The sequence below is a fragment of the Gardnerella piotii genome, from assembly GCF_049815665.1.
GTDB lineage: Bacteria > Actinomycetota > Actinomycetes > Actinomycetales > Bifidobacteriaceae > Bifidobacterium > Bifidobacterium piotii.
In genome coordinates this window covers 461,372-692,057 of record NZ_CP187450.1, presented here as the reverse complement: position 1 = coordinate 692,057, position 230,686 = coordinate 461,372, and the positions used below count along the sequence as shown (strand labels likewise).

General features: G+C 42.6%; 190 protein-coding genes, 4 tRNA genes and 1 pseudogene (2 of these 195 cut by a window edge). 52 read left to right on the top strand and 143 right to left on the bottom strand.

Annotated elements, in window-relative coordinates:
• The 10 genes from ACPEIW_RS02930 to ACPEIW_RS02885 form a co-directional block, all read right to left on the bottom strand.
• Positions 1 to 355 carry the beginning of a PIF1 family DEAD/DEAH box helicase gene (locus tag ACPEIW_RS02930; RefSeq protein WP_425664293.1) on the bottom strand. 1,094 nt of this gene lie to the left of the window's left edge, so 355 of the gene's 1,449 nt are visible here — the first part of the coding sequence; it begins with the start codon at positions 353 to 355; its stop codon lies off the left edge, out of view.
• Between the two features lie 75 nt (positions 356 to 430).
• Entirely contained in the window at positions 431 to 1,138 is a 708-nt protein-coding gene (orn, locus tag ACPEIW_RS02925; RefSeq protein WP_004126163.1) for an oligoribonuclease, read from the bottom strand.
• 209 nt (positions 1,139 to 1,347) lie between these two features.
• Complete coding sequence (gene guaB, locus ACPEIW_RS02920) at positions 1,348 to 2,892, bottom strand: IMP dehydrogenase (RefSeq protein ID WP_425664291.1); 1,545 nt, start codon at positions 2,890 to 2,892, stop codon at positions 1,348 to 1,350.
• 123 nt (positions 2,893 to 3,015) lie between these two features.
• The gene (locus ACPEIW_RS02915) at positions 3,016 to 4,131 is read right to left on the bottom strand and encodes an MraY family glycosyltransferase (RefSeq protein ID WP_425664289.1); all 1,116 of its coding nucleotides are present in this window, start codon (positions 4,129 to 4,131) and stop codon (positions 3,016 to 3,018) included.
• Positions 4,128 to 4,805, bottom strand: coding sequence for an L-threonylcarbamoyladenylate synthase (locus tag ACPEIW_RS02910; protein WP_425664287.1), 678 nt, complete (start codon positions 4,803 to 4,805; stop codon positions 4,128 to 4,130). Before ACPEIW_RS02910 ends, ACPEIW_RS02915 begins: the two co-directional genes overlap by 4 nt.
• Positions 4,806 to 4,807: 2 nt before the next feature.
• Positions 4,808 to 5,722, bottom strand: coding sequence for a peptide chain release factor N(5)-glutamine methyltransferase (gene prmC / locus ACPEIW_RS02905; RefSeq protein ID WP_425664285.1), 915 nt, complete (start codon positions 5,720 to 5,722; stop codon positions 4,808 to 4,810).
• Between the two features lie 66 nt (positions 5,723 to 5,788).
• Complete coding sequence (prfA, locus tag ACPEIW_RS02900) at positions 5,789 to 6,886, bottom strand: peptide chain release factor 1 (protein WP_004132881.1); 1,098 nt, start codon at positions 6,884 to 6,886, stop codon at positions 5,789 to 5,791.
• Between the two features lie 178 nt (positions 6,887 to 7,064).
• Complete coding sequence (rpmE, locus tag ACPEIW_RS02895) at positions 7,065 to 7,277, bottom strand: 50S ribosomal protein L31 (RefSeq protein ID WP_004113085.1); 213 nt, start codon at positions 7,275 to 7,277, stop codon at positions 7,065 to 7,067.
• A gap of 98 nt (positions 7,278 to 7,375) precedes the next feature.
• On the bottom strand, positions 7,376 to 16,267 hold the full coding sequence (locus tag ACPEIW_RS02890; RefSeq protein WP_425664282.1) for an InlB B-repeat-containing protein: 8,892 nt from the start codon (positions 16,265 to 16,267) through the stop codon (positions 7,376 to 7,378).
• Positions 16,268 to 16,819: 552 nt separating this feature from the next.
• Complete coding sequence (locus ACPEIW_RS02885) at positions 16,820 to 17,431, bottom strand: 50S ribosomal protein L25/general stress protein Ctc (RefSeq protein WP_425664280.1); 612 nt, start codon at positions 17,429 to 17,431, stop codon at positions 16,820 to 16,822.
• Between the two features lie 381 nt (positions 17,432 to 17,812).
• Between ACPEIW_RS02885 and ACPEIW_RS02880 the strand changes: the two genes are divergently transcribed.
• Both ACPEIW_RS02880 and ACPEIW_RS02875 read left to right on the top strand, forming a co-directional pair.
• Entirely contained in the window at positions 17,813 to 19,867 is a 2,055-nt protein-coding gene (locus tag ACPEIW_RS02880) for an AMP-dependent synthetase/ligase (protein WP_425664278.1), read from the top strand.
• Between the two features lie 408 nt (positions 19,868 to 20,275).
• Positions 20,276 to 24,598: a Tat pathway signal sequence domain protein gene (locus ACPEIW_RS02875; protein ID WP_425664276.1), complete on the top strand. Its 4,323-nt coding sequence runs from the start codon at positions 20,276 to 20,278 to the stop codon at positions 24,596 to 24,598.
• A 448-nt stretch (positions 24,599 to 25,046) separates the two neighbouring features.
• On the opposite strand, the gene era is transcribed toward ACPEIW_RS02875, so the two are convergent.
• The 6 genes from era to ACPEIW_RS02845 form a co-directional block, all read right to left on the bottom strand.
• Positions 25,047 to 26,114 carry a GTPase Era gene (era, locus tag ACPEIW_RS02870; RefSeq protein ID WP_425664274.1) on the bottom strand — a complete coding sequence of 356 codons (1,068 nt, stop codon included), beginning with the start codon at positions 26,112 to 26,114 and terminating at the stop codon, positions 25,047 to 25,049.
• 9 nt (positions 26,115 to 26,123) lie between these two features.
• The gene (locus ACPEIW_RS02865; protein WP_425664272.1) at positions 26,124 to 27,656 is read right to left on the bottom strand and encodes a hemolysin family protein; all 1,533 of its coding nucleotides are present in this window, start codon (positions 27,654 to 27,656) and stop codon (positions 26,124 to 26,126) included.
• Positions 27,646 to 28,173 carry an rRNA maturation RNase YbeY gene (gene ybeY, locus ACPEIW_RS02860; RefSeq protein WP_004130585.1) on the bottom strand — a complete coding sequence of 176 codons (528 nt, stop codon included), beginning with the start codon at positions 28,171 to 28,173 and terminating at the stop codon, positions 27,646 to 27,648. Before ybeY ends, ACPEIW_RS02865 begins: the two co-directional genes overlap by 11 nt.
• 2 nt (positions 28,174 to 28,175) lie before the next feature.
• Complete coding sequence (locus ACPEIW_RS02855; RefSeq protein WP_425664269.1) at positions 28,176 to 29,507, bottom strand: PhoH family protein; 1,332 nt, start codon at positions 29,505 to 29,507, stop codon at positions 28,176 to 28,178.
• A gap of 3 nt (positions 29,508 to 29,510) precedes the next feature.
• Positions 29,511 to 29,879 carry a histidine triad nucleotide-binding protein gene (locus ACPEIW_RS02850; RefSeq protein ID WP_004130581.1) on the bottom strand — a complete coding sequence of 123 codons (369 nt, stop codon included), beginning with the start codon at positions 29,877 to 29,879 and terminating at the stop codon, positions 29,511 to 29,513.
• Between the two features lie 136 nt (positions 29,880 to 30,015).
• Entirely contained in the window at positions 30,016 to 30,813 is a 798-nt protein-coding gene (locus ACPEIW_RS02845) for a 16S rRNA (uracil(1498)-N(3))-methyltransferase (RefSeq protein WP_422112999.1), read from the bottom strand.
• Between the two features lie 159 nt (positions 30,814 to 30,972).
• Between ACPEIW_RS02845 and ACPEIW_RS02840 the strand changes: the two genes are divergently transcribed.
• Positions 30,973 to 32,115, top strand: coding sequence for a succinate dehydrogenase/fumarate reductase iron-sulfur subunit (locus ACPEIW_RS02840; protein ID WP_425664267.1), 1,143 nt, complete (start codon positions 30,973 to 30,975; stop codon positions 32,113 to 32,115).
• A gap of 26 nt (positions 32,116 to 32,141) precedes the next feature.
• Here the strand turns inward: ACPEIW_RS02840 and ACPEIW_RS02835 are convergent, their stop codons facing one another.
• From ACPEIW_RS02835 to ACPEIW_RS02815, 5 genes are all read right to left on the bottom strand, one after another.
• Entirely contained in the window at positions 32,142 to 32,996 is an 855-nt protein-coding gene (locus ACPEIW_RS02835) for a TIGR00730 family Rossman fold protein (protein WP_425664265.1), read from the bottom strand.
• 100 nt (positions 32,997 to 33,096) lie between these two features.
• On the bottom strand, positions 33,097 to 34,356 hold the full coding sequence (locus ACPEIW_RS02830) for a Na+/H+ antiporter NhaA (RefSeq protein ID WP_425664263.1): 1,260 nt from the start codon (positions 34,354 to 34,356) through the stop codon (positions 33,097 to 33,099).
• A 153-nt stretch (positions 34,357 to 34,509) separates the two neighbouring features.
• Positions 34,510 to 34,582 (bottom strand) — tRNA-Ala (locus ACPEIW_RS02825).
• Between the two features lie 127 nt (positions 34,583 to 34,709).
• Positions 34,710 to 35,933: a hypothetical protein gene (locus tag ACPEIW_RS02820; protein WP_425664261.1), complete on the bottom strand. Its 1,224-nt coding sequence runs from the start codon at positions 35,931 to 35,933 to the stop codon at positions 34,710 to 34,712.
• 104 nt (positions 35,934 to 36,037) lie between these two features.
• The gene (locus tag ACPEIW_RS02815; protein ID WP_425664259.1) at positions 36,038 to 37,033 is read right to left on the bottom strand and encodes a DMT family transporter; all 996 of its coding nucleotides are present in this window, start codon (positions 37,031 to 37,033) and stop codon (positions 36,038 to 36,040) included.
• A 661-nt stretch (positions 37,034 to 37,694) separates the two neighbouring features.
• On the opposite strand from ACPEIW_RS02815, the gene ACPEIW_RS02810 reads away from it, so the two are divergent.
• The gene (locus ACPEIW_RS02810; RefSeq protein ID WP_004132948.1) at positions 37,695 to 38,099 is read left to right on the top strand and encodes a pyridoxamine 5'-phosphate oxidase family protein; all 405 of its coding nucleotides are present in this window, start codon (positions 37,695 to 37,697) and stop codon (positions 38,097 to 38,099) included.
• Positions 38,100 to 38,280: 181 nt separating this feature from the next.
• Here ACPEIW_RS02810 and ACPEIW_RS02805 read toward each other — a convergent pair whose 3' ends face one another.
• From ACPEIW_RS02805 to ACPEIW_RS02780, 6 genes are all read right to left on the bottom strand, one after another.
• On the bottom strand, positions 38,281 to 38,730 hold the full coding sequence (locus ACPEIW_RS02805; RefSeq protein ID WP_425664257.1) for a DUF3021 family protein: 450 nt from the start codon (positions 38,728 to 38,730) through the stop codon (positions 38,281 to 38,283).
• Between the two features lie 68 nt (positions 38,731 to 38,798).
• Positions 38,799 to 39,320: a LytTR family DNA-binding domain-containing protein gene (locus tag ACPEIW_RS02800; RefSeq protein WP_016635858.1), complete on the bottom strand. Its 522-nt coding sequence runs from the start codon at positions 39,318 to 39,320 to the stop codon at positions 38,799 to 38,801.
• Between the two features lie 179 nt (positions 39,321 to 39,499).
• Complete coding sequence (locus ACPEIW_RS02795; protein ID WP_060785516.1) at positions 39,500 to 40,321, bottom strand: histidine phosphatase family protein; 822 nt, start codon at positions 40,319 to 40,321, stop codon at positions 39,500 to 39,502.
• Positions 40,322 to 40,330: 9 nt separating this feature from the next.
• On the bottom strand, positions 40,331 to 40,771 hold the full coding sequence (gene rsfS / locus ACPEIW_RS02790) for a ribosome silencing factor (protein ID WP_425664254.1): 441 nt from the start codon (positions 40,769 to 40,771) through the stop codon (positions 40,331 to 40,333).
• A gap of 61 nt (positions 40,772 to 40,832) precedes the next feature.
• Positions 40,833 to 42,242 carry a bifunctional UDP-N-acetylglucosamine diphosphorylase/glucosamine-1-phosphate N-acetyltransferase GlmU gene (gene glmU, locus ACPEIW_RS02785; protein ID WP_425664388.1) on the bottom strand — a complete coding sequence of 470 codons (1,410 nt, stop codon included), beginning with the start codon at positions 42,240 to 42,242 and terminating at the stop codon, positions 40,833 to 40,835.
• Positions 42,243 to 42,346: 104 nt separating this feature from the next.
• A tRNA-Arg gene (locus ACPEIW_RS02780) sits at positions 42,347 to 42,419 on the bottom strand.
• 300 nt (positions 42,420 to 42,719) lie between these two features.
• Between ACPEIW_RS02780 and ACPEIW_RS02775 the strand changes: the two genes are divergently transcribed.
• Positions 42,720 to 42,793 (top strand) — tRNA-Leu (locus ACPEIW_RS02775).
• A 310-nt stretch (positions 42,794 to 43,103) separates the two neighbouring features.
• Here the strand turns inward: ACPEIW_RS02775 and pyk are convergent.
• The 6 genes from pyk to ACPEIW_RS02745 all read right to left on the bottom strand — a co-directional run bounded on the left by pyk (position 43,104) and on the right by ACPEIW_RS02745 (position 50,822).
• The gene (gene pyk, locus ACPEIW_RS02770; protein ID WP_060785518.1) at positions 43,104 to 44,543 is read right to left on the bottom strand and encodes a pyruvate kinase; all 1,440 of its coding nucleotides are present in this window, start codon (positions 44,541 to 44,543) and stop codon (positions 43,104 to 43,106) included.
• A 175-nt stretch (positions 44,544 to 44,718) separates the two neighbouring features.
• Complete coding sequence (locus ACPEIW_RS02765; RefSeq protein WP_425664251.1) at positions 44,719 to 46,347, bottom strand: InlB B-repeat-containing protein; 1,629 nt, start codon at positions 46,345 to 46,347, stop codon at positions 44,719 to 44,721.
• A 557-nt stretch (positions 46,348 to 46,904) separates the two neighbouring features.
• A complete protein-coding gene (gene uvrB, locus ACPEIW_RS02760; protein ID WP_425664249.1) occupies positions 46,905 to 49,019 on the bottom strand; it encodes an excinuclease ABC subunit UvrB in 2,115 nt (704 codons plus the stop codon).
• A gap of 98 nt (positions 49,020 to 49,117) precedes the next feature.
• Positions 49,118 to 49,807 (bottom strand): dephospho-CoA kinase, encoded by a 690-nt coding sequence (gene coaE / locus ACPEIW_RS02755; RefSeq protein ID WP_425664247.1) that lies wholly within the window; start codon positions 49,805 to 49,807, stop codon positions 49,118 to 49,120.
• Positions 49,808 to 49,862: 55 nt separating this feature from the next.
• Positions 49,863 to 50,387: a GNAT family N-acetyltransferase gene (locus tag ACPEIW_RS02750; protein ID WP_116285938.1), complete on the bottom strand. Its 525-nt coding sequence runs from the start codon at positions 50,385 to 50,387 to the stop codon at positions 49,863 to 49,865.
• A 267-nt stretch (positions 50,388 to 50,654) separates the two neighbouring features.
• On the bottom strand, positions 50,655 to 50,822 hold the full coding sequence (locus ACPEIW_RS02745) for a hypothetical protein (protein ID WP_004132910.1): 168 nt from the start codon (positions 50,820 to 50,822) through the stop codon (positions 50,655 to 50,657).
• Between the two features lie 131 nt (positions 50,823 to 50,953).
• Here ACPEIW_RS02745 and ACPEIW_RS02740 point away from each other — a divergent pair, with 131 nt between their 5' ends.
• Positions 50,954 to 53,143, top strand: a complete 2,190-nt coding sequence (locus tag ACPEIW_RS02740) for a sialidase family protein (protein ID WP_425664245.1) — start codon at positions 50,954 to 50,956, stop codon at positions 53,141 to 53,143.
• A 141-nt stretch (positions 53,144 to 53,284) separates the two neighbouring features.
• Here the strand turns inward: ACPEIW_RS02740 and ACPEIW_RS02735 are convergent, their stop codons facing one another.
• The 3 genes from ACPEIW_RS02735 to ACPEIW_RS02725 all read right to left on the bottom strand — a co-directional run bounded on the left by ACPEIW_RS02735 (position 53,285) and on the right by ACPEIW_RS02725 (position 56,318).
• Positions 53,285 to 53,614: a TM2 domain-containing protein gene (locus ACPEIW_RS02735; protein ID WP_016635741.1), complete on the bottom strand. Its 330-nt coding sequence runs from the start codon at positions 53,612 to 53,614 to the stop codon at positions 53,285 to 53,287.
• Between the two features lie 161 nt (positions 53,615 to 53,775).
• Positions 53,776 to 55,281: a 30S ribosomal protein S1 gene (rpsA, locus tag ACPEIW_RS02730; protein ID WP_004130522.1), complete on the bottom strand. Its 1,506-nt coding sequence runs from the start codon at positions 55,279 to 55,281 to the stop codon at positions 53,776 to 53,778.
• A gap of 152 nt (positions 55,282 to 55,433) precedes the next feature.
• Positions 55,434 to 56,318, bottom strand: coding sequence for a bifunctional methylenetetrahydrofolate dehydrogenase/methenyltetrahydrofolate cyclohydrolase (locus ACPEIW_RS02725; protein WP_425664242.1), 885 nt, complete (start codon positions 56,316 to 56,318; stop codon positions 55,434 to 55,436).
• Between the two features lie 265 nt (positions 56,319 to 56,583).
• On the opposite strand from ACPEIW_RS02725, the gene ACPEIW_RS02720 reads away from it, so the two are divergent.
• Positions 56,584 to 57,654 (top strand): metal ABC transporter solute-binding protein, Zn/Mn family, encoded by a 1,071-nt coding sequence (locus ACPEIW_RS02720; protein WP_020973414.1) that lies wholly within the window; start codon positions 56,584 to 56,586, stop codon positions 57,652 to 57,654.
• 93 nt (positions 57,655 to 57,747) lie between these two features.
• Here the strand turns inward: ACPEIW_RS02720 and ACPEIW_RS02715 are convergent, their stop codons facing one another.
• Positions 57,748 to 58,356 carry a pyroglutamyl-peptidase I gene (locus tag ACPEIW_RS02715; RefSeq protein WP_425664240.1) on the bottom strand — a complete coding sequence of 203 codons (609 nt, stop codon included), beginning with the start codon at positions 58,354 to 58,356 and terminating at the stop codon, positions 57,748 to 57,750.
• Positions 58,357 to 58,702: 346 nt separating this feature from the next.
• Here ACPEIW_RS02715 and nox point away from each other — a divergent pair, with 346 nt between their 5' ends.
• Entirely contained in the window at positions 58,703 to 60,043 is a 1,341-nt protein-coding gene (nox, locus tag ACPEIW_RS02710) for a H2O-forming NADH oxidase (RefSeq protein WP_421778904.1), read from the top strand.
• A 234-nt stretch (positions 60,044 to 60,277) separates the two neighbouring features.
• On the top strand, positions 60,278 to 61,411 hold the full coding sequence (locus tag ACPEIW_RS02705) for a 4-hydroxybutyrate dehydrogenase (RefSeq protein ID WP_425664237.1): 1,134 nt from the start codon (positions 60,278 to 60,280) through the stop codon (positions 61,409 to 61,411).
• A 90-nt stretch (positions 61,412 to 61,501) separates the two neighbouring features.
• On the opposite strand, the gene ACPEIW_RS02700 is transcribed toward ACPEIW_RS02705, so the two are convergent.
• Complete coding sequence (locus tag ACPEIW_RS02700; protein ID WP_425664235.1) at positions 61,502 to 63,580, bottom strand: YhgE/Pip family protein; 2,079 nt, start codon at positions 63,578 to 63,580, stop codon at positions 61,502 to 61,504.
• Positions 63,570 to 64,313 (bottom strand): ATP-binding cassette domain-containing protein, encoded by a 744-nt coding sequence (locus ACPEIW_RS02695; RefSeq protein WP_425664233.1) that lies wholly within the window; start codon positions 64,311 to 64,313, stop codon positions 63,570 to 63,572. The genes ACPEIW_RS02700 and ACPEIW_RS02695 overlap by 11 nt, the downstream gene beginning before the upstream one ends.
• 586 nt (positions 64,314 to 64,899) lie before the next feature.
• On the opposite strand from ACPEIW_RS02695, the gene ACPEIW_RS02690 reads away from it, so the two are divergent.
• Positions 64,900 to 66,231, top strand: a complete 1,332-nt coding sequence (locus ACPEIW_RS02690) for a Na+/H+ antiporter NhaC family protein (protein WP_425664231.1) — start codon at positions 64,900 to 64,902, stop codon at positions 66,229 to 66,231.
• 259 nt (positions 66,232 to 66,490) lie between these two features.
• On the opposite strand, the gene ACPEIW_RS02685 is transcribed toward ACPEIW_RS02690, so the two are convergent.
• From ACPEIW_RS02685 to ACPEIW_RS02670, 4 genes are all read right to left on the bottom strand, one after another.
• A complete protein-coding gene (locus ACPEIW_RS02685; RefSeq protein ID WP_425664228.1) occupies positions 66,491 to 68,257 on the bottom strand; it encodes an ABC transporter ATP-binding protein in 1,767 nt (588 codons plus the stop codon).
• Positions 68,258 to 68,543: 286 nt separating this feature from the next.
• Positions 68,544 to 69,353 carry a nucleoside phosphorylase gene (locus ACPEIW_RS02680; RefSeq protein ID WP_128814001.1) on the bottom strand — a complete coding sequence of 270 codons (810 nt, stop codon included), beginning with the start codon at positions 69,351 to 69,353 and terminating at the stop codon, positions 68,544 to 68,546.
• Positions 69,354 to 69,534: 181 nt separating this feature from the next.
• Positions 69,535 to 70,089 carry a LemA family protein gene (locus tag ACPEIW_RS02675; RefSeq protein ID WP_128814000.1) on the bottom strand — a complete coding sequence of 185 codons (555 nt, stop codon included), beginning with the start codon at positions 70,087 to 70,089 and terminating at the stop codon, positions 69,535 to 69,537.
• Positions 70,090 to 70,185: 96 nt separating this feature from the next.
• On the bottom strand, positions 70,186 to 71,172 hold the full coding sequence (locus ACPEIW_RS02670; protein ID WP_425664386.1) for a DUF3137 domain-containing protein: 987 nt from the start codon (positions 71,170 to 71,172) through the stop codon (positions 70,186 to 70,188).
• Between the two features lie 371 nt (positions 71,173 to 71,543).
• Here ACPEIW_RS02670 and ACPEIW_RS02665 point away from each other — a divergent pair, with 371 nt between their 5' ends.
• The 5 genes from ACPEIW_RS02665 to ACPEIW_RS02645 all read left to right on the top strand — a co-directional run bounded on the left by ACPEIW_RS02665 (position 71,544) and on the right by ACPEIW_RS02645 (position 76,241).
• Complete coding sequence (locus ACPEIW_RS02665; RefSeq protein WP_415684202.1) at positions 71,544 to 72,143, top strand: ECF transporter S component; 600 nt, start codon at positions 71,544 to 71,546, stop codon at positions 72,141 to 72,143.
• Positions 72,144 to 72,219: 76 nt separating this feature from the next.
• A complete protein-coding gene (locus ACPEIW_RS02660; protein WP_425664225.1) occupies positions 72,220 to 73,020 on the top strand; it encodes an energy-coupling factor transporter transmembrane component T family protein in 801 nt (266 codons plus the stop codon).
• Positions 73,002 to 73,856: an energy-coupling factor ABC transporter ATP-binding protein gene (locus tag ACPEIW_RS02655; RefSeq protein WP_425664223.1), complete on the top strand. Its 855-nt coding sequence runs from the start codon at positions 73,002 to 73,004 to the stop codon at positions 73,854 to 73,856. The genes ACPEIW_RS02660 and ACPEIW_RS02655 overlap by 19 nt, the downstream gene beginning before the upstream one ends.
• A complete protein-coding gene (locus ACPEIW_RS02650; RefSeq protein ID WP_425664221.1) occupies positions 73,853 to 74,671 on the top strand; it encodes an energy-coupling factor ABC transporter ATP-binding protein in 819 nt (272 codons plus the stop codon). The genes ACPEIW_RS02655 and ACPEIW_RS02650 overlap by 4 nt, the downstream gene beginning before the upstream one ends.
• A gap of 151 nt (positions 74,672 to 74,822) precedes the next feature.
• Positions 74,823 to 76,241: a hypothetical protein gene (locus ACPEIW_RS02645; RefSeq protein ID WP_425664219.1), complete on the top strand. Its 1,419-nt coding sequence runs from the start codon at positions 74,823 to 74,825 to the stop codon at positions 76,239 to 76,241.
• A 358-nt stretch (positions 76,242 to 76,599) separates the two neighbouring features.
• On the opposite strand, the gene ACPEIW_RS02640 is transcribed toward ACPEIW_RS02645, so the two are convergent.
• Both ACPEIW_RS02640 and ACPEIW_RS02635 read right to left on the bottom strand, forming a co-directional pair.
• A complete protein-coding gene (locus tag ACPEIW_RS02640; RefSeq protein WP_425664217.1) occupies positions 76,600 to 77,349 on the bottom strand; it encodes a nucleotidyl transferase AbiEii/AbiGii toxin family protein in 750 nt (249 codons plus the stop codon).
• 90 nt (positions 77,350 to 77,439) lie between these two features.
• Positions 77,440 to 77,988 (bottom strand): type IV toxin-antitoxin system AbiEi family antitoxin domain-containing protein, encoded by a 549-nt coding sequence (locus ACPEIW_RS02635; protein WP_425664215.1) that lies wholly within the window; start codon positions 77,986 to 77,988, stop codon positions 77,440 to 77,442.
• 898 nt (positions 77,989 to 78,886) lie between these two features.
• Here ACPEIW_RS02635 and cysK point away from each other — a divergent pair.
• Positions 78,887 to 79,819, top strand: coding sequence for a cysteine synthase A (gene cysK / locus ACPEIW_RS02630; protein WP_425664213.1), 933 nt, complete (start codon positions 78,887 to 78,889; stop codon positions 79,817 to 79,819).
• A 151-nt stretch (positions 79,820 to 79,970) separates the two neighbouring features.
• Positions 79,971 to 80,828: a serine O-acetyltransferase EpsC gene (gene epsC / locus ACPEIW_RS02625; RefSeq protein ID WP_425664211.1), complete on the top strand. Its 858-nt coding sequence runs from the start codon at positions 79,971 to 79,973 to the stop codon at positions 80,826 to 80,828.
• Positions 80,829 to 80,835: 7 nt separating this feature from the next.
• Here the strand turns inward: epsC and ACPEIW_RS02620 are convergent, their stop codons facing one another.
• The 5 genes from ACPEIW_RS02620 to ACPEIW_RS02600 form a co-directional block, all read right to left on the bottom strand.
• The gene (locus tag ACPEIW_RS02620; protein ID WP_018638233.1) at positions 80,836 to 81,258 is read right to left on the bottom strand and encodes a GNAT family N-acetyltransferase; all 423 of its coding nucleotides are present in this window, start codon (positions 81,256 to 81,258) and stop codon (positions 80,836 to 80,838) included.
• Between the two features lie 153 nt (positions 81,259 to 81,411).
• Positions 81,412 to 82,668, bottom strand: a complete 1,257-nt coding sequence (gene sstT / locus ACPEIW_RS02615) for a serine/threonine transporter SstT (RefSeq protein WP_346284128.1) — start codon at positions 82,666 to 82,668, stop codon at positions 81,412 to 81,414.
• A gap of 234 nt (positions 82,669 to 82,902) precedes the next feature.
• Positions 82,903 to 84,180 (bottom strand): MFS transporter, encoded by a 1,278-nt coding sequence (locus tag ACPEIW_RS02610; RefSeq protein ID WP_425664384.1) that lies wholly within the window; start codon positions 84,178 to 84,180, stop codon positions 82,903 to 82,905.
• 699 nt (positions 84,181 to 84,879) lie between these two features.
• Positions 84,880 to 85,644, bottom strand: coding sequence for a permease (locus ACPEIW_RS02605; protein WP_425664208.1), 765 nt, complete (start codon positions 85,642 to 85,644; stop codon positions 84,880 to 84,882).
• Between the two features lie 171 nt (positions 85,645 to 85,815).
• Positions 85,816 to 86,967: a hypothetical protein gene (locus tag ACPEIW_RS02600; protein ID WP_425664206.1), complete on the bottom strand. Its 1,152-nt coding sequence runs from the start codon at positions 86,965 to 86,967 to the stop codon at positions 85,816 to 85,818.
• Positions 86,968 to 87,609: 642 nt separating this feature from the next.
• On the opposite strand from ACPEIW_RS02600, the gene ACPEIW_RS02595 reads away from it, so the two are divergent.
• Positions 87,610 to 87,813, top strand: a complete 204-nt coding sequence (locus ACPEIW_RS02595) for a helix-turn-helix transcriptional regulator (RefSeq protein WP_004134772.1) — start codon at positions 87,610 to 87,612, stop codon at positions 87,811 to 87,813.
• On the top strand, positions 87,810 to 88,211 hold the full coding sequence (locus ACPEIW_RS02590; protein WP_425664204.1) for a DUF2178 domain-containing protein: 402 nt from the start codon (positions 87,810 to 87,812) through the stop codon (positions 88,209 to 88,211). Before ACPEIW_RS02595 ends, ACPEIW_RS02590 begins: the two co-directional genes overlap by 4 nt.
• Positions 88,212 to 88,234: 23 nt before the next feature.
• Here ACPEIW_RS02590 and ACPEIW_RS02585 read toward each other — a convergent pair whose 3' ends face one another.
• The 3 genes from ACPEIW_RS02585 to ACPEIW_RS02575 form a co-directional block, all read right to left on the bottom strand.
• On the bottom strand, positions 88,235 to 88,879 hold the full coding sequence (locus tag ACPEIW_RS02585) for a helix-turn-helix domain-containing protein (protein ID WP_425664202.1): 645 nt from the start codon (positions 88,877 to 88,879) through the stop codon (positions 88,235 to 88,237).
• A 361-nt stretch (positions 88,880 to 89,240) separates the two neighbouring features.
• The gene (locus tag ACPEIW_RS02580; protein WP_425664200.1) at positions 89,241 to 90,551 is read right to left on the bottom strand and encodes a YcxB family protein; all 1,311 of its coding nucleotides are present in this window, start codon (positions 90,549 to 90,551) and stop codon (positions 89,241 to 89,243) included.
• A gap of 440 nt (positions 90,552 to 90,991) precedes the next feature.
• Complete coding sequence (locus tag ACPEIW_RS02575) at positions 90,992 to 91,948, bottom strand: hypothetical protein (protein ID WP_425664198.1); 957 nt, start codon at positions 91,946 to 91,948, stop codon at positions 90,992 to 90,994.
• 195 nt (positions 91,949 to 92,143) lie between these two features.
• On the opposite strand from ACPEIW_RS02575, the gene ACPEIW_RS02570 reads away from it, so the two are divergent.
• The 3 genes from ACPEIW_RS02570 to ACPEIW_RS02560 all read left to right on the top strand — a co-directional run bounded on the left by ACPEIW_RS02570 (position 92,144) and on the right by ACPEIW_RS02560 (position 93,492).
• Entirely contained in the window at positions 92,144 to 92,443 is a 300-nt protein-coding gene (locus ACPEIW_RS02570; RefSeq protein ID WP_425664196.1) for a hypothetical protein, read from the top strand.
• A 405-nt stretch (positions 92,444 to 92,848) separates the two neighbouring features.
• Entirely contained in the window at positions 92,849 to 93,163 is a 315-nt protein-coding gene (locus tag ACPEIW_RS02565; protein WP_425664194.1) for a type II toxin-antitoxin system RelB/DinJ family antitoxin, read from the top strand.
• Complete coding sequence (locus ACPEIW_RS02560; protein WP_425664192.1) at positions 93,160 to 93,492, top strand: type II toxin-antitoxin system RelE/ParE family toxin; 333 nt, start codon at positions 93,160 to 93,162, stop codon at positions 93,490 to 93,492. Before ACPEIW_RS02565 ends, ACPEIW_RS02560 begins: the two co-directional genes overlap by 4 nt.
• Positions 93,493 to 93,660: 168 nt before the next feature.
• On the opposite strand, the gene ACPEIW_RS02555 is transcribed toward ACPEIW_RS02560, so the two are convergent.
• The 10 genes from ACPEIW_RS02555 to ACPEIW_RS02510 form a co-directional block, all read right to left on the bottom strand.
• Complete coding sequence (locus tag ACPEIW_RS02555) at positions 93,661 to 94,620, bottom strand: hypothetical protein (protein WP_425664190.1); 960 nt, start codon at positions 94,618 to 94,620, stop codon at positions 93,661 to 93,663.
• Between the two features lie 10 nt (positions 94,621 to 94,630).
• Complete coding sequence (locus tag ACPEIW_RS02550; protein ID WP_425664188.1) at positions 94,631 to 95,137, bottom strand: GNAT family N-acetyltransferase; 507 nt, start codon at positions 95,135 to 95,137, stop codon at positions 94,631 to 94,633.
• 336 nt (positions 95,138 to 95,473) lie between these two features.
• A complete protein-coding gene (locus tag ACPEIW_RS02545) occupies positions 95,474 to 96,424 on the bottom strand; it encodes an ABC transporter permease (RefSeq protein ID WP_425664186.1) in 951 nt (316 codons plus the stop codon).
• Positions 96,421 to 97,200 carry an ABC transporter gene (locus ACPEIW_RS02540; RefSeq protein WP_425664184.1) on the bottom strand — a complete coding sequence of 260 codons (780 nt, stop codon included), beginning with the start codon at positions 97,198 to 97,200 and terminating at the stop codon, positions 96,421 to 96,423. Before ACPEIW_RS02540 ends, ACPEIW_RS02545 begins: the two co-directional genes overlap by 4 nt.
• Before the next feature lie 10 nt (positions 97,201 to 97,210).
• Positions 97,211 to 98,317, bottom strand: coding sequence for an ABC transporter ATP-binding protein (locus ACPEIW_RS02535; RefSeq protein WP_425664182.1), 1,107 nt, complete (start codon positions 98,315 to 98,317; stop codon positions 97,211 to 97,213).
• 449 nt (positions 98,318 to 98,766) lie between these two features.
• The gene (locus tag ACPEIW_RS02530; RefSeq protein WP_425664180.1) at positions 98,767 to 99,201 is read right to left on the bottom strand and encodes a hypothetical protein; all 435 of its coding nucleotides are present in this window, start codon (positions 99,199 to 99,201) and stop codon (positions 98,767 to 98,769) included.
• A 246-nt stretch (positions 99,202 to 99,447) separates the two neighbouring features.
• Positions 99,448 to 99,588 (bottom strand): hypothetical protein, encoded by a 141-nt coding sequence (locus tag ACPEIW_RS02525; protein WP_172535033.1) that lies wholly within the window; start codon positions 99,586 to 99,588, stop codon positions 99,448 to 99,450.
• A 175-nt stretch (positions 99,589 to 99,763) separates the two neighbouring features.
• The gene (locus tag ACPEIW_RS02520; RefSeq protein WP_016838288.1) at positions 99,764 to 100,318 is read right to left on the bottom strand and encodes a hypothetical protein; all 555 of its coding nucleotides are present in this window, start codon (positions 100,316 to 100,318) and stop codon (positions 99,764 to 99,766) included.
• A gap of 425 nt (positions 100,319 to 100,743) precedes the next feature.
• The gene (locus ACPEIW_RS02515; protein WP_016838290.1) at positions 100,744 to 101,040 is read right to left on the bottom strand and encodes a type II toxin-antitoxin system RelB/DinJ family antitoxin; all 297 of its coding nucleotides are present in this window, start codon (positions 101,038 to 101,040) and stop codon (positions 100,744 to 100,746) included.
• A gap of 201 nt (positions 101,041 to 101,241) precedes the next feature.
• Positions 101,242 to 101,481, bottom strand: coding sequence for a restriction endonuclease (locus ACPEIW_RS02510; RefSeq protein WP_016838294.1), 240 nt, complete (start codon positions 101,479 to 101,481; stop codon positions 101,242 to 101,244).
• A gap of 250 nt (positions 101,482 to 101,731) precedes the next feature.
• On the opposite strand from ACPEIW_RS02510, the gene ACPEIW_RS02505 reads away from it, so the two are divergent.
• Complete coding sequence (locus ACPEIW_RS02505) at positions 101,732 to 102,142, top strand: hypothetical protein (RefSeq protein WP_004128465.1); 411 nt, start codon at positions 101,732 to 101,734, stop codon at positions 102,140 to 102,142.
• A 175-nt stretch (positions 102,143 to 102,317) separates the two neighbouring features.
• On the opposite strand, the gene ACPEIW_RS02500 is transcribed toward ACPEIW_RS02505, so the two are convergent.
• The 5 genes from ACPEIW_RS02500 to ACPEIW_RS02480 all read right to left on the bottom strand — a co-directional run bounded on the left by ACPEIW_RS02500 (position 102,318) and on the right by ACPEIW_RS02480 (position 105,852).
• A complete protein-coding gene (locus ACPEIW_RS02500) occupies positions 102,318 to 102,641 on the bottom strand; it encodes a type II toxin-antitoxin system RelE/ParE family toxin (RefSeq protein WP_425664176.1) in 324 nt (107 codons plus the stop codon).
• The gene (locus ACPEIW_RS02495) at positions 102,641 to 102,943 is read right to left on the bottom strand and encodes a type II toxin-antitoxin system RelB/DinJ family antitoxin (RefSeq protein WP_004133089.1); all 303 of its coding nucleotides are present in this window, start codon (positions 102,941 to 102,943) and stop codon (positions 102,641 to 102,643) included. The genes ACPEIW_RS02500 and ACPEIW_RS02495 overlap by 1 nt, the downstream gene beginning before the upstream one ends.
• Before the next feature lie 441 nt (positions 102,944 to 103,384).
• On the bottom strand, positions 103,385 to 103,972 hold the full coding sequence (locus ACPEIW_RS02490) for a DUF7010 family protein (RefSeq protein ID WP_016838610.1): 588 nt from the start codon (positions 103,970 to 103,972) through the stop codon (positions 103,385 to 103,387).
• Positions 103,973 to 104,352: 380 nt separating this feature from the next.
• On the bottom strand, positions 104,353 to 104,838 hold the full coding sequence (locus tag ACPEIW_RS02485) for an NUDIX hydrolase (protein WP_421781491.1): 486 nt from the start codon (positions 104,836 to 104,838) through the stop codon (positions 104,353 to 104,355).
• A 402-nt stretch (positions 104,839 to 105,240) separates the two neighbouring features.
• Complete coding sequence (locus ACPEIW_RS02480) at positions 105,241 to 105,852, bottom strand: CadD family cadmium resistance transporter (RefSeq protein ID WP_004120505.1); 612 nt, start codon at positions 105,850 to 105,852, stop codon at positions 105,241 to 105,243.
• Between the two features lie 432 nt (positions 105,853 to 106,284).
• Here ACPEIW_RS02480 and ACPEIW_RS02475 point away from each other — a divergent pair, with 432 nt between their 5' ends.
• The 3 genes from ACPEIW_RS02475 (at position 106,285) to ACPEIW_RS02465 (ending at position 107,594) form a co-directional block, all read left to right on the top strand.
• A complete protein-coding gene (locus tag ACPEIW_RS02475) occupies positions 106,285 to 106,557 on the top strand; it encodes a type II toxin-antitoxin system Phd/YefM family antitoxin (RefSeq protein WP_016837169.1) in 273 nt (90 codons plus the stop codon).
• A complete protein-coding gene (locus ACPEIW_RS02470) occupies positions 106,538 to 106,855 on the top strand; it encodes a type II toxin-antitoxin system RelE/ParE family toxin (RefSeq protein WP_016635624.1) in 318 nt (105 codons plus the stop codon). Before ACPEIW_RS02475 ends, ACPEIW_RS02470 begins: the two co-directional genes overlap by 20 nt.
• A 262-nt stretch (positions 106,856 to 107,117) precedes the next feature.
• The gene (locus ACPEIW_RS02465) at positions 107,118 to 107,594 is read left to right on the top strand and encodes an IS3 family transposase (protein WP_016837165.1); all 477 of its coding nucleotides are present in this window, start codon (positions 107,118 to 107,120) and stop codon (positions 107,592 to 107,594) included.
• Between the two features lie 39 nt (positions 107,595 to 107,633).
• Here the strand turns inward: ACPEIW_RS02465 and ACPEIW_RS02460 are convergent, their stop codons facing one another.
• The 20 genes and pseudogenes from ACPEIW_RS02460 to ACPEIW_RS02365 form a co-directional block, all read right to left on the bottom strand.
• A complete protein-coding gene (locus ACPEIW_RS02460; protein WP_016837163.1) occupies positions 107,634 to 107,909 on the bottom strand; it encodes a type II toxin-antitoxin system RelE/ParE family toxin in 276 nt (91 codons plus the stop codon).
• Positions 107,902 to 108,171 carry a type II toxin-antitoxin system RelB/DinJ family antitoxin gene (locus ACPEIW_RS02455; protein ID WP_016837161.1) on the bottom strand — a complete coding sequence of 90 codons (270 nt, stop codon included), beginning with the start codon at positions 108,169 to 108,171 and terminating at the stop codon, positions 107,902 to 107,904. Before ACPEIW_RS02455 ends, ACPEIW_RS02460 begins: the two co-directional genes overlap by 8 nt.
• 207 nt (positions 108,172 to 108,378) lie before the next feature.
• A complete protein-coding gene (locus tag ACPEIW_RS02450; RefSeq protein WP_016837159.1) occupies positions 108,379 to 109,050 on the bottom strand; it encodes an ABC transporter ATP-binding protein in 672 nt (223 codons plus the stop codon).
• A gap of 6 nt (positions 109,051 to 109,056) precedes the next feature.
• On the bottom strand, positions 109,057 to 111,255 hold the full coding sequence (locus ACPEIW_RS02445) for a hypothetical protein (RefSeq protein WP_425664172.1): 2,199 nt from the start codon (positions 111,253 to 111,255) through the stop codon (positions 109,057 to 109,059).
• Between the two features lie 536 nt (positions 111,256 to 111,791).
• A pseudogene (locus ACPEIW_RS02440) lies at positions 111,792 to 111,872 on the bottom strand (IS3 family transposase); the annotation flags it as partial.
• A gap of 38 nt (positions 111,873 to 111,910) precedes the next feature.
• Positions 111,911 to 112,390 (bottom strand): hypothetical protein, encoded by a 480-nt coding sequence (locus tag ACPEIW_RS02435; protein WP_425664170.1) that lies wholly within the window; start codon positions 112,388 to 112,390, stop codon positions 111,911 to 111,913.
• Positions 112,391 to 112,898: 508 nt separating this feature from the next.
• Positions 112,899 to 114,377, bottom strand: a complete 1,479-nt coding sequence (locus ACPEIW_RS02430; protein ID WP_425664168.1) for an Lsa family ABC-F type ribosomal protection protein — start codon at positions 114,375 to 114,377, stop codon at positions 112,899 to 112,901.
• Between the two features lie 108 nt (positions 114,378 to 114,485).
• On the bottom strand, positions 114,486 to 114,770 hold the full coding sequence (locus ACPEIW_RS02425; protein WP_004114737.1) for a hypothetical protein: 285 nt from the start codon (positions 114,768 to 114,770) through the stop codon (positions 114,486 to 114,488).
• A 91-nt stretch (positions 114,771 to 114,861) separates the two neighbouring features.
• The gene (locus ACPEIW_RS02420) at positions 114,862 to 115,455 is read right to left on the bottom strand and encodes a DUF4097 family beta strand repeat-containing protein (RefSeq protein ID WP_075038783.1); all 594 of its coding nucleotides are present in this window, start codon (positions 115,453 to 115,455) and stop codon (positions 114,862 to 114,864) included.
• A gap of 270 nt (positions 115,456 to 115,725) precedes the next feature.
• Positions 115,726 to 117,135, bottom strand: a complete 1,410-nt coding sequence (locus ACPEIW_RS02415; RefSeq protein ID WP_425664165.1) for a class I SAM-dependent RNA methyltransferase — start codon at positions 117,133 to 117,135, stop codon at positions 115,726 to 115,728.
• A 42-nt stretch (positions 117,136 to 117,177) separates the two neighbouring features.
• Complete coding sequence (locus ACPEIW_RS02410; protein WP_425664163.1) at positions 117,178 to 117,921, bottom strand: DUF3159 domain-containing protein; 744 nt, start codon at positions 117,919 to 117,921, stop codon at positions 117,178 to 117,180.
• Positions 117,922 to 118,012: 91 nt separating this feature from the next.
• On the bottom strand, positions 118,013 to 118,840 hold the full coding sequence (locus ACPEIW_RS02405; protein ID WP_425664161.1) for a DUF3710 domain-containing protein: 828 nt from the start codon (positions 118,838 to 118,840) through the stop codon (positions 118,013 to 118,015).
• Between the two features lie 69 nt (positions 118,841 to 118,909).
• A complete protein-coding gene (locus tag ACPEIW_RS02400; RefSeq protein WP_425664159.1) occupies positions 118,910 to 119,788 on the bottom strand; it encodes an exodeoxyribonuclease III in 879 nt (292 codons plus the stop codon).
• 129 nt (positions 119,789 to 119,917) lie between these two features.
• Complete coding sequence (locus ACPEIW_RS02395) at positions 119,918 to 120,460, bottom strand: arginine repressor (RefSeq protein ID WP_004132008.1); 543 nt, start codon at positions 120,458 to 120,460, stop codon at positions 119,918 to 119,920.
• 240 nt (positions 120,461 to 120,700) lie between these two features.
• Positions 120,701 to 123,319: a phenylalanine--tRNA ligase subunit beta gene (gene pheT, locus ACPEIW_RS02390; protein ID WP_425664156.1), complete on the bottom strand. Its 2,619-nt coding sequence runs from the start codon at positions 123,317 to 123,319 to the stop codon at positions 120,701 to 120,703.
• A 3-nt stretch (positions 123,320 to 123,322) separates the two neighbouring features.
• The gene (gene pheS, locus ACPEIW_RS02385) at positions 123,323 to 124,390 is read right to left on the bottom strand and encodes a phenylalanine--tRNA ligase subunit alpha (protein ID WP_032815474.1); all 1,068 of its coding nucleotides are present in this window, start codon (positions 124,388 to 124,390) and stop codon (positions 123,323 to 123,325) included.
• 52 nt (positions 124,391 to 124,442) lie between these two features.
• Positions 124,443 to 125,423, bottom strand: coding sequence for a TrmH family RNA methyltransferase (locus tag ACPEIW_RS02380; RefSeq protein ID WP_425664154.1), 981 nt, complete (start codon positions 125,421 to 125,423; stop codon positions 124,443 to 124,445).
• A gap of 108 nt (positions 125,424 to 125,531) precedes the next feature.
• Positions 125,532 to 126,533: a cation diffusion facilitator family transporter gene (locus ACPEIW_RS02375; RefSeq protein ID WP_016834654.1), complete on the bottom strand. Its 1,002-nt coding sequence runs from the start codon at positions 126,531 to 126,533 to the stop codon at positions 125,532 to 125,534.
• A gap of 151 nt (positions 126,534 to 126,684) precedes the next feature.
• A complete protein-coding gene (miaA, locus tag ACPEIW_RS02370; protein WP_032815473.1) occupies positions 126,685 to 127,674 on the bottom strand; it encodes a tRNA (adenosine(37)-N6)-dimethylallyltransferase MiaA in 990 nt (329 codons plus the stop codon).
• A gap of 57 nt (positions 127,675 to 127,731) precedes the next feature.
• Positions 127,732 to 128,328 (bottom strand): CarD family transcriptional regulator, encoded by a 597-nt coding sequence (locus ACPEIW_RS02365; protein WP_128813736.1) that lies wholly within the window; start codon positions 128,326 to 128,328, stop codon positions 127,732 to 127,734.
• Positions 128,329 to 128,474: 146 nt separating this feature from the next.
• Here ACPEIW_RS02365 and glgB point away from each other — a divergent pair, with 146 nt between their 5' ends.
• Genes glgB through ACPEIW_RS02350 form a run of 3 tightly spaced genes read left to right on the top strand, consistent with a single transcriptional unit; the run spans position 128,475 to position 132,644 of the window.
• Positions 128,475 to 130,745, top strand: a complete 2,271-nt coding sequence (gene glgB, locus ACPEIW_RS02360) for a 1,4-alpha-glucan branching protein GlgB (protein WP_425664151.1) — start codon at positions 128,475 to 128,477, stop codon at positions 130,743 to 130,745.
• A gap of 41 nt (positions 130,746 to 130,786) precedes the next feature.
• On the top strand, positions 130,787 to 131,536 hold the full coding sequence (locus ACPEIW_RS02355; protein ID WP_004131998.1) for a response regulator transcription factor: 750 nt from the start codon (positions 130,787 to 130,789) through the stop codon (positions 131,534 to 131,536).
• A gap of 58 nt (positions 131,537 to 131,594) precedes the next feature.
• A complete protein-coding gene (locus ACPEIW_RS02350) occupies positions 131,595 to 132,644 on the top strand; it encodes a sensor histidine kinase (RefSeq protein WP_409256831.1) in 1,050 nt (349 codons plus the stop codon).
• A gap of 68 nt (positions 132,645 to 132,712) precedes the next feature.
• Here ACPEIW_RS02350 and ACPEIW_RS02345 read toward each other — a convergent pair whose 3' ends face one another.
• Entirely contained in the window at positions 132,713 to 133,450 is a 738-nt protein-coding gene (locus ACPEIW_RS02345; RefSeq protein ID WP_425664149.1) for a ComF family protein, read from the bottom strand.
• 101 nt (positions 133,451 to 133,551) lie between these two features.
• Positions 133,552 to 134,364, bottom strand: coding sequence for an HAD-IIB family hydrolase (locus ACPEIW_RS02340; protein WP_016834647.1), 813 nt, complete (start codon positions 134,362 to 134,364; stop codon positions 133,552 to 133,554).
• 118 nt (positions 134,365 to 134,482) lie between these two features.
• Between ACPEIW_RS02340 and ACPEIW_RS02335 the strand changes: the two genes are divergently transcribed.
• Positions 134,483 to 134,911, top strand: a complete 429-nt coding sequence (locus tag ACPEIW_RS02335) for a metallopeptidase family protein (protein WP_004131993.1) — start codon at positions 134,483 to 134,485, stop codon at positions 134,909 to 134,911.
• 24 nt (positions 134,912 to 134,935) lie between these two features.
• Here the strand turns inward: ACPEIW_RS02335 and ACPEIW_RS02330 are convergent, their stop codons facing one another.
• A complete protein-coding gene (locus ACPEIW_RS02330) occupies positions 134,936 to 136,561 on the bottom strand; it encodes a DUF5719 family protein (protein ID WP_425664381.1) in 1,626 nt (541 codons plus the stop codon).
• 72 nt (positions 136,562 to 136,633) lie between these two features.
• Positions 136,634 to 139,945, bottom strand: coding sequence for a glycosyltransferase family 2 protein (locus tag ACPEIW_RS02325; protein ID WP_425664146.1), 3,312 nt, complete (start codon positions 139,943 to 139,945; stop codon positions 136,634 to 136,636).
• Between the two features lie 100 nt (positions 139,946 to 140,045).
• Between ACPEIW_RS02325 and ACPEIW_RS02320 the strand changes: the two genes are divergently transcribed.
• From ACPEIW_RS02320 to ACPEIW_RS02305, 4 genes are all read left to right on the top strand, one after another.
• Positions 140,046 to 141,527 carry an LCP family protein gene (locus ACPEIW_RS02320; RefSeq protein ID WP_032815468.1) on the top strand — a complete coding sequence of 494 codons (1,482 nt, stop codon included), beginning with the start codon at positions 140,046 to 140,048 and terminating at the stop codon, positions 141,525 to 141,527.
• Between the two features lie 133 nt (positions 141,528 to 141,660).
• Positions 141,661 to 143,010 (top strand): LCP family protein, encoded by a 1,350-nt coding sequence (locus ACPEIW_RS02315; RefSeq protein WP_425664144.1) that lies wholly within the window; start codon positions 141,661 to 141,663, stop codon positions 143,008 to 143,010.
• Between the two features lie 96 nt (positions 143,011 to 143,106).
• The gene (locus tag ACPEIW_RS02310) at positions 143,107 to 144,882 is read left to right on the top strand and encodes an FtsK/SpoIIIE domain-containing protein (protein WP_425664142.1); all 1,776 of its coding nucleotides are present in this window, start codon (positions 143,107 to 143,109) and stop codon (positions 144,880 to 144,882) included.
• Positions 144,883 to 145,036: 154 nt separating this feature from the next.
• Complete coding sequence (locus ACPEIW_RS02305; protein ID WP_016636286.1) at positions 145,037 to 145,309, top strand: WhiB family transcriptional regulator; 273 nt, start codon at positions 145,037 to 145,039, stop codon at positions 145,307 to 145,309.
• Positions 145,310 to 145,318: 9 nt separating this feature from the next.
• On the opposite strand, the gene ACPEIW_RS02300 is transcribed toward ACPEIW_RS02305, so the two are convergent.
• From ACPEIW_RS02300 to ACPEIW_RS02195, 22 genes are all read right to left on the bottom strand, one after another.
• The gene (locus tag ACPEIW_RS02300; RefSeq protein ID WP_004574649.1) at positions 145,319 to 146,803 is read right to left on the bottom strand and encodes a sensor histidine kinase; all 1,485 of its coding nucleotides are present in this window, start codon (positions 146,801 to 146,803) and stop codon (positions 145,319 to 145,321) included.
• 159 nt (positions 146,804 to 146,962) lie between these two features.
• The gene (locus ACPEIW_RS02295) at positions 146,963 to 148,990 is read right to left on the bottom strand and encodes an ABC transporter ATP-binding protein (RefSeq protein ID WP_346284344.1); all 2,028 of its coding nucleotides are present in this window, start codon (positions 148,988 to 148,990) and stop codon (positions 146,963 to 146,965) included.
• A 23-nt stretch (positions 148,991 to 149,013) separates the two neighbouring features.
• Positions 149,014 to 150,003 (bottom strand): ABC transporter permease, encoded by a 990-nt coding sequence (locus ACPEIW_RS02290; RefSeq protein WP_004574651.1) that lies wholly within the window; start codon positions 150,001 to 150,003, stop codon positions 149,014 to 149,016.
• A 12-nt stretch (positions 150,004 to 150,015) separates the two neighbouring features.
• Positions 150,016 to 150,942: an ABC transporter permease gene (locus ACPEIW_RS02285; protein WP_016636289.1), complete on the bottom strand. Its 927-nt coding sequence runs from the start codon at positions 150,940 to 150,942 to the stop codon at positions 150,016 to 150,018.
• A 232-nt stretch (positions 150,943 to 151,174) separates the two neighbouring features.
• On the bottom strand, positions 151,175 to 152,806 hold the full coding sequence (locus ACPEIW_RS02280; RefSeq protein ID WP_116438285.1) for a peptide ABC transporter substrate-binding protein: 1,632 nt from the start codon (positions 152,804 to 152,806) through the stop codon (positions 151,175 to 151,177).
• A 539-nt stretch (positions 152,807 to 153,345) separates the two neighbouring features.
• On the bottom strand, positions 153,346 to 155,013 hold the full coding sequence (locus tag ACPEIW_RS02275; protein ID WP_415704514.1) for a CTP synthase: 1,668 nt from the start codon (positions 155,011 to 155,013) through the stop codon (positions 153,346 to 153,348).
• Complete coding sequence (gene aroQ / locus ACPEIW_RS02270; RefSeq protein WP_032839729.1) at positions 155,006 to 155,488, bottom strand: type II 3-dehydroquinate dehydratase; 483 nt, start codon at positions 155,486 to 155,488, stop codon at positions 155,006 to 155,008. Before aroQ ends, ACPEIW_RS02275 begins: the two co-directional genes overlap by 8 nt.
• 81 nt (positions 155,489 to 155,569) lie before the next feature.
• Positions 155,570 to 157,273, bottom strand: coding sequence for a bifunctional shikimate kinase/3-dehydroquinate synthase (locus tag ACPEIW_RS02265; protein WP_425664137.1), 1,704 nt, complete (start codon positions 157,271 to 157,273; stop codon positions 155,570 to 155,572).
• Complete coding sequence (gene aroC / locus ACPEIW_RS02260; protein ID WP_425664135.1) at positions 157,270 to 158,457, bottom strand: chorismate synthase; 1,188 nt, start codon at positions 158,455 to 158,457, stop codon at positions 157,270 to 157,272. Before aroC ends, ACPEIW_RS02265 begins: the two co-directional genes overlap by 4 nt.
• 839 nt (positions 158,458 to 159,296) lie before the next feature.
• Complete coding sequence (locus tag ACPEIW_RS02255) at positions 159,297 to 159,746, bottom strand: peptidase A24 (RefSeq protein WP_425664379.1); 450 nt, start codon at positions 159,744 to 159,746, stop codon at positions 159,297 to 159,299.
• 412 nt (positions 159,747 to 160,158) lie between these two features.
• Positions 160,159 to 161,316 (bottom strand): endolytic transglycosylase MltG, encoded by a 1,158-nt coding sequence (gene mltG, locus ACPEIW_RS02250; RefSeq protein WP_425664133.1) that lies wholly within the window; start codon positions 161,314 to 161,316, stop codon positions 160,159 to 160,161.
• Complete coding sequence (gene ruvX, locus ACPEIW_RS02245; RefSeq protein ID WP_425664131.1) at positions 161,309 to 161,839, bottom strand: Holliday junction resolvase RuvX; 531 nt, start codon at positions 161,837 to 161,839, stop codon at positions 161,309 to 161,311. Before ruvX ends, mltG begins: the two co-directional genes overlap by 8 nt.
• Positions 161,840 to 161,902: 63 nt before the next feature.
• Positions 161,903 to 164,584: an alanine--tRNA ligase gene (gene alaS, locus ACPEIW_RS02240; protein WP_425664129.1), complete on the bottom strand. Its 2,682-nt coding sequence runs from the start codon at positions 164,582 to 164,584 to the stop codon at positions 161,903 to 161,905.
• A gap of 52 nt (positions 164,585 to 164,636) precedes the next feature.
• On the bottom strand, positions 164,637 to 164,915 hold the full coding sequence (locus tag ACPEIW_RS02235; RefSeq protein ID WP_425664127.1) for a hypothetical protein: 279 nt from the start codon (positions 164,913 to 164,915) through the stop codon (positions 164,637 to 164,639).
• The gene (locus ACPEIW_RS02230; protein WP_004131946.1) at positions 164,915 to 165,349 is read right to left on the bottom strand and encodes a DUF948 domain-containing protein; all 435 of its coding nucleotides are present in this window, start codon (positions 165,347 to 165,349) and stop codon (positions 164,915 to 164,917) included. Before ACPEIW_RS02230 ends, ACPEIW_RS02235 begins: the two co-directional genes overlap by 1 nt.
• Before the next feature lie 140 nt (positions 165,350 to 165,489).
• Positions 165,490 to 166,164 (bottom strand): histidine phosphatase family protein, encoded by a 675-nt coding sequence (locus ACPEIW_RS02225; RefSeq protein WP_425664125.1) that lies wholly within the window; start codon positions 166,162 to 166,164, stop codon positions 165,490 to 165,492.
• A gap of 109 nt (positions 166,165 to 166,273) precedes the next feature.
• Complete coding sequence (galT, locus tag ACPEIW_RS02220) at positions 166,274 to 167,608, bottom strand: galactose-1-phosphate uridylyltransferase (RefSeq protein ID WP_425664377.1); 1,335 nt, start codon at positions 167,606 to 167,608, stop codon at positions 166,274 to 166,276.
• A 1,346-nt stretch (positions 167,609 to 168,954) separates the two neighbouring features.
• Positions 168,955 to 169,581, bottom strand: coding sequence for a 30S ribosomal protein S4 (rpsD, locus tag ACPEIW_RS02215; protein WP_004113375.1), 627 nt, complete (start codon positions 169,579 to 169,581; stop codon positions 168,955 to 168,957).
• Positions 169,582 to 169,834: 253 nt separating this feature from the next.
• A complete protein-coding gene (locus ACPEIW_RS02210; RefSeq protein WP_425664375.1) occupies positions 169,835 to 170,608 on the bottom strand; it encodes an ABC transporter ATP-binding protein in 774 nt (257 codons plus the stop codon).
• 37 nt (positions 170,609 to 170,645) lie between these two features.
• Positions 170,646 to 171,857 carry an ABC transporter permease gene (locus ACPEIW_RS02205; protein WP_425664122.1) on the bottom strand — a complete coding sequence of 404 codons (1,212 nt, stop codon included), beginning with the start codon at positions 171,855 to 171,857 and terminating at the stop codon, positions 170,646 to 170,648.
• Between the two features lie 21 nt (positions 171,858 to 171,878).
• Positions 171,879 to 172,313 carry a DUF4418 family protein gene (locus tag ACPEIW_RS02200; RefSeq protein WP_016635725.1) on the bottom strand — a complete coding sequence of 145 codons (435 nt, stop codon included), beginning with the start codon at positions 172,311 to 172,313 and terminating at the stop codon, positions 171,879 to 171,881.
• Between the two features lie 422 nt (positions 172,314 to 172,735).
• The gene (locus tag ACPEIW_RS02195) at positions 172,736 to 175,711 is read right to left on the bottom strand and encodes a UvrD-helicase domain-containing protein (protein WP_032816946.1); all 2,976 of its coding nucleotides are present in this window, start codon (positions 175,709 to 175,711) and stop codon (positions 172,736 to 172,738) included.
• A 306-nt stretch (positions 175,712 to 176,017) separates the two neighbouring features.
• Between ACPEIW_RS02195 and ACPEIW_RS02190 the strand changes: the two genes are divergently transcribed.
• The 6 genes from ACPEIW_RS02190 (at position 176,018) to ACPEIW_RS02165 (ending at position 182,718) form a co-directional block, all read left to right on the top strand.
• Positions 176,018 to 176,599, top strand: a complete 582-nt coding sequence (locus ACPEIW_RS02190) for a xanthine phosphoribosyltransferase (RefSeq protein WP_032816948.1) — start codon at positions 176,018 to 176,020, stop codon at positions 176,597 to 176,599.
• A 304-nt stretch (positions 176,600 to 176,903) separates the two neighbouring features.
• Positions 176,904 to 178,196 (top strand): thiolase family protein, encoded by a 1,293-nt coding sequence (locus ACPEIW_RS02185; RefSeq protein WP_116438276.1) that lies wholly within the window; start codon positions 176,904 to 176,906, stop codon positions 178,194 to 178,196.
• Positions 178,197 to 178,509: 313 nt separating this feature from the next.
• Complete coding sequence (locus tag ACPEIW_RS02180) at positions 178,510 to 179,835, top strand: hydroxymethylglutaryl-CoA reductase, degradative (protein ID WP_425664119.1); 1,326 nt, start codon at positions 178,510 to 178,512, stop codon at positions 179,833 to 179,835.
• Between the two features lie 138 nt (positions 179,836 to 179,973).
• Entirely contained in the window at positions 179,974 to 181,410 is a 1,437-nt protein-coding gene (locus ACPEIW_RS02175; protein ID WP_425664117.1) for a hydroxymethylglutaryl-CoA synthase family protein, read from the top strand.
• Between the two features lie 325 nt (positions 181,411 to 181,735).
• Complete coding sequence (locus ACPEIW_RS02170) at positions 181,736 to 182,248, top strand: Panacea domain-containing protein (RefSeq protein WP_016837430.1); 513 nt, start codon at positions 181,736 to 181,738, stop codon at positions 182,246 to 182,248.
• Positions 182,245 to 182,718: a Fic family protein gene (locus tag ACPEIW_RS02165; protein ID WP_016837428.1), complete on the top strand. Its 474-nt coding sequence runs from the start codon at positions 182,245 to 182,247 to the stop codon at positions 182,716 to 182,718. Before ACPEIW_RS02170 ends, ACPEIW_RS02165 begins: the two co-directional genes overlap by 4 nt.
• Positions 182,719 to 182,864: 146 nt before the next feature.
• Here ACPEIW_RS02165 and ACPEIW_RS02160 read toward each other — a convergent pair.
• The 10 genes from ACPEIW_RS02160 to ACPEIW_RS02115 all read right to left on the bottom strand — a co-directional run bounded on the left by ACPEIW_RS02160 (position 182,865) and on the right by ACPEIW_RS02115 (position 198,938).
• Positions 182,865 to 182,949: transfer RNA gene (locus ACPEIW_RS02160), tRNA-Ser, on the bottom strand.
• Between the two features lie 86 nt (positions 182,950 to 183,035).
• Positions 183,036 to 183,797, bottom strand: coding sequence for a Bax inhibitor-1/YccA family protein (locus ACPEIW_RS02155; RefSeq protein WP_116285633.1), 762 nt, complete (start codon positions 183,795 to 183,797; stop codon positions 183,036 to 183,038).
• An 86-nt stretch (positions 183,798 to 183,883) separates the two neighbouring features.
• Positions 183,884 to 184,690, bottom strand: coding sequence for a GTP pyrophosphokinase (locus ACPEIW_RS02150; protein ID WP_425664114.1), 807 nt, complete (start codon positions 184,688 to 184,690; stop codon positions 183,884 to 183,886).
• A gap of 282 nt (positions 184,691 to 184,972) precedes the next feature.
• Positions 184,973 to 186,307, bottom strand: coding sequence for a hypothetical protein (locus tag ACPEIW_RS02145; RefSeq protein ID WP_032818151.1), 1,335 nt, complete (start codon positions 186,305 to 186,307; stop codon positions 184,973 to 184,975).
• 338 nt (positions 186,308 to 186,645) lie between these two features.
• Positions 186,646 to 187,794: a class C sortase gene (locus tag ACPEIW_RS02140; RefSeq protein ID WP_425664112.1), complete on the bottom strand. Its 1,149-nt coding sequence runs from the start codon at positions 187,792 to 187,794 to the stop codon at positions 186,646 to 186,648.
• 243 nt (positions 187,795 to 188,037) lie between these two features.
• Positions 188,038 to 189,735, bottom strand: a complete 1,698-nt coding sequence (locus ACPEIW_RS02135) for a SpaH/EbpB family LPXTG-anchored major pilin (protein ID WP_425664110.1) — start codon at positions 189,733 to 189,735, stop codon at positions 188,038 to 188,040.
• A 283-nt stretch (positions 189,736 to 190,018) separates the two neighbouring features.
• Complete coding sequence (locus tag ACPEIW_RS02130; protein ID WP_425664108.1) at positions 190,019 to 195,493, bottom strand: Rib/alpha-like domain-containing protein; 5,475 nt, start codon at positions 195,491 to 195,493, stop codon at positions 190,019 to 190,021.
• 930 nt (positions 195,494 to 196,423) lie between these two features.
• Complete coding sequence (locus ACPEIW_RS02125; RefSeq protein ID WP_020757622.1) at positions 196,424 to 197,494, bottom strand: nucleotidyl transferase AbiEii/AbiGii toxin family protein; 1,071 nt, start codon at positions 197,492 to 197,494, stop codon at positions 196,424 to 196,426.
• A gap of 9 nt (positions 197,495 to 197,503) precedes the next feature.
• Positions 197,504 to 198,235 carry a DUF6577 family protein gene (locus ACPEIW_RS02120; RefSeq protein ID WP_004574686.1) on the bottom strand — a complete coding sequence of 244 codons (732 nt, stop codon included), beginning with the start codon at positions 198,233 to 198,235 and terminating at the stop codon, positions 197,504 to 197,506.
• 253 nt (positions 198,236 to 198,488) lie between these two features.
• Complete coding sequence (locus ACPEIW_RS02115) at positions 198,489 to 198,938, bottom strand: helix-turn-helix domain-containing protein (protein WP_425664105.1); 450 nt, start codon at positions 198,936 to 198,938, stop codon at positions 198,489 to 198,491.
• Positions 198,939 to 199,215: 277 nt separating this feature from the next.
• On the opposite strand from ACPEIW_RS02115, the gene ACPEIW_RS02110 reads away from it, so the two are divergent.
• Positions 199,216 to 199,503, top strand: a complete 288-nt coding sequence (locus ACPEIW_RS02110) for a type II toxin-antitoxin system RelB/DinJ family antitoxin (RefSeq protein WP_422111647.1) — start codon at positions 199,216 to 199,218, stop codon at positions 199,501 to 199,503.
• Between the two features lie 95 nt (positions 199,504 to 199,598).
• Positions 199,599 to 199,877, top strand: a complete 279-nt coding sequence (locus ACPEIW_RS02105; RefSeq protein WP_425664103.1) for a DUF6725 family protein — start codon at positions 199,599 to 199,601, stop codon at positions 199,875 to 199,877.
• Between the two features lie 203 nt (positions 199,878 to 200,080).
• On the opposite strand, the gene ACPEIW_RS02100 is transcribed toward ACPEIW_RS02105, so the two are convergent.
• The 15 genes from ACPEIW_RS02100 to coaD all read right to left on the bottom strand — a co-directional run bounded on the left by ACPEIW_RS02100 (position 200,081) and on the right by coaD (position 215,706).
• Positions 200,081 to 200,920, bottom strand: coding sequence for a ParA family protein (locus tag ACPEIW_RS02100; protein WP_004121099.1), 840 nt, complete (start codon positions 200,918 to 200,920; stop codon positions 200,081 to 200,083).
• A gap of 63 nt (positions 200,921 to 200,983) precedes the next feature.
• Complete coding sequence (locus ACPEIW_RS02095) at positions 200,984 to 202,093, bottom strand: tyrosine recombinase (RefSeq protein ID WP_425664372.1); 1,110 nt, start codon at positions 202,091 to 202,093, stop codon at positions 200,984 to 200,986.
• Positions 202,094 to 202,141: 48 nt separating this feature from the next.
• Positions 202,142 to 203,203 (bottom strand): prephenate dehydrogenase, encoded by a 1,062-nt coding sequence (locus tag ACPEIW_RS02090; RefSeq protein WP_425664101.1) that lies wholly within the window; start codon positions 203,201 to 203,203, stop codon positions 202,142 to 202,144.
• On the bottom strand, positions 203,197 to 204,258 hold the full coding sequence (locus ACPEIW_RS02085; protein WP_425664099.1) for a prephenate dehydratase: 1,062 nt from the start codon (positions 204,256 to 204,258) through the stop codon (positions 203,197 to 203,199). Before ACPEIW_RS02085 ends, ACPEIW_RS02090 begins: the two co-directional genes overlap by 7 nt.
• A gap of 136 nt (positions 204,259 to 204,394) precedes the next feature.
• The gene (locus ACPEIW_RS02080) at positions 204,395 to 204,829 is read right to left on the bottom strand and encodes an alcohol dehydrogenase (protein WP_425664097.1); all 435 of its coding nucleotides are present in this window, start codon (positions 204,827 to 204,829) and stop codon (positions 204,395 to 204,397) included.
• Between the two features lie 15 nt (positions 204,830 to 204,844).
• On the bottom strand, positions 204,845 to 206,770 hold the full coding sequence (gene typA, locus ACPEIW_RS02075; protein ID WP_425664095.1) for a translational GTPase TypA: 1,926 nt from the start codon (positions 206,768 to 206,770) through the stop codon (positions 204,845 to 204,847).
• 366 nt (positions 206,771 to 207,136) lie between these two features.
• Positions 207,137 to 207,913 (bottom strand): Fe-S cluster assembly ATPase SufC, encoded by a 777-nt coding sequence (gene sufC, locus ACPEIW_RS02070; RefSeq protein ID WP_004131884.1) that lies wholly within the window; start codon positions 207,911 to 207,913, stop codon positions 207,137 to 207,139.
• Between the two features lie 11 nt (positions 207,914 to 207,924).
• A complete protein-coding gene (sufD, locus tag ACPEIW_RS02065; protein WP_425664370.1) occupies positions 207,925 to 209,277 on the bottom strand; it encodes a Fe-S cluster assembly protein SufD in 1,353 nt (450 codons plus the stop codon).
• Complete coding sequence (gene sufB, locus ACPEIW_RS02060; RefSeq protein WP_425664092.1) at positions 209,277 to 210,821, bottom strand: Fe-S cluster assembly protein SufB; 1,545 nt, start codon at positions 210,819 to 210,821, stop codon at positions 209,277 to 209,279. Before sufB ends, sufD begins: the two co-directional genes overlap by 1 nt.
• Positions 210,822 to 210,928: 107 nt before the next feature.
• A complete protein-coding gene (locus tag ACPEIW_RS02055) occupies positions 210,929 to 212,065 on the bottom strand; it encodes a tyrosine recombinase XerC (RefSeq protein ID WP_425664090.1) in 1,137 nt (378 codons plus the stop codon).
• Positions 212,066 to 212,107: 42 nt separating this feature from the next.
• Entirely contained in the window at positions 212,108 to 213,019 is a 912-nt protein-coding gene (rnc, locus tag ACPEIW_RS02050; RefSeq protein WP_425664088.1) for a ribonuclease III, read from the bottom strand.
• Positions 213,020 to 213,117: 98 nt separating this feature from the next.
• Positions 213,118 to 213,312: a 50S ribosomal protein L32 gene (rpmF, locus tag ACPEIW_RS02045; RefSeq protein ID WP_004113441.1), complete on the bottom strand. Its 195-nt coding sequence runs from the start codon at positions 213,310 to 213,312 to the stop codon at positions 213,118 to 213,120.
• Between the two features lie 113 nt (positions 213,313 to 213,425).
• Positions 213,426 to 214,073 carry a YceD family protein gene (locus tag ACPEIW_RS02040; RefSeq protein WP_425664086.1) on the bottom strand — a complete coding sequence of 216 codons (648 nt, stop codon included), beginning with the start codon at positions 214,071 to 214,073 and terminating at the stop codon, positions 213,426 to 213,428.
• Position 214,074: 1 nt separating this feature from the next.
• A complete protein-coding gene (locus ACPEIW_RS02035) occupies positions 214,075 to 215,031 on the bottom strand; it encodes a hypothetical protein (RefSeq protein ID WP_425664084.1) in 957 nt (318 codons plus the stop codon).
• A gap of 102 nt (positions 215,032 to 215,133) precedes the next feature.
• The gene (coaD, locus tag ACPEIW_RS02030; RefSeq protein ID WP_425664082.1) at positions 215,134 to 215,706 is read right to left on the bottom strand and encodes a pantetheine-phosphate adenylyltransferase; all 573 of its coding nucleotides are present in this window, start codon (positions 215,704 to 215,706) and stop codon (positions 215,134 to 215,136) included.
• A 374-nt stretch (positions 215,707 to 216,080) separates the two neighbouring features.
• Between coaD and ACPEIW_RS02025 the strand changes: the two genes are divergently transcribed.
• Positions 216,081 to 216,365 carry a DUF3039 domain-containing protein gene (locus tag ACPEIW_RS02025; RefSeq protein ID WP_415696601.1) on the top strand — a complete coding sequence of 95 codons (285 nt, stop codon included), beginning with the start codon at positions 216,081 to 216,083 and terminating at the stop codon, positions 216,363 to 216,365.
• 57 nt (positions 216,366 to 216,422) lie between these two features.
• Here ACPEIW_RS02025 and ACPEIW_RS02020 read toward each other — a convergent pair whose 3' ends face one another.
• On the bottom strand, positions 216,423 to 217,844 hold the full coding sequence (locus tag ACPEIW_RS02020) for a nicotinate phosphoribosyltransferase (protein WP_425664080.1): 1,422 nt from the start codon (positions 217,842 to 217,844) through the stop codon (positions 216,423 to 216,425).
• Between the two features lie 335 nt (positions 217,845 to 218,179).
• Between ACPEIW_RS02020 and cysS the strand changes: the two genes are divergently transcribed.
• The 7 genes from cysS (at position 218,180) to trmD (ending at position 225,692) form a co-directional block, all read left to right on the top strand.
• Positions 218,180 to 219,754, top strand: a complete 1,575-nt coding sequence (gene cysS, locus ACPEIW_RS02015) for a cysteine--tRNA ligase (protein WP_425664078.1) — start codon at positions 218,180 to 218,182, stop codon at positions 219,752 to 219,754.
• Between the two features lie 81 nt (positions 219,755 to 219,835).
• A complete protein-coding gene (gene ffh, locus ACPEIW_RS02010; protein ID WP_425664076.1) occupies positions 219,836 to 221,539 on the top strand; it encodes a signal recognition particle protein in 1,704 nt (567 codons plus the stop codon).
• A gap of 34 nt (positions 221,540 to 221,573) precedes the next feature.
• Positions 221,574 to 222,704, top strand: a complete 1,131-nt coding sequence (locus tag ACPEIW_RS02005) for an endonuclease/exonuclease/phosphatase family protein (RefSeq protein WP_425664074.1) — start codon at positions 221,574 to 221,576, stop codon at positions 222,702 to 222,704.
• Between the two features lie 804 nt (positions 222,705 to 223,508).
• Positions 223,509 to 223,970: a 30S ribosomal protein S16 gene (gene rpsP, locus ACPEIW_RS02000; protein ID WP_004113466.1), complete on the top strand. Its 462-nt coding sequence runs from the start codon at positions 223,509 to 223,511 to the stop codon at positions 223,968 to 223,970.
• 2 nt (positions 223,971 to 223,972) lie between these two features.
• Positions 223,973 to 224,206, top strand: a complete 234-nt coding sequence (locus ACPEIW_RS01995) for an RNA-binding protein (protein WP_004131855.1) — start codon at positions 223,973 to 223,975, stop codon at positions 224,204 to 224,206.
• An 8-nt stretch (positions 224,207 to 224,214) separates the two neighbouring features.
• Positions 224,215 to 224,799 (top strand): ribosome maturation factor RimM, encoded by a 585-nt coding sequence (rimM, locus tag ACPEIW_RS01990; protein WP_425664071.1) that lies wholly within the window; start codon positions 224,215 to 224,217, stop codon positions 224,797 to 224,799.
• 32 nt (positions 224,800 to 224,831) lie between these two features.
• A complete protein-coding gene (gene trmD, locus ACPEIW_RS01985) occupies positions 224,832 to 225,692 on the top strand; it encodes a tRNA (guanosine(37)-N1)-methyltransferase TrmD (RefSeq protein WP_425664069.1) in 861 nt (286 codons plus the stop codon).
• Here trmD and rsmD read toward each other — a convergent pair.
• Positions 225,687 to 226,298, bottom strand: a complete 612-nt coding sequence (gene rsmD, locus ACPEIW_RS01980; protein ID WP_425664067.1) for a 16S rRNA (guanine(966)-N(2))-methyltransferase RsmD — start codon at positions 226,296 to 226,298, stop codon at positions 225,687 to 225,689. The genes trmD and rsmD overlap by 6 nt on opposite strands.
• A gap of 242 nt (positions 226,299 to 226,540) precedes the next feature.
• Between rsmD and ACPEIW_RS01975 the strand changes: the two genes are divergently transcribed.
• Both ACPEIW_RS01975 and ACPEIW_RS01970 read left to right on the top strand, forming a co-directional pair.
• Positions 226,541 to 227,488, top strand: a complete 948-nt coding sequence (locus tag ACPEIW_RS01975) for a nucleoside hydrolase (RefSeq protein ID WP_004131838.1) — start codon at positions 226,541 to 226,543, stop codon at positions 227,486 to 227,488.
• Positions 227,489 to 227,604: 116 nt separating this feature from the next.
• Positions 227,605 to 229,026, top strand: a complete 1,422-nt coding sequence (locus ACPEIW_RS01970; protein WP_425664065.1) for an MFS transporter — start codon at positions 227,605 to 227,607, stop codon at positions 229,024 to 229,026.
• A 275-nt stretch (positions 229,027 to 229,301) separates the two neighbouring features.
• Here ACPEIW_RS01970 and ACPEIW_RS01965 read toward each other — a convergent pair whose 3' ends face one another.
• Both ACPEIW_RS01965 and ACPEIW_RS01960 read right to left on the bottom strand, forming a co-directional pair.
• Complete coding sequence (locus ACPEIW_RS01965; RefSeq protein WP_425664063.1) at positions 229,302 to 230,450, bottom strand: PfkB family carbohydrate kinase; 1,149 nt, start codon at positions 230,448 to 230,450, stop codon at positions 229,302 to 229,304.
• Between the two features lie 108 nt (positions 230,451 to 230,558).
• Positions 230,559 to 230,686, bottom strand: partial view of an ATP-dependent DNA helicase RecG gene (locus ACPEIW_RS01960; protein WP_425664061.1) — the final stretch only. It continues 2,302 nt past the right edge of the window; only the last 128 of its 2,430 coding nucleotides appear in the window; its start codon lies beyond the right edge, outside the window; the stop codon is at positions 230,559 to 230,561.

Here is a 230,686-nt window from a genome sequence, read left to right as displayed (position 1 = left end):
CCTTGCGGCACACTTCGTCAACCATGTCGAAAAGCCAAGCGTGAATCATGGAAACTTCGTCCAACACAAGCACGTCTGTGGCTTTTATGCGCTTTCCTCGCCGAGCTCTAATGGTTTTAAGAAGCGAATCGGTAAGCGCGTTTGCAACGCCTGTTCCACTCCACGAGTGAATGGTTTGGCCGTTCAAATGCGTTGCTGCAATGCCCGTTGAAGCTGTTACTGCAACGCTTAAACCGTTCTCGCGCATTGAGCGCACAGCACGGCTTAAAACATACGTTTTTCCAGATCCAGGAGCGCCCGTTAAGAACACGCTTGCGCCCGCGTTTATTATTTCTAACGCTTCCGATTGCTTCATTGGCAGCACCTTTTATTTGCGCTATTTGCGCTATTTGCGCATTTACGTTTAATGCGTTTAATAGTCACGCTTTGTTTAATAATCGCGCTTTTCTGCGGAATTTACGTCTTCTAGAGCTTCGCCTCTGCGCTCGTAGTCGCGAAGCAAGCTCGTGCTCTCAATGTGTTGCGCTCCCGCTTTTGCCTGTGCTTCGCTTGGCCCTGGAGCTGGAACGAACATCATATCGCGGTAGTAGCGCAACTCGTCAATCGACTCAATAATATCCGCGAGCGCACGGTGGCCTCCGTGTTTTGCTGGCTTATTGCGGTAAACGTCTGGGTAAAGTCTGCGCGAAATCTCCTTCAACGTGCTTACGTCGATTACACGATAATGCAGATTTGCCATTAAATCTGGCATGTAGCGGTCGAGGAATTTTTTGTCTGAGCCAACGGAGTTGCCAGCAAGATGCGCTTTTCCGCGCTCTGGCAAAAATCGCTTTACGTACTCAACAACCTGCTTTTGTGCTTCTTCTAGCGGCAAACCGTTTTTATTCCACTCGTCAACAAGACCGGAAGACGTGTGCATATTGCGCACAAAATCGTTCATATGAGCCACAGCAGCATCGCTTGGCTTAATCACTAAATCAATTCCGTCATCTAGAACTTTCAAATTAAAGTCAGTTGGAACTACAGACACTTCGCATAATTCGTCGTGGAAAATATCGAGACCAGTCATCTCGCAATCAATCCAAATTAAGCGCGATTCTTCCGGCGTAAACGTAAGATCTTCCTTAGCTTCTGCCATTTTCGTTCCTTTCCTAATATTTTTTTGAACCCATCAGCCTACATCTTCCCTCAGACGAGGCGCGTATTAAAAACGACGAAAAGTTAGAAAGCAGCAAATAAGACTTAGCTAACTTTTCGCCGTTTAATGCAAAATTACTTGCGATTTATACGCGATTTAATCGCGACTTATACGCGACATATACGCGCAACTCGCGCACAACTTGCGACTTAGTTGTGGAAACCGCTGTAGTTTGGCGCTTCTGCAGTCATCACAATATCGTGAGGATGCGATTCCCTAAGGCCTGCATCCGTAATGCGAATAAAGCGACCGCGCTCCTGAAGCTCCTTAATGTTGTGAGCGCCAACGTAGAACATAGACTGATGCAAACCGCCAAGCAACTGGTAAAGCACAGCGTTAAGTGGACCGCGGTATGGAACTTCGCCTTCCACGCCTTCTGGAACCACCTTATCGGAGCTAGTAACATCTGCCTGGAAGTAACGATCCTTAGAATAAGACTTCTTACCGCGAGGCGCCATTGCACCAAGCGAACCCATGCCACGATAAAGCTTGTATTGCTTGCCGTGAAGCAAAACCTTCTCGCCTGGAGCTTCCTCACATCCAGCCAAAGTGCCGCCGAGCATAACGGTATTTGCGCCTGCAACCAAAGCCTTAGCAATATCTCCAGAATAGTGAATACCACCATCAGCAATGCATGGAATTCCAGCAGCCTTGCAAGCTTGAGCAGCGTCATAAACAGCGGTAAGCTGAGGCACACCAACGCCAGCAACCACGCGCGTAGTGCAAATAGAGCCTGGTCCAACGCCAACCTTTACAGCGTCAACGCCAGCGTCAATCATTGCCTGCGCACCTTGGCGAGTAGCAATATTTCCGCCAATAATTTGCACGCCGTCAAAAGCCTTATCTGCCTTAATTCGGCGAATCATGTCTAGTGCCAAGCGAGCTTCGCCGTTTGCTGTATCAACAACAAGAACGTCTACACCAGCTTCCATAAGAGCGCACGCACGTTGCCAAGCATCTCCAAGGAAACCAATTCCAGCAGCTACACGAAGTCTACCCTGGTCGTCTTTAGTGGCATCTGGGTACTGCTCAGTCTTAACAAAGTCCTTAACAGTAATCAAACCTGTAAGCTTGCCTTCGGCATCAACCAGCGGCAACTTTTCAACCTTGTTTTCCGCAAGCAAGCGATGCGCGTCTTCTTTAGAAATATTAGATGGACCAGTTACAAGATTTTCGCGAGTCATAACGTCTTTGACTTTCAAGCGATCATAATCCTCGGAAGCAATAAAACGCATATCGCGATTGGTAATAATGCCAACTAAACGATTTTCGCCATCCACTACTGGCAAGCCCGAAATATGGAAGCGCCCGCACAATTTATCTAAATCGGCGAGCGTTGCATCTGGGTGAACAGTAAGAGGGTCGGTAATCATGCCAGACTCACTGCGCTTAACAATATCTACTTGCGCAGCTTGATCATCAATGGAAAGATTGCGGTGAAGTACGCCAATTCCGCCATTTCTAGCCATTGCAATAGCCATATCCGACTCAGTTACTGTGTCCATTGCTGCAGAAATTGCAGGCACTTTCATAGTGATTTCGCGAGTGAGATGAGTAGTCGTATCCACTTCGGATGGAATTACATCGGTTTCGTTTGGAAGCAGAAGCACATCGTCATATGCGAGGCCGAGCTTTTCGAAAATTGGAGGAACAGGAGTATACGCAGATTGCATGTTCATATCAGTTGTAACCATAGAGTCACTATACGTTTTTGCTATGACGTTTGCAAAAGCCGCGTTTCATACACAATATTTAGTGGCGATTTTGATATAAAACTACTACAACGCTATTATCTACGATTATCTACGACTAAAGCACTACTCCACTTTTTGCGAATTTCGCAACTCTGGCAGTCGCCTGCGCAAATATGGCATCATTGTAAGAATTGTAAGCAACGCCGCCGCAATAATCATGCCAACAAGCACATAAACTGCTTTAAAGAACAGAATCATTATTGAGCCAAAAGATATGAGCGCCGCCCATCCCCACAAAATAAGCACTGCTCCTTGCACCGAGTGCCCAATACGCAACATTCTGTGATGCAAATGCATGCGGTCTGGATGCATTGGCGACTGCCCTTTTGCAAGCCTTCTGCATATTGCTAAACACATGTCTAACACTGGCAAAAACAGCACTAAAATCGGAAGCAAAATAGGCATAAATACTGGCAAATAGATGCTTGTGTGCACTGCAGATGGATCTAAGTGGCCTGTCATTATAATAGACGCGCAAGTTATTAAATACCCGATTAGCATGGAGCCAGAATCACCCATAAAAAGCTTTGCAGGATGCCAATTGTGCAAAATAAACCCTAAGCACATTCCCACCATTGCAACGTCTATAAGAGTTGCCATTGAAGCGTAGCTTGGAGATGTGCGCGCAAGAATATAAGAGTATGTTGCGAATGCGATTCCGCCAATGGCCACAATTCCAGAAGCCAGTCCATCTAGTCCGTCTACAAAGTTGACTGCATTAATTGAAGCCACGATTAGTATTGCGGTTATTGCGATTGAAAGACTTGGAGACGCTGTAACTAGAGAGCCGAGCGGCAACGCTACGATTTGCAATCCTCCCCACGCAACAAAAACAGCTATTAGCAATTGACCTGCAAGTTTTAGCATCCAATCTAAGTCCCAAATGTCGTCGCAAACACCCAAAAGGCATATGAGTACCGCTCCAGCCAAAACCACCCACGGCTGATGTGTTCCTGTAAAAAGCCCCGAAATAAAAGGCATGGAGCTTGCAAATGCCATTGATACAGCAAAGCCGAATAGCATTCCAACTCCACCCATACGGGGCGTAGGTATTGTATGCACGTCGCGAGCGCGCACTTTTCCAACGGCTCCTATGCGAATCGCAAGATGACGTACAAGCGGCATTATTAGCCACGTTGCACCTCCTGCGATTGCTGCTATAAATAGGTATACCCTCATTTCTTGCGACTTTCTGCTCTTATCTGTTCTTCACTTATAACGCCTTCGCGCAAAATCACGATTCCGTCCGCGTCTGCTGAATCCGCGCCAACTACCGTGCTTGCTACATGCGAGCGCGTTGGCCCAGCGTTTAAGTACAGTGGAATTTCGTCTCCAAAAGCCTCGAACGCTTCTTCCACGCTGTCTGCGCTCTCGTTTCCGCTGCGATTTGCGCTAGATGCAGCCAATGGCCCCGTAACACGCAAGATTTTCATTAGATCTGGGCAATCTGGCACGCGCACGCCTTGTGTTGCTTCACGTTGCGTTGCTTGACTTTGCTCACTGCTCTCATCTGCTTTACAAAGCGTAGCAAGCCTTGTAGCTACCGAATCTTTTTTTGCGCGCGCGATTGGCGAGTATCCGCCTGGCAGGAATTTTTCCGCAAGCACGTCTAGTGGGCTTGGCAAGTAAAGCCCAAGTTTTTCTAAGTCACTTACGCTGCTCATAAGTATTTGCAAGGCTTTTGTGCGCGGCCTACGTTTTAGTTGGTAGATTTTCGCCACTGCCGCCTCGTTAAATGGGTCGCACGCTACTCCGTAAACTGTGTCTGTTGGCACTACGATTACTCCGCCTGCGTTGATTATTTGCGCTGCAAGTTGCAATGATTCTTCGTTAATCGTGCAAATTTTACTCATTTTTAGCCTCTTTTTTGCATACTACAATTTTTGCATACTACAAATCTTGCTCTGTTTGTTAAGTCGTTTTTGACTTTTGCACTGCTAAATCCTATGTTTTTTGCATAATCTGCAAGCGCTTCTCCTTGCGTAATATCGTGTTCCATAATCATTATTCCACCCCTACGCAAATACGCAAAACTCGCTTTTACAATTTTTTGCGGTATTAGTAGTCCGTCTTTAGATCCACCATATAACGCCATTTTTGGGTCGTAGTCGCGAGCTTCAATCTGCTCTAGTGGCTTGCTTTCTGGCACGTATGGTGGGTTTGTGATTACTACGTCTACTTTCTCTTTAATCGCAGCTGTTTCAGGCAGATTAACTTTTGTAGCATCGCCTAATATTGCGTGATATCTGTTTGAAATATCATATTTTTCCGCGATTTTGCGGTAGTTTTTTTGCAAATATTCAAAAGCTTCTGGCGATTTTTCAACAGCCCACACTTGCGCGTTTGCAACTTCGCTTGCTACCGATAATCCAATCGCTCCCGAGCCTGCACACAAGTCTAAAACAATAGGATTTTTTAGATTATTTGCACGAATCCAATCTATTCCCTCTTGAACTACCACTTCTGTCTCTGGCCGCGGCACAAAAACGCCTTGCCCAACTATTAGGTCTATGTAGCGAAAAGTAGTGCATCCAATAATGTGCTGCAATGGCTCGCGCGAAGCACGTCTAGATATAAAATCGCTATATTTACTAGCATAATCGGGCAAAAAATCCTTAAAATCGCCAAGTATTAGCGCTTTGTTTAAGTCTGCTAAACTTACGCCACAAGCGTGAGCCAGCAGTAAACGTGCGTCGTATTCCGCCGACTCTACACCTGCATCTTCAAGTTTTTCGGCAGATGCGCGCAAAATGTGCAAAATTTCTTGCATTTTACAAGCCACGTGGTGATTTTACTTAGAGTACTTAGCTTACTTGGCTAACTTAACTTACTTGGCTTAATTAGCTTTAGCTAAGCGATCGGCTTCATCTGCCTGAATATCGCTGTCTATAACCGCTTGCAAATCGCCATTAAGCACCTGGTCAAGATTGTATGCCTTGTAGTTTGTGCGATGATCCACAATACGATTTTCTGGGAAGTTGTATGTGCGGATTCGCTCAGAACGGTCCAACGAGCGCACCTGCGAGTGGCGCATATCTGCCGCCTCCGCTGCCTCCTGCTCGTGCTTCATAGCGAGCAAGCGCGACTTTAGCACGCGCAAGGCCGCAGCACGGTTTTGAATCTGCGACTTTTCATCTTGCATGCTAACAACAATTCCAGTTGGAATATGCGTCATGCGAACCGCGGAATACGTAGTGTTAACGGACTGTCCGCCAGGACCAGAGCTCATGAAAATATCGATTTTAAGATCTTTTGGATCGATTTCGATTTCGTCATCGTCTTCGTCTGCTTCTGGGAACACGATTACGCCAGCTGCCGAAGTTTGAATACGCCCTTGCGATTCAGTTACTGGGATTCGCTGCACGCGATGCACGCCGCCTTCGTACTTCATGCTTGCCCACACGCCATCTTCTGGAGCAGGCGTGCCTTTTGCGCGAATCGCAAGCTGCACGTCTTTTACGCCGCCAAGCTCCGTCGCATTTTCGCTTTGGATTACTGTAGTCCAACCGCGCTTTTCCGCGTAACGCATGTACATACGCAATAAATCGCCAGCAAACAGAGCCGCTTCTTCGCCGCCCGTACCTGCTTTGATTTCCATAATCATGTCTCGCGCATCGTCTGGATCCCTAGGAATCAGCGCTGTGCGAAGCTTTTCTTTTGCTGCTGGAATCTGCTCTTCTAAATGTTTTGCTTCTTTTGCTAAGTCTTCGTCTTCGCTTGCCATCTCGCTAGCTACTTCGTAGTCTTCGCAAAGCTGCTTGTAATTTAAGTATGCGCTTACAATCGACCCGAGTTCTGCATGCCTACGACCGAGCTTGCGGATTGCGTCTGGATTAGACGCTACTTCTGGCTGCCCCATGCGATTTTCAATATCGCGGTATTCATTTAGAGCTGTAACCGCTGCTGGGAATTGCTCATCTATTGACTCGGCCATTTTGTTCCTTTATAGTCGCGCATAACGCGGATTTTGAATCGAAAAGTTAAATATTAAATTAAATATTAAGTTAAGTATTAAGTATTAAATAAGACACATGAACACGTGCACGTTTAGCACATAAAACGCCAGCCCCGATTCCGCTGATTACACGAAAGCAGGGCTGGCGATTAAAAAGCTACTTAGTCTTCTTACCGTAGCGCTTCTCGAAGCGAGCCACGCGGCCGCCGGTATCGAGAATCTTCTGCTTGCCGGTATAGAATGGGTGGCACTTTGAGCACACGTCAACCGTCATATGATCGCCATCAGCGGTGGAACGAGTTACAAAAGTGTCTCCGCAAGAGCAGGTAACCTGCACTGCGTGATAGTCGGGATGAATACCCTGCTTCATAATGTCTCCTATGGAATTCGGGCGACCCGGGTCGCAAAGCCCCAATAGCTAAGCGTGAACCGGAACCTTCGCTATTTTAGTTACTACCCTCGACTCGCTTAGTTATTCTTACCATCTTCGCGCTTTCTCCTATGCTTAGCAGCGACGCCAGCAAAACCAACAGACGCTAACAAGCTTGCGATTAACGCAGATTGCGAAGCGTCAACACCAGTCTGAGGCAGCAAATCTCCCTTAACTCCCGTCTTTTGCTTATCTTGCAAAGGCACAACAGGAACAGGAGCTGGCACAGGTGCTGGCTCATACGCTGGAACAACATAATCCGAAGGAACCGTTGAATAATCAGGCTCAGGAGTTGGCGTTGGCTCAGGCTTTGCTGAATCCACTACGTCAATATACACAACAATCTCCGCACGACGCCCATACTGGTCAACAGTTGTAAACGTTAGCTCAACCTTTGGCTTGCCATCCACAATCTTAGGCGTGCCAGAAATCTTGCAAGTAGTGCCTGTGCAAGAAGGAAGAAGACCATTAGCGCCACTGGAATTCGAAATGAAATTGTTTATTGTAAAGTTAGTATTATCTACTTTAACAGTTTTATCTCCACTCAAATTCTCCGTTAAGTTTACAAGCGTAAACGTTGCAGGAATACCCGAAACCGCAGAACTCCTAAACTCAAACCTCATAGGCTTCATAAGCTCAAAGTTTGCAGTAATCGTAGTTTCTTCAAGGCTAATAGTTATGCCATTTTCTTTTCCACCAAGATCAAGAAGATTCTTCAACGTAGCAAACGAAGAACGCTCAGACGCCCTAATCTTCTTTGCAATAAAGCTTAGGCCAGCAAGCTCCGCACGCTTAGCTAGGAACTCTTTTTGGTCACTTGTTGCAGAATTATTAGTATTCAAATCCAAAGAATAATTCTTAGTAACACTTGACCAATCCTTGAACACATAGCCAGCATTTGCAAGTACGTCTGGAATATAATTATTTATTTCAGACATTCTATCTTTACGTACCCAATATGTATGTACTTGTGACTTCATTTCTCCACCACTACCAGCTACATACGTTACCTTCGTGTAGTTTTGCGCAATATACTTAGATTCTTTAGTATCATTTGCAGGCAAATCTTTATCTGCAATAACGTTCGGCAAAACGCGCACGCGAATTGGAATTTGCGTTGTGATAGTTTGTCCTTCAACGTCAGTTGGCCTCGTAACATCTACAACAACAGTTGCAGTTCCAGGGCTATATACGCGCTTGCTATTACTTGTATCTGCAGAATCCTTAGGATTAACGCCTTGACCGTAAATGTGATTTATATTCACAGTCACATTAGGATCAGTATTATTCACAAGCTGATCCAAATCTGGAATCGCATCGCCCGCGCTAACGATTGTTTCTGGAATAGTAATGTCGGAAACACCAGTTTGCTCAGCAACAAACATAAGCGGAGCCGAGATGTTCCAGGAACCATCAACAGCAGCATCAAGTTTATCACCTTGAGCTGTAAACATACGCCACTTGCTAAATCCATAAAGCTCTTTGCCAGTATCATCAGCAACCTTCTTCATAAACTTAACATTGTCAGTTTTTTCTTTAGAAGGACGAATATATAGCAGCTTCGGCTTATATTCGCCATTCTTCCAGCGGTGACCAATCTCTGGAAGGAACACTGCAGGAACGTATCCTTCCAATGTTTTCTTCGTTGTAGAAGCGTCAATTACATTCGGTATTCTATCGTACTCTGCCTGATACGTTGTATTCGCATCATGTATTTCATTACGAATCTGCTCGTTTGTTAGAAGATTATTATTTGTATTTGGCGCATCAACGCTAGTTGCAGATGTTGGCTGATTTACAAATAAAGTTGTTAAAGGAATTGCTGAATAATCAGGCAAGCTACGCCTTGCACGCGTATGCACAGTGCTATTCGCAGCAGGATCAACAAAATGGTCGAGCTTTCTCCATCCTTTGAACACGTAATGATATCCATCAGCGTCATAATCCTTGCCAACAGGTTGCGGAGCTTTTACGCCAGTAGCAGAATTTTTACGCGCGTAATACAACGTGCGGTCATTTTTGCCAAAGCTTCCTTTGCCGTCTTGCGAATACTGGTCTTTGTCCGCATTAATAAAGCTCACTCTAGCAAAATTGTTACTATCCAATACCTGCTTCGCTTCTGGAGAATTAGTGTCAATCTCTCCATTTGCAAGCTTCGGCAAGCTTTCTGGGTACATCAACTGGTAAATCACCTTAAGACGAGCAACGCGCTTATACGTTTCAGGCTTTGCACCATCCTTGTAATTGACTGTAATCCTTAGCGGTACAGTGTACAAAGAAGGCTTAGCAAGCATTTTATTCTCAAAGTCTTCTGGCTGCTTACCTTCTGGCAAATCGTATTCGACTTTTACATCTTTTATCTTGCCTTTAGCTTCTGCCTCTTTCTTCAAAGCATCAAGATTTGTCAAATACTTGTCTAACGGCGGAAGTGTGTCACGCTTATCTTGCACAGCAACAAAGTAATCAGTCTGCACTTCTGGCTGCGTCCAAGGCGTTTGATCTGCCACGAACTCTTGGAACGGCTTATTAACTTGCCAATCCGAAACATTTGTTATAGGCGTTACTTCTTCTTTGCCATTAATCATGCTGCTTCTAGACCAGGTACCAGTAGCATTTGTTAGGTTTTCTTTAAGCCTCGTCAAAGCGTTAGTAGAGTCGCTAGAACTGTACGGAATATGCGAAAGATCAGTGCCCTTCTTTACGTAGAACACTTTAGGACCGCTTGTGCCGTCCTTCCACTTTCGACCTGGTGCAGGCTTAAAGATTGCGATTACAGAATCTTCCGGAACTGTTCCATTATCGGACGAGCTGGAGAAGTAGTCGATTCGCTTGTAAACAGCGTGGTAAGTTACATCATTACTAAACGTGTCTTTTTTGTAGCGATCTTCAGACTTAATATCGTAGTTAGATATCTTTGCTGGATCGGTTTGCGTCCCAGTAGTCCAACCCTTAAACACGTAGTGATAATGATCATCCTCGTATTCCTTACCAAAGGCTTGCGGCACACGTACAGAAATATCCTTCTTACCTTTATAAACGTATGCAACGAGCGCAGGGTTATTCTTGCTAGTCTCGCCGTCATGACCAAGAATCCTACCTTGCTGCCAATCACCAGTAAAAGTGACTTTCACATATTCGTTATTATCTACAGCACTCGTACCGTAGCCTGTAGCTTTAAACTTATCCCAATCGCTTTCGTACACCAAATCTGGAAGCACGCGGTACAGCACTTCAGTTTGAGCAGTGTTTCCATCAAGCTTCACTTGCACTTTAATCTTGTGCAAACCTGGAGTGCTGTCAAACTTTTCGCTTGGCGCAAAGCTGAACTTAGCACCATCTGGATACTCATTAGAATTCTTTATAAGATTCTTAGCTGAAGCCTCATCCAGAGTCAAAGCATCTGTTGGCTTCAAAACCTTAGTATCGATTGCAACAGGCGCTTTAAGCTTAAAGTTAGCAGTGTAAACAACCTTTGGATTAGATTGAGATTCAGAAAGAATTGGCAGACGGTCGAAACCACCAGTAACTGTTTGCCCACCATGTCCATCATCTATATAAATCTCAGAAGTCCATTTTTCAAACTCATAGCCTTGCTTTGCAACTGGATCTTGAGGCAAAGGCATTTGGTAAGCCTTCGTTCCGCCAATAACATCGTAGACTAAACCGCCTTCTCCAGCAGGCCTACTATCGTATCCAACAATGCTGCCCATATTCGACTGACCAGCGGCCACTTTGAACACGTAGCGCGTGTAGTTGGTTGGGCGAGCTTGGGTATCGTCCTTGCGCTTAAGCACGCGAACGTCTTTATATACGAATGTGAATGTATCTTCTTTAGTCTGCTTGCCATCTTTGTCAGTAGCGTATTCAATATTCTGCTGCGTAGTTTCCGGCATAAAGCCTTCAATCGGCTTGTAGAATGCTACGTCGTACTTTCGATTTACAGAGCTAACTTCGCTTTCTGGAAGAAGATCCTTTTCTTGGCCATCCTCACCAATAGTTACATATCGAACCTTATACTTGCGCGTATTGTACGTTTGGTAAATAAACTCGCCAGTATTCTGTTCCTCATGGCTCGAGGCTTCAAAGCTTGTGAAATGCTTATCTGGGAAGTGCGTTTCGTCACTGTAGACCGCTTCCGCATTGTAGCGCAAATGCTCACGCAAGCCAGAAACCGTTTGAGTAGAAACGTGATCTACCATCGCGGCCTTGGCTACGGCATCAGTAGTAGTCTTATACTGCTTAATCGTGTACCCAGGCTTTAAGAATATGTGATTAAAAGTGCCGTTGTAGCGCGTATCTTTAATCCACACAGCTTTAAGCGTTATATCTTCTACTACTTGGTTACTAAAAGCGTACGGAGTGTGAACATTTAATTCTTCATCGCCCTTTTTAGCAAGCTCCCAGCCGTAGAAGTCGTAGCCTTTACGCGTTGGTACCTTAAGATCCTGCTCATTAACTTTCTTGCGGTGCTCAACTGTAAACTGTTCTGTTACATCATTATTTGTAATTACGTTTCCTTGATCGCCAATTTGCGGCATATCGTAATCAAGAGTTACCGTGTGCTTAATATCAGTTGGCTTACCCCACGCAGCGTAAAGCTTAATGCCGTTAACTGGCATTGTATAATCTTTAACTTCGCCTTTAGCTTTGCTTCCAGATTCGCTGCCGCCTTCAGCACCTTCACTATTGTCGTTTATCTCGCCATTTATAAGATGCCTACCAGTCTGATCAACAGCCCAACCTTTAAACACGTAGTCTTTTGGCAAATCATCTGGGCGAACGATGGAGTAAGTCTTGCCATTAAGCGTGAAAGTGTACTTGCCATCTAACTGCTTAGATGTATTACCAAGATCGTCTTTAACTACAGAAGCATCGTAAGACGTATCTTTTCCGTATAACTCTTCGTCTTCGCCCGTCAAATCTTTTTTGCCGCGCTTAGACAAGCTATACTCATACGGCAGGCTATCTGTAGCAGCGCCACTGCCGTCCTTTATAGCATTGCCATCCGCATTATAAAACTGCACGTCGTACTTCTGGCGGTTGTACTCGAGAGTTACTATATTATCAGACTCAAATTCTCTACACTTAACCTCATCACCAAAATTAAGCTTTTTTTCAATGCCAGCGAAGTAGCGACGGAACTCAAGATGATACTTCTTTTTAAACTCGTAATATTTCTTATATGCTGGATCAGTTTTAAGTCTTCTAGCAATCTCATCATTTAATTTTTTAAGAGCAAGTCCTCCATCCTCATCGTCTTCGCCAGAAGTATAATCAGGGGCAGGAAAATCGCCATCATTTCCTTCTTCTGGAGCATCGTCTGGAGCATCTTCACCTGTTACTTCTTCATAAAGCTCATGTACTTTTGTATAGAAGTCATCAGCATCGAGAGCGTCCCCAATCTTAACACCATCTTCACGATTACTGTTGTCAGGTTTAAGACCAGTTATTTTTGACTCAAAACCTGCAATAGAAGACGGAGGAAACACATAAGAACTACTGTTAGTATCATCCTTACTATAGGAATCTGTAGAAATCTCATACTTAATATTTTTGCCAGTATCGCCATTTTTTGCAGATGCAATGCTCTGTTTTTTAATGATTACCTGTATAGGATTAGCTTGAAGTTTTTCAGAATTATCATGGGAATCAAGAATAAGTAGGCGCTGATCATCTCTTACAGTATACTTTGGCGCATTTTTATCTGCAGGGTTGTCACTAATCTGCGAAGCCGTACCCTTACCATACATCCAATGGAATTTTGGATCAACAAATTCTTCTTTCGTTAAACGAAATGGAGGAGTATCACGATATGTACCATAAGTACCTCCACTAACATTTCCACCAATCAAAAAACCTAATGAAGAAGTGTTACCATCATCCATAAAGTCTACTTCATCTGAATTAGGCCAAAAATCAGTAAGACTCTGACCGTAACGAACCTTTACACGGTAACCATTATGATCAACTTTGTTAGTTACTTTATTAAAACTATTACCATACGTGTAAGTAGACTCATTGTCTAATTTATCTGAGCAATCACCGCCGCCAGCGTAGCAATAACTAATTATCTCACCTTTGCTGTTCTTTTTATTTATAACAACATTATTGCCGCCCATACCATTATTACTGTTCTTAGGAGAAGCAAAAATAAGCTCGTACTCTTTGCGATCGTAGACTAAGTCAAAATTATTATCTAAGTCGTTAGCTTTAAGAGTTTTTTTGCTATTATTCGAGTCACCCGTAAGCTTTTTATTCACATAGAAATAGCGCGTGAATATGTCCTTGTAAACTCTTTTGCCATTAGAATCTACAGTATAATTTTTTGGATCATCAGGATTCTCAGTATCATACCCATCTAAGCTTGTTACAGGCGTATCGTTCATCCAATTGAACTTTGCAATTAAGCCGTCTTTGTGATCAGAATTTTTACCTTGCAACTCTTCTTTAGTTAAGCCAAGCTCAGAGTCCAAAATAGGATTATCTTTATTAGTGCCGCTTAATTTATTAGGATCATTAGCAACGCCAGCATCGTTCATGCTTTTAAGATCAACGCTGCTGCCAGTCTTAACGTTCTTGCGCTCAACAAGACCAACAAAGTCGTAGTTTACAAGCGACTTTGGATGCTCTTTATCTACCAAATCCGCTTTTTGTACCCACACGTTCACGCGATAGTTGGTGGTTTTATTCTCTTCCCAAACTGCGCGGAATTGCACATTGTGATCCGGCATCTTAAAATCTTTGTCAGATATAACAGTAGGATCACTATATAACCCAGAACTTGGATCATTTACTGTATTAGGATCTACTAAAGACCATCCTTTAAAAGTGTAACCTCGCCTAGTTGGCTCTGTGACACCTGGCACTGTCTGCTGATAATACACTTTTTGAGCAGTAACATCCGTGCCGCCGTTAGAATCGTAAGTAACTTCATACGCTTTACGGTAGTAGCGAAGGTTCAAAACAAGCTTATCTTTTTCATCTTCCGAATCCGAAAGCGGCGAGCTAATCAAATTGTGCTCTGGCTCGTAGCCTGGAATGTACGTTGAAACAGCTGTTACATCCGAGCCAACTGTGCCCGTAATCTCAGTAACGTGAATATTCTCAGTAGTGCCATCCTTATGCTTTACAGTAATTACTTTACCTATGCCCAAATTCGGAGCATCGTGGAACTCATCCTTATTATTGAGATCCTGCACCAAGTGACGCACATAGTACTTAGCTGTTTTAGGAGCGTAGTTGATGTTCAGCTCGCCGTAGTGCTGGATGCCATTGTCTTCTGATTGCGTCTGCGCAGACGATGGATTCTGCGGATTTTGCGGAGCTTGAGCGCCGTTACCTCCTCCAACAACCTGCCTTTGCTTTACAGCGTAATCAGTAATCAGCTTCTTGCTTAAACGCAAGTAGCGAGTAGCATCCGCATCCGTGCCATTGTCAATAACATAATTGCCTTCGCCGTTTTTAATGTAGTACTGGTAATCCCCGGAATGGTATACGGATGGACGGTATCCAGCAGCCTTTGGAAGCTCAATGTACTCGTACTTGTCATCTTTGCCGAGCTTATCGAAGTCTTCTTGATCAATCGTAAGCTCGTACGGCTGCACAAGCTGCTTATTTGCAGCGCCGCCAATCGTATAGCGAATTTGCAAATTATACGTAGCTTTTGGCTTTTTGTCGGTTTGTACCTGTTCGTTGGCAGCGTTTTGGTCGCCAGCTGTTAGATTCTTCTCATTCGGCTTAATTACCTGGCTGTTTGCATTCGAATCATTATTGGAGCCATTCGCTTCTTCGCCGCTTCTATCTGCTACTGAACTCTTTGCATTGCCTTCTGCACCTGGCTCTTTTGCGCTTGTGTTCTCTGTATTACCAGCGTCAGCGATAGAACCTTCATCTTTAGGAGCTACACTACTCCCCTTGTTATCACCGTTGGTGCTTTCATCAACACTCCTACGAGAACGCACTTTTGGCGTGCTTGTATTATTTCCAGGCTGCGCCGTTTCGGGCTGCGCGGTTTCTGTGTTCGCAGACTGATCTGGCTTCTGATCTGGCTTCTGATCTGCCTCCGTCTTATTTGTTGCTGGATCAGTCTTTGCAGTATGCTCTGTATTTGTTGGCTTTGCATCTGCTGGATCAGTCTTTGCTGCAGGAGCCTCATCTGGCTTTGCTTCTGCATGCTGTTCTTTATCAGCAGCTGGCTCTTCTGGCTTGGCTTCTGCTGATTGCTCTTTCTTAGCCGCTTTACTATCTGGCTTTGCTACCTTTTGATTATTTTGCGCACCTTTAGTCGCAGCTTGAACCTCAGTTGTAGTCTTGATTCGCTTGTTGCTTGATTCCACATTAACATCATTGCTGGTATTGCTTTCAGTAACAGCGCCACTACTATCTCCACTACCAGCCTCATTGCTAGCCTCATTACCAGCCTCAGACAAATGTTCGCCAGAACCATTAACGCTTACAGAAGAATCGCCAGCAGCCGCTTCCTGATTATCAACGCCTGCCGCGCTAGCATTAGAATCAGCATTAGAATCAGCATGCTTAACTAAATATTCTTTAGCAGAACCAACCATCTGGCGCCTAGCAAGCTCAGAAGTAGCGCCCGTGTTAAGCAAACCATTGTTATATAAGCCGTTTGGGTCGCCATTGCCCTTGCCAGCACCCTTGCCAGAAGTCTTAGCAGCACTCTTTACATAAGACGAATCAAAAGAATCAGCGTTAAGAGGAGTCTTAGCTAAAGCCGTTGCACCAGGCAGCAACATAGACAGCGTAGATGCTAAAGCTACAGCAGCAACGCCGATGCGACCAGAAGCATTATTCGCATTCTTCGAAGAAACATTCTTTAAGCTACTAGCGCCTTTATTTTTAGCGCTTTTATGCTTAACTTGCTTACTGCTCGAATTAACCTTGCTAGCAACGTCTTTTGCTTTATCCACGGAAACTCCCAACTCGTAATACTTAACCTTTGCATTTTATCAGATAGCACGGATACCCCCCCCCCCATAAGTATTTTTGTTTCAAGGGTTTTTGCTCGAATCGACTTGCATGAGCGCTTTGACTGAGCTTGAAATTGCATAACGCATTTCAAGCTCCTTCAAAGCGTGATTTGGCTCAAATGTAAAGTCCAGTGGACTTTACATGCCAAATCAGCCGAGCGGCTACTAATAGCCGTGAGGAATAGCGTAGCGCGCGAATGCACTTCGATTCGCTGAGCCGCTTAAGGCAGAAGCACTGCTTCTGCGCGGCGAAGACGTTCGCGCGCTTAGACCGCGCGAACGACACGACCTGCTTTTCCGCTTTTTGTACGTGTTTTAGGCCAAATATGGTACAAAATGCGGAATCGTGTGAGATACAAAAACCGCGCAAGCCAAGAAAATCTTGACTATGCGCGGCTTGTAAAATCTTAGAAAATCCTAGAAAATCCTAGAAAATCTTAAAAATGCCAAGCAAATCTTAAAAAATTCTAAGCAAAAATTCTAAGCAAAACCTTACTCGGCAGCAGGAGCTTCTGCAGCAGCAGGAGCAGCAGCATCAGCAGCAGCTGGCTCTTCTGTAGCAGCATCTTCTGGAACGGTGACGCTAACAACAGACTCTTCGCCATCCATGTCGAGCACAACGCCCTCAGGAAGCTTAACGTCTTTAGCAAACACCTTGGTGCCATCGGTTAAGCCGTCAACATTAACCACCAAGCGCTCTGGCAAGTTGGCAACGTCTGCGCGAACCTTAAGCTCCTGAACGTCTACGAATGCAACAGCAGCACCCTTTGGAGTGCCTTCAACAAACACTGGCACCTCAACGTCAATCTTCTCGCCAGCCTTAACTTCGTAGAAGTCAATGTGCTCAACAATGCGCTTAACAGGGTTGCGCTGAACATCCTTAACAACTGCAATTCGCGATTCCTTACCAAACTTAATGGTAAACAAGGCGTTTGCGTGACGAAGCGAAAGAGTGGTCTCCCTCATTGGAAGAGTAACGTGTACAGGTTCAGCACCGCCAGCGTAAATGCTTGCTGGAATCAAATTGGCAACACGCAAACGGCGAGCAACGCCCTTACCGAACTCATTGCGCACATTGCCTTCAAGTGTAATCTTTGTAGCCATATCGGTCTCCTTAATTATCTGGATAGATTGATTAATCCAGCTTCAGGCGCACCGACGCGCCGAAAACCATATTGGCATCAGCCCAGTCGATAACGGAACTTACACAACAATCGCAGTGTTATTCCCTCGCCAAAGCAACTTATCCAGTCTACAAAAACACTTAGACATGCGCTTATCCCAAAAAATATCAACACAAAATCAAGGCAATATCAAGGCAAAAAGTGACTTGAGCTACACAAGCTATTATCATATATAAAAGAAGTAAGCGCGCATTAAATTGTGCGATTAAAAACAAGCTGATTTTGTGACACTAGTTTCAACACAAATTACATGTTGCAACACAAATTTATGACTCAAGATTAGCGCAATTAAGGAGCAGACGTGTCCGTGCTAAACACACTCCAGCAGCAAGCTTTCAACCTTGCTCGCAAGGCTTTGCAAATCGGCAGCAACTTTGCACACCCAGTTAGCGACGATCGCTCGGGAAGCCAAGACTACTCGCAAGTCGAAGAAAAACAAGAAGCAGCAAACACGCTACTTGCGCAAAAATCGCGTCTGCCTCGCGTAGAAGAGTGGGGTGCAGAAATGCCAACCACCACTTTCTTAGACCCACAAACTGGCTTGTTGACTACAAAAACCGAGGGAAGCGCTCCGCTAGATGAAGGCACAAGCATCTACGACTTGTATGCAGATAGGGCCGCTCGAATGGGAGACGATCCGCTTTACACGTACAAAGAAAACGATGAATGGGTTACAAAAACAGCAAATCAGTTCCTTAAAGAAGTGCGAGATGCCGCAAAAGGCTTAATGCACTACGGTTTGCGCAAGGGCGATGCTGTTGCGTTAATGTGCAAAACCTCGTACGAGTGGGATATTGCGGACGCTGCAGTTATGGCATGCGGAGGCGTGCTTGCTACGATTTACGACACTGATTCTGCCGAACAAATTCGCAACATTGTAAACAACTCCGATTCGCGCTTTTTGATTGTTGGAACAACAGATATGAAGGAAAAGGCGGACGGCGCAATCGAAGAATGCCCAAGCCTTGAGCGCATTATTTGCATAGAAACTGGCGGATTGGCGGAACTTCAGGCTTTTGGATACGCTGTTAGCGACGAAGAGCTAGACGAGCGCATTGACTCGGTTAAAAAAACCGACTTGTGCTCAATCGTGTACACTTCTGGCTCTACGGCTGCGCCAAAAGGCGTGGAAATGACGCATGAGCATTATTGCACAACGGCATTAAACTTGCCGATTTATTTGCCAGACTTGCTTAGCGAGCCTGATGGATCTGTGCTGTTGTTCTTGCCTCAAGCACATTCGTTTGCGCGCGCAATCAACTATATTGTTGTTGCTAGCACGCTTAGAATCTACATTGCGCAAGGCATTACAACGCTTATATCCGATCTTCAAGTTGCAAAGCCAACCGTTATGATTGTTGTTCCGCGTGTGCTCGAAAAAGTGTATAACGCGGCTTCGCAAAAGGCAGGTCACGGCGCTAAGGGACTTGCTTTCCAGGGTGCTGTTGTTACAGCTCAGCAATACATGAAGGAAGTACAGGATTCTGGAGACGCTAAGGCGCTAACAAAGGCTCGCCGCGCTGCTTACGATCCACTGGTTTACCGCCCGATTCGCCAAGCGCTTGGTGGGCGCGCGCGCTGGATTGTTGCTGGCGGTGCGCCGCTTGACCCAGAGCTGCTAGCGTTCTTCCGCGGCGCAGGCGTGCCAGTTTACGAGGGCTACGGTCTTACGGAAACCACTGCCCCATGCGCGTTCACACCTATTGGCGTTCCATTCCACGAAGGCTCCATTGGCATTGCTTTCCCAGCTTTCACTTTGCGAATTGCTAAAGATGGCGAAGTTCAAATTAAGGGCACTTGCGTGTTTAAGAGATATCACAAGAACGAAGAGGCGACCGAAACTTCGTTTACAGAAGACGGATGGTATGCTACTGGCGATTTGGGCAGAATTGACGATGACGGCATGCTTTACATTACTGGTCGCAAGAAGGACTTGATCATTACCGCTGGCGGCAAGAATGTGGCTCCTGGCCCTATTGAAGAAGTGATTAAGCGTTGCGAGCTTGTATCTCAAGCTCTTGTTCTTGGAGATAAGAGGCCATTTATATCTTCTCTTGTTACTTTAGACGAGGAGATTTTGCGCAATTGGCTTAAATCCAAGGGCTTGGACGAGACTATGAGCATGGAAGATGCCGCAAATAACGCGGTTGTGCGTGCGGAAGTTCAGAAGTTTGTGGATCTTGCAAATGAGGGCGTATCTCGCGCGGAATCTGTGCGAAAGTTCATTATTTTGCCAGAAGAGTTTACTCAAGAAAACGGCTTAATGACGGCTTCTATGAAGATTATTCGCCCTCGCGTTATTAAGAAGTATTCTGCATTGCTCAACACGCAAATGTACACGATTCGCAAGAAGTAGCGCTGATTAAATCGTAATGCGCGAATCGCCAGCAAACCTACTTGCGATTTACGCGCGAATCACCCAAAACCGCGGTTGACCAGTCTTCACCGACTCGTCTTCCGCGGTTTTTTGTTGTTGATTTTGCCCGCGTTTGTTCCCTTTTACCCGCGTTTGTTCCCTTTTTGGTCAATTTTGGAAACAAAAGCAAGAAAAAGTAAACAAACACGGGGAAATTATGCAGCTCGAAATCGTCGATTCGCAGTTTAATCCATAGGTATTTGGTAAAATCACGTTGAAAACTATATACCCCCCCCCGGTAGAAAATATGTTTTCCAAAACAAGAAGAACAGCAAGCAATTGCTCAAAATCTTGTTCAAAAACACGAAAACTAACGATTTCCTATTATCAAATATGAGGAGAGGTTTTATGAATGCTAAAATCGCAGCAGCTATATCTTTAGGCGCAAGTTCACTAGCATTATTCGCAATGGCAAATGTGGCAAATGCCGATGTTGTAAATCAAAACTCAGATAATGCAAATGTTGAAATTAATGCTAATCATGAGGATCCTAATCCACAGGAAGCTAAAGCAAATGAACTCGCAAGAGAAGCTGAAAAGCTTAATCTAGAAACAAAAGCAGAAGTAGACAAAGCCGATGAAGCTGTTAAAAATGCAAATAGCAATCTTGTAAAAGTAAATGAAAAAGTAGAAGAGGCATCCAAAAAAGCATCCGAAGCTACAGAAGCGAAGAAGCAAGCAGAAAAAGATGCAGAGGATGCAAAGCAGCAAGATGCAGATGCTCAAGAAAAAGTAGATGCAGCTCAAAAGAAAGTTAACGAAGCCGAAAAAATTAAAGAAAATGCGCGCTTAGCGGCAAGTAACGCCGAAAATGCAAAGAAGCAAGCAGAAAACACTAAGGCACAAGCTATAGATGCAAAGAAGCAAGCAGAAACACAACTTGAACAAAATCAAAATGAACTACAGAACGCCCAAAAAACGGTAGATGAAGCAAAAACAAATCTGAATGAAGAAAACAAAAATTTAAAAGCAGCTGAAGAAAATCTTGAAAAAGAAAAATCATCTTATACTTCTTTAGTTGAAAGCGCAAAATCTCTTGAAGAAAACAAGAAGCAAGCAGATAATGAGCTTAAAGATAAAGAAACAGAATTAGAAGAAAAACAAGCACAGTTAGAGCAACTTAAAAAGTCTGATTCTACTTTAAGCAATACGGATTTGGAAAAAGTAAAACAAATTGCTAACGAAAAAGAATCCGTTTATAAGCAAGCTCAAGAAAAAGTAGAACAAAGCAAATCTTCACTTGAAAAGAAGAATAAAATAATTGCGCAATATAGTGAAACACTAGAATCTAAAGAAAACGAACTAGAAAAAATCAATGATTACAAAAAGCTAGTTGAGTCTTACAAAAACTTAGACAATCTTAGTGGAAAAGCAGATGCAGCAGGAAAATCCTACAATGCTGAAAGCAAAAATGATTCTAATACGGAAAATTCATTAGAGAAAAAGTCTGACTTCTACAAGTTCTTGCAATATGTGATTAACACTGAAAAAGCTAAGGAAAATAACAAGAACGAAGCTATTATTGCAGACGCTGAGCGCGCTCAGAAAATTCTTAAAGGCGAATCATATGTGATTCCAAGGCAAGATTTCAAAGATGGATCGTATAAAGAAGCACAAACAATAGAAGCTCCAACGTGGTATGAAGATATTGTAAAACCTGGGCTTGGCAGAGTTGGCAGCGCTGACTCTTTGCAAAACATGAAGGAAGCCGCTGAGTATTACAATGCTTTAAACGAGTACAGAAAAAACGATAACAACGCGTTGCAAAATGTAAACGTGCGTTTAAGCTTGATTGCCGAAAGCATTGTGCATTCCTTCTACTCGGCTGCCATTAATAATCATGCAGTAAACCATGAAAAGTATGATAACGCTAGCATTATGGACACTACACCGTACAAAACTGCAGAAAATCTTGCTTGGGGAGATTACGACGGCCATAAAAATGGTCGAATGAAATACTCAAATGATGATTGCAAAGTTCTAGCAGACGGTAAAACTTCATGCTTAAAGCAAATTAAAACGCAAAGCACGGAACCTAAACCTATAGACAACAAGTGGAATGCCTTAGACGGCTGGTATACGATTGAAAAGAATCGCTATGAAGAAGCTAGAGATAAAGGAATCTTCTATACATTCAATGGCAATACAAAGATTGAAAACAAGCTTTCTGAAGATGGCAAGCAATTCCTTAAGGACAATCAATATGATTTTGGAATGAAATTAAGCCAAAATCCAAACACAAGATTATTCGAAAAAAATGACGAAAGTGGCAAGCTAACTAATTTATTTAGTCTTTCCGTAGGTCATTACACCACTTTTGCTAGAAAAGATATAACCGCTGGAGGTTTCGCAGAAGGCGATTTATATATTCAAAAAATAACTATACCTTCTGTCGGTAAACAAGAAACTGTTACAAAAAATGAAGATGTTGCTGTGTGGCACGGAAGCAATGAATCTTCGATTAGCGTTGCAGAATACAAGAATCTTCTTAGTAATTATGAGAATAGTCTAAAGCAAGAAAAAGCTGCTGGAAGCGCCTCTGAAGATGCAGATGAAATCGCTAAATTGCAAAAGCTGAATGCTGAAGCAAATAAAGCAAATGCAAATTTGTTTGAAGCTAAGTACAATCTTCGAAAAGTACAATACGATTTGAATTTGCCAGACAAAAAAGACTCTAAGGGTCTAAAAGAACAAGAATTAGAACGTGTAAAAGCCGAGAAAGAAAAAGCAAATAATGAAGCTAAAAAATATGGCGACCCTAACGCAAACTGGGGAAGCGAAAAAAATAAAGCGCTTGCAGAAAAGCTTGCTCAACAGTGGCAAACAAAGTACACGCATCTAGATGGAAAGGTTAAAACTCTTACTAGCTCAATCGATGCTGCGAATACTAAGAACTCAGAAAATAAAACTGTCTTGGATGCTTTTACAAGTGCTGCATACAATTTTGATAATGCTAAGAAAGAGTTAAAAGAATCTCAAGAAGAATTTGCAAAGCTCACTATTGAAGCAGAGAAATATGAGAATGAGTATAACGATGCAAACAAAAATGTAGAAGAAGCCGAGAAACAATCTCAGTTAACTGGTGAAGCAAAGCAAGCTAAAATCAGGGAGTTTGAAGAATCTGTAAGGAATCTCGAATCTGCTAAAGACGATTTGCAAATCAAAGCTAATGAGGCTACTTCTAAATTTGCAGAAGCCAACGAGAAGGTCACGAAACAAGATGCATCTGTTGGTAATGCCACACGATTGCTTGATTCTGCTCGTAGTAAAGTTAGTGAAGCAGAAAATAAATTAAATATTGCAAACAAAAATGTAGAAGAAGCTGAACAGAAAGTTACAGAAGCTCAAAGCCAAGTTAACAAAGCACAGAAGCAAATTGCAGATGCAAGACAACAAATTGATTCTGCTAACAGAAAAGTTACAGAAGCTCAAAAGCAAGTTCAAGATGCTGAACAGCAAGTAGCTGCAGCAACCGAAGTTAAGAATAAAGCTGATGCTACTAAGTCTAATACAGCTAAGCTTGTATCTGATGCTGCTGATAAGGCCGCTCAAGCTAAGCAAAAAGCTGATGAAGCAAAGTCTGCTATTGAGCAAGCACAACGCATTACAAAAGAAGCTCAAAGCCAAGTTGAATCAGCAAAGCAAAATGCTGAGAATGTTAAAATGCAAGTTTTGCAAGCAAAGCAAAAAATTGCTGAATTGCATGAGAAAGTTAAGACGCTTTTGGCTGGAGCTAAAAATAACGTAATTGAAAGGTACAACGCTACTTTTGCTGCCGTAAATCAAAGCTTCAACGATCTTGAGAATATGTTTATTCTTCGTTTTAAGACGCTTAACACAGTGAAACAGTCTCTTAATGAATCTACTTCTACTTTAGATGAGTCGTTAAAGAAAGTGAATTCGCTGAATGGGACTGCAGAGAATGAAAATGCTGGTAATGGTGGCAATAATGGTGGTAATAATGAATCTTCAACAGTGCCACAAACAGTGCCGCAAGCAGATCCGTCTCATGATGCAAGTACGGATTCAGCGCTTGCTCCTACCCCATCTAAAGAAGTAGAATCAGGCAACGCTAATCAAAATACTGGTTCAACTAGTGAAACGCAAAATAACACTAGCAGCAGTACGAGCAACAATACGAGTTCTAGTGAATCCTTCGAGAACTACTACAACCAGTATCTTGCAGGATATGCAAACAACTTGTTCGGAAACGAGCAACTTGGATTTAACGCTGTGATTCCAGCTGCACAATCGCAGAGTGCAAACGGAACTAATGCTCAGAACGCTAATGGCGTTGCGGCGAATAATGTTGCAGGCGCTTCGCATGCTAACCGCATCTCAGCAGCGCTTGCGGCCGCTGGCGCTAAGGCTGCAGCCAAGAGTACAGCCAAGGCAGACGAGTCAAAGAAGGACGATGCTAAGAGCGAGTCCGCAAAGAACGATGCAAAGGATTCCGCAAAGAGCAAGTCTAAGAGCGACTCCAAGAATGATTACAAGAGCGAATCTAAGAGCGAATCTAAGAACGCTCAAGCGTCTGGCGGCACTCAAAACGGAGCACAAAGCGCATCCAACAGCACTACGCTTAAGGTTGTTGCAGCTATAGCGGCTGTTGTTGCAGGAATCGCAGCAATCGGAGGCGGCACTTACTTTGCTCGCCATCGTCGTGCGTAATCAAAACTAAATAAAACAAAACCGCGGTTGACCAGTCTTCACCAACTCGTCTGCCGCGGTTTTTGTATCTACTTATACCCTAGTGTTACAAATGCCTCACCGATAATGCCAATCTAACGAATTTAAGCCGAAAAACGTTACAAATGCCTCACCGCCGAGACAAATATAACAAAAATTAGCCAAAAAACGTTACAAACGCCTCACTCGCTAGACAAATGTAACAAATCTTGATCAAAGCGCAAAGGCAGGTCGGAACTCACTACAGTTTTATGTAGTGCGATTGTATGACGACACGACGTATTTTAGGTACAAACACACTACAAGGCAGGTCGTCGCGCCCGCGCATTTTGTACCAAATTCGACCTAAATCACGTACAAAATCCGTCAAACAACTCCGCACTTTGTAGCTCAACACACCAATGAGGGCTACATTCTCGGGCGCGACGAATTAGAAACCCAAGCGCTCAAGCTTCTTAGGGTCGCTCTGCCACCCCTTTGCAACCTTCACATGCAAATCGAGCACAGCTTTAGCACCTGTAATACGATTCACCGCAGTGCGCAAACGCTTCTTAACGCGCACAAGATGCTCCGCACCGCGCCCAATAATAATCGGCTTTTGCGAATCGCGCTCAACATACACCGACACAATCACATGCGCTTTATTATCGCTATATTGCGCATAGTCCCCATCTCCTGGGCGCACAATGCTATCTACAACAACCGCCAGCGAATGTGGCAACTCGTCGTCAAGTTCCTCAAGAAAAGCCCCACGAATAAGCTCTGCAATCATGCTAGAAGGACTCTCCTCGCTAAGCTGATCGTCTGGATACATCTTCGGACCTTCTGGAAGATTGTCAATCAAAACCTTCTTAACTTCGTCAACATTGTCGCGTTCCAAAGCGCTAACTGGCACAATATCCGTAAAATCAGCAAACTGTTGAATCTCAATCAAATGAGACACCAACTCATCTCGGCTTAGCGTATCAATTTTAGTGACGATTCCAATAAGCGGAACCTTCCACACCCAGTTTCCAGACGCGTCTTTTTTGGCAAAGTCGGAGCGAAGTCGGCTTAAGATTCTTCTATCTCCAGGTCCAATCTCTTGATCTGCTGGAAGCAAGAAAGCAATCGCATCAACATCTGCAAGCGACTCGTCTACAATATCGTTCAAGCGCTGGCCTAGCAAAGTGCGAGGCCTGTGGATTCCTGGCGTATCAACTAACACCATTTGCGCGTTTGGAGTTGTTAAGATTCCGCGAATCGCCTTGCGTGTTGTTTCTGGGCGAGAAGACGCGATTGCGATTTGCGTTCCGATTAGCGCGTTCATAAGCGTTGATTTTCCAACGTTTGGCCTGCCTACTACAGCAACAAATCCCGATTTATAGCCGTTAAAATCAGGCACTTCTACGCTCGCTTTTAGAGAAGGATCTAAATTAGCAAACATTTCGTCATTCATTTCGTCGTCCATTTCGTCCATATCGTCACTCATATCATTAACATCTTTCATACTATTCATAATTCAACACTATTTATCGCCATCAACTTGCGATGATTCACTATCTTTATCGCCATTCTTGCCATTCTTGACATTATTCTTGGCGTCAGCCCTGCTGTCACTCTTTCCGCCGCTCTTTCCAGCGCTATCGTCTTCTTCTTTAAGACCCTGAATATCTTTAAGGCCTTGAATATCTCGCTCAACAAGAATCGTGGAGACTTTCTTGCGCCGCCCTGCAGAATCAACCGCAGTTAGCTTAAGGCCGCGAGTCACAGCGCTCGACCCAACAATCGGCACGTTTCCAAGCAACTTGGTAAGCAACCCAAACACAGTGTCCACATCGTCTTCGTCTATATGCACTTCAAAAATATCTTCCAAATCGGCAATCGGCGTGCGCGCAGGCATTTTCCACACACCCTTACTCACCTCTTGCGGATCCGCGTGCTGAGTGCGGTCGTGCTCGTCTTCTAGCTCTCCAACAATTTGCTCAATCGCGTCTTCAATCGTCACAAGCCCTGCAATTCCGCCATATTCGTCTACAACAACGGCAACGTGCTGGCGGATTCGTTGCATTTCGTGGAATAAATCATCCACTGGCTTGGATTCTGGAACAAGCATTGGGCTTCGGCCAATCGTAGAAACCGCGCGCTCAGATGCCGCAGGATTAAACACAGTTGCGCGCACAGCATCCTTTAAATACGCAATTCCTTCCAAATCGTCAACCGACTCGCCAATTATAGGCACGCGAGAAAATCCAGATCTTGAGCATAATTTTAGGAAATTTTCCAGTGTTTCGTCGTTTTTAACGCAAATCATATCGGTTCGCGGAACCATGATTTCGCGCGTTAACGTGTCGGAAAGCGTAAGCACATTACGCATCATCTCCGAAACTTCTGGGTCAAAATCGTTTGCCTCTACAAGCCTGTCAATACTCGCTTTAGCTTGATCTAATTGAATATTCTCCAACTCTTCGTCGTCGGAAAGAGCAGCATTTTTCTTATGATTTTGGCTTTGACTTTGCGAATCTCCACGGCTTGCGATTTTTGCAAACGGATTCATAAAAACAGCAATCGAAACGATTCTAGACAAGCGCATTAGCTTAAACACTGGCTGAGCCGCTCCCACAGACCTTGGCCGCACAAGAATAGAAACAATTGCAACAATCATTGCCACTATTAGCCCGATTAATAGCGTTAGCCAAAAAGACGCACCAAGAGCCGCCGCGATTGCAGCAAAAGCCACGCCATCCAGCACATTACACACGATTCGCACAAACGCACACGCTCCGCTCGTTGCGTACCTATCTGCTATAAGCCTCTTCGCTCTGCGAATTCTAGCAAGCTTCCTCAAGCGAACGACTTGACTTTCGTTATCGTTCGTTTGTTCTTCAATCATAAGATTATTAAGACTAGACCTTGTAACTCTTGGCACAGCCCCTTCCGCCGCCGCCATTGCAAGCGAAAGCCACACAAGCAAAACTGCGACTATTGCAATCACACCCAAGCAAGCCCACATATGCGCAGGCAAATCGGGAATCGGCGGAATTGTAATGTTATTTAGCATGATTTTTCTCGTATTCTTCCAGCTCATTTACGGCACCTGCTGGCAAAGTGGCGTCGTAAAGCTCGCCAGATCTAGCTGCAAAGAACGTTAGCAAAAGCTGCCTTTGCAAGCCAAACATTTGCTTTTCTTCTTGAGGCGTGGTGTGGTCGTATCCAAGCAAATGCAACATTCCGTGAATCGTAAGCAATAGCATCTCTTCCATTGTGCTATGCCCTGCCGCTGCTGCCTGTTGAGCCGCCACCCACGGGCAAATCACAAGGTCTCCAAGCATTCCTTCGCTCACTTTGTCGTCACTTCCAGGAGTCAGCTCGTCCATTGGAAAGCTCATAACGTCTGTAGGGCCTTCTAAGTTCATCCACTTTTCGTGAAGACTAGCGATTGGCTCTGGGTCCACAAAAGTAATCGACAAATCGGATTGAACGCTTACTCGCATTTGTTGCAAAACCCACATTCCAAGGTCGGAGAATATTTTTGGGTCGATTTGCCAAACGGTTTCGTTCATCACTTCAACACTCATGATTACTTGCTATTCCTCTCAAGATTTTGCGATTCAAGATTTTGCGATTCAAGACTTTGCGATTCAAGACTTTGCGATTCTTGCGATTGCGCGGTTGCTTGCGACTTTCCCCGCACATCCCTAGCACCACGCACGCTACCCTTCTCGCGCCTAAAATCAGCCTCGCGCTTTTCCCACGCTTCGTACGCTTCTACGATTCGCCCAACAAGCTCGGCCCTAACAACGTCTTGCGCATTTAAGTGAACAAACGCAATACTTTTAACGTCTTTTAGCACGTTCTCAATCGAAGCTAAACCAGATTTTGGAACCGCTAAATCAACTTGCGTTCTATCTCCCGTAATCACCATTGTGGTGTTAAATCCAAGACGCGTCAAAAACATTTTAAGCTGCTGAACAGTAGCATTCTGCGCTTCGTCTAAAATAACAAAAGCGTCATTAAGTGTGCGACCTCTCATGTATGCAAGCGGAGCCACTTCCACAACGTTTTCGTCCATATACCTCTTAAGTTGCGGCGCGCCCAACATGTCGGAAAGCGCATCGTAAAGCGGCCTTAAATATGGGTCTACTTTGTCGTTTAGTGTTCCAGGCAAGAATCCAAGATTTTCCCCAGCTTCTACAGCAGGGCGCGTCAACACTATTCTTCGCACTCGCCCATCTTCTAAAGCTCTAACCGCTTTAGCAACCGCTAAATACGTTTTTCCAGTACCAGCAGGCCCAATTCCAAACGTTACAGTATTTGATTCCATTGCTTGCACATAAGCCGTTTGACCCGCGGTTTTTGCGCGAACAGGATTTCCACCTGCAAACGTTATAACGCCTTTAGCCATTCGCGCTTTTCGGCTCATTGCGCGCCTTTTAGCATCTTCACTAGATGGCATTAAATCGGCAGAATCTCGCGCAAAATCGCTTTCGATTGAACCAGAGCCAAAGCCAGCACCAGAGCCAGCAGCATCTCCAGCTCCAGCACCAAAAGACTTTAATCCGCTAAACGCTCCGCCAAAAACTCCACCATTGTGCCCAATCCTATCGATTCGCACATTATGCTCGCTACCTTTAAGCACGTCTCTTTCTAACATGCGTTTTACAGCATACGAATCAACAGGAGCTTCGTAAGCGCAATCAACTATTTTGCGCAACGCGTGTTCGGCTTTGCAAGCGTCTTCCTCACTTCTTGCGCTTCTAGATACGATTTTCACACAATCCGCGTGAACGGAAATATCTACGCTTGGAAAAGCCTTCTCTAACTCTCTTAAGTTTGAATCTGCTGCTCCCAAAACAGCAACTGGGCTTAATTCGCTTGGAATTTGAACAATACGCGTTGTACTATTTGCCACGATTTATAAACTACCTTCTTCAAGTTTTTCGCCTGTTAAAACATGAGCGTGAACATGGAACACGGTTTGACCAGCTCCCAAACCAGTGTTAAAAACAAGGCGATAATCGCCATTATAAAAGTCGTTTGCAATTTTTTGCGCAACGCATGCAATATGAGCCAAAACATCACAATCATTTTGCGCAAGCTCAGCAACATTCTTGTAATGATTGCGCGGAACAATCAAAACATGCACCTTGGCTTGCGGATTAATATCGTTAAAAGCCACTACTGCATCGTCTTCATACACTTTGCTGCTTGGAATTTGCCCATCAATTATCTTGCAAAAAATGCAATCTTTGTCAGTTATGTATGTATTGCATGCTTTATCCATTATTTTGCCCACTTTTCAATAATTCTTATCGCAATTCTTACTGCAATTATTGTTGCAATTCTTATTGCAAAATACCACTTACTATTTTACACAAAACACGCACAAAGCTTGCAAGAATTGCTCGCAAAATTGCTTACTATTCGTACCTGCCAAGCGCTCTAGAAAGCAATGATAAGCATACTGGCCCTGCTGTAGACGCTCGTAAAATATTGCTTCCTAAAACGCAACTTTTAGCTCCAGCATCTATAAAACTTTGAACTTCTTCTTCGCTAATTCCGCCTTCTGGCCCCACAATTACGTAAACAGTGCGCGTTTTGCCGTCTTTTAAGCATTTTTCTGTTAAGTCGTTTACGTAGTTTTCGATTTGACTAAAAGAATCCGTTGCATCTTGATGCAAAACAACTACAAGACTTCCGTAAACGCATGCACGCCTACAAATCGCTAGAATCTGCTTGCTTGTAACTGGCTCTAAAAGCTGAGGCATCCACGCTCTTCGCGATTGCTCCGTTGCAGCCTCAAGCACCTGATTCCAACGCTTATCTGTGCGCCCTGGCTTCCATTTTGAGATTGACCTATTTGCACACCAAGGAATCACTTCGTCTACTCCGATTTGCGTAGCCATGTCTATTGCTTGCTCGTCGTGGCCCGTTTTTGCAAGCGCTTGAATCAGCGATAATCTGGTTGTTGGCGCTGGCTCTTTTATAAACGAATCTACTTTAACTAAGCCGTTTTCGCTGTCTGTAATCGTTGCGTGAATTCGCACTCCTTTGCCGTCCGAAAGGTCTAGCGAATCGCCATCCGAAAGTCGCATTGCGCTTATTGCGTGCCTTTTAACGTGTTGAGGCAAGCTAAGAGTCCATCCCTCTTCAATCCCATTTGCAAGAACGGGCGCATCGTCTTTATTTGTATCCAGCAAAAACAAAGCATCTGTCATAATTTAAGCCTAACGTTAGGCGCAGCCAACATTTTTGCTACTTCTGTGATTTTGTGCAAGTATTTTCGCTCAAGCATTTTCGCTCAAGTATTTCTGTGCAAGTATTTCTGTGCAAGTATTATGGCAAACTAGAATTATACGAATTGGAGGTATGCGCAAATGGTTGACGATTTTAGACGCAACTTTGCGCATTCCATTAATCAAGATTGCACTACAAGCGATGAAGCTTTTGTGACTTTTCGCGTATCTCGTTTTACGCCAAATGACGGTTCTTGCGACTCCGCGGTTGCTGGCGACTCAAGCACCGATTCAGCCACCAACCCAGCACCAATCGCCTCCACTAACTCCCCTGGTTTAGTTAGAAGGCACAGAGAAAGCCCTTTTGCAAAAAAGCGCAAAAGTAGCCCATTCCAGGCGCAAAATTCTGGCGATTTACAAGCTAAACCATTAAGCGGAAAACATTGGATTCAAGATTATACGATTCGCGCGCGCAAAAACGACACGATTTTAGACTGCTTGCTTAAAATTAAGCGCACACTAGACCCCACTTTAGCATTTAGATACTCTTGCGGTCACGGCGTTTGCGGATCGGATGCTGCAAACGTAAACGGCATGCCAACTTTACTTTGCACAGCTACAATCGCTCAAAACGCTAGGCAAAATACGCAAACTCAAGGTGTTAAATCAAGCGGTTTTAGAAAAACTGGTAGCGTAAAATCGCAAGCAACCGCAACCACAACAACATCAACTGCAGAAAATCACAATCTGCAGTCACAATCTAAAGAAATATCTTCACTAATCCAAAATGGAAGCTTTGGCATTATTGAGATTGCGCCACTTTCTGGCTTTGCTGTTCAAAGAGACCTTATTTGCGATCTTTCCCCAATGATTGCGCAGCTTAAAAGACTTGAGCCATACTTGCAAGCGCAAAATGTTCAAACAAGAAACAGCAGCGGAAAGCTTGCGATTATTGAGTTTTTGCAACACCCAGAGCAGCTTGCAAAGTTTGAGCTTTTAAGCAATTGCATAATGTGCGGCGTGTGCGAAGGAATTTGCCCAGTTTATGCAGGCGGAGAAGCGTTTATTGGACCTGCAGCGCTTATAAATGCTGCGCGATTTATTAATGATTCCAGAGATAACGCCACTAATCGAAGATTAGACTTGGCGGATTCTAGCGACGGCATAAGCGCGTGCCAATCCGTGCGCGCATGCTCTAGGCAATGCCCACGCGGAATCGACGTTGGAGAAGAGATTTGGCAACTTACAACGCTTATAAATGAGCGCAAAATGAAGGAAAATTAGCCAAAACTAACCAAAACTAGCCAAAACTAATTAATAAACTTATCTCCAGTTGCGATTCGCACAGCTTCTAGAGGATCGTCTGTAATCGCAAGCAAACTAGGATCAAAAGACGATATAAGTCCTCTTTCTTTAACCGTAGTTTCAATCCAATTCATAAGGCCTTTCCAATATTCGCTGCCAAAAAGCACAACAGGAATTTTAGAAACCTTATGCGTTTGAACAAGCGTAAGCGACTCAAAAAGCTCGTCCATTGTGCCAAAACCGCCTGGGCACACAATAATTCCCGAGGAATATTTTAGGAACATTGTTTTGCGAACAAAAAAGTAGCGGAATTGCATTCCAAGATTTACCCATTTGTTTAAGCCCTGCTCGTGAGGCAATTCGATTCCTAGCCCCACGCTTGTTCCGCCAGCTTCTGCCGCTCCGCGATTTGCTGCTTCCATAATTCCAGGGCCGCCACCCGTAATCACCGAAAAACCGCGTTTTACAAGCTCTTTGCCCATTATGCGAGCGCTATTGTATTCTGGCTCATCTGGCTTTATTCGAGCAGAACCAAACACGCTAACAGCTAATCCAAGTTTTGCTAAAGCGTCGAAACCATCAATAAATTCGGCTTGTATTCTAAGAACTCGCCAAGGGTCAAGACCTTGCCACGCATGATTATTATGCGAATCGCTATTAGGCAAATCGTGTTGCAGCAGCGTTTCCGTTGTACTTTCCTTAGGAATCATTGGACCGCGCATCATTACGGCACCGCTGTAATAAGTGTCTTTCCAAGGTGAATTCTGTTCGGTGTTTTGCGAGCGCGAATCGCAAGAATTATCTGGATTATCAGATTTACCAGAATTATCTAAATTATCTAAATTATTATTAGAAACCATAAGTCACCTTCTAAAACCTTCTAATCACTTTCTAGTCATCTTATAATCGCGATTAAAAAACGAATTAAAATAACTCTTAATCACTTTTAATTGCTATTAATCACTCTTCAATATCGTCTAATTCTTCTTCCATATGATTCGATTGCTTTGCAAGCAAGAATCCAGAAACAGCAGCCGCAATAATAGACGCCACTAGTACGCCGAATCGCGCTTCGCCCGAAAGATCCGCGTCGCTATAAGAAAGCGAAGCTATTAACAAAGACACAGTAAAACCAATTCCGCACGCGCATGCTGTAGGAAAAAGATCACGAACGCGCAAATCGTCTGGAACGCGCAAGCTCATAACTTTCTTAGCAATCCAAGCAGTAATCATAATTCCAAGTGGCTTTCCAACAACTAGCGCAATCGTAATCGCAATTAATATTGGAGACAAGAACAGCTGCCAAGTCAAAGTTTCAAAATGAACTCCAGTTGCAAAAAGCGCAAAAACTGGAAGCGCAAACAAAGAAGACAAAGGCTGAATTTTTTGACGATACCTTTCAGCTCTAAGCGACTTTTCGCCGTGAACAAGATGCGCAGGAGTTAGCAAACCAACCATTACGCCTGCAAGAGTAGGGTGAACGCCAGCTTGATACATCATAACCCACGCGAGCAAGCCAACAAGCGCCACAACAGGCCATGGAACGCGCTTTAATCGCACAAGCATAGTCCACACTAATCCGCATAAAACAACGCCTACAAACCAATACCACGCGTTAAGCGAAGAGAAGAATAATGCGATTAATGCAATTCCAAGAAGATCGTCGACTGTAGCCAAAGTCATTAAAAATGCGCGCAATGCTTTAGGAAGCGTTTTAGCAAAAAGAGCAAGAACCGCTAGCGAGAACGCTATATCTGTTGCTGTAGGAATAGCCCAACCAGAGCGAACCATATCTAAAGACGGAAGCGCTCCAGAAGTAAGTCGCATAATCTCTTGACCAGCGTGCAACTCCGAGAATATTGTAACAGTTCCAACAAAAAGAATCGGCGGAACAATCATGCCACCAACCGCGCAAATCATTGGCATTGCTGCCGCGCGAGGGTCCCTAAGCGAACCTGCAATAAGCTCGTGCTTTAAGTCTAAGCCAACTGTAAGGAAGAAAATAGTTAGCACGCCGTCTTGAACCCAATGGCTAATCGACATGTGAATGTTGGTGTATGGAATTCCGATTTGCGTGTGAGAAACAGCTTCAAAAATAGGCGACGCAAATGGCAAATTTGCAAGCATTAATCCAGCTAAAGCAAATCCGAGCATAATCAACCCAGATGTACGCTCATTATTGGCTATTTTGCATGCCACTTTCCACGCGCGCTTTAACATGCTGAATTATCTCCTCTAAGTTTTAAGTTAAGTTTTAAGTTTAGAATGATTGTGCAAAATATGATTTACATGCACTAGGACTTACAAGTATATAAGATACGTATCGAAATATAACAAAAACGCCACTCCGATTAGAAGTGACGTTTCAAATTGTGGAGCTAGGGGGATTCGAACCCCCGACCCCCTCCATGCCATGGAGATGCGCTACCAGCTGCGCCATAGCCCCGTTTTAGTTGTACGGCTCAAACGAACCTTTGATAGAATACAACAGATTTTGCTGCCAACCAAACTCGGCGTGTCGTATGCAGCGTTTTTTAGCGCTATTCCTATTCGCTGCCGACTACTCACGCCGCCTATTCTCCACTGCCAGATTGCTGCGAGCCAGATTCGCCTTGTTGCGCAGAAGATCCGCCACCCGAGCCGTTAGTCGAAGGCGAAGGCGAAGACGGCGAAGAGTCGCCAGAAACCGAAGAATCGCCTTTAGACCCGCGCGCACCAGAAACCGCTCCAGAAACACCAGAATCTCCAGAGCTTTGCTCGCCAGAATCTGCATTAGACTCATTTGAATCTAAAGAAGAAGAGGAGGAAGACCCCTCGTGAGTCTTTTTATCTTGCTTTTCGCTAGGATTCTTGCTCGAAGAATCTTTGCCTTCTTTTCCTTCTTTGCCGTCTTCGCCTTCTTTGCCGTCTTTACTATCTTTCTCATCTTGCGCATCTTGAGAGTCTTTTTGCGCATCTTTAGAGTTCTTATCTTGATTTTGAACGCCATTATTTTGGCCATTTTGCCGCATTTGATTATTTGGATTCTGGCCATTATTCTGCTCGATATTCTGGCTAGAAGGCACTAAATTATCTGTACCCTTTCCTTGAGTAAACAGAAGCACAATGCCAGCAGTAAGAAGAACAGCCGCGAGCGCGCTTAAAATAGCAATAACAATCGTAAGCTTCTTATACTTAGCTTCACTATTTGCGTAATCACTACCGCCACCTAATTCGCGTTTAGCATCGTTAAGAGTAAGAATCGAGTCTTCGTCTCCTTCCGAAAGCGCATTATCTTCTTCTTTTAGCTTTCTTAAGGAAGACAATTCCATAACGCTCGTGCTTTCGGCATTAAGTGCTTGCGATTCCCCCGATTTTGCGTTTTGCGAACTTAAAGAATCAACATCGCGTGAAGAATCGCCAGCAACATTTGCAACATTTGCATTAGAAGCCATTGCAACAACTCTTCTAGCTTGCTTTTCTTTGCTCGAATCAATCATATTATTGTAAACTTCGTATTCTTTAGGCATATCATCCTCTAATGCAATAAAACGCGCATTATTTACCACTTTAGTGTCATCTTCTTCATAGCGGTTTAAACCTGACTTTAGCGCAGAAGAAGACTGTATCTTTTTAGAAGACGCGTGAATAACATTTTGATAAAGTTGCGATGCTACAGCAGAGACAATCGAACCTATTGCAACGCCAATAACAGACCCAGCAATACCAATTTTTGACGAAAGCAAAAACGCCGTCACAGCTGCAAGAGAGCCAGCTAGAACTTGCGTAAATGATATTCCCTTAAAGAAGTTCTTCACAAGCACACCTTAAAAATCGTTATCTACCACTATTCGCTAAGCAATATGCACCAATTAGTAATCACCAAAAATATTCGCTAATTAGTATTCAAATTGACTACTACTTAGATTGTAGATGCTGGCGCAGATGCAACTTTAGACTCTGTTACAGAAATTTTCTGCTTTTTCCTTGCGCGAATTAGCTCAATATGCTCGGCAAGACTTGCAAGAAGAATCGCAGCAAAAATCAGCGCAAATCCAACAAAAGCCATGCTTGTTACTCGCTCATTGTAAAGAATGCTAGAAAATAGCAATGTAAACAAGCATTCTGTGCACATAATCACAGAAGCGTTAGCTGTAGAAAGATAAATCAGCGTGTAGTTTTGAATAACTTGAGCAAGAACAGTTACTATCACTATAAGATAGAACATGTTTGTAAACGTAATCCAATTATCTTCGGCATTAAAGTTAGGCAAAGGCTCGCTTATTGCAGCTCCGCACAAAAATAGAACTCCAGAAACACTAAACTGGCCGAATGTTAAAGCAACGGGATTGTACTGCCTAGAGTAATACGCTAAGTATGTTAAGTTAAACGCAAAAACAGCTGCGCAAATAAGAGTTAAAACATCTCCGTGAGAAAGCGTAAGAACAAGCAAGCCTGGCTTTAGCGCAACGAATCCAACGCCCACAACGCATGTTAAAGCAGCAATAATTCCTAAAAGCGTTGGCTTCTTTTTAATAATCATCCACGCGGAAAATGGCGCTATAACGCAATATGCAGCTGTAAGAAAAGCGCTTCTGCCTGGATCAATCCACCTTAATCCTTCTGTTTGCGTAACTAAAGATGCGTAGTACGTAACGCCCGTTAAAAGCGAAGGAATTATTAGCTTTTTAGTAAAATTTTTGCGAATCGTCTTAAAGAAAACCACGCCCATTATTATGCACGCTCCAAGCATGCGAACCCCCATAAGCCATTGCGGCGTGAATACCTCTAGAGCGTATTTAGACGATACGTAGCTTCCGCCCCAAATTGCGGCGCATAAGAGCAACATGATTCGCGCAATGTTTACGGTAATTCGATCATTCTGCCTTGGTTGAACAGCGCTATTTATTTCACTCATGTCGCTCCCCTCATTATTGCAAACAACAAGTCTATAGCATTAAATTTTTCTTTAAGTTAGCTAAATTGCCTTATAAACTTTATAGAATAGCCACAAAAACAAAAAAAGTACAACCCATTGGCGTTGCTTCGGAAAATTTACTACTTTATTGCGAAATCAGCACTTGATAGCACGCTATTGCCTTAATATTTACGATTAAGTTTTATGCGCGACGACCTGCCTGAGCGCGCTACGCTCTAAGCGAAAAGGCAGGTCGTGTCATTAGCGCGGTCTAAGCGCGCTCACGTCTTCGCTTGCGTTGAAAGCACACCATGCTTTCAACCTTAAGCAAGCTCAGCGCTCCGAATTGCCTTCTCGCGCTACGCTCTAAGCTCGAAGGCAGGTCGTCGCGCCTGCGAGGAGAGAAATACTCAAACCTCGCACAACACCAAGCAAAGACGTGAGCTCAGTCAAAGCGACCATGCAAGTCGATTCGCGCAGTTTGTGCAATTAGTGATTTATGTCACAAGTTTACGCATTTTTACAAAAACTCATCGATTTTTAAGCCTTTATATGCACGATTGCGCGTAATCTTAAAAGTGATTGGATTATTATTGCATTATTTTGAATCATAATTGCATAATTACATGATTAACCTAATCAGTTGAAGAAAGGACTCAACATGGCAACTCTTAGTGAAGATATGAAGACTTTTATTGAAAACAATTTGGCTTGGATTGCAACGATTAGCAAAGATGGTGAGCTTGATCTTGGCCCAAAGATGTCGATGTTTGTTCTAGACGATAATCACCTTGCTTACCACGAGCGCACTGCAGGTCAGCATTTTAAGAACTTGCAAGACGGCAGCCAGCTTGTTGTCGCTGTTGCAAATTTGGCAGAAAAGAAGGGCTATCGCTTCCGCGGAACTGTTACACTTCACACGGATGACGCGATTTACAACGAGCAGGTTCGCGTTGCAGAAGAAAAGGGCACAAAGAAGCCTGCTGCTGTTCCTGTTATGGAGATTAATGAGATTCAGGATTTGACTTCTGGAGCTAATGCTGGAAAGACGATTGCTAAAGATTAGTCAAAATACTAATTCTTAGCAAAAATCTAGCAAAACGCCGAATAAATTATGACCATTCTATGACGCGTTTTAGAATAGCGAGTGGCGTTCTTCTTCAAAGGCGAAGATGAACACCACTCAATTTTTATTTGATTATTTTATTTACTTAAATTTTTACTTAAATTATTTAATTGTCACTAATTTACTTACTTTCTTTACGCAATGCTTGCAGTCTAGCGTTCATTTCTTCCGCTTTCTTCTTCTCGAAGTAATAAATTATTGCAGCAATAGGAATCGGTAAAATAACAGTGAACGCAATCCATCCGCAAATCACAGCTGGCTCATCTTTGAATGAAATCCATCCAACAATCACAGACACAATAAATTGAATAGCAATTGGAGGAACTAGCGCAAAAACGAACTTTGCAAGATTTGACATGCGTTCATTCGACCAAAAAATAGCGAACACTCCATATCCTATGCCTATAACAAACGCGGCTACAGCATAAGATGCAATTCTGTTTCCAACCGCGCTATGCGCTAACAGGCTTGAAATAAAAGACATTACTGTAAAAATAATGCATCCTATGCTAATGCCTTTAGCAATATTTTTTACAATTGTTTTACCTAAAGTTGTAACTTGCTTTTCCATAATAATCGCTTCCTTTTTAAGTATTAAAAAATTAGTATTAAAAATTAGTATTAAAAATACGCTTAAAACTACATTCCCAAGCGCTTTTTGAACGAGCTCAAGCATCTGCGACTAATCCACTCAACGCTTCCGTCGTCCATTTTTACGCTCATACTTCCGCCGAATCCTGGATCGACTCGAACAATGCGATTTAAGTTCACGATTGCGGATTTAGATATGCGCACAAACGACGCGAATTGCGGATTATCAAAATCCATTAGACGCTTGTAAGACACGCACTCGCCTTTATCACTGTGAATGATTACGCGCGAATTTTCTACGCAAATCATAATCACATCTGGCTCGTGCATAACAATAATCGAATCATTAATATAACCATATATGAATGAATTATTATTGCTATTTGCCGCATTCGCAGTATTATTTTCGGCAATATCAGTATTATTTTCAGCATTGCTTGATTTTACATCTTTAGAATCAATGCTTTGCAAATTGGCTATAATGCGTTTAAGGTTATCGTCAATATTGTGAACTGACAATTGAGCGCACTGCTCTTCTTCTGGCGGCACAATAGCAATCGTTACTTTCATCAGGCCCCCTTTCGTATACTACCGTTAGCGTTTACTAGCTTTTGCTAACTTTTCTTAGCTTTTGCCAGCTTTCTGTTTTGTAATTTTGACTATACGGCACTGTAAATAATCTGTCTTTACAAAACCGCTAAACGGTAGTTTTAGGAATATAAGCGGCAAAAAAGGAGAAATTATGCTGCTTAAGCTGCACCCCAAATGCGAATAAGACGCTGGCTTGTAGGGTCTGCTGCAGGACCTTGATCGTAAGCATCCAAGCGCCAATGAATTGAGCCATCCGCATTAAGGCTTGGAATTAAACGCGCCCAACGGCCGTTTCCCATTCCGCCAATAGTCTTATAAGAAGGATCTACCTTGTCTAATCCAAGAAGCTTATGAACAGTTTGAGAAAGGCAAGATCCGTGCGAAAACACTAGTAAATCGCGGTCTGAGCCAGTTTTGCGCGCCCAATCTTCTACAGCTTTCGCAGCGCGCTCGCCAACTTCTTGCTTAGTTTCTGCACCGTGATTAAGCTCTCCACCTTCGCCTTTTACCCAAGCATTAAAATCTTCAGGCCATTTTTCGCTAATTTGCTGGCGATTAAGGCCTTCCCACTCGCCAAAAAAGCGCTCGCGCACGCCATCTTCAACATGCACATTAAGACCAATCTTATCTGCAAAAGCATGAGCCGTTTGCTGTGCGCGAATAAGCGGCGAAACAATGGCAACAAAACTTGCATCGGCTTCTTCTGGCGTAATGCGCACGTGCTCCTGGCTATTTGGATTCTTTGGGTCTTCTAAGTCGGAAGCTCCAAAAAGCACTCGCAAAGCCTTACCAGAGCGAGTCACCTGGTCTATTCCAGACTCATCTAAAGCAATATCAATCATGCCTTGAAGTCTAAATTGCGCGTTATAAGGCGTCTGACCGTGGCGAACAAGCATTACAGAACGCGCAATACCTTCGTGAGCGCTGTTTTTATTTGCATTATGCGCAATTTGCGTTGCGCTTTCAACAAAATCCACCATTATCTTGCGCTACCTTTCAGACTCTTGATTATCGCCATTTTGCGCATTATCGCCATCATTGCCATCCGCATCGCTCTCGCTATGCTCTGGAAGTTGCAAATCAATTACAGGGCAATCATTCCACAAACGCTCAAGGCGATAAAACTCGCGCGCTTCCTCGTGCATAATATGAACCACAAAGTCGCCAAAATCAAGCAAAATCCACTGTGCTAGTTCTAAGCCTTCTCTAGATATTGGCTTGCGCTTGTTGTCTTTTAAGTACAAGTCTTTTTCGATTTCTTCACTAACAGCTAAGACTTGACGCTCGTTAGATGCAGAAACAATCAGCATGGCGTCTGTAATTCCAAGCAGATTGCTAACGTCAAAAGCTTGGCAATTAGTGGCTTTTAACCTATCGGCTGCAGACGCAGCAATCCTAATCGCGTTAACAGAGCTTTCTAAAGCTGCCATTGTTTCTCCTTAACTATCGAACTATCGAACTAGCAAACTAGCGAACTAGCGAACTAGCGAACTATCGCTCCCAAGCTGGCTTCCAGCCTTCTACAACGTGCTGCGTATTTTCCGAATACACCATGGAATCCGCTGGAACATCGTGACGCACAACAGAGCCTGCACCCGTTGTAACTCCATCTCCAACAGTAACTGGAGCTACAAACAGGTTTCCTGCACCAACATGCGCGTTAGAGCCAATAGTCGTATGGTTTTTATGCACGCCATCGTAGTTTGCTGTAATCGTGCCACCGCCAATATTCGTGTGCTCTCCCAAATCAGCGTCGCCCATATAGCTCAAATGCGGAACCTTAGTGCCGTTTCCAATATGCGCTTTCTTCATCTCCACAAACGCGCCAGCTTTACTCTCCTCGCCAAGCACATTTCCTGGTCGCAAATACGTCCACGGCCCAATGTTTGCAGCGCGACAAATATGCGATTCTTGCACACGCGAGCGCTCCACAACCGCGTCTTCGTCAACTTGCGCATCAATAAGCGTAGTGTATGGCCCTACAACAGCACCGCTTTTAACAATCGTGTGACCTTGCAAGAAGCACCCTGGAAGAACCGTAACGTCTTCTTGCAAAACAACATCGTCTTCAAGCCACGTGTTTTCTGGGTCTAGAATCGTTACGCCTTCAAGCATCCACTTTTCGCAAACGCGCTTGTTGTATGCTTTTGCAAGAGCAGATAACTGAACGCGCGTATTTACGCCCTCTACGCTCAACGAGTCTGCTGCCGCCATTGCTCCAACTCGCCCCATTGTGCGAGCGTGCTCCAGTGCATCGGTTAAGTAAAACTCGCCTTGAGCATTCTTGGAATCAAGGTTTTCTATAGCATCGCTAAGCACTGCAGCGTCGAACACGTATACAGACGTATTAACTTCCTTAATCGCAAGCTCTTCTGCATTGGCATCTTTGTGTTCAACAATGCGCAAAACATCGCCATTTTCGCCGCGCACAATTCGCCCGTAGCCAGTGGCATCGTCTAAAACAGCGGTTAAAACAGTTGCCACATTGCCTTGATTATTGTGAAAATAGATTAATGATTGCAATGTTTGCGTGTCTAAAAGTGGCATATCGCTTGCTGCGATTAACACAGCCCCTTTAAGCGCATATCCAGATTGCTGATTTGAAGCTTCATTAAGATCTCGCATTGCGCATTGCACAGCCCTACCCGTTCCAGGCTTATCATCCTGGTTCACAATCCGAACAGCGTTGTTGTAACTTTGTGCAGCTTCCGATACTCGTTGAGCTTGAGCATGCACTACAACAGCAAGCTCCCCTGGGTTTACGCCTGCCATTGCGTCCATTACGCGATTTAAGAACGTTTTTCCCGCAAACTTGTGCAATACCTTTGGAGTTGCTGAACGCATGCGCGTTCCTTCTCCAGCTGCCAGAATTATTGCTGCGGCTACACTAGCATTTTCCATTACACTATGATTTTCCACTACACTATGATTTTCCACACGCGCTCCTTATTTTGCATAATACGTGCCGAAAGATTTTTCAACACAAACATAAGAGCAAAGCAAAGTGCCCCCGACGCGATTCGAACGCGCAACCAACGGATTAGAAGGCCGTTGCTCTATCCATTGAGCTACAGAGGCGCAAGTTGCAATTATACCAAAATTCTTACATCAACACACCCAATCTTAAATAATTTGCAAATTAATATTTCTGTTTTGTGGGGTTTGTATTCTGTTTTGATTCTTATTTGTGATATTTGATTCCGTTTTGATTCCGTTTTGATTTATTGCATTTTACTTTGGGTTTTTAGCGAGCGGTTGCTTGCGATTCTTCCGCACGCACGCAACTCGCTTTTTTACGCGCAACACGCGGTATATTTGATTACTCTACAAAATGTGGTATAGTCGTCAAGTCGCGTTAAAACGCGGATAATTTAAGATGCCCCTGTATCCCAATTGGTAGAGGAAACAGCCTCAAAATCTGTGCAGTGTGAGTTCGAGTCTCACCGGGGGCACGTGCACAACGCCGCTTACATTCTAAGCGGCGTTTTTGTTATCTTCCATCTCGCGCGATTTTGCACAACACACCAAACAACACACCAAACAACACACATAATCCTTGCAGTCACTTTCATTCCTGCGTTTGTTCCCTTTTTGGCTCAAATGGTAAACAAACGCGGGAATCGAAGACTTCGAACTTAAATCGTAGCGTGAGAAATCACATGATTCGCGCTAAACAAAAACGCGCACCCAAAAGGATGCGCGTTTAGAAAACTAACGATTAGCTGACGATTAACTAGCAATCAGCTAGCAATCAACTAGCGATTAATCGCAAGCACCAACGGTGTGAACGTAAATAGAGTCGGTACGACCAGCCTGGCGCTCACCCTGAGCAGTGCTCAAAACAACAATCTTGTCGCCGTCTTCAACCTTGCCAGCTTCACGAAGAACCTTGTCGGTGAAGATCATAAGATCATGACGGTTCATATCGTGGTAGTCCTCGCTAATCAAGAAGCCTTCAGTGCCCCAGCTCAAAGCCAACCAGCGATAAGTGTGCTCATTGTTGGTCAAGCCATAGATTGGAGCAGCTGGACGCTCGCGAGAAATGCGATGAACGGTACGACCAGTTTGCGTGTAAGCAACAATCGCCTTAGCGTTGAGCTTGTCTGCCAAGTCAACAGCTGCAGAAGAAACTGCACCCGTGCTAGACATGTCAAGCTCCACAGATGGAATGCGATCGTAACCGTTTTCAGTAGCGTATTGAGAAATACGAGACATGGTCTGAACGGTAACTGCTGGATACTTGCCGACTGCGGTCTCGTTAGAGGTCATAGTTGCATCGGCGCCGTCAAGAACAGCGTTAGCGCAATCAGAAGCCTCTGCACGAGTTGGAACTGGAGAGTTAACCATCGATCCAAGAACTTCGGTAGCAACGATTACTGGCTTTGCGTATTGGCGAGAAAGCTCAATGCAGCGCTTGGTAACGAGTGGAACCTGCTCAAGTGGCATCTCCACTGCCATATCTCCACGAGCAACCATAATGCCGTCGAAGGTCTTAACAATCTCTTCCAAGTTTGCAACAGCCTGTGGCTTCTCAATCTTTGCAACGATTGGAATGCGACGGCCTTCTTCGTCCATGATTTCGTGAGCGCGATCAATATCGGTAGCAAAACGCACGAACGACATAGCAATAATGTCTGCACCAGTGCGAATAGCCCAACGAAGATCAGACTCATCCTTTTCAGTCAATGCTGGAAGAGAAACGGCAACGCCTGGAAGGTTAATGCCCTTGTGGCTAGAAACTGGGCCGGCAACAACAACCTTAGTGTGTACGTCGTTGCCTTCTACCTTGGTAACCTCAAGACGAACCTTGCCATCATCAATCAAAATTGGATCGCCTGCGTGGCAATCTCCTGGCAAACCCTTGAAGGTTGTGGAAGTGCGATGCTCATCACCCTCAATATCGTCTGTAGTAATAACGAACTCTTGGCCCTCTTCCAAATAAACCTTATCTTCGCCGTCAGCGTTCTTCTTGAACCAACCGCAACGAATCTTTGGACCCTGCAAATCAACAAGAGCAGCAACATTACGACCAGTAGTCTTTGAAGCTTCGCGCACATTGTTGTAAACGCGCAAATGATCTTCAGGAGTGCCATGCGAACGGTTTAAGCGAGCAACATCCATGCCAGCTTCAACAAGCTTGGTAATGCCCTCTAACGATTCGGTAGCTGGTCCAATAGTATCAACAATTTTGGCTTTTCTCATAATGCCTGCCTGTTTCCTTTGTTTATTTTTAAATGGGAAAATACCCACTTTACGAGTAATAGTGTACCAGCAAATTGTGACCTATACGCAAAACTCGCAACTATTTATTTACTACGATTAAACATGACTACATGCGCTCACTTATTAATCACGATTAGTACAGACACTAACGCAACTAGCGCAAATACTTAGCACGCTTGCGATTTAGCACAGCTCCAGAAGCCACAAACAAGCCAAGCACTAGCGCACCAAATGACGCAAAAGTTACTCCAGAGGCATCCGCACCACTATTTGGCAGCACTCCAGAAGAGCGCATGCCTGTAGCTTGCGACTTAGCAGAACCGCTTCTGTTTGCAACACCGTTTGCAGCACCGTTTGCTAAGTCATTCGCAGAACCATTTGCAGCACCGTCTTCCGAGCCGTTCGCAGCACCGTTTAACGTTCTATTGTTATTGACGCTGCCGCCTTCAACATTTAATTCAGGATTATCGCTTGAATCTGGTTCAACACTTCCGCTGCCATTGTTGTCGTCATTATCACCACCATCATCGCTGCCTGTATTCTTCGTAAAGATGGCATATACAGTCGTATCATTATTTACAAGCGTTGCTCCAGTAAACGCAGTACCTTTACCATCCGAGCTTGTATTCCACTCTTTGAAGGTATAACCATCCTTCGTTGGATTCTTAGGCATAGACTGGTCAGTCAAGGCATCCGTATCAATAGCCTTACCAGTTTCCACTTTTACTGCTGCATGAGTATTATCGCCGTTCATGAATGTAACCGTATTGCTAATTTGCTTCCAATTAGCAGTAAACACAGTATTAGCATTCAAAGTATAAGTATCACCTGGATTGTAAGTGTTACCAGCAGCATCCGCCCAGTTTAAGAACTGATAATCTTCGCGCGTAGGCGCAGGCAATATATTAATATTCTTACCTTGCTGCACTGCTTCACTTTTCTTGGCTGTACCATCACTAAAGGTGCCGCCATTAGCATTAAATGTATATCTTGCATTCCACTGTGCGCGGAGTAAAAATATGCCGTCATACAATGGGTCTAATTTCTCATCGTTCCACGACATCCAATCACGACTATAATCAGAAAATGGCGATTGACTATTCCAGTAGTAGCGTTTGCCTACAACCTTTTTTTGCCTATACGAATCAGTATCAGGTAGCTCGGTATACCACCCACCAAATTCCACGTTCTCTTTTGTTGGATCCTTTGGAAAATCAACCGTATTATCTTTTTTTACTATATTTGTTATTGAGTCCGACTTACCGTCAATATTTCCGCCCTTCAAGTCGAATTTTACCTTCATTTGATCTAGCGAAATACGTACAGGCGTACTACTATCAACAACTGCTTGAAATTCAGCATAATTCCTAGTTGGTTTAGGATACGTATAATCAGACTCCCAAGAAAGATTATAGCTATCAGGAAGCTTTGAAGTATCAACTTTTATAGTTACTTTTTCGCCATTCGCAAAATTGCCAACAGTACGTTCACAACTATTATTTAATTGTTTCGCAACTTCAAAATTTTTCCCCTGACTATCAATAACTGTTATAGGAAGATTTTTCCACATATTTTCTATTGCAGAATCAATCTGTCCAAGTGCTCCAGGCGTTGTATGACCTTTGCCTAATTCTTTTGCATAGTTCATAGATATGTGTAGCGGTTGCTTTTTCGTATTATTATCTTCAGCAGCCTGAGCCACTACTGCTCCAGCAAAAAGTCCAATCGCAGCTATAAAAGCAACTACTAAACTAATAACTTTATTTATTCTTTTATTATTCATTTTATTCCCAACCAAATTAATGATTATAGTAATAATAATTTTTTATTAAATTCAAAAATTTATATAAGGCAAATACAAAACTAAAAATGCATGTAAATATGCAAAACCACTCACCTATTTCAATACAAAATAAACAATGTATAAAGTGGTTAGAATATAAAATTATGTTACAAAAAAGACAAAATCACGCTGTCTGTCTGTCTGTCTGTCTGTCTGTCTGTCTGTCTGTCTGTCTGTCTGTCTGTCTGTCTGTCTGTCTGTCTGTCTGTCTGTCTGTCTGAGCATGCTCTCTCTCAATCCTTTTGTCAAGTATTTTTCAAAAAAAAAATAAAATAAATTTATTTTTTCACATTAACAAAATTTAGAATATTCCATGGCTGATTCTCTATCAATGCAAAGACATCGCGTGAATCATAGACAATAAATAATCTTTTATTAACATATTCAAATCCAGCACTCACCACATCTAACTAGAATACTCAATATTTGACGCATACATTAGCTTATTTATTAGCAACGCTAACTTACAAGATAACTTACACGCTCACTCATTACGCTCACTTGCTAGCCTCATCCATTTGCCGCAACTCTTTTTTAAAATCGCGTATCTCGTCGCGCAATCGCGCTGCAAGCTCAAACTGCAACTGTTCTGCAGCAACATGCATTTGCTCGCTCAAATTCTTAATCAAAGACATAATATCGCTTTGCGGCAAGGCGGATATATTCGCCATGCGCTTTTCTTTGCTTTGCTGCCCAAGATTCGGCTCTTTTGGCACGCCATAATGCGAGTTCCCAGCCTTATTAGCATTCCTGTAACCGCCTGCTAGCAAAGTTTGAGTATCAACATCCTCCTTAGCGAGCATGTCGTTAACATCGCTAATCTTCTTTCGCAAAGGCTTAGGGTCAATTCCATTAGCCTTGTTATACGCGATTTGCTTTTCGCGGCGGCGCTCCGTCTCACTAATCGCCTTGCTCATAGCATCCGTAACGCTATCCGCATACATAAGCACAGTTCCCGAAACATTACGAGCAGCGCGGCCAATCGTCTGAATAAGCGAACGGTAAGATCTTAAGAAGCCTTCCTTATCTGCATCCAAAATCGCAACAAGCGAAACTTCTGGCAAATCCAAGCCCTCACGAAGCAAATTAATGCCAACAATCACATCAATTTTGCCTTCGCGAAGCTCGCGCAAAAGCTCCACTCTGCGCAAAGTATCAACATCCGAATGCAAGTACTCAACTTTAATACCAAGCTCCAAAAAGTAATCAGTTAAGTCTTCCGCCATTTTCTTTGTAAGCGTAGTAACAAGCACGCGCTCATCTTTTGCAACTCTATCCTTGATTTCCGCAAGCAAATCGTCAACCTGCCCTTCCACGGGCCTAACCTCAATCTTAGGGTCCAGCAAGCCAGTTGGGCGAATAATCTGCTCAACTACGCCATCCGAAAGCCCCAACTCGTAGTCTCCAGGCGTTGCAGAAAGATACACAGTTTGACCAACATGCTCCAAAAATTCGTTCCACTTTAACGGGCGATTATCCATTGCAGATGGCAGCCTAAAGCCATGCTCTACAAGCGTTCTTTTGCGCGAGGCGTCTCCCTCGTACATAGCTCCGATTTGTGGCACGGTTACATGCGATTCGTCTAAAACTAGCAAAAAGTCATCTGGGAAAAAGTCAAGAAGCGTATGCGGAGGCGTGCCAGCCGCGCGCCCGTCAAAATGCCTCGAATAATTCTCCACTCCTGGGCACACTCCAACCTGGCGAAGCATCTCCAAATCGTACGTAGTTCGCATTTCCAAACGCTGAGCTTCCAGCAATTTGTTCTGCTTTTTAAGCTGCGCAACTCTCTCATCACGCTCTTTTTCAATCGCCTCAAGCGCACGCTCCATGCGCTCCGGACCTGCAATATAGTGAGACGCTGGGAAAATATGAACGCTACTCTCCTGGCGAATCACTTCCCCCGTAAGCGGATGCAACATTGTAATTCTGTCGATTTCGTCGCCAAAGAACTCAATTCGCACAGCTAATTCTTCGTAAACTGGAATAATCTCAACCGTATCTCCGCGCACTCTAAAAGTTCCGCGCGTAAACGCAATGTCATTGCGCTTGTATTGCATGCTCACAAACTTGCGTAATAAATCGTCTCGCTCAAGCTGCTGGCCAACGCTCAGCATAAGCATTCGCTCGGCATACTCCTCTGGGGTACCGAGTCCATAAATGCAAGAAACAGTAGCTACAACAACACAATCCCTGCGCGTAAGCAAATTCGCTGTAGCTGCGTGACGAAGACGCTCAACATCGTCGTTAATATTCGAGTCTTTTTCAATATACGTATCTGTTTGCGGAATGTACGCTTCCGGCTGATAGTAATCGTAATAAGACACAAAATAGCTCACAGCATTATCTGGCATAAGCTCGCGAAACTCCGCGCAAAGCTGAGCTGCCAAAGTTTTATTCGGCTCAATAATAAGTGTAGGCCGCTGCAAACGCTCAATCAGCCAAGCGGTTGTAGCAGTTTTACCAGTGCCAGTTGCGCCCATTAAAACAACGTCGTTTTCGCCGTTTTCAATGCGATTTGCTAACTCTTCGATTGCTTGCGGCTGGTCGCCCGAAGGCTTGTATGGCGCTTTTACTACAAAAGGCTTGTTTGTGCGCTGAATTTTATTCGACATTATTTTTCTCCAAGAGCATTAATAGCATCAAGAGCATTTTATTTATTTTACTAAAACCCAACAATCGCGCGGTTGCTGGCGATTTTTCCTTTGGGTATCTAATGCTCCTTACTCATCCACGTTTTAATTTTTGAATCAACGTTTTTAAGCATAACTTCCATAGGCTTTGTAGAATCAACCACAAAATCCGCGATTTTTTTGCGCTCAATCTCTTCAACTTGATTATTTATGCGCTGCTGCGCCTGATTCTGGCTCATTTTGCGCTCGCTTATCATTCGCGCAATGCGAACATCTTTAGGCGCTTCAACTGTAATAATATAGTCAAAACTAAATGGAATGCTGTCAATTACTTGTGCAAGCAGCGGAATATCGTGCACAATAATCGAACTCATACTGCCTAGCGCACTGTGATTTTCTTCAGTACTGCGATTTTCTTCAGAAATTTTATTAACATATTCGCTTATATACTCAACTTCTAAAGTCTTCGCTAAATCATAAATAGCAGGATGAATAAGCGACTCAAGCTTCTTACGATTTTCACAACTCTTGTCGGAGTCTCCAAAAACACACTTTGCAATAAACTCGCGATTTAAAGAGCCATCATTCTTAACAGCATCTTCCCCAAAAATGCTTACGATTTTCTGCAAGACTACGCTTCCTGGCTCCACCACTTTACGCGCTAAAACATCGTAATCTATAACAAACGCGCCAAGCGAACGCAAATGGTCTACTACAGTAGATTTTCCAGCCGCGATTCCGCCAGTTACCGCAATCCGCATCATTGTCATATTTTGATTATAAACGATACATTTCTCACAATAACGTAAGTTTTAATTGACCCAACTAAAACTTCTTATATAGCACGCAGTAAATAGACCCGTAATAAGATTTCCAATTATCGGTTAATAAACTGTATCCAAGCTTATTATAAAAATCTAAAGCAACAGCATTATTATCTTTTTCTGTAGATAAAATTATTGTTTTATATAATTTAAGATTTTCGACTTTCTTCATAAGCGCACTGCCAACGCCTATATGCTGAAACTCAGGATCTACAAACAACTCATTTAGCTCTAAGCTTTGATTGTACCAATCATAATTTTCTGATAAAAATGGCTTAATTTGATTCGCATACCAATTATCTTGTAATAATTCTATGCCATATAAAACACCGATAATACGATTATTCATTGTAGCAACAAGTAAAAGCGCACTATTGTTATCTTTCAAACTATCTAATATGCGCTCACGAACATTATCTATACGATCCAGTTCTTTAGGGAATGCTTTTAGATATAAATCTAAAATTATATTCATATTATCTTTGGCTTCTAAATAATCTAATTTTTTAATTTCAATGTTCTTCATAAAAATCCTTTATACAAGCTACTATCCGTATTACAACACAACATATTTAATCGACATATGCATATTTGATTTTACATAACCATCGTTATATAAGTACTAATTATTATTTTCGAAATATTTTCGCTTATATTCACTTAATCAATATAATTTCTTCTTTTTATCATAAAATTCAACATACGTCACATGTCATATGAATGATTTAGAATCTACAGATACGAGGTAATTGTTCTCGCAAACTATAAAGACAAAGATGTAATTTATAGGTAATTACTTATACGCCTTCAATGAAGAAAGGAATATAATGATTGGAACAGCGCATAAAGTTTGCAAAAATATTTTCTCAGCAATTCTTACATCTGCAACAATTGTGTCACTTAGCATAGGTGTAGCATCAGCAACTACCCCCCCCCCATGAACAAACTGAACCAGTAACATTTACGATTACACGTACGGATGATTTAAAAAATGATGTTCGAGTTGGGGATACGCTAAGATATAAGCTGACTTACACAAATAATACTAATCACAATGTGACTGTTTGGCCAACTAACAGTAATCTCACTGCTGTGGCTGTTGAAGGGAATAACGGTAACTGTAGGTGGAGAAATCTACAACCAGGAAAAACTGTATCATGCACGCAAGGATTCCATATAACAGAGGATTCTGATATTAAAGAAAAAGGTTTCACTCCATCAACCGATTGGAAAATTAGCAAAGATGCAAATGGTAATGAAGTTATATCTACTCCAAAATTAATTGGCGAAAAAGTTACAAATATTAATCCAGTTCCAAGGCCTAGAAAAGACGGGGATCCTATTAGATTAGCAACAATAGGTCAAACTGTAGAAGGACTAACTGGAAAACCTTATTATAGAATACCTGCAATAGCTGAAGCTAACAATGGTTGGATTCTTACAGCTTGGGATTATCGACCAAATGGTGCAGCTGATGCCCCTAATCCAAATTCTATTGTTCAAAGAATATCTAAAGACGGTGGAAAAACTTTTGAAAAAATACAAATCGTAGCAAAAGGAAAAGAAAACTCAAATAAAGATGGACTCTCAAATAAATATGGATTCTCTGACCCTTCATATGTTGTAGACCAAGAAACAGGCAATATTTTCTTATTCTTCGTAAAATCATACGATGGTGGCGTATGGGATTCTACAGCTAGTACAGATAAAAGTGATAGACATATTTTAGACGCTGCTGTTACTTGCTCAAAAGATAACGGTTTAACTTGGAGTGAGCCAAAAGTTATAACTAAAGACATAACTAAATATCCAAAAAATGAACGAGCTAGATTTGCTACTTCTGGGCATGGTATTCAACTAAAATACGGAAAATATAAAGGTCGTTTAATACAACAATACGCAATAGTAAACAGTTCCAATGGAAGTGTGCAAAGAAACAATGAGAAGTGGCAAGCCGTATCTGTATACTCTGATGACCATGGAGTAACTTGGAAAGCTGGAAATCCAGTTGGACTAGGTAAAGAACAAAGCCATATGGATGAAAATAAGGTTGTAGAGCTTTCTGATGGAAGAATTATGTTAAACTCTAGACCGCATGAAGGTGGTGCAAATAATCATAGAATCATTGCTTTTTCTAATGATGGCGGAGAAACGTATGGTAAAGCATACAAAGATGAGACACTGCCAGATCCAGGTAATAACGCTCAAATAACAAGAGCATTCCCAGATGCTCCAATTGGATCTGATGCAGCTAAAATCCTCTTATATTCATCTTCTTCTGGTTCTGGAAGAGCAAATGGTTTGATACGTGTCTCATATAATGATGGAGAAAGTTGGACAGAAGAAAAGGGATTCAAGAATGGTGCAATGGCTTACTCCACTATTCAAGCTTTAAGCCAAAAAGCAGGAGGCGGTTATGGTCTCCTATATGAGGGCGATAATAATGACATAATGTATACGAGAATTTCTGCTGGCTGGTTAAGTATACGTCCTAACATAACCTTAGGTTCCACAACTAAAATCAATCTATCCACCCAAAAGATAAGTCTTCCTGTGGTAAATCCTACGAGTACTAAATATGAAAATATTAAAGTTACGTCTATAAACACAAGTGATTTTACTGCATCAAGCGATTCTGTAACAATCGAAGCAAATAAAACTACATATATTCCTTTGAAAATTGAAGTGCCTAAAACAGCAAAAGTTGGAGATAAACTTACTGCAAAAATTCGTATTGCGTCTGCAAACAAAAATCAAGATCGTTCAAGCACAGAATTATCATTTGAAACGACTATAACTTTAAATGTTGCAAGTGAAACTAAAAATTCTAGTACTCAAACAGATCCTCTACCTAACAATCAATCACATACTGATACACAAACAGGAAAAGATCCTGAAACAACACAATCTGAAAAGGAGATAAATAAGAATATTAGTCCAAATATAATTCCAAATAAGAATAACAATAAACAGAACAGCAGCACATTTAACATAAATAAAGAATATTCTCAAAATTACAGAAAGGATTACTCTAATACGGACAATTCCAGAACGAATTATCATTACTCTTCAAAAGCAAAACATGATAATTACAATGTGGATAATAACAGCATTGATAATGAAAATAATTATAAGCATTATAGTAAATCTGGCAATGCTTTAGCAAAGAATAGAGGAATGATGCAAAAAACTGGAATCAACACAACTATTCCTTATGCTTTAATGATTCTATTAATAGCTATCTCTGCAGCATTAATGAAATTAAAAAATATGCAATATTAAAGAATAAGTGTATTTGCTATATTATTCATTTGTTCTAATGTTTTAGGCATAAAAATAAAAGATGCGTTTTGGAAATTGAATTCTAAAACGCATCTTTTATTTGTAAAATTACTTATAAATCTTAATACTAAATATTTATTTTTAGTCTTTTAACTCAGCACCATCAGCATCTTGATGCCACTTAGTTCCAGGCTTTGAGCAAAGAATCAAAATACCCTCAACCAATGCCCATATTCCCGTAATAATCAACAGGAAACCAAAAGAAAGAACAGAAATAAGCAGCTGTGCAATCGCCTTTCCTTTAAAACCAAGGTAAAAATTGTGAATACCTAATGTGCCTAAGAAAATCGCTAGCAAACCTGCAACAATTTTATTGCGCGAGCTTACTAAAGTTGCTTTAGTGTTCTCCTCAATATTCCCATCGTACGAAGGAAACTGAGCATTTTGCTGATTGTTGTCAAACGTGCTCATAATCTTCACCAATCCTTTTAATAATTATGATTAATGTTTAAAAGCATCATATAATCATGATTCTTAAAAGAGAATTAATTGTACCTATATTTAATTACAAAATTGCCCCGATGATTACTCACCAGGGCAATTGTTAATAAGCTTCTAGTAGAAAGTAGAAACTACTTCTTTTCGCTCAAAAGCTGTTCGCGCAAAGCTGCGAGCTGATCGGAATCAGCTAAAGCACCTTCGTTAGCTGCCTCAGAAGAATAGTTGGAAGCAACTTCTTCCTTCTTTTCTTCCTTAGCTGGCTTCTTTTCTTCAGCTTCTTCACTCTGACCATCAGCGGCTGCGGATTCTGCTGCAGCTGCGAGTTCCTTAGCGGCGAACACCTTATGCTGCTCCCACAATTCGTGAGCTGCTGCATACTGTGCTTCCCACTCTTCGCGCTGCTGCTCGTAACCAGCAATCCACTCGTTAGTGTTTGGATCGAAGCCTTCTGGGTACTTGTAGTTTCCTTCTTCGTCATACTCAGCTGGCATGCCGTAGAGAGCTGGATCGAAATCTTCAGAATTTGGATCAACAGCCTCGTTAGCTTGCTTCAAGGAGAGCGAGATCCTGCGACGATCGAGATCTACGTCAATAACCTTAACGAATACTTCTTCGCCACCCTTAACAACAGTTTCTGGGTTCTCTACATGACGGTTAGCAAGCTCGGAAATGTGAACCAAGCCTTCGATGCCGTCTTCAACGGAGATGAACACACCGAACTGAACAATCTTGGTGACCTTGCCCTTAACAACCTGTCCAGGAACATGGGTGCGAGCGAAGCGCTGCCATGGATCTTCCTGAGTTGCCTTAAGGGAGAGGGAGATGCGTTCGCGATCGAGATCAACGTCGAGAACCTCAACGGTAACCTTATCGCCAACCTTAACAACCTCAGATGGGTGATCGATGTGCTTCCAGGAAAGCTCGGAAACGTGAATGAGGCCGTCAACACCGCCGAGGTCAACAAACGCGCCGAAGTTTACGATAGAAGACACAACGCCTTCGCGAATCTGACCCTTCTTAAGCTGCGAGAGGAAGGTCTCGCGAACTTCGGACTGGGTTTCCTCGAGGAACTGACGACGAGAAAGCACAACATTGTTGCGGTTCTTATCGAGCTCAAGAATCTTAGCCTTAATCTTCTGGCCAATGTATGGGGAAAGATCGCGAACGCGACGCATTTCAACGAGGGAAGCTGGCAAGAAGCCGCGCAAACCGATGTCTACAATCAAGCCGCCCTTAACAGCTTCAATAACGGTACCTTCAACAATGCCGTCTGCATCCTTGATCTTCTCAATGTCACCCCAAGCGCGCTCATACTGTGCACGCTTCTTGGAGAGAATAAGACGTCCTTCCTTGTCTTCCTTAGTTACAACAAGGGCTTCGATGGTGTCGCCAACTTCAACAACATCATCTGGATCAACGTCTTTCTTGATGGAAAGTTCACGGGAAGGGATTACACCTTCAGTTTTGTAGCCGATGTCCAACAATACTTCGTCGTGATCAATCTTTACGACTGTACCTTCAACTAAATCACCATCGTCAAAATTCTTGATGGTTGAATCGACTGCCTTGATGAAGTCTTCTTCGGTGCCAATATCATTAATCGCAACCTTGGCGACTTCGTTATTATTCTCTGCCATTACTTATTAGTGGTTTCTTCTTGGGGTGGATATTACTCGATATTAAATTATGATTTATGCACGCGCACTATGCACGCGCTCTGTCAATGTTATATATAGGCATAGCCAAAATCGCCGTTTTACTTCGGGCGTGTCGCGCTACTTGATATTTACTACTTGCCATTTGCCTCGCGCTCAGCCATATCAACAACATTAGCCAATAGCATTGCGCGGGTCATTGGCCCCACTCCACCAGGATTTGGCGAATACGCTCCCGCGACTTCTCTACAAGCAACATCAACATCGCCTTTTACGCGATATCTTCCCACTTCTTCATCAAAAACGCGCGAAACACCAACGTCAACCAACACGGCTCCAGGCTTAACATCGCACGGCTTTACAAATCCCGCGCTGCCCATTGCTGCAATAATAACGTCGGAGCGCATCATAATATCGTGCAAATCACGCGTGCGAGTGTGGCACAATGTTACAGTTGCGTCTACTCCCCTGCGCGTAAGAAGCAGCCCAATTGTTCGACCAACCGTGATTCCTCGCCCAAGCACGCACACATTTTTGCCAGAAAGATCAATGTTATAAGCGTCTAAAAGCGCCAAAATCCCTCGCGGTGTGCATGGAAGAGGCGTTGAAATATCTCCCGAAATATGCATAACAAGCTCGCCCAAATTGTACGGATGCATTCCATCGCAATCTTTTGCAGGGTCTACTGCCTCAATAATCTTTTGGGAATCCACGCCTTTTGGCAAAGGCAATTGCACAATAAAACCCGTGCAAGAAGGGTCATTATTAAGCTGATTTACGGCTTTAAGAATGTCATCTTCGCTAGCGTCTTCTGGCAAATCGCAGCGGATTGAGCGAATCCCCACTTCTTCGCAATCCTTGTGTTTTCCAGCAACATACTTCAGCGAGCCAGGGTCGCTTCCAACTAAAAGCGTTCCAAGCCCTGGATTAATGCCTTTTTCTTTAAGCTTTTCTACTCTATTTTTTAAGTCGCTTTTAATACTTGCAGCTAGCGCTTTTCCATCTAAAACAACAACCATGATTCACTCCCCAACTCGCATGTTAATTCTTATGTTCAACTTGCAAATCTTCTAACACAATTCGTACGCGTAGGATATTCGTATGGATAGGCTATCGTGAGGTATCGAAGTGCGCGACACAACTGTTAATAACTGAATATTATAATAGAATGGTATTTGTATTGCATAAGAAAGCTACAACAAGACTTGCAAAGAGCCTTGCAGCAAGCTACAACGAGTTTTAACAAGTGCTAATGCTAATAACACTGACGGAAGGGGCGCAAAGATGTGCGAAAATATTTTTCATTTAACTCGCGCAAAGAAAATATGCAAAGCTGTTTTAGCGTGCATAATTGTTCCATCAATGTTGATTGGTATAGCTGGGTGTGGCGCAAGCTCGCAATCTTCTAAAGCTCCAACACAACCCAAAAAAGAAGTTAAACAAATCAAGGTTGTTTCCACTCTTGAATCTTGGGCAAGTTTGGCTAGAGAAATCGGTGGAAACGATGTTGAAGTGCAATCTATAATCAGCAATCCAGATACCGACATCTCTGCATTTAAGCCGTCTAGCAAAGATTTGCAAAAGTTGTATTCTGCGCAAGTCGTTGTGTCAAATGGCGCTGGCTACGATAGTTGGGTTGCAAAGCATACGTCTAAAAGCAGCGAGATTGTAAACGCAGCCTCCACAGTCGGCGCGCTAAATGGCGATAACCCTTATCTTTGGTTCTCAAAAGATGCTAGAAACGAGATGGCTTCTAGCATTTGCAACGCTTTTTCTAAAGTCCTTCCTTCAAAAAAGAAGGTTTTTGCTAAAAGACTTGACGCAGTTAAATCGCAAGAAAATAAGCTTGATGAATATCTTGCAAACTTCGCTAAAAGTCACAAAAAGTTTAAGTACGCTTCAATAAATCCTGTTCTTTTCTGGCTTATGTCCGATATGGGCATTAGCGATTCTGCGCCTAAGGCATACGCTCAGCAATTAACGCAAGGCGAAGAAGTAGACAAAGCTAATATAGATGAATTCCAAAAGCTTATTGAAGAGCGAAAATTCGACGTACTTATAAGCAATAGTCAGCGTAAAGGCGACGATATTAGCATTTTGACTGGGACTGCTGGCAGAAGCTACACGTCTGTAATGTGGGTTAATGAGCTTATGCCAACGTATGCAACCGATTTAAGAAAATGGGTTATGAAGATTTGCGAAGACATTGACAATGCTAGCAAAACTACGACCGATATGCGTAAAGATTTAGCAAAGCAAGAAGCTGATCAAAAGAAGCCTATTACCGAAAAGCCGACTGTTTCTCAGCCAGATCCAAACAGGTCTAACGAAGGCCAGCAAGATCCTGGAAAGTAGACACGTGCTTGAGCAAGTATAGACAATAAATACTTCATACTATTTATTAGCAATTACTTACGAATTAAATATTTGATGGCGATTTATCTGCAATCACTTGCAATCATCTGCAATCACTCGCAGTGCAATTTTAATGCCTCGAAGCATATCAGCTAAACTCATAGAACTCGTGCTCGGCTTATTGAGAACCTGCTCAGGCAAATACGGAACGTGAATGAAACCGCTCTTAATTGGCAATTTTTTAGTCTGGCAATAATTACAAACACTGTAAAGCACGTCATTACATACGTACGCACCCGCAGAAAAAGACACAGCCGCAGGCAATTTCGCTTTATTTAAAGCGTCAACTATGTTCACAACTGGCAAAGTCGCTTTATAAGCCACATCACCATCCTGCACAACAGACTCATACCAAGGCTTATATCCACTATTATCTGGTATGCGCGCAGCTCTACAGTTAATGCCAACATATTCAACGTTAAAACAAGCAGAACCGCCAAATTGCCCTAGCGAAAGCACAGCATTAGGATGAACTTCCTCTATTTTCTCAATAACTTTTTGCGCACCCTTGTTAAATTCCGTAGGAATCTGCAAACGAACAAGTTCCACACCCTCAGGCGCAGGCACTGATTGCGCAATCTCCCACGAAGGATTTATAGACTCATTATCAAACGGCGTAAAACCAGTAATCAAAATACGCATTACAATACCCCCTCATACAACTCTCACTTATCAAACTTTATAAAACTTTATCAAACTTTATCAAAATATATTGCGAAAACTATATATACACGAATGCACTTGTATAAAACATTCATGATTCTATTACTTATTTCACTTTTATAGCAAAGATTAAATAGTAATTACAACTTATACAATAATCGCAAAACAACACACCTAGACTCACGATTAGCCAGACTCGTCGTAGTGTAATATGATTAGCTACTAGCGCGTGCTTAACGAACAATGTTGTTAACAGCGCGCATAAAACCATATAAATACAGAAAATACAGATAAATCAAAAGTCAATGACGAAAAGAGATTACCGATGACCAAGATTATTCAGATTGGCGCAAATCATGCTGGCACTGCCTGCGCTAACACCATTTTGAGCTACCCAGGAAACGATCTTACAATCTACGATCAGAATAGCAACATTTCCTTCCTTGGCTGCGGTATGGCTTTGTGGATCGGCAAGCAGATTCAAAGCAGCGATGGCCTGTTCTACCAGAAGCCAGAAGATTTCGTTAAAAAGGGCGCTAAGGTAAATCTTGAAAGCAAAGTTCTAGACATTGATTACGCAAAGAAAGAAGTAACAGTCGAGCTTAAAGACGGATCGGTTATTCACGATTCTTACGATAAACTCGTTCTAGCTACTGGCAGCCTTCCAAACAAGCCACGCATTAAGGGCATTGACTTGGAAAACGTGCAAATGGTAAAGCTTTTCCAAAACGCGCAAACTGTTATTGCTAAGCTTCAAGAGCGCGATTTTAATAACGTTGTAGTTCTTGGCGGCGGCTACATTGGCGTGGAACTTGCTGAAGCTTTTAAGCGTTTGAACAAAAACGTGACTCTTATTGACATGGAAGACCATATTCTTAACGGCTACTTTGACCCAGAGTTTTCCGATAATTTAAAGAGAATTATGGAAGATAAGGGCATTAAGTTTGAGCTTGGTCAAGCTGTTGAAGAGATTGTTGGAGATACTGAAGTTAAGGCTGTTAAAACAAACAAGGGCACTTACGATGCCGACATGGTGATTTGCGCCATTGGATTCCACCCAAATGTTGCTCTTGGAAAAGATCATTTGAAGCAATACGAAAATGGCGCTTTCCTAGTTGACAAGAAGCAGCAAACTTCCGACCCAGATGTGTACGCTATTGGCGATTGCGCTACAATCTACGACAACGCTCGAAGCCGCGTAAACTACATTGCGCTTGCTACTAATGCCGTTAGAAGCGGCTTGATTGCAGGCCACAACGTTTGCGGAACTCCTGTAGAAACCGAGGGCGTGCAAGGCTCTAGCGCAATGATGATCTACGACTACAAGCTTGTTTGCACTGGTTTGAGCTTAACGGCTGCTCAAAAAGAGGGCATGGACGTTGACTACGTTGATTTTGAAGATACACAAAAGCCTGCGTTTATGGAAGTTGAGAATCCAAAAGTTAAGATTCGCATTGTTTACAAGAAGGATTCTAAGGTGATTGTTGGATGCCAATTGGCTTCTAACTACGATATGTCTGCAGCAATCCACCTGTTCTCTCTTGCTATTCAAAAGAAAGTCACGATTAAAGAGCTTGCATTGTGCGATATCTTCTTTATGCCTCACTTCAACCAGCCATACAACTACATTACGATGGCAGCTTACACGGCTTTGTTGAAGGGATGATTAGTTTCTGATTGGTTTAGGCTGAATCGCTTTTTATTGATTAGCTTAGGCTGAATCACTTTTTGCTGATTAGCTTATGATTAGCTTATTATTAGCTTAAATCGCGTTTATTAAACCAAGCAATTTGTTCTATAATGGAGCGGTTGCTTGGTTTTTTAATCATCCGCGCACAAATCGCGAACCAAAACGCGCATATTAGCGTAAGACGTACAAATTAAAACAAAGGAGTCTAGGATGAAGCAGCTATCTATTAAGCCAACTATTCACAAATTTGAAAATACGCGCGATTTTGCGCAAGAATTTAAGCTTGGCAAAGACGATTTGGTTATTACAAACCAATACATTTGGGAGCCTTATTTTGGCAGCTTGAACCTTGATTGCAATGTGATTTTCCAAGAAAACTACGGCAAGGGCGAGCCAAGCGACGAAATGGTTGATGCAATTGTTCGCGATATTCACACTACCCCAAAGCGCGTGATTGGCATTGGCGGCGGCACCGTTTTGGATATTTCTAAAGTTTGTGCTTTGAAGCAAACAAGCCCACTCGAAGACTTGATTGACGGCAAGATTCCTGCGCAAAAAGGCGCGGATCTTATTCTTGTTCCAACTACTTGCGGCACTGGATCCGAAGTTACCAACGTTGCCGTGTTCTCACTTACAAAGCGCAACACTAAAAAGGGCTTAGCAAACGATGCTTGCTACGCTACAGACGCTGTTCTTATTCCAGAATTGTTAAAGAGCCTTCCAGATTACGTTTTTGCAACCAGTTCTATTGATGCTCTTACGCATTCTATTGAGTCTGCGCTCTCCCCTATTGCAACCGAGCTTACAAAAATGTTTAGTTACAAGGCTTGCGGGCTTATTTTGCAAAGCTACATGCGAGTTGTTAAGGAAGGTAGCAGCGCTAAAAGCCAAGTTGTGGGCGATTTAGTTTCTGCAAGTCTTTACGCTGGTATTGCGTTTGGTAACGCTGGCTGCGGTTGCGTGCACGCTATGGCTTATCCGCTTGGCGGCACTTTCCATGTAGCTCATGGCGAGACGAACGCTGCTCTTCTTACAAGCGTTTTGCGCTACTACTCTAAGCACAACTCTGAAAACAGCACTAGCGCTGAAAATACTGAGCTTTCTAAGCTTTTTGACTTTATGGCAAATATTCTTGAATGCCAAAAGGCAGATGTATTAGATAAGCTTGACGAAGTTCTTAACACGATTCTCCCTAAGCACAAGCTTCACGAGTATGGCATGACCAAAGACATGATTCAAAGCTGGGCTTCAAGCGTTGTTAAAGAGCAGCAGCGACTCTTGAAGAACTCATACATGCATATGAGCGAAGATGCCATCGCCGAAGTCTATGCATCTACTTTCTAAAATCATATTTCACTAAAGATTTCACTAAAAAATAATCCCCACAACTAACAGAAGCTGTGGGGATTTTAATTATCATGCCTACTTTAAAGCTCACGGCTCAAGCGTTATTACAGGATGCAAATCAAACATAGTAACTGTGCGCTTCATGCGCGCAACAATGCTTGTTATAGCAATTGCAATAATGCCAAAGATTACAAGAATTCCAATGCTGGAGGCTATTGCTCCGCTGTTTCTTCCAGCCATTGCTTGACGAAGCCCAAGAATCGAGTACGTCATAGGCAAGTATGGGTGAACCGCCCTAAAGAACGATGGCGTCATTTGTACTGGGAAAGTTCCTGCAGAGCTAGTGATTTGCAGCATAAGCAGCACAATCGCAACTATTCTTCCTGGAATCTTAAACACTGCCATAATCATTTGCATTATGGCCATAAAGACTATTGACGCTATAATCCCCAATGCGTAGAATGCAGCAACATTGTCGATTTGCAACTTCAACGCTCCGTGAACAACGCCCATAAGAATTACAGCTTGCACAACGCCCATAATCACAAACGGCGTAAAACTAATAAGCGCACTTTTAAGCGGATTCATGCCATTAAGAATTGCTCGCCTATCCATAACCCTTAAAACAAAGGTTGCCATAAGCGCGCCAACCCAAAGGCCTATCGAAATAAAGTAAGGTGCAAAGCCAGTTCCGTAGTTTTCAACATGCGAATAATTATGCTCTTTAAGCGCAACTGGAGCACTCATCATCTTACTTTTTTGCTTAATATTGTTGATTTTGCTAGAGCTTTGTGCGCTTTTAAGGCCTTCATGCAACTTTTTAGCTCCTTCAGCAAGCTTTGGCGTATTTTCAGAAAGCTTTTGAACTCCAGAATTAAGCTTGCTCGAGCCATCTACTATTTTTGCAGACCCAAGTGCAGCAGAATTAATACCATTATTGAGCTTTTCACTGCCATTGCTTACTTTATTAAGACCTTCCGCCAGCTTATTTGCTCCAGCGGAAAGCTGCGACGAGCCATTGTGAACGCTTGATATTCCTTTAGAAACGGCGTCAACTCCAGCTTTTATCTTCAAGCTACCAGAAGAAAGTGCTCCAGCACCTTGGCTCAATGCCGAAAGATTCGTCTCTAAGAGCTTAGAATTTTCACTTAAGCCTCCTGCAAGACCTTGCAATTTTTCTAACACAATCTCTTTAGTTACAAGCGGATTTTGCGCTTCAACAAGCAATTGAGCAAGCTGATTTTTTGTAGCCTCGTTTCCTGCTTTAACATGTTCTTCAAGCTGCGCACTAGAATCCGAAAGCTTTTGCGCGCCATTATATAGTTCGTCTGTAGCGTTATATAACGTTTGCGCTCCACTATTTAGCTGATTTGCGCCATTTGCCAAATCGTTAGTTTTTTGCGCTAATGTTTGCGCTCCATCTTTGCTTTGCGCATTTGCATTTTTAAGCGATTGCGCTCCTTTTTGAAGCTCTCCCAATCCGTTTTGTAGTTTTTGCAAAGATTGAGTAAGCTTGATTGATCCGTCAGCAAGCTTATCTACTCCGCCATTAAGCGATTGCATTCCAGCGCTTAAATCGCCAGAACCACTCACTGCCGAATTAAGAGAATCAGAAGCAGAATTTACTTTTTCAAACATATGCTCCCAATATTCTTGAGCAATCGCCTCGCTAATTTCGCTTCGCATAGTGCGGAAAGCAGTTTTACCGATTTGTGAAGCCAGCATATTGCTTGCTTGATCATACTTTACGTGTAGCTTTGCTTTAGTCGGAGTATCGTATTGCGCAGAAGCAATGCACTTACTAAAAGACGATGGAATAGTTGCTACCATAAAATAATCGCCATTTTTAAGACCTTTGTTTGCTTTAGCGCTATCTACAAAGTTCCACTGGAATCCTTCACTTCCATCTTTTTGATTCTTTAAACGATTCTTGATTTCGTGGCCAATGTTACGCATTTTGCCATTTATAATCGCACCGCTATCTTCCACAACAACAGCCACAGGCACAGTATCCAAAGTCTTATAAGGATTTGTAAACGCCCATAAATACAGCGACCCATATAAAAGTGGTATTAAGGCTACTGTTCCAATAACAAGCTTTCGAGCTTTACCTTTTATAGCATTATTTAATTCACGAAACGCAAGAACAATAGTATTAACGCGCATTCTTACCATCTCCATTTTTGTTAAGCTCAGAATCTTCGCTGTAACTTGCACGACTTAGCCTTAAAACTTGATCCGCTTGCTTTTCTAACTCGCTTTGCAAAACTCCCACGCAGCACGAGCAAAAGTGTTTGCTAACGTATGCGCGAATGTCTGCAAGCAAGCATTCACTTTGCTCACTTGTAAGCTCAGTTTCTACGCCGTCTACAAAAAGAATCCACGGCTTTTTTAGTAGCGCAAGCGCAATTCCTAATCTCATGCGCTCGCATGGCGTTAAATCACCAATAGCAGTTTCTCTAGGAGATAACACTTTCCAATACGCTAGAACGTTATACGCGTATTGATGTAGAGCTTCGCGATTTTTAACATTATTCTTGTATTGTTCGCGGAAAAGCGGCGATGCACTCGCGAGTTTTAGCTCGCTCATAAGCGCTTCTTCTATTGTTTGAGTGTTATAGAATTCGTTGATTCCGCTAAATAATCCGAGTCCAACATATTGACGTGATTCTTTTGTGTCTGCTGGAAGATTCAAGTTTGCGATTTTTAACGTTCCATTCGTAAACTTCATGTAGCCAGACAATGCTAGTAGTAGAGCAGACTTTCCAGAGCCGTGTTCTCCCGAGATTGCAACGATTTGATGAGGCTCAACTTTTAATGACACATCCCAGAATGGAGTTCTTGTAAATCTTTTTGATCCTAATTCTTTCGCTTCTATAAGCGTTTGTTCCTCTTGCATAATTTGTTTGCTGCAAAGTAGCGATGTCATACATTTTTAAATGGTATACATTTTTAATGTTGCTATCGAAATTGCTATGCATTCCTCCTTTGTGTTTAACTAATATTTTTCAATTTTTAATTTTCAATTTTTAATTTTGTTTCAATTTTTAATTTTTATTGATTTTTTATTTTTGATTTTCGACTCAATCTTCAATTTGATGCTGCTTAAACTCGATTTTTGCAGCCACTTATATTGCGTTATTGCAACAAAATTGTGTAAAACAAGGAATTAATTATTTTGTTAATTCTTTGCGAACACCTTCATGGTACTCTTCAAGGTGAACAAATACTAACTTATTTTTGAACATTTTGTTCATTTGTCTATATTTTAGCTCTAAAAACACGCTATATATAACAAAATCTCACATTTTTGATTTAATCATGTAAATTTCAAGCATACTTAATATTTTTATTCTGCCAATAAAAATACTACGTACGTCTTTATGATATTGTCTTTAATTATTAAAATTTAAAATTATCAAAATTAAAAAACATATTATTACAAACATCAAAATGAAGATAACTTTAAAAAGAGGTGAAACAGTATGCAAATTTTAAACATTCTATGCAACCCAGTAATTGTATCGGTTGTAGTGTTATGCGCGTTAAGTCTTGCAAAACTCAATGTTTTACTCGCAATGATTGTTGCATGCATTGCAGGTGGCATTGCTGGCCATCTCCCTCTTTTTGGAGATGGAAGCCGCACTATTATGGCACTGCTTTGCGATGGTTTTTCCACAAACGCGCAAACTGCGCTCGCCTACATTCTTCTTGGTACTTTTGCAGAGGCAATTACAGCAACTGGCCTAGCTCAAATCATTTCTAAAAAAATTAGCAAAATTATTGGCACTAACAAATTCATTCTTCTTGCAGTTCTAACAATTATTGCGTGTATGTCTCAAAATATTGTGCCTGTTCACATTGCTTACATTCCTATTCTTATTCCTCCGATTCTTTCCATTATGAACAAGCTTAAGCTAGATCGCCGCGCTGCCGCATGCTGCACTGCGTTCGGACTAGAAGTGCCATACATTGCTATTCCATTTGGCTTTGGTTTAATTTTCCAAACAGTTATTGCAACTAATCTTTCTAAAAATGGTATGAAAGTTAGCGTTTCAGACGTTAGCGCTGTGAACTGGTATTTGGGTGCTGCAATGCTTGCAGCTTTGCTGTTTGCAGTTTTTGTTCTATACAGAAAGCCTCGCGAATATAAAACCACCGAAGCAGATACTCGCGCTGCGGACGCTGTTGTTGGCCCGCTTACTAAAGCACACTACGTAACCATTCTTGCGATTATTGTTGTTGTAGTAGTGCAAGTTATTAGTAAGGATCTTTCACTTTCTTCTCTTGCAGGTCTTGCAACCATGATTATTTTTGGCGCAATAAAGTGGAAAGACATCGACAAGCAGCTTATGGGCGGCGTTAAACTTATGGGTCTTATTGCATTTATTATGCTCATTGCTGGCGGCTACGCTAACGTGATTCAAGCTACGGGCGGAGTTAATGAGCTTGTACACCTTGGCGTTGCTTGTATGGGTCAAAACAAGCTAATCGCTGCATTCGTTATTACGATTATTGGCTTGCTTGTTACTATGGGCATCGGCACCTCGTTTGGCACGGTTCCTATTCTTGCAGTTTTGTTCGTGCCTCTTTGCCAAAGCATTGGTTTTAGCACTCCTGCAACAATTCTTCTTATGTCTTCCGCTGCAGCTCTTGGTGACGCAGGCTCCCCTGCTTCCGATACAACGCTTGGTCCTACTTCTGGCTTAAATGCAGATGGTCAACACAGTCACATTTGGGATACTTGCATTCCAACATTCCTTATCTTCAACATTCCACTTATGGCTGCAGGCATTGTAATATCTCAGTTTATTTAGCATTTAGCTGAAAGTCACAAACAATACACATCTAATAAACGCTGGTGAAGATTTTTGCCATTCACGGCAATTTTCTTCACCGCGCCAAGTAGGCGAACCTAACATACAGCCACCCACAAAGTAGCCAATCGCTGCAAATTCGCGGGCGATTGGCTACTATCGCAGAAAGCATGCTGCGTTAATATTTTTACAGAGCTTAAAATTGCACAGCGCATGCCAACAAACCAGCGCAAGCCAAGCCCAAGCCAAATCAACATACTCACATAGACACAGTGTAAAGCGAGTAGAAGTAAGCTTTCTGATTCATAAGGTTCTCAAAGCTTCCGCGCTCAATAAGCTCGCCACTTTTCATCACAAGAATCTCATCATATTGCTTAAGCGAATTAGCATCCAAGCGGTGAGTTATAACAAGTCGAAGAATTCCTTGCAAATCCAAAATAGACTGCGTTACGTTCGCGCTCGTCTCGTTATCTAGCGCACTCGTTGCCTCATCAACCAGCAGAATCTCGGACTTTTTAAGCAAGCTTCGCGCAATAGCAATACGCTGCTTTTCGCCGCCAGAAAGATGGCTACCGTTCTCACCGCACTGATAATCCTTGCCTTTAGCAGCAATCAAATCATCCAAACCAGCCAAGTGAATCACGCGATCTACCTCTGCGTCCGGGAACGGCTTAAACAGCGTAATATTATCTAAAATCGAAGCATCAAACATAAACACAGACTGCTGCATAAGAGTCGTCTTATCGTAAAGCGAACTCTTGCTCACATTGCTAAGTTCGTGATTATTCAGCTGCACGCTACCCTTATAATCCTTGTAGTAGCCCATAAGCAGATTAATCAAACTACTTTTACCAGCACCAGAAGGCCCCACTATCGCGTAAGATTTTCCAGATTGCAAACTAAGACTTACATTTTTCAAGACTTTATGATCCGCATCATAAGAATACGAAACATCTCGCAAAACAACACTTTTAATAGAATCGTCAATAATCTCGCCAGAATCTTCCTTAGCGTTACTCATATAATCAGCCATCTTGCTAATAAGCTTCTTAGCGCCCTTCATCTCGCCAAGCATTTGCGGAAGACTAGAAATAGGCTGAAGTACGCCATTCATCAAATTAGTAAAAGCTAAAACCATTCCAGCAGTAATAACACCAACGTGAGCGTTAACCATCCAAGCGCCAACAAGCATCACTCCAAGCTGAGTTCCAAGGCTGGAAATTGTGCCAAGAGCAGAAACAGTAGTCATTGTTTTCTCGCGAAGATTCTTTGTATGCTCAAGCTCCATCGACTGATTCTGATAACGATCAATAACCTCCTGCTCCGCCTTAAAACTCTTAATAACAGAAACTCCGTTCAAAACATCCTTCGTCAGGGCCGTATAAGACTCATTCGACTTAGAAACCTGCTCCTCTCGAGTGGCGATTTCGTTAGCTGTAAGAATCGAGCACGCCATAGGAAGCACAGAAATAACAAGAGCAATAACAGTGAGCAGCGGACTGTAGTAAATCATAAGAGCTAGCGAGCTTACAAGCATAAGAACGTCTTGAACAAAATCAAAAATCTTCTTCAAATACTTTTCTTGAATACGCTCGCAATCATTAGTGAGCACAGAAAGATACGTGCCGGAATTTGCAAGCGAAAAATCACTATAACTCTTTTTTAAAAGCTTCTTAATAACAGACTCTTTATACTGATTCATTGCTTTTTCAAGAAAGCGAGGATACGCGCTGCGCTTCAACGCAAAAATCAGTGAGATTACCAGCATAAAGGAAGCGACAAGCAGCAAAATAGTAGTTAGAGAGAAGTCTCCTTTGCCAGACATATAGTCGAAAATAATTTGCAAAATCCAAGAAATAGCAGTGTAAATCATAGACAAGGCAATAAAAACTATCATCGAAAGAAAAGCTACAAGTTTGTTTTCTTTGAAAAATAGTTTTACGTAATTTTTTACGTCGGGATGCAGTGCGGATGATTTCTTATTTGCCGATGATTGCTGATTTGCCACATTGTCAGTTTTACTCATTCTCGCTACCTCTCACTTCCTTTATATATCTCTTCTATTTCTACCATCTCTACTATCTCTTCTCTAATATCATTTTCGTAAGCAGCATCTTCATAAGCTATTTGCTTATTCACTCGCTACAAAGCATTGAAAGCTACACTATCATACTTATCATGATTATTAACCCTTAACGTAATACTTAAACGCATTTTTATACGTAATTCTTGACAGAAATAATAAGCATAGAGTTAAAAAAAAAAAATCAAATTAAAACACTGATTCCATATGTAATATCAGTGTAAACGTGTCAAATGCGCAACGCTGCTTCAATACAAAGCTCAAGAGCATACGCTTTAGAATCCCCACCCCAATTGCGCTCATCGTAATTTTCAACATCGTGCAAAGTATCTGCAGTGTAAAGAATCTCACCCCAAACAATCCCACGCATTTGTGCACAAGCCGCTAAAGCAGAACACTCCATCTCAACAACCGCGCATCCCTCTTGCTTACGACTAGCAACTTTCGTCTTAGTCTCACGGAAAAACCCATCCGTAGTCCACGTTTTAACTTCATGATAAGGCAAATTATGCGCCTGCAAGGTTTGTAAAATAGCACGTCTCGAGCGCTCTGAAACATCAACATAACGACTTGGAGGCAAATAATGATAAGAAGTCCCCTCATCCCTTAAAGCTTTATACGGAACCAGAAAAACGTTTTCCGCATAATCAACTAGAGATCCGCAAGAACCAGCACTAACAACTTCGCTAACACCGTAAGAAATCAGCCAGTCTAAGATCTGAACAGCAGCAGGAGCGCCAACTGGAGCCTGCACTAAGCAGATTTTTTGCGTTTCTTCTTCTACTTCGCTGTTTGTATTTTCTCTTACTTTTTTCTCTACTTTCTCTTCCAAAACATATATTGGATATACTTTAGTTGCAGACTCAAAATTTGCTACAATCGTAGCTTTCCTGCTTAAAGCATACTGATCGATTTCATCGCCTAAGAAAGCAAAAACCGCTTTATATGGGAGCTGAACGGAAATATTATCGTGATTCGGCGTTAAAACCGCACTTTTATCGGAATCATACTCTAAAATCGGTAAATCATATTCTGTCATATAATCAGCTCCTTCATACAATAAGCTCCATCCTACAAGCACTCAATCCTATATACAAATACACGCATTAGTACGCAAAGATTATAAAAAGTAGCCAATCGATGCAAATTCGCGGGCGATTGGCTACTTCATATATGTATATGCCATCTAGCTAAAAATGCTATCTAGCTAAACATTTTCACTAGCCCAGTATGCTATCGATATTCTTCTTATTGCTTAGATCATCTTCATCAAGAAAATCCATCTGCTTTATTCCGCTTAATTTTGCAATAAGCGAAACTGGGAAAGTAACAATATTTTGATTAAGAGCGCTGATATTACTATTTACGATTCTTTTTGCTGCAGCCAGCTGCTCGTTTTCGTCGTTCACTTCTTCTTGCAAATTCAAAAATTGTTCTGAAGACTTTAATTCTGGGTAAGCTTCTGCCAAAGCAAAAATCTTCCCTATTGCATGATTCTGATTTCTCATTGCTTCGCTAGAATCCGCAGAGTTTAATCCTTCTCTTAAACTCACTAAATCCACTAATGTTGTTTTTTCGTATTTTGCAAACGACTGCGCAACTTTAAGCATTTGGCAAATCGTGTCGTATCTTTTAGCGAGCGCAATGTCAACGTTTTTTTGCGACTCTTCTATAATCACTCTATATTTTCTTAGTCTATTTAACGCGCCAATAAACCAACCAATAGCCACTACAAGCACTGCTGCAATAACTATTAAAATAGTTTCATAATCCATAATGTCTCCTTTATTTTTAGCCTTTTCTAGTCTTAATTATCTACAATTTTGTAATTCACTAGTATTGCAATTTCTACTTTTTCAATTTTATAGCTTCTAATTTTGCAATTTCTCTCTAATTACGCTGATTATTTCGTAATATTCAGCCAAAACATCTCTAAATTTTTCATATTCTCTTATTAAAGATAGGTTTTCTATTCCAGATTTTCCAGGAGCTCCTAATATATACCAACCAGAGTCAAAAGCTGCAATAATATGCTCGCTATCTAGATATATGCAAACTCTCATTCTTTTTTGCAAATTATTCAATGCTTCTATAAAACTTGGATCTAATACAAGCTTTGTATAAAAATCGTCTGTAGAAAAGATTGAATACGAGTTGTTAAATTCAATGGATTCTGTTTGAACTTCGCTCTCCTCTTTTGTTTTTTTACCATAGTATCCATTTAGTTTTTGCCCCATAAAGTTTTTTCCAGTAACGGGAACGATTCTAATATGACCATTTATATTGGTTTTTGTGTTTATTAATAAGACTTGACCAATAAAATCAGTTTTTTTAACAGTTTTTCCACTTTCACTTCTAGAAAAGTGTATTGCTTGCATGTTTGAAAATTCAGTTTTGAATTCATCGCCAAAAATTATGTGTTTATTTGAATAATACCTACTCGATATTGGCAGAAGATTATTAAAAATACTATTGTCAATTCCTTCAGAATTTTCTAATACCGTTCCTGGCAGAATCGCATTTAGAATCGGCGTTAAAACATTATTCGCATATAGAGTATTTACATCAACCTTATTCTTTACAAAAAACTTGCCAGCAAAGCAAACAACAAAAGCAACTATTATGAGTAAAGGATATTTATAAGTAGAGTAGTCAAACGAAGGAAGATAATTGCCAACAGCACCAATAATCAGCACTACTGGTATTAATGGGATTAAACGCATTGGGTCAAAAGCGTTATTTTTTATGCCTTCTTTTAACTCATTTAGTTTCCCTTGCATTTGGGGAGATTTTTCTAATTTATTAAGTCTTTCTAAAACTTCGGGATTTGTAAACACGTTACTATGTTTTACATTCATCGTCATCTCCCTCTTATAATCGCCAATATTTTTATAACAACATCTTTATAAAAGTCATAAAAGGCTCTTATATTTTTTTATCATAAATAATCATTATTTGGAATAGTTAAATTTGTGATAGCAAAATTTGGAATAGTCAAATTGGGAATAGTCAAATAGCAAAATAATAACAACTTTGATTTTGATATAAAAGTGATATAGCTGTGACTATTTTCAATAAAGACTTAATACAAAACAAATAACAAAGAACAAAATAACACAAAATAAACAATATAACAATTTATAACACATTAATTTTCAACTACTTTAATAACATTTCTCAAAGCGTATAATGAACTTGAATTTATTCCTTAACTGATAGGAAGTTCAAAATGGTAAATAAACTAAAAAATATTTGGAGCGTTAAATTAACTACCGCTTCACTCGTACTAATACCAGCCGCAATTGGCATAAATTATGTTGCAAAACTATTTGCCAGCATGCTAAAACTACCACTTTGGCTTGGCACATTAGGCACTTGCATTTCAGCATGCTTAGCTGGGCCTGTTGTGGGCGGAATTGCTGGATTTTTAACCAATATTGTCTACGGCTTAACAATTGATCCAATTTCTACAGTCTATAGCATTACAGCTGCAGCAATCGGCGTAAGCGTTGGAATCGCTGCACGACTAAAGTACATGAACAAAGGCTTGCACATTTTTATAACAAGCCTTATTGTTGCAGCAATCGCAATAATCATCTCTACACCTCTAAACATGATTTATTGGGGCGGAACCACTGGAAACGTTTGGGGTGACGCTGTTTTTGCAGCAATGGGTTCCAAAGGCTTCTTTGCATCATTCGTAGATGAGCTTGTTGTAGATATACCAGACAAGATTGTTGTTTTGTTCCTTGCAGCTGGAATTTATAAAGTTCTTCCTAAGAGTTTAATAGCTATTTATCAATCCGATGACGAAGATCTTGATAAATAAACGTTTATCGCAAGCAAATAAATCACATAAACTCTAAGTTCTACAAGTTTTTATAAGCACAATAAGACGAGATACTATGAAAAGCATCAGCCTATTTGAAGATAAGCATTCGTTTCTAAACGGACTATCTGCAAAAACCAAGCTTGCATACGTAATATGCGCTACAAGCACGCCGAGTTTACTTGGAGGCTACAGTTCTTTCGCTATCTTTATTATTTTGAGCCTAATCTTACTTGCAACATCAAGGGTCCTAGCAAAAATAAAAATCGTAATACAAGTTACCGGTTTTATTATTGTAACTATTTTTATAGTTCAGACTTTCTTTAGATCAGGAAATTACACGATTTTATTCAAACTAGGACCTTTGCTTGCTCGCAAAGAAGGTTTTGAAGTAGCAATGAAGATTGTGCTAAATATATTAAATATTTCGTTCGCGTTCTGTGTTTTAACACTTACAACTAAACCTTCCAATATGATGCAAGAGATGATACAAGCTGGTTTACCACCTAAAATGGGCTATGTTTTTGTCTCGCTATTTCAAATCATTCCTCAAATAACACAGCAAACTTCGACTATTGTTGACGCTCAAAGAAGCAGAGGATTGAAAACAAAAGGTTCCCTAATAACACGTTTCAAAGCTTTTTTGCCTTTAATATCCCCGATTATAATGTCTTCGTTTATGAGTTCTAAAGAAAGAACTATAGCTTTAGAAGTTCGCGGATTTTCGTGCAATAATCAAAAAACATTCATAAAACCATTTAAGCCAAGTAAATACAATACGCTATTTTTATGCGCTTGTTTAATTGTAATAATCGCATCTATTATTTATGCGTTACTTAATTATTTAGGATATGTAGCATGGCAGCTATTCATATAGAGCACTTAAAATATCGCTATCCTTATAGTAAAACTCTTGCGCTAGATGACATTTCCTGCGATATTCATAAAGGCGAATTTATTGGAATAATAGGCGCTAATGGAGCTGGAAAATCAACATTATCTCAAGCTATTTTAGGTCTTGTTCCTAATCTTTACCACGGAGCGTACGGCGGAAAAGTAGAGGTAGACGGTCTTAACGCAAAAACTACTCCAATAGGCAGTCTTTGCAAAAAAGTTGGACTGGTTTTTCAAAATCCTTTTAATCAAATTACTGGCTCTAAGCTTACTATGTATGAGGAGATTGCGTTTGGGCTGGAAAATATTGGCATTGAGCAAAACGAGATGCAAAATCGCGTAGAGAAAATTATGGAAATGCTCAACATTGCGCATCTTAAAGATTGTTCTCCATACGATTTATCTGGCGGCCAAATGCAACGCATGTCTATTGCCGCTATTTTAGTTATGCAACCAGAAGTAATAATTTTAGACGAGCCAACTTCGCAGCTTGATCCTAAAGGTTCCGAAGAGGTTTTTAAAGCAGTAGAATCCTTAAAAAATCAGGGTCAAACTATTATTATGGTTGAGCATAAAATGGAAAAAATCGCGCAATATAGCGACCGCGTAATGCTTTTAAGCGAAGGAAAACTTATTGATTTTGATACTCCGCAAAAAATCTTTTCTCGCGAAGACTTGGAAGAATATGGCGTAAATCCTCCTGTTTATACTCAAATTTGCAAAAAACTTTCGTTAAAAAACAGTAATGGATTGTACCCAATAACTCTTGAGCAAACGTCGCAAATTTTACGCTCGCACGAAGGGAATCGCTTGCAATGACTCCTACTATTGAAATACGAAATGTGTCTTTTTCTCATACTCCAACATCACAAATATTCAATAATCTGAATTTGTCTTTTGCGCCTGGAGCATGCGCTATTGTTGGTCAAAATGGCACTGGAAAAACAACTTTACTTAAAATCCTTAGAGGACTTCTTACTCCAAAATCTGGAAGCGTTTTATTAAATGGTAAAGATATTGCAGAATGTACTGTTCCCTCTCTTGCTAAAGATATTGGATTTGTATTCCAGAATCCAGATGACCAAATTTTTGAATCAACTGTTATACGCGAAGTAATGTTTGGACTTTTGAAAATTGGAATTGATAAGAGTCAAGCACTGATTCAAGCAAAAGAAAGTCTAAAACTCGTAGGACTTTTAGATAAAAGCGAGGTAAATCCTTACGATTTAAGTCTTTGCGAAAGGAAAATGGTTTCTATTGCGTCGATTTTAGCAATGGATACGCAAGTTGTTATTTTAGACGAGCCTACAATCGCCCAAGACGATTGCGGCAAAAATTGTATTGAATCAATTATTAAACACCTTGTTTTGCAAGGAAAGACTGTTATAGCTGTTCTTCACGATATGAATTTTGTGGCTAGAGTATTTAATCGCGTTGTTGTGCTTTCCAATGGCAAGGTTCTTTTTGACGGCACTACGCGAGACGCATTTATGCAAGATAACATACTTTTTAGCGCACAACTAGATAAGCCAGATGTTGTGAAGCTGTGTGAAAAGCTGGGTTATGAAAATACGTTCCTATCTGTTGAAGAGTTTGTGAACGATTATTTTAAGCGGAATAATCGCAAATACTAGCTTTTATTTTTACAGATTTATTTTTACAGATTTATAGTTGACATTCATATTGACGCGCTGCAATAAGAAAGCGTATACTATACACGGCTTTGATACAGGTGGTTAGAGCTTTCTTGTATCAACAAAATACAATATGAATCAGGGGAATACCATGTTACAAAATTTAGGTAACGGTAAAAACATTCACTCTAATATGTCTTTGCCATTCAAAAAAATTGTATCTAGCGTAATTGTCTCGTTAAGTGTAGTTGGATTAGCGTGCTCACTAAGCTCTTGCGGATCAAATAGTGTACAAAGCAGCGCAACAAAAACAGAAGTCAAAAAGGTAAAGAAAGTAAAAGAATATAAGACTGAGTTCTTTATTGGCACTAGCGAAGGCTTGGATTCCGCTGCATCTCCTGTGATTATGCACTTTATTGGTGACGATGCCAATAATAAAGACGTTGACTTCTATCACGCAGTTCTTGCAAATGATAAGCAAGACGTAATCAACATGAAGGCTGGTCATTATAAGGTAGAAGTATCTGATTGCATGTTGTCTAACGGAAGTATACTCGCAACAGATTCCGATCGATTCGACGGCGGAGTGACCATCGATAAGAATAACAATAATAAAATCGAAGTTCTCTTTGCAGACAACATTGATGCTCGAATAGTCGATGAATCCCGTGTAAACCGTTACGCAAATCTTATTAAGACTGCTCTAAAGAACGGTGACGAATCTTTGTCTGGCGAAAACGGTAAAGCTATTGCCGAAACTGTTGCTAAGAATATTAAAACGTTTGCCGATATTCGTCATATATCAGCTCCTAGTGAAAATTTCTCAGTAAATAAAACACCTCAGGGTCATACTGGTAGCACTAATACGAGCGATCCACACAAAAACACAACCACGCATCAACCTCATAGTAATGCGCAAACTCATAATGAAAGCAATCCAACTCCAAAACCGCAACCAAAACCAGTTGTTCCTCAACCTAAGCCTAAGCCTGTAACCCCTAAGCCAAACCCTTCAACACCGCCGCAACCAAAACCTGTAACCCCTCACCCGCATCATCATCACCATCATCCAGTGTATCCAGTTGACCCTGCACCAAAACCAGTGCATCCGGTGACTCCAAAGCCAGTGACTCCAACACCGCGCCCAGTTCCACCTGCTCCGCATCCTGTTCCACCAGCTCCTCAGCCAGCAGATGATGTGTTTACTACTGGCCGCGTAATAGTCGGATATAGATTCACTTATAGTACTGAAAATGAATGGTATGGCCATGATGTGATTGCAAATCCTTTCGAAGTATTTACAATAAATGCTGGTAATCACGGCATAGCATATGACCGAGAAAAGAGCAGAGTATGGTATAATAATAATGTAGATCCATATGACACAAAGATGCTGCGTGCAGGACTAAACGATTGCAAACACGCATTATATGGTAAATTCACCATTAATCTGACTAAACATACATTTACTTATACAGTTATCGGTGAATCTCAAACTCCACCATACATCCCAGATGCTAACCTTCCGGGGCACCGTAGGGGAACAATCCAGGGTGGATTCGATAACTAACCTATAAGATACTAACCTATAAGATATAGGAGCCTGAACTGTAAAAAGTTCTTGCTCCTATATTTTTTCCCATACAAATAAAAACCGCCGTCTTGCCGCCGCGGGAGATATTTTGAGATTATATGCTTGAAACTCAAAAAGCATACTATTTCAAAACATTGATGAAAGGATAATATTATGCCGAATTGGGTATATAATCAAATCGAACTTCAAAATAGAGAAGATACTGAAAAAATCGCTAAATAAGCCAAACCCAAAGTATTCAATCGCTGCAATTTTGCACCCAATGACTACTGGCGCACGTCTCCCAATGATTTATAAAAGCCAGCACTCACTTAAAGGATTTTAACCCAAAATTCTATTCAAGCAATTTCAATAATGCATCCAAACTCAGTAGTGCACTGCCAAAATCAATGTCTTTAGCATAAGAATATTTACGCTGATACAACGTCCACAATAAAGAAAGTCTCTCATCACAAGCGATACTTTCATAAATACCTTTAAGATTATCTATAATATTTTCAGTTTTACGATTTTTGCAAGTTGCACGAAAAGCACGCTTAAGAATCTCCCTATCTACATCTCTTTTATGTGAAGTAAGCAGGACGTGAACATCATAAAAATCTCTCATACGCGTATTAAGAATTCCGCGCGATAAAATGGTTTGCAATTTTTCCGCAAACACTGTTTCAATATTGTAAGAAAGAATAGAAATAGAACGGTCTTCCAACATCAACTTATAATCATACTCAATTGCACGTGGTGTAATCGTAGCTCCTGTAGAAACATCAATTTTTATTGGCGTTATCATTCTTCCAATACGCGAGTCAAGCGCAAAACGAATACCTGGATATTCCATATCATCCATAATCTTCATTACGCTTTTAATAGTAAAATTAACTCCATCGTCTATGTCTATGCGAGATATGTCCTCAATCATTTTTTTCGTATTCTCAAGAGACAAATCATAATTTTGAATAGTAGTATCTATATCCATAGTGGATCGCATAGAAATACCAAGCAAAGATGTTACTAGAACACCGCCTTTTACAATAAAATTGTTGCGATATTTTGAAACGGAAACACGCTCTAAGTAGCGTTCCATCATGTAAAGACGCATTAACACGCGAGGATCTGCGTTATTGTGTTCGGCGAGGTTTTTGATTCTACCTCTTATTTGCGCATCAGTTAAACCCACTTATAGTAACACCTCAAAATACTTGCGAACAACATTGTTTACTCTAAAAAGTTTCGCATACTCCATCAACAAATTGAGATCTTTGTCTGGTCTAGCAATATAGGATTTTAAGATTGTATTAAATTCCTGAATCTCAATTAAATTTCTGCTTCTAAACGCGTCACAGACAGTTCTTTCAAGATTATACATTGGTACTTTATTACCGAGATTATCCGTGACTAAAATCTTCCCAACTTCAAGCAATTCTTTTTTTACGCTATAAACTTTCACATTGCACGATGCTTTAAGCCTGTGAGCATTAAAACCACTGTAAACAGTAATAGTGTGAGTAATTGGCTCCATATCAACTAATCCATGATAAAAGAAAGCTTCGTCGTGAGAGAAAACAGCAGATGGTGAACGCTTATGAATAAGGAGCAACTCATCTACCCACGAGTCTTTTGACGCGTATATTCCACCGCTTAACTGTTCTAGTTCATTATCTTTAACAAATTTATAAAACTTATATTTTGACAGTCCGCAAGATTTTGCTTCTTTCAAAGTAATCATATTGTTACCATTAGCGTTTAATAATGTAGTGATAATAGTCACCATCCTTTCGTGCATATATTGTAACTTATATTAGCACGATTGGATGAATTATATTAAATTTTACTATCAAGATTACTATCACAATCACGATTACTATCAAGATTAAGCCAATAGGATTCTGTGATTACCGCCCACTTACTTAATGACACGTTTACGCTGATTTAATACATTATATCAGCATAAACGTATCAAATGCGCAAGCAAATCGTAAAGTGCAAATAGCCAAACCACATTTAACCAAATCCCAAAGTAGCCAATCAATGCAATTTCGCGGGAGATTGGCTACTATCGCCAAACAGAGACACTCACGCAGCGCGACGACCTGCCTGAGCGCATAGAGCGTAACGCGCGAAGGCAACTCGGAGCGGAAACTCGCGCAGAAAAGGAATACATATCAAGAACTAGCAAACGCAAATCAAATTTGACAAACACAAATCCATTCGCTATAGTCTTCACTTATCACCATTTCGACGAGTAAAGGAGTGCACATGTATCATACAAATATGATGACAAATTGTTGTTGTAACGTATGCTGTTGCGCATTTCTTAATCGAAATGATGTTTGCAAGCACTAAGTATGCATAACATCTAGCCTGTGTTAAAAGCATTTACGTTAAAACACAGCAAATCACGATTCAAGAAACAGCGCGCTGTTTCTTTTTTTATGCCAAAAATCGAATATAACGTTAAAAAAGATAACAATTTAATACGTGTTAAATATTAAACGAATAGATATTAAACGAATAATGGCATCTTTAGAAACAACTAATAAATAATCGCTTTATTAATAAAAATTATTTTTAAAAATTAAAAACAAATTAAACAAAACAAAAACAAACAAGTAAGGGGAAATATTATGTCTAATATTTACAAGTCCGTGCAAGAACTCGTAGGAAACACTCCACTTATGGAGCTTACACATATTGAAAAAGAGTACAATCTAGCAGCAAAAATTCTTGTAAAACTCGAATACTTTAACCCAGCAGGATCTGTAAAAGACCGCATTGCAAAGCAGATGATTGAAGAAGCAGAAGCCGCAGGCACGATTAAACCAGGCTCAGTAATTGTTGAGCCAACCTCTGGAAATACTGGCATTGGTCTTTCAATGATTGCGCAAACAAAAGGATACAAAAGCATTATAGTTATGCCAGAAAGCATGTCTATTGAACGCCGAAAACTTATGAAAGCATACGGCGCCGAACTCGTGCTCACACCTGCTAAAGATGGAATGAAAGGCGCAATTGCCAAAGCGAAGGAAATCGTTGAAAACACGCCAAACGCGTGGACTCCAGGGCAGTTTACCAATCAAGCAAATGTGCACGCGCACTACAACACAACAGGTCCAGAAATTTGGCAAGACACTGATGGAAACGTGGATATTCTTATTGCAGGCGTTGGAACAGGCGGCACAATCACTGGTACTGGCACATACTTAAAAGAGCAAAATCCGCAGATTGAAGTAATCGCAGTAGAACCAGCCGACTCCCCTGTGCTCGCAGGAGGCAAACCAGGAGCACACAAGATTCAAGGAATCGGCGCAGGATTCGTGCCAGATGTGCTTAACCAAAACATTTATAATCGCATTGTTCACGTAACAAATGAAGACGCAATCGAAAGCGGCAAGCTTATAAGCAAAAAAGAAGGCGTGCTAGTGGGTATTTCTTCCGGAGCTGCAATTTGGACAGCAATCCAAGAAGCAAAAAGAGAAGAGAACAGGGGCAAAACCATCGTTGCAATACTGCCAGATTCAGGAGATCGATACTTGTCTACCGCATTATTTGAAGACTAACTACATTTAGGAGTCTACTTTAAATACGCAAGTTTTGATTAAATAATATATGGATAATAAATGGATAATAAATAACATTATTAGATAATGATCAAAACTATAAAATAAGAAAATAGCAGATAAAGAAAATAGAAAATAACGGGAGAAATGTATGAATGATCGCCTTGATCTTATAAATCAACTGAACTCAATTCACGATTCAGACATAAGACAAGCTACATTCATACCTAATTACCGAAATATTATTGCGCTCATACATGCGACTCAGGTGTTACTTTTGCCTGAGTTGCATGTGCGCAATGAAAGCAACGAGGCTGCGCAACTCAACGCTAGTTTGAATAATAACGCTAGTTTGAATACCGTTGCTTCAAACGCGTTAGACACTATAGAACGCATTATATTCCACGAACTTCAATGCTACACAAGCAACACAATTAAAATTCGAGAAATTTGCGATCAATTTATAAATACTCTTCCTGCAATTAAAAAGTTACTTTTAACAGATATTCAAGCCATATACGAAGGCGATCCTGCTTGCACAAGCAAAGTAGAAGTAACGCTCGCATACCCTGGTTTTTATGCAATGCTTATTCACCGCACAGCGCACGCACTCTACGAACTTAACGTACCGCTAATTCCTAGACTTATGAGCGAATACGCGCACAGAAAAACTGGAATCGACATTCATCCAGGAGCAAAAATTGGCGCATATTTCTGCATAGATCATGGAACTGGTATTGTAATCGGCGAAACAACTGTAATCGGCGAGCATGTTAAGCTTTACCAAGGTGTAACGCTGGGTGCAAAAAGTTTTGCGCTAGACAATTGCGGAAATCCTGTAAAAGGCGGAAAGCGGCATCCGAATATTGGAGATAATGTTGTAATCTACGCAAACGCAACAATCTTAGGCGGAGAAACCACAATAGGAAGCGGAAGTATAATCGCAGCAAATGCGTGGATTAACCGCAGCATTCCTGCAAACACAACCTACCACTTCCCTAAAGCCTAATACACTATCATGCTCTGTCTTTTATAAAACCACAGCACTCAATTTCTGCTAACTCAATAAAACCAGCAGACTTATAAAAAGCAATAGTTTTTTCGGTGCAATCCGTAGTCAATTGAATTTGACGAACATTCGGGTAACAATCCACAATCGCATTTAACAAAGCAGAGCCTATCCCCTGGCGTTGATACTCTGGCAAAACGAGAATATCTTGAATAAGAACAACCGTGTATCCATCGCCAACAGCTCTAGCAATGCCAACCAGCTCATCATTTTTATACGCAGCTAAAACCTTGAGTGAATTATTAAAGCCATTTTCCAAGGCGGGTAAATCATCTGTATATGAAGACCAGCCAACAGAATCATATAGTCTTAAAATATCTTTGCTATTATATTTTTTATACTCTTTTATTTGCACGTCTGTTAAATTCATTTACAATAACACCTCGCAAAATATAGCAAAAGTACGCGATTCTAAAACGTAAAAATGTAAAAACATAAAAACGTAAGAACGCGTACTTGTAAGAATACTTAGTAACCGATACAACCGATGCAACAACTACAACAGATGCAACCGCTACAACAGCTACTTGTTAAGTTGCACAGTCTCGTGATCCATGCCCATCTTAAATTTAAGACCTGCACGCTGCCACATACGATATTCACCAACTGCAGTAAAGAGAACATCTGTGGAAGAGTTAAGGGCGGTTTCACACGAATCCTGAATCACTCCAATAATAAGGCCAATTGCAACTACTTGCATAGCAATATCGTTTGAAATACCAAACGACGAGCAAGCAAGAGGTATAAGCAAAAGCGAGCCACCAGCTACACCAGATGCGCCTGCAGCACTAACAGCAGAGAGCGCAGACAAAATCACAGCTGTTGGAATATCAACATAAATCCCAAGAGTGTGAGCAGCGCACAAAGCCATAATCGAAATCGTTATAGCAGCACCACTCATATTAATGGTTGATCCAAGTGGTATAGAAACAGAGTAATTGTCTTTGTTAAAGCCGAGTTTTTCGCACAAATTCATATTTACAGGAATATTTGCCGCAGAAGAACGCATAAAGAACGCTGTAACTCCCGAATCGCGCAATGTTCTTAATACAAGAGGATACGGATTCTTGCCAGTAAGAACAAAAACCAAAATAGGATTTACAATCAAAGCAACAACAGCCATAGTGCATACTAACAAGGCAATAACGGAACCGTATTCGCTAAAAATACGAAGACCATTGCTTGCCACTGTTGTATAAACAAGACCCATAATGCCAAAAGGCGCTGCGTTAATAATCCAGTGAACGATTTTTCCAATAGCAGACGAAACGTTGTCAAAGAATGCTTTAGTGGAAGGCTCAGCCAAGCGAAGCGCTACGCCAAAGGCGATTGCCCAGAATAAAATACCAATAAAATTGCCCTTAGCAAGAGCATCTACAGGATTTACAACAATATTTAACACAAGAGAATTAAGAACTTCACCAATTCCTTGAGGAGACGGAGAAGATGCTGCTTCAACATGCGCAAAAGTGAAGTCAACAGGGAAAATCATAGCTGCGCAAACAGCTATGAGGCTTGCAATAAATGTAGAAAGTGCATACAACACGATTACTAGCTTCATGTTTCCAACACTTTTTGCTTTTGCAAGCGCGCCAATCACAAGGCAGAATACCAAAATTGGAGCAACAGATTTAAGTGCGCTTACAAACAGCTTTCCCATAAGATCTAGCACGTAAACGTGAGCTGGCACAAAAAGACCAAGTACAGCGCCAAGAAAAAGACCAATAACAATACGCAGAATAAGGTCAATGCTATTCCACTTTTGAATAATCTTGTGCATGAGAGTCTCCTGTAATTTAGTTTGTGCAGAATATTTTATACTCTTTTATTTGTATTCATACTCGCAAGATTTTCTATTTTTACATATTATACACATGCATGCATACATATGCAAATCGTTAGGTTTTAGCGATTCAACAATGCCTTTTGCTTAAAAATAGTCCTTATTAGTCCTTATTAGTCCTTATTAGTCCTTATTAGTCCTTATTAGTCCTTATTAATCACCATTAATCGCCTAATCTGCATAACTAGTATTTGGCAATTGAGGCAAAACAACAAGCAATCCTGCTGTGAAAATCAGCGCGAGTATAGGCAAAAGTTGCCATTGGAATGTAGACGAGAATGCAAATCCAATCCAAGAACCAGTAGTAGCACCAATCGCAAACGCAAGGCGCGCCCAACCAGAAAACTTAGCGAGAGCACTTCCCTTAAACAGAATCTGACGCGCAACAATAATCGGCTCTACTAGTAGCATTCCGCCAATCGCTTCAAGTAAGAACGCAAAGCACATTATTGGCAAAAGATTAATAAACATAAAGCAATAAGCGAATGCGCTCACAATAATGCCTAAAATTGCAACTTTTCTTAAACCGAGTTTTTGAGACGAATGCGCATACAAAACGGATGCGAGCACGCTTCCTACACCAGTAAAAATATACAGTATTGTTAAAGATTTAGAGCCATATTGCTCACCGATACCGAGAAGAATATAAGAAACAGAGCATGCAGGAATAAAAGCAACCAAAAGAGATCCAGCAAGAAGCATGATTTTACTCTTGAGTAATGGATTCGCAGATTGCTTAGCTGCAGATTTGGAATCAACGTCATTTTCTTGATTTTCTTGCGATTCTTGCGATTCATTCTCTACATCTTGCTGCGCTTCCGCTACATCGCAAGATGCTTGCGCAATGTCTTGTTTCATAATAAATCGCGTAGCACAAGCCGCAAAAGAAGTGACGGACGAGAAAATCAAAACCGCAGGAATCGACCAGCTTGCAATCCAAGATCCAAGCGGAGAGCCAAGCAAGGTTCCTGTAACACTCGCCAAAACGCTTACAATGCCGCTGTAGTTTACAATCATGCCGTCATCGCCGCCTGCAGCATCAACCTCGAAAACTTCGCTAGCAATATCAATCACTTGACCTGTAATCAGCAATGCGCAAGAAAGAGCTACAAGCGACCACTTCCACGCAGGAGAGCCAAGCATAAGAAGCGGTAGTAAACTGAGCACGCCTTCTACGCCTTCAGTCATTGCAAGAGCGCGAAAACCTCCAAGCTTATCAACAATCCAACCAGAGCATGGCGAAAGAAAATCGGCAACCGTCATAAAAGTCTTACGAAAACCAATCACCCAAGCCGGCAAGCCCACAATAATAATCGAAGGCAAAACCGAGCCTTCATACGCTTGATTGCCTAGCATAGAAAAACAGAAGCCGACTAAAGCCCATCGCAATGCTGGACTAATAGATCTCATACGAATAAAAATATTATTCTTACTAAATATTGACTTCACAGCAACCAACTCTCCCTTAAAGCTCTTGCAAAAACGCAAATCATAATGCAAGCTTCTGCAAATGCATAACTACTCGCAAATCACTATCAAACTTAAATAATTCACTACAAACTACACAAATCCAATAGTTTATTTTACAAATTTAGTAACACTATACTCTTGTTCAAGAAAAAACAACAAATAATAATACAAAATAACAAAAAGCGGAAAACCGTTCGCGCGAACTAAGCGCGCTAACGTCTTCGCCACGCAGAAGCAGTGCTTCTGCCTTGAGTGGCTCAGCGCTCCGAATTGCCTTTTCGCGCTACGCTCTAAGCGAAAAGGCAGGTCGGAACACACTACAAAAAATAGGGGCTATAGGCAAAAACACTTTAGACAAAAAGTGAGGGCTATAGGCCAAAAGTGAAAAACAAAAAGAGTGAAAAACAAAAAAGCTTTCGGTTTTGAATGCCCCTAGTAGCAAACAAAACCGAAAGCAACACACTCAAAGCTCTAATCTCTCAACAAGGTTATAGCGACGAATGGGTAAGAATAGCACAGATAATAACAGTAAAGACTAAATAGACAGAATTGAAGCCAATAAAATCGTGTTCCCGTGTATGCATAGCAACATGTTATGCATACAGTTATGCATACACTGGAATAAAAGAACTACATAGCCATACTTAGCACTAACAACTTGCTATATTCTGTAATGAGTTAATAGAACTTGCCCAATACAGATGTTACAAATACAAAGAATGCTGACATCATAAGATAATTCGTTTCCATTACCTTATAATACTTTAGATAAGACATCTTTATAACAAGAAGTTCGCACTCTTCTTCACATCCATTAGTATTTGAATATTTATTCATTGTATTCATACGGTCTATATCAATCTTAGTTAAAGCATATTTGCTATTGCAAGATTTCGCTCGCAAACCAATAAAACAAGTAACAAATAGAAGGGCAAGAGATACAGTAATTTTAGTAACGCAATTTGAAGAACAGTAAGCAGATATAGACAAGAGTACAAGTGAAGATACTGCACTACACGCCATAGAAATGCAATTGAGCTTTAAATCATCATAAATTTCTTTGCATTTAGTTTTTTGTGGGTTGAAATAACGCAAGTAGATATAACCAATACATAAGGATAAAATAATAAAATAGACAATAACATAAATCAAATTATTTGGATTAGTTTTAATATCATTAACAGAACTACAAACAAAATTACAAATAGAACTACAAATAGAACGATTAACTTTACGATTAACTTTACAATTAATAGAGTGATTTATTTTAAATATAAATACCGCTGATACTGGTATAGCAATTAAAAACAAATAAAAAGATACTATCCAACGACTAATACTGTCTAAAGCTTTTTTATCTATACACTCTTTACAATCGTCTATGCACTCTTTACAAGTTTTCACTTTAGAATCATTTTGCAAATTACGATTTTTAAAACACATAGGCCGCGTCGCCTCGATTCTATAATAATTTTGATTAATTTATATATTCAATTAGTTAGGAAAATGGTGGTTGCAGGAGAACCCACAACCACCATAAGTATAACATTAGCGTTTACAAAGCCACTACACTACAAGCGCTCGTAGCTATGCATTAGCTAATGCGCGCAATGCTTAGTGACGAGCCTTGCGAACAGCAGCACCCATGCCAGCAAGCATGGTGGCAGCCAAAGCGGTCAAAGTTACGCCAACACCAGTACCAGTGTGGGTGTTACCGCGCTTGTCCTTGTCCTTCTTGTTCTCAACCTCAGTCTTAGCACCAGCAGCAGCGCCATTGGCACCAGCCTGGCCAGCAGCCTGACCTGGCTTGCCTGGCTTTGCAGCACCTGGCTTGCCAGTGTGGGAAGCACCTGCACCTGGAACAAAGCCTTCGCCTGGCTGATATTCAGCAGTGAAATCATGGTTGAGAGATTCTGGAGTTGCGAAACCATTGACATCAGCCTTTGCAGCCAAAGCAGCCTTGTAAGCGCCAGCATACTTATCGAAAGCCTTCTTGAAAGCAGTCTTTGCCTTACCAAAATCAGTATTTGCGTCGCTGCATGCCTTCTCAGCCTTCTTCTCAGCTTCCTCAGCAACCTTCAAAGCCTTGGTCAAACGAGCAACTTCAGCATGATAAGCTGCAGGAGTTTCATTATCGCTATTACGCTTGTAATCTTCAAGAGCCTTCTTTGCATCAGCAGTAGCTTGCTTAGCCTGCTTGTAAGCAACGTAAGCAGCATCATACTTGCCGAAAGCTTCATCAAGCTTGGTCTGAGCTTCCGTCAAAGGCTTCTCAGCATCCTTCAATGCAGCAAGAGCAACATTCGCAGAAGCCTTTGGAGCCTCTGGAGTGTTATCCTTAACATTCTTCTCAGCAGTTGCTACAGCAGCAAGCTTTGCATTGTAGTCAGCAAGAGCATCGATATAATCGTTGACTTTCTTAGCCTTAGCCTCATCGCCAGCTTTGCCTTCAACCTTAGAGACCTTGCCGTCCTTCATCTCGTAGTTAACTCGATCAAGAAGATCAACAGTCTTATCTTCCTTAACAGCAGCTACATCAGCTGGAACATCAGCCTTCTTAGTAGTAAGAGTGCCTTCAGCAGTATCAGCAGCATCATAAGCAGCCTTCAATACATCCTTCAAAGCCTGGAGAGCAGGAGAATCAGTTTCAGCCTTATCAGTGCTGACAGTACGTGGAACAGCAGCGAATGCTGGGGTTGCCATTGCGAAGCCGGCAAGCAAAGTTGCGCCAGCAGCGAAAGCGGCGATAGCCTTCTTATTCATCATTTTATTTCCTTTCTTCTTCTCCTATGCGTTAGGGGCGCATAGAAAAATTTGCCTTTGCGGTTTCCCGCGTAGTAACCGAGAACTAGGGATTCATCGGTAACTGACTTAAAAGATACAACATGCTCTACCTAAAATCAACTAAAACATTCAGCTAACATTAAGGTTTGTTCTAAATATTTTATTGTAATTTACTAAATTAAAACTATTTGCCGTAAATTTTACACATAAATCACTATCAAACCGTAAAAATACGTATTTCAAGGTTTTTGAAGAATTTTCCCAGGTTTTTTTAAGGAAACGATCTCCTCGCGTGTCGTGGCGCAAACTTGGAACGATTTTCCCGAGAATGTTGCTCAAAACGGCAAAATCAACAACAAAAAGCGGAAGATAACACGTGAACATGGTTAGCTCGCTATAAGCAAAAAGGCAGGTCAAAGCGCAAACACACTACAGTTTTATCAATGCCAATCTCTTCATTTACTAGCAAACTATACTTTTCACACTCTTTCAGGTTTACCAATACGTCTAATTCACATCCCACAAAAATACCTAAACCAACTATGGAAAGCAAACTTGACATTTACTCTCGAAAAGATTATCCTATATGTAAAGCTAACTTTCCGTTAGGAAGGAGAATGTAATGTGAAAAATAGACTTGAACAAATTAGAAAAGAAAAAGGCATAACACAAGAAGAACTTGCCGATGCACTCGAAGTATCAAGACAAACAGTCGGTTCTTTGGAAAATGGAAGATATAACCCGTCAATCATATTGGCATACAAAATTGCTAAGTACTTTGATTTAACAATCGAAGAAATATTTATTTACGAGGAGGATAAAAAATGAAAAAAACAAAAAACCAGAATTTTTGGTACATAGGATATGTAATAGGAATTTGCGGACTAATTCTTGCACTCACTCTTAAACTGAACGAATCCATAGAAATTGTACTGTCGGTTGTTTTTGTTGCAACTATCTCACTTTCACACGTAAAGATCATGCACTATAAGATGATGGAAAAAGACCACACCTACAAAATAAATGTGAACGATGAAAGAAACGAGAAAATCAAAGATAAAGTAAATGCAACAATGGCATTCATACTAATGCACCTAATGGGAATAATTGCCATAATTGCATTTATCACAAAAGCATATTTGCCAGCTGCTCTTTTAGCTATTTCGATCGCCTTTTCTCCATTAATCATGTTTTTTGTCAACAAATATTATGAGAAAAAATATTAAAACCAGACCCACCCACCCATTTACTAGTTATTACGAAGCAAACCAACTTTCATAAATTCTTTATCTCCAATACGGAACTTTTTACTATTAAACACCACTCCCATAATTCTGCTAATAATATACTCATCAGTTATAAGCACGAAATACTGCTTATCTTTTTTATCCACCAAATAATACTGATCAGCCCCAAGAGTGGAAACAGCTTTACTGAAATCATATATGCCAAACAATGGCAATCCTCCAAGGAGAGTAGAAAACCATCCAACAAAATTATCCACCATTTTCTCAGATGAACTGTTATAAGTCTTAACAACAGTTAGCATATTGATTTCTGAGTCAGGATATTCATCTAATACAATCTGCTCTTTAATTTTCGACTTCTTAAAACCGCTCAACCTACCGTCGAAACCATATTTATTGAGATTAATAGGCTTCTTAGTAATAGAAAAATCAACGCTATTATTCTCATCCAAAAGATAATCAACACTCACGCTTAGAGCAGATGCAATAAATTTCAGATTCTCTATATCTGGCAAACCCCGATTCGTTTCCCATTTTGCTACAGCAGCACGAGATACCATCAATAATTCCGAAAGCTCCTCCTGCGTCAACCCAGCTTCTAGACGAGCCTTTCTAATTTTTTCTCCCAAAGATATAACACTACTCATAACACAACTCCTTTCAAATCAGTTATTACACATCATGAAATTACTTGACGGAAACCAAATTAGTATTGAAATATTTGATTTAGATACCGCCTAATTACAAACTAACAAATAATTTACAGCGGAAAAAGAAACAAGGTGAAACACTATAGTTACCAACTGTAACAGTATAAGAAATCAAATAATGTAGGGAACTTTTTTACAATTTTTACACCGATTTGTTCCCCAAAACATATGCAACTAGAGCACGCAAATATGGATTCTACTATCTGACAATCACTATCTGACAATCACTATCTGACAATCTTCAGATACTCTTCGATTCTGGCATCCAACGATTCTGCCCTACTACCAATAAACCCTACTACCAATATGCCCTACTGCTCTTTGCAATTAGCCCAGTGCTATATTCATAAGTATAGGTGTTCTGCATGCAAGCATCACTCGGCGACCAGCTTCCATTTGAAGATTTTGAAGCCTTAAACAGAATATAAAGACCACATTTTCCATCCTGAGAGTCCCTGTTATACTGCAGATAAGTAATGTCCGAACGGCTTTCATTCAGAACAAAGTACATATCTCCCTTGGCGGTATAGTTCTCCTTGAACGCAAAGCCTTTCGCCGCAAAATACTTATCAAATATCTTAAGCGCTGCATTTCTTTCCTTCTTTGATTCTAAATCATGCTCAGCGGAATCATGCAAATCGGAATTTTTATCTGACTCTTCAACCTTTAATCTTGTATCTTTTAATCTTGTATCTTTCCTGTTATTGCGATCAATTCTGCTATACCACTCAGATTCACTTATTTTTGGATCAGTATCACTTGAATCTGTCATTGGTCGAAGATACTTAAGGAAAAATGGGCCTTCAGACTTATAAAGATAATACTCAAAAGGAGCATACATATCATCCACGTGCTCTGTGTATGTACCATTATCATTTTGTTTCACAGAATATCTACCAACAATAAACAAAACGTCAAAAAATCCAAGACCTAAGATAACCAGCACACAAAGCAGAACATGTAGACAACGAAGTACAATTCTTATACCTATCTTCCGTACACGCGAAATAAGATAGAGATTATAGAAGACACATACAAGAGAAATCGTAATCATCCAAACAACTGGCATTGCCGCGCATATAACATACGCCCAAGTCTGCAAAAGCCACTGATTTGGAAGACGTACCGCAGTTATTCCAAAGAATGCAGTTAGAATACCACTTAACACAAAAAGGCAACAAAGGGCCAGTGAGAGTCTACCCTTCCACCGTTGCTTGCCATAGCTAAGAAAAGATTTATTACGCTCTACATTTTCACTACGAAAACGACTGTGTATATTGCGCTGCCAAATAACACAAATAACACAAATAACACAAATAAGAGACACTACAACAAGAAGCAGAATTGCAAAACAATAAGTAATCCATCCAAAAAGCTGTAGCTTATTGGACGCCATAAAAGCAGTTCCAATAATCACTAAGATGGAAAAGATTTCCGCACTCAGTTGTAAAACCTTATACTTAGACAATTCCTTATTTGCACTGTTAAGGTTTTCACATATTTGCTCATGTGATTCACAACATAGAGGATTTTTCTCATCTGTGGGAGTATGTTCTTGCTTTTCTTTCTCTTTCTCTCTTCTCCCTTGTAGATTATCTTTCTTTCTCAATTATTCTCCTTCAGCGCAAGTTCTATAAGTTTATCTGTATAATCAGCCTTTTCACGATTACTCACCTTTCATCTTGCATTACTCTATTAGATATTGCAGCCGTATTAACGCTTGGCTGTTTCTACGCTTAGTTTAACTGCTGTTCTGTTATATTTTGCGTTATCTTTTATCGCGTATCACATGTTTTGGTGCATTTAATCACATAATTATACATATTTTAGTGTTTTTATCACATAATTCTACACATTGAACAGTGCACAACGCAGTGAGCACATCCATCTGTTTTGCACACAATATTATGCAACCAAGATTTACTCTATTCTTATCAGAAACCTCGGTAATACCATTTTCTAATTCATCATTCAAATCACCTTGAGTTCACATCACTCAAGGTCTTATAAAACAATCTGCCTTAAGAAAATAAACCTCAAAAACCGTTTCTATGAACTTTTCTGATTAGATAGATTCTTGTTACGATCTTCAATACAATTGCAAATTAAATCTACAGCTTTATAAAACTCATCAGCAGATGATAATTCATCAATTTTTCTATTAAACGCAAAATGATTTGTCCAAAATTCTTTTGGATACCAATACTCACTTTGTTGATCAACAAATGCACCTAAGTAATTTAAACGAACAAATTCCTTCCAATTATTGTTAAAATTATCCATCCATTTCTTGAATCCCAATACAGACTCATCAATATTCTTATTTGTATTATTTCTGTTAAGCAATTCAAAAAGATATTTGTCATCATATGAATGACACCACTTAAAAATGCAATACATGGTTATATCCCAATAATCAGAATCGGCACATACTCCACTCCTCTCTCTATTAAAATACAAAGGAACTGGAATTAAATTGCCCTCCGAATGTGCCAACTTTGCAAAATCCTCCATCCTTTTTGGCAATTTTGAGCCCGCAATGATTTTCTCCGCACAACGAACCTTTCTAATATTTTTAAGCCCTTCAACCAAAATAAAATACCTTCTTATAAAATTACCAAATGAAGTCATTGTATCCCCACGATACACTATGCCATCTTTTACTATTTCAAATTTGTGTTTTTGTTTACCTTGTTCTCTACACTCACCATCTTTTACTATTTCAGATTTGTCTTCTTGTTTACCTTGTTCTCTACACTCACCATCTTTTACTATTTCAGATTTGTCTTCTTGTTTACCTTGTTCTCTACACTCACCATCTTTTAGATAAGAATATTTATCCAAATATAGATCGATAGCCCACTTCGATACATCTATATCTATTTTCTTATTTTTACAATAAGCTGCCCATAAATAACTTGAAGACGTTTCAAGTTTTTCTTTATCGAACCCATCTTTCACATACAGTGAGATAAATGCTTTTTTACCGTCGTCATATGATTCCATAATGATTGCCCCTACTTAATAATCTTTGTGAATTGTGAATTGTGAATTGTGAATATTATATTATATACCTTTAATACTTCCAACATTTTAGCAACCCCTCAATCATTTCCCCATCCACTCGCGCCTGCTACATACCTACTTGTTGCCTTTGTTTCTACATTGAAGTATGTTATCAGCAATAGGAGGTACAAATTTATGGATAAAAATGAAAATATTAATTTACCTACGAAGGTCACCATTACTTTAGATCTTGACAAATTATACAATGAACTAAAAGAAAATGGTTGGAAACCTAATAGTACGGCTAAATACTACAAGCATTACATCCTTAAACATATTGACAAAGAAGATACTATTCTTGGACCTGATGAAAGCGTGAGATATCTAATTGATCTGCTGACCACAATTTCATCCCGTCACTTCTTATCAATGATTGAACCAGGACCAGGTAAAGACGCTCTTATAAAACGTGTTATACAAGAATATGAAAAATAGGGATATACAAATATTATTTTCTTTCCAATAATGATTTAACGCGTAATAAATCATAGAAAACAATTCAAACTTAGTCACAACTATTCCTCACGCGAATCATTATTTAATCCTGTCCTATCATGCCCCCATTAGTTTTTCACTATGCTACTTCAATCTTCATATTCAACAAATTGAGTTTTCAAAAATATAGTTAATGAATGCCTTAATCATAATTGACAAATAAGCATATTAACAGCCCAAAAGCACGTTATTTGTTCGTCAATGCGCCTAATTACCGTCCTACAAATAACACCTAAACCAACAACGGGAATCTATAATCTGAATAATAGTTAAACTTTTGCTTTCATTCGCTTGCATATGCTTGCAAGAATTTTGTAAAATAAGGTCAGAAAGGACGCGAACACAATGACAAACACGAACGCTGTATATGCAAGAATCGACACAAATCTTAAAGAAAACGCTGAAAGCATATTGAACCAGCTTGGCATAACACCGTCTTCAGCAATCCAAATGCTCTACAGCCAAATCGTCTTACAAAAAGGCATGCCATTTGAACTACGCCTGCCAACTAATAAGCAGGAAAAACCGCTTGCTTTAGGTAATTTAACTCGAGCTGAACTGGATACAGAATTACAAAAAGGCATCGATTCACTTTCGACTGGAAAATCGTATAGTGCCAACGATGTTGATAAGTTATTCGAAAAGGAATACGGAGTATGAGCAAATCATACAGCATCATCTATTCTCCGCAAGCATTCCTTGATCTTACAGAACTATACGAATACATTCGCTTCACATTACAAGTTCCTAAAACGGCGCAAAAACAAGTCAACCGCATTAAGCATGCTATACGTTCTCTTGAGACTATGCCTATGCGATATACACTTGTTAATTGGGAGCCGTGGTGTTCTAAAGGAATACGCAGAATTTCAGTCGATAACTACACAGTTTTTTACCAAGTAGACGAAAACCAAATGACTGTAACAGTTATTCGCATATTCTACTCAGGCAGAAATATTGAAAACATTGCTAACGACTCAAACAACTAATGCGCGATTTTTTGAGCGAGAATTGAAACGAACTAAGCAGCGTACGAAGTAACGTAATTTTGAACATTACGAGATGCACCCACCTAATCAGACCTTAACATCAACACAACGCTCTCCACATACATAGAGCCTTTTGCTCAAAAGAGAAGAAAACAGTCTTACAGAATCTTACGCAGCTACTGCGGTTCTTCTCCATGGATGATGCTTTATAACGATAACAATATCTGTAAGCACAATACCAAAAACTACGCTTACCCATACTAAGCTCGGTGTAAGAAGCCAAGCGAGAACACCAAAGATCAGCAGTCGAAGCAGTACAACAATAACTAAGAAAGGCCAACTTTTTGTTAGGCATTTCTGTTGATCAGCCTTCAATGCGCCCATCAGAACCATAACCGCAGCCGCCGCGCAAGAAAATAGCATATTGCCCAAGAATATGACGAGTAGCGTTCGCCAGCCAACGATACTACCCAGCATCCACCATTGCAGTATCAGTGCAAGCAAAAATGTTGCAACATCGCATACTGCTTCAATCAGCATATTCGCAACGATTAACGAGGAGAATGTTAGAGACGTACCTATAGGAGTGTCTGTTTTACCTTCGCTCGCATGCTGTAATGCAACCATGTTTCTCGCCTCGGCGCGCTTTACGCGCTCTTCTTCAAGCATTTGAACGCCAAGCTCAACCGATTTCTTTGAAGCTTCCTGCAATTGCGCATCCGTCATACCTGGCTGCCAAGGCTTTTCAAAAACAAACAACAACACACTAGTAATCGTTGCGCCAATAATAATGCTTAGCAACGTAGTATTGGAAACAAGCAATAAAGCAATACCAGAAGTAACCAGCAGCCTGATCACAAAATCGATAATTCCAATAAGCAAATCACCAGACCTGTCATCCGACCTTCGATGCCTATCCCACTGCAGATACGCTGCACTTAGCAGCGAAAACACCACAACACTCAACGCGAGTATGACCACAGTTTCCCAACCTAGTACGCGATGCCCTACGAACTGCTGTACAAGCAGCGCAATAATAAGCGTGCAAATGCTAGCAACAGTTTCTATAATCACATTATCCCAAAAAGCATGCTTGAAAAGCACTGGCCTTACCTTCGTCTCACTCATCATCTTTCCCCTATATATTAATCCAATACCTTCTTGTTGTAACATTTCCTCTTGATAGGCTATTTTTCACTTTGTTTTCTAAAATTCCACCATTATTTTCTATAACTTTTATCGATCCGATATTGTCATCATCACACGTAATCAAAACCTTATGTAGATTCAAAGTCTCTTTACAATATGTAAGTGCCATAGAAAGCATTTTTGTTCCATAGCCCTTCATGCATTCAGATTGTCTAATTTCGTATCCTATGTGACCACCATAGTTAATTAAAAAAGAATTTAATTCATGCCTAATATTAATTTCACCAATAAATTTTTCATTATCTATCAGCCAAAACGTAGTAGCTTTAACATAATTTGCAGGTAAATTTATACCATGTTCAATATTATAAGAACTCTCTATAATTGTCTCAGGGTGTATAAAACGTCTTTCTGCATTCGGCCTAAAAATTTCATCTTCTTCATTTGCTTCTATATAACCTTGGATATATTTACTATCTGGTCTAATTAATTTCATAAGTTCTCCTTATTCTTAATATGTGATTCTAATAAGAATACAATTCTATTAAAATTAGAGTCCATAATAGTCTGTTTAGCTTTAATAGTATTACTATTTAAAAAAAAAACCACACATACAAGCTTTATTAAAGAAAAATTTTTTAATTTTTCCAAGTGCACACTATGGATAGTGGGTGCACTTTTTAACGATAGAAAATATCGCAAAAAGGTTTAAGACCTGCTTAATAGCTTGCTGAACAATCTTACGCAATAATCAACATGCCACTAGTCTTTCACCCACTCTCCATACGCGAATTTAATCCTTATTTAATTAACTAAATCCTATATTTATTACCTAAAACCCTATATTTGTTAAAGTACCTTTACGCTGTTGAACTGCCACACCAACATTCCATATGATCACACCAACAATTGCCCATAACACGCCAACAACAAGAATCACAAGTAGCGATACGCCAACATTTACAGAACCATCAATTATACTACGAGATACTTGCGTAACATGAGTTACTGGAATCACGTATAACACGTATTGCATCATCTTAGGAAATACGCCAATCGGAGCAATCACACCACAAACAATAGGAAGTATTGCACTAAGCGCGTTAGAAATAGTATAAACATCATTCATCATCATGCTTATAGCAGCTATAGCAATACCAAATCCCGTAGAAGCAACAGGAACAATAAGGAACAACAGCATCAACGCACTCATATTAATCACAAAGAAAGCACTCGGGCTTACTACAAGCATTGTTATAAACAAAGTCACAGCATCACTCACCAAAGAAATAGTCACGAGCGCAATAATACGACCGAACCATAATGGTAATGCAACTTTTGCGCTTGTAAGCACGAATGGTGTTGTTCCTTCAAAACGATCCCATGCTAGTGCTTCTGACACCGTCATACTTGTGGAAATAGAACACGCGCCCATAACAGCAGCAAGAGTTGAAGCAATCAAACTATGATTAAAACCCGCGCTAGTCGCATAACTAGCTACTCCGTTGAAGCCTCCGCTTACAGCTCCAGCTAGAAAAACGTATAAGAACGTGGATAAAAGAGGCTCAACAATCATACGGATAACAGCAGTATTCCAACTATTTAAGCTAGGTATACTCTGTATACTCACTCTTGCACCAGTTCGTATACTAGATAAAACGCTCACGTGACCATACTGTGAATATTGACTATATTTATGTAATCTAGCGCACTTACTATTTTGAATAATTTTATTTTGCATTTTATTTCGCATAGTTTTAACCTGATTATTATTTCGTATCATATTATGTTCAAACTTCCATTAATCGTTGCAAGTCGAATAGCATGACGTAACATAAAACCTACAATAACAAGCAAAACGCTGGATAATACAACACATAACACAATCGCTAACACAGTAGTAGTATTAAACGATTGCGCATGAACCACCCACACTGCAGACGTAAGCGGATGAATAAACGCAATAACACGAGCTAGCAATGGCATTGATTCTACAGGGATCACTATTCCACAAAGCATCCATACAGGAATTAAAATCAAACCTTCACAAACTGTAGCTTTACGGCATAATACAAAAATTCCAGATAATAATGCGGCAGAAGCTACACAAGCGAGCATAGAAAGTAAGTATCCAACTAGCTGCGTGAATGTTATCATAAAGAACCCATGGCAGAAAACAGCAACGGTAATAATCGCAAGCGGCATACCAATACACCCAAGTAAAGCTGCGGATCCTACAATAGGAAGAAACACCGCAGCAGGTGAGATAACACTTAAAGTTAAATACTGCAATGTCCCTAAATAACGCTGGTATCCAATAATTCCAACAGCAGTAGTTGTAGCAGACCATAATCCAGCTATAGAAGAATCAACCCAAATATTATTAAGACAATTAGCGCAATCATGAGAAAAACCATAGTATGCAACAATTTTCATCAACGCAAAACATACTGGAGCAAGTATCGCATTTTGCAAGAAAAACGTTGTTTTCGCTAAACTTTTAAGCTGAAACCACAAGCCACGAATCACAAAAGCATATGAACGAGTAGAAGTATTCATATTAAACCTCCTACTTACTTAATGGGAGTAAGGACGGCGAAGAAGACGGCGCAGCAGCAGCAGAAGTAGAAGTATTTGATGCAGAAATATTATCATTTTGCACAATAGCAAGATACGTTTCTTCCAAACTTGCAGCGCGATCACCTAAACGCCTAATCCCATCAACAGGAATTTTAATATTTCGTTCTTGAGATAATGTTTTGCTCCACGCGATAGTAATATTTAACACTCCATGCGATTCAAAAACATCACACCACAACACTCCATCAAGTTTTTGCAATTCTTCCTTAACACTAGGAGTTCCGCTTGATGCTTCACCTTCATACGCGTACATTGTTACATGATCAATATGCTGTAAAGAAGCCAACTGCTGCACACTTCCCTGAGCGATAATATTACCGTGATTTATTACAGCAACAGTATCAGCTAATTTTTCAGCCTCACTCATCTCATGCGTAGTTAGCAAAATCGCTATTCCTTGATCTCGTAAAGCATGAATAATTTCACGTACTTTCCTAGCATTTTCAGGATCCAAACCAGTAGTAGGCTCATCTAAAAGCATAAGATCCGTTCTAGCGACCAGCGATCGAGCAATATGCAATCGCTGCCACATTCCCCTTGAAAAAGTTTGAACAGCATCATGAGCTTTATCAAGTAAATCAACTTGCTCAAGAGCATCGTGAATACGCTTACCTTGCTCACTATATGGAACAGCGGAAAGATCCGCAAAATAACGAAGATTATCTAATGCACTTAACCTTTGATAAAATCCTCGCTCACCTCCAAGAAGTAACGACACGCGCTTACGCGCTTCTCGAGGATTACTCACAGCATCAATACTGGCAATACGAACACTACCACTATCAGGAGCTAACAACGTGCCAATAATTTTCACGGTAGTTGTTTTACCTGCACCATTAGGACCAAGCAAGCAAAATATTTCACCAGAATGAATATCAAAAGATACGTTATGTAAAACTTGGCGAGTTGTCTTCTTACGACCAAATCCACGAGAATAAGATCTTGTTACATTATCAATACGCAATATTAAGTTGCTAGTTGACTGCTTATTATTGTTATCGCGACTATTAGTTGCGTCTTCTATATTATTATTCATTATTATTGCTTCGTTCTTACGTGTTATTAAAGCTTAATTCTTACTGTTATTAAACCTTAATTCTTACTGTTATTGAATAAATTTCAACAATGAAAATCAGTTAGTCAGATAAGAAAAGATAACGCTTGCTTACAAGAACGATAAGAACGCGCAAAAACATGCAAAAACGTGCAAAAACCACAGAAAAACTAGCGCGCATGTGCAAACATAATGACAAAACACCATGTGCAATGCGTGTTTAATACTGCTAAAGAATATGTATCTTAAGCTGTTTTATGTGCTTTTATATGCCTTTCAAACCGTTCTTAAGACTAGCGATCATTTGGGCAGTCATAGCGCAACACCTCATAAACTTAAATGTGCTTTACGTGGAAAATTATATGAGCATTCCGCAAAAAACTCAAATATAAGCAATCACAAAACATTTGTTTAACATGTGCAAAATACTACTATTTCTTCTTATACCCTACAGCAACATTACCTGTTTTATTAAGTCCTGGTACTTTAAGAACATCAGAGCCTGGCTTGTCTTTTAAATCAAATTTTCCAACCAAAAATAAAGCTTTAAGTCCTGGACCAGGTAAATTAAACTGTGAGTCAACTAATTTGATGAGCTTATCTCCAAGAGTGACTTTAGACAAATCATAATGAGAATCCAGAATATCTCGTGACACAAAGAGATACAACTCACCTTTATTCATATAGTTTTCTGGTATACGAAACTCTTCTTGAGACACCGCTACCGTTTCCCAATGATACGACGCAAGCTCCGCCTTCTCATCATCATCAGCACATCCCGCAAGAGAAAAGAGAGAGCCTAGCAGCAGAAGCATAACAAGACAACTTTGAAAAATGGTTTTACAAAAAATAGTTTTACTCCTCATAACACTACTAGCCTCCTTTTCGCTAACACAACTTTGTATCAAATGATTATAAAACAGACTATTAAGTAAACAAGATCTCCCATTCTCTCTGATTACTGTAATAATCTTAATAAATATATTATTTTTTTATTAATTTGTCTAGACTATCGACGCTAATCTCCTCATTTACTAGCAAACTATACTCTTTAATAAACAGCAAGATTCACGAAACAGAAGAACCAGAAGGATCAATATCATCATGCTCGTTTAATGCTTCCAACAATATTCCCTCATAAACGAAGCAATTACCTGCAAATCTTCACCTTCATAATACCCAACAAGCAACTTCTTAAACTCAGGAACCCTATTTTCTGGAATAACCAACAAGCCCTGACCATGAGAAATCAAACAGTGTAGGGAACTTTTTTACAATTTCTACACCGATTTGTTACCCAAAACATAAACAACTAAATTAATAATCACTCGACAGCAAAATAGCCTTAATGCTCATTGCAGAATGAAAGTTAATATTGGAAATATTGTAGGAGTGTAAACATCCAAGACAATTGCAAACAGAGAGTTGTTAATTTTTTTGTTCAATAATCTTATCGGTAAATGCCTTTAAAAATTCTTTAGAATTGCTCCAGGAGAAATCAAACCCAGATATTTCATCTAAAACTTTACTACAAACCCATTCATACATTCCAGCCTGTTTGCTTTTATATATTATTAGGAACAATGGTTTCATTGCTTTTTTACCTAATAATATGACACTAATATATTGTTTAGAATATACTACATCGTTATACCATTGTCCTGTCAGCCAATAGAATTTATCTTTGCGCCCCTTTTCACCAATCTCATCGCATAGATTTTGTAATTGTTTAGCCACATACGTGAGAACCTTTTCATCTATGTTTTTTATTAGCAAAGTTTCATCAACACCATTTTTACTTATCTCTTTCCAGTCAACATCTTCATTATTTTCTGAGTGTCTTTCATTCCTTGCAGACTTTTGATTTTCTGTTTTTAGTTCTCTATTATTATTGCTAAAACTATTCTGATTCTTACAACCTGAAATAAGTGATATAAGACAAACTACCATAGTCAAAAAAGCATAATGCTTGATATGCTTCATTTATACCTCCACCTACAACTTAATCTTTACCTAATTGCAGTTACGATTATCATGTTCAATCTTCACTCTGTTATTCACTATCATCTGCCCAATATTCATTCATCTCGTAGTACAAATCATCTTTGAGTCTAATAAAACTGACGGGATGTAAATTATGGACAAAGAATGCAGATATACAGCCTACAAAAATAACTATAGCTAAAAATCATCCGATAATCTACAGGATTTTATTTCCATACATAAACAAATGTGTGGCAAAATGAGTACACGCTTTAACGATAGAAGCGAGATATCGCAAAAGGTTTAATTGCCATTTATAACTTTCTCAATATCTCTTTTCCCATAAAGCACACGAGAAACCACAACTTCATACTTTTCTTCAAAAACAAAATAAAAAATAAGAAAATTATCACACGACACAAACCCTATGCCTTATGCAAGGACTCAAAAACCTTATCCGCAGGCTTCACATCACCAGATAAAACCGACTTATAACCCTTTTCCAACTCATCATTCAACTCACTTTGAGTCATAGAACTCACATCATGCGGCTCTCTATAACCCAATTTCACATCAAAAGGAAGCCCCTGCTGTAAAACAACCTGCTTATAAAACATGGTAATAGCATTCGAAGGAGGAAGACCCAAAGAATTCAATATATACTCTGCCTGCTCTTTTAATTCCGGATCAATACGAGTATACAAGTTAGCTGTTTTCGCCATATAATCACCCCTTATTTCTTACAATGATTATACAACATTGCATTGGCATTGCATTGGCATTGCAATGGCACTGCATTAGCATTAGAAAATTACACTTATATGTAATATTAAAAATGCAAAAATCACACTCAAAAATCGCGATGAATCCAGCTAACAAACTCAAAATCAACAAAATCAAGTCACAAAACTTACACAAAAACACTATTCATCTTGATATTCAAGCAAAGCATCAGTATCAATCGTTTTAATCTCAAACGTTTTTCTTGTTGAAACACAAAAATTATGCTTAATCATAAGATTTGCAAGCTTCACACCATCAACCAAAATAATATGATGATTGTCAGCATAATCCTTAGCTTTCTGCGAAAACCTATACGTTGTAAAAAAAAGACCATGCCCTTGCTTACCAGCTATCCGAAAACCACGCTTAATTAACACCATTCTTCTTTTTCGGTGCCTTAAATTCGGCCATATCCAACCCTCACCACATTGGGATATGTTTTCACGATATGATACTCAATGCCGTATTTATCCAGTTCTTTAAGTCCTGTCTGCCAATGACCGCTAGATTTTAATCGGATATGATTATCCCAACTTTCTAAGTAAGATAAATTAACGTAAAATAAGTGAAAAATAGTCTGTCTATGACAGTAGGTATCCACTTGACTATATAAATTTAAGGAGGTTAGTTATGAAGAAATCTGTATATCAAGCTATACGATTATTCCTTTTTTCATTATTACTCCCTCTTTTAGGACTTATTATCAATTCTCTTAAATCACTCGATTGGGAAATTGTTTATGACTCACCCTTTTTACTCATTGTTATAGCTCATGCACTTGGTTTAACAAAAATTCTTCTTTACTCGATTGTTGTCAATCAAAAAACACTCGAAAACTTAGGAGTTTGTAAAACCATCGCTATCGCGCTTATCGCCCCTGCTATTGATTTATTGATATTACAAGAGTCTCCTCGGCAATTGGGTAGTAGCTGGACTTGCACGTACATTACATTTTTTATTACTCTTGAATGTATCCCAACTATAATTCCAATCATTGTTAAAGAGTTTTTACGAAGAAGAAACCAAAAGCATAAAGCCTAAAAATGCACCCACCTATTAAGCCCTTGATATCAAGACGACATTCTCCACGTGGATTGAGAGAACGGGTAGTATAGCTACACTTTTTTGAGTGCACACTATGGATATTGGGTGCACATTTTAACGATAGAAAAAGCTATCGTTAAAAGGTTTAAGATTGGCTTGATAGCGCGTTACATTACAATTCTTCCAGTTGTTTAGTCTGGTCTCTTCTCACGTAGATAACCGCGAGTATTTGAACTTCTTTTCTACTATCATCAACACAAAAATAAACGTAATAATTTTTTACGCGTATTCTTCTAAAACCAATTTCACACCACGGCTGCTCACTAATTAACTTCACACGATAAGGCATCGTCTGCAAAGACATCATTTCCGACTTCAACAGCTCGAGCATTCTTTTAGCCACTATCGGTGCTTGTAACTCCGTGGCGATATATTCTCGAATAAGTGCAAGATGCTCTTTCGCCTGACGAGTGACTTTTATCTTATACTCATCCATTAAAGACCTCGTTCAAGATCTTCAAAAACATCATCTATCGGATAACTATCACCACGAACCGCCTGATCATAACCTTTAGCCATCAACGCGTTAAACGTTTTCTCATCCATATCATCTTGTGCTGGAAGAGACTTTGGAATAGTAAGCGAAAACGGAATACCCTTATTAAGAATGATTTGACGATAAAACATGTCAATAGCCGTAGCCCTAGGAACTCCAATCGTTTCCAGAATCTGCTCCGCCTGCTGCTTAATATTTTCTTGTATTCTCACATTCACATTCGCTGTTTTAGTAACTGCCATATAAACCAACCTCCATACGCATATAATAAATTATTGTGTCGCATATTGCAACACAATTTATATGAATAAGATCCCTCAGCTGCCATACATGTTTTTCGTGTTCGTGTTACCTTCGCATTGCCTTTGTATTACCGCTTTTTATAGCACTGTCAAGTACCATGATGCCGGCGATAACTCCATCTATTCTATAGGTTGATTTTTGAACATAAGAATAGACTAAAGAAAATTCAATAGTCTGGATTTTATAATATCTCCACATGAAATTGAGTGGTCTAGTTTCATCACGTGTTGGATACAACGAAAACTTACCCTTAAACTATGAAGCTATTTCTTTGAACTCTGAAAATTTAACCTTGAATTCTGAAACCTTTTTAGACATCAAAAAAGACGGTATTACTACCGTCTTAATTATTTACACATAACGCTTTTAGATTTAGATTTCTATTTCATAGAAACTTGATCCTTGCTAAGCTCTACAAACTGGGATTTGTTGTAGTTATCTCCCATTTTCTTTAATTCCATATGTAATACACAAGCAAATACTATCTCAATAATACATGCCGCAACAGCAACCGTTGTGCCGTTTAATGCACATCCTAAAATCAAGGAAATCATCGGAATGGAAATTGCAGCAACTGTATATCCCTTTGATTTGTACAGCCATGAATACGGCAGTAAATGTGCGCCAAAGACCATAGCGTATACCATAATCATCTTTTCCGGAACCGCACTAAACACCCACATAACGATTAATAAATAAATCATTTGATTTAAGGTGAAAATGAAGCCTAATTGTCCAAGTGGATTTTGTTTTGAAAAGATATCCACCTTTATAAGTTTACCAATGAGCCAAGCCAGAGGTAATAATGGGCATGAACAGCAAAATACCAATAAATTTTTCATATCCATATTGATATCTAAAATTGACACAAGTACTATCAGAAGCCATATAATCACCGATGCCATGATAAATGGCAATCCTTTTTTCTGCTTTATGATGATATCATTCCTCAATTCATCTAAGCTCATTGATTTCTCCTTCAAATGCTAATTTATACAATCTGATATTCCACGTCGTGGCAGTGTAAAAGCACTACGGTAATCAATCCAAAACATAAGTGTTTCAAGTATCAAGGTTTGAGACTCCGCTTTAGCCTTCTGATTTTCTTCTTCCTCTCCACCGAATTCAATGATCATTGCTCCGGAATCAACGCGTATTCTGCGCCTTTCGAGACTCAGATAAGCGTAATTGTATCATGATCTATGTTTTCATGATCTATGTAAGAGAGTACATCTTCGAACTGCTCTAATGGTATCCTGGCTAATGTTTTCGGCTGATTGTTCTTCTGTCCGAACATAAACAGAAATAATGTTTATGTAACAATCTCTTGCCATAATAGCGGGATTCATTAATATCTTTCATCTGAAATTATATGCTCTATTCCACTATGCTCCGATTTAAGATATTCTTTCATAAATGTCGGGTAAGCCTTGAACTTATCAAGCTCATCTATAGGTAACCAATGCATTGTCTCTTTAGCACCTGACTCTGTAGTACTATGGCTCGTAAAATCTCTTTTGCCCATGGGTTTCATCATGTAGTAGAATGTCAGCTCATGGAAGTCTACTCCTTTTAAGCCAGAGCTGCCGATGAATAAGTTCTCGTGTATGACAGCAAGATGATCGACCTCGTAATTAAGACCTGTCTCTTCAAATACTTCTCTCTTGACGGCTTCTTCTGATGTCTCGCCCATGTGAACCGCTCCGCCAACTGAGTAGTAATAGTCGTCCTCAGCATTTCTTGCAAATAGCACACAACCTTCCTCGACTATGATGGCTGCAGCCCTATATCTAAATGCTTTTTTATCGTTAATAAATCCACAATTATGTTCCATAGTTTACTCCTTCATTTTTTATCTAATGACTGTGACTTATGGTTCAAATGCAAACAAGTTCCCAATCTTAATTGAAAATCCAAGTGATTGATACATTTGTATATCACATTGTGCACAAGCAACAGTCATTGAACTTATTGCACTCGACCCTAGAGCGTTGATATCTTCCCTCATACAGCCAAACTGCGCTCAAAAACCACGCCAAGCCAGCCTAAAGCTGCCACACGCTAAACCTCTTAACGATAGCCCTCGCAAACCCCTGCTACACAAGGGCAAAAGCACCCACCTAATCAGCCTCCTGCATCTTATAGAACGGTGAAGCGCCGTGACGGTAGGAAGCACCACTTATTTTCTCGTTTGAGCCTGAACGTAAAAATAGCAGATAAAGGAAAGGAAATGAATTTACACCACTTTTAGGACTTGACCTATGAAATAATTAATCGTTCCATTTTCAATCAATATATAGAGACCGAGTCCAATAAACACGACAGGTACAATTACTTTTTCATACTTTTCCACAGTCTCTCCGATAGCAGAAATTGAGGCGAGATTTTGAGATAATTTGCATAGAATCAAAATCCCTAAAGCAAATATTACTAAACTTATACTAATCTCAATCAAACTCTTTCCTGTAAAATAGGGGATATAAATTCCTAAATTATCTCCACCCATTGCCACTGTTAAACTTGTAAATGCTAAGATTTTTGATCCATCTCCGGTAATTTTCCCCTCGATATCTTCTTCATCAATATCTTCATCCACAAAAATTGCTCTTATACCAAGACCTAGCGGAATTAGACCAAGGAGTCCTATAATCCAATCTTGTGGAATAAAATTTAAAAAGTAAGCGGCAATAAGACTAGCCAGTACAAGCAGTCCTGTACCTAAATACTGCCCCACATAAATTGATTTCAAACCTTTCTTTCCTTGACTAGCGAATAAAATAGTCAAAACAACTAAGTAGTCAATGGATGTAGAAACAAAAACTAATAAAGCGGATACTATTGTTTCCATTATTTCTCCTTTCAAAATGTTTAATGTTTACAGCCAATCAAAATTGACTGCACACACATTGTGCCTCGGCAGTTACCAATGGAGACATTTTAAGAAATAACTTCACAATTTTCCCACCTTTCCTTGAAATATTACTTGTGAAATTTACTTAAACTATATGATTTTGTCAAATATGCTGATAGATATCCACGCAAACTGTGAAGATTGAAAATATATAAAATTAGATAGACCAAACATTATTCATCTAAATAAAGCCATTGTTTTCAAAAGTCTTATAGTCTATTATTTTATTTTCTTGACAACAAACAAATTGATTCTAAATGGATTGAGAGAACGGGTAGTATAGCTACACTTTTTTGAGTACCAAGCCACTAATATAATTGTAATCTTGATAATATTATGATACTTTTTTGATAAAAGGAGGTTGATACTATGATTAATATTCGCCCAGTTTCCGATTTAAGAAATAAATTCCCAGAAGTAGAAGAAACAGTTATAAATTCAAATACACCAGTATTCCTTACAAAAAATGGTTATGGGACTATGGTTCTCATGAGCATCAAACAATACTCTGCCCTCACTGACAACATTGAAAGAAAACTCGACGAAGCAGATACTTTTGCCGCAAACACTTCTACGCGTCTTTCTAAAGACGATGTCTTTGATAGCGTAAGGAGAAGGATCAATGAGCAAGAACACGTATAAATTAACCTTTCTCCCACTATTCAAAGAAGATTTATTAGAAACAGTTGACTATATAACCAATACACTGCAAAATCCAAAAGCTGCTCACAGACTTGTTGACGATATAGAATCAGCAATCGATAAACGACTTGAATCACCCCTCTTATTTGCTCCTTACCAATCATCAACAACACGAGAACACCCCTACTACAGGATTAGCGTACGCAACTTTTCTGTTTTTTACGTTGTCATCGACGACACTATGGAAGTGCGCAGACTTCTATACTCAAAACGAAATATTGACGCACTACTGGAATAACTATTCTCAATAACTATCATTTATGTTAACGATTATTGAAAAAGCTATCGTTAAAAGGTTTAAGATTGGCTTAATAGCTTGATTCTTGAGCATAAAAAAACAGCCTAGAGAAACTCCCCCTAGGCTAGATTTGGTAACGTTTCAAACGCTCACAATCTTTTGACTTTTATGATGCCCTTTCAATATCCACACTAACTACTTTTAGTATTACCGTTAGAGCTTCTGATTAAAACACTTCAGATAAAACGTTCAAGTTATTACTATGCTAAAAATGCTCTTCAAAAAACCTGACAAATACGCACATATACGGGGTTGCATACACGAGATTGCAGAAGAAAACTTCTTTACTTATGGCTCTCTTAGAATATGGTTAGTGTTGAGAACTAAAGGTATTAAAGTATCTGAAAAAGTAGTAAGACGGCTCATGAAAGAAGAGTTAATTGAGGTTAGATATGCCAGGCGTAAAAGACGCTATTCAAGTTACATAGGAGAAATTACTCCCGCATGTAGTAACATTGTTAACAATAATTTTCATGCAGATTCACCTAATAAGATTTGGCTTACAGACATTACTGAGTTTTCAGTAAAAGAGTCAAAACTCTATTTAAGCCCTATGATTGACTGTTTTGATGGTAAAGTGGTCTCTTACGCTATTTCAAACCACCCAGATCAGTGTCTTGAAGATGAAATGCTAGAAGGGTCTTTAACTACGTTTGAAAATGTGATTCCTTTTGTATAACTATATTTTTAAGCAAGTTATCGTGGCAGTTTTTGCTATCTAGAATAAGTCGTCGTGAGATCCTAAGCGTAGGAATATAATGCAATCTTCTTTAACTTGATACAACAGTAGAACGTCTGCAGACACATGCAATTCATGCACGCCTTTGTATGAGCCTTTAAGAATATGATCTCTATAAGTTGTAAGCTCGCGAGAATCTGCACCATTGCAAATAAGTCTTACAATATTGATTACTTGCTCAATATCGTAATGCTTCTGCTTATATTTCTTAACATCTCGCAGATAGATTGGACTATAAAATGGCGGTTTAGGCATTGCGCATCAGCTCAGCAAAATCGTCAACAGTACCTGCAGCTATTGGTTTTTCTTTCATAGCTTCATCAAGAGCGTGCTCATATGGAGAACTTTCAAGTGAAAATGGGAAACGTTGCGTATTTACAATCTGATACAAAAATAGGTTGACTGCTGAACTCATATCAAGACCATAATGTTCAAGAACTTGCGATGCACTATCTCGTATTTCTGGATTAACTCTTACACTTAATCTGCCTATTCTAGCTGTTTTTGTAGAAGTCATGTTGTTTCCTTTAATCTTAAAAACATAAATTTGTTATTCATGCCTTGCTTTATTATAACAGACCTACAGCACCCAACGTAATACCAAAGTAGCACCATTGTGTACGCAATTATTACTAAATCACAAGTTATCGTGGCAGTTTTTGCCGATTTTGCGAATTTTGCCACGATAACCCGAAATTTAACGAAGAGAAGAGAAGCAATGCAACTACCGAGCTAACGCCTCAATATGCAACACACGATCACATCGCTGAGCAATCAAAGGATCATGTGTCACTACAAGCAATGTCTTGTTATATTCTTTATTCATCGCTTGCAATTGCGCAAACACTTTATCAGCAAGATCTCTATCAAGTGAACCCGTCGGCTCATCTGCCAAAATCAACGAGCCAGGTTTCAGCATTGCGCGAGCAATCGCAACTCGCTGCTGTTCACCACCAGAAAGCACAGCAATACGGTCATTTTTAGCATACTCAATATTGAGTTCAGCAAGAACTGCATCAATCATTTGGTGTTTAACAGACTTTGACTCTTTATTATATGCCATCGCAATCCACAAATTATCAAATACAGTTCTATTATTGAGCAATGCAAACGATTGAAATAAATAGCTAATATGATAACGACGTAACTTAGTAGCAGCAACAGAATTAATAGCTGGAAGTTCTTTGCCAGCAATCTTTATCTCACCTTTATCATAGGTTTCAAGCATGCCGAGAATGTTTAGAATAGTGGATTTTCCAGAGCCGGAAGCCCCCATGATTGCTAACGATTCTCCTTGTTGCACACTAAAACTAAGATTATTTAAAACCGGTCGATTCCCATATGTTTTATAAAGATTGCGTACACTTATTAAAGGTTCAATACCATTGTTTTGCATTATCGACTACTCCTTTACCATAGAAGTAATGTGTTTATTACTCAAATAATATGTTTGTATCGTTAATAATATGAGTTCAATAATTGCCGAAATCAGCACATATATCATGCCAGAACGAGTCCGTTCAATCGAAGCAATAACAAAAAGTACTCCTTGAACGAGTCCCACAAGCAAGAACGGCATAGAGAATATGCGTAATAGCGAAAAACCAAGCAATCGTTTCACCGCAATACTTTCTTGATAGCATGCTGCAAACATAGCAATAATCGCTATAAGCAATATCAACATAAGCAGAGTAATAAGCAGAATTACGCTACCAAACAATTGCAACGTCTGCATAATCGTCTTTTGGTAGCCTGCAATGCATTCTCCTACTTGTAAGAATTGAAGATGATTATCATCAAGATGATACCGTGCAGTATAAGCGTCGCTCAGATATCTAGCTGCTGCTTGATCATTCAATTTAATGTAGCTATTGTCAAGACCGCCAGCAAGTAATGATTCACTTTCAGACGCATTCAAATTATCACTCGTCGCATAAAAAATAATAGGATCTTTTACCATAACTTTATGATGAATATCCGTAGACCAGTTAAACCACTCACGAGAAGGATGATACGTGCGGAATGCGAATTGTGGATGCGCAGTAAACTTGGTCGAAACATCAGTAGACGTTAGGTTGTCTGACTCTTGAAGCCACTGCCTCATCAAAGTCTGCTCTTGAGGATTATACGTGTCGGGAATGAAGTAAATGCGCACACCCTGACGAGCAAGGTTTTTGACATCGCTATCTACAGTAAACCCTTGATCTTGCAAGTACTTAGGCGACGCCACAAACGACCAGAATGGCTTAGAAGGTACATGCTTATATACGCTACCATTGCGCCAATCTTGTAGTATATCCGCATCAAAGAAGCTTGTGTAAATAAGCCTTACTCCTGGCTTATCCTCAATAGAACGATACCATGCAAAAGCATCTTTGGCATACTGCGTCGATTGACCAGATACCGAAGCACCATCTTGCCCTACGAGGTGGTGATACATAATTCTCTGGTTTAATACAGGATGCCACATACGAGCAACTTCCACACTTTTCGCCAACTCGCCTATTGGCCCATCTATGCTATGCACACCTTCTAATACGCATGTTGATGCAATAGCATAAACGAGTGCAAGAGCAATAAGCATACCACGTTTGGTAATACGATTACGAATTGCATCTACTGGTTTTACAGAAATAATCATCAAAATGACTAATGCGCTGAGAAGCAACACAACTGCAATAACTGGCAACGCTATAATCAGCGCCTGCATTAACAATTGAATATTCCATATAAATCCGCGAGTAAATGAACTCATCACGATACAAACAAGAGGATATACGGCGAGTGCTGAAACAAGCATCGGCATAAGATGGCGCAAAGCAAACGATGAGCGCGACCAACCCAACAATAGATAGCTTCCCAATGTTCTATACGAAAGATACCCATCAGCGATTATCGTAATTCCAAGAAGCAACACTGTTACAATGCAGACAATAATAAAAGTAAGTTGATTAAAACTATTGGATCGTGCTATTCCAGATTTTCCACGTTGAAAATCTTGGTAGGTTGTACCAGCAATGCGAGCAGCTTGAGTAACTAATGCATGGTAGTCTCGGCTAGAAAGTCCCACAATCCTGTAATCGCCAAGCTTTGTTTTACTATTGTTGACGAGGGCATCTAATTGACGAACAACTAAACGCGAACCCTCAATGGAAATAGTGGGAAGATCAGCAAGCATATCTGCTTTTGCCATATCAAGTCCGAGCGTTTTGCTACTTTCGCTGTGCAATAATTGCGTAAAGGCATGCGATGTCAGAATCGGCGTTCCGAGATACGACAAAGTAAGCAAATCATCTTTACCTCGCGTATTGCCAAATATGCCAAGCTCAAAACCATCTACACCGGCGTCACTCGCTGCCAAGCGCATATCATTACGAACCACAAAAGCATTATGCTGAGCAACAGTATTCTTGAGTAATGCATAAATTTGATCAGCTTTGTCTTCTGTCACGCCGCGTAATGAAAAAAGGCGACTCGTTTGCGGATATATAGCAATACAATCACCCAAGGAGTCGTTCATTTTTGTCAAACCTAACAGCGATGCAAATAATGCAAGCAGAAGAACAAGTGCGCATGACAATGAACGCAATAATCGAGACATCGCATACCCCTATAATAAGTTATTCATGCATACAGATTATTTGCAATCCCAATAGGCAGTAGCACATGGCACCAATGCCATGGAAACTACTAGTACTACTGTCGATGCAATACGTGAAATTTTTCTTCATCGTAAACCTCCAACTTATTTATTGGGGGGGGGGGCAATGTGCCTCCCACTAACATGATAGATTTACTTGTTTGTTGCGTCAACAAGAAATGTTAAGGATGCGTTTTAATCGAGTATTTGGACGAAGCTTTGCGCAGCAGATGTAAGTAGGCGGTTAATCTGTGATACATAGTGCTGTTTCGTTGTTATTTTTGTGTTTTATAAGTCCCGTAACGCTATTCTTTTATCTTCTGCAGACTGCTTAGATGACGTATCGTCTTTCTTAAGAGAATGCGCATATCGAATAAGACTTCTTGCAATAAAGAACACCAATACACATATAACAGGTGCAATAAGAATGTCAATTATCGGACCAAAGGGGCTTAGGACAATTTTTTAGACATTTTGTGCAATCGTAGTACGATGTTTCATAATTGTCTTTTAAGCCCCATTTTAATTCTGTGATTGTTGTAAAAATCAATATAAGTATGAATAGCTTGACGTAACTCTTCTGTACTACCCCAGCTCTATGTTGCAAGAAGGTTTTCTATTGACAGAAGAAGACTATCTCCTTGATATTAAAAACCATAAATAGATTCAAAAATGCATGTTTAGACCATTTGAGCCAATCTGTTTCATTATTACTATTCTCTTTAACTACTCTAATCTTGCGCTCTAAAAGACCAATACGTTGCTTAAGTGGAATTATTTTGCCAGTTGTTGCATTATAACGACTAACTAAATAAGGAGCTTCTCCGCACGTTATTTCCATTCGACGTTCATCTACATATGTCATCCAATTTGTTGAGCGTTTCTCTGAAAACTCAATTTTTTCTGTGGTAGAAATCCAAATTTTATCTTTACTATGATTAAAAACACCTTTTCTACCAAACCACTCTTCTTTCCCCCCCCCATACAATACAGTACATTTCCTTCTGAGTAAATTTTCCCACTTCACAGGGTGGGTGCAAAGTGGCGAATCGACTTGCATGGGCGCTTTGACAGAGCTTGAAATTGTATAACGCATTTCAAGCTCCTTCAAAGCGTGATTTGGCATGTAAAGTCCAGTGGACTTTACATGCCAAATCAGCCGAACGGCTACTAATAGCCGTGAGGAATAACATAATTCGCGAATGCACTTCGATTCGCTGAGCTTGCTCAAAGTTGAAAGCACAGTGTGCTTTCAACGCAAGCGAAGTACGTTTACATCCTGTGCACTCGACCCCAGAGCGTCGACATCTTCCCTCAAACAGCCAAACTGCACTCAAAAATCACGAGAACCCAGCTTAAAGCCGCCGCACATTAAACCTTTTAACGATAGCCCTCGCTAAGCCTTGCTACACAAGAGCAAACTTGCACCCACCTATTAAGCCCTTGACATCAATACGACAGTCTCACGTGTATCAAGACTACCCTTATGATAACCATGCATCAATAAAAGAGCCTTAACGTTCATTGCAGGAGAGAAACTGGCAAGGGGAATGTCGTATGATGATAAAAGTCTAAGGCACTACAAACTGGGATTTGGATTTTACTTAAAATTGTATTATTTTATTAGCGATATCTTCTACAAATCGCTTATCGTGTTCCACAAATATGAGTGTAGGCTTTGCTTCTTTTATAATTTCCTCAATCTGTATTCTTGATATTACATCTATATAATTCAGTGGTTCGTCCCAAACAAATATATGAGCTGGCTTTGAGAAACTTACAGCAATTAAAACTTTCTTTTTTTGTCCATCACTATAATTCTTCATATCCATTTCAAATAATTCTCTTGAAAAATCTAATTTTCTTAGAATTGTTTTACACAATGTTTCATCAACATCTTGCTTGTGAATATATTCATTTAGGCTACCTGTTAAATTAGATGTGTCTTGAGGAATATACGAGATTTTTAAATTACCTGCTAATTTTATCTCACCTGTATACTCGTGATTTATACCTAATAAAATTTTAATCAAGGTTGATTTTCCGCTACCATTACCCCCATATATAGCCACTATGTCGCCTTGCTTTATCTCGAAACTTACATTATTTAGGATCTGTCTCTCTCCATAGCATGATGATAAATTGCTAACCGATATTAGAGGATTTTTATGATGATGTAATGGATGCAATAATAGACTTTCCTTTGTTTCGATATCTTTTAGTAAACTCTGTTTTTCTTCTATTGCCTTGTTTTGTCTATTCTCCAAATTCTTAGATTTTTTCATCATCTTGGCTGATTGATGACCTATATGTCCTTTGTCTGGTTTTACACCTGATACTTTTACACCATTTTTAGTATTTTCAATTTTATCAGACCAAATTTGACTTTGTCTTGCAGACTCTTTTAATCGTTTAATATCTTTTCTTAATCTCTCATTTTGACTAATTTCAAATTGGTCTTTCATCACTTTGTTTTCATACCATGATGTAAAATTTCCCGATTGGACATCAATAGAATTCCTGTTAATAGAAATAACATGATTGATACAACCATCTAAAAAATCTCTATCATGAGATATAAGCAAAAATCCTTTTTTACTTTTCAGATATTCACTTACAATTTTTCTTCCGTCCATATCTAAATGGTTTGTTGGTTCATCAATAAGTAAAAAGCCATCTTCTCTTGTAAACAAAATAGCTAAAAGGATTTTTGTTTGTTCCCCTTTAGAAAGCGTTTCAAACTCTCTGTAAACAAGGTTCTCATCTACATTTAGCAAACTGAGTTCTCTAAATAACTTCCATTCTTCATCATCTGATATTAGTTCTTTATATAACTCAATTCCTAATTTTGAAGTATCGCTTATACTTGGTGGAAATTTAATAAATTCAACATCCTTGCTTATTTTACCTTGATAAGTTTCTTGATTTAAAAGTAACTTAAATAGAGTTGATTTACCGATTCCATTTCTTCCTATCAATCCCGTTTTCCAGTTTGTATCAAAGGAAAACGATACATTTTTAAATATGGGTTTTACATATCCATAATATGAGAAAGTGAGGTTTTCAATTTTAATTACTGACATAAAACGCCTCCCTAAATTATCATTTACCGCCCGGGTGCAAAGTGTGTGCACCTTTTAACGTTTAGTTTTTCCTGTATTACTACGGTTATCACTGCTTTGCTTTTTCAGTTATTTCAATTCTCGATTAGGTAATTTTCCAGTTCTCAAAGCAACAGTAACAAACTCAACCTCTTGCAAGCACTTCTCGCAAAGTTCATAACCTTCATTGAAGTTCACTCTTGACCTAAATGTGCTAGCAATGAATTCGCATGGTGAGGTGATCCTTTCAACTACACCGCACCGTTCGCACTCAGCATACACATTCCCATCCTTAATCGGAATAAACATTCCATGATCTTTCTCATTTCCCATGACGCTAACATCTTCGAAATCATCAAATTTTACATAGAGCATATACGGCTTCCTCCTTTATCGGTATGTCTATATACGCTCTAATTCCAACTTATATCAAGTTTTATTGCTTCTTTTTTGATCTATATGTCTGCTACTTCGCAATAGCTTTCCCATTAAGACAGTGCACCATGTAATGCGCAAATCCATCGTTTTTACAATTTACCTTCTTCTTATCTGAAACCTCGGTGACACCATTCTCACAATCTACTTCAAGGCTTGCATCCTTGGTGATTGTTCCTTCTAAAATACTCATGCCATTTAACGTATCAAGCGTACAAACATGAGTTACTTCTACGTTTGTTGCTGAAGCCGACCCATTATAACATTTAAGAAAGACATCATCCGCCTTCAAATTAACAACTTCTACCTTGCCATTGTTCACTTCTACATAAAGCTTACCAATCTCAATATCCGTGATGAGCACTTGATTAGAATCAGATTCAACCTCACAAACTTCCACATCATGTGGCAAACTCACAACAATTTCAGGCATACCCTGAGTAAGCCACCTCACCCAATTCGAAGCTGAGACTTTTTTAGTTTGAATAAGCCTTATAACATTTTGTGCTTCCTCAACCCTCAATATATCTTGTTCACAGTTAACAAAGCTCACACCAAAGGTATCAGCACGTTTCACCGTTAAACGAACATCTTTCGTCTCTGCGATAAACTTCTTATTATCCATTATTTAAGCACCTCCTCGTGCACATACTAATAATCAGGTTTCATTTTACATTTTGAGCTGTATTTTACCACTTCACAGGGTGGGTGCAAAGTGGGTGCACCTTTTAACGTTAACATCCTGTGCACTCGACCCTAGAGCGTTGATATGTTCCCTCATACAGCAAAATCGCACTCAAAAATCGCTCCGAGCTATCTTACAGTCGCCACTCACTAAACCTTTTAACGATAGACCTCGCAAACCCCTGCTACACAAGGGCAAACTTGCACCCACCTAATCAGCCTTTGACATCAATACGACAGTCTCAACGTGATGAGTGTTGGGATATATGTCGAACGCGCGCAAAGACTGAACGCTGTAGCCAAGCTCCCTAAACGTACCAACATCGCGAGCAAGACTAGTCGGATCGCAAGCAACATACACAACAGCTCTTGCTCCAGACTTCGCAATCTGCTTACAAACTTGAGCTTTAGCACCAGCGCGCGGAGGATCTAACACAACAACATCAGGATGCGAAAATCGGCGAACAATCTTAGACGACTTACTCGCCTTAAACACCTGCGATTCAAGCGTTTGCGCAACATCGCCTTCAAGCGCTTCAACAACATCCCTGCTAAGACCTGCGCGACCAATGTTTCGCCTTGCATTCTTCACAGCAATCGGCGCACCCTCAATGCTAAGCACACGAGCTGGCTCTGCAGCGCCAGCGAAACCTACATCACCAGCAGCATCTCCGCCAACATTAGCCAAAGTCGCAAGAGGAATCGTAAACAAACCAGATCCAGAATACAAATCCCACAAAACCGTATTCTTACTACGCCCACCAAGCGCAGAACGGACTAATCCCAAAACGTAGCTCACCAAATGCTCTGGAGCTGCGCGATGGATCTGCCAAAAACCGCGCGCGTCAACATCGTAATCAAAAGTACGCGCACGCGATGAATCGCAAGCAACCGCAACGCGCACGCGCTCACGCAACAATGCCGATCCTGCAACCAACTCATCATTTACTATAAGCGCATAATTTTCGCCAATCGTATCAAGAAGCGCAGCCTTGTCATTAAAATCCAAACCATCAACCCTAGGCTCTGGAACAGCAAGGCGAATTTGCGCATTTGGCGAGAAAGAACGATTCCACAAGTCCAAAGAATCCGCAATTGCTAAAACCGCGCGCGACGCAAGTGGCATAGTATCAATCGCAATGCGGTCATGCGACTCGCGCTTACGCATAGACAATCGCCCTTCATCATCTGCAACCAACTCCATGCGCGTACGCCAGTTAAATCCGTTAAGCTCCTCGTCCCCTGGAATGCGCTCAACACTAACATCGCTTTCCGCAACATCCATATGCGCTAAACGCTGGAATTGATTGGCAATTACGGAAGCCTTCCAACGAATCTGACCAGGCAAAGAAACGTGAATTAAATCCGCGCCGCCAACTCCGCCACCCTGAGCCAAAGGACCAGCGAGCTTCCATTGCGGCTCCACACGATCCGCACTAGGCTCCAAAACTTCTACAACTTCGCCAGTAAAAAAGTGCGCTTTTGCACGCATCGGCTCATCCATACGCACAACAACCAGCTCACCAGGCAGCGCAAATCGCACGAATACAACGCGTCCTTCGAGATGACCTACGCATCTGCCTTGATCCGCATATCGCTCGATTCGCATCGTTACTTGCATGTACTACCCCTTAGTTTTGCGTTTTGTTAAGCTGATTTTTTGTTAAGCTGATTTTACTTCGCTAGAATTTACTTCGCTCTGCTCTACTTCTCGATTTTTATGATGAAGACGCATAAATGGCGTTGCAATAATCAAGTAAGAAACCCAAATCGCGAGCGCCCAGAACGGCAATCCCATAAGCAATCGAACAGTGCCAAGCCACACAACGTGATTTGTCAAATATAATGGCACTTGTAAAACGAGTCGCAGCGCAAAAACGCCAATCCATAATCCAGTAACATACATGTACGCGCGCTTAAGTGGCTTATAATCAAGCCATTCGTGCAGCCAAGCGCCAAAATTTTCCGTAGGCATTTTGCGAATCGACTCAATCACAAGCCCAAGAGCTGGCACACGCGCAATCAGCGAAATCGCAAGAAGAACACCGTACACAGCGTTTGTAATAAAGCCCATCATGTAGTAGTCGCGCGCTTGATGACTCGTCCACACCCAAATAAGGCAGATTCCAACGGAAACAAGCCCACTTAGCGCGCCCATAATCGACTGACGTTGAATAAGTCGCGCCACCACTTGCAAAACTGCAAGAGCTGCAGACGCAATAACTGTTGTTTGTACGTTCCGCGTTACAACAAAGCAAATAACAAACAGCAAGCCTGGCAGCATGGATTCAATTACGCCACGAACTCCGCCAATGGAGTCAATCACAGAAAACGCTTTTTCTTCGGATCCAATGGAAGCTAAAGAGGCTAATCCTGAGCGTTTTTTGTTGCGCGCATTTTTTTCCAAGACAATATCCTTTGCTGCATGACTTTTGCTATTCGACTATTCGACTTTTGCTATTCGACTTTTGCTATTCGACTTTTGCTATAAAGCTTTACTAACGAACTTCAGAGAACATTGGACCGCGAGTTAGCGTAGTTTTGACTTCTACCTGCTGATCTGCGCCAAGTGGCCCCTTTGGACGGCCTGGAATTTCACCAGAATCACCAGCAGAATCGCCAGAACCACCATTGTCAGAATCTCTAGGAACCAAAACATCATGCATTGGAATCATATCTCGAGGAGCTAATGGCTCACTGCCTCGGTCTACAACAATGTCACTAAACCACTTGTTAAGCAAAACTGCTTCATCACTCGCCTTTTTTGAATCGCCAGCAACCGAAGAATCGCCAGCAGCTACACCAGAAAAGACTCCACGAAGCATCCAACGCGGGCCATCCACTCCAACAATTCGCGTATCTACAGTTTTATCTTCAACTTTAACTGGTAATATAATCTCTTTGCCAAAAACGCCATTCACTTCCCTGGCATCAGAATTTCCCTTAAGCAAATCCGCGCGAACTTCGCTCCAAATTCCTTCTGTTTTAGGAGCCGCAAACGCCTCAACTTCTACGCTAGAAGACCTATACGTAACTGTTATGCCAAGAACTTGGTTAGACTCGCGCTGCTTTTTTACGCGCAACTCTATTCCTTGCAAATACGGAATGCGAATAGCTCCGAAGTCAATATACGTACTTAAATCAGGAACCTTTTCGTCTGAAATATTCCAAGGTCCTCTAAGATTTCCTCGACCCAAATACGTGTCTGCGCTGTATCCGCCTTCAATAAGCTCGTTTAAGGCCGAATTTTGGGATTGCAAATCCGCAAGATTTCCAGCATTTTTACTATCAGCTTTAGCCTTGCGCTTCGACTTAAACCATCCCATAATTCCTCTTTTCTAACGGCCAATGCCACTTTTACTCAACTTCACCAGATTACCACAAGCAAAGCAAAATCACACATTGTATCTTATGCTTAGCGCAGCGTGATCCGACCAGCGCGAATCGTAGCTTGGAGCGCGATCAATCACGAATCCGCAAGCAGTTTCTGCAAGCTCTGGAGTTGCAAATTGATAGTCTAAACGCCATCCAACATTGTTATCAAAAGCTTTGCCTCGCTGACTCCACCACGTGTACGGCCCTTGAATATTGCCAGCAAGCATTCGCATAACGTCTACAAATTCATACTCGTTAATCCAGCGGTCGATGTACGCGCGCTCCTCTGGCAAAAATCCAGCACTTTTCTCATTCGCTTTAGCGTTTTTAATGTCTAGAGGAGTGTGAGCAATATTAAAATCACCACACAAAATCGCCTGATTTCCGCCACTTGCAGCAATATCTCTAAGCTCCCCTAATCGCGTAAGCATAGTGTCTAAAAAGCGGAATTTTTGATGCATTTTCTGCGGATCGTCAACATTTCCAGCGTGAACATACACGCAAGCAACAGTAATATCATACCCTTCAGGCGTATGAACGTCGGTTTCTATCCATCTGCCAGAATCCACGTCTTCGCTTAAACCAGGCAAACCGTAACGCTGCTCTACAACTGGCAAAGATGTTACAAGCGCTACTCCAGCACGGCCTTTTATATCGCAAATCTGATTTGTAACGCAAAATTGCTTGTCATTTTGCACAGATTCATTTTGCACAGATTCACCACTTTTAGACGCATACAAATCCTTGATTTTGCTCATAATCGGGTCAATCGCATCTTGCGGAGCGCGAACCTCTTGCATACACCACACATCTGGAGTGTGATTTTGCACCCAATCAAGCATCCCCTTGCGCTCTGCAGCGCGAATACCATTCAAGTTTGAAGTTGCAATAGTAATCATAAAATCCACTCTAATCGAATATGCATATTACAAATGCATATTACAAATGCATATTACAAAAATAACGAATAATTGTATATTTATATCAATAATTGTATCTTTGCGCACCTCTTTGCTACAGATTTTCAACTACCGTGACGCAACAGAAAGCATCCAATTTGCACGATTTTCTGCTTCTTCGTTAGAAACACAAACCATAAGCACGGTATCATCGCCAGCAACCGAACCTAAAATCCCCTTTAACGGCTGTCTATCAATAACACTAGCAACATATTGAGCAGCACCCGAAGGAGTGTGAATCACAACAATATTATTAGCAAATCCAACTTCTGTAATAAGACCAGAAAGAGTTCTTGCAACTTGCTGATCAATCCTAACCGTATCCATTGCGTGACGATTGCCAGTGCCATCTCCCAAAACGTACGCAATTCTGCCATCTGTAAGACGAATTTTAACAGCATTTATCTCGTCTAAATCGCGACTCAGAGTTGCTTGAGTAACATCAAAACCATTACGAGCCAAAACAGAAGCAAGCTGCGATTGAGAAGTAATAACCTCGCTTAAAAGCGCCTGCTCAATCGCGTTTAATCGTGCAGCCTTGGTTGCAGGACGTTGCTTGCCAGCAGAGTCATTATCATCAAAATTCCCAAAATTCTTCTTTGCGTGAGTCATAGCTGGCAAACCTTTCTAAAAAACTATTCCAATCTAATATACATGTATATATGCATAACTTTCCGTATATTTACCAAGATTGGCTAATATTTACTAATATTTATTGATCTTTATTAATATTTGCATATTGGATATAACGAATATACTGAATAAAAATCACAATAAAATCACAATAAAAAATGCGGCCAAACAACTAAAGATAGTTATTCAGCCGCATTAATCAAAAGCTAGCTCACGATTTTACACGCGCAAAGTTGCATGCAAATCTTTAGCCGCTTTTGTAATAGCTTCTCGAACCGCTTCCATTTCTTCGCCAGAAAGCGTACGATCTGCAGCTCTAAACGTTACCGAATAAGCAAGAGAGCGCAAACCATCTGAAAGCTGCTCGCCTTCATAAACATCGAACAACTCTATAGACTCAAGCAAATCGCCAGAAGCTTTAACAATAGCTTTCTCTAAGTCGCTAGCACTCAAAGAAGAAGGAGCAACAAACGCAAAGTCCTGCTTAACAGGTGGGAATGTAGAAACAGGCTTTGCTTGAACAGGCTTAACTTGCATAGCATTAAACAATGCGCTCAAATCAAGCTCGAATGCTGCAGAATGCTTTGGCAAATCCAAATTCTCATTCACGCTAGGGTGAAGCTCGCCAACAATGCCAATTTCAACATCGTCACCGCCATCAACAGCAACAAACACTTTGGCAGTACGTCCTGGATGCCAAGAAGCAGGAGCATCGTTTGCACTAAGCTGACAAATCTTAAAATCAACGCCGATGCGCTTTCCTAAACGCTGAACAGCTTCTAGAGCATCGCTGTAGTCAACGTCTCGATGCGTACCAAGCCAACCAGTTTCTTCTGCTTTACCAGTAAAAAGCGCTGCAACGTGCAAAGGCTGCTTAGGCAAACCAGCATCCAAAGCTGCAAGTTGAGCATCCGTAGGACGAACCGAGCCAGGCAAAGCAGGAATTGCAGGAGCATTAGGATCTGCAAAATACACATGACCAAGCTCATAAAGCGAAACATTGCTCAAACCGCGGCGAATATTTCTGCGAACAGTTCCAGCTAAAGTGGTAAGAACATTCCTGCGAAGCCAAGGACGATCGCCAGCCAAAGGATTTGCGATTTTTACGCTAACTTTAGCAATAGAATCAACATCTTCGCGGAAAGCATCAAAATCTTCCTTACCAACAAACGGGTAGCTCAAAGATTCAACTAAGCCCATTTCTGCAAGCTCGTAAGCAATAGCTCTACGAGTTGCTTGTTCCTGCGTTAAACCAGTTTTGCCAGTAACAGGAACAGCTGGAACCTTAACAGGAATCTCATCGTAGCCAACAAGGCGCGCAATTTCTTCAACCAAATCGCATGGATCATTCAAGTCTGGGCGCCAAGTTGGAGGCAAAACAGAGAACGAACCATTTCCGCCGCCAGCAACCGAGCATCCAATATCCGTAAGAATATCGCTAATGCGGTTCAAATCAATGCTTAATCCAGAAACGCGCTCTACCTCGCTAGCTTTGAAAACAATAACGTTTCTATCAACAGTATTGTTTACGTCTGTAGGCGTATTAGAAGGCTCTCCAGAACCAAACTCGCTAAGCATTGTAACAGCCATTTGCGCAGCTGCAGGCTGAAGCTGAGTATCTACTCCGCGCTCAAAGCGGCGAGAAGCCTCGGTTGGAAGCTTATGCCTACGAGCTGTACGCGCAATAGAAACGGGATCAAAGTGTGCAGCTTCAACAAGAATATTCTTTGTTTCGCTTGTCACTTCTCCATACATTCCGCCCATTACGCCAGCAAGTCCAAGAACACGCGAACCGTGATTTCCCTTTGGAGAATCGCAAATAAGCAAGTCCTCAACGTTAAGCTCTCTATCTTTGCCATCTAAAGTTGTTAAATGCTCCCCAGCTTTAGCACGGCGAATAACAATAGGACCTTCAATCTTATCTAAATCATAAGCGTGAAGAGGCTGACCTAAGTCAAGCATTACGTAATTTGTAACGTCTACTGCAAGAGATATTCCACGCATTCCAGCGCGAGTCAAACGCCTACGCATCCAATTAGGGCTTGCGGATTGTGGATTAAAGTTTCTAACTACACGCGCGTAGTATCGATCACATCCAACAACGCCATGAATAGGATTTGTATCTTCAATGCTAACTTCAATATCTGTAGACGCGTTTTCAACAGAAACTTGACTTGCCTTATTATTAAGTTCCACTACTGGATCCGTGTATGCAGCACCAGTTGAATGGTGATATTCGCGCGCAACACCCCTGTAAGAGAACGCGTATCCGCGATCAGGAGTGATGTTAATCTCTAGCAAAGGCTTGTTTAAGTGAAGAAGCGACATTGCGTCATCTCCAGGCTTTAATGCCTCGTATTCTGCTTTGGAGAATCCGTATTCACGAAGCAAAATAATGCCATCGTGGCTATCTCCCAACCCAAGCTCGCGCTCGGATGCACACATTCCATTAGAAATGTGGCCGTAAGTTTTGCGAGGCTCAATCTTAAAATCGCCAGGCAAAACAGCGCCAGGAAGAGTTACAACAACCTTTTCTCCAGCAGCCATATTTGGAGCGCCACAAATAATTCCACGAGGAACTTTATTGCCATTTTCGTCTACCTCGTTGTATTTATCTCCAACATCAACATGGCACCAATTAATAACCTTGCCATTCTTTTGTGGCTCTGGAGTAGCATCAACAACGTAACCTACAACAATAGGACCTGTAACTTGAGAATCGTGAATCTCTTCTTCTTCTAAGCCAACTCGCACCAAATCTTTAGCAAGCTGATCATAAGTCAAACCTTCTGGCACTTCAACATGATCTTTAAGCCAGTCAATATCTACCATTGGCATGAGTTACTCTCCCATCACAAACTGTTCTGCGAAGCGCTTATCGCCTTCAACCAAATCGTGCATATCGTTAATATCGTGACGAAGCAGCAAAGTGCGCTCCAAACCAACACCGAAAGCAAATCCCGTATAAACATCTGGGTCTAAGCCTGCAGACTTAAGAACGTTCGGGTTAACCATTCCGCATCCGCCCCATTCAATCCAACCTGGGCCACCCTTTTTATCTGGGAACCAAAGATCCAACTCCGCGCTAGGCTCCGTGAACGGGAAGTAGCTTGGGCGCAAACGGCTTTTTGCATCTGGGCCAAACATTGCAACAGCAAGGCGATCGAGCACACCCTTTAAATCCGCCATGCTTAAGTGCTTATCTACAGCCAAAGCTTCGCATTGATGGAAAACTGGCGTATGCGTTGCATCAAGCTCATCCGTGCGGAACACGCGGCCTGGGGATGCAATGTACAGAGGAACGCCTCGCTCAATTAACGCGCGAACCTGGTCGGAGGAAGTTTGCGTACGCAAAACCATGTTAGATCCAACAAATCCTGCAGCATCCTTTGCCTGATTTCCCTGCACGTAGAAAGTATCTTGCATTTGGCGAGCAGGATGATCTGGGCCAAAGTTCAATGCATCAAAGTCGAACCACTCTGTTTCAACTTCTGGACCTGCAGAAATCTGCCAACCCATAGACACAAAAAAGTCTTCAAAATCTTCAATAATACGCGCAATCGGATGGCGAGCGCCAAGCGGCTTACGATTTATTGGCAAAGTCATATCGACTGTTTCTTTTTGAAGCATATTTGCTTCTTCTTGAGCTTTAATACGCTCTTGAGCCGCCGCAAATTCCCTACCAAAATCAGCACGCAAAGCAGACATTACTTTGCCGGCTTCTTTCTTTTCTTCTACTGGAAGACTTCCAATAGCTTTGCTAGCAAGTGTCATTGCAGACTGAGCGCCAGCATACTTAGTTTTTGCCGCTTTTAGATCTTCCATTGTTTTAGCGGCTTGAACACAAGCAATGCCCTCTTTTACTACCTTTGTAATTGACTTTGCGTCAAATGGCTGACTCTTTGCCACAGCACCCTTCCTATCCGTGTATGCGTACTTTTGTGAAGCATTCAAAAACGTCTCAAATCCCCATTTTTCGCTCATGACTAGACATAGCCAAGCCCATTAGCATTACTGCTGCACTGGTTGCTAAGTTCATTGATTCTGCTTTTCCGTAAATTGGTATTACCGATATTTCGTCTACTTTATTTAAGACTTCTTGCGGCAATCCTCTGGCTTCGTTTCCAAATAATATTGCGACATTAGAGGTGATATTATCGGCGATATTAGACTCATTTCTAAACGAATCTAAAACACGCACAAACGACTTTGGTTTTTTATTTTCCGTGCCGTAAATATCTGCAGCAATCACTTTAATTTTTGCATTTTTTGCCCAATCAAACCATTCGTTTTCGCTCATTTTTACTACTGGCAAGTGGAATAACGATCCTGCACTAGATCGAACAAGCTTTGAGTTAAATCGACTTACGCAATCGTCAACAAAAACAACAGCATTGCATCCAGCTACGTCTGCAACGCGAATAATCGCGCCAGCGTTGCCTGGGTCTCTTACTTGCCAACAAGATGCAATTAATATGTTTTCGTTTTTGCAAGATTTAGTATCATCGCCTCTCTCTAGCCCAGCTTTATTAGCCTCACTAATCTTATTAAATTCTTTACTAAATTCTTCGTCTAAAACCTTAGAATCGCAAAGTGCAACAATCCCCTGGCAATCCGTGCTGATTTTGCGCATAACTTCTGCTGTTGCAGGGTGCACATAGCAATTATTTTTTAATGATTCGTCAACGATTTTAGCGATTACTTCTATAGGGCCACCATTACTCGTGACGCCACTATAACTACGATTACTGCCACTATTAACAGCATCTTGCAAAACATAAATGTCTAAAATCGATTTACGCGCGTACCTTACAGCTTCCCTAACGCTTTGCGGACCTTCAACTAAAAAGCGCCCATCCCCTCGCGATTTTGCGCGACTTATTGCACAAATGCGCTTAACGCGATCGCTATGCGCGTTGTCTATTAACTCTTTTAACGGCATAATATCACTCTACTTTACATGTATTTACATTTACATGTATTTACAACACGCGTAACTGTTGCAATACAAAACTACTCAAAAACTACTCAACAAAACTACTCAACAAAACTACTCGTGATGCTCCGACGAACTTTGAGTAGTATATCCCTCTGGCTCCAACTGGAACGTTGTATGCGAAACAGAAACTGGAAAATGCTCACGCAAACAATCTTGAAGCTGGCTTAAAATATCTGCACACTGCCCCATCGTCAAATCGCGCTCAACAACAACATGCGCCATAAAAATAGGCATTCCTGTAGAAACAGTGCTTGCATGCAAATCGTGAACAGCAAGAACGTGCGGAACGTGCTCAAGATGGTCACGAACTTTTTCTATATCCAATCCTTCTGGAGTTTGCTCAAGCAAAACTTTTACAGCATTTTTAAGCAAGTGCAACGCTCTAGGAATCATCAAAATTGCTATAATTCCGCCAGCTACAGCGTCGAAACCGCTCCAATTTGTAGCTATCATAACTAATGCAGAAACAACTACTGCTACAGAGCCTAAAGCATCGTTCATAACTTCCAAAAACGCTGCTCGCATATTCATATTGTCTTTAGATTGAGAAACAAGAATTATAAGCGAAGCAATATTTGCAAGAAGACCTAGAATACCAAAGAAAAGCAGCTGACTTACACTGTGAATTTCATTATGACTTGCGCCAAAAAGACGCATCCCCGACTCCACAATCGCATAAACGCCTACAAAAAGAAGCACAAGAGCGCCAGCTGCAGCAGTAATCACTTCTAGCCTTGCCCACCCCCAAGTGCGCTTTGCATTAGGCTTTTTGCGCATTAAAATCGCAGTAACCGTAGATGCAGCTAAAACGGAAATATCCGTTAGCATATGACCAGCATCAATTAGCAAAGAAATCGAATTAGTTAAAATAGATCCGATTACTTCTGCCAAGAATACAATAGACGTTAAAGCCAAAGTGATAGTTAGCTTATGCTGATGCGCATCACTTGCTTTAATAGCATCTTGCAAAGAAGCGGCATTAGTTCCAGAAGTACTTAAATCATTCTTCTCTAAGATTTCACTGGAAGAGTTTGACAAATGATGATTATTCACACAAATCTCCTATGTTCATACAAATAAGTATCTCGATATCGTTTCTCAATATCATTCCCAATATGCCTTATACGCAATGAACCCCAGCCTAAGCTAGGGTTCACGCATAAACATCTAAAGATTAATTATCTAAAAACTTATTCTATTATTACTATTCGTCAATTAACACGCCGAGATGATGGGAAGTTGATTCGGCAATCAAATCATCTTTAAAATCGCCATTATCAGCAGCATTAATTATCTTCATTGAGGCATCAACCACATCTGGCTGCAAAGCATTAACCCAATGAATACGCGAATCTCTTCCAAACCAACCCATTTGTTTTCTAGCAAGACGTTTAGTTTTCTGAGCAATATCAGCAAATGCTTCGTCTTCGCTACAAACCCCATCTAAATAGTCCATTATTTGCTTGTATCCCAAAGCCCTTATAGCAGTAACACCAAGCTTTGAGCGAATCTCTTTAACTTCGTTTACAAAACCCTGCTCGCGCATCATTTTTGTGCGAAGATCCACTCGTGCATCCAAATCTTCTCTACTTAAGTCCAATCCGATTTGCACGCAATCAATCAAATACTTGTATTTTGGCAAAGTTGCAGAATACGGCTTACCTGTTAGCTCAATAACTTCTAGCGCGCGAATTGTTCGGCGCGAATTTCTTGGATCCATATTTTTAGCAGCCACTGGATCTAGCCTTTGTAATTCTTCAAAAAGCGCCATTGCTCCTTGCGATTTTTCGCGCTCTTCCAAAGATTTGCGAACATCAGGATTTGTGCCAGGAAAAGTTATATCATCTACAGCAGCGCGAGCATATAGACCAGATCCTCCAACAAGAATCGGGCGAATACCTTTTTCTTGCAAATCTCGTATGCATTGGCGCGCAAGCGTTTGAAACTTTGCAACGCTCATAGATTCTTGAGGATCAATAATGTCTATTAAATGGTGCTTAATCTCGCTTTGCTCTTCTTTAGTGGCTTTTGCTGTACCAATATCCATATAACGGTACATTTGATATGCGTCTGCGTTAATAATTTCCGCTTTTACACCACGTTCAGCAAATTTCTTTGCAATCGCAATACCAAGACTCGTTTTGCCAGATGCTGTTGGTCCTACAATCGAAATCACTTTCGGCGGTTTGCACACAATGCGCTCCTACGTAGCAAATTTAAGCTAATAAAATTTAAGCTAATAAAAATAGACTTACTTCTTCTTAGCTTTTTTAGACTTTTCCGCAAGCAATCTAAGAGTATCTGCAGCTGCTTCTTCTGGAGCATGAGTATGGTGTTCCTCGTCTCCAGGCAAAGGATTAGCATAACCAAGATTCACGTTAAGCAAACGCTCTGCTTGAGTCTCGTCAATCTTTTCCGATAATGCGATTTCCGATATAAGAATACTGCGAGCGCGCGCAAGCATGCGCTTTTCTCCAGCAGAAAGTCCGTGTTCGTCAACGTCTCGCTGCGACAAATCGCGAACTACTTCCGCAATCTTATTAACATCGCCCGTAGCAATTTTCTCAACGTTAAGCTTGTATCTTCTAGACCAATTCATTTCTTTTTCAATGATTGGCGTACGCAAAATCTCAAAAACTTTAGCAACTTCTTTGGCGCCAACAATGTCTCGAACGCCAACTTTTTTAACATTATCTACAGGAACGTTAATCTCTAAACCATCTGAAGACAATACGACTAAGCGCAAATATTGCCTAGTAACACCCTTAACAGTACGTTCACTAATTTCCTCGACTCTAGCCGCACCATGACGAGGATAGACGACCATATCGCCGACTTGATAACCCACAGAACCCTCCGTATGCACAGAAAAACTCATTTCAGTTTCCCATAAGGCAAAGACTTGAACGCTCCTAAATTATTTTTTTGACTTATTAGTCAAACTTTGCTCAAAACACACAAGACATACGCAAATAATGTTGTATGATAGACAACATGAGTACAGTATCTAACATCAATGAAGATGCAATCGCAGTTGCCGTTCGTCAAGACGTGCTTGCTGCGGTGAGCAATGCAGAATATTACAATCCTCACGAGGTCCTTGGTGGACATCTCGGAACTGGCAATGGCGCTGGTACTGCCACGGTTCGCGTTTTACGACCAATGGCCAAGAAAGTAACAATTCTCACTAAGAGCGGCGAATACGAAGCTCAGCACGAATACAATGGCATTTTTGTTGCCACTATTCCTGCAACCAAACACGCTAAAAGCAAAGAATGGTCTGTTCCTAGCTATCGCATTCGTACCGTAGAAGTAGACGGCACAGAGTCTGTAGACGACGATCCGTACCGCCACTTGCCTCAAATCGGCGACATGGACATGTACCTGTTTGGCGAAGGCAGGCACGAAAGACTTTGGGAAGCACTAGGTGCTCATGTTAAAAGCATTACTGATTCTTGGGGTCTTGTAAGCCCAGAAACAGGCAAAATGGTTAAAAAAGTTACTGGAACATCCTTTACTGTGTGGGCTCCAAACGCTCGCGCTGTAAGAGTTGTTGGCAACTTTAACTATTGGAATGGCCGCCGTCACGCAATGCGTTCGCTTGGCTCTAGTGGCATTTGGGAGCTTTTTATTCCAGGAGTAGGCGCAGGCGAGGTTTACAAGTTTGAGATTATGACTCAAGCTGGAAACTGGATTATGAAGGCAGACCCAATGGAGCGCTCGCACGAAGTTCCACCTAACACTGGCTCTGTTGTTGTTGACTCCGACTTTAAGTGGCACGATAGCGAATGGCTTGAGCATCGCGCAAAAACTAATGCGCACGATGGCCCTGTTAGCATTTACGAAATTCAAGCAAATAGCTGGAATCGCGATTACGACAATTATCGCGAGCTTGCAGATCACTTGGTTGATTACGTTCAGCAAGAAGGCTTTACTCACGTTGAGTTTATGCCTCTTACACAATATCCATTCTCGGGATCTTGGGGATATCAAGTTACAGGATATTATGCTGTTGATTCCAGACTTGGAAGTCCAGACGACTTTAAGTACTTAGTAAACAAGCTCCACAAGGCTGGAATTGGTGTGATTATGGATTGGGTTCCAGCACACTTCCCTAAGGATGACTTTGCTTTGGGCAGATTCGACGGCACTGCGCTTTACGAAGACCCAGATCCTCTTCGCGGTGAGCACCCAGATTGGGGAACGTACATATTTAACTTTGGCAGACACGAGGTTCGCAACTTCTTGGTTGCTAACGCGTGCTTCTGGCTTAGCGAGTATCACGTTGACGCTTTGCGAGTAGACGCTGTGTCTTCTATGCTCTACTTGGATTACAGCCGCGAAGCTGGCCAATGGCGTCCAAACATGTATGGTGGGCGCGAAAATCTTGAAGCTATTGACTTTATTAAGGAAGCGAACGCTACTGCATACAAGAATAATCCTGGAATTATGATGATTGCAGAAGAGTCCACTGCATATCAAGGCGTTACTGCTCCTACAGACATGGGTGGCTTAGGCTTTGGCTTAAAGTGGAACATGGGCTGGATGCACGACACTTTGCAATACCTTAAAGAAGAGCCGATTAATCGCCGTTGGCATCACAACGAAATCACGTTCTCTATGGTTTACGCGTATTCCGAGCATTACGTGTTGCCTCTTAGCCACGATGAAGTTGTGTATGGCAAGGGATCTCTTCTTGGAAAGATGCCTGGAGACGAATGGCAACAGTTTGCTGGCCTTCGAGCTCTCTTGGCGTATCAATGGTCTCACCCAGGAAAGAATCTTCTGTTTATGGGCGGAGAAATCGGCCAGTCTTGCGAATGGAACTTCAACAATTCGCTTAATTGGCACGAGCTTCAATGGCCATTCCATCAAGGAGTTCAAAAGCTGGTTGCAGATCTTAATGCTTTGTATAAGAGCTCTAGGGCATTCTGGAGCCAAGACTTTACGCCAGATGGATTCCAGTGGCTTACTAGCGACGATTCCGACCACAACACATTAAGCTACATGCGAATCGGAGACAACGGCGAAGAAATCGTTGTTGTTGTTAACTTCTCTGGTCAAGCATGGCAAGATTACCAAGTGGCATTGCCTAAGGGTGGAAAGTGGCAAGAGATTCTTACTACTGACGACGCTAAGTATTGCGGATCCGATATTCACAACGGCACATTTACTGCTGCAGCCGAAGAGTATCATTCTAGGCCGTATTCTGCAAGGATTACTGTTCCAGCACTTGGAGCTGTATTCCTTAAGCCACTAGATTAAGGTAATAATTAAATAGCTAAAAGGAATCTAAACTAGGTAAAATGTTGGACACTCCATTGCAAACAAGTGCTCCTCGAACAATTCTTGTTGTAGAAGACGAGCCAGATTTAGCTACAGCTATAGCGCAAAGAATTGCTGCTAGAGGTTGGAAAGCTAGAGTTGTTTGCGATGGAGTGTCTGCTGTTAAAGCAGCGTTAAGCTTAAAACCAGACCTTATAATCATGGATATTATGCTTCCGCTTATGGATGGCATAGAAGCAACGCGAAGAATAGTATCTAAATGCCCGATTCCTGTTCTTATGCTTACAGCAAGAGACTCAGAAGCAGATAAGTTGGCTGGGCTAAGCGCAGGAGCAGACGACTATGTTACAAAGCCATTCTCCCCTAGAGAGCTTATTGCAAGATGCGGTGCGCTTTTAAGAAGAGTTGAGCGCGCGGCAATAATTGCAAAAAGAGAACAATACAACACTTTGATTAAGTTTGGAAACTTGATTATTGACACAAAGCAAAGACTTGTTACGATTGGCGAAAAAGCAATCCACTTTACGCCTACAGAGTTTTCTTTACTTACGACTTTTGCAAATCACCCTCACGAAGTGTTAAAAAGAGAAACGCTTTTAGAAAAAGTCTGGGATTGGCCAGATGCTTCGGGAACGCGCACAGTTGATTCCCACGTTAAATCTTTAAGACATAAGATTGGATCTGATTGGATTCGCACAATACATGGAGTAGGCTACGCTTTTGAGCCACCTAAAGAAGATTATGAGCCAGAATTTGATTCTCAAAAATAGCAAAGATCATAAGAACATAAAAAATAGCAATCTGCTAAAGAGTTCATTAAAAAATTCAATGAAGAATACTCTAAAGAATCCACTGCCTCATCCTAAAAGCGCAATCGGATTTTTTACGTCATTAAAAGGCGAATTGTCTGCGATTATTGTTTTTGCAACCGCTATAGCATTTGTTATGGCATGGTTTTTGCTAAAAGTTGGATTAAGTGGTTGGATTGCAATGCCACTAACTCTTGCAGTTGCATTAGGAATAACATACGCGTTTTCTAGAGGATTAACTTCCCCACTTAGACAAATGCGCGATGCTGCAGAAACGATGGCAGATGGCGACTATTCTGTGCGTGTTCAAATCGAAAGCAGAAAAGACGAAGTTGGAAAACTCACTCTTGCTTTTAACGAGATGGCAGAAGAACTAGAGCACGCAGACAACATGCGCCGAGACCTTATAGCAAACGTTAGCCACGAGCTTAGAACGCCTGTTAGCGCTTTACAAGCAATGGTAGAAAACCTTGCAGATGGCGTTGTGGAGCCAACACCTTCCAATATGGAAGCAATCGTAAATCAAACACATAAATTAGCTGATTTAATCACTTTTCTTCTTGACTTATCTAGAGTAGAAGCAGGCGCAGAAAGCCTTGTTATTACAAGTTTTGACTTTAAAGACTTTATTAACAACATTGTAGAAACAGTAAAAATCGCAGACGCGGGTCACAATCACAGCATAAGTCTTAATATTGAAAACAACATTATGCTTGTTGGAGACAAAAATCGCCTATCTCAATTGTTTACAAACGTAGTATCTAACGCAATCAAACATTCTGCAGACAACACTAAGATTCTTATAAGCGCTAAGTCGAATCACGAAAAAAATATTTTAGTTTGCAATGTTATTAATTTTGGAACGCAAATTCCTGAAGAAAATCGAGCAGATATTTTCCGCAGATTTGTTAAGGGAAATCAAGGAATAGGAACAGAGTCTGGAGGAACTGGATTAGGACTTTCTATTGCAAGATGGGCTGCTCTGCTTCATCACGGAAACGTTAGAGTTGTAGACGATAAACGTGGAGTTAATTTTGAGATAACATTGCCGCTTACATATAGCGAATAGAAAGATCTCGCGCGTTTTAAGAGCATAAACGTACAAGCTAAAAACGCGAAATCCATAATCACGCAAATCTAAGAGTATAAAACGCTTTCTTTAGACCACACTCCAGCCAGCGCAAAACACGCAAAAACAGCAACACCGCTTTTATTTAGCTCTTTAACACAGTTTTTTAGCGTAGACCCCGTGGTAATAATGTCGTCTATAATAATCACTTTGTACCCGCTTTTAATGCCCTTTACGTTTACAGATAAACCTTTAGACGTGCGCAAAGACCTTTGCCTACTCCCCCTTGCTTGAACCGATTTTCCCCTTACATTAATCATTTTAATTGCTTTAACAAAAGTAGCATCAACACCTTGTTTTTTAAGACTTTTAACAACATTTTTAGCTATTGGGTCCATATGACTTCTGCCGCGCTTTCTTTTAGATGCAAAAGACGAAGGAACTGGAATAATGGCCACTTTGCTTGAGCTTCCAACAACACTAATAATCAAGCTAAAAAGCAAGTTAGAAAAAGGCTTATCTAAAAGTTGGTTTCCATGATCTTTCCATTGCAAAATACACCTTCTTACAGCCCATCCATATGTTGCACAAGAATAAATATTTTTGCAAAACACTCCGCTAAACGGATCCATATGCCACTTACTAAACTTTGATTTGCATTCGTTGCAAAGTACGCAATCTGCCATTGAGCAGCCAGCACAAGAAATTGGAAAAGCAAGATTAAGAATGGTCTTAAGCAAATTTACCCAAGAAACGTTGGAAATAAGCCGATTTTGTTTGCTTTTGTTAAGGTTTTTGTAAATCATAAAAAGACGATAACAATGCTAAAAACAAATAGCAATAAAATTAGAGCAATGTGGTTAAAGGCTTTTTACTTAAAACTTTAGTTAAGTATTTACTTAAGACTTTAGTTAAGACTTTCTAATAGCTTAGAGCACAATTCAAAAGTGTTATTAGGATTTTTTACGCAAATCGCAAGCGCTCCTGTTAAAGAAGTTGGATAATCGTTTCCGCCTTTGTACATGCGATCTCCCACAAAAGCAACAGATTTTAGCGAAATGCCGCAAATCTTACAAAGAGAATCAAGAGCATAGGCCTTGTTGTTTCCTTTGCAAATAATATCAACACTTGTCTCTCCGCCAGCTCGCACAGAAAAGTCGGGCAAATATGCAGAAATTTGTTCAGCTAGCTGCTCCTTTAGCTTGCCGCTAGGATCCCAATCCTTTTTAAGTTCGATTGGAGCAAGCTGCCCTAGTGCAGAAAAAGTGATTTGAGTACCACGATTTTCTATTTGACTACCCCAAAGATCTTTGTCTCCAACGCTTTTTAGCAATCCCATTTTTTTAGCGCAATCTTTAACAACACTAATAATGCGATTTGCGTCTTTTACGGAAATCGTGTGAGAATACACGCATTTAAGACTGCCATCAACAATTCGATAATAGCTTGTTCCATTAGTTGGCATAATGTGAAAATTGTCTAGATTCGTAGAAGCAGGCAAAACGCTTAAAACTTGGCTTTTGACTAATCGCAAGTCTCCGCCCGTAATTAAAGCAACAGGAATTTTATTGATTAAATCTCCAAAAACCTTGCACATTGGGCTAGTCATAGGTTTTTTAGAGCATGCAAGAGTGTTGTCTAAGTCAAAACCAATAAGTGAACACAAAGCAAGACGCTCACAAAGCCCCTGCTCATTGTACTCATGAATATTTGGCTCCAACGATTTCCTCCTGTACAAACTATGCAATTCAAGTATTCCATATTATCAACATATTTACTACACCGTTTTGTGTTTGCACATTAATCAAATGCCCTAGCATACAAATAAAGTTAAGTGTATGACGTCTTTAGTATGGGAACAAAAAAGATACAGAAACCGCCACGGACGCGGCATGCGTGCGCCAATGTTTGGCACGCGACTTCCTAGATACAGAACAGCCAGCGGAATGTTCGATTCAATGGTAGCAGCTCAAATTAGAAGACTTAACAGTGCTTGGTCAAATCTTATAAAAGACGTTCAATTTGCTGTAGAAGATGTTCCTCCAAGCCAGCCAGTTTTGTGGGAAAGTAATAAAAGAATAATGTCTCAAGCTTTTCCTGCATCTAAAGGAATACCACAAAGAATAGTTTTGTACAGACTCCCACTATGCACACACGTTACTAGCAGAGCTGAGCTTCAATACGCGATTAGAGACGAAATAGTGCAACGTTTAGCAGAATTGTACGGAAGAAGACCAGAAGAGATCGACCCAGATTGGGGATTGTAAATAACAGCCTAAAAAGCCCTAAGTCTACTTTACAATCGAAGGATTCGAGCGAACTTTAACACTTATACTGTTAGGGTCAAGCGACTTAGAAGGAATCCATGCAACGCCTGCAAAACCAGCATCGTTTACTGCTTTTGATTGAATCCTAGACGCAAACGAAACGCCAGACTTAGATTTAATAGTAAACATAACAGCTTTAGGATTAATATCTTTCGCTAAAATCGTTGAAACAGTATAAGACTTAACTTCAATAGTCTTAGACGCTACTTTTAAGCCAGAAGAATCGTAAGCACTAATCTTTACATTGGCATTATCAACAGATCCGTTTGCAATATGTAGCGAAGTTTCGTCTGCAGAAAATGGGGAAACAAGCGCACTATTTGTAATAGAACGAACTGAATTAACAAAAGCAATATCGCTTTGACCATCTTTGCCACTTTTTTCAACAGAAGCCATAGCAAAAATCGGAACGCTACTTTGCGCAAAAATCGCCCCAACGCCCTTAGGTACTTCTGGTAAATCAACAACTTGAATTTGTCTTGCACTAAAATCTACTTGTTTTATGCTCTTTTTTCCAGAATCATCAAGCCAATACAAATCGACTTTTCCGCTTTTATTAGACCAAATATAAGCTTTGGCTTGGTCGCCTTCACTAACTCCTGGCAAAACAGGCTCTAAAGATGCTGATTCTTGCGGAGAAATAATATCCACGCCTTTAGAAGCAAGACCAGATGAACGAATAAACTTAACGAACGACGAAACTGGAGCCTGTTCGCTTAAAACTTGAATATAAAGACCATCCGACTTTGATGCAGCTGCAGAAATGTTAAAGTAAGCATCACTATGTGCTGGAACAGTAAAAGTGCTTCCTGTAGAAAGATTTAGCTGCGCTCCCGATTTATTAGTTGACCACGCTTTAACGCTTACAACTGTAGGCTTAGACGAAAGATTAACAGAGTTTAATCTTACAGAAACACCTTCCGCTATTCTTGGAATAATAAAGTTTTGGCGCATTGAAGGAGATACGCAAGAAGTGGCAGATAATCCTTTTAAGTCGCCGTTTGTAGCCCAAGACGCAACAGATGCAGCAGACCCAGTTCCAGATTGCGCACTTAAAAGACTACTTTCCAAAACTTGAGCATCTTTATCTACATTACTTTCTGCAAAATAAGCTCTATCTTGGCTTTCGCTTGAATCACTAGGATCACTAGAAGAACTAGAAGGATTGTTAAAAGATTTGTTAACTAAATCTTTAGAATCGCCAGCATATTTTACGCCGTTAAAAGTGGACTTATAAACGTTGCCAAAAGACGCATATCTGGCTATTGACTTTAAGTCTCCTTCGGATTCTTGAAACTCGCTATCGCCATATTTTGCTGAATCTGGTAAAGCTATTCTGCTAGGGCAAACTGTTTGCAAATTTGTAGAACTAACACGCTTTTCTACGCTTCCAATAGGAAAAATCGGGTCGTCTGTTAGCTGTTTTAGTGGTAATACGCAAGACGCAACAACAGCACAAGAAACAAGTATTGCAGCGCTTAAAATAGACAAAGACCACAGCTTGAATCTTCTAAAACGAACAGAAGCGCTAATCGAAGCAGCATCTTGTGCATGACGATGACTATTTTTAGAATTCGTATCTGACTTCATTAATCTACCTGCCATTTATCCGTCTAATCAATCATAGCTTCTAACTAATCATCCTAATTATTCACGCTCTATTTATTCACGCTCTATTACGTTATTGCTGTTAAAACGAGGCAAAGCAACCAGGCAATACAATAGCAGCACTAAAGCAAAAACAACAATCCATGGAATTCTCCAAGAAAGTGTGCGCGAATGGCTATAAATCGAAGTTTTAGAAGAAGACATGTCTGCTACATCGTCGAATCTGCAATACGTTCCATGACTAGATGAAACAACAAGCTGAGTTCCTTCCGAAGCGTTTACGTTTGCAATCAACTTTTCTGTTGCGTCTTTATTTGCGTCGCCTTCTAAGCTAATCATTGAATTATTAGCCGCTAAATCGTTTTTGGCTTTAGAATCATTAACAATGTAAATTCCGCCAATACCAAGCTGCTTTAAGGTTACAATCGACTCATCGCTTGCGTGAGAAAGAAGCTTAGAAGCCGCGTAATAAAGCGTATTCGTACTAGGAGAATTCCCATATAAAACATCTCTAACTTGTAAAGATGGAGATAAGTCAACTAAATCGCCACGAGCGGTGCGCATAAGCGAAATATTCAACTCACGACTATTCACAGCTTTAATCGCAAGAACGCGATTTGCACTATTCTTATTTAAGTAGTCCGAAACAACCATTGGCAGGCCACTATCGCTTGCGTAAACGGAGGTTACAGGTCCGCTAATGATCGCAAATAATCCAAGCAAAGCAGCAACTGCAAAAATTCCAAAAGCTAAAATTCCTCTTGCAAGATGAATAAGCTTTTTCATCATTGCTTTAGCAGAACGATTCATAGCTGCACGCTTAGAAACGCGAGTAGTGTAATCGTCTGGATTATTGTCTTGATTAGCAGAATTAGATTTTCGCAAAGGTTCAAACCTACGAACTGCTTTTCCTGCAACCATGCACATGCATGCAAGAACACCAAGAGCGCTCAAGCTTACACCTGGAAGAACACTTGCACTAATAGGACCGTCAAAATCGGATGCAACAACAACGCGGCAAGCGACTAAAGAAAGCACCATTCCACTAACTATTACAACCCACATCATTCTTGAAACTCTTAAAGCAAACGGAAGAGCAAGCGCGCACAAAGCCATTAGTACAGCTAAGGCTGCGAACACAATCATGATTATTCCGCGAAGTTGCAAAATTAACATTGAACCCGAAGAAAAATGATTCAAATCAATGTTAAACGCTCGAAGCAAAACATCTATATAACTACTAGCTCTAGGAGCACCATTTATTTTTTGAGAAGGCAAAGCCATACTAGCAAAAATTTGACGCCACATTCCAGTTCCAAAATAGCGCACAACGCTACCCAATGTTGGCAAAAGAACCAAAACAGATGGAACAGGCATTAGCGCAAGCATAAAACGATGCGAGCGCACCATAATAATCGATGCAACAAAAATAACAAACATTGGCAGCAAAAGCTGAGGACTTGCCGCAAGCGGAACCATAAAGCACAAAGATGCGCAAGCTGCGCTTTGGATTGACGCAACTGGAACAACAGGGTCTTCTGTAACATACATTCCTACAGCGTGGAAAGCGAACGCAAATGCAGCTGGCAAAAATACCATTGTTAGAATCATTGGCAAATCGCCTCTAGCAAAAACGCCAAAAGCCATAGCAATCATTGTCCAACAAAGACCAGAGCACACTCGCACAATGTCTGATCTAGTAAAGACGCCTGCGAGCGCCCAAAAACTTAGTAGCATAGCAGGAGCTGCAAGGAAAAATATAGCGTTTATTGCAGCTAACGTGTTACCACCAAACACAATGGAAGCTAGCATCCAAATCATAAGAAGCGGAGATGGAGGAAGAGGAGACGCAAAACCGTCGTCTGGAATATATGCTCCAATCGCAGACTTAAACAAATCACTAAAACTTGTTCCAGTAGAAAGAAGCTGGCTTGAATAAAGCGAAGATCCAGAAAGAATCTTATTAATTGGAGCTCCGTAAAGAAGTATTACGGTTGCAAAAACGAGTAGAGATGCACAAATTGCAGCGCTCCATCTAAACAAAACTCTTCTATGCAAGTGTTTTCTTGCAAGCGGACTTAAAATAACACCCTTTTTTTGAGTCTTAAAAGCAATAGTTTTGTCTTTCCAACGCGTAATTTGACTACGACTTGCTATAAGAGAAGTGAGTCGTTTTAAGGAAACTTTTGAAACTCTAGACACTCGTCTTCTTGCAAAAATAGCGCGAGGTAATTGCGCTAACGCAATCCAAGGAAGCATAAGACGCATAAACGCAACATACGGCTGCTTAGCAAACAAAGATTGAAGTGCGCGGATTATTGACATTGGAACAGAGCAAAGCCAAATAAGAGGCCACATAATAACGCTAACATCTGTATACATGTATCTTTGCTTTGCCATAATCGAATAAGCTAAGCCGTAGCAAATATTGGTTTTTTCTGCATCGCGCTCTTCGCCGCTCCTAGTGCGAAGACCGTCAAAACGCGCTCTTCTATGCGCGATTCTGGCTTGTGGTACAACAACAACTCGCCCACCGCTTAAAACGACTCGCCTACAAAAATCGTTAGACTCTTCAAAAGTGGTAAGCCAAGGCTGAGTTCCTCGCATTGTTTGCCAAGTGCTAAGCGAAACTAAAGCGCCTGCAAGAGAAACAGAATAGACGTCTCCCCTAAAATCGTATTGCTCTTGATCTGGCTCGCCTTCTACGCTAAGCGAATGCACTTTATGTTTCCACGCATACATGCCAACGTTATGAAGAATTTTTCCTTGCCAATCAACTTGTTTTGCACCAAGAACGCAAGCTGTTGGAGTGTTTCGCCAAGTCTCTCTTAAAGCTTCCAAGCATTTTGAATCGCAAGGTTTTGAATCGTCATGCAAAAGCCACAGCGACTTAACGCCTTGCAATGGCAAAAGTTTTCTTAAAGACTTTTCTACAGCATCTCCAAATGATTTTGCAGACTTAATAGGAAGAATAACAACTTTTACTTGCTTATATTGTTTGTAGGAATCAGTGTTATTGCCACTGTACGCATTGCCATACGCATTACTAAAAGCTTGATTTCCGTTGGAAAAATCTGCACTAGAAATTAATCCCGATAATTGAGTTGGCTCTATTTGAACGTTAAAAGACTTTACTAACTCTTTTTGTGTTCTATTAGCACAATCAGCTACAACAATAGTTCCAGGAAGAACACTTTGATTTATAACCGCTTGCAAAGTTTCTTCGTAAAACCGCGTATCTTGCTCAACGCTCATTATTGAAACAATAGAAGAATCAACCTCGCGAGGCTTTATTCTATTCATAGCAGAAAAGACTTGTAAAACATCGTTTTCAAAAGTGCAAGTTTCAGCGGTTATTGAATCCATACATAACAGTTTACGCAAGGGGTATGTATTATGCATGTTAAAATCTCAATAGAATACACTATAATAGTGATTTATATGTGCATTTACGAAAGAAGGAAGCATGGCAGCCTCTCGGTATAATCAAGACCGTCGGTACCAAACTAACTATTGGGACTCATCTGCACCACACCATACTCTCAATAGTCAAATGCTTAATAATACTCGTAAAATCATTTGCATGGCAATTATTGCCGTTCTAGCCTTTTTAACTACAATAATCGCATCCGTATGGCTTGACTTTTCTTCTACTATTAGTTCGCGCGTTATAAAAACCATCTCAACAAGCACCAAACAGATTCAGTCAATAGACCCTAATGCTGGTAAAACTATTAATATTCTTGTTCTTGGTCAAGATACTCGAGAAGGTAAGAATCGCGCTTTTCAGGGCGGCGGAGAAGACGAAAATCATCAATCAGACACAGCAATGATTGTTCAAATCAGCGCAGATAGGTCTTATATAAACATTGTTTCAATTCCAAGAGATTCAATGGTTAAAGCCGCATCGTGCAATACGTCTAAAGGCAGAATTCCAGCTAGACGTAAAGTTATGTTTAACTCGATTTTCGCACTTGGATACGCTAAGGGAGGCGACTTAGCAAGCGCAGCATCATGTACGCTTGCAACAGTAAACGAGATTACTGGCTTAAACATAACAGATTTTATTGTTGCAGACTTTAGCGGTTTAAGCGATATGATTAACGCGATTGGCGGAGTAACCCTGTGCATTCCTGTAAACACTAGGGATTACTACACGGGCGTTAACCTAAAGCGCGGACTCCAACACCTTGATGGCGTGCAAGCAACACAATATGCAAGAATGAGGCACGACAGCGCAAGCGACGGAAGCGATATTATGCGAACAACGCGCCAGCAATATCTTCTTAAGCAACTTATTCATCAAGCGCTATCTAAGAATCTTCTAACACAGTCGGGCCAACTTTATCAACTTGCAAAATCAGCTCTAAAGTCACTTAATATGAGCCAGGGTCTTGCAAACCCTACAACACTGGTTGGTTTAGCTGCAAGCCTTCGTAATCTAAAGCCTTCGCACATTTACGCACAAACAATACCGATTGCAACCGACCCATACGATGAAAATCGTGTTATTTTAGACGAAAGCGCGCAAGACGTTTGGGATTTAATGCAAGAAGATAAGCCGTTAACTAAAGATTTAGGCGAAAAACCAAGTAAAAGTAAAAAGTCTTCAAAAAAGAACTCAAAGAGCAGTAAAAAGTCTGATTCTAAAGAAAACTCCGATACTTCTAGTGCAGATTCTAACGACTCTGAGGAGTCTACAAATTCTGGCGAGAATAGCCTTAATTCCTCTAATTCCTATGCAGATCCAAATGCAGTTAAAATTGGGCGCGTGGATCCAAAAACTGGATTAGCAAAAGACAACTTAGGCAGACTTATTGATCCAAATAGCGGCGGAATCGTTAACCCAGAAGACGGAACAATAAGAAACCCACAAACTGGTCACTACATGGGAATTGCAGATAAATACCTAAATAATACAATATGCGCTGTTCCAAAAGGAAAATAATACACTAGAAAAAGCACGTTGTTAAATCGTTTATAACTACGTTGCTTTATAATGCCATTGGTAGTTTTCACTAATAATTATGCATACATATAGACGCCATCAATATTGCAAATGTATGGCTTAGGGAGGATAAATGAGCCAGCAACGTCCAGAAGACGCTTTGGGGAATCAAAATAATCCACCTAGCTTTACTCCATCGAATAAACACAATAAAAACGCGAATTCAATACCGAGCTTTCCGCCTAAAAATGCACACAATAACGCGCATAAAAACAGCGAATTAAACAAGCAAGAGACTGTTCAGCGTGCACCGTCGTTTGAGCCAAAGCCTAGAAAAGTAAGCCAAAATTCGCAAAATTATCGCGCACAAAATCACAGAGCACAAGACTACAGCTCGCAATACTACCCCGAACAAAATCAGCGTTTGAGTCAAAATAATGCGAGTGCATCTAGTTTTACTCCAAAAAGAATCCAAAACTTTAGTCAAAACGAAGTTAGACCAATAGCAAGTAATTCTTCTGTTGGAGCTCTTGCTTTTAGAAAAAAACATCGCTTACTAAAGTACTTATCCCTGCTTTTAGTAACAATATTGATTCTTGTAGGAGCATGCGGCGTTTTATCTTGGAACTGGGTTGACTCTCAAATTAAGCGAGATAATTGGCTAACGGATACTCCAGATACTCAAGAAACAACTTGGCTAATTTTAGGATCGGATCAACGAGAAGGCGAAGAAGCAAAAGAAATAACTGGATTTAGAACAGATACGATTCTTGTTTTAACAAAACCAGTAAGTGGGCACAGCTCCTTAATATCCATTCCAAGAGACTCGCTAGTTTCTGTAAACGGCCAGCAAATGAAGATTAACACAGTTGCACAAGATCTTGGAAATAGAGCACTAACAAAAACCGTTGAAAAAATTACTGGCCACAAAATAGACCACGTTGCAGAAATAAAATTCGCAGGACTTACAAACGTTGTAAACTCGCTTGGAACAATAGACTTATGCTACGATCGCACAGTTAGCGATGCCTACAGTGGGCTTAATTGGACTGCAGGATGCCACAGTGTAGACGGAAACGTTGCATTAGCATTTTCTAGAATGAGATATGCAGATCCTCAATCTGATTTTGGAAGAGCTGCAAGACAGAGAATGGTAATTAGCGCAATAATGAAAAAAGCTTTATCTAGCAGCACGCTTACAAACTTCTCGAAAGTAAAAGGTTTTGCAAAAGCATCGCTTGATTCTGCAATATTAGACGAAAACTCGAATCCTGGAACACTGCTGAACATGGGTCTTGCTTTTAAGGAAGCAACAGGAAAAGACGGCGTAACAGGAACAGTCTATTGGACTAATCCAGATTATTGGGTGTATTCAGTTGGATCATCCGTTTTGTTAGACGATGCTAAAAACATTGAATTATTCGATCAATTATCTGCTGGAACGCATGCGCCTGGAAACGTTGGAACGCTTGCAGAGCAATAAACATAATTTTAGCTAATCATATTTAGCCAATTTAGCCTTTAACCACATTTGTGGTTTTTACTTGCATATTTCTTAATCGCAATACACTATTGCGTTATGGAATACAAAAACAATGCAAACAATACTAAAAGCATAGCTTCAAAACCAATGTTTTGGATGCAAATAATGGCAAATATTGTGCCTATTTTAGCCAATGTTGCTCTTGCTATAATGGCGTTTTTGCAAAAAAGTTGGATGATGCTTGCAATGATTGTTCCTAGCATAATGATGTATATTGCTTGCTTAATACCGCAAATTGTTCAATACAATTCAAACAAAAACAACAAAAGTTTAGTAAAGAATAATACGAATCAAAGCGTTCACTTTAGCAAAACAACAGTCGACTCTCATATTAAAGGTGTTCCAGAAACTCTTGTTCCAATCAACCTAGAAGCAATGCTGATTAATAACGCAAATCAAATCGTTTCTACAAATTACTCTAAAAACATGCAAAATCGTGTTCCTCCATGGAAAAATGTTGTATACGCTTGGCTAGTGTCTTCTAAAAACTCTTTAGAAGCTCCAATCGGAATAAACAGCAGCGGTTACTTTTGTATAGATCTTGTTAAAAATGGCCCGCACGCGCTTGTAGCAGGAACAACTGGGTCTGGAAAATCCGTTTTACTAACATCTTTGTGTTTGGCTCTAGCTTTTAGATATTCACCTAAATTATTGCAATTTGTGTTTATGGACTTTAAGGGAGGAGCTACATTCGATTCTCTTTCCACACTTCCACACAGCGTTGGAAACGTTGGAGACTTAAATCTTAAGCATGCTGCAAGAGCATTGCGCGGATTAGAAATGGAATTAGACAGGCGAGAAAGATTGGTGGCAAATCAAGGCTGCCACGATATTAGTCAAGTAAAACCAAGCGAGCCTTCAATGGTGATTGTTATAGACGAGTTCCATGCTCTTAAAAATCAACTACCCGATTACATGAATCGCCTAATACGCATAGCTTCTGTTGGAAGATCCCTAGGAATGCATCTTATAGCGTGCACACAAAATCCAATGGGACAAGTAAATGCAGATATGAAAGCAAATATGTCTATAAACATTTGTTTAAGAGTTAGAGACGCAATGCAATCGCACGAACTACTTGGGTCTCCTGCCGCTGCAAGCATAAACCCGAATAATCCTGGAGCAGCATATTGCAATACGGGAGACGGAATAGTAGCGTTACAATGTTCACAAAGTCAAAACAAAAATTCGCTTATAAAAGCAATCGAATTGGCTGGAAAATTCTATTGCTACAAAACTCCTAAGCAATTGTTTAGCGCTCCCCTACCAAAATACTTAAATAATTCAACACTTAATAAATACTGCAAAAACACAAAAGATAGCGAGTTTGGACTTTTAATCGGCTTAAAAGACGACGGAATTAACTTAAGCGAAGCAATTTTGCCAACAAATCTTGGAAACATAGCAATTATTGGTGGAAGCAAACGAGGAAAGTCTAATCTTATAAATGTGATTAAAAATGCTATTAGTGTGCAAAATCTTGATTCAAAAAACATTCACATTCAAGACAACGCAGACTCACTTTTAGAGCCTTTTAACAGCGACGAAAAGTCTAAAGAATTGCAATGCAAACTAAAAGACACTAAAACAGCAGTAATATTTTGCTCTCAAAACGCAAGACACATACGCATACCAGAGCAAGCGCCAGTAAGAATAATCTTCCCAACAGGCGATGCTGCAACAGACTCAATGCTTGGAATACCTACCGACTTACTAAAAACACTAAGCGCGGAAGATTATCAAACACCAGGAAGATGCATAATGGTGATTCCTGGAAAAGCTAATTTGCTGCAAATATTGAGTTTTACATAAAAATATGACTTAAATCACTCAAAAAGATTAAAAAAATTTTGTAAAAGTCTTGAAAAAAAGTTATATTCATGCTTTCCTGGAGTGCGGATAGTTTTATACAAAATCTAGCAAATTTAGTAAAAATATACGCGTATTAAAAAGAGGTTATTTACTTATGAGTAGCGCATTCGACTGGCGTGCAAAAGCAGCTTGCCGAGATAAGGATCCTGAACTTTTCTTCCCAGTAGGAAATAACAGCTCATCCAATCAGCAAGTTGAAGAAGCCAAAGCAGTGTGCAGAACTTGTAATGTTGCCGACAATTGCTTAAGATGCGCTCTAGAAACAAGCCAAGATTACGGCGTTTGGGGCGGTCTTAGCGAAGATGAAAGGCGCTCGCTAAAGCGTAGAGCAATGCGAGCGCGCAGAAATCAAAACGCTGAATTTTAGTTAGATAGACTACTCTACTCCAGGAACGCGCAGCTTAATATCCAGCAAAACGCGAGTTCCGCCTTCTCTTCGCGATTCCCACTTAACAGTGCCACCAAAATCGTTAGTAACAAAAGTGTTGATTAGCTGAGTGCCTAATCCAGATCCAGAAGACTTTGCCATTCCATGCAAGGATTCGCTTTCGATTCCGCCGCCATTGTCTTCTACAACAATACTAAGATTGTCTCCTCCACGACCAACAGAAATCTTAATATGACCTTCACTCATGCCTTCAAAACCGTGCTCAACAGCATTTGTAACAAGCTCGGTTAAAACAAGAGAAAGAGGCGTTGCGTCTTGAGCTGCAAGCTTGCCGAATTTACCACAAAAATCAACTGTAATATTTTGATTTTGCGAAGCAAGTTCAATCGTCATTTTAAGCAAGCTAGAAATCACTTTGTCGAAGTCAACAACCTCATCGGCTGTCTGGCTTAAACCTTCGTGAACAAGAGCAATAGTTTGAACTCGCCTTTGAGCTTCTTCTAGCTCTTTTCTAACTTCGTACGACTTAGTTTTTCTAGCTTGAAGACGAAGCAAAGCAGAAACAGCTTGAAGATTATTCTTAACGCGATGATGAATCTCGGAAATAGTAGCGTTCTTAGTCTGAAGCTCCTTTTCTCTTCTAAGAACCTCCGTAACATCTCGGCAAAGAACAACTGCACCAGTTCTATCGTTAGGACCATAAAGCGGCAGCGAGCGCATAGAAACAACGGAATTATTTACTTCTAACTCGCAATCAACATCTGCTTTACCGCTTAATACCAAAGGCAAGCTTTCGGGAACAACATCGTTTGTGTGAAGAAGACGCGCTCCAAACTCGCACAAGAACTCGCCTTGCATAGTGTTTAATCCGCCAAGTCTGCGGAAGCAGCTGATTGCGTTTGGAGAAGCATAGCGAACAACACCGCTTTCTTCTAAAATAATAAAACCATCTGCAACTCGAGCATTGTGGCGCTGATTTAGCATTGAATCGTGGTACGGAAACTGCTCGCGCGCAATCATGTCGAACAACGTTTTGCCAGCATTAATGCTTTCCGTCTCGTATCTACCATTTGATTCTCTTGTTGCAAGATTTGTTTCTCTAAGAACAAGACCAAGCGTTTTGCCATTGTGACGAACTGGAGCGTAAACATTGCAAACAGTAGCTCTTCCAACAGTTCTTAAAACCGAAGAGTGGAAACTTGTTTCTTTACTCATTGCTGCTTCTAGCTCATTATGCATTGATTCATCTAGCTTTACGCCGAGTAAATCTTCGGTTCTAAGCGTGATTGCTGTAGACGGACGGCATTGTTCTGCTACAACGTAATCTCCATTGCCATTTTGAATAACTAAAAGCAAGTCTGCAAAACTTAAATCTGCTATTACTTGCCAATCTGCTACAAGGTGATGCAACCATTCGCGATCCGACTCGTCAAAATCTGGACGTGTTGCAAGAATATGAGAAAAATCAGCCATGATTTAATAATATAAACACGCGAATATAAACACGCGAATATTCCAAAGTTTCGCAAGTACATATAAAACAAACAAGTACATATAAAACAAAAGTGCAGAAGTTTTATCTCCTGCACTTTTATCTACATCTAATAGCTTGCACTAATACGAGTCTTACGACTAATCCAATCCAAGCTCCAAGTTTCCACCAGGAATTGCGTCGAGAAGATCGCGAGTATATTCCTTTTGAGGATGATCAAACACTTCGTCGGTTGTAGCATGCTCAACAAGCTTTCCGTGCTGCATAACAACAACCTCGTCCGCAATCTGACGAACCACTGCCAAATCGTGAGTGATGAACAAGTAGCTTAATCCGCGCTCTGCTTGCAAATCGTTAAGCAAGTGCAAAACCTGATCTTGTACAAGCACGTCTAATGCAGAAACAGCTTCATCGCAAACGATTACGTCTGGATCCAATGCCATTGCGCGCGCGATTGCAATGCGCTGACGCTGACCGCCAGAAAGCTCGTTCGGGAATCGAGTCATAACAGAAGCAGGCATGCGAACCATGTCCAAGAGTTCACGCACACGATTCTGGCGACTCTTTTTATCACCAATCTTATGGATTCGCAAAGGCTCTTCAATAGAACGATAAATCGAATACATTGGGTCGAGCGAACCGTAAGGATTTTGGAATACTGGCTGAACATGACGACGGAAATCAAGCAAATCTGCGCCCTTTAAGTCAGCAATATTCTTGCCCTCGTAGGTAACAGTTCCACTTGTTGGCTTTAGTAATCTCAAAACCATGTTTGCAACAGTAGACTTACCAGAACCAGATTCGCCCACAATTGCCAACGTTGTTCCGCGCTTAATAGAGAACGAAACATCGTCAACAGCTTTGAAAAGTTCCTTCTTGCGCGGAAGCTTAAACTCGCGAGTTAAGTGGTCGACTGTAATAATATGCTCGCTCTTTTCAAGAGTTTGCTCGCCTACTACGTGATGCTCAAGCAAATTATCCGCGTTGCCACCATGCTCCTTAACGGAGATGATTCGCTGAGAAGCAAGGCTTGGAGCGGCAGCAACAAGTCGCTTAGTGTACGGATGCTGTGGGTGCTGCAAAACGTCCAAAGATGGACCAGACTCAACAACGCGACCCTTATACATAACAACAACGTGCTGAGCACGAGCTGCAGCCAAACCTAAATCGTGAGTAATAAACAGAACGGAAGTACCTAGCGAATCTGTAAGCGTATGCAAATGGTCAAGAATACGCTTTTGCACAGTTACATCTAGTGCGGAAGTTGGCTCATCTGCAATAAGCAAATCTGGACGGCAAGCCAAGCCAATCGCGATTAACGCGCGCTGACGCATACCACCAGAAAACTCGTGTGGGAACTGACGTGCGCGAGTTGCAGCATCTGGCAAACCAGCTTCATCAAGCAAACCAGCAATGCGGTCTTCAACGCTTGCACCAACAACATACTTTTTGGCTATTTCCCAAGCCTTGTCGTCGTTCACACCATACTTGATTAAATCATCTGCAACGCGCCAACGAGTTTCGGAACCTGGAACCCACTCTTTTTTGTAGTATTCCATAGCTTCATTAAACTTTTCGGTATTCGTTTGCTCGCTAAGACCAGCCTGCGCCAAAGCTTGCTTTGCTTCGTCCAATAATGCGCTCAGTTCTTTAGACCCAAGGAAGATTTCGTCTTCGTTGCTTTTAACTTCTACAGCGTCTCCTGCTAAAGCTTCTGCCAAAGCGGAGCGCTTCTCATGGCTAACATCAACGCCATTTGCAAGAAGAGCTTCTTTAACTTGAGTTCCAATTCGCCAAACAGGGTTCAAATTACTCATAGGGTCTTGCGGAACCAATCCCATTGCCGTTCCGCGCAAAGCCGCATAATCTTTAGGCTTTAGATTGCTTATTTCTTGACCTTTAAGCTTAATAGAACCACCAGTAACGTGACCTGTTCCAGGGAGTAAACCAAGAACCGCCATTGCAGAAGTAGACTTTCCAGAACCAGATTCGCCTACGATTGCAACCCACTGACCTGGGTAAACGTTAAAGCTTGCATCGCGAACAGCGTGTACGGCCTTTTTAGAATCCGTTGTAAAGTCAACTTGAAGATTTTTAACTTCCAGCAAAGGACCCTGCTCGCGTTGCATTGCAATAGTATCTACATTTTTACGTGTTGCTGTGTTCATAATCACTATTCCTCCACGCTAACTTACGCCTTACGGCTCTTTGGATCCAACGCATCTTTTACGGCGTCGCCCATCATAATAAAGGCGAGCACGGTAATGGCGAGCGCAATGGATGGATAGAACAAGACTTCTGGATTTGTAGTAAGAACATTTCTAGCGGTAGAAATATCTACACCCCAGCTAACTGTTGTTGTTGGCAAACCAATACCCAAGAAGCTAAGTGTTGCTTCCAAAACAATGTAAGAGCCGAGAGAAGTTGTACCTACAACAATGATTGGAGCCAGCGAGTTTGGAATAATGTGCTGGAACAAGTTTCGCATTGGAGTAGAACCTAAAGCGGTAGATGCTGTGTTAAATTCAAGATTCTTGGATTCCATAACAGCACTTCTTGCGATTCGAGCAACGCCTACCCATCCAAAGAGAACCATAACAAACACGATTTTCCAAATCGACTTAGACGTGCGGAACATTTGCAAAACTACGATTGCACCTAGCAGCATTGGCAAAGCCAAGAAAATATCGGTGATTCGGCTAAGAACCGCATCAATCCATCCTCCAAAGAATCCAGCCAAAGCTCCAATTAGCGAACCAACTAACACCACTAAGGCGGTTGCAAGCAAGCCAACGCTTAAAGATGTACGTGTTCCATATACAACTCGAGCGTAAATATCGCATCCTTGCATGTCGAATCCAAACGGATGCGCAGCAGAAGCTGGCTCAAGCGAGTGCTCCAAAACACAGTAATTAGGATTGTGCTTTGTGAGAGCGCCTGGGAAGAGCGCAACAAAAATAATCGCAATAATCAAAATTGCAGAAACAATAAACAATGGATTTCTGCGCAAAGATCGCCAAGCATCAGCCCACATGCTTGTAGCTGGAGCGGATTCATCTACAGAATCAACTTCTTGAAGAGGCGTATCGTCAAGAGGAGCAACATAGCGTTCCTGACCTGGCAATGTATTGTAATTTGCATTATTTGTAATCAAATTATCTTCCATCAAATTATCTTCCATAATGTGCTCTCCTTACGCGTAGCGAATGCGCGGATCTAGAGCCGCGTACAACATGTCAACAAGAAGATTGCTGACTACAAATATCAACATAAGAAGCGTAACTATAGAAACAACAAGGTTTCCTTCTCCCTTTAGAATTCCCTGATATGTAAGGAATCCAACGCCATGAATGTTGAAGATTGTTTCCGAAATCATTGCGCCGCTCATAAGAGCGCCCAAATCTTGACCTAAGAATGTAACAACAGGAATAAGCGAGTTACGCAAAATGTGTCGAACAATAACGGAGCCTTCTTTTAAGCCCTTTGCACGAGCCGTGCGCACGTAATCAAGCGATATGTTTGACGAAATTTCCGACCTTGTAAGTCGAATAATATATGCCATTGAAACAGATCCAAGAACTATTGCAGGAAGAAGAAGATCGTAGAATCCAGGATCATTGCTTGCAGTAACAGGCATAATATGCCACTTAACACCAAACAAATATTGGCCAATAAAGCCAGTAACAAATGTTGGCACAGAAATAAGAAGGAGTGATACAACCAGGATTACACTGTCGTACCACTTTCCTTTCTTTAAGCCAGAGATTATACCGAAAGCTACGCCGAACAAGGCTTCAAAAGCGAACGCCATCAACGCAAGCTTAATGGTTACAGGGAATGCGCGGCCAATCTCGTCAATTACTGGCTGGCCAGCAAAAGTATGACCAAAATCAAGAGTAAGCGCATTCTTTAAGAACAACAAATATTGAATAATAAATGGCTTATCCAAGTTATACTCGGCACGAATTTGCGCTTCTACAGCATGGTTAATTGGCTTATCGCCAAACATTGCTTTTACTGGATCTCCAGGCAAAGCAAACACCAAAGCGTATACCAACAATGTTGTGCCGAGAACCACAGGAATCATCTGCAAAACGCGGCGCAGAACATATTTACCCATTGGTTTCTCCTTATATATTTACTTAAAAATTCGCATAGCACACACCCAACTTGTGGCTTGCATATTGATTTAACCCAACCTAAGTAAAAACACAAAGTGCTGCCTCGAACAGCGGATAGAATTTTGTAATTTTATTCGCCATTCGAAGGCAGCAGCACGTTTTTACATGCTATTTAATTATGATTTATTTTTTAATAGCTACTTGATTTTAATAGCTACTTGATTTTGATCTTTACTTGTGGAGCTTGTAGTAAAGTGGCATATTCTGCCAATCCATTACAAAGCCCTTCAAGCTTGGAACCATAACAGCCTTGGCGTTCGAGTAGAACAGTGGGACGTATGGAAGATCCTCAAGAAGAATCTCGTTAGCCTGCTGATAAAGCTTAGTTGCCTCAGCTGGCTGAGAAGAAGAAGCCTTCTTAAGCAAAGCATCGAACTTAGGATTCTTGTAATCAGCTTCGTTGGAACCATTGCCATCCGCAGCAACGGAAGCAAATTCCTGAGTCAAGTAATTTTCTGGACTTGGGTAATCTGGCATCCAGCCTGCACGCCATGCACCCTTAACCTGACGCTGTTCGCATGCGTTACGGAACTCTTGGAATGTTGGAACTGGAGTGGTTTCGGCATTGATTCCAAGATGATTCTTAATGGAGTTTACAACTGCGTCGAACACAGACTTAGCGTTGCCATCGGCGTTGTAAGTAAAGGTAAGAGGACCATCATACTTAGAGATCTTATCTGCCTTTGCCCAAAGTTCCTTAGCCTTTGCGGCATTAAACTTAAGATTTTCATGTCCCTTAAGATCTGCCTTGTAGCCTGGAGTCAAAGGAGAAGTGAACTCGTTTGCAGGAGATGCAGTGTTGTTAAGAACCTTCTTGATGATGGTTTCGCGGTCGATTGCCATAGAAACAGCTTGACGACGCAAGCGGCCTTCTTCGGTAGTTACATCGAAGTGTGGCAAGGATGCAGGAATACCAAACTGCTGGATTACAGAACCTGGACGGTTGTATGCCTTAACAGTAGTATCCTTTTGGAAAGTCTTGGTCTCGGTATCTGGAATGTTGTCGGTCATATCAAGATTGCCAGACTGAACATCGCGGTAAGCAGCGGTGCCGTCGGTGTAAATCTTAAAGGTAACGCCATCATTCTGAGCCTTACGTGGACCATCATAATCTGGGTTCTTTACAACTTCAATCTGCTTGTTGTGATCCCAAGACTTAAACAGGTATGGACCAGAAGAAACTGGCTTTTCGCCATAAGCCTTTGGATTCTTGTAGAAGGATTCTGGAAGAGGAGCGAATGCAAGGTAACCAACCTTAATGGCAAACACAGAATCTGGCTGGTTCAAATCAACAGTAAAGGTGTACTTATCTACAACCTTTAAGCCAGAAAGCTGCTCGTCGCCCTTAGTATCATTCTTCTGCAAGTCTTCGTAACCCTTAATGGTCTGGAAGAAGGAAGAGCACTTCTGAGCATTCTTAGCATTTGCTACAAAGCTCCAAGCCTTAGTAAAGCTTTCTGCGGTGATTGGAGTGCCATCGCTGAACTTCTTATCTTTTTTAAGCTTAACGGTGTATTGGGTTGCATCGGCGTTTGGAGTTACGCTCTCGGCATCTTCGTTTACCGTGTTGCCCTTTTCATCAAAAGTGACCAACGTGGAGTTGACCAATACAGCAGGACGAGCACCAGCATTCTCGTTAATGTTTCCTGGAACAAGCTCGTTCTGAGGCTCGGAGTCGTTTACGGTAATAACAACCTTGCCACCATTTGTTTGAGCGGTCTTCGAGGCAGAAGAACCGCATCCACCGAGCAGCATAGCAACCGAGCACGCGGCTGCGGCAAAAAGTAATGCCTTATTCTTCATATGTTTTCTCCTAACGTTGGGTATGGCAGGATTCCATTAATTATCACGAAAAAGTCTCATTACAAGCTTTGCAAAGCCTTTACGCTTTACAGGCTCTATAGGCTTAATAAATAAAATCCACCTAGTATTTATTGCCAGATGGATTCTTTGCAAAGCCAATAAGGAGGCCTCTTCGTTGATTAAAATTCAATCATACGGATTTTATTAAACAACGCAAGCTCAAAGTCTAAATGTAAAATTTACTGTTATTTTGCCTATAAATCGTAAAAACAACTATTCTAATAGAAAAATATTAGATTAAATCGTATTCTATGCGATATTTTGCCAAGTCTTTTACATCTGCAGTGATATTACAAAAATGTAAATTTGCATCTGGAATATGTAACAATCATGTTAAACGATGCAAAATATGCAACAAGATGATTAAGTACTAATCAAAATAAAAAGTGGTGTAAAATCGCACCCAAAATCACGAGTTTACACCACTTAATAATTTAAGTCAAATAGCTAATCGAATCTAGTCAACTAGTTTGATTAAATCACTTAGCGTTATTTGTTTGATGCTCAAGAGCAGCCGCCACTAATCCAGCAAACAAAGGATGAGGCTTAGTTGGACGAGACTTAAACTCTGGATGAGCTTGAGTTGCAACATAGAATGGGTGAACATTCTTAGGAAGCTCCACAAACTCAGTCAAATTACCATCTGGGCTTTGGCCGCTAATACGCAAGCCAGCTTCGCGCAAGCGATCTTTATATGCAACGTTAACTTCGTAACGGTGACGATGACGCTCGGTAACATGCGTAGAACCGTAAAGCTCAGCAACAATAGAGCCTTCTTCAAGAGTTGCAGGATAAGAACCGAGTCGCATTGTGTGACCCATATCTCCCTTGCCAGCAACAATATCTTTTTGCTCTTCCATAGTTGCGATTACTGGATCTCCACAATCCTTCTCGAACTCTGTGGAATTAGCATCTTCAAGTCCAAGCACGTGACGAGCATACTCAATAACCATAGATTGCAATCCAAGGCAAAGGCCAAGCGTTGGCAAGCCATGCTCGCGAGCGTAACGAAGAGCGCCAATCTTACCTTCAATACCACGAATGCCGAAGCCGCCTGGAATAACCATGCCGTCCATTTGGTCGAGAGCTGCAGCAGCACCTTCTTGAGTTTCGCACTTGTCGGCAGCAACCCATCGCACGTTTACCTTAGCCCAGTTTGCAAAACCGCCAGCCTTAATGGCCTCCGTAACGGAAAGATACGCATCTGGTAAATCAATGTACTTCCCAACGATTGCAATGTTTAGCTCATGCTTTGGATGATGAACGCGCTCAAGCAAATCTTCCCACTCGTTCCAATCAACATCGTGGAATGGAAGCTCAAGCTCGCGCACAACGTAAGCATCCAAGCCCTCGTTGAACAAAATCTTTGGAACATCGTAAATGCTTGGAGCATCCACGCAATTCACAACGCCTTCTGCATCAACATCGCACATAAGCGAAATCTTGTCTTTAATGCCTTGATTAAGAGGGCGATCCGAACGCAAAACAAGCGCGTCTGGAGAAATACCAAGAGAGCGAAGCATCATTACGGAATGTTGAGTTGGCTTAGTCTTCAACTCGTGAGCTGCAGCAATATAAGGCACCAAGGAAACGTGCACAAACATGCAATTTTCTGGACCTAAATCGCGGCGAACTTCGCGAGCAGCCTCCAAGAATGGCTGCGACTCAATATCTCCAACAGTACCGCCGATTTCCGTAATAATAACGTCTACATCGTCGCTAGCTTGCGCACGCATACGCGATTTAATTTCGCCAGTAATGTGTGGAATAACTTGCACGCACTGACCCAAATACTCGCCAGCGCGCTCTTTTCTAAGCACGGATTGATAAATCTGGCCAGTTGTAACATTTGCTTTTTGACTTAAGAAAACATCAAGGAATCGCTCGTAGTGACCAATATCAAGATCTGTTTCTGCGCCATCTTCTGTAACGTAAACCTCACCATGTTGGAATGGGTTCATTGTGCCTGGGTCAACATTGATGTAAGGATCAAGTTTTTGTTGCAAAACGTGAAGACCGCGGCTGCGCAAAAGCCTACCTAAAGACGATGCAGTAAGACCTTTTCCGAGGGACGAAACAACGCCACCAGTAACAAAAATATGCTTTGTAATATGCTCCTGAGAGTTACCATGTTTTCTTCTAACCATGGAACTCCATAGTATCTTCGAGCCTCGACTCGGGTGTTACACAATGAGCAACAGCTTCTAGTGCAAGCTTGTAGCCATATAAACCCATGCCTGTAATAGTTCCAGTTGCAACAGCGCTAATAACGCTAATTTTACGAAAAGCATCGCGCGCAGAAGGATTAGAAATATGCACTTCCACTAGCGGCACTCCAGCATCCAAAACCATGTGAGCAGCATCCGCGAGCGCATAACTGTAGTGTGTAAAAGCAGCAGGATTCATGACAACAGGAGTATGCGTATCAGCAGCTTCATGCATCCAGTGCACCATTTGCGCTTCGTCGTCACTTTGACGCACTTCTACTTGCAAATTAAGCTCTTGCGCCCACTTTTTGCAAAGCGAGCACAGTGCTTCAAAATCTTGATTGCCATAAACGTCTGGCTGGCGAACGCCTAATCGCCCCAAATTTGGGCCATTTACTACCAAAACTTTGCGCATATTTATCACATTTTCTTGATTTTCTCGATTTTCTTGATTTTCTCGATTTTCTGCATCTACCATTTCTGCATCTACCATTTTCTAGCCTCTAATCTTATTAAACGCTTCGCGAATCGCCTCCAGCGGCGGATTATCTAAGTGAATCGGGTTTCCAATCCCGTCTAAAACAACAAATCGCAAAGTGTTGCCTCTAGCTTTTTTATCTTTATGCATTAAGTCAAGAACCTTAGCAAAAGCATCGTCATTATTGCCGCCACCATTCCAAGATATTGGCAATCCAAGTGATTTTAGAAGCGAACGATGATACACAACGTCTTCTGGACTTAAATAGCCCAAATTTTGCGCAAGCTCCGCCACAAAAACCATTCCAACAGCAACAGCGTTTCCGTGACGCCAAGAAAAATGCTCGATTTGCTCAATTGCATGCCCAAGAGTGTGGCCGTAGTTCAAAAACTCGCGCAAACCTTGCTCTTTTAAGTCGTTAGAAACATGATATGCCTTAACGCGCACGCTTTTTTCTATTAAATCGCAAACCATATTGTTCAAATGTGAATCGCTTAAAACAGAAGAGCCATCAAGAGTGCGCAACTTGCTAGCATTTTGCGGATTTTCCAGAATTTTTAGGATGCTAGAATCGCCAATAAACCCTGATTTTGCAACCTCTCCTAAGCCTTCAACAAAAATATCGTTAGGAAGAGTAGAAAACGCACAAGTATCTGCCAAAACGCCTGCAGGCGTGTAAAAACTACCGACCAAATTCTTGCCAAACGCAGTATTTACGCCAGTTTTTCCGCCAGTCGAAGCATCTACCATAGCAAGAAGCGAAGTTGGGCAATTTACGTAACGGATTCCGCGCATCCAAGTAGATGCAACAAATCCAGCCAAATCTGTGGCTGCTCCACCACCCAAGCCAACAATCGCATCCGAACGCGTAAAACCAGCATTTGCAAGATGCGACCATACAAAATCAGCAACCTTAACGGTTTTGCCAGCCTCTGCGTCTGGAATAAGAATGTCGAAAACATCGTAGCCAGCAGCGCGCAAAATAGTTCTTGCTTTATCGCTATGCCTTTGAACAGGCTGAGTGTGAATCAAAGCTACTCGAACAGGCTCTTTTCCAAGCATTTGCGGCAAAAGACTCATAGCACCAGCGCCAATATGAACATTATAGTCTTCAATATCTTTGCCACTTACGTGCACAATTCGTTGCATAATCATATCTTTCAGCTTTCTTGCGGCAGGTTTTGGCGTTAATCCGTAAACGCGAGCGTGCAAATTCGCTACTTTACAAAACACGGGGTCTCTTCTAGCAAACAAATCCAACCACCGTTTTGCTCCGTCTTTGCCGCTTAGCATAGGGCGATTTGAATTCCAGCTTACGCGCTCAATTGCATCGTTTGGATCCACTTGCAAGTAAACAACGCGGCCACCGAGTTTTGTATATTTTTTTAAGACTTCTTGCGTTTGTGGGCGCATTGGGGAGCCGCCGCCGAGGGCGATTATTGGGGCGGATTGCTCAGAATCTGCAAAAATAGCATCTTTAACAATTTGAGCTTCAATATCTCTAAAAGACTCTTCGCCAAAATCCTTAAAATATTGGCTAATCGGCATATTGATTTTTTGCTCAATTAAATCGTCTGTATCTATAAAAGGAACATTCAAAATATGCGCTAATTCCTTGCCAACACGCGTTTTTCCAGCTGCAGGCATGCCGATTATAACAGCTAATGGCATTTTGTATTTAGGCACACCGTGAGTGGGACTTTGCAAAGATTCTTCGCTCATCTCATATGCTCTTTCCAAGATTGAACGTAACTCTTAGCATTCCTAGCAGTTTCTTCTAGCGAATCTCCACCAAACTTTTCTAACGCATACTTTGCAAGCGTTAATCGAACCATTGCCTCTGCAACTACAGAAGCGGCTGGAACTGCCGTAAAATCGGAGCGCTGATTAATTGCCTGCGCTGGCTGGCCAGTAAGCACATCTACCGTTCGCAAAGCACGCGGAATGGACGGAATCGGCTTCATTGCAGCGCGCACGCGAATTGTCTCTCCATTTGACATTCCGCCTTCAATGCCACCAGCACGATTGCTAAGGCGCGCAATGTTGCCATCTTCACCTGTTACGATTTCGTCGTGAGCAGCCGAGCCAGGGCGATTTGCTTCTTCAAAACCGTCTCCAATTTCCACGCCTTTAATGGCCTGAATTCCCATAAGCGCAGCCGCCAACGCCGCATCCAATCGGCGATCCGACTCAACATACGTTCCAACTCCAGCAGGCATTCCATATGCCAAAATCTCTACAACACCGCCAAGTGTATCCGCATTGGCTTTTGCTTCATCAATGCGAGCCATCATTCGCGCTTCGGCATCTTTATCTAGAGTACGAACTGGCGAAGCATCCAACGCCTCAATATCATCTGGTGTTGGCAGGGATAAACTTTTGCTTACATATTCGCCGCCTATCCCAATAACGTGCGCAACTGTGCGCACACCCAACGCCTGCTGCAAAAACGCATCAGCTACAGCGCCTAAAGCCACACGGGAAGCTGTTTCCCTGGCACTCGAACGCTCCAAAACCTCGCGCGCGTCGCTAAAACCGTATTTACGCATGCCTGTTAAATCCGCATGCCCTGGACGAGGCCTAGAAAGCGGCGCGTTGCGGCCTTCTTTTGGCAAATCATGGTCTAGCGGATCTGCGCTCATCACTTCAACCCACTTTGGCCACTCACTATTTGCTATTTCGATTGCAATTGGAGACCCAAGAGTAACACCGTGGCGAACACCTGTAAGCAAACGCACTTTGTCTTGCTCAAACTTCATTCTCGCGCCGCGACCGTACCCAAGCCGCCTGCGTGCAAGAGCAGAAACAATGTCTGCGCTAGTAATCTTAACTCCTGCCGGCACGCCTTCAATCATTGCCACCAGCGCTTCACCATGCGACTCCCCTGCCGTTTGCCATCTAAGCATGCCTTCTCCAATCGCGTTGTGCGTTATATTTGTTGCTATAAATCTTGTACTTTGTAATGCACACTATTCTAAATCAGTATTCGATTCTAAATTCTTTATTCTACTAACCACTCAGTATTGCCCATAATCCCAAACCAACTTCAAAAGCCACTAATTTCTCCATAAACCACTATCATTAATTGGAATTTGCGCGGCTTCCTATTTGGTGTGTAGGAGGGCTGGGTGTTTCTGCGTTCGCGCGTTACAGCGCGCTCACGCCTTCGCCGCATGTAAAGTCCACTGGACTTTACATTTAAGCGGCTCAACGAGTCGAAGTGACTTCTCGCGCATTATGCAGCTCGAAGTCGTCGATTCGCACAACGCTCCGCCTCTTACGTGTTGATTGTTGTTGCGGTTGTTCCGATTTGGCTTTGATTTTATTTTTGGTTTAAGTTTGTTTGTAGGCGTGTGTCATTGTTTTTTTGGGTATCGGCTGCCGCTCTTATACTGTTCGACCAAGAATCACCCAGCCCTCTTGCATGCTTGAACAATTGCGTATCGCTAGTCGCCTGAGATTCTCGATTTTTCTTGCTGCTTCAGCGAATCACCATTTCATGCTGCGAATCGACTTGCATGAGCGCTTTGACTGAGCTTGAAATTGCATAACGCATTTCAAGCTCCTTCAAAGCGTGATTTGGCTCAAATGTAAAGTCCAGTGGACTTTACATGCCAAATCAGCCGAGCGGCTACTAATAGCCGCGAGGAATAGCGCGCTTAGACCGCGCGAACGAAACATCTCATTCGCTGCGAAAAATCTCGAATCTCTACCTTACTTATCACTATAGAATTGCAGCAAAAGTTCAAAGCATAACAGCGATGAGCGCAGATACAGCTAAGACGGGCACGAACGGGATTTTATTTTGCTCTTTTTTAGATTTGACGCGGAAAAATCGCAAGCAGACTCTAGAGCAGATTTTCCACACTAAAATCCAAATTAATCCAAATATTCCAACTAATGCAAACCAGTAGATTATGCAGGTGAATCCAAATAGCGCCAAAGCTTGAGCAATCATAGAAGCGCATGTAACATCACCAAATCCAAGTGCTCCGCGCACGCAAAGTTTTTGCACCAAAACGTAGAATGCAAAAACTGTTACTGCGCAAAGCCAGCCGCGCAAAAGAAAATTAACATTATGAAAAGCAATAAGCGAAAAAATAAGGTTCGCTGCAGATTGCGCAAAAGCAGCTAGTACAACCCAAAGTCTAGGAACAACGCGGCTTGTTAAATCCGTTACGCACACTGCAATCATGCATATAAGCGTTGGCGTTGCAAATAAGCACGCGATAATAAACTGACTCATTTGATTATGCTAAATGCGCAAAAACTGCGAACGCAACAAATTTTGCTCAATGTGGTTAAAGGCTTTTGTAGTTATGCAGATTGCGCAAAGTAAGGTAGAGATTCGAGATTTTTCGCACTGAATGAGATGAACCTCAGCGCCGAAGGTGGTGATTCATCGAATGAAGAAGAAAAATCGAGAATCTCGGTGATGAAATATACACAATTGTTCTAGACATTCAGAAGGTTTGATGTATTTCTCTACGAGCAATAAAAGAGGAGCGTAGCGACGGGATTTGCGAGGAGAGAAATAATCAAACCTCGCTCAACAGTAAATAGGAGAATCGCGCAACACCAAAAAGAGAAGCACTTTATACCAAAGCTTAGTTAGCGTTTTCGTTGGAACGCTTATACTCATCGCGAATCTTTAAGAAATCGTCGTAGTTATCCGCAAACTTAGTTTCGCCAGTCTTTAAGTTAGTAGTAACAAAATAAATCCACGACCCATTTGCAGGATTAAGCGCCGCCAAAATCGCATTATCTCCAGGAATACTTATAGGAGTAGGAGGCAGCCCCTTGTGAATCCTAGTGTTGTACGGGTTGCTTGCATCGTCTAGCTGCGATTGCGTAAGGTTAATCGCCTTAATTCCAATGCCGTATGCAACCGTAGTGTCCATTCCCAAAGGCATGTCTTTAGCTAAACGATTTAAGATTACGCGCGAAACTTTGCCGTAGTATTCGCGATTATTGACTTCTGCTTCTGCAATGGAAGCAATTTTAAGAACTTTTTGACGCAAATCACCCCTAGGAACGCCCAGAGAATCAAGCTTTTTAACGCGCTTATCTACCATTTTTGCAAGTATCTTGCTGGCTGACTTAATAGCTTTTACGTTATAAACTCCAGGCTCCAACCATCCTTCAAAGCTTCCGCCCGCTTCTGGTGGCAAAATCCCCTCGCCGTCTGCTTTTTGAATCGCGTTAAATTGAGCAATGTCAATTCCCGAGATTTGTGCAGCCTTGCGAATAATCTCCGTTGCGCGCTCCCCTGCTTTAACGTCTAAGAATCCACCAGCCTTGCTTTGGTCGGAAAGAATTTCCACTACGTCCATTGAATTCATGTGTTTTTTAAGCGCGTAAATTCCTGGGTACAAAATCTTGTTATTTGCTGCAACAATATTAGAAAAAGTGGATTGCGACTTTACAACCTGCGCCTTAACAAGGTTATTTCCCACTTCTACAGATCCTTGACCTGGTTCAATCGTAAATTCAACGAAACCACTTCCAGGGCCTGGCCAGTCTTCCATTATTGACGACTGACTATTGTTTCTTACATAAACCGCAACGCGATATAAGCCGTATCCAACAACAAATAGCAATGCAAAAACTAGTGCAAGAATGAATGCAACTATACGATTTCTTTTACTTTTGCGATTTTTACGCGCAGTTCTTGCTTTTCGCGATTTTGGTGGAACAGGAGGATTGGTGGAATTGTGACTCCATTTAGCGTTTTGATTGAAAAAATCGTCTATATTCTCACTCATTAAACGCTTCCTTTCTGATGTAGTCACTTTGCGAATCACTTTGCGAATCACTTTTTACATTTTTGCAAGCATTTCTGTAATCGTCAATCGCAGATTGCAAAATTAACACTGCCGATTGCTGATCAACCATTGGCCTATGCTTTTTAGTAGAAAAATCAGCATCTAACAATTGCCTATGGGCAGTAACTGTTGTTAGTCGCTCGTCATTAAAAACGACTTCTGGAATAAAATCAAGCGACCAATCGCCATAATCAAAAAGCGATTTAATGCGTTTGGCTAAATTAGCACCCCATCTGCGAGCTTTTTTGGCAGACTTTCCTTCGGATCCGTCTAATTGCAAAGGCAAACCAACTACGACTCGGCTCACACTATTGTCTTCTATAACGTTAATAACGTCTTCAATCGCATTAAATGAGTCGCCATAAGCTTGAATATTACCGATTGGGTGCGCAAAAGTCAGCTCAGGGTCGGACTTAGAAAGTCCAACCCTGGCATCTCCTAAATCAACGCCAAGCCAAATCATACGAAAACTCTAACTTATTAATTCGGCTCGAGTGTTAAACATATTAAACATTTAACCTTTTGACTATAGCTTCAAAACTTCGGCTTTCACGGCCTCGAGTGCTTCATCAATCTTAGAAGCATCTGCACCGCCACCTTGAGCAAAGTCTGGCTTGCCGCCGCCACCGCCGCCAAGCACCTTGGAAGCTGTACGCACCAAGTCGCCAGCCTTAGCGCCAGCCGAGCGAGCTGCATCGTTAGTAGCAACAGCAACCATTGGCTTATCGCTCTCGTTTACACCGCACAAAGCTACAACCACTGGCGCATCTTCGCCCAAGCGAGAACGAACGTCAAGAACAGTCTTGCGCAAAGCGTCGAAGGAACCGAAGTTTCCAACATTCTTTACAGCAAGCTTAATCTTTGAGCTGCTTTGCTTAGCTGCATCAACCAATTCTGGAACAGCCTCGTTAAGTTGAGCCTCATAAACCGCAGAAAGCTTGCGATCGGAATCCTTCATCTTGTTAAGCAAAGACTCTAAACGCTCAGCTAACTCGTCTGGACGAGCATTAACCATGTCTGCAAGTTGCGCAACCAAAGCATGCTCGCGAGCGCCATATTGGTACGCTTCTTCGCCGCAAAGCGCGTCGATTCTGCGCACACCAGAGCCAATAGAAGACTCGGAAAGGATTGTAACCATGCCAATCTTGCCAGTGCTCTTAGCATGAGTACCGCCACAAAGCTCGCGGCTCCAGCCGTCGCCAATCTCTACAACGCGAACAATATCTCCATACTTTTCGCCGAACAAGTGCATTGCTCCAAGCTTGAAAGCGTCGTCAATTGGCATTTCCTTTGGAACAACTTGCAAGTCTTCGCGAATGCGCTCGTTTACGCGAGCTTCTACGCGCAACAACGCATCTTTATCAACAGCCTTTGGCCATTGGAAGTCAAAGCGCAAACGGTCTGGATCTACTACAGAACCGCGCTGAGTTGCCTGCGGGCCAAGCTCTTCTCGCAAAGCCTTGTGAAGAGTGTGTGTAGCAGTGTGGCTTCTAGCCAAAGCAGCTCTACGAACCTGATCAATATTTGTGTTCACTGGAGCACCAACGCTAAGAGTTCCTTCAGTAAGTCGGCAGCTGTGAACAATCAAATCCTTAATTGGACGCTGAACATCGTCAACCTCCAAAATTGCGCCGTCGTCGGAAATAATCTCACCCTGATCTGCAATCTGACCACCGCGCTCAGCATAGAATGGCGTGCGATCAAGAATAACTTCAACGTTTGCAGGAGCGCTAACGCTTTTAACAGAGCCCTTACCTGCTTCAACAATTGCCAAAACGTTTGAACGGCTGGAGAAGTCTGTGTAACCGAGGAAGTCGATTGGCTTTTCAAGCTCCTTCTTAATGTCGTCGTAAACGCTAACGTCCACATTGTGGCGCTTCTTCAAAGCATCCGCGCGAGCGCGACCTTTCTGCTCGCTCATAAGCTCGCGGAACTTAGCTTCATCAACCTTAACACCCTGCTCAGCAGCCATCTCTAGAGTCAACTCAATTGGGAAGCCGTAAGTATCGTGCAAAGTAAATGCGTCGGAGCCGCCAACAATAGGGTCATCCTTGTGTTCCTTCTTAGCTTTTTCAACAGCCAAGTCAAGAATAGTCGTGCCCTTTTCTAGAGTGCGGCGGAACGTATCTTCCTCACCGTATGCAGCTTCGCTAACCTCGTGGAAAGTGTTATTAAGCTCTGGGTAGCTTGGTTCCATAGCGCCCTTAGAAACTGGGAACAAGGTTGGCAAAACTGGGTCTTGCACGCCAAGCATACGCATTGCGCGAACAGTTCTGCGAAGAAGACGGCGAAGCACGTATCCGCGGCCAACATTGCTTGGACGCACGCCATCGCTCATAATCATCAACGCGGAACGCACGTGATCTGCTACAACGCGGAAACGAACATCCGCATCGGCGTTGCTGCCGTACTTTACGCCGCTAAGTTTTTCTGCAGCTTCAATAACTGGGTAAACTTCGTCGGTTTCGTAAATGTTTTCCTTGCCTTGCATAAGGTAAGCCAAACGCTCCAAACCAGCGCCTGTATCAATATTCTTTTGATCAAGCTCACCAACAATGTGCAAATCGGTCTTAGACTTTACGTTGTCTACCTGGAAGTTCTCAAAAACCAAATCCCAGATCTCAATAAAACGAGATTCGTCTGCAGCAGGACCGCCATCCTTGCCGTATTCTGGGCCACGATCAACGTAAATCTCGGAGCATGGGCCGCCAGGGCCAGGGCCACCAGTAGTCCAGAAGTTATCTTCCATACCGAAAACTTGCATGTGCTCTGGGTCAAAGCCCTCATTCTTCCAAATTGCACGAGCTTCGTCGTCGTCTGTAAAAGTAGTAACCCACAGCTTTTCTGGGTCAAAACCGTAGCCGCCCTTATCTTGAGGAGTTGTTAAAAGCTCCCAAGCATAGTGAATTGCTTCTTCCTTAAAATAGTCGCCAAAACTAAAGTTACCAACCATTTGGAAGAAGGTACCGTGGCGAGTTGTTTTACCAACTTCGTCAATATCGAGCGTACGCACGCACTTTTGGTTAGACGTCATTCTGCGAGAAGGAGGCGTTTGCTCTCCTAAAAGATAAGGTATGAATGGAACCATGCCTGCAATCGTGAAAAGCGTCGTTGGATTTGGAGAAATCAGCGATGCAGAAGGCACGACCATATGTCCATGATTACCAAAATAGTCAAGATAACGCTTTGCAATTTCTGCTGTGCGCATGGGTACGAACTCCTTTTTTATTTATCAGACTTAGTATAAGACTACTTAGTAACTACTTAGTATAAGACTTGTTTGTAAACGAATCGTCACGCTTATCAGCATACTTACTAGCATACTTAGAGTTAAGCTGCGACTCGTGGGCTTTTCTGCTGGAATTAAAATCATTGTACAAAGACAGAATCGTGTTTAAAGTAAGATTTTTTGGATCTTTATCGAAGAAGAAATTCCTAGCGTTTTGCGGGAACTTTTCCTTAACGTACGCGCGAGCTTTTGTAACAGACATAACTCCCATTACAAAACCGATGCAAATCCAAAATAAACGCTTAAACATCACTCCCCCTTAGGCGTAAACGACTCGCCAGAATTTGCCGCATGCCTAGCGGAAGATTCTGCTGCATCCGTTGGAACAGTAGCCTTATTAAAGAACGCATTAAAAGTGTCTTTAAGCGCGTAGCAAGCAGATGCAATTTTAACAACTGGCTTTCCAAGAAAAGCGCCATACAAATCCGTAAGAGCGCCAACATTTGTAGCTGTAGTGCGAGCAGCATCTGTAACGGCATTAACGTCTTCAAGGGTTTTGTTCACTTGTTTTACTGTGGTAACAGATTCGTCGATAGCAGGTAAAGCGTGTTCGCCCGATTCCTTAACAGTTTGAGAAATCTGATTGAACATTTTACCCAGCCGAATAAGCGGATAAATCATAAATCCCGAAAGCACCGCAAACGAAATCGCCGCAATAAGAGCAGCAATGTCTCCAACGCTCATCGTAACCTCTTTCCTGCTGTTTTACACACGACTACCCACGCAATGTATTAAAAGATTAACGAAGAGTCAAGACTCTTTTTGTAAATTTAGCGAACATTTAGTGAACACTTAGTGAACATTTTTGCGCAAACTAATCGCATTTACTCGTTATAGCCCTTAATTGTTATAGCTTGATCAATCGGCTCTGCCGTGTTGAAATCAAGGCGAGTTACACTTCCATTTTGCGGGCGCTCACTCAAATCGTAGCCAGCAGGGGCAAAACGATGCATAAGGCTTAAAAGCGTGTTTCCGTGGGAGATTTGCAAAACGTTGTCTCCATCTTTTAACGCTGGATTGCTTGCGATTATTTTGAAACCGCCTTCAACACGCTTCCAATATTCAATATCTGACTCTGCATCGTGGAATGGGTCGGCCTCTTTAAGCATGTCTCGAGTTGCAGCAAGACCAAATTTTTCAACGATTTCGTTATACGTTTTTGCTCCGTGAGGCGCGCCTGCAGCCCACCAAGCCATATTCATATCTTGGCCTTCAAAATAGCCGTAGCATTGCTCACGAAAATGCATATCGCTTACAAGATGCGGACGAATATGCGTATTCTTTTCGTTTTCGCTTAAAATACGCTCAGCTGTGATTTGTGCGCGAGTTGTATCGGAGCAATATGCGGCAGCAAAAACAATGTTCTTAAGCTTTTGAGCCGCTAAATCGGCGTCTTTAAGCCCTTTTTGAGTTAGTGGAGAATTGCTCCATCCTTGCAAGCGATTGTAGCAATTAAACATGGTTTGACCATGACGAACTAAATAAAGATGCAACAACATAACTTAATCATCTCACTTTTTAAGTAAAACGCGTAAGAATCAGAGTAATTAAGACAAGACTAATCAAATTAAGACACGACTAATCAAGACTAATCACAACTAATCAAGACTAATCCAAGTCAACATCTCCTAATTCTTGGAATCTGCTTGCAATCAACTCTGGAGTAGTATCGGAAATCCAAGATGCCATTCCTGCTTCCGACCCAGCCAAATACTTGATTTTATTGGCATCTCGCATAAACGAGAAGAATTGCAAATTAAGGCGATAATGTGAGCGTCGAGAATCGTGCACAGGAGCTTGATGCCACGCTGCAACGTAAGGCAAATCAACGAATTCGCTGGAATTTGCATCACTCATACCAGAAGATAAGTCGAAAGCAGCCGAACTTGCAAACGATTTAGCACTCGAATCGCCCGCGTTTGAAGACGATAATCCAAAGAACTTATTAGCACGCTTAAGAAGTGTTATGTAGATTTGCGCCAAATCCCAACGCTCTTGGTCGTCAAGCTGATCCAAAGTAAGAACGTCTCTAACAGGAGCAACATGCACCTCTAGCGGCCATCGAGCGGCAGCTGGAACATACGCAACCCAACTGTGATTATGCATAATCACACGCTTTTTAGCTTCAATCTCTGAATTCATCAAATCCTTAAGAAGATTGCTGCCAGTGCGCTCAAAATAAGCCTCCGTGTGGCGCAACTCCTGCTCCAACCTAGGAGCAATAAACGGATACGCGTAAATCTGACCATGAGGATGATGCAAAGTTACGCCGATTTGACTGCCGTGATTTTCAAACGGATAAATCTGCTCAATTCCTTCGATTTGGCTAATTTCTGCGGTTCTAAACGCCCACGCTTCAACAATCGTGCGCATGCGCAAAACAGAAAGATTAGCTGGCAGCATGTTCTCGTTGGAACTAAAGCAAATCACTTCGCATCGTCCAGCTGCAGGAGCCTGTTTCCACAATGGATTTCCGTCAACGTATGTTGTTGTGTTTGGCACGCCTGCAACCTGAGCCATAGCTGGATAGCGATTTTCAAAAACAACAACGTCGTAGTCTTCGTCTGGAATCTCTCCATCTTGATACTCGCACTGTGGCTTTCTGCCAGCAAATGGGTCGATTCTTGATGGCGAAGAATCTTTCGCAGAATCCGCAGAATCCGCCGAATCATGATTATTTGAATCCTCACTAAGAACTGCAGCTGGCCGCTTTGCCCACAACCTAGACATAGGAATCCAGTCTCCTGTAAGCGGATCTTGGCGCATTTGTGGAACTTCGCTAGGAACTTCGTTGCCTTCGCTATCAACATGCGAAGTAAAGCGATACGCTAACTTTCTAGGGTCAATCAGTTCCCTTGTTTTGTGGCCGCTAACGTATTCTGGATTGTCATCTATGTAGAAAAAGTCGCGTCCGTCGGAAAGCTTTGTTGCTGTAATGCGCATATGCTCGCGCGCGTAAGTTCCAGGGCGATACAACTTATACGGATACTCGCCACCAAAATCGCGAATCGGAGATTGCGTTGCGCGTGGCGGCTCTTGCGGCGTAATACCACTTAAAACCGCAGGTATTGCAGGCATTTGTTGAGTTGCATACAATGAATCGCGCACATCGGCAGCAGCTTCTCCTTCGGCTTGAGCTACAAGGCTACTAAGCGACGAATCCCCAACACCCGTGCTTGTAATTTTGCTCATAACCGTTTCGTTTGCGCCGCTAGCTTTGTTTCTAGCACGAATCGCATTAACGTCTATTGCATCAAAAGCATCTGTGTCTTCCAAGCTTTTTTCAACTTCGCGTTCATCTGCCTTCTTATGCTTAGATGCGTCGTCAATCTCGAATCCTGCAGCAGCGCCACCTTCAAAGCCGCCGCCTGGGCCTGCAAATCCAGCTGTAGTTGGAATATTGTGCAACCCGTTAATCTTTTTAGGCTCTACCACAAGACCACCCCTTCAAAAGTGTTATTGTTTAGCGCGTCTTTTGCGCGTTTGTTAATTGCGCGTGTGGCAAGTTGTTGTGCTTTTAGCGCATTCGCTTTGGTATTTTGTTGAGACATCTTTGACTCCATCGTCTCTTCTACTCTCTAATCTTCTTTTATTGCGTATTCTGTTTTACTTGTATTTTGTATCTTCTTTTATTCTTTTATATATTCTTTTGTATCTTAATAACACGCTTTAGACGCTTAGTTACCTATTATATATTTTCTGATTCAACACTCGCACAATGTTATATTTTGTAATATAACGGGCATTGTTGTAATGATTATATGTGATTTTGTTTTATTATTAAAGTGTTTTGTTGCATAATGTTCGGTTGCTGGCGATTTTTCCCTAACAAAAGTTAATGCTCACCAACACACAACCAGCTTTTAGCATAATTCATATTGCTTTTATGCAAGCGCCAATCGCTCGCGAGTTACAATCGCACCACAAGGCAGGTCGGAGCGCAAGCTAGGTAGAGATTCAAGATTTTTCGCAGCGGATGAAGCGAACCTCAGCATCTTTGATGGTGATTCGCTGAAGCAGCAAGAAAAATCGAGAATCTCGGCGATGAAAATCACGTAAAAGTTCTAGATATTCAGAAGGTTTGATGTATTTCTATACGAGCAATAAAAGAGGAGCGTAGCGACGGGACTTGCGAGGAGAGAAATACTCAAACCTCGCGCAACATCAAATAGGAAATCGCGCGCTACGCTTTGAGCGCGAAGGCAGGTCGGAGCGCAAACGCATTGACCCCCACTATGCAATGCACAGCAGGGGTCAAGCGGTATGTCCTTAAGAATGAAATCCAGAATTTAGCGAGCGTAGTACTCGACGACGTACTGGATGTTGACTTCAACTGGAATCTGATCGACTTCCGGCTTACGAGTCAAAGTAGCCTTCAAAGAGGCAAGATTCACATCGAGGTAACCAGGAACTGCTGGCAAAACGTCGCGATGAACGCCTTCCGCAGCCATCTGGAATGGCACCATTGTCTGGCTCTTAGCGCGAACCTGAATGGTCTGGCCTGGCTTAACACGGTAGGATGGGCGATCAACAAGATTGCCATCTACCAAGATGTGACGATGCACAACAAACTGGCGAGCCTGAGCGGTTGTGCGAGCAAAACCTGCGCGCAAAACCAAAGCGTCAAGACGGGTTTCCAAATCGGTGAGCATTGCGTCACCAGTCTGACCTGCAGTGTGCGTACCCTTTTCGTAAGCTGCACGAAGCTGCTTCTCGGAAAGACCGTACTGAGCGCGAAGACGCTGCTTCTCGCGAAGACGTACTGCGTAATCGGACTCGGTACGACGACGAGTGCGACCGTGCTCACCTGGAGCATATGGACGCTTCTCGAAAATACGCTGAGCCTTTGGGGTCAAAGCGATGCCGAGGGCGCGAGAAAGACGCACCTGACGGCGAGAACGCTGAATATTAGTCATTACTAATCCTTTATTCTGTCGTTATCTGAACGGAACGTGAACCAAACTTTTACGATTATTCACGCTGAGCCGGCCTCTCCAGTGCTTCTTCGTGTAAACACACGAACGCGAAAGCATTAAAACGCTGAAATAACGCCATAATTCTTGCGCGCCGACCCACTGATGGGCTAAGGCTCCAGATAATGCCTACGAAAATAGGCATCGTTTCCTATACTACTCCGCACTGTAGATAGTTGCGCTCGCCTCAACATCATCATTTTGCGCGAAGAACGCCAGAGTCCATTGCGTAAACACAGTCAGCGCTTGCAGCAACCGATTCATCGTGAGTCACAACTAAAACAGCCGCTCCAGAAGCCGCACAATCGCGCAGCAAAGACACAACAGTTTGAGTATTTTGCGAATCCAAATCGCCAGTAGGCTCGTCCAAAATCAACAAACGCGGCTTATTAATCAAAGCGCGCGCAATCATAACGCGACGCATTTCTCCGCCAGAAAGCTCGCGCGGATAGCAATGCGCAAGATCGTCAACGTTAAGTTGCTTAAGCAAATCCATAGCAAAGGAATTTAAATTCGCACAATCTTCTGGATCAAGTTTTTGCGCAAAATCGCCTACTCGCTTAGAAGATGTGCGCGCAATCATAACAGGCAAAATAACGTTATCTAGCACATTCAAATTAGCAATAAGCGTTTGCGATTGCGTAACAAAACCAATGTTTTTTGCGCGAATCGCAGAAGTTTGCTCGTCGCTTATAGAAGGCATCGAAATATTGCATCCAAAAATCGTAACACTTCCGCGCGTAGGCTTTAAAAGCCCTGCAATCATGTTTAATAGAGTTGACTTTCCATTTCCAGACTTGCCCACAATTGCCGCAAAATCGCCAGCTTTAAGCGAAAAATCAACATTGTCTACAGCAATAAACTTGCGATTTTTGCGCTTAAATTCGCGAGTAACATTTTTAAGATTTACGACTAAATCACCTAAGCCTAAATCGTTGCCAATTACTTTATTCGCCACTTCACTTGCCATCTCACTTGCCATCTCGCTTGCCATCTCACTCGTCACTTTACTCGCCATCTCTTAAAGTCAAATACGCTTCCCTGCTTGCGATTCGCCCAACAATAATCGCAGAAGTTACCAAAACACTAGCAAGCGAAAACGCTACAGAAACTGCCGCAAGCGCGCACACAAACCAAACATTCGACTCCAAATACGGCAATTGTAACTGGCTAGAAATCGCAATATTGTATGGGAACAAAATAAGCGAAGCAAACGCAACGCCAATCACGCCACCTGCAACGCCAATCACAGCCGATTCGCGCGAAATCATACCAAAAAGCATGCGCTTATTTGCGCCCAAAATCCTCAATGAAGCAAATTCCCTCTTGCGCTCCGATGTAGATGCAGCAAAAACGCACACAAGAATTAACACGCCCACAGCCCAAAACGCAAAAACGCCAAGAAAAATCGCCTTGTTTAGCACCTCTAAGCTATTTTTAGTCTGCTCTGTAATTCCGCCTGGAAAAACCATTCCAAGACTTTTAATTCCGCTAGTTTTACGAATATTTTCCGCAACACTCTTAGCGCTAAAACCCTTGCGCACTTTTACAAGAACAGCACTAACGGCCTTGCGCGCGTATTTTGCAGGAATCGCAGTGTGCCCAACTTTCGACGAATACTTAACAACCGCTGGAATTGTGTCTCTGTTTACAAACACTGAGTTATCTAGGCTAGTGCCCGTTTTAGCAAGTTGCGCAACAATCGGCCATTCGTGCCCATACAAGCGAACCGTGTTTTGGTAAGAAACAAGCACGTTTGCGCCTGCAATCATCTGACCTTTTTTAAGCTCGTTTTTGTGTTGCGAATAAATCCATGGCGCGATTACAAAGTCACTCGTAGGGTCAAAACCTATGATTTGCAACTTTTCCGCGCAGCATCCAGCAGATAGAGAAGATATGTAAGTTTGCACGCTTGCTTTTTCAACGCCTTTTGATTTTCGCACAAAATCTTCAATATTGTTCGTAAAGTAAAACGTGCTCGATCCGCCATTAGTTAACAACGCTTCCGCGCGATTGTATGTGTTTTGTGGAATCACCATAATATCCGCGCCAAGGCGAGCGCGCATGCTATTTAGGCCGTTTGAAAGATTTAGGGAGATTAGCGAGCCGCCAAAAAACACTGCAGCTAAGCACGCGGAAACCACGATTAACGCGGCGGTTCTTAACGGCTTTTGCTTTAGGTTTTCTAGCGGCAATCGCTTTAATGTAATAGTTCGCATAGTAGATTACTTAGATGCGCACTAGCAAGCAGACTTAGTGTCAAGATACACGCTAACGGATGCAAACACCAACGCTAGCACAGATAACACAATCAACGTTGGGCGCATAACAGATGCGCAATGCATCATTGGACTTTTGCAAACACCAATAAGGAATGTTGTAGTAGAAATCATAAACAGAGAATTAGCAATTACAGCAATATTTAAGCCAGCGCGAACGTGTTCTTTAACAAATAGCGCAATAATGCCTAGAATCGCTATAACAACGCCAATTCCAATAGCCACGCGGCTTGTGTAGTAGCATGCCATAGGCTGCATCATCATATGCATTTTAGGCATCTTAGACATTTTGCTCATGCCACCAGTTGAGCATGGTTTTGCAAATGTCAATGGAGCTATAGCAATAAGAATTCCAAACACAATTGCGTGAAGCGATGCGAATAATTTGTTCTTCATAATAAATACCTCATTAAATCTAGTTATTATTTTTTAGTGTTGCTTTTTGTTTAATGCAACACGCTTTACGGCACTCACGTTTGCAAGCGCCACGCCTTTTAAATCTCGTTTATAACTACAATCGCAAAGATTCAGAACTTAATCGACTTCCCCTTGAGTCACAATCTTGAACATTTGCAGTTTTTACTTTTATTCTTTTTTACTTTTATTCTTCTTGCGCTTATATTTCTCTTACTCTTATATTTTTCTTACTCTTATATTTTTTCGTATAGCTTAATAGAAAACAAGTCTTGAATATTTTGTTTTCGTGTATATAATCATGCAATAGCTATAACAACATCACAATTAACAATCTAAAGTAATCTTCAATAAGATTGTATTATTTTGCATACAACATCTATAAAACGAGAAATTTTACAATTTTACAATTTCTCAATCGGAGCAGCTCTTAGCATAAGTCGCTTTACGCCATCCGAACCAAAATCGACTGTAATAATCGAGTTTCTGCCCTTGTCTTGCGTTTTAAGAACAGTTCCAAGACCGTATGTGTCGTGTGAAATCTTATCGCCTTCGTGGAAATCGTTGATGTTTAGGTTGTTATCTTTTTCTTGCAAACTTTGCTTTTTGTAAGATAATGACGATGCGGACGATTGCAAATTTGAGGTGGACGATTGACTTTGGTACGATGCGCTCGATTTTCTTGCGATTCGCGTGGTGACTTTGCCAGATTTTGAGCCATACGACTTGCCGTATGAGCTGCCATACGAACTAGAACCATACGACTTTGAACCATACGACTTGCCATAAGACTTTGAAGAACCATATGAGCTGCCATAATGCGATTTGCTGTAGCGAGATCCGCTATAACTCGAGCCTCCGTAAGTTGTGTACGAATCGTCGCTCCAACCGCCGTCGCTTCCAAAATCGTCGGAGAAATCGCCAGCAAAATCGCGGTCAAAATCCCTGCCTGCTCCCCTAAGCCCAGCTCGCATAACATCTGCTTCATTGCGTTTCCAGCAAATCAAATCCGCAGGAATCTCGTCCAAAAACTGACTTTGAATCATCTCCGCAGACTTTCCCCATTGAGAGCGCTCAGCTGCCCAAGTAACGTACAAAATCTTCTTAGCGCGAGTTATGCCAACGTATGCAAGACGACGCTCCTCGCAAAGCTCCTTTTGATTGTCAACACAGCGCGAATGAGGGAAAGTGCCCTGCTCCATGCCAGTCAAAAACACAACAGGATACTCCAAGCCCTTAGCTGTGTGAAGCGTCATAAGCGTAACTTTTCCAGTATCTTCACCCTGGTCTGGAAGCTGATCCGAATCCGCAACCAAAGCCGTAGTCTCCAAAAAACCAGCAACATTAGCATCAGGCGTATTCTGCTCATACTCGGCTGCAACCGATTGCAATTGAGACAAGTTATCTACTCTAAATTCATCTTGAGGGTCTTTCGACTCGCGCAAATCTTGCAACAATCCGCTTTCGTTAAGCACGTTCTCTACAACCTTAGAAGGCTTGGAATCGTTAGCTTTCATAAAGTCAATAAGCGAAGTCATAAGATCCCTAAAACTCTTAAGCGCATTAAAAGTTCTAGATGAAATACCAATTTGCTCCGCAATCTTATCTATTTGACTAAGAGCAGACCAAAAACTTATAGAATTTTCTTTTGCATAAGACGTAATCTGCGACTCAGCACGCGCACCAAGACCACGCTTTGGAACGTTTAAGATGCGGCGCATATTAACATCATCATCAGGGTTTGCAATCGATTGCAAGTAAGCAAGAGCATCTTTAACTTCGCGACGCTCATAGAACTTAGTTCCGCCAACAAGTTGATAAGGCAAGCCCGACTTAATAAGCGCATCTTCTAAGCTACGCGATTGCGAATTTGCGCGATACATAATAGCAATATCCGAGTAGTTTACGCCATCTTCGCCATCTTCGCTTGCCAAGCGCGCGATTTCTTGAGCAACCCACATCGCCTCGCCTTGCGCGTTATCTGCTACGTAGCCTACGATTGGCGAGCCTTTGCCTAAAGATGTCCACAACTTTTTAGGCTTGCGATTAGTGTTGTTAGAAATCACGGCATTTGCAGCATCCAAAATGGTTTGTGTAGAGCGATAATTCTGCTCCAACATAATTGTTGTAGCGTTTGGAAAATCCTGCTCAAAGTCTTGAATATTGCGAATATCTGCACCGCGGAAAGCATAAATCGACTGGTCAGAATCGCCAACAACCGTGATTGACGATTGCGAAAGCTGAGTGGAATCTGGTGAAGCTGCGAAATCTGGTGAAACTGCGGAAACTTGTGAAACTGCGGAATAATCACCCACACCTGCAAGCTGGCGAATCAAAACGTATTGCGCGTGATTTGTATCTTGATACTCGTCAACCAAAATGTAGCGGAACTTTCGCTTGTAATACGCGCTAACTTGCGGATTTTGGCGCAAAAGCTTAACCGTTAGCATAATCAGATCGTCAAAATCAACAGCATTCGAAACGCTAAGCCTATTTTGGTACTCCGCGTAAACAGCGGCGTAAAGCGCATCGGCATTGCCAGCAGCATTAAAGCTAGATGCGCCAGATACAGACGCGCCTGGCTTATAATCTGGTGCGTAATTTTTAAGATTTTCCTGCCATGTAACCAAATTATTTTTGAAATCAGATATCTTAGACAATAAAAGTTTCGGCGTAAACTTTTTAATATCGATGTTCAATTCGGATGCGATTATTTTAACAAGACGCTCGCAATCCGAAGAATCGTAGATAGAAAAGCCTGATTTTAAGCCGATTGAATCGCCATGAGCGCGAAGAATCTTAACGCAAGCAGAATGGAAAGTAGAGACCCACATGCTATTTGCACTATTGCCGATTAAGCTCGCCAAGCGCTCGCGCATCTCCGCTGCCGCCTTGTTAGTAAATGTGATTGCAAGAATTTGGCTCGGCCACGCTTTGTGATTAGCCAAAATCCACGCGATTCGGCGCGTAAGAACACGCGTTTTGCCACTGCCTGCGCCAGCTCCGATTAAAAGCGCGGGGCCAGTGTATTGAACAGCCTTGGATTGCTGAGGATTTAAGCCTTCTAAAAGCGATTGTGGGTTGATTTCGGGGAGGTTGGAAGATTGTGCGGATGTTTGAGAGTATTGGGCAGCGGCAGAAGATTGAGCTGTTTGGGAAGATTGTGCGGAATTTGAATATTTTGCGGAAAAATCGCCAGCAACCGTATAAGCAGAAACCTCGCTCGTCATATCTTCATTAATAGGAGCATCACTAATAGAAGCATCGCTAATGGGAGCATCACTCTGCTCGTCGAAAACTTCATTAATAGGAGCATCGCTCTGCTCGCTGGCATCTTCTGGATTGCCAAACAAATCAAAATCGTAACCGTACTTGCTCAAAGCCGCTCGCTCCCATGTTTCAAATCGCAAAAATTAAACTCTAACCAATTTTAACGGACGGCAGCCAAACACAAATCGTGCGTTTTGCACTGTACGCATTACGCAACTTACGCACTTTGTAGCACATTTGACCCAAATCACGTACAAAAAGCGGAAAAACTGACGCACTTTGTAGCTCTAAACAACGTTTTGCATCGTTCGCGCGGTCTAAGCGCTCAGACAGGTCGGAGCGCGGTCAAAGCTGGGGGTAAGCTATACAGATACCGCTGCACACGCAAAATACGGCGCAATTTGAAAGGAATAATCGTGCAAGAACTTGAAGAACGCATCCAAAAAGAAGGCATTGTTAAGCCAGGAAATGTTTTGAAAGTCGACGCATTCCTTAACCACCAGTGCGATTGTGCGCTTTTTGATGCAATGGGAGCCGCTTGGGCGCAGCATTTTCAAAACACGCAAATCAACAAAATCCTAACAATCGAGTCTTCGGGAATCGGAATCGCGTGCGTTGCCGCGCGTCATTTTGGAAACATTCCAGTGGTTTTTGCAAAGAAAGCGCAATCAATAAACCTGGATGGCGATCAATACGTGTCTACCGTATTCTCGTTTACAAAGCAGCGCGAGTTCCCTGTAATTGTGTCTAGAAAATATTTGAGCGCAGACGACCGCGTTTTGATTTTGGACGATTTTTTGGCTAATGGCAAGGCTTTGCAAGGGTTGATTGACATTTGCGATCACGCTGGAGCCACGGTTGCTGGCATTGGCATTGCGATTGAAAAAGGCTTCCAAGGCGGCGGAGACGCGTTGCGCGAAGCTGGATATGACTTGGATTCGCTGGCGATTGTGGAGTCGATGGATCCTAGCGATGGCTCAATCACATTCCGCAAATAGCGATACTTTCGCATTTTATACCACACGATACTTCCGCATTTTGTACCAAATTCAGGCCAAAACACGTACAAAAAGCGGAAAATGCGAAAAATGCGATTGTGCGCAAATTGTGAAAAAATTAAACATAATTCTTCACAAATCGCAATTTTGCGTAAAAATACGATAAAGTAGTTCGGTTGGTGTTTGAAACCTATTACTCTAAATGTGCTAGTTTTCAACATGCAATTTTTAATAATTTTCAATAAGATAGCTTGATCAAGATAGCTTTAATCGGCTAGTTTTCAACTGATTGGCGGCTAAACGTATGAGTGATGTTGTGATTGTAAGCGCAGCGCGCACACCGATAGGCAAATTCGGAGGCGCGTTGAAGTCGCTCACATCTGTTGAGTTAGGAACAATCGCAGCAAAAGCCGCAATCGAACGCGCAGGAATCAGCCCAAAATCCGTAGATCAAGCGATTTTTGGCAACGTACTTCAAGCAGGCAGCGGTCAAAACGTTGCGCGCCAAATCGCCCTTAGATCGGGGCTTGACGAGTCAAGTTGCGCAATGACAATCAACGAGGTTTGTGGGTCTGGTCTTAAAGCCATTCGCCTTGCGCAGTCGGCGATTTGCATGGGAGACGCACAAGTCGTAGTTGCTGGCGGCACGGAAAGCATGAGCAACGTGCCGTTTTACGCGCAAAACATGCGATTTGGTGGCATTCGCTACGGCAACAGCGCGCTGGTTGATGGACTAAAAAAAGACGGTCTTTGTGATGCTTTTACTGGCAAAGAAATGGGCGTTACTGCAGAAAACGTGGCTGCAAAGTTTGGAATAACGCGCGAGCAGCAAGACGCTTTTGCGCTAAAATCGCACCAGAAAGCCGTTTTTGCGCAAAACAACGGCGATTTTGACGCGGAGATTGCTCCCGTGCAGCTTGCGGATGGAACTTTGATTAGCCGAGACGAGCATCCTCGAGCCAACACTTCTATGGAGAAATTGGCTAAGCTTAAAACGTTGTTTGAGGCGGATTTTGGAACGCGCGAAGCTGATGGAATGCGTGGAGCGAACTGTGGCTTGAGTGAGGCGGATTCTGGCAGTCGCGAAACTGGTGGAATGAGCGAGGCAGATTCTGGCACAAAACACTCGCCTACCGTAACCGCTGGAAACGCGAGCGGTATCAACGACGGAGCAGCAGCACTCGTCTTAATGAGCAAAGACTACGCAATCGCGCACGGAATCGACTATTTGGCAGAAATCGTGGGATTTGCCGAGGGCGGAATCAGCCCAGACCTTATGGGATACGCGCCAAAACACGTTATGGAGCGCATGCTAAAAAACACGGGCTACACCGTTGAAAACATTGACCTTTTTGAGATTAACGAAGCGTTTGCTGCGCAAAGCATAGCCGTTTGCCAGCAGCTGAACATAAGCGAAAGCAAGCTGAACGTAAGAGGCGGCGCGATTGCGCTCGGTCACCCGCTTGGCGCTAGCGGAGCCAGGATTTTAACAACACTTCTTTACGCGCTTAAAGACAATCACATGCAAAACGGCGTTGCGGCGCTGTGCGTGGGAGGCGGAATTGGAGTGAGCATGCAAGTTAGGATGCGAAAGTAGACGTGCGATTGACTTGCGCGGTTGACGTGCGTGTGTTGCAACTGGAGTTGTGACGACTGAAGGATGCGTGTTGCGACACGCACGGAGTGTGCGTATACGAATGACACCACTTGCGGAGTGTCGCAAATCGCGCGGTTGCTGGCGACTTTGCGGATGCTTACAACACGCGCGACTGGTCGCAGTTATGCGGCTGCTAGCGAATGTGGCGGCTACTGGCGACTTGAAAAATGGCGTCAATGGCGTCAAAGAAACATTGCAAAAGTGAAAAACGTAAAAATGAAAATCGTGAAAATAGCGCAAAAAATGGAGAAACATGGCAGCTTTTCGAGAATTAAGCGTAGAACAGCGCATAAAAACGCTGGAATCAGAGTGCGCGCTTAGCGGCGATTTTGCGCAACTTCTGCTCGAGCAACTCGCGCAAAGCAGCGAAACAAACATTCCTGCAAGCGTTGCAAACAGCATGATCGAAAATCAAATCGGGCGATTCAGCCTGCCAGTAGGCGTTGTGCGCGGCCTAAAAGTAAACGGCGTTACTCGAAACGTGATGATGGCTACGGAAGAGCCGTCCGTAATCGCTGCCGCATGCAACGGCGCAAAAATCGCGTCGAAAAGCCTAGAAAACGGCGTTGTTGCACGCAACGAGCATTACGTTACGCGCGCGCAAATCGTTTTTGAAGACGCGGACGGAAGCGTAGCCCAAAAACTAGATAGCATAATGCGAGACGAGTCAAAACGCGCGGCGATTAGTGAGATTGCGCGCTCCGCGCACCCATCAATATACCAACGCGGCGGCGGATTAGAACGCGCGCAGGCGGCGGCGTTAACAGGCTTCGCCAAGCTAACACTAGACATAAACGCGTGCGATGCAATGGGCGCAAACATTGCAAACACCATTGGCGAAGCTGTTAAAACCCAGCTGGAAAGCTGGGTTGGGCGCAAGGCGCTGGTGGCAATTCTTGCCAACTCCAGCCGCGCGGCAACAGTCGCCGAAGTGCGCATACCCGTAGAAGCGCTTGTGCCTAGCGCAAAAACTGCCGCGGCTGGAGATGCCGACGGCATGCGCCTTGCGCGCCGCATCGCCGCCTTAAGCTCACTGGCCGCCGTAGACGCGGAGCGCGCTGCAACACACAATAAAGGAATCCTAAACGGAATAGTGGCTGCAACACTCGCATCAGGCAACGACACGCGCGCATTGCAAGCCGCCGCGCACGAATGGGCCGCAAAATCTGGCCGCTACATGCCTCTTTCAACGTGGACCTTGCAAAATAACGACCAAATCCTTTACGGCCGCATCGAAATCCCATTGCAAATCGGCACAGTGGGCGGCGCAATCGCCTCGCTCCCAATGTCAAAAATCGCGCTGCAACTTGCTAAAGTCAATAACGCCAACGATTTTCGAAACGTTCTAGCAGCCGTAGGACTCGTGCAAAACTTGGCGGCTCTTCGCGCACTCGCGGGCCCTGGAATCCAGGCTGGCCACATGCGCCTTCAGGCCGCAAACATCGCTATCGCTTCTGGAGCGCGCGGGGACGAAATTCAAAAGGTTGTGCACGCGCTTCTAAACGAAAATTCTTCCGATTTGAACACGAATTCTGCAAGAATAATTCTTGATGATTTGCGCAAGCGCAGGAACACGTAAAACCGCAAAAACGCGCGGTTAATGGCCATTTTTCCGCGGAAAAGTCGAAAGCTTCCGCGCCGTAAAATTTACACCACTAAAATCGCACTTAAAAAAAAATCACACTTAAAAAAACCACACTTAAAAAAATAGGAAACCATGAGCAACACTTCAAAAAACACGCCAAAAGTCGGCATCGACCGCATAACTTTCGCAACTCCAAATTGCTACCTGAGCATGAAAGATCTGGCAATCGCGCGCGGAATCGACCCGAACAAATTCACAATCGGAATAGGCCAAAGCCAGCAAGCGGTGCCGCCAAATCATCAAGACATCGTAACGCTTGGCGCTCAAGCTGCGCTGCCGCTGATGCCGTACATCGATAGCAACCGACTCAAAATGGTGATTGTTGGTACAGAAAGCGGCGTCGACGCCAGCAAATCCAGCGCGCTCTACATTCACAAACTTCTAAACCTTAGCGAGTGGGTGCGTTGCGTGGAAGTAAAAGAGGCGTGTTATGGCGGAACTGCGGCGCTTATGATGGCTCGTGACTACGTTCTGGCACATCCTGGCGCGCAAGTTTTGGTGATTGCTGCAGACATCGCGCGCTACGGCGTGGGAACTCCTGGCGAGGTGACGCAAGGCGCTGGTGCTGTGGCGATGCTTGTAAGCGAGAATCCGCGCGTGTTGCAAATCAACGACGACAGCGTTGTAAAATCGGCGGAAATCCAGGATTTTTGGCGCCCTGTATATCAAAGCACTGCTTTGGCGCGCGGAAAGTTTTCAACCGAGCAATACATTCGTATGTTCTGCTATGTGTGGCAGAAATACAGTGCGGAAAACGACTGCAATTTCAACGATTTTGAGGCGATTTGCTTCCATCTTCCATACACAAAAATGGGGCTTAAGGCGCTTCGAGCTGGTTTTGAGGCAAATTCGGGCGTGTCGCACACATGTGATGGCGTGTCACACACAAATGACGGCGCGTCTACTACGTGCGATACTCGCGAACGTCTTCTTGCGCGATACCAAGACAGCACGCAATATAGTCGCCGAATCGGAAATATTTACACTGGTTCACTCTATTTAGGCTTAATTTCTTTACTTGATTACGATTATTTTAGGAATTTTGACGATTCTTCGGTTAATGGCAATCCATCAGAGCCTGCTTGCGATTCATCTGCGATTACTTGCGATTCATCAGAGTATGCTTGCGATTCATCAGAGTATGCTTGCGATTCGTCTGCGGTTGCTTGCGATTTCCCCTCCGCAACACACCCAAATGAGTCACCGTTGCACCCATATCCCCTACTCCCAGGCCAAAAAATCGGCTTATTCTCTTACGGTTCTGGTGCTGTAGCGGAATTCTTTAGCGCAACACTTGTTCCAGAATGGCGAAGCGCGCTGTTTTCTAATCAGCACATAAAAACATTAAACAATCGCACGCAATTAAGCGTTTCGCAATACGAGGAAATGTTTAACAGCGCAGCGCCTTATTCTCCGCAAGATTTTGTAAGCAGCCAAGAGAATCGAAGTGGCGCGCGATTCGTGCTTGACTCCATCAAATCTCAAGAGCGCAACTATCGTTCTATCTAGCCGTAGTGCGATTGTATCTTAAAATACGGCAGGTCGTATCATTCGCGCGGTCTAAGCGCGCGAATGTCTTCGCCGCGCAGAAGCAGTGCTTCTGCCTTGAGTGCCTCAGCGCTCCGAATTACCTTTTCGCGCTACGCTCTAAGCGAAAAGGCAGGTCGTCGCGCAAACGCACAACACAAAGCGGAGTTAATTGACGCACTTTGTAGCTCTAAACAGTGCGATACGTACCCCGTATATTGCGTTTTTCTTGTAATATTAACGAGGTATTCTGTAAAATATATTTTACTCTTGTGCGCGTAATAAGTTTGTTGAAAGGAGATTGAATATGAAAGCTTTAGATATAGCATCAATTTTTATTGATCGATATGGGAAAACGCTAGCATTGACAAATCTCACTTTGAATAAGCTAGTATATTTTGCGCAAGTGGAATCGTTGCGCAATAATCCTGAGCGCCCGTTATTTACGGATGAGATTCAAGCTTGGGAATATGGTCCCATAGAACCTAGCGTTTATAACGAATTTAAGCAGTTTGGCAGGAATTGTATTTTTAATGCGCCTAATCACGAAACTAACCAGTATGCTGATCGCATTGTAGATACTGTTGTTGAAAAATATGCTTGGATGAATGCATTTGATTTAATAAATTATACTCATCGCGCTGGTGGTGCGTGGCACAATGTGTATGATGCTTTGCACAATAAACCGATTCTTATACATGATATTCTTCAGTCGTCAGATGTTGGTTCATATCCTGCTAGGAAAAATACGTTTATTAGTGCTGTGGATGCTGTAAAAAAACAGTATCCTAATACTTTACGTATTCTTGGTGATGCATGAGCCAGTATGATGCTCTTGTTTGGAACGAGGAGCAGATTATTGCCTTCGCGGAAATAGTGTGTTCTATTCAACGAGAGATTGTTGATACAAGCCAAGGACTTGCTACTGTTAAGCAAGAAACTCAGGGCAGTGTTGAAAATGTTTTGTATTCTGCATTTGCGATTATTTTTGATAGCTTTCCAGCTGATCGAAATAACTATACGGATATTTTTGACCAAATTGCTGACTTTGCTACACATCTTGCTAAAGACCACATTTTTCCTGATGCTAATAAGCGTACAACAGTATTAACGTGTGTAGCTTTACTTCGCAATAATGGAATTATTCTTGATATAGAAGATAGTGTGAATCCTTTTGACAATGATTTATATAAATGGATTCAGAATATTGTTGAAGGTAAGATTGCGCGTGCGAGTTTAGCTGAACAGTTACGTGCACATGCACATTTACTACTGAATGAAGTTAATTAATTAGTTAGAGTCCCGAACAGTCGAAGTGTTCGGGACTCACTACCCACTATAATGCAGGCTCATTAAGGGGTTATAGGATTATAGGCCAAAAGATTTAATAGCTTAACACAAAAGTGGCTTGAACTTTTATTCAAGCCACTTATTCGCGGATGAGGCGAGATTCGAACTCGCGGTAGGTTTCCCTACAACGGTTTTCAAGACCGTCTCCTTAGACCGCTCGGACACCCATCCATGTGCGCTAGTCGCACTATAAGCACGCAAAGCACACAAGCGTATATTTTACCATAATCCCTAGGAAAAACGCGCAGGCTCCGCACCTAGTCGCGCCTATTTCCAAGCAACTCCAGCAAGTACACAAACATGTTGATGAAGTCCAAATAAAGATTAAACGCGCAAATAATCGAAACGCGCTTAATCATTTCTGGCTGATTAGCATACGCTTCAAAAATCGCACGAGTTTTTTGTGCATCGTAAGCCGTAAGACCTGCAAAAATCAACACTGCAATCGCAGCAATAAATCGCATAGTTCCAGCGCTTGGAGCAACAAACATAAGAATTACCTGGCTCACGCACAACACCAATAAAGCCACCATAAGAATCGGCCCAGCTTTAAGCATATTCACTTTTGTAGTAAGCGCAAGCATTGTAAGGCACAGGAAGAATCCAGCAGTTAAAGCCAAAACCATTGCAATAGAGCCTAGGCTAAACACAGTAAAGATCGTGCTAAGTGTAAAGCCTGTAAGTGCCGCATACGCATAGAACATTGCACGAGCAGCAAAAACGCTCATTTTCATAACGCGCATTCCAAGCACAACAGCAAGCACCACTTGCGCAATAATAATGCCAAAGAAGCCGAACCTACCCGTAGCATACAAGTAAGAGTAAAGCGCACCCGTACTTTGTGTAAACATTGCAACAAGCGTTGTGACGATTAGACCAACGGTCATCTCTGCGTAAACGCGACGCACACTCACTCGCTCCGCCTGCTCGCGCACATAAGTAGCTTGCGAGTCTACAATTGTTGGGTTTTGCGCAAAATCGCCAGCATAATTGCCGTTAAAATTTCCAAAATCTCCCATAAATCCTCCTAAATCCTTATTAAGTATCTAATTATAGTACATTTGTACGACTATGCGTGTCGAACAGATCAATATGTATTAGCTTGTTACGACTCAGGCGCATCCTCCACGCGCGGCGCACCATTAATATCGCGATGAATCCCCTGCATTTGCGCCTCAATGGCCTGCAAATTCTGCGCGCACTCAAGCAGCGTCTTGGAATGCTCCGCCAACTTTGCGTCTGGCAAATCCGCCTTATAACGCAGCGCGTGCTCCAAGCTCGCCCAATAATCCATTGCAATTGTGCGGAACTGCACCTCAACAGGCGTGTAATGCGCGCCCGACGACAAAAACACTGGCACAGCGTAAATCACGTGCAAACTGCGGTACCCATTCGGCTTTGGGTTTTTAATGTAGTCCTTAACTTGCAGCACCTGAATATCCGTTTGCTTGGAAAGATATTGCGCAACCGCGTACACGTCGTCGCGATAGTTGCAAATCACGCGGATTCCAGCCACGTCGAACAGATTGTCGCGAATCGAACGCGTTGATATGCTTAGGTTTCTGCGTCGCAGCTTCTCAAAAATCGAGTGCACGGATTTTAGTCGCCGCTCCATGTGATGCACTGGGTTGTGCGAAAATCGCACCTGAAACTCGCCGTCCAAAATCTCCAGCTTCGTGCTGATTTCGTACATCGCGCCTTCGTACACTTGCATCATGTTTACGAATTCGTCCATTTGCTCGGGCGGAAGATGCGGCGTTTCGCTTTTTATAGGTGATTTTTGCGCGGACTTTTCGTCGGCGGTTGCTTGCGACTTTTCCGCAGCAGCGTCTGGCGACCCACCATCGCCAGCCCCTTGCAAGCTGGCGTAAAGTTCGGCCAAATTTAAACGATTATGACGATCAAGTATCACGTCTTTTTATTTTACTCGCAATTTTGCTATAAGTCTGATAATCACCTGGGAATATGCGCGACGACCTTCCTTCGTGCTTAAAGCGTAGCGCGCGAACGACTTTCCGCACTTTGTACCAAATTTGACCTAAATCACGTACAAAATGCGGAAAAGATTGACGCACTTTGTACCAAAATCCGCCTAAAACACGTACAAAAAGCGGAACACAACCCCGCACTTTGTACCAAATTTGACCCAAAACACGTACAAAACGCGGAAAAGATTAATCGAGAATGTTGTAAATCACGCAACGGCCGCAGGAACTCCCGCAGAAAGCAGCTTCTTCTTAAACTCAAGCGGATTCAAGATATCGCAATAATCAAATCGCACAACCCTAACAACTCCGCAATCCATAAGCCACCGCTCTCTATTGCGTTCTTTCCTAACTGCATCACGATTATATCTATATAAGTTATTTGTGCTGAAGTTGTTGATATTTTCCACACCTTCATCAGAATCCTCATCACGCAAGTCGCAAGCAACCGAGCGGCTATCAAGCAAAGTTCTATCTTCAATCAAATATTTATCAGTGCCATCCAGCTCGCCAACAATAATTTTTCCGTTAACTTTCCACATAAAATCTGCGCGATATGGGCTCTGTGGATGATTCGGGTTTGGAAACTCGTGCTGCAACTCTGGTTCCACAAAACCAAGCTCAAGCATTATCGCCCGCGCAAGTGACTCTCCGCCGTTCTCGCTCTTAGGGTTCGCATAGTTTACCAAAGTTTCCATTCGTGACAAAACATCAAATTCATCGGTGCCAAGAAAATTTGGATTGTTAATAGGCGAATAATTTACACCATAAAAATCCGCGTTTTTTGGATTCTGAACACTGTTCAAGAACTGCGGCGTATCGCTACAACAATCCATGGAGCCGTAAAATTTACGACAAACACGCAAAATTTTGTTAAGATCTTCACCTTTTCGAGCAGCAGAATCGAAAGTTGCTAGCGACTCGGCGAACGACCCCTTCCAAGCGCACACGTAGAGAACGTTGTAAATGCTGGCAACATGACTAATAGCAAGTTCTTCATCAGTCGCAATATGACCAAATGACGATGCTGTCAAAAAATTCGTATTTTTTACTGTGCCGCTATTAGCGCTTGTGCCCTTGCCAATAATTGTGCCGTTGCTCACATTTTTATGTCTATTTTTAGTAAAATCATCTAGCCTTATACCAGATTCATCTTCTATTATGTTTGGAAGTTTTAGTCGGCTATATTTGTGTCTAAATGCACTTCGCACCGATTTTTTCCGCTCTAAATCAGATTTTTTCTTGTTCGAAGCAAATTTTTCCGCATAACTAGACGACACGTATATTTCGGTAAGCGAATGATGTATGTAAGGCAAGTGAACCACCTCCAACCCCAGGAGCACGGCGGCAGTTTCGCCAGTAAAATTCCACTTTTTTATCTTTATCTTGTTTGTAAGAGTGACTGCAATACGCTTAACTTTATCTTTGTACAGCAATTGATCCCAGTGATCACGAATAGCGTAGAAGCCGTAATATGGCTCTACTAATTTTCCTGATTCTAAGCAGCGTCGCAAGTCTGTTCGAGAATTGCTTTGAGAAGCCATAAGACATGACTTAGAATTCTCTGACTCAATAAGTTTTTTAAATAATTTATCGGGTATGCCGTTAATATTTATTTTCTTTGACATATGTTGATAATAAATAACGTTGTTTTTGTATGTAAAGAATTTTTTATCAATGTGGTTAAAGGCTATAAAACGTTGAAAAAGCGGAAAAGTTGACGCACTTTGTACCACATCTGATCTAAATCACGTACAAAAAGCGGAACCAATTGACGCACTTTGTACCAAATTTGACCCAAAACACGTACAAAAAGCGGAAAAGCGCTCGCATGTTACAGCGCGCTACGCTTTAAGCGAAAAGGCAGGTCGTCGCGCGCGCATCACTTTGCGCGCAACTTAATCTCGCCACGCCCAACCCATAGTATGTGCTTGCCGCGAATATCCCACTTGCGCCGCCTCTTACCAGCCGCCGCCGTAATCATCATGGAAAGAATCGCCGCCGAGAAAATCATCGCTATAACAAACAGCGTCATCCAAAGCGGCCACTGCACATGGTCTTCTGGCGCCGCAACAGGGTCTGGCAGCACGCGGTACCCCGTAACCAGCAGCCTATGCGAGTTAATTCCGTACGGCGTGCACGTAAGCAGCGTTGCCAAATCGCGCCCAGGCTCGCGCTGCAGCAAGCTTATATCGTGCGGATCCACCACGTTTATGCGAAACACCTTGTATCGCAAAGTCTCGCCTTGCACGTCTAGATAAAAGTAGTCGCCTTTTTTAAGGTCGGTTAGCGAGTCAAACATGGTTGCGTTCGGCAAGCCCGTGTGCGCGGTGATCACGGTGTGCCGCCCCTTGCCGCCCACTGGCAAATCCGTGCCATACAAGTGCCCCGCGCCTCGCGCCAGAGTATCTTGCATCGTGCCGTGGTAAATCGGCAGCTTTACGCCAATCTTCGGAATTTTTACGATGCCAATAATGCCCATCGGCTCCTCAAGCGTTTTAAGGTAGCGCTTGTACGCGGGCGTGTTAGTTATGCTTTCCTGGCCGTCGCCGCCGTACGGGTCTCGCGTAAGCATGTCTTTGCGCGCCGCGTTGTAGCGCTTTGCGGCGCGAATGTGCGCACGCCGCACGTCGCCAGCCTGATCGTGGTTGTATTTATCGTACGCAGTGGAAATCTCCTTAGAAACGTGATTGTTCCACAGCGTTGAGCACACAGGATAGCTAAAGCACAGAATGCCTGCAAGAACCAGCGCAATCGGCTCTAGAATGCGCATCAGCGCGCTTTTCTTTTTAGTTATTTTTTTAGTTGTTTTTTTAGTTTTAAGTGTATTTTGGTTTATTTTTTGGCTTGAGATTGAACGTAATGTTTGCTCTTCGGCTGCTTGCGACTTTTCCGCTAGCAAATCACTCGCACCAGCCACACTGCTCGTGCCAGCCACACTGGAGGTACGCTTCGCCTTATTCTTAAACAATTTAGCAACCGCGCGCTCGCTTAACGAGTGGCACCAATTGCTAACATCGGCTAGCTTCATAACTCCTCCAAGCTCAAGCTATTGAATTAAATAACTCCGCACTTTGTACCACATTTGACCAAAATCACGTACAAACTCGGGAAAGATTAGAGCACTTTGTACCAGAACACGCCAGCGTAGAAACAAAATGCTCAACGCATTTTGTTTTAAGCGCTGCAGCGTGTCTTCTGGTACAAAGTGCCTAAATCTTTTGCATGATTAAACCAAACGCCACCTAATCCAGCGTTGGCTAATCACACACAATCACGCAGCTTGCTCTTCTTCCTTCTTGCGATTCTTAAGGAATACGAACATACCAGAGCCAACAAGACCGAGGCCAATAAGCGCAAAGATAATCACGCCTGCAGCACCAGTCTTTGGAAGAGTAAACCAATTCTTACCGCCATCAGGGCCGCCGTTTGGAAGATCCTTGAAGGAGTGAACGTAAGCAGTACCAGTTCCTTCAGACGCTGGAATAGTTACCTTGTCAACAGCTGGAGACAAAACGAATCCTTCTGGAGCTTTAGTCTCCACAACGTAGAATTCTTTACCAACCTTTGCCTTGAAAGCAGTAGTCAAACCAGTATCACCAGTTCCATTCTTTGCATTCGCAAAGCCCTTAGCAGACTTGTTCTTGCACTTATCATCATTACGAGAAGCATCCGCTGCGCAAGCCTTTGCTTCATCCTCATTAGCAAAGACAGCAAACTCAGCACCCTTAAGAGGAGACTTACCATCGGTTCCGTTAACCTTCTTAATCTGGAAGTCGCGAAGAGTTACCGTAGAACTTGGGTCTGGAGTTGGAGGATTTACTGGTGTTGGAGTTTCATCACCCTTCTTGTGGCCTGGCTGGAAACCGTACTTGTTAACAAGATCTCCAGCAGCAACAGTTTTGCTAAGCTTGAACTCAAACTTAACAGTCAACTTAGCATTTGGTGAAGTCTTAAGAGCATTAGCAATAGCAGTAAGTCCATCATCAGTAAACGCTACCTTAATGCGCTTACGGGTTGCAGTGCCGCCGTTATTATCAACAGGACTATCTTCAACATTAACCGTGTACTTATCTTCTTTATTTTCAGTGTTATTAATTGGTGTCTCGCCAATCTTAACTTCCGTAACTAATTTCTTAGCATTAGCAGAAGTTAAATCCTTCATGCCATCATACGCACTAATCAACGCATCATCCCACACAGCAAAGTCCTTATAATCGTCCTTTGTGCGAGTCGTAATAGGAGTGTTAGTTGATGTGACCACAGTAGTGGAAATGGTATATGGCAAGGTATCCTCAGCACCAACCATTGCAGACGTATCAGCAGTCTTCTTAATTGCATCCTTAGTGTAAGCATTCTTAGGATCAACTGTTACAGCGTACTTGTAGGTATTACCGTTCGTGCCGCGAGTGACTTCTGGAACCGTCATAAAGAATGGATTAGGAAACTTTTGGTATCCATCAGGAGCCTGAGTTTCTTCAACCTTGTAAAGGCCGATAGCAAGTTTGTCTATTTTTACTTTACCATCCGAACCAGTTACAAACAGAGTATGATCAGTTTCGCCTGCAGGTGGATTAGGGTTCGTGACTGCATCGTCAAAACCGATATTACTTGTAGTATTAGGTGTTAGGTTAAGCGTTGGAACCTTAGCAGCAACCCTGAGCCATTCATCATATTTTGTAAGGTCAAGGTTTGTATTGTCAAGCGACTTAACTTTGGTCACCTTAAACTTTGCACCAGGAACAGGGGTGTCCTTCTTCTGTACACCGTTATTATCGGTTTCATCTTTGTACTTGGTAATCTCGATGGAACCAGTCTGAGCCTTGCAAGCGTCAGACCAAGGCGCACCATTATTGCATGTATCAGCAGCCCAAGCAGAGCTGCCAGCAACCACGGCGCCAGCAACGCACAGCGTGCCAGCCATCGCGAGCGAGGCCACCGCGGCCACGCACTGCTTTGTTATCTTATTCATATTTTCTCCTTGTTTGTTTTGTTCTTGCGAACACTTTGAGAGATATGTGTTATGTTTTGTTAGTTTTTGTTAATTAGTTTGTGTAAATCAACCAACTTCTGTTAGTAAACCAACTTCCGCCAATCAACCAACTTCTGTTAGTCAATCAGCATACGCCAGCCAACCAGCATCCGCCAGCCAATTCACACTAGCTAATCTGTTTAGTTATCATTTTCAGTTTTGATTGAGCACAATCATGCGCCCAAACCCTCCCGCAGGTTTTACGCTGCAGAAAATATCTTCATCAGCATCGCCACCTTTCGGTTATCCACCATTCGATGCGCAGCATTACGCCACCACACCACTCGGCAGTTTTGCGGATAAAAGATTTGATTACAGGGGCAGGTTCCGCGTGGTCGCAAGCCGCCGCACCTACAGCGCGATTAGCCACCGCTGCGCGAGACGCACCGCACTCAGCCACACAAGCCGCACGAGCGGTCGAATCGCCAGCCGAACCACACGCGCCAGCCGCAGCACCGCACAACCCAACACGCGCCGCCACAGCACGCCAAATCGCGCGCCCCCACTTCGTCTGATCAAGGAAGAACCCAGCCGCCATAACGCCCGTGCCAATCACGCACACCACGCTCATCAGCATGTTCCAGTTCACGCAATCTTCTCCGCCCGTCTTCGGCAAGTTGAATGGCTTAACAACATTCACTGGGAAGTAAACAATAGCCCAATCAACATTTTTCACTAGCGAGCCAAAACTTTCTGCAGGATTCTCAACATTCAAAGAGCTATCGCCGCCAACATTACTATTTTTTGGTCTAGCAAGCTTTCCAGAGTAAATCCTCTCTGCATCAGGCTTCAAAGCAAGCACAGCACACTGATATTCGCCAACTTCTGTAGGAACACCAGCAATCTTGCCGCGCGAACGCTCCATAGTGTTGCCGTCTTTGTCATACAAAAGATTCGCGTTGCAATTATTAGAATTTTCCCTACATGGCTTCTGCTTATCGAACGAATCAGCGTGACCCCACTTCTTTTCTTTGTTCACGTGGAAGAACAACTTATCAAGCTTCTCGTTCCACTTGCTGCTAGAATCGCCCTTCTTCTTGCATAGCAGTTTAAGACCAATCTGGCCAGGCTTATTTTCCGACCAAGCGTTAATGCCAAGATCCTTTATTAAGCCTATGTTTTCCATAACCGTAACGCCATACTGACTATTAATATTGTTGTTGGTGTTAATAGCTATTCTTTGGCCATCCGTATTATCTGTAGCATCATTGTAGCGAGAGAATAATTCCAGCATTAAATCTGGATTATTAATTTTTGGCCGCACAATATTTACATACGCGTAAATAGGCTTACCGTTGTTACCAGAATCTGGGTCTTCTGATGTAGAACCGTCTGGGTAATGCACAACCACTGGTACTTTGTCTGGCTGCCCCTCTTTTGTGGCATTCATCCACTTATGAGGGTAGAAAGACACTTTACCGAATTCACCAACCTTCTTTGTATCCTTGGCATTCTTTTTATCTTCGGTATTAGCTTGACCGTTTTCAAAAACAGCGTAGCTTAGCAACGACTTGTAAGACGTGTCAGACTTATACATCTTGCGCTCAAACCAAGTGCCAGCAGGCAAATCCCCAGCCTTAACATCACTCTGATTGTCGGTAGCTCCATTCGCATCCTTGGCGCTTTGAGGCACATTCGAAGATCCGTTAGTACCAGCAGTAAGAGTGATGGTGTTATATTGCGGATTGTAGAAGTGGTTGAGGTTATGAATACGCACAGCGAATGTGCTAGTTTTGTAGCCCTGGCCGTCTGTGCCGTACGGATTACCTCTAGCGTTCAGCACACCGTCAACTGGGTCAGCGTTCTTCTTGCTCTTGTCTTTCTTATTCTTCTCGATATTGCCCTTAACCGCCTTCTCAAACGCCGCAGACTTATCGTCTCCCCTTATAACGTAGACCTTGCACTCGTAGTCGCCAGTCTTCTGCGCCTTGCCGCCAAAATATCCGCGAGTCTGCTCGGAAGCGCCATCACCGTCGTATAGGTAGTTGTCTTTATCGCAACTACTACCGCCTTTAAGACGGCACTGCTCCTGCTGCTTAAAGCTAGCGTGCTTCCAGACTTTCTCGCTCTTAAACCTTAAGCCGTCTTTTTCGATATCTTTATTCGACTTTGTGTTATTAACATGACCAGGCAGAGTGTTGTAAGTATAATCGCTATACTTGCCATCCTTGCCCTTCTTGGAGCAAACTACATGCTGATGCAAGTTGCCAACAGACTTAGTCATCCACGAGTCGAAAGTTGCATCGTTAGGTAACGACTCACCTACTTTAAGGTCGTAGCCGTTGTCCATGCGCGTCTTAGGGTAATTCTTCCACAAATCAAGCCTAAGCTGATTATGAGCGTCATCGCGCGTAACATTCACCTTTGCATACACAGGGTGCTTGTAGTTAATAGATTCTGGCTGATCCGTAGATGTACCGTCTGGATAGTGCACAACAACCTCGGCCCAGTAGTCGCCAGCGTCTTGCCACTTTGTTGGACGGAAGGTGACGGAGCCTTTCTTGGTGGCGTTCTTATCTTTTGCTTCCGACTTACCTTCAGCTTTATTGTCTTCGCCATCTTCAAAGTTAGCCCAAGGCAAATTCTTGACTTTCAAGTTCTTAATATCGCCAAACTTAACAAAGCGCTTAATCTCGTACCAAGTACCCTTTGGCAGGTCGCTATCCTTAACGTCCACCAAATCTTCTTCTGGAACGCCGTTAGCATTAACCTCTTGCCCATTATCGCCCTTAACTTTCTTCTTGCTTTGCGGCGCACCAGAGCTTATGTCTGCCTTCTTAGCGTTATAAGTACTACCAGCCTTAATCTCTGTAATCTTCACGTAAGTCGGGTTGTACTTTTGGTTGTCGTTAAGCTTTATCTTAAAGTGGAAGGAGTCTACAGTCCACTCTGTGCCCCTAGTGGATGCAAAAGTGTCACCAACATCAAAAGCAAAGCCATAGTTTGCGCCTTGTTTAACTAAGCCATCAAACGTTTTCAGCGCACCGTTATATTGCTTCCCTGCACCAGCATGAGGCTCATGGAAAGCGAACACCTTGCACTCGTACTCGCCCGCTTTTTTAGGCGTGCCACCAATCAGCGCGCGCGAACGCTCCATTGTGTCTTTGTTCCATTCTCCCCTAGAAAGGTATTGATTGCCATCTGTGCATTTACCATTCGCGCACTTAGGGTCATTGTCTCGAGTCCACTGGCGGAAGCCCTGGAATTGCAAGCCATCAACATCGCCGCTTGGTGTGCCGCCCTTGCCACCATTAGGCGTTAGCAGCGTGTACGGAGCCTTAGGGTCATCCTTCCTATGGCACACAGCGCGGAAGGTAATTGGACCCTTTGCGTTAGTGGACCACGAATCCAGCACAATGCCGTCATCCTTGGCGCCTTCACCAATCGCCTGGCCTTTTGTAAGCTCGCGCGGCTTTTGGCCATTCGTATTGTGGTAATTAATATCGCTGCCAAATGCGTTATTATTTATGCTCTTGCCGTTAAGAAGCTTAAGAGTCAAATCCTGCGGATTATTAGTAACTGTAAGGTCTTCTACCCTAACGGGAGCTGCAACAATAGTATCTTTATTGCCAGCATCTAGATCCCTAGACGTTGAGCCATCTGGATACGTAACGAGTACAGGCGTGCTGTAAGACTGACCAACATTCGACTTATCTGGAGTAAACGTCACCTTGCCGTTATTAGTGTTGTCTTTACTAATGTTAGACCATTTAAGAACCTTAGGAGCATACTTGTATTTTTTGCTGTCGTAATCCGTAAGCTCAAACTTAGTGCCTTTAGGCAGCGGGCCATCCATAATCCAATTCTTGCCGTTCGACACGCTCTTAGGCTCAGCGCTGGTAGCAGTGCCAACAGTGTAGTAACCGTTGCCTTGCTTTATGTTATGCACAACCGTTTCGTCGTAATGCGGATTGTAGATGGACGCTTGCGAGACGACCTTGATTTTGACTTGTTGAGTTTCTGTCCAAGCTCCATCTTGATTATTCTTGGAGCATTTATAAGGGAATATATTACTATTAGGATGCCTTACGCTTAGCGTGAAAGTAACTTCATGGCCAATATCTTCTTTACGAGGATTATACGTTATAACACCAGTTTGGTAGTTTATATTGACGCATCCATGGTCAGTACCTACATTACATTCTCCGTAGTCATTACGTTTAATACCCTCTGGAATATTGGAAAGAGTATACTTCACCCTATTACCTTCATTCAAAGGCTCTTCCATATTGGTTCCAGGCAAATCATCTAAGTGTAAATCTGATGTTGTTTCATCTTTGTGCTTAGTAAAATGTCCTGTACCAGATGCTCCAACCCATTCGCCAGTTTCAACATACGGCTTTAATTCGGCATTCGTGCCAAAAACAGTTACAGGAACATTGCTTATACCACCATAAGCGCTTGCACCAGTTTGATTCTTTAGCTTCTTTATATAATCTGGAAGCATTTTCGCATCATACTTAGGGTACAGCAAAGACGTTTTTTCAACAGGATTAGTACCCATGTCGTGCTCGACTTTATCTGGAATACCGTCGCCATCGTAGTCAAGCGGACCCATAAAAGCCCATTTGCCATTATCATCGCCCCAAGTTCCCACAGTTTTATTAGGAGAATATCCAACAAGTAAAGGAAGAAGTTCTGGGTGTTTAACATTAGCATTATAAGTGGCTGTAATATGCCATTCGTATCCACGAAGATTTCTATCTTCCCAAGACATTAATGATGCAGCAAAGTTAGACTTCCAGTGTCTAACTGTGCACATGCCAGTACCATTATTATCTTCATCCTTGCAATCACCAAGTCGCATACTGCTAACTGCTTCATCAAAATACTCAGCAACTTTATTTGCATCAGTATTAGCTTGATTTGTATTCCATCTACCACCTGTAAAACTAGATATAGTTTCTCCTACATGAATTTTTGGATCAAGCTGATTACAGTTTCTATTACCTGGATACACAGTAAAGTCATTTGATCTTACATACTTACCAAAATTTTGACTATCCCACGCATCATCATGCGCAAAGCAGCCGTAAGAAATCTGAGTACCTCTTCTATAAGTCCTTCTACTACCATCTTCTTTAGTTATAGTTAAATCATTCTCTAAAACTCTTGGCTTAGTCTTACCAGTTCTTCTTCTATAAATCTTAACGCTGCTTAAGTCAATTCCTTTAGGCAAGAAAGCCATTATTGCAGCTCTACCCTCGCCTGAACGGTTTCCATCAATAGGTCTGTTATACTTCAAACTTTTATATAACTCACTATCTTTCATGATTAAAAAAGACCAGACAATTTTCCTATTTGCTTGATCTATATACGCATTAGGAAGAGAAATTGAGTTATACGCATTCCATGCTGGGTGATAAGTTTTTCCACCCTCATTATAAGTAACACCTTTTCCAACTACATAGCCAGAGCCCATTCCATCCCACCAAACCTGTGGATATGGATTTGTGTTCCTATCTTCATCGAAACCATTCGCCTTATTCACTGGCGGCAAGACGAGCATTGCGAGGAGCGTGGCTGCGGCGAGAATCATTGCGAAGAGCGCGCGAAGTAGGGTGCGAGCTGGGCGTGCGGTGCGAGCTGCGGTTGTTGCGGCGGCGCTTGAGAGCGAGTCAGAGTCGGAAGTGGCGGCGGAGCAAGACTCTGCGCCATCCTTATTCCAAGCAAAAGCGCGAGATGCAAAACGCCCCATGCGTGATGCGAATCCACGTAACCCTGCTGGCAACATAGTCTACTCACCTTTCCTAGCACCGCGAATATCGTGGTAACCCCCAACAAAACTGCATGAAACCATTCCATGCGGCTTGTTCCTCGTTATTCTTAAGTTACTCTTCGCTCACTTGTTTTATGCATTTGCGCGCAACTCCCCAAACGAGCAGAGTACCAGACGAATCCAATACTCAAAAAGCGTTAAGCGCAATGTGCCGAACGTTCCAACCAGCACCTGTACAAGCAAAGCCAGGTGACTCCCACTGCCCAACGCAGCATAAACGTTCAGCAATCACTCAACGCAGCGCCAAACGCGGCGAATAATTCGTGTGTTAACTCGGAGGCTAACTCTGGTGTTAACTCGGGCATTAACTCGGAGTTCAACCCGACGATTATTCGCGCGCAAAAACAAAATAGCAAAGCGCAGCTTTAACTAAAGCCTCTAGTATTTATACCCCCCCCCCAGAACGAATTGCAAGTTAAAGCCCCTACAAATTACGGAGTGCGTAAAAGTTTTTATAATGATTGACTTTTGCAAAAAAATCTATTGAATACTAGATAATAACCGAATACTTTTATGCAGTAGGTGAAGTGTTTTTTGTGACCCGCGTGTCGCAAAAACCACAACATCTTGTGGTTTGGGTGCGAGCGAACCACAAGCGCATGCAAATCGTAAGGCTAAATCCAGTGCCCGAGCGCAAACACACTACACATACACACAAAACCGTAGTGCGATTGTACCGAATTTCAGCGTTTTGTCGCTCGCGCGTTACAGCGCGCTCACGTCCTCGCTTGCGTTGAAAGCACACCGTGCTTTCAACCTTAAGCAAGCTCAGCGCTCCGAAAATGTAGCTCTGGTCGTGTGACAGTTTGTTTACGTTCAGGCCAATTTACAAAAGTAAGAACACACTATCTACAAAATGCTCTCGTTATACAGCCCAACATCATTTAACATTTGCAACGCTTTAATCATATAAGCATATGACAATGGATTAGTGTTTCGAATACTACTAATCTTTTTCATACCACTTATTTTCAAACACACATCTCTGTATTCATCTGGATTTGTAATACGTCTGAAAACAGTTTTGCCAGTTAAAATGCATGCAGCAAGATACATTACTTCGCTAGCATAAATACAAGCATTCTCGCCATTGATTCTTTCGGAAAAAACATGACCCTTAATAGCATTTATACCTAAAGAAAAACTCTCATAATCATTTGAATTTACAGAACCTCTGCCCATAATACAAATGCAACTATCAATAGTATCTTTTAAGCAATCCGATGAACTAATACTAAGATTCCTATACTCAAGCTCAATTTGAGAAACTCTGTTATAGGATTTAACTACTAAGTTGTAATCGTCCATTTCTTGTATAAGCGTCCAACAATCAAACAATTGCTTTATAACCTCTAACTCCTTGCCGTCACCTAAAAGAATGCCAGTAGTATGAGGTGCAAACGCAGTGAGTTTATCTCCTAAAATACAATTTTTATTAGGAACATTTACAATAAGATTGTTATCATCGCTTAAAAGGAACTTATTCTTAATTGGATATTTAACTATATCTTCGTATGGATTATTCTCAAACAAGACATCTAACAGCACGTTAATATCTTTACCAGTTCTTGGAGAAAGAAAATGGAATCTAAAATGACGCTTTTCTATGTTACGAGAGCTTTCCCGAATATTCTCTTCTACACTTATAAACGGGAATATTTTCCCAGCTTTTTCAATATAAGCATCAATATCTGTATTCGGATTAACAATAATATCAATATCAGTGCTTAAACGCTTTGGAGAATTAAGCATAACTAAAAGAGACGTTCCGCCCTTAAATATAAAGGGAAGACCAACTTTAGCAATCGCCTCAAGCAAACCAAAAGCAAAAACAGTTCTCTCTAATATAGAAGGATCAGATTTCGTTTCAGCCCTAAGCCTAGAGATGTGTTCTGCTGTAAAATTTTCTTTAAGAAACATAACCACCTTCTATCCTTCTAGGTACTTTACGAGCATATTCCTGCGATTACGCCTTGCTGCGTATCTAAGCATTCTCACTTTATCGAGAAGATATACACTTTTAGCCTGCACAATAACATCACTAAATTCAGCGATACTATAAGTTGTAGATATTAATTTATCCGATAACATATCAACAAGAATTTTCTCTAAGGTTATTGAATGAAAATCAGCTGACAAATAAGAATCCGCTGCAAAAACTGGAGATTCAGATATTAGATCTGTTACAACAATACAATCTTTTGACCAATACAAGTCAAAATCTTTTTTACTAGGATTATACATAACATTTTTATATCCAGCTTCTTGAAGAAATCGAAAAACATATATACTGCTTTCTTTCTCAACTTGCAAAAAAATTGTATTTTGAGCAACTAAATGATTCAAAAAATCATTCATTAAAACTGTTTCAAAGACTGTAAAAAGAACGCGGGGATATTTTCTAGCAATAACCTTTATTAATTTAATAGCCTTATTGGAATAATCTGGATAATACTGTTTTTTGCGCGAATCTTCTGGCAAACTATACGAATCATACCCAAGCCTAAGCAATTTTCCATTGCGAACTAAAGACGATATAGACCAATGATAAGTACTATTTGACATATTTGACTTCAACGATTTAAGCTTGCTCACTAATTCCCCATGAGAATAAGTTCTGCTTGCACCAATTTCGTCAAGCACTTCTTCATACCACTTCATGTTTTTATTGCCCTCTTCCCTCTTATAAAAACACTATAACACACATCGGCAAATCTTATAGTTTTTGCCGATATCTAGTTCCTATTTATCTAGTATTTCATCTATTAAACATAAAGTCAATATTCAAATGTAAATACCGTATAGGGCACAAAAGATAATAACAAAATACAAAAAGACAGAACTTGCTAAAGACAGCAACATGTCGCTATACAATCGCACTACATGAAATCGTCAATTGACGCACTTTGTAGCTCTAAGCACCAACCTGATTCCCATACTCTCGCACCATCGCACTACGAGTAACAACCCACTGCTTACCGTATTTTTGAGCATCAACGCCCTTAACAAGCTTCTTATACGACACCGCTTTTCTAAGAGTCGACTCGCTTAAATTCCACAAATCGCTCGCATCCGCAAAAGACATTAAATTGTCAAATGGCGTTTTAATCTGCTTGCCATTGTTCCACAACTCATCGCAAGAAACATCTAAATCATCATTCCAAATAATGCCATATCCGCCTGTATCCACAACAACCTTATTAAACAACTCTTCGTCTTCCAATGCTTTGAACGCTGGAAACTTGCGAAGCAGATTATGAACATCGTATTCTTTAACAATTCCGTTTACAAAATGCACGAGGAGCCTCATATTTGCGCACGCTTTTACATCTTTAATCTTGTAAAACCTTGAAATTACAGGCACATTCACCTCTCTTTCTTTTTCTGATTTCTCTTTTCCGCATTAAATCATATTGATAATTATATCACGATACAGTGATATTTGATGTATGCTAACCGAAGCAAGTTTCGCTCGCGCGCTAAATCTCCGCGCTCAAGCAGGTCGTCGCGCACGCGTTACTGAAAATCATCAACAATTGATTGCATAATTAATGACATTTACGTTACATAATATATAATTATCGTATACATTTATGCAAAAGTATAAAACTCTACACTAAAACATAAGAGTAGGAACCAAGATGACTACAGCAACAACAGACGTGGTAAACGTAAATTTTCGCGCAAAGAAAGAAGACAAACTCAACGCAGAACGAGTTTGCAAAGAACTCGGAATCTCTATGAGCGCCGCGCTGAACGTGTTTATCAAAACGATTGGTCGCGAAAAGAGAATACCGTTAGATTTTTCGCTAGACCCATTTTACTCGCCGTCAAATCAGGCATATTTGAAATCGCAGATTGATGGCGTTAAAAATGGCACCATAAAGCTCGAAGAGCACAATTGCAAAGGCCACTACGACGATAAATAACGCGAAGACGCAAATAACACGGAGGCAATACTACGAGCAGCTTAATTAGGCGGCAGATTCTGCCAGAGTTTATACCAGTTGGCGCGCGAATTGTGGTGCGAACGTACAAAATTGCGCAATTAGGCGGCGGCGAAAGATTACAAAACGCTGGCAGCGCGCAAGCAAACAATGACTGTGCTCAAACAGGCAATGGCAGCGCACAAAAAATCGAGTATCACGACGCGATTGGTCACGTAATCAGCTGGGACGGCGCAACATTGCATCTTATGCGCGACGCGGCAGCAAACGGAAGCAGACCCGAGCAAGAAATGTTCATCGACGCGCGCACAATCGTAAGGCTAAAGCCAATACCCGAGCGTAAACATCGCAGCTAATATGCGCGAGTGTTACATATGTCTCATCACCGAGACAAATATAACGAATCCAAGCCAAAAAACGTTACAAACGCCTCACGCGCGAGACAAATGTAACACGTATACGCGCACACAGCAGCGCCGAAGTGCAATCGCACTACATTGCAACACTCAAGCAGATCATCATTCGCGCGCTACGCTCTTTAGCGCTCAGGCAGGTCGAATCACGCAACCACGCCGTTAGAAATCAGCTCGCGCGCAACCTCGCGATACTCCTTAGCAGTCTTATGCTCAGGAGCAAAAATCGTAATCGGAACCGCCGCAACAGTAGAATCCGGCAGCTTAATCGAACGCGAAATCACAGAATGCAACACGCGCCCCTGGAAGGCCTCGTAAATCCTTTGCAAAACCTCTTCGCTGTGCAAAGTGCGCGTAAACATGGTAACCAGCACGCCAAACACTTGCAAATCTGGGTTAATTCTGTGCTGCACTTTTTCAATCGATTGCATAAGCAGCGCCACGCCTCTAAGCGCAAAGAACTCCGCAGCAACAGGAATAATCACGCCATCTGCCGCCGTAAGCGCGTTGACGGTAAGCAAGCCAAGCGAAGGCTGGCAGTCAATAATAATAACGTCGTATTCGTTGCGAACTTTGCGCAACACGCCAGCCAAAATCTGCTCGCGACCAACCTCGGTAACAAGCTGAACCTCGGCTGCCGAAAGATCAATGTTTGCAGGCATAACGTCAATGTTTTCGGTGGCCGTGTGGCGAATCACATCGTGCACGTCTACAGAAGAATCAAAAAGCGCCGTGTAAACAGTGTTATCAAGCGCGTTCGCATTAATCCCAAGCCCCACCGTTGCAGCGCCTTGCGGATCGAAGTCAACAATTAAAACGCGCCTACCGTATTGACTCAGCGCACCAGCGATATTTATGGAGCTGGTAGTTTTACCAACGCCACCCTTCTGGTTACACATAGCAATAATGCGCGCAGGGCCGTGCGTTGTAAGCGCATCTGGCGCGCGGAAAGTCTCATATTCGCGTCCAAGTAAATCAGTAGGCATACGCTCCAGTTTAGCAAAAGGTATGTTCAGTGGATTTGCGCGATGCGGCGGCGAATAAAACACCTACCTTGCGCGCGGATGACTCATAACATACGCCTCCATAAGCGCGTCTGGGCTTATATGCGTGTAAATTTGCGTTGTTGTAACAGACGCATGGCCAAGCAGCTCCTGAACCGTACGAACGTCGGCTCCACCCGAAATTAAATGCGTTGCAAAGGAGTGACGAAGCGTGTGCGGATGCAATTCTTTGCCGATTTTTGCCATCATGCCAGCGTGCGAAATCGCCTCCCACGCGGATTGACGAGAAAGCGCTTTGCCGCGTTTGTTTAGGAAAATCATGTGAGAATTTGCGGATTTTGATGCGGATTTTGAAGATGAGTTTAATGGCGATTTGAGTTGCAATTCTGCGGCTGCTTGCGACTTTGCGGTTGCTTGCGACTTTTGCGCGCGGCTTTCAAGAATCGGCCTAGCTTTATCTAAATAATCGCGCAACGCACGAACCGCGCACTTTCCAATCGGCACAAGCCTCTGCTTTTGCCCTTTTCCGCTAAGCCGCACAACAGATTCCGCTAAATCAATATCCTCAAATTTTAGCCCAACCGCCTCGCTAACGCGCGCGCCAGTCGCATACAAAAATTCCACGAGCGCACGGTCGCGCAGCGAGACGGCATCCGTGCTACCAAAGCCGCCAGCAGCATCGATTACGCGCTCAACTTCGCTAATGCTGAGCACGTCTGGAAGATGCTCCGACTGCTTAGGCGCTTTGACTTCTGCAGAAGGGTCTCTTGCGATTTGCGCGTTGGAAAGCATGAATTTGTTCCACTCGTGGATGCTTGCGATTCGCCGCGCAATCGTGCGAGGTCCTAACCTTTGCGCTGCCATTGCTTGTGATGCCATTGCTTGTGATGCCATTGCGCGCACGTATTCTTCGATGTCTAGTTGCGTGATTTCGTTAACATCGTTGATTTTTCGGGCTTCGCGCAGCCAGTTCGTGTATTTTGTAAGATCCGACTCGTAAGCTTCAACGGTTTTTGGCGAAAGCCCGCGCTCCACGCTTATGTGGTTTAGAAATTGCTGGATTTTTGGGGAAAATGGCGATTCATGCGGTTGATTTGCATGCGATTGTTGCGATTGATTAGTGCTCGGCTGATGCGGTTTCTGCGATTGGTTCATGCTCGGTTGATGCGATTCGGTCATATGTTAATTATATGCCGCTCGAATCTACCAGTTCGAGTTGCGCAAATCGCAAGTAACCACAGAATCGCTAAACGCCACGCCAACAATCTGCTCGCCGTTTTGCGCGCTTTGAATCAGCTGACTTTGCCAATCACCTGGGCAATCAAGCGCAAATCGAAGCTCGCGCAAATCGCCAGCTGACTCATCGCAAGCAACCGCGCGCTCTTTATACTTGTATTCGCGCCAAGAATCAGCCTTAGCAAAAAACGCGCGCTCATCGCACTCATTGCACTCATCGCTCTCCTCAAGCATCTTCTTCGCAAAACTCAACTCCTCAATCACGCTACCCAGCAAATCCGCCACATTTCGCCGATTTTCCACAACCATCGCACGCGTGCGATTCGGGTCTGTAAGCGCCACTCGCGTCATATCTCTCCAAGAACCAGCCGACATTTGCAACGCAACATTGCGATTTTCGCTTCCGCACAAAACGTTCGCCAGCGCTGTAGAAACAACGTGCGGCATGTGCGAAATCAGAGCCGCCGAAGCATCGTGTATGGAATCGTTCAACACAAGCGCGCGATTGCCACACAACGCCACAATAACGCGCAAAACCGCCAAAAATCGCCAGAAATCGCTGCTCTCATCAACACTAATTGCCCAAAGCGCGCCGCGCAGCAACTCCGCACTCGACGCCTGCCAACCCGTAAACTCGCTGCCAGCCATAGGATGCGCGCCAATATAACAATCGCCAAGCCCCGCAGCCTTAACCTGCTCGCGCACAAGCCCTTTAACGCTGCCAACATCAGTCAAAGTTGTGCGCTGCTTGTTGATTCCGCGCGAAATCTCGCCAAGAACTTCTGGCATAGCAGCAAGCGAATTACACAAAATCAAAACATTTGGCTGCATACGCGCAAGCTCCGCAACGCTTTCAACGCAAGTGATTCCAAGCGCGCGCGCCTCGCTGTACATTGTTTGATGGCGATTATACGCGTACACTTTGCAAGAGCCCGCATCCACCAAACGCTTTGCGATTGATCCGCCAATAAGTCCAAGTCCAACAATACCAACAGAAAATTTTTGAGAAAATTCAGCATTTTCTACCATAATAATTCTCTTTCTGCATGCATTACGTTCAAAGTGCGCAAAGCGCCCGAAGCATCAACTGAAGCATCGCCTAGAGCCTCAACCGAAGCCTCACCTGCAGCATCAATACACACTCCACCATTAGGCAGCATCCAATCATTCATAATCGGATTATTGCGATTATTAGAAGGATACACCGCTAAAACTCGCACCCAATCACCATGTTCAACAACCTCTTGAATCATAGCTTTGCACGTAGAATCCCAAGGAGCAGCATCAACAGTGGCAATAAAACTATATAAACCATCTTGACCTTTAATCGGCCTAGACATAAAAGAAGTCATATTAAGACCATGATCGCGCACAACATCAAGCAAATTTGCTAACACTCCAGCACCTGTACAACGCGGAATAAAAGCAATAATCGAAGAAAAAGATGAATAGCATTCGCGATGCATACTAACAAAACTTAAAGCCTCATCTCTAGGAGCTAACACTAAAAACTCAGTGCGAGCGCCAGAAAAATCTTCAACGCCTTCACTCACAATTTGCCTATTGTATAAATCAGCACAAATTTTAGGGCACAAAGCAACTTCGCCATTAACTAAATCCCTACAAGCAGCAGCGTTTGAAGACGCGGTTTTTTCTTTCAATCCATGCTTTTGAGCAAACTTACGGCATTGCGCCAACGCGTGAGGGTGAGCAACAATAGTCGAACAGTTATCGATTGAATCCGACTGGCAAACAACAGCATCAAAACTTATATCAACACCCAAGCGAGCAATGCCAACCATATTTTTTGCATCAATTAATAAATCTAAATTAGGTATTACTACGCCTTCAATATTGTTTTCCCACGCAATAATACCCAAATCGTAGCAATCTTCAATTTTGCTAGCGATATTACGAATATTCTCACACGCAGTTGGAATAAGACGCAAAGTATCTAACGATTTACATTGTTCTTTAACTTTTAAAGCAGCTTGATGAGTAAAAGAACCTTCTGGCCCTAAATAGCATAATTTGCGGTCACTACTGCTGTTCTTATTACTATTCATGACTATATTGCTATTCATGACTATTCCTCAAACTACTTTAAGACTATAAGACTAAGACTACTGTAAATAAGACTACTCTAAGACTATAAGTAAGACTACCTTACACTGATTTGGCACCACTTATTTAGTGCCACTACCACTGATTTAGCGCCACTTATTTAGCGCCAGAAATAACAAAAAATTTATTAGGCATACAAAGCAAAACTGCGTGAGCAATAATCACGCCATAAAGCCAAAAATATCCAGCATTTTGCGCAATCCAGGGAAGATTATCCACGCCAAATCCAATGGCAACTAGCACGCCATTAAACGCACCAAAAATCCTAAACAATCCAAGCGCAATCATCCACACAATCGAGCAACACACAATTGCGTGCAAAATAAAGCCAAACATGCCACAAAGCATACGAGCAAAACACGCGCTTAAAGTAACAAGCAAAAGCGCGATTACAAGACCGTACGGAAAGCCGTACATAGCGCCCATTCGGTGCGCAAAAGTGCCCAAAACCGCGCAAAATGCGGCCAAAACGCATAAAGCCGCACACTTGCTAGCAAATAGCACAGAATGCGACTTTATGTTAAACATCATTTTGAGGATAAGCAATCACGCAGCGTTGTTGTTCTGTCTACGCTGCTTAGCACGCCACTTATACCACTCGTCGCGGCTCAAAATAATCTTGCGCACGCGAATCGACTCAGTCGTAACCTCCACGCACTCATCTTCGTTAGCAAAGTCAAGCGACTCTTCCAAGCTCATCTTAATTGGTGGCGTCAAAGTCTCAAGCACATCTGCTGTAGAAGAACGCATGTTAGTCATATGCTTAGCAAGCGTAATATTAACATCCAACTCGTCTGGCTTGTTGTTAATACCAACGATTTGGCCTTCGTAAACAGGGCTTTGCGGATCCACAAAGAACACGCCGCGCGCCTGCAAACGCTGCATAGCATAAGGCGTTGCAACACCCTTGCGATCGCAAACCATAGAACCATTTTGACGAGTTACAATCTGACCAGCCCATGGAGCGTAGCCTGCAGAAATAGAGCTTGCGATTCCAGTTCCGCGAGTTGCAGAAAGAAGAGCTGTGCGGAAGCCAATAAGACCGCGAGAAGGAACAGTAAATTGCAAGCGAATCCAGCCAGATCCGTGATTGCTCATAGAATCCATGCGACCCTTGCGATCCGCCATAAGCTGCGTAACAGTGCCCATGTATTCTTCTGGAACGTCAATCGTAGTGTTTTCCATAGGCTCGTTAATTTGGCCGTCAATCGCCTTAGTAACAACCTGAGGACGACCAACTGTAAGCTCGTAGCCTTCGCGACGCATTTGCTCCGCCAAAACTGCCAACGCCAACTCGCCACGACCCTGAACTTCCCAAGCATCTGGGCGGTCTGTTGGAAGAACCTTAATAGACACGTTACCAATAAGCTCTCGTTCAAGCCTATCTTTAATCATACGCGCTGTAAGCTTGTGATCCTTGCCTTCTGTGCCAGCAAGCGGCGAATCGTTAATGCCGAAAGTCATGGAGATAGCTGGGTCGTCAACGTGAATCAATGGAAGAGGCTTTGGATCGTTCTGATCCACAATCGTCTCGCCAATCATAATGTCGTTAACGCCTGCAACTGCAACAATATCTCCAGGACCTGCAGATGCAACAGGAGTGCGCTCCAAGCCTTGAGTGCGCAAAAGCTCGGAAACACGGAAGTTTTCAATCGAGCCGTCTACGCGAGAAAGCCCGTAAGTCTTGCCCTTTTCCAAAATGCCATTGTAGATTCGCACTAAACCTAAGCGGCCAAGGAAGTCGGAGGAATCGATGTTTGCAACGTGCGCCTGAAGAGGTGCGCCTTCCTCGTATTCTGGTGCTGGAATATTGGAAATAATGGAGTCAAAAAGCGGCTCCAAATTATCGTTGTCTGGCAAACCGCCGTTTTCTGGCTGATTCAAGGATGCATAGCCAGCTTTCGCAGCGCAATAAATCACAGGCAAATCAAGAAGAGAATCAATATCGAGGTCGATTCCTTCTTCTACAACGTCTTGTGCAAGGCCTAGAAGCAAATCTGTAGCTTCGCTAACAACCTCGTCAATACGCGCATCTGGACGATCCGTTTTGTTAACGCACAAAATCACTGGCAGCTTTGCCTCAAGTGCCTTGCGTAGAACGAATCGAGTTTGCGGAAGTGGGCCTTCGGAAGCGTCAACAAGAAGCACAACGCCATCAACCATAGAGATGCCGCGCTCTACCTCGCCACCAAAGTCGGCGTGACCTGGGGTATCGATTACGTTGATTGTAATTCCCTCTGGATGACCGTACTTTTCTGCAAGCGGGCCAGTGTATTGCACAGCTGTGTTCTTGGCAAGAATGGTGATGCCTTTTTCGCGCTCGAGGTCGTTGGAGTCCATTACGCGGTCTGGCACTTCTTCTCGCTCAGAGAATACGTGCGACTGCTGAAGCATGGCATTTACGAGCGTTGTTTTACCATGATCAACGTGCGCTACGATTGCCACATTTCTAATATCACCGCGAACAGTCATTACAAACCTCTTCCGTTTTATTTAGCCAAACCTAAACGAGTTTACTCGCGGCTTTAGACACGCCATTACACGAGAGATGTTGACGCATTTTGTAGCTCGAAACATCGTTTTGCATCGTTAGCGCGGTCTAAGCGCGCTAACGACTTCGCTTGCGTTGAAAGCACACCGTGCTTTCAACTTTGAGCAAGCTCAGCGAATCGAAGTGCATTCGCGCGCTACGCTATTCCTCGCGGCTATTAGTAGCCGCTCGGCTGATTTGGCATGTAAAGTCCACTGGACTTTACATTTGAGCCAAATCACGCTTTGAAGGAGCTTGAAATGCGTTATGCAATTTCAAGCTCAGTCAAAGCGCCCATGCAGGTCGATTCATGCAATCGCAGACTCACTGGCACCTTCTGGCAAATACTTGTCGTATCCTTCTTCTTCCAACTCGTCTGCAAGCTCTGGCCCTGCCGTCTTTACAAAGTGACCTTGCGCAAAAACGTGCACAATATCTGGCTTAATATACTTAAGGATTCGCGTGTAATGCGTAACCATCATAATGCCCAAACCAGTGCTTTCTTTAGCACGATTTACGCCTTCCGAAACAATTCGCAAAGCATCCACGTCTAGACCAGAATCCGTCTCGTCTAAAATCGCAAACTTTGGCTTTAGAATCTCTAGTTGCAAAACTTCCGCACGCTTTTTCTCGCCGCCCGAAAATCCCTCGTTTACAGAACGAGATGCAAACTTTGGGTCCATTCTTAAGCGCTTCATTGCTTCGTTAAGCTCTTTAACCCACGCGCGCAAAGTCGGAGCCTCTCCACTCACTTCTGTTTTTGCTGTGCGCAAAAAGTTCGTCATCGAAACGCCAGGTACCTCTACAGGGTATTGCATCGCAAGGAACAGCCCAGCTTTTGCGCGCTCGTCTGGAGTCATCTTCAAAATATCTTCGCCATCTAGAAGCACCTGGCCCGAATCCACCTCGTACTTTGGGTGACCAGCCAAAGTGTATGCGAGAGTAGACTTTCCAGAGCCATTCGGACCCATAATCGCGTGCGTTTCACCAGAATTAACTGTAAGATTTACACCCTTTAAGATTTGCTTCTTGCCTTCTTTTGTTTCTACAGACGCGTACAAATCCTTGATTTCTAAAGTTGACATGTTTCTATCTCCTATTCTTCCGCATATTTCGATTCGTCGGCTGCTTGCGATTCGTCGGCTGCTTGCGACTTTTCGGCTGCTTGCGATTCGCATGCATTTGCTGATTCTTCCGTCTTAGCTAAACGCCTCTCAATCGCAGCCATCAAATGATCTACGATTTGCGGCACGCCAATCTCATCAATAAGCTCGTTAAAGAATCCGCGCACAACAAGCTTCCTAGCATCCGCCTCGCTCACGCCGCGAGATTGCAAGTAAAACAGCTCCTCGTCGTCGAATCTGCCAACAGAACTTGCGTGACCTGCGCCAATAATATTTCCGTTTTCGATTTCTAGATTTGGCTCCGAATCAGCAATCGCGCCAGGAGTTAGCACCAGGTTTCTGTTCAACTCGTACGAATCCGTGCCTGGAGCTTCTGGCTTAATAAGCGCGTTTCCAACCCATGTAGAATGCGCTCCTTTGCCGTACAGCGCGCCCTTATACACTACTCGCGACTTGCATTCTGGGTGATTGTGCACAACCATAGTGCGATGCTCAACGTGCTCGCCTGGGTCCACAAAATACATGCCAAGCATGTTCAAATCGCCCTTTTCGCCACCAAAATCCTGATCCATGCGGATTCGCACAACGTCTCCGCCGAGCGTGACCATTGTGTGGCGTAAAGACGCACCAGCACCCACGTGAATCCTATGATTTCCAACGTGTTTGCTGCCTGAATCCCACTCTTGAATGAATGTTGTAGAAACGTGCGCGTTCTCTCCAAGAATGATTTCTACGCCTTCAGCAAGCTTTGCAACTCCTGTGTGTTCTACAATAATATCCGCGTTTGTGTAAGAATCTGCTTCTATCACTAAGTGCAATGCGTCAAGTGGCAATGCGTCAAGTGATTTCGCAGCGTCTAGCGACTGCAAGTTGTTTCCGTGAATTCGCAATATTATTGGCTTTGTAACTTCGCCACAAACATGCAAAACGTATGCCGACTTTGCAGAATTCCACGCAACAGCAGCCACGCGATCCGAAGGCTTCATTTCTGTGTGCGGAGCCTCGTTTTTTGGCAGAATTTGTAGAGTTGCATGCGAATCGCCATCAACGCCTTTTAGCGCTACTGTAACGTTGTTAGACGGCTCAAAGCTATCAAAAAACTCATCGATTCGCTCAACTGGCGTGTATCGCCAATCTTCCTGCTTGCGCGTTGGAATCGCAAAGTCTTGCACGTTAAAAGAGCGAACGGATTTATCTGCACTAGAAGGCATTGCGGCAGGAACCGCGTAAGGATCGTTAGGGTCTGCTACAGGAATATTAATTTCTTTTTCCGTCATTTTATTGCCTAGATTATTGCCTAAATTCTTTTTCAGATCTTCGCTCATCACCCCACGGATCCTTCCATTTGCAATTCCACAAGACGATTAAGCTCCAGAGCATACTCCATAGGCAGCTGGCGACTAATCGGCTCCACAAAGCCGCGAACAATCATGCCCATAGCCTCTTTTTCTTCCAGCCCACGGCTCATCAAATAGAAAAGCTGATCCTCGGAAACCTTGGAAACAGTGGCCTCGTGAGCCATCGAAACGTTATCTTCGCGCACGTCAACATGCGGATAAGTGTCGGACCTAGAAAAATCGTCAACAAGCAAAGCGTCGCACACAACCGAAGAGCTGGAGCCACTAGCGCCCTTAACAATCTTCACAAGACCGCGGTAAGCAGAGCGACCGCCTCCGCGCGAAATCGACTTAGCAACAATCGTAGAACTCGTGTGCGGAGCCAAATGAATCATCTTCGCACCCGTATCTTGGTACTGACCGCGGCCAGCAAAGCTCAAAGACATAGTCTCCGCTTTTGCGTACGGCTCTGCGAGAATGCATGCAGGATACTTCATAGTAGCCTTGGAGCCAATGTTTCCATCAACCCACTCCATTGTGCCACCTTCGCGCACGTAGGCTCGCTGAGTTACCAAGTTGTACACGTTATTTGACCAGTTTTGCACGGTTGTGTAGCGCACGCGCGCATGCTTTTCTACAACAATCTCAACGTTTGCAGCGTGGAGCGAATCCGTGGAATAAATCGGAGCTGTGCAACCTTCAACGTAATGCACGTACGAGCCTTCATCTGCAATAATCAACGTGCGCTCAAACTGACCCATGTTCGGTGTGTTAATGCGGAAGTAAGCCTGCAGCGGAATATCCACATGCACGCCTTTTGGCACGTACACAAACGAGCCGCCACTCCAAGCTGCGGTGTTAAGAGCCGCAAACTTGTTGTCGTCAACTGGAATAACAGTTGCAAAATACTTTTTTACAAGCTCTGGATACTTTTGAACTGCCGTATCCGTATCAACAAAAATCACGCCTTGCGATGCTAAATCCTCGCGAATCGAATTGTAAATAACTTCCGACTCGTACTGTGCTGCAACGCCCGAAACTAAGCGCTTTTTCTCCGCTTCTGGAATGCCAAGCCTATCGTAAGTTTTGCGAATGTCTTCTGGTAAATCGTCCCAAGTTTTCGCTTGATCGTGGACTGGGCGAACGTAATACTTAAAATCGTCTGCGTCAAAACCGCTTAAATCCACGCCCCAATCTGGCATCGGCTTTTGCAAAAACGCGCGGTAGCCTTGCAAACGAAGGTTTAGCATCCATTCTGGCTCATGTTTATCGGCAGAAATTGCGCGAACAACCGACTCGTCAATGCCCTTCTTTGCAGCCTCGCCTGCAGCATCCGAATCGTGCCAACCGTAATTGTATTCGCCAAATTCGGCAACGATTTGCTCGTCTTGGCGAATTTTATCTTCGTTTACGCGAGCGCGATCTGCTACGTACTGACTCATTTCAACATCTGCCGCGCTGGAGTCATTTTGATTCGCTACATTCTCATTCAATGATGCGCTTGATTCAGGCTTATTTGAATCATCAACCACTGTTTTACCCTCCTATCAAGCTTATAAGTCGATTATACATTTAGCCACGCGGCGGCATTACGTGATTCAAATCACATCTTTTCATTCTCTGCATAAACCTTATTTTTCTAGGCACGAGGGAAGGCTTGCGAGTAGCGCTGCTTAAGAGCCTGAATAGAAACGTGCGTGTAGCGCTGCGTTGTGTTAAGCGATGAATGCCCCAAAAGCTCTTGAACCTCGCGAAGGTCCGCTCCACCGTTGAGCATATGCGTTGCAGCACTGTGGCGAAGTGCGTGCGGAGCAACATCTGGCACGTTTGCAGCCGCTGCAGCCGCGTGAACAATGCTTCTAACAATGCGCTGGTCAATGCGCTTTGCTCGCGCGCCCAAAAACAGCGCTTGCGAGGTTTCTGCGTGCTTTTCCAGAAGCGCACTTCGACCATGCTCAATCCACTCTTTGCACGCGTTTGCAGCAGGAACGCCAAACGGCACCACGCGCTGCTTGTTTCCTTTACCTGTAACTTTTACAGTGTGATTTTCAAAATCCATATCTTGCACATTAATGCTTGTAAGCTCCCCCACGCGCATGCCCGTTGCGTATAAAAGCTCTAGAATCGCAGCGTTTCTAAGGGCGAGTGCATGTTCTTGAGGGGATTTTTGGGGCGATTTTAGTGGCGTATTTTCTTTACGCTCGGAAGCTTGCGACTTTTGCGCGCGAGGCTTTTTTTGCGTGCTGCTTTGCTCAGTTGAATCATGCTCAGTTGAATCCTGCGCAAAGTTATCAGCGCAATTATCTGCGCAATTATCTGCATAACTATCCGCATAATCGAGCAACTTTTGCGCTTGCGATTCGTCTAAAACAGTAGGAAGCTCATTAGCAATCTTAGGAGTTGAAAGAATTTGCGCAGGATTTGCGCTAATCAAACCAACGTGCTTAGCCCACGCAAAAAAGCCGCGCACAGCTACCACTTTGCGCGCCAAACTCGAGCGCGCGTGATTCTTGTTAAGCCAATACATCCATTGGCGCAAAACACTTGTAGAAACCGCGCGCAAATCGCAAAAACCGTTGCTACTACACCACTCTAAGCATTGCAAAACATCCGCGCCGTACGCGCGCAAAGTGGCCTCCCCAAGGCCTTTGTTGGCGCGCAAATAGTCAACGTAGCGCGCACAGTGGTAGCGTAAGTCGCAAAAGTCGCCAGCAACCGTTGATGATGCTGAATCATCGTTAAATAATGAATCATTATTATTACGACTGCTAGCCATAGAACCGCCTCAAATCGCCTATATAACAGCAATCAGAAAGACCTAATTACCGCTTTCTTCGCTCGCGCTCGATTTACGCCTTCTATCCAACACATGCCAAGCTTTATCTGCAGCAGCAAGCTGAGCCTTGCGCTTGCTAGAACCATCCGCCTCGCCCAGCAGCTCATCGCCGTTTTCGTGCGACAAAACCGCGCGCGCACGGAACACGGGCGCGTAATCTGGGCCAGAAACCGACATTCTATATTGCGGCTCGTCAAGCCCCATCTCGTGCGCCAGAACCGTAAGCGAAGTCTTCCAATCCAAAGCTGGGCCTTCTGTAAGAACCTCCGCCAAAGTGTCGTCAATCAAGCGATGCACTACAGCGCGCGCCTCGTCAATGCCATGCTCAACAAAAGTCGCGCCAATAAGCGCCTCAACAATATCGCACAAAATCGAGTCTTTTTGAGCGCCGCCATGCTCCATCTCGCCATGACCCAAAAGAATATACGGCCCAACATGCAACTTATCTCGCGCAACCGCGCTCAAAGCCCACTCCGAAACAGCCTTAGCGCGAAGCTTAGCCAACTGACCTTCCGTCATGTCTGGGTGAGCAGAAAACAGCGTTTCTGTAGAAACAAGCTCCAAAACAGCGTCTCCCAAAAACTCTAGGCGCTCGTAGTTTTTAGTGCCTGGATGCTCGTGCGAAAAAGATCGATGAGTGAGCGCCTCAACAAGCAAATCTGGCGAAATCGTAGTGCCAAGCGCGCGCAAAAGCTCCTGAGTAGGGTCACCATTTTGCGTGTGTCCGTCTTGTGTTCGCGCAACGCCAATGCTGCCAGTTCTAGCGTCTTGTGGCTGATTTGGGTTCGTGCATGCGCCGTGCTGGTCGTCATTTTGAACGCCATTTATATCGTTTTTGACGCCATTTTGATCTTTTGTATTGTTCCCACTCATATTTTCAACATTATAGCGCATGCGTTGAAGTCATTAATTTGCGCTATTCACTTCCCGACTTTGTTGCAAAAACAAAAACCCTGCCACCCGTCGATGGCAGGGTTCTCTTAAAATACAACCTACTTGGTGTGCGCAGAGCGAATTGCTTCGCGATACACGCGACCGCGGAAGTTACCGCAGGTTGGGCAAGCCATGTGAGACAACGCTGGCGAACCGCAGTTCGGGCAGGTAATAGTCTGCACGGCAGAAGCCTTCCAATTGGCGCGACGCGAATGAGTATTAGCGCGCGAGGTCTTGTACTTTGGCAGTGCCATAATCTTTCCTCTATTTCGTTCAACCGATTGAGCTTAAGCGTTCTGTATATTACAGCAAGCGCCATACATTATGTAAAAACGCACTACAATTTTGTGTGTTTATGTAGTGCAAATCAGCTGCGATTTTGTGCTTCAAGCTTTTCCTTAAGACCTTCAAGCGCCGCAAAACGAATATCCGTAACGTCGTGATGATGCTCTGGATGCTCATTCAGATTCTCTCCGCACTGAGTGCAGAGACCCTTGCAATCTGGCTCGCACAAAGGCTTAAGTGGCAACTCGCTAACCATTGTGTCTCGAATCATCGCCTCAATGTCGGCAAAATCGCCGCCACCAACCAGCGGATACACATTTCCAGAATCGTCGCCTTCGTCCCAAATATCAGCATCTTCTAAATCATCATTAGAGTTATTAGAGTTATTAGAACGCGCTCCGCCATTTGCAACCTTGCTGCCTTTGCCGCTTTCCACGCGCGCAAAAAACGCGCACACATCAACAGGCCAATCCCTATGCAACGGCATCAAGCATCGCGAGCACTCTGCATGCACTCGCGCTGTAATCGTGCCCTGGAACATAAGCCCGTCCACAACGGAATCAAAATTGCCGTCTACTGTAACATCGCTCCCTGGCTGCACGCCAATAACGCTGTCTCCAATGCCCTCTGGCGCTGGGAATGCGCGATGCAACTGCATGCTACTTCCCGCTCGCGCCGCCATTTGCGCAACTGGTACCGCCCACAAAGACTGGGAGGGATGCGATGTCATTTTAATTCCTTTCGTCACTTTTGCTTATTTCGCTGCTCTCGCTGTAGAATTCGTCATCTATCTTACTAGCAGCCTGATTTTGCACATGTGCAGCCGCGCGTCTACGCTCTTCCAAAACGCGCTGACCTGCTTGAACGTCTTGCTCAAGCTTGTCTAATTGCTGCTTTAAGCCTTCCATAACCGTGGCGCTGTACTGATCTGCACCGCGAGTAAGCTTTTCGGCCTTTGCTTGCGCATTGTTTACAATCTCGCGCGCTTGGTTTCTTGCAATCGCAACAACATTTTCTTGACCTGCCAAGAATCTGGCTCGCTCCTGAGCTTCCTCAACCATTTGCGCAGCCTGACTTTGAGCCGAACTCACAACAGAATTTGCTTGAGCTTGCGCCGTGCGCAAACGCCTCTCCGCCTCTCGCATTAACGCACTAGCGCGCTCCAGCTGAACTGGAAGCATGTCTTTTAATCTAGACAAGTAATCGCCAAATTCTTCGCGATCCACCTTTGCCATTCCAGCAGCAAAAAGCACTCCCTTTGCGCTGTTTAACACCGTTTCCATCGTGTCGATTATGTCGTACACAGTAGTGAACTCTTCGCGCGACTTTGTGCGCACTTCCTCACTAACGGTTTGCGGATCTGCTGCCTTAAACACGTTTTCTTCTTCGTCGTCAAACGCTATTGCACCGCCGTCTTCTCGCTCGCGCAAATCTGGCATTGGGAACAAGTTTTGCACATTATCGCCAGCCGCCGCAGAATCGCCAGCAGCCGCTGAGTCGCTAGCAGAATCGCTAGCAGAATCACTAGCATCATCATTAGTCTTACTTGCAGCAGGCACAGCGTCGTAAGCTTCAAAAGCAGCACTAGGCGAATCGTCACTGTTTGCAATCACTGGATTTAATGGCAACTTTTGGCTGCGATTTGCCGATACTTGGCTTTCCATTGTGTCGTCTTCGTTTTCGCTCATTTGCGCTCCTTCGCTAAGTAGCTGCTCTCTTATCTCTTAATTATCTTATTTTATTATTTTATTATTTATTATTTATTATTTTAATTTATGACTTTATTGTACTTATTTTAGCGATATTGCGCTTGATATTGGACTTGTTTTAGAAAAAACGTGTTGCAAAAGTGGGATCACATTATTTGGCACCATTCCCGAAACGTCTCCACCGTGACGAGCCACGTCTTTTACAACAGAGCTAGAAACATGCTCCAAAATAGGATCCGCTGGCAAAAACATGGTTTCAATGCCAGCCAGCTTGCGATTAACCAGCGCCATTCCAAGCTCCGCCTCGTAGTCACCGTTTTGTCGCAATCCCTTAACTATTACGGTTGCGCCGACTTTTTTGCAATAATCTGTAATAAGACCATCTGTAGAAGAAACAACTATTTTACACGCTGGCGATTTAGCTGCACCGCGCAAAGGTGGCGCAAACTTGCCGATTGGCGAATCGTCTTTTAAGTCTTCCAGCGCTTTGCGAATAATATCCACGCGCTCCAACTCGGAAAACATGGGCGTTTTGGCCGCATTAACCGCAACTAAAACATGCACTTCGTTAAAAAGATGCGTACAACGTTGTATCACGTCTAAGTGCCCGGCTGTAACGGGATCGTAGGAGCCTGGGCAAACAGCTATAGTCATGATTTTAGGTTACCACGTGTCTGGCACGAGCTAGACACTATCTATACAGGAATCGGTCACGAGCCGACACAATCACACTACATAAACTCACATAGATTGCAGCAAGTGCGGTGGAGATTCGAGATTTTTCGCAGCGGATGAAGCGTTTCGCTCGCGCGGTCTAAGCGTTCATGCAAGTCGATTCGCGCATTTGTTGCGATTATGAATTATGCTTGTATAAACATAAATCGCAAGCAACAAAACACGATTTATGCAAACATGATTTGTGTGAAAAGGATTTGTACGAAAGGGATGCAATGACGTTTTCAAATGATTCATCTTCAAATGATTCAAAATATGGCGATAGCTTAAACGCTGCTAATTTGAACGCTGTTATGGAAGACGATTCGCAAAGCCTCCCAGATTCTGGGTCTAGCACAAGCACAAGCTTGCTCGAAAAGCCAGAAGTAGACGAATCCGCAAAAATGGACGATGGCGGCGACGCAGACCGCTTTGCACACTACGTTTCCAAAGATCGCGTAATCGAATCACGCTTGACTGGCCGCCCTGTTGTAGCACTGTGCGGAAAAGTGTGGATTCCAAAGCGCGAAGCAAACGACTACCCTGTTTGCCCAGAGTGCAAAAAAATCTACGAAGAGATGAACAATCTGGGCTTTTAGAGTAACTCAAATTAAAGCTGATTTATAAACTAGCAAAACTAGCAAAACTAGCCTAAACTAGCCTAAAACGCTGATTTCTGTAGGAATCGCAGGATCGCCGCGCATAAGACTTTGAGCAGAAATCGGAAGTCTGCTAAGCGCTTTGGCGCAATAATCCTGTGCGCGCATAATCGCGTCATGACCCATAAACTCCGTATTAAATTCGCCATTTTGCACGTAGTCAACTAGCAAATCTTCCCAAGAATCTTGCGGCTTAAAGGCGGCGAGCGCACTCTCCGATCCAGAAATCACGCGCTCACAATCAGCTACGCCATTGCCAGCAGCACCGCCATTCGCACCGCCACCATTCGCTCCACTAAAATCGTAGGAACGGTACGCAAGTTTACGCCCTGGAACAGTCGCCTTATTCTTAGACTTCTTAGCAACAGGTTGCATAACGCCATCCGCACCCTGGCGCTCCGTAAGCTTATAAACCATTGCGCAAGTAGGCACTCCCGAACCTGTAACAAGCATTGTGCCAATGCCGTAGGAATCAACTGGCGCGTTTTGCAAAGACGCAAGAGCGTACTCGTCCAAATCGTTAGTAACAGTGATTTTAGTGTTTTTAGCGCCCAACGCATCGAGCTGCGCGCGCACGCGACGAGCCATAACGCACAAATCGCCCGAATCAATGCGAACGCCGCCAAGATCCGCGCCAGCAACTTGAACGGCGGTTTTAACAGCCTCCTCAACGTTGTACGTGTCTACAAGCAGCGTTGTGCCTTTGCCAAGCGCTGCAATTTGCGACTCAAAAGCATCGCGCTCGCTGTCGTGCACAAGCGTAAAGCAATGCGCGGCCGTTCCAATCGCCTTAAGACCGTAAAGCTTTGCCGCAAGCAGGTTTGCAGTCCCCTTAAAACCGCCGATTACCGCCGCGCGAGAGGCAGCCACCGCCGACCACTCGTTTGTGCGCCTGCCGCCCATATCCATGCACGGCCTTCCAGCAGAAGCGGAAACCATGCGAGCCGCGGCGCTCGCCACCGCGCAATCGTAGTTAAGCACGGAAAGCAGCAACGTTTCTAGCAGCGTGCATTCGCCAAAAGTGCCTTCAACTTGCAAAATCGGAGAATCTGGGAAAAACATTTCGCCTTCTCTGTAACCGCGAATTTTGCCGCTAAAGTGGTAGTTTTCTAGCCATTTAATGGTGTCTTTGCTTACGATTTTGCGATCTTGCAAAAATCGCAAATCCTCGTCACTAAAGTGGAATCGAGCTAGCTCCTCTAGGATTCTGCCTGTGCCTGCTACCACTCCGTATCGTCGGCCTTGCGGAAGATGCCTCGTAAAAATCTCAAAAACGCATTTTCGGTCTGCTGTGCCGTCTTTTAGCGCTGCGTCTAGCATTGTGTACTCGTACATGTCGGTCATGAGTACGGAAGAGTTTGTGTAGGATTTTACGTCAGACTTTACTTCAGACTTTGCGAAATCAAAAGAATCAATCATTTTTAATCCTTTCTTGCGATTTTAGTGGCGTGCATTCGGCGGGCGGTTAGTGGCCATTTTTCCGTAGTTGCGCTTGCATTTTCTATCTGCTTGCAATCATAGTCCTACACCTATCTACGACCAAAGCTACAAAGTGCGTCGAATCGTTCGCGCGGTCTAAGCGCTCAGGCAGGTCGTCGCGCCCGAAAATGTACGTGATTTAAATCAAATCTGGTACAAAATACGGAGTTATTTTCCCGAGTTTGTACGTGATTTAGATCAAATATGGTACAAAATGCGTCAAATCGTTCGCGCGCTCTAAACGTGAGTTATTAGCTAAACATATAATTGAGATTATGCTTGAAAATACGAACAGAACTCTTACAGCAGCAGCCGCGCGATTGCGCTTATACAACACGGCAACTCACAACACTAGTGAGTTTACAACCGTTACTCCTGGTCACGTTGGAATGTACGTGTGTGGCGCAACTGTGCAAAGCTCGCCGCACATAGGTCATATTCGCGCAGCAATCGCCTTCGACGTTGTTCGCCGATGGCTTTTGCGCCTTGGCTACAACGTTACTTTCGTTAGAAACGTTACAGATATAGACGATAAAATCATCAAAAAAGCTAGCGAAAACGGCCAAACATGGTGGCAGCGCGCCTACATTTACGAGCGCGAGTTTACTGAAGCTTACAACACGCTTGGCGTTATGCCGCCTACTGTGGAGCCGCGCGCAACTGGTCACATCAACGACATGGTGGAGCTTATACAGCGCTTGATCGATCGCGGACACGCATACGAAATAACGGATGCGAATGGCAATCCTACTGGAAACGTGTATTTTAGTGTTCCAAGTTGGCAAGATTACGGCGCGCTTACGCATCAAAATGGCAATTCATATGGCAGCAATGAAGCCAGCAAAGCCGACAAATACAACCCAGTTGACCCTGCTGACGCAAGCCCAGATAAGCATGATGCTCGCGATTTTGCGCTGTGGAAGGCACCTTGCGATTTTGACCAAAAAGACGCACGTTGGAACACGCCGTTTGGAGCAGGCCGACCAGGATGGCACATTGAATGCTCCGCGATGAGCCACCGCTATCTTGGCGACGCTTTCGACATTCACGGCGGCGGACTAGACTTGCGCTTCCCACACCACGAAAACGAGATGGCACAAACACTTGCTGCCGGCTGGAAAAGCGCAAACGTGTGGATGCACTCCGCTTGGGTTACATCTAAGGGCGAAAAAATGAGCAAATCCCTTGGAAACGGCCTTTCGGTTCCATCTGTTTTGGCTCAAAAATCCGCGTGGGTTGTGCGATACGCGCTAGGCGGCGTGCAATATCGCGCAATGCTTGAGTGGTCGGATCAATCTTTGAACGAAGCGCAATCGGCTTATGATCGCATATCTAACTTCCTCGATCGCACTGGCCGCGTGATCGAAAATCAGCCAGATTATGCGGAAGTTCAGGGCGTTGATGCAGATAATCTTCCAGAAGATTTTACTAAAGCTATGAACGACGACATTAACGTTTCGGGCGCGCTGGCTGCGATTTTTACTGCGATTCGCTCTGGTAACGCGCTTTTGGATGACTATGCGCAAGGCCAAAACGATAACATTAAAAGCCTTCTTAAGACTTGTGTTTTGCAAGTTCGTGCAATGCTAGACACGCTTGGACTAGACCCTTACTCTCCACAATGGCGCAGCAACGCGCAAAAATCGCAAGATTTGAGCGAAGGCGCGAATAGTGGCGCAAGCGCGGAACACAAGGCTCTTGAATCTTTGATTACAAATCAGCTGGAACAGAGGGCGTTTGCACGCGCTGTCAAGGATTTTGCACGCGCAGACGCGATTCGCGACTCTTTAACCGCCGCTGGCGTTGTAATCGAAGATTGCGCACAAGGTTCATCGTGGCATTTGTCTTAATCAAAAACAATGTAAACATAATAAAAGCAATAAAAAGCAACATAACAAAACGTTCCAAACAACCTGTAGAATAGAGCAATTATGGCAGCATTTAGTTCGTTAACAGAAAGACTTTCTGGCGCATTCAAGCACTTGCGTAGAAAAGGCAAATTATCCGATTCCGACATAGACGGCACGATTCGCGAAATCCGCCGCGCGCTTTTAGACGCAGACGTAGCTTTAGACGTTGTGCGATCTTTTACCGCTAAAATTCGCGAGCGCGCACTAGGCGAAGAGGTTTCTAGCGCACTAAATCCTGCTCAACAGGTTGTGCGAATTGTAAACGACGAGCTTACAAACGTTTTGGGCGCAGGCGTTGAGCGTCCGCTGAATTTTGCAAAATACCCCCCAACCGTAATCATGCTTGCTGGTTTGCAAGGCGCTGGTAAAACAACGCTCGCAGGAAAATTGGGCTACTGGCTTAAGGATTCGGGTCATACGCCTTTGCTTGTTGCGGCGGATTTGCAGCGCCCTAACGCCGTTACGCAGCTTGAGGTTGTTGCAGAGCGCGCAGGCGTGGCGATTTTTGCGCCAGAGCGAGGCGTGCAAAGTGATGGCGGCAGCGAAGTTGTTTCGGCTGGTTTAGCCACTGGGGATCCTGTTAAAGTTGCGCGAGATTCCATTGACTACGCGCGCGCAAAAATGTACGATACGGTTATTATCGATACCGCTGGTCGCCTTGGCGTGGACGATGCTCTTATGCAGCAGGCGCGCGAAATTCGCGATGCTGTTAATCCGCAAGAAATCCTGTTTGTTATAGACGCCATGATTGGTCAGGATGCTGTTCGTACGGCTCAAGCGTTTAACGAGGGCGTTGACTTTACGGGCGTTGTGCTTTCTAAGTTAGATGGCGATGCGCGAGGCGGCGCTGCGCTATCTGTTGCAAGCGTTACAGGCAAGCCGATTTTGTTCGCTTCTACTGGCGAAGGTTTGAAGGATTTTGAGATTTTCCACCCAGATAGAATGGCCTCCAGAATCCTCGATATGGGCGATATTCTGACGCTTATTGAGAATGCGCAAAAGCAGTTTGACGAGGAAGAGTCTAGAAAAGCGGCCGCCAAAATATCTGAAGGAACTTTTGGACTAGATGACTTTTTGGATCAGCTTCAGCAGGTTAAAAAGCTTGGTTCTATGAAGAAAATTCTTGGCATGATGCCTGGAATGGCGGCGCACAGGCAGGAGCTTGAGCAGTTTGACGACCGCGAGATAGACCGCACAGAGGCGATTATTCGCTCGATGACGCCTAAAGAGCGCAAAGACACCAAAATTATTGATGGTTCTAGGCGCGCGCGTATCGCAGCTGGCGCGGGCGTTTCAGTTTCCGCAGTGAATGCGCTTTTGCAACGCTTTGAGCAAGCAGCTAAGATGATGAAGCGCATGAGCAATGGCGGTGGCGCAGGAATGCCTGGAATGGGCGGAATTCCTGGGTTTGGCGGCGGCGCTGGAAAGTCTAAGCGTAAAGACAAAAAGAGCAAGAAGAAGGGCGGAAAGTCTGGCAATCCTATGCGCCGCGAGGCCGAGGAGCGCGCGCTTAGAGACCGCTTGTCTGGAAATTCTTATGCAAATAATGCAAATGATGGCGATGACGCTGGCGAGTCTGCCTTTATGAAGAAGAAGCAGGATTTGCCTAATAATTTGCCAGAAAATCTTCAAAATCTTATGAGTGGCGAAGGTGATTTTGCTGGCGGAATGCCTGACTTGCCGCCTAATTTGGGTGGCGGACTCGCAGGACTTTTCGGCAGATAATGCAAATAATGCAAATAATCTATATAACCAGTAGATGATTTACTCGATTTTACTTGCGATTTTACTTATTTCGCTTATTTTGCTCCTAGCTTGGCAGTTGCTTAGGTGGCTGCCAGCTGGAGCAGATAAGCTAAAACCGCTACCCTATGTTATTGCGCTGCTGCCGATTGCTCCGTTTTGCGCAGGTTTTGGGCTAATCGCCAGCGCTGTGGCTGCAGTTGCAACACGCTCGCAAAATGAATTTTATAAATCTTACGTATTTTTGTGTGTTGCATATGCACTGTTATTCTTAATCTCTTTGAAATCGTATACGCCGTATTTTTCAAGAAGATTGATGCGAATAAAACAGGAAAAATCGCCAGAATCATCACTAGAAAGATCGCAGGAAAAATCACTAGAAATCCGCGTTATGACGCTTAATTGCAGATATGGCCGCGCAAACGCGAGTCAAATAATAAAACTCGCAAAAACGCATAAAATCGACACGATTCTTTTACAAGAAGTGAGCGAAAAACTTGTAAAAAGCCTTGAAAAACTTGGGATTGAACGCGATTTTGCGCATGTGCAATTGGGGAATACAAACAACCACGAAAATGGCGGATTTAACGCGATTTATACGCGACTAAGCAATATTAAGGAATCTTTTGGTAAGTCGATTAAGATTGATGCAGCAAACGTGCCAATTGTTACGGCGGTTGCTTGCGACTCATCTTTGGCTGCTGGCAATTCTGCTGGTTGTGACGCGGCGGTTGCTCGCGATTCTTCCGCGGAAAATCTTCTAATGACATTCGCTTCGGCGCATCCAAAATCGCCTATGCGTGGATGCGATGCTTGGAGCAGCGGAATAATGTCGCTTGCAAAAATCGGCGAAAATCACAATAAAAGCAACGTCAAAAAAGTCACAATAATCGGCGGAGACTTAAACTCCACTCCAGACCACCCAAGCTTTAGAGCGCTACTAAAATCAGGCTTTTTCGACGCATCAATGCAAATTGGAAAGCGACTAAAAACCTGGCCAACGTGGCAAAAATGGCCGAATCTTGCGCTTGACCATGTGTTAGTAAAGTCAAGCGGATGCATCGCTAAAGCCACAGAGCAAAGCACAATTCGCGTGGACGGCAGCGACCACTTTGCGCTAATCGTTTGCATTTCAATCCCCCTCTAACTCCTCCTCTATCTCCCCGCTTATTCGCCCGAATAACAATGCTCTTTGCGTACATTACTCCACCAAGTGAAGTAGAGATTCGAGATTTTTCGCCGCTAGCGAGGCGTATCGTTCGCGCGGTCTAAGCGCGCGAACGTCTTCGCTTGCGTTGAAAGCACACAGTGCTTTCAACTTTGAGCAAGCTCAGCGAATCGAAGTGCATTCGCGCGCTACGCTTTAAGCGCTCATGCAAGTCGATTCGCAGTCCTCCGATGGTGACTCGCCGAGAGAGCAAGAAAAATCGAGAATCTCGGCGATGAAAACCACGCAAAAGTTCTAGACATTCAGAAGGTTTGATGTATTTCTCTACGAGCAATAAATAGCGCCATACTGAGGCCTTAGAATATTAACGTTCATAAGACCCCCGTAAAGGAGTTTCGCTCGCGCGGATTAGCCGCGCTCACGTCTTCGCCGCGCAGAAGCAGTGCTTCTGCCTTTAGCGGCTCAGCGCTCCAAATTGCCTTCTCGCGCTACGCTCTAAGCTCGAAGGCAGATTGGCGCGCCTGCGAGGAGAGAAATACTCAAACCTCGCGCAATACCAAACAAGGAAAATCCGCTCACATCTTCGCTTGACTTTGTACGAAAAATCGGAACAAATTACGTACATTCTCGAGAAAACAAATAGTCCACGCAATCAGTCATAATAGAAAAGTTATTCGCGTGAATCGAAGCCCTCTTATCGACCACGCGAGGAACAGTGGAACTCGCAAGGAGTGCCCCACACCCGAGCGAAATTCTACGACTCTAGTTATAAGGAGAGCCATTTTGGCAACCAAGATTCGTCTTAAGAGATTGGGCAAGAAGTTCTACGCCTTCTATCGCGTTGTGATTTCTGATTCGCGCAACAAGCGTAACGGCAAGTCCATCGAAGAGATCGGCATCTACGATCCAAACAAGCAGCCATCTTTGATTCAGATTAAGTCTGATCGCGCACAGTACTGGCTTGGCGTTGGCGCACAGCCAACCGAACCAGTGTTGAAGCTGCTAAAGATTACTGGCGATTGGCAGAAATTCAAGGGTCTTGAAGGTGCAGAAGGCACTTTGAAGACTTCCGAAGCTGGCCCAGATGCTCAAGCTCGCGTTGAAGCTGTAGAAGCCGAAGCTCAGAAGCTTAAGGCTGCTAAGTCCGAAGCCGCTGCAAAGGCTCAGGCTGCTGCAGAAGCCGCTAAGAACGAAGCCGAAGAAGCTCCAGCAGCAGATGCTGAAGCCGAGGAAAAGGCTGAGTAATTATGCTGGCTCAAGCTGTGGAACATCTCATTAAGAACATTGTGGATTTTCCAGATGACGTATCCGTGCGTTCTCATTCAAACGCTCGCGGCGAACTTTTGCGCGTGCGCGTAAATCCAGAAGACATCGGTCGCGTTATTGGAAGAAACGGTCGTACCGCTAATGCTATTCGTATTGTTGTTCAGGCTCTAAGCCGCCGCAATGTGCGCGTAGACATTATGGACGTACGTAAGTGAGATTGAACGTGGCTAAAAACCAACTTTTTGACAACCCTCAGCAAGGTTCAAACACCCTACTGAGGGTTTGTCGTATTGGAAAAGCGCAAGGATTAAAAGGCGAAGTTACGGTTCAAGTCTTTACAGACGAGCCTTATAATCGCTTTGAACCAGGCAATGTGCTTTACACGCAAGACGGCGAGCGCGAATTTACAATCGAGTCCGCTCGCACTTTCAAAAACCGCTGGATTCTGCTTTTTGAACAGAGTCTAAATCGTAACGACGCAGAGGCATTAAACGGCTTGGAGCTTTACACTAAGGCTCAAAGCGCGGAAGAGTTAGAGCAAGAAAACGCCTGGTATATTAAGGATTTGGTAGGTCTTAGCGCGCGCATTTGTAAGAATAATTCACTTGGTGTTGCTCCTCGCGAAATTGGCAAAGTCGTAGACGTTGTGGACGGCGCGCAGTCGCTGCTTAAAATCCGCCTTTTGGAGCCAGTTGGCGATGATAAAACTGCGCTAGTTCCTTTTGTTCAAGCGCTTGTTCCCGAAGTAAATCTTAAAGACGAATATTTAACTTTAGACCCTCCAGGCGGCTTAATCCCTGGGCTTTAATGCGCAGGATTTAAGCTTAAGGCTTATAAAAAATGCAAATCGACATAATCTCCGTATTTCCAGAATATTTTCGCATGCTTGATCTTAGCTTGCTCGGCAAAGCGCAAGATAATGGCCTGCTTAAAATCAACGCGTACAATCTTAGAAGATGGACGCACGATGTTCATCAATCGGTTGACGATACACCAGTTGGCGGCGGCGCTGGAATGGTGATGAAGCCCGAAGTGTGGTCGGAGTGCCTTGATGAGCTGCTTTTTAGTGGCAATAATATCGCAGATAACAGCGGAGATGGCTGCGATGCCTGCGACGACAATAACTGCATCGCAAACAATAGCGTTGATAACGACGCAATTCTAATCTTCCCAAATCCTTCTGCACCACTGTTTTCGCAAAAAGACGCAACGCAATTAGCAAACGCAAAGCGACTTGTGTTTGGATGCGGCCGCTACGAAGGCTACGACGCGCGAATCCCAGAATACTACAAATCACGCGGCTTAGACGTGCGCGAATATTCGATTGGCGACTACGTTCTTAACGGCGGCGAAGTGGCTGTTAGCGTTATGGTAGAGGCCATTACGCGCTTGATTCCAGGCTTTATGGGTAACCCCGAGTCGATTGTGGAAGAGTCGTACACGGGCGCAGACGCGATTCTTGAGCATCACCAGTACACGCGTCCAACAACTTGGCGAGGCATTAGTGTGCCTGCGATTCTCACTTCGGGAGACCACGCTAAAGTGGATCGATTCCGTAGAGATGATGCGTTGGAGCGCACAAGCCGAATTAGACCAGATTTGATTGAAAAACTTGATTGCAAGTCGCTTAATAAACAAGATAGAAAAACGCTGATTAGCCTTGGGTGGGAGGTTTCTGGCGATTCGCCAAAACGCCTATAGAATTTGCACGGTTTCTTGTTTGATGTTACTCGAGGTTTGAATAAACATTACGGCAGTCTCGCCATAGTTTCGCGTGTCGAAAATCTCCCACCCCGCGCAAATCTTAGGCGCAACACTGCGCGCGCTACGCTCCAAAACAATCAGCGTATCTGCCGCATCACTTACAACGCCGTTTTTAACCATGTTTTCAATCAAAAGCTCAACTTGCTCTGTTTCCAACGCGTACGGCGGATCTATAAACACCAAATCGAAAGCCTCGCCACTGTAATCTTGCACAAACTGCTCCGCGCGCTTTTTATTTACGCGCGCACTTAAATCCTGGCTCCACGCGCTTTGACTTTCTAGCACTTTAACAGTTTTTGCAATTAGTGCCGCCGCAGCCGCGTTCGCCTCTATGCACACCAGCTCTTTGGCTCCTCTAGAAATCGCCTCAATACCTAGAGCTGCAGTGCCTGCGAATAAATCGAGTACGCGCGCTCCCTCGCACACTCCCCACGAGTCGAGTCTAGAAAAAATCGCCTCTTTTGTGCGGTCTGTTGTTGGTCTTGTGCATGACTTTGCGGCGCATAATGGCGTGCCCTTAAATCTTCCTGCAATTACGTGCATATTTTAAGCATATCATTTTAATTTATTTTGACTTATGTATCTTTTTTACTTGTGTCAAATTTTATCCTTGTTAAAATTGTATTGGTCATTTGTTTATTAACATCAACAAATGTTGCTTAGCACTGGTTTCTGGCGATTTATCCCAAACTACGCTAAACAATGAAGTTTGCTAAAAAGCCTAAGCATAAAATATCTAAATCCCAAATACAACTGACATATAACTAAACAACTAAGGAGCAGCAATGACTTCAATCATTTTAGATTGCGACCCTGGCCACGACGACGCGATGGCAATTCTTCTAGCGCTTGGCAACCCAAACATTGATTTGATTGGCGTAACAACAGTCGGCGGTAATCAAAGCCTCGAAAAAGTTACTTACAACGCGCGAGCAACGCTAGAAATGGCTCACGCAACAAACATTCCAGTTCACGCAGGATGCGATCGCCCAATGATTCGCCCGCTAGAAGTGGCTGCATCCATTCATGGCGAAACTGGCCTAGACGGAGTAACGCTTCCAAAGCCAACTCGCCCATTAGACGAAGGCCACGCAGTAAACTGGATTATCAACACGATTATGAACAGCGAGCCAGGCACGATTACACTTGTTCCAACTGGCCCACTTACAAACATTGCAATGGCTGCGCGAATGGAGCCGCGAATCGTTAGCCGCGTTAAGGAAGTTGTGCTTATGGGCGGCGGCTACCACGTTGGCAATTGGAGCGCGGTTGCAGAATTTAACATTAAGGTAGATCCTGAAGCCGCTCACGTTGTGTTTAATGAAGATTGGCCTATTACAATGGTTGGTCTTGATTTAACACACCAAGCACTTTGCACGCCGCAAGTACAAGCTAAAATCGACGCAATTGGCACGCCTCTTTCTGCGTTTGCAAGCGGTTTGATGGACTTCTTCCGCAAAACATACCAAAACAATCAAGATTTTATTGACCCACCTGTGCACGATCCTTGCACGGTTGCGTACTTGATTGACCACAGTGTTGTACAAACTCGCAGATGCCCTCTAGACGTTGAAATTAAAGGCGATTTAACACTTGGAATGACGGTTGCAGACTTGCGCGGACCAGAGCCATCCGCAAGCGAATGCCATACGCAAGTGGCCACTAAGCTTGACTTTAACAAGTTCTGGGATTTGATTATCGACGCTCTAAAGCGAATCGACGGAATCAAATAAGTCAAGCAAACCAAATAAGTCAAACAATAGACATCAAACAAATAAATAAAAGATAATAGAGAAAATCCCTAATAAGAGAAGATCCCTAATAACCAAACAAATATATAGGAGTTATTATGACTGAGGTTTCATCTCCAGCTCCACACATGTTAGACAAGGGCGGGCGCTCAATCGTAGCACTTATGACCGCACTTCTAGTGGCCATTTTTGCGTTCCAGCTAAACGCATCCATGCTATCCCCAGCACTCGCCACTATGACGCACGAGCTTAAAACAACAGATACGCAAATCGCGCTAACACAAACCGTGTTCTTTACTGCAGCAGCGCTGTTTTCGCTATTCCTACCTCGCTTAGCAGACCTTGTTGGTCGCAAAAAAGTACTTACAGGCATTCTGGTTTCAACCATTTTAGGATGCGTGATTAGCGCCATTGCACCAAATGTTACGGTTCTTATGATTGGCCGAATTCTTCAAGGCGCAAGCGGTCCAGTTGTGCCAATGTGCTTGATTATGCTGCGCGTGCGCGTTAGCGAAGAAAAGCGTTACGCAAAGTTGATGGCAATTTTAACGTCTGTAAACGGCGGAATTGCAGGCGTGGACGCACTTGCAGGCGGCTGGCTCGCAGGCAACTTTGGCTTTAGATCCGTGTTTTGGACTATGGCTGTAATCGGCGTGATTGCAGTTCTTTTGGTTATATTCCAAACTGAAGAGTCGCACGCTCAAGACACTCCTAAGATGGATTGGGTTGGCGTTGTAACGCTTGGAATCGCGTTCTTGGCTGCATATCTTGCGATTAACGAAATCGGCAAACTTGCTAGCGCCAACTTGACGCTTGTTGCAGTTCTTGTAGTTCTTGCAATCGTTTTCTTTGTAATCTTCTGGAACGTAGAGGGCAAAAACTCCGCTCCGCTTGTTTCCACAAAATACATGAGCCAACGCCGCACTTGGGGATTGCTTTCTTGCACGCTTCTTACAATGACGGGCGTTTTTGCAATCATGAATGGCGTTGTTCCACAGCTTGCACAAGATGCTAAGTCTGGAGCTGCAATGAGCGCAAGTGTTGTGAGCTTTGCAACTCTTACACCTTACGCAATCATTGGCTTTGTGTTTGGTCCTGTTGCTGGCATGCTTGCTGCAAAGTTTGGCTACCGACTCGTTTTGCGCGCTGGAATCCTTGTAAGCGTTCTTGGCGTTGTATTTGGAATGTACGTTTCCGAGATGCCTTCTGTTTGGGGACTCGTAGTGCTTTCCTTGTGGCTTGGAATTAGCTACGCAGGTGTTGCAAACATTATGCTTAACGGCCTTGGAATTGTGCTTTCGCCTAAGGATAATCCTGGATATTTGCCTGGCATGAATGCTGGAGCGTTTAACCTTGGAGCAGGATTGAGCTTTGCGATTCTTTACGCTGTTATGACCAATTTTGCACAAAGCGCGGGAGCCACCACTGGCTACGTTGCTTCGATGATTGCTGGAATCGTGCTGCTTGCTCTAGCGTTTGCATGCTCGTTCTTGATTCCTAAGCCAGAAGATTGCGACTGATAAGCGCTTAGACTGCGCTTGCTCAGGCAGGTAAAATCGCTCGCGCGCTACAGTGTGCTGTAACTCGCGAGCGATTTTCCGCTTTTTGTACGTGTTTTAGGTCAAAAATGGTACAAAATGCGGAAGTTTTTTCCGGAGTTTGTACCATTTTTAGGTCAAATTTGGTACAAAATGCGGAAGATTTTTCCCGAGTTTGTACCATTTTTTGGTGGAATGTGGTACAAAAAGCGTCACATCGTTCGCGCGCTCTAAGCGAATGCAGGTCGGAGCGAGTATCACGCGCGCTCATGAATGTTTTGCATACGCTCCTCAACAAGCTCTGGCGTCATCGCCTCGTGCACAGCTTCAACAGACTCCATGTTAAGCGCAGCAGCAGCAACCGCAAATCGCCCAGTCTTAGAATTGTCAAAGTGGTTGTATCGCGCGTAAATCAAAGCAGCAGTCGCAGTATCGCTAGAACCGTTGTCGTTGCCAACAGCCTTAGCGCCTTCGGATCCGTTTCCTCTAGAGACAATCATTCTTTGCACTCGTCTTAAAGGCACAGGATAAAACGCAATTCCTTCCCCAAGAATTCCATACGCAACGCCTTCTCGCCCAGAATTAACAAACACGCGCTTTACTCCGCGCTTAAGCAGCGCCTTTGCGCATTGCACAGCCGATCTTTCGTCTACAGCGCAAATTCCAGTAAGAGCTTGCGATTCTGCAGTGTCTAAAACAAGAGTATCAATGCAATTTAGGCGCGAAAGTATTCTCGTAGCTTTTGCATCCGTTATTGCGCGCACCATAATCGGCTTATGATAGTTATCGCACACCCATTCAAACGACTTTTGCGAAATGTTTGTGTCGAGCGCAACAATGTCTGCGTTTTCTATGATTGATATTCTTTCACGCAAAAAGTCTGGCGTCATGTAATCGTAGATGCTCATGTCATCTAGTGCCAAAAGCCTTTGACCAGAAGCGTCTCCAACATACATATAAGACGCTGTCATTGCGTCTGGCAGCTGCTTTGAGTAGCCTATGTCTAGTCCGTTTACGGATGCGTCGATTTTGAACAACTCGCCATTGTGGTCGCCTCCGTACACAGAGACCAGACTTGCGCGCGTGTTCATCCTCTCTAAAGCAACTGCGATATTTCGCCCAACTCCGCCAAGCGCGTAGCGCACTTTTGCAGCGTTCGACGTGTAGTCCATAAGATCTCCGCACGCGATTCCCAAAACATCCATGCTTATTCCGCCGATTACAGTCACGTAGCTTGGTGGCGTAACAATGTAACCTTTGCCTCTAAGGTATCCTTTGCGAATCAAATTAGAAATGTGCGCTGCCACGCCCGATCGCGTAATGCCAGCTAAATCTGCAAGCTCTTGCTGACTAATCATAGGATTCTGCTGAATCCACGACAATATTTGTTGTTCGCGTTCAGTCATCTTTGCCTCGTCTCTCGCGTTTTTACCTTATACTTCTAGAATATTCAAAAATTGTCTTTTTCGCACGTAAATTGTAAAAAATTGTGCGATTTTCTTCTCGATTTTCTTCTAATTGCTCAAAATCGCAGTGCTACTTCCGCGAGTAAAGTCTAAAACCGCTCCAGCGAGTTGCGTGTGATTTTGCAAAGTCGGGTCGCTTGCAAGAATCGAAGTTGCGCATTGCCTTGCGTCTGCAA

Excerpts from the sequence above, each read along its gene's own strand:
- orn (WP_004126163.1), bottom strand. The coding sequence starts at position 1,138 with ATGGCAGAAGCTAAGGAAGATCTTACGTTTACGCCGGAAGAATCGCGC.
- guaB (WP_425664291.1), bottom strand. The coding sequence starts at position 2,892 with ATGGTTACAACTGATATGAACATGCAATCTGCGTATACTCCTGTTCCT.
- ACPEIW_RS02915 (WP_425664289.1), bottom strand. The coding sequence starts at position 4,131 with ATGAGGGTATACCTATTTATAGCAGCAATCGCAGGAGGTGCAACGTGG.
- ACPEIW_RS02910 (WP_425664287.1), bottom strand. The coding sequence starts at position 4,805 with ATGAGTAAAATTTGCACGATTAACGAAGAATCATTGCAACTTGCAGCG.
- prmC (WP_425664285.1), bottom strand. The coding sequence starts at position 5,722 with ATGCAAGAAATTTTGCACATTTTGCGCGCATCTGCCGAAAAACTTGAA.
- prfA (WP_004132881.1), bottom strand. The coding sequence starts at position 6,886 with ATGGCCGAGTCAATAGATGAGCAATTCCCAGCAGCGGTTACAGCTCTA.
- rpmE (WP_004113085.1), bottom strand. The coding sequence starts at position 7,277 with ATGAAGCAGGGTATTCATCCCGACTATCACGCAGTGCAGGTTACCTGC.
- ACPEIW_RS02885 (WP_425664280.1), bottom strand. The coding sequence starts at position 17,431 with ATGGCTACAAAGATTACACTTGAAGGCAATGTGCGCAATGAGTTCGGT.
- ACPEIW_RS02875 (WP_425664276.1), top strand. The coding sequence starts at position 20,276 with ATGAATGCTAAAATCGCAGCAGCTATATCTTTAGGCGCAAGTTCACTA.
- era (WP_425664274.1), bottom strand. The coding sequence starts at position 26,114 with ATGAATAGTATGAAAGATGTTAATGATATGAGTGACGATATGGACGAA.
- ACPEIW_RS02865 (WP_425664272.1), bottom strand. The coding sequence starts at position 27,656 with ATGCTAAATAACATTACAATTCCGCCGATTCCCGATTTGCCTGCGCAT.
- ybeY (WP_004130585.1), bottom strand. The coding sequence starts at position 28,173 with ATGAGTGTTGAAGTGATGAACGAAACCGTTTGGCAAATCGACCCAAAA.
- ACPEIW_RS02850 (WP_004130581.1), bottom strand. The coding sequence starts at position 29,879 with ATGGATAAAGCATGCAATACATACATAACTGACAAAGATTGCATTTTT.
- ACPEIW_RS02845 (WP_422112999.1), bottom strand. The coding sequence starts at position 30,813 with ATGACAGATGCTTTGTTTTTGCTGGATACAAATAAAGACGATGCGCCC.
- ACPEIW_RS02840 (WP_425664267.1), top strand. The coding sequence starts at position 30,973 with ATGGTTGACGATTTTAGACGCAACTTTGCGCATTCCATTAATCAAGAT.
- ACPEIW_RS02835 (WP_425664265.1), bottom strand. The coding sequence starts at position 32,996 with ATGGTTTCTAATAATAATTTAGATAATTTAGATAATTCTGGTAAATCT.
- ACPEIW_RS02830 (WP_425664263.1), bottom strand. The coding sequence starts at position 34,356 with ATGTTAAAGCGCGCGTGGAAAGTGGCATGCAAAATAGCCAATAATGAG.
- ACPEIW_RS02815 (WP_425664259.1), bottom strand. The coding sequence starts at position 37,033 with ATGAGTGAAATAAATAGCGCTGTTCAACCAAGGCAGAATGATCGAATT.
- ACPEIW_RS02810 (WP_004132948.1), top strand. The coding sequence starts at position 37,695 with ATGGCAACTCTTAGTGAAGATATGAAGACTTTTATTGAAAACAATTTG.
- ACPEIW_RS02805 (WP_425664257.1), bottom strand. The coding sequence starts at position 38,730 with ATGGAAAAGCAAGTTACAACTTTAGGTAAAACAATTGTAAAAAATATT.
- ACPEIW_RS02800 (WP_016635858.1), bottom strand. The coding sequence starts at position 39,320 with ATGAAAGTAACGATTGCTATTGTGCCGCCAGAAGAAGAGCAGTGCGCT.
- ACPEIW_RS02795 (WP_060785516.1), bottom strand. The coding sequence starts at position 40,321 with ATGGTGGATTTTGTTGAAAGCGCAACGCAAATTGCGCATAATGCAAAT.
- rsfS (WP_425664254.1), bottom strand. The coding sequence starts at position 40,771 with ATGGCAGCTTTAGAAAGCTCTGTTAACGCGATTAGGATTGCTGCGTCT.
- glmU (WP_425664388.1), bottom strand. The coding sequence starts at position 42,242 with ATGGAAAATGCTAGTGTAGCCGCAGCAATAATTCTGGCAGCTGGAGAA.
- pyk (WP_060785518.1), bottom strand. The coding sequence starts at position 44,543 with ATGAGAAAAGCCAAAATTGTTGATACTATTGGACCAGCTACCGAATCG.
- ACPEIW_RS02765 (WP_425664251.1), bottom strand. The coding sequence starts at position 46,347 with ATGAATAATAAAAGAATAAATAAAGTTATTAGTTTAGTAGTTGCTTTT.
- uvrB (WP_425664249.1), bottom strand. The coding sequence starts at position 49,019 with ATGTCGAATAAAATTCAGCGCACAAACAAGCCTTTTGTAGTAAAAGCG.
- coaE (WP_425664247.1), bottom strand. The coding sequence starts at position 49,807 with ATGACAATGATGCGGATTGCGGTAACTGGCGGAATCGCGGCTGGAAAA.
- ACPEIW_RS02750 (WP_116285938.1), bottom strand. The coding sequence starts at position 50,387 with ATGAAGAACATTGAAATTAAAAAATTAGATTATTTAGAAGCCAAAGAT.
- ACPEIW_RS02745 (WP_004132910.1), bottom strand. The coding sequence starts at position 50,822 with ATGTTACTGGTTCAGTTTGTTCATGGGGGGGGGGTAGTTGCTGATGCT.
- ACPEIW_RS02735 (WP_016635741.1), bottom strand. The coding sequence starts at position 53,614 with ATGAGCACGTTTGACAACAATCAGCAAAATGCTCAGTTTCCTTCGTAC.
- rpsA (WP_004130522.1), bottom strand. The coding sequence starts at position 55,281 with ATGGCAGAGAATAATAACGAAGTCGCCAAGGTTGCGATTAATGATATT.
- ACPEIW_RS02725 (WP_425664242.1), bottom strand. The coding sequence starts at position 56,318 with ATGGTTGTTGTTTTAGATGGAAAAGCGCTAGCTGCAAGTATTAAAAGC.
- ACPEIW_RS02720 (WP_020973414.1), top strand. The coding sequence starts at position 56,584 with ATGTGCGAAAATATTTTTCATTTAACTCGCGCAAAGAAAATATGCAAA.
- ACPEIW_RS02715 (WP_425664240.1), bottom strand. The coding sequence starts at position 58,356 with ATGCGTATTTTGATTACTGGTTTTACGCCGTTTGATAATGAGTCTATA.
- nox (WP_421778904.1), top strand. The coding sequence starts at position 58,703 with ATGACCAAGATTATTCAGATTGGCGCAAATCATGCTGGCACTGCCTGC.
- ACPEIW_RS02705 (WP_425664237.1), top strand. The coding sequence starts at position 60,278 with ATGAAGCAGCTATCTATTAAGCCAACTATTCACAAATTTGAAAATACG.
- ACPEIW_RS02700 (WP_425664235.1), bottom strand. The coding sequence starts at position 63,580 with ATGCGCGTTAATACTATTGTTCTTGCGTTTCGTGAATTAAATAATGCT.
- ACPEIW_RS02695 (WP_425664233.1), bottom strand. The coding sequence starts at position 64,313 with ATGCAAGAGGAACAAACGCTTATAGAAGCGAAAGAATTAGGATCAAAA.
- ACPEIW_RS02690 (WP_425664231.1), top strand. The coding sequence starts at position 64,900 with ATGCAAATTTTAAACATTCTATGCAACCCAGTAATTGTATCGGTTGTA.
- ACPEIW_RS02685 (WP_425664228.1), bottom strand. The coding sequence starts at position 68,257 with ATGAGTAAAACTGACAATGTGGCAAATCAGCAATCATCGGCAAATAAG.
- ACPEIW_RS02680 (WP_128814001.1), bottom strand. The coding sequence starts at position 69,353 with ATGACAGAATATGATTTACCGATTTTAGAGTATGATTCCGATAAAAGT.
- ACPEIW_RS02675 (WP_128814000.1), bottom strand. The coding sequence starts at position 70,089 with ATGGATTATGAAACTATTTTAATAGTTATTGCAGCAGTGCTTGTAGTG.
- ACPEIW_RS02670 (WP_425664386.1), bottom strand. The coding sequence starts at position 71,172 with ATGAATGTAAAACATAGTAACGTGTTTACAAATCCCGAAGTTTTAGAA.
- ACPEIW_RS02665 (WP_415684202.1), top strand. The coding sequence starts at position 71,544 with ATGGTAAATAAACTAAAAAATATTTGGAGCGTTAAATTAACTACCGCT.
- ACPEIW_RS02660 (WP_425664225.1), top strand. The coding sequence starts at position 72,220 with ATGAAAAGCATCAGCCTATTTGAAGATAAGCATTCGTTTCTAAACGGA.
- ACPEIW_RS02655 (WP_425664223.1), top strand. The coding sequence starts at position 73,002 with ATGGCAGCTATTCATATAGAGCACTTAAAATATCGCTATCCTTATAGT.
- ACPEIW_RS02650 (WP_425664221.1), top strand. The coding sequence starts at position 73,853 with ATGACTCCTACTATTGAAATACGAAATGTGTCTTTTTCTCATACTCCA.
- ACPEIW_RS02645 (WP_425664219.1), top strand. The coding sequence starts at position 74,823 with ATGTTACAAAATTTAGGTAACGGTAAAAACATTCACTCTAATATGTCT.
- ACPEIW_RS02640 (WP_425664217.1), bottom strand. The coding sequence starts at position 77,349 with ATGATGGAACGCTACTTAGAGCGTGTTTCCGTTTCAAAATATCGCAAC.
- ACPEIW_RS02635 (WP_425664215.1), bottom strand. The coding sequence starts at position 77,988 with ATGATTACTTTGAAAGAAGCAAAATCTTGCGGACTGTCAAAATATAAG.
- cysK (WP_425664213.1), top strand. The coding sequence starts at position 78,887 with ATGTCTAATATTTACAAGTCCGTGCAAGAACTCGTAGGAAACACTCCA.
- epsC (WP_425664211.1), top strand. The coding sequence starts at position 79,971 with ATGAATGATCGCCTTGATCTTATAAATCAACTGAACTCAATTCACGAT.
- ACPEIW_RS02620 (WP_018638233.1), bottom strand. The coding sequence starts at position 81,258 with ATGAATTTAACAGACGTGCAAATAAAAGAGTATAAAAAATATAATAGC.
- sstT (WP_346284128.1), bottom strand. The coding sequence starts at position 82,668 with ATGCACAAGATTATTCAAAAGTGGAATAGCATTGACCTTATTCTGCGT.
- ACPEIW_RS02605 (WP_425664208.1), bottom strand. The coding sequence starts at position 85,644 with ATGTGTTTTAAAAATCGTAATTTGCAAAATGATTCTAAAGTGAAAACT.
- ACPEIW_RS02600 (WP_425664206.1), bottom strand. The coding sequence starts at position 86,967 with ATGATGAATAAGAAGGCTATCGCCGCTTTCGCTGCTGGCGCAACTTTG.
- ACPEIW_RS02590 (WP_425664204.1), top strand. The coding sequence starts at position 87,810 with ATGAAAAAAACAAAAAACCAGAATTTTTGGTACATAGGATATGTAATA.
- ACPEIW_RS02585 (WP_425664202.1), bottom strand. The coding sequence starts at position 88,879 with ATGAGTAGTGTTATATCTTTGGGAGAAAAAATTAGAAAGGCTCGTCTA.
- ACPEIW_RS02575 (WP_425664198.1), bottom strand. The coding sequence starts at position 91,948 with ATGGAATCATATGACGACGGTAAAAAAGCATTTATCTCACTGTATGTG.
- ACPEIW_RS02570 (WP_425664196.1), top strand. The coding sequence starts at position 92,144 with ATGGATAAAAATGAAAATATTAATTTACCTACGAAGGTCACCATTACT.
- ACPEIW_RS02565 (WP_425664194.1), top strand. The coding sequence starts at position 92,849 with ATGACAAACACGAACGCTGTATATGCAAGAATCGACACAAATCTTAAA.
- ACPEIW_RS02560 (WP_425664192.1), top strand. The coding sequence starts at position 93,160 with ATGAGCAAATCATACAGCATCATCTATTCTCCGCAAGCATTCCTTGAT.
- ACPEIW_RS02555 (WP_425664190.1), bottom strand. The coding sequence starts at position 94,620 with ATGAGTGAGACGAAGGTAAGGCCAGTGCTTTTCAAGCATGCTTTTTGG.
- ACPEIW_RS02550 (WP_425664188.1), bottom strand. The coding sequence starts at position 95,137 with ATGAAATTAATTAGACCAGATAGTAAATATATCCAAGGTTATATAGAA.
- ACPEIW_RS02545 (WP_425664186.1), bottom strand. The coding sequence starts at position 96,424 with ATGATACGAAATAATAATCAGGTTAAAACTATGCGAAATAAAATGCAA.
- ACPEIW_RS02540 (WP_425664184.1), bottom strand. The coding sequence starts at position 97,200 with ATGAATACTTCTACTCGTTCATATGCTTTTGTGATTCGTGGCTTGTGG.
- ACPEIW_RS02535 (WP_425664182.1), bottom strand. The coding sequence starts at position 98,317 with ATGAATAATAATATAGAAGACGCAACTAATAGTCGCGATAACAATAAT.
- ACPEIW_RS02530 (WP_425664180.1), bottom strand. The coding sequence starts at position 99,201 with ATGAGGAGTAAAACTATTTTTTGTAAAACCATTTTTCAAAGTTGTCTT.
- ACPEIW_RS02520 (WP_016838288.1), bottom strand. The coding sequence starts at position 100,318 with ATGAAGCATATCAAGCATTATGCTTTTTTGACTATGGTAGTTTGTCTT.
- ACPEIW_RS02515 (WP_016838290.1), bottom strand. The coding sequence starts at position 101,040 with ATGGCGAAAACAGCTAACTTGTATACTCGTATTGATCCGGAATTAAAA.
- ACPEIW_RS02510 (WP_016838294.1), bottom strand. The coding sequence starts at position 101,481 with ATGGTGTTAATTAAGCGTGGTTTTCGGATAGCTGGTAAGCAAGGGCAT.
- ACPEIW_RS02505 (WP_004128465.1), top strand. The coding sequence starts at position 101,732 with ATGAAGAAATCTGTATATCAAGCTATACGATTATTCCTTTTTTCATTA.
- ACPEIW_RS02500 (WP_425664176.1), bottom strand. The coding sequence starts at position 102,641 with ATGGATGAGTATAAGATAAAAGTCACTCGTCAGGCGAAAGAGCATCTT.
- ACPEIW_RS02495 (WP_004133089.1), bottom strand. The coding sequence starts at position 102,943 with ATGGCAGTTACTAAAACAGCGAATGTGAATGTGAGAATACAAGAAAAT.
- ACPEIW_RS02490 (WP_016838610.1), bottom strand. The coding sequence starts at position 103,972 with ATGAGCTTAGATGAATTGAGGAATGATATCATCATAAAGCAGAAAAAA.
- ACPEIW_RS02485 (WP_421781491.1), bottom strand. The coding sequence starts at position 104,838 with ATGGAACATAATTGTGGATTTATTAACGATAAAAAAGCATTTAGATAT.
- ACPEIW_RS02480 (WP_004120505.1), bottom strand. The coding sequence starts at position 105,852 with ATGGAAACAATAGTATCCGCTTTATTAGTTTTTGTTTCTACATCCATT.
- ACPEIW_RS02475 (WP_016837169.1), top strand. The coding sequence starts at position 106,285 with ATGATTAATATTCGCCCAGTTTCCGATTTAAGAAATAAATTCCCAGAA.
- ACPEIW_RS02470 (WP_016635624.1), top strand. The coding sequence starts at position 106,538 with ATGAGCAAGAACACGTATAAATTAACCTTTCTCCCACTATTCAAAGAA.
- ACPEIW_RS02465 (WP_016837165.1), top strand. The coding sequence starts at position 107,118 with ATGCTAAAAATGCTCTTCAAAAAACCTGACAAATACGCACATATACGG.
- ACPEIW_RS02460 (WP_016837163.1), bottom strand. The coding sequence starts at position 107,909 with ATGCCTAAACCGCCATTTTATAGTCCAATCTATCTGCGAGATGTTAAG.
- ACPEIW_RS02455 (WP_016837161.1), bottom strand. The coding sequence starts at position 108,171 with ATGACTTCTACAAAAACAGCTAGAATAGGCAGATTAAGTGTAAGAGTT.
- ACPEIW_RS02450 (WP_016837159.1), bottom strand. The coding sequence starts at position 109,050 with ATGCAAAACAATGGTATTGAACCTTTAATAAGTGTACGCAATCTTTAT.
- ACPEIW_RS02445 (WP_425664172.1), bottom strand. The coding sequence starts at position 111,255 with ATGTCTCGATTATTGCGTTCATTGTCATGCGCACTTGTTCTTCTGCTT.
- ACPEIW_RS02435 (WP_425664170.1), bottom strand. The coding sequence starts at position 112,390 with ATGCGTTATACAATTTCAAGCTCTGTCAAAGCGCCCATGCAAGTCGAT.
- ACPEIW_RS02430 (WP_425664168.1), bottom strand. The coding sequence starts at position 114,377 with ATGTCAGTAATTAAAATTGAAAACCTCACTTTCTCATATTATGGATAT.
- ACPEIW_RS02425 (WP_004114737.1), bottom strand. The coding sequence starts at position 114,770 with ATGCTCTATGTAAAATTTGATGATTTCGAAGATGTTAGCGTCATGGGA.
- ACPEIW_RS02420 (WP_075038783.1), bottom strand. The coding sequence starts at position 115,455 with ATGGATAATAAGAAGTTTATCGCAGAGACGAAAGATGTTCGTTTAACG.
- ACPEIW_RS02415 (WP_425664165.1), bottom strand. The coding sequence starts at position 117,135 with ATGCAAGTAACGATGCGAATCGAGCGATATGCGGATCAAGGCAGATGC.
- ACPEIW_RS02405 (WP_425664161.1), bottom strand. The coding sequence starts at position 118,840 with ATGGGATGGTTTAAGTCGAAGCGCAAGGCTAAAGCTGATAGTAAAAAT.
- ACPEIW_RS02400 (WP_425664159.1), bottom strand. The coding sequence starts at position 119,788 with ATGATTACTATTGCAACTTCAAACTTGAATGGTATTCGCGCTGCAGAG.
- ACPEIW_RS02395 (WP_004132008.1), bottom strand. The coding sequence starts at position 120,460 with ATGACTCACGCAAAGAAGAATTTTGGGAATTTTGATGATAATGACTCT.
- pheT (WP_425664156.1), bottom strand. The coding sequence starts at position 123,319 with ATGCCAATGGTAGATATTGACTGGCTTAAAGATCATGTTGAAGTGCCA.
- ACPEIW_RS02380 (WP_425664154.1), bottom strand. The coding sequence starts at position 125,423 with ATGCCGTTAAAAGAGTTAATAGACAACGCGCATAGCGATCGCGTTAAG.
- glgB (WP_425664151.1), top strand. The coding sequence starts at position 128,475 with ATGAGTACAGTATCTAACATCAATGAAGATGCAATCGCAGTTGCCGTT.
- ACPEIW_RS02355 (WP_004131998.1), top strand. The coding sequence starts at position 130,787 with ATGTTGGACACTCCATTGCAAACAAGTGCTCCTCGAACAATTCTTGTT.
- ACPEIW_RS02350 (WP_409256831.1), top strand. The coding sequence starts at position 131,595 with ATGAAGAATACTCTAAAGAATCCACTGCCTCATCCTAAAAGCGCAATC.
- ACPEIW_RS02345 (WP_425664149.1), bottom strand. The coding sequence starts at position 133,450 with ATGATTTACAAAAACCTTAACAAAAGCAAACAAAATCGGCTTATTTCC.
- ACPEIW_RS02335 (WP_004131993.1), top strand. The coding sequence starts at position 134,483 with ATGACGTCTTTAGTATGGGAACAAAAAAGATACAGAAACCGCCACGGA.
- ACPEIW_RS02330 (WP_425664381.1), bottom strand. The coding sequence starts at position 136,561 with ATGAAGTCAGATACGAATTCTAAAAATAGTCATCGTCATGCACAAGAT.
- ACPEIW_RS02325 (WP_425664146.1), bottom strand. The coding sequence starts at position 139,945 with ATGGATTCAATAACCGCTGAAACTTGCACTTTTGAAAACGATGTTTTA.
- ACPEIW_RS02320 (WP_032815468.1), top strand. The coding sequence starts at position 140,046 with ATGGCAGCCTCTCGGTATAATCAAGACCGTCGGTACCAAACTAACTAT.
- ACPEIW_RS02315 (WP_425664144.1), top strand. The coding sequence starts at position 141,661 with ATGAGCCAGCAACGTCCAGAAGACGCTTTGGGGAATCAAAATAATCCA.
- ACPEIW_RS02310 (WP_425664142.1), top strand. The coding sequence starts at position 143,107 with ATGGAATACAAAAACAATGCAAACAATACTAAAAGCATAGCTTCAAAA.
- ACPEIW_RS02305 (WP_016636286.1), top strand. The coding sequence starts at position 145,037 with ATGAGTAGCGCATTCGACTGGCGTGCAAAAGCAGCTTGCCGAGATAAG.
- ACPEIW_RS02300 (WP_004574649.1), bottom strand. The coding sequence starts at position 146,803 with ATGGCTGATTTTTCTCATATTCTTGCAACACGTCCAGATTTTGACGAG.
- ACPEIW_RS02295 (WP_346284344.1), bottom strand. The coding sequence starts at position 148,990 with ATGAACACAGCAACACGTAAAAATGTAGATACTATTGCAATGCAACGC.
- ACPEIW_RS02290 (WP_004574651.1), bottom strand. The coding sequence starts at position 150,003 with ATGGAAGATAATTTGATGGAAGATAATTTGATTACAAATAATGCAAAT.
- ACPEIW_RS02285 (WP_016636289.1), bottom strand. The coding sequence starts at position 150,942 with ATGGGTAAATATGTTCTGCGCCGCGTTTTGCAGATGATTCCTGTGGTT.
- ACPEIW_RS02280 (WP_116438285.1), bottom strand. The coding sequence starts at position 152,806 with ATGAAGAATAAGGCATTACTTTTTGCCGCAGCCGCGTGCTCGGTTGCT.
- ACPEIW_RS02275 (WP_415704514.1), bottom strand. The coding sequence starts at position 155,013 with ATGGTTAGAAGAAAACATGGTAACTCTCAGGAGCATATTACAAAGCAT.
- aroQ (WP_032839729.1), bottom strand. The coding sequence starts at position 155,488 with ATGCGCAAAGTTTTGGTAGTAAATGGCCCAAATTTGGGGCGATTAGGC.
- ACPEIW_RS02265 (WP_425664137.1), bottom strand. The coding sequence starts at position 157,273 with ATGAGCGAAGAATCTTTGCAAAGTCCCACTCACGGTGTGCCTAAATAC.
- aroC (WP_425664135.1), bottom strand. The coding sequence starts at position 158,457 with ATGCTTAGATGGCAAACGGCAGGGGAGTCGCATGGTGAAGCGCTGGTG.
- ACPEIW_RS02255 (WP_425664379.1), bottom strand. The coding sequence starts at position 159,746 with ATGATTGCAGTGTGCGTAACGGATTTAACAAGCCGCGTTGTTCCTAGA.
- mltG (WP_425664133.1), bottom strand. The coding sequence starts at position 161,316 with ATGAGTGAGAATATAGACGATTTTTTCAATCAAAACGCTAAATGGAGT.
- ruvX (WP_425664131.1), bottom strand. The coding sequence starts at position 161,839 with ATGATTTGGCTTGGCGTTGATTTAGGAGATGCCAGGGTTGGACTTTCT.
- alaS (WP_425664129.1), bottom strand. The coding sequence starts at position 164,584 with ATGCGCACAGCAGAAATTGCAAAGCGTTATCTTGACTATTTTGGTAAT.
- ACPEIW_RS02235 (WP_425664127.1), bottom strand. The coding sequence starts at position 164,915 with ATGTTTAAGCGTTTATTTTGGATTTGCATCGGTTTTGTAATGGGAGTT.
- ACPEIW_RS02230 (WP_004131946.1), bottom strand. The coding sequence starts at position 165,349 with ATGAGCGTTGGAGACATTGCTGCTCTTATTGCGGCGATTTCGTTTGCG.
- ACPEIW_RS02225 (WP_425664125.1), bottom strand. The coding sequence starts at position 166,164 with ATGTTGTTGCATCTTTATTTAGTTCGTCATGGTCAAACCATGTTTAAT.
- galT (WP_425664377.1), bottom strand. The coding sequence starts at position 167,608 with ATGCGCATTACAGCAACAAAGCTTTCCGACGGACGCGACTTTTTCTAC.
- rpsD (WP_004113375.1), bottom strand. The coding sequence starts at position 169,581 with ATGACTAATATTCAGCGTTCTCGCCGTCAGGTGCGTCTTTCTCGCGCC.
- ACPEIW_RS02210 (WP_425664375.1), bottom strand. The coding sequence starts at position 170,608 with ATGGCAAGTGAAGTGGCGAATAAAGTAATTGGCAACGATTTAGGCTTA.
- ACPEIW_RS02205 (WP_425664122.1), bottom strand. The coding sequence starts at position 171,857 with ATGCGAACTATTACATTAAAGCGATTGCCGCTAGAAAACCTAAAGCAA.
- ACPEIW_RS02200 (WP_016635725.1), bottom strand. The coding sequence starts at position 172,313 with ATGAAGAACAAATTATTCGCATCGCTTCACGCAATTGTGTTTGGAATT.
- ACPEIW_RS02185 (WP_116438276.1), top strand. The coding sequence starts at position 176,904 with ATGAGTGATGTTGTGATTGTAAGCGCAGCGCGCACACCGATAGGCAAA.
- ACPEIW_RS02180 (WP_425664119.1), top strand. The coding sequence starts at position 178,510 with ATGGCAGCTTTTCGAGAATTAAGCGTAGAACAGCGCATAAAAACGCTG.
- ACPEIW_RS02175 (WP_425664117.1), top strand. The coding sequence starts at position 179,974 with ATGAGCAACACTTCAAAAAACACGCCAAAAGTCGGCATCGACCGCATA.
- ACPEIW_RS02170 (WP_016837430.1), top strand. The coding sequence starts at position 181,736 with ATGAAAGCTTTAGATATAGCATCAATTTTTATTGATCGATATGGGAAA.
- ACPEIW_RS02165 (WP_016837428.1), top strand. The coding sequence starts at position 182,245 with ATGAGCCAGTATGATGCTCTTGTTTGGAACGAGGAGCAGATTATTGCC.
- ACPEIW_RS02155 (WP_116285633.1), bottom strand. The coding sequence starts at position 183,797 with ATGGGAGATTTTGGAAATTTTAACGGCAATTATGCTGGCGATTTTGCG.
- ACPEIW_RS02145 (WP_032818151.1), bottom strand. The coding sequence starts at position 186,307 with ATGGCTTCTCAAAGCAATTCTCGAACAGACTTGCGACGCTGCTTAGAA.
- ACPEIW_RS02140 (WP_425664112.1), bottom strand. The coding sequence starts at position 187,794 with ATGAAGCTAGCCGATGTTAGCAATTGGTGCCACTCGTTAAGCGAGCGC.
- ACPEIW_RS02135 (WP_425664110.1), bottom strand. The coding sequence starts at position 189,735 with ATGAATAAGATAACAAAGCAGTGCGTGGCCGCGGTGGCCTCGCTCGCG.
- ACPEIW_RS02130 (WP_425664108.1), bottom strand. The coding sequence starts at position 195,493 with ATGGGGCGTTTTGCATCTCGCGCTTTTGCTTGGAATAAGGATGGCGCA.
- ACPEIW_RS02125 (WP_020757622.1), bottom strand. The coding sequence starts at position 197,494 with ATGTTTCTTAAAGAAAATTTTACAGCAGAACACATCTCTAGGCTTAGG.
- ACPEIW_RS02120 (WP_004574686.1), bottom strand. The coding sequence starts at position 198,235 with ATGAAGTGGTATGAAGAAGTGCTTGACGAAATTGGTGCAAGCAGAACT.
- ACPEIW_RS02110 (WP_422111647.1), top strand. The coding sequence starts at position 199,216 with ATGACTACAGCAACAACAGACGTGGTAAACGTAAATTTTCGCGCAAAG.
- ACPEIW_RS02100 (WP_004121099.1), bottom strand. The coding sequence starts at position 200,920 with ATGCCTACTGATTTACTTGGACGCGAATATGAGACTTTCCGCGCGCCA.
- ACPEIW_RS02095 (WP_425664372.1), bottom strand. The coding sequence starts at position 202,093 with ATGAACCAATCGCAGAAACCGCATCAGCCGAGCACTAATCAATCGCAA.
- ACPEIW_RS02090 (WP_425664101.1), bottom strand. The coding sequence starts at position 203,203 with ATGGTAGAAAATGCTGAATTTTCTCAAAAATTTTCTGTTGGTATTGTT.
- ACPEIW_RS02085 (WP_425664099.1), bottom strand. The coding sequence starts at position 204,258 with ATGAATAGCAATATAGTCATGAATAGTAATAAGAACAGCAGTAGTGAC.
- ACPEIW_RS02080 (WP_425664097.1), bottom strand. The coding sequence starts at position 204,829 with ATGATGTTTAACATAAAGTCGCATTCTGTGCTATTTGCTAGCAAGTGT.
- typA (WP_425664095.1), bottom strand. The coding sequence starts at position 206,770 with ATGACTGTTCGCGGTGATATTAGAAATGTGGCAATCGTAGCGCACGTT.
- sufC (WP_004131884.1), bottom strand. The coding sequence starts at position 207,913 with ATGTCAACTTTAGAAATCAAGGATTTGTACGCGTCTGTAGAAACAAAA.
- sufD (WP_425664370.1), bottom strand. The coding sequence starts at position 209,277 with ATGAGCGAAGATCTGAAAAAGAATTTAGGCAATAATCTAGGCAATAAA.
- ACPEIW_RS02055 (WP_425664090.1), bottom strand. The coding sequence starts at position 212,065 with ATGGCTAGCAGTCGTAATAATAATGATTCATTATTTAACGATGATTCA.
- rnc (WP_425664088.1), bottom strand. The coding sequence starts at position 213,019 with ATGCGCTATAATGTTGAAAATATGAGTGGGAACAATACAAAAGATCAA.
- rpmF (WP_004113441.1), bottom strand. The coding sequence starts at position 213,312 with ATGGCACTGCCAAAGTACAAGACCTCGCGCGCTAATACTCATTCGCGT.
- ACPEIW_RS02040 (WP_425664086.1), bottom strand. The coding sequence starts at position 214,073 with ATGACATCGCATCCCTCCCAGTCTTTGTGGGCGGTACCAGTTGCGCAA.
- ACPEIW_RS02035 (WP_425664084.1), bottom strand. The coding sequence starts at position 215,031 with ATGAGCGAAAACGAAGACGACACAATGGAAAGCCAAGTATCGGCAAAT.
- coaD (WP_425664082.1), bottom strand. The coding sequence starts at position 215,706 with ATGACTATAGCTGTTTGCCCAGGCTCCTACGATCCCGTTACAGCCGGG.
- ACPEIW_RS02025 (WP_415696601.1), top strand. The coding sequence starts at position 216,081 with ATGGAAGACGATTCGCAAAGCCTCCCAGATTCTGGGTCTAGCACAAGC.
- ACPEIW_RS02020 (WP_425664080.1), bottom strand. The coding sequence starts at position 217,844 with ATGATTGATTCTTTTGATTTCGCAAAGTCTGAAGTAAAGTCTGACGTA.
- cysS (WP_425664078.1), top strand. The coding sequence starts at position 218,180 with ATGCTTGAAAATACGAACAGAACTCTTACAGCAGCAGCCGCGCGATTG.
- ffh (WP_425664076.1), top strand. The coding sequence starts at position 219,836 with ATGGCAGCATTTAGTTCGTTAACAGAAAGACTTTCTGGCGCATTCAAG.
- ACPEIW_RS02005 (WP_425664074.1), top strand. The coding sequence starts at position 221,574 with ATGATTTACTCGATTTTACTTGCGATTTTACTTATTTCGCTTATTTTG.
- ACPEIW_RS01995 (WP_004131855.1), top strand. The coding sequence starts at position 223,973 with ATGCTGGCTCAAGCTGTGGAACATCTCATTAAGAACATTGTGGATTTT.
- trmD (WP_425664069.1), top strand. The coding sequence starts at position 224,832 with ATGCAAATCGACATAATCTCCGTATTTCCAGAATATTTTCGCATGCTT.
- rsmD (WP_425664067.1), bottom strand. The coding sequence starts at position 226,298 with ATGCACGTAATTGCAGGAAGATTTAAGGGCACGCCATTATGCGCCGCA.
- ACPEIW_RS01975 (WP_004131838.1), top strand. The coding sequence starts at position 226,541 with ATGACTTCAATCATTTTAGATTGCGACCCTGGCCACGACGACGCGATG.
- ACPEIW_RS01970 (WP_425664065.1), top strand. The coding sequence starts at position 227,605 with ATGACTGAGGTTTCATCTCCAGCTCCACACATGTTAGACAAGGGCGGG.
- ACPEIW_RS01965 (WP_425664063.1), bottom strand. The coding sequence starts at position 230,450 with ATGACTGAACGCGAACAACAAATATTGTCGTGGATTCAGCAGAATCCT.